General features: G+C 63.3%; 140 protein-coding genes, 1 tRNA gene, 8 pseudogenes and 1 riboswitch (1 of these 150 cut by a window edge). Of the genes and pseudogenes, 82 read left to right on the top strand and 67 right to left on the bottom strand.

Translation table 11 applies throughout. From position 1 onward, the window contains the following. Positions 1-525 carry the 3' end of a TonB-dependent receptor gene (locus XANALMUS060_RS05200; RefSeq protein WP_200894009.1) on the top strand. The gene continues 2,259 nt to the left of window position 1, outside the view, so only the last 525 of its 2,784 coding nucleotides appear in the window; its start codon lies off the left edge, out of view; its stop codon occupies positions 523-525. Positions 526-858: 333 nt separating this feature from the next. Next, positions 859-2,103, top strand: a complete 1,245-nt coding sequence (locus tag XANALMUS060_RS05205; protein ID WP_045737587.1) for a histidine-type phosphatase — start codon at positions 859-861, stop codon at positions 2,101-2,103. A gap of 124 nt (positions 2,104-2,227) precedes the next feature. Here XANALMUS060_RS05205 and metK read toward each other — a convergent pair whose 3' ends face one another. Next, positions 2,228-3,439 (bottom strand): methionine adenosyltransferase, encoded by a 1,212-nt coding sequence (gene metK, locus XANALMUS060_RS05210; RefSeq protein ID WP_045737472.1) that lies wholly within the window; start codon positions 3,437-3,439, stop codon positions 2,228-2,230. Positions 3,440-3,790: 351 nt separating this feature from the next. Between metK and XANALMUS060_RS05215 the strand changes: the two genes are divergently transcribed. Beyond that, entirely contained in the window at positions 3,791-4,594 is an 804-nt protein-coding gene (locus tag XANALMUS060_RS05215) for a UDP-2,3-diacylglucosamine diphosphatase (RefSeq protein WP_045737473.1), read from the top strand. A 110-nt stretch (positions 4,595-4,704) separates the two neighbouring features. Here the strand turns inward: XANALMUS060_RS05215 and dusB are convergent, their stop codons facing one another. The 4 genes from dusB to XANALMUS060_RS05235 form a co-directional block, all read right to left on the bottom strand. Continuing rightward, positions 4,705-5,703, bottom strand: a complete 999-nt coding sequence (gene dusB, locus XANALMUS060_RS05220; protein ID WP_045737474.1) for a tRNA dihydrouridine synthase DusB — start codon at positions 5,701-5,703, stop codon at positions 4,705-4,707. A gap of 86 nt (positions 5,704-5,789) precedes the next feature. Next, positions 5,790-8,153 carry a glycoside hydrolase family 98 domain-containing protein gene (locus XANALMUS060_RS05225; protein ID WP_045737475.1) on the bottom strand — a complete coding sequence of 788 codons (2,364 nt, stop codon included), beginning with the start codon at positions 8,151-8,153 and terminating at the stop codon, positions 5,790-5,792. Between the two features lie 741 nt (positions 8,154-8,894). Beyond that, positions 8,895-9,848 (bottom strand): ribokinase, encoded by a 954-nt coding sequence (locus XANALMUS060_RS05230; protein ID WP_045737476.1) that lies wholly within the window; start codon positions 9,846-9,848, stop codon positions 8,895-8,897. A 64-nt stretch (positions 9,849-9,912) separates the two neighbouring features. Further along, complete coding sequence (locus tag XANALMUS060_RS05235; RefSeq protein ID WP_045737477.1) at positions 9,913-11,211, bottom strand: nucleoside transporter C-terminal domain-containing protein; 1,299 nt, start codon at positions 11,209-11,211, stop codon at positions 9,913-9,915. 193 nt (positions 11,212-11,404) lie between these two features. On the opposite strand from XANALMUS060_RS05235, the gene XANALMUS060_RS05240 reads away from it, so the two are divergent. Further along, a complete protein-coding gene (locus tag XANALMUS060_RS05240) occupies positions 11,405-12,418 on the top strand; it encodes an aldo/keto reductase (protein ID WP_045737478.1) in 1,014 nt (337 codons plus the stop codon). A 176-nt stretch (positions 12,419-12,594) separates the two neighbouring features. Beyond that, the gene (locus XANALMUS060_RS05245; RefSeq protein WP_045728521.1) at positions 12,595-12,795 is read left to right on the top strand and encodes a hemin uptake protein HemP; all 201 of its coding nucleotides are present in this window, start codon (positions 12,595-12,597) and stop codon (positions 12,793-12,795) included. Positions 12,796-12,892: 97 nt separating this feature from the next. On the opposite strand, the gene XANALMUS060_RS05250 is transcribed toward XANALMUS060_RS05245, so the two are convergent. After that, positions 12,893-15,376: an FtsX-like permease family protein gene (locus tag XANALMUS060_RS05250; RefSeq protein WP_045737479.1), complete on the bottom strand. Its 2,484-nt coding sequence runs from the start codon at positions 15,374-15,376 to the stop codon at positions 12,893-12,895. After that, positions 15,373-15,975, bottom strand: coding sequence for an ATP-binding cassette domain-containing protein (locus XANALMUS060_RS05255; RefSeq protein WP_045737588.1), 603 nt, complete (start codon positions 15,973-15,975; stop codon positions 15,373-15,375). The genes XANALMUS060_RS05250 and XANALMUS060_RS05255 overlap by 4 nt, the downstream gene beginning before the upstream one ends. Positions 15,976-16,139: 164 nt before the next feature. Between XANALMUS060_RS05255 and XANALMUS060_RS05260 the strand changes: the two genes are divergently transcribed. From XANALMUS060_RS05260 to XANALMUS060_RS05295, 8 genes are all read left to right on the top strand, one after another. After that, entirely contained in the window at positions 16,140-16,763 is a 624-nt protein-coding gene (locus tag XANALMUS060_RS05260) for an arylesterase (RefSeq protein WP_045737589.1), read from the top strand. A 95-nt stretch (positions 16,764-16,858) separates the two neighbouring features. Next, positions 16,859-17,572 (top strand): response regulator transcription factor, encoded by a 714-nt coding sequence (locus XANALMUS060_RS05265; RefSeq protein WP_012917243.1) that lies wholly within the window; start codon positions 16,859-16,861, stop codon positions 17,570-17,572. A 108-nt stretch (positions 17,573-17,680) separates the two neighbouring features. Next, positions 17,681-18,961, top strand: a complete 1,281-nt coding sequence (locus XANALMUS060_RS05270; protein ID WP_045737480.1) for a HAMP domain-containing sensor histidine kinase — start codon at positions 17,681-17,683, stop codon at positions 18,959-18,961. 230 nt (positions 18,962-19,191) lie between these two features. Next, positions 19,192-19,572: a diacylglycerol kinase gene (locus XANALMUS060_RS05275; RefSeq protein WP_045737481.1), complete on the top strand. Its 381-nt coding sequence runs from the start codon at positions 19,192-19,194 to the stop codon at positions 19,570-19,572. Positions 19,573-19,614: 42 nt separating this feature from the next. Continuing rightward, positions 19,615-20,376, top strand: coding sequence for a TerC family protein (locus XANALMUS060_RS05280; RefSeq protein ID WP_045737482.1), 762 nt, complete (start codon positions 19,615-19,617; stop codon positions 20,374-20,376). Positions 20,377-20,549: 173 nt separating this feature from the next. Further along, on the top strand, positions 20,550-21,428 hold the full coding sequence (gene lgt, locus XANALMUS060_RS05285) for a prolipoprotein diacylglyceryl transferase (protein ID WP_045737483.1): 879 nt from the start codon (positions 20,550-20,552) through the stop codon (positions 21,426-21,428). After that, positions 21,425-22,219, top strand: a complete 795-nt coding sequence (locus XANALMUS060_RS05290) for a thymidylate synthase (RefSeq protein ID WP_045737484.1) — start codon at positions 21,425-21,427, stop codon at positions 22,217-22,219. The genes lgt and XANALMUS060_RS05290 overlap by 4 nt, the downstream gene beginning before the upstream one ends. Before the next feature lie 98 nt (positions 22,220-22,317). Beyond that, a complete protein-coding gene (locus XANALMUS060_RS05295) occupies positions 22,318-22,824 on the top strand; it encodes a dihydrofolate reductase (RefSeq protein ID WP_045737590.1) in 507 nt (168 codons plus the stop codon). A gap of 93 nt (positions 22,825-22,917) precedes the next feature. On the opposite strand, the pseudogene XANALMUS060_RS05300 reads toward XANALMUS060_RS05295, so the two are convergent. The 9 genes and pseudogenes from XANALMUS060_RS05300 to XANALMUS060_RS05340 form a co-directional block, all read right to left on the bottom strand. Continuing rightward, positions 22,918-23,760 (bottom strand): annotated as a pseudogene (locus XANALMUS060_RS05300) (symmetrical bis(5'-nucleosyl)-tetraphosphatase); the annotation flags it as partial. Between the two features lie 10 nt (positions 23,761-23,770). Continuing rightward, on the bottom strand, positions 23,771-24,154 hold the full coding sequence (gene apaG / locus XANALMUS060_RS05305; RefSeq protein WP_045728512.1) for a Co2+/Mg2+ efflux protein ApaG: 384 nt from the start codon (positions 24,152-24,154) through the stop codon (positions 23,771-23,773). A gap of 93 nt (positions 24,155-24,247) precedes the next feature. After that, on the bottom strand, positions 24,248-25,042 hold the full coding sequence (rsmA, locus tag XANALMUS060_RS05310) for a 16S rRNA (adenine(1518)-N(6)/adenine(1519)-N(6))-dimethyltransferase RsmA (protein WP_045737591.1): 795 nt from the start codon (positions 25,040-25,042) through the stop codon (positions 24,248-24,250). Positions 25,043-25,262: 220 nt separating this feature from the next. Further along, entirely contained in the window at positions 25,263-26,237 is a 975-nt protein-coding gene (gene pdxA, locus XANALMUS060_RS05315) for a 4-hydroxythreonine-4-phosphate dehydrogenase PdxA (protein ID WP_045737486.1), read from the bottom strand. Positions 26,238-26,325: 88 nt separating this feature from the next. Then, a pseudogene (locus tag XANALMUS060_RS05320) lies at positions 26,326-27,609 on the bottom strand (peptidylprolyl isomerase); the annotation flags it as partial. After that, entirely contained in the window at positions 27,606-29,951 is a 2,346-nt protein-coding gene (lptD, locus tag XANALMUS060_RS05325) for an LPS-assembly protein LptD (protein ID WP_082064931.1), read from the bottom strand. The gene lptD and the pseudogene XANALMUS060_RS05320, both read right to left, overlap by 4 nt. A 107-nt stretch (positions 29,952-30,058) precedes the next feature. Continuing rightward, positions 30,059-30,964, bottom strand: a complete 906-nt coding sequence (locus XANALMUS060_RS05330) for a histone deacetylase family protein (RefSeq protein WP_045737592.1) — start codon at positions 30,962-30,964, stop codon at positions 30,059-30,061. Positions 30,965-30,989: 25 nt separating this feature from the next. Next, entirely contained in the window at positions 30,990-31,544 is a 555-nt protein-coding gene (locus XANALMUS060_RS05335; protein ID WP_045737489.1) for a cob(I)yrinic acid a,c-diamide adenosyltransferase, read from the bottom strand. Between the two features lie 6 nt (positions 31,545-31,550). Beyond that, positions 31,551-32,135 carry a hypothetical protein gene (locus tag XANALMUS060_RS05340; protein WP_045737490.1) on the bottom strand — a complete coding sequence of 195 codons (585 nt, stop codon included), beginning with the start codon at positions 32,133-32,135 and terminating at the stop codon, positions 31,551-31,553. Between the two features lie 138 nt (positions 32,136-32,273). Here XANALMUS060_RS05340 and ubiH point away from each other — a divergent pair, with 138 nt between their 5' ends. Together ubiH and XANALMUS060_RS05350 are read left to right on the top strand one after the other, a co-directional pair. Further along, entirely contained in the window at positions 32,274-33,488 is a 1,215-nt protein-coding gene (gene ubiH / locus XANALMUS060_RS05345) for a 2-octaprenyl-6-methoxyphenyl hydroxylase (protein WP_045737491.1), read from the top strand. Next, positions 33,485-34,663 (top strand): UbiH/UbiF family hydroxylase, encoded by a 1,179-nt coding sequence (locus tag XANALMUS060_RS05350; protein ID WP_045737593.1) that lies wholly within the window; start codon positions 33,485-33,487, stop codon positions 34,661-34,663. The genes ubiH and XANALMUS060_RS05350 overlap by 4 nt, the downstream gene beginning before the upstream one ends. Before the next feature lie 81 nt (positions 34,664-34,744). Here XANALMUS060_RS05350 and XANALMUS060_RS05355 read toward each other — a convergent pair whose 3' ends face one another. The 3 genes from XANALMUS060_RS05355 to XANALMUS060_RS05365 all read right to left on the bottom strand — a co-directional run bounded on the left by XANALMUS060_RS05355 (position 34,745) and on the right by XANALMUS060_RS05365 (position 36,889). Continuing rightward, positions 34,745-35,092, bottom strand: a complete 348-nt coding sequence (locus tag XANALMUS060_RS05355) for an EF-hand domain-containing protein (RefSeq protein WP_235430371.1) — start codon at positions 35,090-35,092, stop codon at positions 34,745-34,747. Positions 35,093-35,188: 96 nt separating this feature from the next. Continuing rightward, a complete protein-coding gene (locus XANALMUS060_RS05360) occupies positions 35,189-35,911 on the bottom strand; it encodes a hypothetical protein (RefSeq protein WP_045737492.1) in 723 nt (240 codons plus the stop codon). An 81-nt stretch (positions 35,912-35,992) separates the two neighbouring features. Next, positions 35,993-36,889 carry an SMP-30/gluconolactonase/LRE family protein gene (locus XANALMUS060_RS05365; protein WP_045737493.1) on the bottom strand — a complete coding sequence of 299 codons (897 nt, stop codon included), beginning with the start codon at positions 36,887-36,889 and terminating at the stop codon, positions 35,993-35,995. A gap of 124 nt (positions 36,890-37,013) precedes the next feature. Between XANALMUS060_RS05365 and XANALMUS060_RS05370 the strand changes: the two genes are divergently transcribed. Next, the gene (locus XANALMUS060_RS05370) at positions 37,014-38,129 is read left to right on the top strand and encodes a Gfo/Idh/MocA family oxidoreductase (RefSeq protein WP_045737494.1); all 1,116 of its coding nucleotides are present in this window, start codon (positions 37,014-37,016) and stop codon (positions 38,127-38,129) included. 81 nt (positions 38,130-38,210) lie between these two features. Here the strand turns inward: XANALMUS060_RS05370 and rlmM are convergent, their stop codons facing one another. After that, the gene (rlmM, locus tag XANALMUS060_RS05375) at positions 38,211-39,260 is read right to left on the bottom strand and encodes a 23S rRNA (cytidine(2498)-2'-O)-methyltransferase RlmM (protein ID WP_045737495.1); all 1,050 of its coding nucleotides are present in this window, start codon (positions 39,258-39,260) and stop codon (positions 38,211-38,213) included. A gap of 23 nt (positions 39,261-39,283) precedes the next feature. After that, positions 39,284-39,844, bottom strand: coding sequence for a nucleoside deaminase (locus XANALMUS060_RS05380; protein ID WP_045737496.1), 561 nt, complete (start codon positions 39,842-39,844; stop codon positions 39,284-39,286). 273 nt (positions 39,845-40,117) lie between these two features. On the opposite strand from XANALMUS060_RS05380, the gene XANALMUS060_RS05385 reads away from it, so the two are divergent. After that, positions 40,118-42,502, top strand: coding sequence for a DUF3772 domain-containing protein (locus XANALMUS060_RS05385; RefSeq protein ID WP_045737595.1), 2,385 nt, complete (start codon positions 40,118-40,120; stop codon positions 42,500-42,502). A gap of 88 nt (positions 42,503-42,590) precedes the next feature. Here XANALMUS060_RS05385 and XANALMUS060_RS05390 read toward each other — a convergent pair whose 3' ends face one another. After that, the gene (locus XANALMUS060_RS05390; RefSeq protein ID WP_045737497.1) at positions 42,591-44,204 is read right to left on the bottom strand and encodes a GGDEF domain-containing protein; all 1,614 of its coding nucleotides are present in this window, start codon (positions 44,202-44,204) and stop codon (positions 42,591-42,593) included. Between the two features lie 117 nt (positions 44,205-44,321). Next, the gene (locus tag XANALMUS060_RS05395; RefSeq protein ID WP_045737498.1) at positions 44,322-45,248 is read right to left on the bottom strand and encodes a carbohydrate kinase; all 927 of its coding nucleotides are present in this window, start codon (positions 45,246-45,248) and stop codon (positions 44,322-44,324) included. 239 nt (positions 45,249-45,487) lie between these two features. Here XANALMUS060_RS05395 and XANALMUS060_RS05400 point away from each other — a divergent pair, with 239 nt between their 5' ends. The 4 genes from XANALMUS060_RS05400 (at position 45,488) to XANALMUS060_RS05415 (ending at position 49,352) form a co-directional block, all read left to right on the top strand. Further along, positions 45,488-45,817 (top strand): DUF6172 family protein, encoded by a 330-nt coding sequence (locus XANALMUS060_RS05400; protein ID WP_045737596.1) that lies wholly within the window; start codon positions 45,488-45,490, stop codon positions 45,815-45,817. 228 nt (positions 45,818-46,045) lie between these two features. After that, positions 46,046-46,963, top strand: coding sequence for a tryptophan 2,3-dioxygenase family protein (locus XANALMUS060_RS05405; RefSeq protein WP_045737499.1), 918 nt, complete (start codon positions 46,046-46,048; stop codon positions 46,961-46,963). A gap of 267 nt (positions 46,964-47,230) precedes the next feature. Beyond that, a complete protein-coding gene (locus XANALMUS060_RS05410) occupies positions 47,231-48,739 on the top strand; it encodes an oligopeptide:H+ symporter (protein WP_045737500.1) in 1,509 nt (502 codons plus the stop codon). A gap of 16 nt (positions 48,740-48,755) precedes the next feature. Then, positions 48,756-49,352 (top strand): thioredoxin family protein, encoded by a 597-nt coding sequence (locus tag XANALMUS060_RS05415; protein ID WP_045737501.1) that lies wholly within the window; start codon positions 48,756-48,758, stop codon positions 49,350-49,352. 76 nt (positions 49,353-49,428) lie between these two features. On the opposite strand, the gene XANALMUS060_RS05420 is transcribed toward XANALMUS060_RS05415, so the two are convergent. Then, the gene (locus XANALMUS060_RS05420; protein ID WP_045737502.1) at positions 49,429-49,914 is read right to left on the bottom strand and encodes a MarR family transcriptional regulator; all 486 of its coding nucleotides are present in this window, start codon (positions 49,912-49,914) and stop codon (positions 49,429-49,431) included. A gap of 189 nt (positions 49,915-50,103) precedes the next feature. Here XANALMUS060_RS05420 and hppD (XANALMUS060_RS05425) point away from each other — a divergent pair, with 189 nt between their 5' ends. Next, a complete protein-coding gene (gene hppD, locus XANALMUS060_RS05425; protein ID WP_235430373.1) occupies positions 50,104-51,213 on the top strand; it encodes a 4-hydroxyphenylpyruvate dioxygenase in 1,110 nt (369 codons plus the stop codon). 68 nt (positions 51,214-51,281) lie between these two features. Here hppD (XANALMUS060_RS05425) and XANALMUS060_RS05430 read toward each other — a convergent pair whose 3' ends face one another. Continuing rightward, positions 51,282-51,767 carry a MarR family transcriptional regulator gene (locus tag XANALMUS060_RS05430; RefSeq protein ID WP_045737502.1) on the bottom strand — a complete coding sequence of 162 codons (486 nt, stop codon included), beginning with the start codon at positions 51,765-51,767 and terminating at the stop codon, positions 51,282-51,284. A gap of 189 nt (positions 51,768-51,956) precedes the next feature. Here XANALMUS060_RS05430 and hppD (XANALMUS060_RS05435) point away from each other — a divergent pair, with 189 nt between their 5' ends. Together hppD (XANALMUS060_RS05435) and hmgA are read left to right on the top strand one after the other, a co-directional pair. Beyond that, positions 51,957-53,024: a 4-hydroxyphenylpyruvate dioxygenase gene (hppD, locus tag XANALMUS060_RS05435; protein WP_152640401.1), complete on the top strand. Its 1,068-nt coding sequence runs from the start codon at positions 51,957-51,959 to the stop codon at positions 53,022-53,024. A 138-nt stretch (positions 53,025-53,162) separates the two neighbouring features. Next, positions 53,163-54,464: a homogentisate 1,2-dioxygenase gene (gene hmgA / locus XANALMUS060_RS05440; protein ID WP_045737505.1), complete on the top strand. Its 1,302-nt coding sequence runs from the start codon at positions 53,163-53,165 to the stop codon at positions 54,462-54,464. Positions 54,465-54,495: 31 nt separating this feature from the next. Here hmgA and XANALMUS060_RS05445 read toward each other — a convergent pair whose 3' ends face one another. The 4 genes from XANALMUS060_RS05445 to XANALMUS060_RS05460 all read right to left on the bottom strand — a co-directional run bounded on the left by XANALMUS060_RS05445 (position 54,496) and on the right by XANALMUS060_RS05460 (position 63,381). Continuing rightward, the gene (locus XANALMUS060_RS05445; protein WP_045737506.1) at positions 54,496-54,981 is read right to left on the bottom strand and encodes a hypothetical protein; all 486 of its coding nucleotides are present in this window, start codon (positions 54,979-54,981) and stop codon (positions 54,496-54,498) included. 519 nt (positions 54,982-55,500) lie between these two features. Next, positions 55,501-58,623, bottom strand: a complete 3,123-nt coding sequence (locus tag XANALMUS060_RS05450) for an efflux RND transporter permease subunit (protein WP_045737507.1) — start codon at positions 58,621-58,623, stop codon at positions 55,501-55,503. A gap of 31 nt (positions 58,624-58,654) precedes the next feature. Continuing rightward, on the bottom strand, positions 58,655-61,888 hold the full coding sequence (locus XANALMUS060_RS05455; protein WP_045737508.1) for an efflux RND transporter permease subunit: 3,234 nt from the start codon (positions 61,886-61,888) through the stop codon (positions 58,655-58,657). A 254-nt stretch (positions 61,889-62,142) separates the two neighbouring features. Then, positions 62,143-63,381, bottom strand: coding sequence for an efflux RND transporter periplasmic adaptor subunit (locus tag XANALMUS060_RS05460; protein WP_045737509.1), 1,239 nt, complete (start codon positions 63,379-63,381; stop codon positions 62,143-62,145). Positions 63,382-63,804: 423 nt separating this feature from the next. Here XANALMUS060_RS05460 and queF point away from each other — a divergent pair, with 423 nt between their 5' ends. The 6 genes from queF (at position 63,805) to gph (ending at position 70,953) form a co-directional block, all read left to right on the top strand. Further along, positions 63,805-64,623, top strand: coding sequence for an NADPH-dependent 7-cyano-7-deazaguanine reductase QueF (gene queF / locus XANALMUS060_RS05465; RefSeq protein WP_045737510.1), 819 nt, complete (start codon positions 63,805-63,807; stop codon positions 64,621-64,623). A gap of 282 nt (positions 64,624-64,905) precedes the next feature. Next, on the top strand, positions 64,906-65,385 hold the full coding sequence (locus XANALMUS060_RS05470; RefSeq protein WP_045737511.1) for a hypothetical protein: 480 nt from the start codon (positions 64,906-64,908) through the stop codon (positions 65,383-65,385). A 270-nt stretch (positions 65,386-65,655) separates the two neighbouring features. Further along, entirely contained in the window at positions 65,656-66,759 is a 1,104-nt protein-coding gene (locus tag XANALMUS060_RS05475; RefSeq protein ID WP_045737512.1) for a PLP-dependent cysteine synthase family protein, read from the top strand. A 62-nt stretch (positions 66,760-66,821) separates the two neighbouring features. After that, positions 66,822-68,843 (top strand): M3 family metallopeptidase, encoded by a 2,022-nt coding sequence (locus XANALMUS060_RS05480; protein WP_045737513.1) that lies wholly within the window; start codon positions 66,822-66,824, stop codon positions 68,841-68,843. 283 nt (positions 68,844-69,126) lie between these two features. Continuing rightward, entirely contained in the window at positions 69,127-70,188 is a 1,062-nt protein-coding gene (gene dinB / locus XANALMUS060_RS05485) for a DNA polymerase IV (protein WP_045737514.1), read from the top strand. A gap of 111 nt (positions 70,189-70,299) precedes the next feature. Beyond that, the gene (gene gph, locus XANALMUS060_RS05490; protein WP_045737515.1) at positions 70,300-70,953 is read left to right on the top strand and encodes a phosphoglycolate phosphatase; all 654 of its coding nucleotides are present in this window, start codon (positions 70,300-70,302) and stop codon (positions 70,951-70,953) included. Between the two features lie 79 nt (positions 70,954-71,032). Here gph and btuB read toward each other — a convergent pair whose 3' ends face one another. The 3 genes from btuB to XANALMUS060_RS05505 form a co-directional block, all read right to left on the bottom strand. Further along, positions 71,033-72,904, bottom strand: a complete 1,872-nt coding sequence (gene btuB, locus XANALMUS060_RS05495) for a TonB-dependent vitamin B12 receptor (protein ID WP_045737597.1) — start codon at positions 72,902-72,904, stop codon at positions 71,033-71,035. Between the two features lie 112 nt (positions 72,905-73,016). Further along, positions 73,017-73,244, bottom strand: a riboswitch (cobalamin riboswitch). Positions 73,245-73,262: 18 nt separating this feature from the next. After that, positions 73,263-73,652, bottom strand: coding sequence for a TfoX/Sxy family protein (locus XANALMUS060_RS05500; protein ID WP_045737516.1), 390 nt, complete (start codon positions 73,650-73,652; stop codon positions 73,263-73,265). 10 nt (positions 73,653-73,662) lie between these two features. Beyond that, entirely contained in the window at positions 73,663-74,145 is a 483-nt protein-coding gene (locus XANALMUS060_RS05505; RefSeq protein ID WP_045737517.1) for a GAF domain-containing protein, read from the bottom strand. A 122-nt stretch (positions 74,146-74,267) separates the two neighbouring features. On the opposite strand from XANALMUS060_RS05505, the gene bioD reads away from it, so the two are divergent. Then, a complete protein-coding gene (bioD, locus tag XANALMUS060_RS05510) occupies positions 74,268-74,963 on the top strand; it encodes a dethiobiotin synthase (protein ID WP_045737598.1) in 696 nt (231 codons plus the stop codon). A 206-nt stretch (positions 74,964-75,169) separates the two neighbouring features. Here the strand turns inward: bioD and XANALMUS060_RS05515 are convergent, their stop codons facing one another. The 3 genes from XANALMUS060_RS05515 to XANALMUS060_RS05525 form a co-directional block, all read right to left on the bottom strand. After that, entirely contained in the window at positions 75,170-75,547 is a 378-nt protein-coding gene (locus XANALMUS060_RS05515) for a phasin family protein (RefSeq protein WP_045737599.1), read from the bottom strand. Positions 75,548-75,746: 199 nt separating this feature from the next. Then, complete coding sequence (queD, locus tag XANALMUS060_RS05520; RefSeq protein ID WP_045737518.1) at positions 75,747-76,109, bottom strand: 6-carboxytetrahydropterin synthase QueD; 363 nt, start codon at positions 76,107-76,109, stop codon at positions 75,747-75,749. 145 nt (positions 76,110-76,254) lie between these two features. Continuing rightward, positions 76,255-77,625, bottom strand: coding sequence for a DEAD/DEAH box helicase (locus XANALMUS060_RS05525; RefSeq protein ID WP_045737519.1), 1,371 nt, complete (start codon positions 77,623-77,625; stop codon positions 76,255-76,257). A gap of 346 nt (positions 77,626-77,971) precedes the next feature. Between XANALMUS060_RS05525 and XANALMUS060_RS05530 the strand changes: the two genes are divergently transcribed. Both XANALMUS060_RS05530 and maiA read left to right on the top strand, forming a co-directional pair. Then, positions 77,972-78,961 carry a fumarylacetoacetate hydrolase family protein gene (locus XANALMUS060_RS05530; RefSeq protein WP_045737520.1) on the top strand — a complete coding sequence of 330 codons (990 nt, stop codon included), beginning with the start codon at positions 77,972-77,974 and terminating at the stop codon, positions 78,959-78,961. Between the two features lie 90 nt (positions 78,962-79,051). Continuing rightward, the gene (maiA, locus tag XANALMUS060_RS05535) at positions 79,052-79,711 is read left to right on the top strand and encodes a maleylacetoacetate isomerase (RefSeq protein WP_045737521.1); all 660 of its coding nucleotides are present in this window, start codon (positions 79,052-79,054) and stop codon (positions 79,709-79,711) included. 50 nt (positions 79,712-79,761) lie between these two features. On the opposite strand, the gene XANALMUS060_RS05540 is transcribed toward maiA, so the two are convergent. Further along, positions 79,762-80,901 carry a PilT/PilU family type 4a pilus ATPase gene (locus XANALMUS060_RS05540; protein WP_045728476.1) on the bottom strand — a complete coding sequence of 380 codons (1,140 nt, stop codon included), beginning with the start codon at positions 80,899-80,901 and terminating at the stop codon, positions 79,762-79,764. A 148-nt stretch (positions 80,902-81,049) separates the two neighbouring features. On the opposite strand from XANALMUS060_RS05540, the gene XANALMUS060_RS05545 reads away from it, so the two are divergent. From XANALMUS060_RS05545 to XANALMUS060_RS21830, 12 genes and pseudogenes are all read left to right on the top strand, one after another. After that, positions 81,050-81,400, top strand: coding sequence for a DUF4398 domain-containing protein (locus XANALMUS060_RS05545; RefSeq protein WP_045728475.1), 351 nt, complete (start codon positions 81,050-81,052; stop codon positions 81,398-81,400). Beyond that, positions 81,397-82,293 (top strand): OmpA family protein, encoded by an 897-nt coding sequence (locus XANALMUS060_RS05550; protein ID WP_045737522.1) that lies wholly within the window; start codon positions 81,397-81,399, stop codon positions 82,291-82,293. The genes XANALMUS060_RS05545 and XANALMUS060_RS05550 overlap by 4 nt, the downstream gene beginning before the upstream one ends. Positions 82,294-82,613: 320 nt before the next feature. Continuing rightward, complete coding sequence (locus XANALMUS060_RS05555; protein WP_045728473.1) at positions 82,614-82,832, top strand: YdcH family protein; 219 nt, start codon at positions 82,614-82,616, stop codon at positions 82,830-82,832. Positions 82,833-83,011: 179 nt separating this feature from the next. Beyond that, positions 83,012-84,382, top strand: coding sequence for a pyridoxal-phosphate dependent enzyme (locus XANALMUS060_RS05560; protein WP_045728472.1), 1,371 nt, complete (start codon positions 83,012-83,014; stop codon positions 84,380-84,382). 85 nt (positions 84,383-84,467) lie between these two features. Beyond that, the gene (locus tag XANALMUS060_RS05565; protein WP_045737523.1) at positions 84,468-85,652 is read left to right on the top strand and encodes a cystathionine gamma-synthase; all 1,185 of its coding nucleotides are present in this window, start codon (positions 84,468-84,470) and stop codon (positions 85,650-85,652) included. A 25-nt stretch (positions 85,653-85,677) separates the two neighbouring features. Then, the gene (locus tag XANALMUS060_RS05570) at positions 85,678-87,048 is read left to right on the top strand and encodes a glycosyltransferase family 4 protein (RefSeq protein WP_045737524.1); all 1,371 of its coding nucleotides are present in this window, start codon (positions 85,678-85,680) and stop codon (positions 87,046-87,048) included. Positions 87,049-87,056: 8 nt separating this feature from the next. Next, a complete protein-coding gene (locus XANALMUS060_RS05575; protein ID WP_045737525.1) occupies positions 87,057-87,848 on the top strand; it encodes an ABC transporter permease in 792 nt (263 codons plus the stop codon). Next, the gene (locus XANALMUS060_RS05580; RefSeq protein ID WP_045737526.1) at positions 87,845-89,089 is read left to right on the top strand and encodes an ABC transporter ATP-binding protein; all 1,245 of its coding nucleotides are present in this window, start codon (positions 87,845-87,847) and stop codon (positions 89,087-89,089) included. Before XANALMUS060_RS05575 ends, XANALMUS060_RS05580 begins: the two co-directional genes overlap by 4 nt. Then, positions 89,086-90,465: a class I SAM-dependent methyltransferase gene (locus XANALMUS060_RS05585; RefSeq protein ID WP_235430367.1), complete on the top strand. Its 1,380-nt coding sequence runs from the start codon at positions 89,086-89,088 to the stop codon at positions 90,463-90,465. Before XANALMUS060_RS05580 ends, XANALMUS060_RS05585 begins: the two co-directional genes overlap by 4 nt. Further along, complete coding sequence (locus tag XANALMUS060_RS05590; RefSeq protein WP_045737527.1) at positions 90,458-91,378, top strand: GDP-mannose 4,6-dehydratase; 921 nt, start codon at positions 90,458-90,460, stop codon at positions 91,376-91,378. Before XANALMUS060_RS05585 ends, XANALMUS060_RS05590 begins: the two co-directional genes overlap by 8 nt. Then, a complete protein-coding gene (locus XANALMUS060_RS05595) occupies positions 91,375-92,343 on the top strand; it encodes a GDP-mannose 4,6-dehydratase (protein WP_045737528.1) in 969 nt (322 codons plus the stop codon). The genes XANALMUS060_RS05590 and XANALMUS060_RS05595 overlap by 4 nt, the downstream gene beginning before the upstream one ends. A 39-nt stretch (positions 92,344-92,382) precedes the next feature. Beyond that, positions 92,383-96,049, top strand: a pseudogene (locus XANALMUS060_RS21830) (glycosyltransferase). Between the two features lie 534 nt (positions 96,050-96,583). Here XANALMUS060_RS21830 and XANALMUS060_RS05605 read toward each other — a convergent pair. Then, positions 96,584-97,140: pseudogene (locus XANALMUS060_RS05605) on the bottom strand (DDE-type integrase/transposase/recombinase); the annotation flags it as partial. Between XANALMUS060_RS05605 and XANALMUS060_RS05610 the strand changes: the two are divergent. Further along, positions 97,138-97,614 (top strand): annotated as a pseudogene (locus XANALMUS060_RS05610) (ATP-binding protein); the annotation flags it as partial. The pseudogenes XANALMUS060_RS05605 and XANALMUS060_RS05610 sit on opposite strands and share 3 nt — an antisense overlap. 208 nt (positions 97,615-97,822) lie before the next feature. Here XANALMUS060_RS05610 and XANALMUS060_RS05615 read toward each other — a convergent pair. The 7 genes from XANALMUS060_RS05615 to XANALMUS060_RS05645 all read right to left on the bottom strand — a co-directional run bounded on the left by XANALMUS060_RS05615 (position 97,823) and on the right by XANALMUS060_RS05645 (position 105,133). Continuing rightward, positions 97,823-99,850: a hypothetical protein gene (locus tag XANALMUS060_RS05615; protein ID WP_045737530.1), complete on the bottom strand. Its 2,028-nt coding sequence runs from the start codon at positions 99,848-99,850 to the stop codon at positions 97,823-97,825. Continuing rightward, positions 99,847-101,172, bottom strand: coding sequence for an NAD(P)/FAD-dependent oxidoreductase (locus XANALMUS060_RS05620; protein ID WP_045737531.1), 1,326 nt, complete (start codon positions 101,170-101,172; stop codon positions 99,847-99,849). Before XANALMUS060_RS05620 ends, XANALMUS060_RS05615 begins: the two co-directional genes overlap by 4 nt. Continuing rightward, the gene (locus XANALMUS060_RS05625) at positions 101,169-101,591 is read right to left on the bottom strand and encodes a GtrA family protein (RefSeq protein WP_045737532.1); all 423 of its coding nucleotides are present in this window, start codon (positions 101,589-101,591) and stop codon (positions 101,169-101,171) included. The genes XANALMUS060_RS05620 and XANALMUS060_RS05625 overlap by 4 nt, the downstream gene beginning before the upstream one ends. Further along, positions 101,588-102,553, bottom strand: a complete 966-nt coding sequence (locus XANALMUS060_RS05630) for a glycosyltransferase family 2 protein (protein ID WP_045737601.1) — start codon at positions 102,551-102,553, stop codon at positions 101,588-101,590. The genes XANALMUS060_RS05625 and XANALMUS060_RS05630 overlap by 4 nt, the downstream gene beginning before the upstream one ends. After that, a complete protein-coding gene (locus XANALMUS060_RS05635; protein WP_045737533.1) occupies positions 102,543-103,241 on the bottom strand; it encodes a hypothetical protein in 699 nt (232 codons plus the stop codon). Before XANALMUS060_RS05635 ends, XANALMUS060_RS05630 begins: the two co-directional genes overlap by 11 nt. 204 nt (positions 103,242-103,445) lie before the next feature. After that, positions 103,446-104,387 (bottom strand): electron transfer flavoprotein subunit alpha/FixB family protein, encoded by a 942-nt coding sequence (locus tag XANALMUS060_RS05640; RefSeq protein WP_045737534.1) that lies wholly within the window; start codon positions 104,385-104,387, stop codon positions 103,446-103,448. After that, positions 104,387-105,133: an electron transfer flavoprotein subunit beta/FixA family protein gene (locus XANALMUS060_RS05645; RefSeq protein WP_045728457.1), complete on the bottom strand. Its 747-nt coding sequence runs from the start codon at positions 105,131-105,133 to the stop codon at positions 104,387-104,389. The genes XANALMUS060_RS05640 and XANALMUS060_RS05645 overlap by 1 nt, the downstream gene beginning before the upstream one ends. A gap of 228 nt (positions 105,134-105,361) precedes the next feature. Between XANALMUS060_RS05645 and rfbB (XANALMUS060_RS05650) the strand changes: the two genes are divergently transcribed. Together rfbB (XANALMUS060_RS05650) and rfbA (XANALMUS060_RS05655) are read left to right on the top strand one after the other, a co-directional pair. After that, a complete protein-coding gene (gene rfbB, locus XANALMUS060_RS05650) occupies positions 105,362-106,417 on the top strand; it encodes a dTDP-glucose 4,6-dehydratase (protein ID WP_045737535.1) in 1,056 nt (351 codons plus the stop codon). A 61-nt stretch (positions 106,418-106,478) separates the two neighbouring features. After that, positions 106,479-107,366, top strand: a complete 888-nt coding sequence (gene rfbA / locus XANALMUS060_RS05655) for a glucose-1-phosphate thymidylyltransferase RfbA (protein WP_045737536.1) — start codon at positions 106,479-106,481, stop codon at positions 107,364-107,366. Positions 107,367-107,380: 14 nt separating this feature from the next. Here the strand turns inward: rfbA (XANALMUS060_RS05655) and XANALMUS060_RS05660 are convergent. Next, positions 107,381-107,962, bottom strand: a pseudogene (locus XANALMUS060_RS05660) (electron transfer flavoprotein subunit beta/FixA family protein); the annotation flags it as partial. A gap of 228 nt (positions 107,963-108,190) precedes the next feature. Here XANALMUS060_RS05660 and rfbB (XANALMUS060_RS05665) point away from each other — a divergent pair. The 4 genes from rfbB (XANALMUS060_RS05665) (at position 108,191) to rfbD (ending at position 111,664) form a co-directional block, all read left to right on the top strand. Then, entirely contained in the window at positions 108,191-109,246 is a 1,056-nt protein-coding gene (gene rfbB, locus XANALMUS060_RS05665) for a dTDP-glucose 4,6-dehydratase (protein ID WP_045737535.1), read from the top strand. Between the two features lie 61 nt (positions 109,247-109,307). Beyond that, positions 109,308-110,195 carry a glucose-1-phosphate thymidylyltransferase RfbA gene (rfbA, locus tag XANALMUS060_RS05670; protein WP_045737536.1) on the top strand — a complete coding sequence of 296 codons (888 nt, stop codon included), beginning with the start codon at positions 109,308-109,310 and terminating at the stop codon, positions 110,193-110,195. A gap of 6 nt (positions 110,196-110,201) precedes the next feature. Then, positions 110,202-110,753, top strand: a complete 552-nt coding sequence (gene rfbC / locus XANALMUS060_RS05675; protein WP_045737537.1) for a dTDP-4-dehydrorhamnose 3,5-epimerase — start codon at positions 110,202-110,204, stop codon at positions 110,751-110,753. Beyond that, complete coding sequence (rfbD, locus tag XANALMUS060_RS05680) at positions 110,750-111,664, top strand: dTDP-4-dehydrorhamnose reductase (protein WP_045737538.1); 915 nt, start codon at positions 110,750-110,752, stop codon at positions 111,662-111,664. Before rfbC ends, rfbD begins: the two co-directional genes overlap by 4 nt. Positions 111,665-111,739: 75 nt before the next feature. Here the strand turns inward: rfbD and XANALMUS060_RS05685 are convergent, their stop codons facing one another. Beyond that, a complete protein-coding gene (locus tag XANALMUS060_RS05685) occupies positions 111,740-113,143 on the bottom strand; it encodes a mannose-1-phosphate guanylyltransferase/mannose-6-phosphate isomerase (protein ID WP_045737539.1) in 1,404 nt (467 codons plus the stop codon). 55 nt (positions 113,144-113,198) lie between these two features. Beyond that, complete coding sequence (locus XANALMUS060_RS05690; RefSeq protein WP_045737540.1) at positions 113,199-114,545, bottom strand: phosphomannomutase/phosphoglucomutase; 1,347 nt, start codon at positions 114,543-114,545, stop codon at positions 113,199-113,201. A 133-nt stretch (positions 114,546-114,678) separates the two neighbouring features. On the opposite strand from XANALMUS060_RS05690, the gene XANALMUS060_RS05695 reads away from it, so the two are divergent. Beyond that, positions 114,679-115,416, top strand: coding sequence for a CoA transferase subunit A (locus XANALMUS060_RS05695; protein WP_045737541.1), 738 nt, complete (start codon positions 114,679-114,681; stop codon positions 115,414-115,416). 1 nt (position 115,417) lies between these two features. Then, positions 115,418-116,050, top strand: coding sequence for a CoA transferase subunit B (locus tag XANALMUS060_RS05700; RefSeq protein WP_045737542.1), 633 nt, complete (start codon positions 115,418-115,420; stop codon positions 116,048-116,050). Positions 116,051-116,064: 14 nt separating this feature from the next. Here XANALMUS060_RS05700 and XANALMUS060_RS05705 read toward each other — a convergent pair whose 3' ends face one another. Next, entirely contained in the window at positions 116,065-118,137 is a 2,073-nt protein-coding gene (locus tag XANALMUS060_RS05705; protein ID WP_045737543.1) for a glycoside hydrolase family 99-like domain-containing protein, read from the bottom strand. Then, positions 118,134-119,777 (bottom strand): electron transfer flavoprotein-ubiquinone oxidoreductase, encoded by a 1,644-nt coding sequence (locus XANALMUS060_RS05710; RefSeq protein WP_045737544.1) that lies wholly within the window; start codon positions 119,775-119,777, stop codon positions 118,134-118,136. The genes XANALMUS060_RS05705 and XANALMUS060_RS05710 overlap by 4 nt, the downstream gene beginning before the upstream one ends. Before the next feature lie 115 nt (positions 119,778-119,892). Here XANALMUS060_RS05710 and XANALMUS060_RS05715 point away from each other — a divergent pair, with 115 nt between their 5' ends. After that, positions 119,893-120,474 (top strand): alpha-ketoglutarate-dependent dioxygenase AlkB, encoded by a 582-nt coding sequence (locus XANALMUS060_RS05715; RefSeq protein WP_045737545.1) that lies wholly within the window; start codon positions 119,893-119,895, stop codon positions 120,472-120,474. On the opposite strand, the gene XANALMUS060_RS05720 is transcribed toward XANALMUS060_RS05715, so the two are convergent. The 7 genes and pseudogenes from XANALMUS060_RS05720 to XANALMUS060_RS05745 form a co-directional block, all read right to left on the bottom strand. After that, positions 120,461-121,108, bottom strand: coding sequence for an ABC-type transport auxiliary lipoprotein family protein (locus XANALMUS060_RS05720; protein ID WP_045737546.1), 648 nt, complete (start codon positions 121,106-121,108; stop codon positions 120,461-120,463). The genes XANALMUS060_RS05715 and XANALMUS060_RS05720 overlap by 14 nt on opposite strands. Continuing rightward, positions 121,105-122,031, bottom strand: a complete 927-nt coding sequence (locus tag XANALMUS060_RS05725) for an MlaD family protein (protein WP_045737547.1) — start codon at positions 122,029-122,031, stop codon at positions 121,105-121,107. Before XANALMUS060_RS05725 ends, XANALMUS060_RS05720 begins: the two co-directional genes overlap by 4 nt. A gap of 3 nt (positions 122,032-122,034) precedes the next feature. Then, a pseudogene (locus XANALMUS060_RS22990) lies at positions 122,035-122,643 on the bottom strand (ATP-binding cassette domain-containing protein); the annotation flags it as partial. Then, a pseudogene (locus XANALMUS060_RS22995) lies at positions 122,638-123,255 on the bottom strand (MlaD family protein); the annotation flags it as partial. The pseudogenes XANALMUS060_RS22995 and XANALMUS060_RS22990, both read right to left, overlap by 6 nt. A gap of 3 nt (positions 123,256-123,258) precedes the next feature. Continuing rightward, positions 123,259-124,074, bottom strand: coding sequence for an ABC transporter ATP-binding protein (locus XANALMUS060_RS05735; protein WP_045728443.1), 816 nt, complete (start codon positions 124,072-124,074; stop codon positions 123,259-123,261). Between the two features lie 85 nt (positions 124,075-124,159). Continuing rightward, a complete protein-coding gene (locus tag XANALMUS060_RS05740) occupies positions 124,160-125,272 on the bottom strand; it encodes an ABC transporter permease (RefSeq protein ID WP_045728442.1) in 1,113 nt (370 codons plus the stop codon). Between the two features lie 76 nt (positions 125,273-125,348). Further along, positions 125,349-126,461 (bottom strand): ABC transporter permease, encoded by a 1,113-nt coding sequence (locus XANALMUS060_RS05745; RefSeq protein WP_045728442.1) that lies wholly within the window; start codon positions 126,459-126,461, stop codon positions 125,349-125,351. Positions 126,462-126,560: 99 nt separating this feature from the next. Here XANALMUS060_RS05745 and XANALMUS060_RS05750 point away from each other — a divergent pair, with 99 nt between their 5' ends. Then, the gene (locus XANALMUS060_RS05750) at positions 126,561-127,823 is read left to right on the top strand and encodes a threonine/serine exporter family protein (protein WP_045737549.1); all 1,263 of its coding nucleotides are present in this window, start codon (positions 126,561-126,563) and stop codon (positions 127,821-127,823) included. A 197-nt stretch (positions 127,824-128,020) separates the two neighbouring features. Here the strand turns inward: XANALMUS060_RS05750 and XANALMUS060_RS05755 are convergent, their stop codons facing one another. The 3 genes from XANALMUS060_RS05755 to XANALMUS060_RS05765 form a co-directional block, all read right to left on the bottom strand. After that, complete coding sequence (locus XANALMUS060_RS05755; protein ID WP_045737550.1) at positions 128,021-128,485, bottom strand: H-NS histone family protein; 465 nt, start codon at positions 128,483-128,485, stop codon at positions 128,021-128,023. Between the two features lie 295 nt (positions 128,486-128,780). Further along, entirely contained in the window at positions 128,781-130,475 is a 1,695-nt protein-coding gene (locus tag XANALMUS060_RS05760; RefSeq protein WP_045737551.1) for a proline--tRNA ligase, read from the bottom strand. A gap of 99 nt (positions 130,476-130,574) precedes the next feature. Then, on the bottom strand, positions 130,575-130,967 hold the full coding sequence (locus XANALMUS060_RS05765) for a DUF4124 domain-containing protein (RefSeq protein ID WP_045737603.1): 393 nt from the start codon (positions 130,965-130,967) through the stop codon (positions 130,575-130,577). Between the two features lie 79 nt (positions 130,968-131,046). On the opposite strand from XANALMUS060_RS05765, the gene pssA reads away from it, so the two are divergent. The 3 genes from pssA to rimI are packed head-to-tail and all read left to right on the top strand — an operon-like array spanning position 131,047 to position 132,781. Then, a complete protein-coding gene (gene pssA, locus XANALMUS060_RS05770) occupies positions 131,047-131,823 on the top strand; it encodes a CDP-diacylglycerol--serine O-phosphatidyltransferase (protein ID WP_045737552.1) in 777 nt (258 codons plus the stop codon). A gap of 5 nt (positions 131,824-131,828) precedes the next feature. After that, a complete protein-coding gene (locus XANALMUS060_RS05775) occupies positions 131,829-132,296 on the top strand; it encodes an alanine acetyltransferase (RefSeq protein ID WP_200894012.1) in 468 nt (155 codons plus the stop codon). Continuing rightward, on the top strand, positions 132,293-132,781 hold the full coding sequence (rimI, locus tag XANALMUS060_RS05780) for a ribosomal protein S18-alanine N-acetyltransferase (protein ID WP_045728436.1): 489 nt from the start codon (positions 132,293-132,295) through the stop codon (positions 132,779-132,781). The genes XANALMUS060_RS05775 and rimI overlap by 4 nt, the downstream gene beginning before the upstream one ends. Positions 132,782-132,848: 67 nt before the next feature. On the opposite strand, the gene XANALMUS060_RS18325 is transcribed toward rimI, so the two are convergent. The 4 genes from XANALMUS060_RS18325 to XANALMUS060_RS05795 form a co-directional block, all read right to left on the bottom strand. Further along, positions 132,849-133,229, bottom strand: a complete 381-nt coding sequence (locus tag XANALMUS060_RS18325) for a methyltransferase (protein ID WP_235430369.1) — start codon at positions 133,227-133,229, stop codon at positions 132,849-132,851. 17 nt (positions 133,230-133,246) lie between these two features. Continuing rightward, positions 133,247-136,267 (bottom strand): valine--tRNA ligase, encoded by a 3,021-nt coding sequence (locus tag XANALMUS060_RS05785; protein ID WP_045737554.1) that lies wholly within the window; start codon positions 136,265-136,267, stop codon positions 133,247-133,249. Between the two features lie 106 nt (positions 136,268-136,373). After that, positions 136,374-136,799: a DNA polymerase III subunit chi gene (locus tag XANALMUS060_RS05790; RefSeq protein ID WP_045737604.1), complete on the bottom strand. Its 426-nt coding sequence runs from the start codon at positions 136,797-136,799 to the stop codon at positions 136,374-136,376. 151 nt (positions 136,800-136,950) lie between these two features. Further along, a complete protein-coding gene (locus XANALMUS060_RS05795) occupies positions 136,951-138,444 on the bottom strand; it encodes a leucyl aminopeptidase (RefSeq protein WP_045737555.1) in 1,494 nt (497 codons plus the stop codon). A 107-nt stretch (positions 138,445-138,551) separates the two neighbouring features. On the opposite strand from XANALMUS060_RS05795, the gene lptF reads away from it, so the two are divergent. Next, entirely contained in the window at positions 138,552-139,637 is a 1,086-nt protein-coding gene (gene lptF / locus XANALMUS060_RS05800) for an LPS export ABC transporter permease LptF (protein WP_045737556.1), read from the top strand. Beyond that, on the top strand, positions 139,634-140,740 hold the full coding sequence (gene lptG, locus XANALMUS060_RS05805; RefSeq protein WP_045737557.1) for an LPS export ABC transporter permease LptG: 1,107 nt from the start codon (positions 139,634-139,636) through the stop codon (positions 140,738-140,740). Before lptF ends, lptG begins: the two co-directional genes overlap by 4 nt. Positions 140,741-140,841: 101 nt before the next feature. Here the strand turns inward: lptG and XANALMUS060_RS05810 are convergent, their stop codons facing one another. After that, positions 140,842-141,318: an RDD family protein gene (locus tag XANALMUS060_RS05810; RefSeq protein ID WP_045737558.1), complete on the bottom strand. Its 477-nt coding sequence runs from the start codon at positions 141,316-141,318 to the stop codon at positions 140,842-140,844. 213 nt (positions 141,319-141,531) lie between these two features. Between XANALMUS060_RS05810 and xerD the strand changes: the two genes are divergently transcribed. The 19 genes from xerD (at position 141,532) to XANALMUS060_RS05900 (ending at position 168,849) form a co-directional block, all read left to right on the top strand. Continuing rightward, positions 141,532-142,506, top strand: a complete 975-nt coding sequence (gene xerD, locus XANALMUS060_RS05815; RefSeq protein ID WP_045737559.1) for a site-specific tyrosine recombinase XerD — start codon at positions 141,532-141,534, stop codon at positions 142,504-142,506. 103 nt (positions 142,507-142,609) lie between these two features. After that, complete coding sequence (locus tag XANALMUS060_RS05820; RefSeq protein WP_045737560.1) at positions 142,610-143,407, top strand: DsbC family protein; 798 nt, start codon at positions 142,610-142,612, stop codon at positions 143,405-143,407. Between the two features lie 196 nt (positions 143,408-143,603). Then, positions 143,604-147,548 carry a phosphoribosylformylglycinamidine synthase gene (purL, locus tag XANALMUS060_RS05825; protein WP_045737561.1) on the top strand — a complete coding sequence of 1,315 codons (3,945 nt, stop codon included), beginning with the start codon at positions 143,604-143,606 and terminating at the stop codon, positions 147,546-147,548. A gap of 723 nt (positions 147,549-148,271) precedes the next feature. Then, entirely contained in the window at positions 148,272-152,915 is a 4,644-nt protein-coding gene (locus tag XANALMUS060_RS18330) for an ESPR-type extended signal peptide-containing protein (protein WP_082064934.1), read from the top strand. Between the two features lie 159 nt (positions 152,916-153,074). Further along, positions 153,075-155,036 carry a S8 family peptidase gene (locus XANALMUS060_RS05835; protein ID WP_045737606.1) on the top strand — a complete coding sequence of 654 codons (1,962 nt, stop codon included), beginning with the start codon at positions 153,075-153,077 and terminating at the stop codon, positions 155,034-155,036. A 269-nt stretch (positions 155,037-155,305) separates the two neighbouring features. Beyond that, complete coding sequence (gene gspE, locus XANALMUS060_RS05840; RefSeq protein ID WP_045737562.1) at positions 155,306-157,036, top strand: type II secretion system ATPase GspE; 1,731 nt, start codon at positions 155,306-155,308, stop codon at positions 157,034-157,036. A gap of 133 nt (positions 157,037-157,169) precedes the next feature. Continuing rightward, positions 157,170-158,384 (top strand): type II secretion system F family protein, encoded by a 1,215-nt coding sequence (locus XANALMUS060_RS05845; protein ID WP_045737563.1) that lies wholly within the window; start codon positions 157,170-157,172, stop codon positions 158,382-158,384. A 300-nt stretch (positions 158,385-158,684) separates the two neighbouring features. After that, entirely contained in the window at positions 158,685-159,119 is a 435-nt protein-coding gene (gspG, locus tag XANALMUS060_RS05850) for a type II secretion system major pseudopilin GspG (RefSeq protein WP_045728425.1), read from the top strand. A 78-nt stretch (positions 159,120-159,197) separates the two neighbouring features. Next, positions 159,198-159,647 (top strand): GspH/FimT family pseudopilin, encoded by a 450-nt coding sequence (locus XANALMUS060_RS05855; RefSeq protein WP_082064939.1) that lies wholly within the window; start codon positions 159,198-159,200, stop codon positions 159,645-159,647. Then, positions 159,644-160,060, top strand: a complete 417-nt coding sequence (locus XANALMUS060_RS05860; protein WP_045737564.1) for a prepilin-type N-terminal cleavage/methylation domain-containing protein — start codon at positions 159,644-159,646, stop codon at positions 160,058-160,060. Before XANALMUS060_RS05855 ends, XANALMUS060_RS05860 begins: the two co-directional genes overlap by 4 nt. Next, entirely contained in the window at positions 160,060-160,707 is a 648-nt protein-coding gene (locus XANALMUS060_RS05865; protein ID WP_161795379.1) for a type II secretion system protein J, read from the top strand. Before XANALMUS060_RS05860 ends, XANALMUS060_RS05865 begins: the two co-directional genes overlap by 1 nt. Positions 160,708-160,715: 8 nt before the next feature. Then, positions 160,716-161,561 carry a type II secretion system protein GspK gene (locus tag XANALMUS060_RS05870; protein WP_045737608.1) on the top strand — a complete coding sequence of 282 codons (846 nt, stop codon included), beginning with the start codon at positions 160,716-160,718 and terminating at the stop codon, positions 161,559-161,561. Next, positions 161,558-162,685, top strand: a complete 1,128-nt coding sequence (locus XANALMUS060_RS05875) for a PilN domain-containing protein (protein WP_045737566.1) — start codon at positions 161,558-161,560, stop codon at positions 162,683-162,685. Before XANALMUS060_RS05870 ends, XANALMUS060_RS05875 begins: the two co-directional genes overlap by 4 nt. Continuing rightward, positions 162,666-163,463 carry a type II secretion system protein GspM gene (gspM, locus tag XANALMUS060_RS05880; RefSeq protein ID WP_082064940.1) on the top strand — a complete coding sequence of 266 codons (798 nt, stop codon included), beginning with the start codon at positions 162,666-162,668 and terminating at the stop codon, positions 163,461-163,463. The genes XANALMUS060_RS05875 and gspM overlap by 20 nt, the downstream gene beginning before the upstream one ends. Next, positions 163,453-164,199, top strand: coding sequence for a type II secretion system protein XpsN (gene xpsN / locus XANALMUS060_RS05885; protein WP_045737567.1), 747 nt, complete (start codon positions 163,453-163,455; stop codon positions 164,197-164,199). The genes gspM and xpsN overlap by 11 nt, the downstream gene beginning before the upstream one ends. Before the next feature lie 11 nt (positions 164,200-164,210). Beyond that, positions 164,211-166,517, top strand: coding sequence for a type II secretion system secretin GspD (gene gspD, locus XANALMUS060_RS05890; RefSeq protein ID WP_045737568.1), 2,307 nt, complete (start codon positions 164,211-164,213; stop codon positions 166,515-166,517). Between the two features lie 265 nt (positions 166,518-166,782). Then, complete coding sequence (locus tag XANALMUS060_RS19655) at positions 166,783-167,088, top strand: hypothetical protein (RefSeq protein ID WP_152640398.1); 306 nt, start codon at positions 166,783-166,785, stop codon at positions 167,086-167,088. A 77-nt stretch (positions 167,089-167,165) separates the two neighbouring features. Next, entirely contained in the window at positions 167,166-168,002 is an 837-nt protein-coding gene (locus XANALMUS060_RS05895; protein WP_045737569.1) for a glycosyltransferase, read from the top strand. A gap of 1 nt (position 168,003) precedes the next feature. Beyond that, positions 168,004-168,849 carry a glycosyltransferase family 2 protein gene (locus tag XANALMUS060_RS05900; protein ID WP_045737570.1) on the top strand — a complete coding sequence of 282 codons (846 nt, stop codon included), beginning with the start codon at positions 168,004-168,006 and terminating at the stop codon, positions 168,847-168,849. A 222-nt stretch (positions 168,850-169,071) separates the two neighbouring features. Here XANALMUS060_RS05900 and XANALMUS060_RS05905 read toward each other — a convergent pair whose 3' ends face one another. The 3 genes from XANALMUS060_RS05905 to XANALMUS060_RS19660 form a co-directional block, all read right to left on the bottom strand. Beyond that, positions 169,072-170,358: an AGE family epimerase/isomerase gene (locus XANALMUS060_RS05905; protein WP_045737571.1), complete on the bottom strand. Its 1,287-nt coding sequence runs from the start codon at positions 170,356-170,358 to the stop codon at positions 169,072-169,074. 87 nt (positions 170,359-170,445) lie between these two features. Continuing rightward, positions 170,446-171,774 (bottom strand): sugar MFS transporter, encoded by a 1,329-nt coding sequence (locus tag XANALMUS060_RS05910; RefSeq protein ID WP_045737572.1) that lies wholly within the window; start codon positions 171,772-171,774, stop codon positions 170,446-170,448. Next, the gene (locus tag XANALMUS060_RS19660; RefSeq protein ID WP_152640399.1) at positions 171,771-171,956 is read right to left on the bottom strand and encodes a hypothetical protein; all 186 of its coding nucleotides are present in this window, start codon (positions 171,954-171,956) and stop codon (positions 171,771-171,773) included. Before XANALMUS060_RS19660 ends, XANALMUS060_RS05910 begins: the two co-directional genes overlap by 4 nt. A 409-nt stretch (positions 171,957-172,365) precedes the next feature. Between XANALMUS060_RS19660 and XANALMUS060_RS20475 the strand changes: the two genes are divergently transcribed. Then, on the top strand, positions 172,366-172,617 hold the full coding sequence (locus XANALMUS060_RS20475) for a hypothetical protein (protein ID WP_161795378.1): 252 nt from the start codon (positions 172,366-172,368) through the stop codon (positions 172,615-172,617). Positions 172,618-172,721: 104 nt separating this feature from the next. After that, a tRNA-Ile gene (locus tag XANALMUS060_RS05920) sits at positions 172,722-172,797 on the top strand. The last annotated feature ends 621 nt before the right edge of the window (positions 172,798-173,418 follow it).

Raw genomic sequence — 173,418 nt, forward strand, 5'->3', positions numbered from 1 at the left:
GCTGCAGGGGTGCGCTACGTGCGTCCGCAGAACGGTGGCGACGGCAAGGTGCTCGGTGTCGAGGCAGCGGTGCGGCAGACGTTGCAAGGCCTGCCGGCACCGCTGGACGGTTTCGGCATCGGTGCCAACGTCACCCGTCAGACCACCCGCGTCGATCTGGGCATGGACGGCTTCCGCGACGAGCGGATCCAGAACGCGCCGAACCTGATGGCCAACGCCGAACTGTTCTACGAGAAGGGTCCGCTGTCGGTGAACTTGGCGTACCACTACTCCGGCGAGTACGTGTCGGTGTACGACTACTTCAACCGTGGCGCGAGTTGGGACGATCTGTGGGTCAAGCCGATCACCCGCGTCGACCTGCATGTGGGCTACATGGTCAACGAACACCTGCGCGCCGACCTGTCGGTGGCTAACCTGACCAATCGCTTGAGCTACTGGGCGCACGTGGGGCACAACAGCACCGCGATCTCCGACATCGTCGATGCCGGACGCACCACGTTGCTAACTGTGAAGTACACGTTCTGAGCAGGCGGCTCGCGGACGCAGGACAGCATCGCCTCCAGCGCGGCCCAAGGTCGCGCTGGGGAGGGTGGCGTTGCTGCGTCGTGTGACGGCTGATGGTGGCGTGCGTGCCGAGTTCGGTGCGCACGTTCACCGCACCGATGCGGACGTTGCGCTTGGACCGATTGCAACGGCTCGGATCGCATCATCATGATCGACTGCCGCCCACCGCGCAGGTGCGATGGTGGCTGCAGCGATTAGTTCGTTATCGCGGCAGGATCGCGTTGCGACCGGATCACCGCTGGCGGTCGCGTTGGCTTGTCGTGAGCGGCTCTTTTTTTCTTTTTGGAAATGACGATGAACACAAGCATGCGCTGGATGGTGTGGAGCGTCTTGATTGCGGCGGCGTTGGCCGCGCAGGCGCGACCTGCAGCGAAGGTGGCGCCTGCGCCTAAGTTGCAGGTGGAGCAGGTGTGGATGCTGTTTCGCCACGGCGTGCGCGCACCACTGCCGGGCGAGGCGGCCGCCGCCGCGTTGGCGCCGCAGCCATGGCCGGTGTGGACGACACCGCCGAGTCTGCTCAGTGCGCATGGGCGTGCGGCAGTGAAACTCAGCGGCGACTACACCCGGCAATGGTTATTGCGCGATGCTGTCCTGCCCGCACATGGCTGCCCGGCGCAGTCTGCGGTCAGCGTCTACGCCAATACCGATCAACGCACGATTGCCAGCGCGCAGATTCTGGCCGAGGCGTTGGCACCAGGGTGCAAGTTGCAGGTGGGGCACCAAGCCGAGGGTAGTGACGATCCGCTGTTCCGTCCGGTCGAGGCCGGTGCGGTGGACTTCGACGCCGCCGCCGCCGTGGCGTCGATCCAGCGCCAGACCGGTGGTCCGGGTGCGCTGTTGGCACCGTATGCGAAAGAGCTGCAAACCATGCAGCAGATTCTCGGCTGCACGCAGGCGTGCGACTTTGCCCACATGCCGTCGTCGCTGACGCCGGGTCGCAACGGACGCAGCCTTGCCTTGCACGGACCGTTGGACCTGACCTCGGGCACCGCCGAGGTGTTCATCCTGCAATACACCGAGGGCTTGCCGCTGGATCAGGTCGGCTGGGGCCGCGCCACGCTTGAGCGTCTGGGCATGGTGTCGCGGTTGCACGCGTTGTTGTTCGAGATCTATGCGCGTCCGCAGTACATGGCCGCGCGCGCTGGCGCACCCCTGGCGCGCCGCGTACTGGACACGCTGGGTGTGGCTGACGCGCCACGGGTGAGCGTGCTGGTCGCCAGCGATACGCATATCGCCGCGCTCAGCGGCTTGCTCGATCTGCATTTCCATCTGCCCGGCTATGGTCGCGACGATGCGCCGCCAGGCGGAGCCTTGGTGTTGGAGCAACTGCGCGACCTGCGCAGCGGTCAGCATTACGTGCGTGTGCGTTACCAGGCGCAGTCGCTGGACCAACTGCGTGCATTGACTCCGCTGAGCTTGCGCGCACCGCCGTTGTTGCAGACCTTGCAGGTGCCCGGTTGCAGTGATCCCGCGACTGGCCTGTGCCCATTGCCGCAGTTCCAGGCGCTGTTGAAGCAAGCGCTACAGCGCCGCGGTTGAGCCGAGGCGAGCGCAGGCGCCGCCACACGCTTCATCTGTCCGACGCGTTTGGGTTACCGAATGCAGGAAATAAAAAACGGGCCGCATTGCGGCCCGTTCTTCGTGCAGACGTGGAGTCGCCGACTTACTTCAGCTTGGCGTCCGCCCGCAGCGCCTCGGCGCGGTCGGTCTTCTCCCACGAGAACGCCGTGGCATGGTGCTGGGCGCCGGTGCCGTCGGTGTAGCTGAAGGCCTTCGGGGTGCGGCCGAAATGGCCGTAGGAAGCGGTCTGCTGATACATCGGGTGGATCAGGTCGAGCATCTTGATGATGCCGAATGGACGCAGATCGAAGTGCTTGCGGATCAACTTCTCGATCTTGTCGTCGGCGATCTTGCCGGTGCCGAAGGTGGTGACCGAGATCGACGTCGGCTCGGCCACGCCGATGGCGTAGGACACCTGGACTTCGCAGCGGTCGGCCAGGCCAGCGGCCACGACGTTCTTGGCCACGTAGCGCGCGGCATAGGCCGCCGAGCGGTCGACCTTGGACGGATCCTTGCCCGAGAACGCACCGCCGCCGTGGCGCGCCCAGCCGCCGTAGGTGTCGACGATGATCTTGCGTCCGGTCAGGCCGCAGTCGCCCACCGGCCCGCCGATCACGAACTTGCCGGTCGGGTTGATGTGGAACTTGGTGTCCTTGTGCAGCCACTTGGCCGGCAGCACTGGCTTGAGGATTTCCTCGCGCACGGCTTCGATCAGGTGTTTCTGCTTGATCTCCGGATCGTGCTGGGTGGACAGCACCACCGCGTCGATCGCCGCCGCCACGCCGTTTTCATAGCGCAGGGTCACCTGGCTCTTGGCGTCCGGGCGCAGCCACGCCAGCGGCGAATTCTTCTTCTTGCGCACCTTGGCCTGTTGCTCGACCAGACGATGGGAGAGGTGAATGGCGGCCGGCATGAAGCTCTCGGTCTCGCGGGTGGCGTAGCCGAACATCAGGCCCTGGTCGCCGGCGCCTTGTTCTTCCGGCTTCTTGCGATCCACGCCCTGGTTGATGTCCGGTGACTGCTTGCCGATCAGGTTGAGCACGCCGCAGGTCTCGCCGTCGAAGCCGACCTGCGAGCTGTTGTAGCCGATATCCAGGATCACCTTGCGCGTGACCGCTTCCAGATCGATCCAGGCGCTGGTGGTGATCTCGCCGGCGACGATGGCCACGCCGGTCTTGACCAACGTTTCGCAAGCCACGCGCGCGCGCTTGTCCTGGGTCAGGATCGCGTCGAGCACGGCATCGGAGATCTGGTCGGCGATCTTGTCCGGGTGGCCTTCGGAGACCGACTCGGAGGTGAAGAGATAGCTGGACATCGCGGCTATATCCTTGCATTCGGATGAAAAGATGGAGATTCATGATACACCTGCGTGCGCAATCGTGCATTGCGTCGCGCTCGATGTTGTGCGGGGTTAACCGTTCGTGGGGCGCGTGGGGGCGTCATCGTGCCGTAGCCGGATTGCAAGAACGTTGTCGTTGTCGGCGTCCAAGCTATGCGTCAGTCAGCAATGGGGACGTGCTGTGCTCCGATTGGAACGCAGTGTTCAGAAATGCTTCTCCCGTCTTGGCTGCGGCCGGACGCAGCCGCAGAGGCGATTCCAGCGCACATCCGCCGCAAGTGGCGCGCCCTGCCGAGAGCGTCCCCGTGGTGAAGCAGGAGGGGTCGCATGAATGCGATCAGTCGCCTGTCACCACGGCGCGCGGTGTTCGTCTCCGACGTGCATCTCGGCGCGCCGCACTGCCATGCCAGCGAACTTGCCGATTTTCTCGGCGGCCTGCGTTGCAATCAGGTGTATCTGGTTGGCGATATCGTCGATTTTTGGTGGATGGCGCAGCGGCGTGCGGTCTGGGGCGCGGGCCATCAGCGCGTGGTGGATGCGCTGCATGCGCTGGCGCGCAGTGGCACCGAATTGATCTACGTGCCCGGCAATCACGACCGTCCGATCCGTCGCTTCTGCGGTTTGGCGCTGCCGACCATGCAGGTCCGCCGACGTGCGGTGCATGCGACCGCCGACGGACGCAGGCTATTGGTGGTGCATGGCGACGATTACGATGCCATGACCCAGTTCGGTGGTTTGCAGGAAAAGTTCGGCGATTGGCTGTACTACCGCATTCTCACCGGCAACCAATTGACTAACCGCGTGCGCCGTCGCTTCGGCATGCGCTACTGGTCGTTGGCCGATTATCTGAAGCGGCAGAGCAGTGCCGCCGAGCGCTATATCGAGCGCTTTGTCAGCGCGGGCCTGGACGATGCGCGCCGCCGTGGCCTGGATGGGGTGATCTGTGGTCATGTGCATCGCGCCGGTTTGTTCGAGCGCGATGGGCTGGTGTACGCCAACGATGGCGACTGGGTCGAGAGCCTCACCGCGCTCAGCGAAGACCATCAGGGCCGTTTGCAATTGCTCTCGCATACCGGGGAGGTGCTGCAGACCCTGCCGCCGCGCGCGCTGTCGCTATCGCAGGCGGCCTAGCGCGAAGTCGGTTGTCGCTGATGTCGGTTCGCGCTCGCCGTCGTGCTGCCGTGCGCGGTGGGACGCGCACATGCGGTGTTCCCGGCGGGTGTTGTTCAAGCCGCTGTTGTTCAAGCCGCGCTGGATAGCGTTGGCGATATGCCGGCGATTAACGCATCGAAATAATCGGCGGTCAGCGCCAATTGCGCTTGCACGCTTTCTGCACGGTTGACCACGGCGCGGAAGGCGGCGTTCTCCGGCCGGTCCTTGGCGTACCAGCCCAGATGCTTGCGCGCGATGCGCACGCCTTGCGCTTCACCGTAGAACGCGTACAGCGCGTGCAAATGATCGAGCAACGTGTCGCGCACGAATGCCAGCGATGGCGTTGGACGCATTTCGCCATGGGCCAGGTAATGTGCGATCTCGCCGAAGATCCACGGGCGGCCTTGCGCGGCACGGCCGATCATCACCGCATCGGCGCCGGTCGCCGCCAGCACCTGCGCGGCTTTGTGCGGTGAATCGATGTCGCCGTTGGCGATCACCGGAATGCGCAGCATCGCCTTGATCTGCGCGATCGTCGCGTACTCGGCCTGGCCGCTGTAGTGCTGATCGCGGGTACGCCCGTGTACGGCCAGTGCGGCGATGCCGCAGTCTTCGGCAATTCGGGCGATGCTCGGTCCGTTGCGGTGGTCGCTGTCCCAGCCGGTGCGGATCTTCAACGTCACCGGTACGGGCGATGCTTTCACCACCGCGTCGAGAATGCGTGCCACCAGTGCTTCGTCGCGCATCAGCGCCGAGCCGGCCCAGGCGTTGCACACTTTCTTCGCCGGGCAGCCCATGTTGATGTCGATCAGTTGCGCGCCATGGTCGGCGTTGTAGCGCGCCGCGTCCGCCAATTGCTGCGGTTGCGTGCCGGCGATCTGCACGCTGATCGGGTCCGGTTCGTCAGCGTGGTCCATGCGTTGCAGCGATTTGCGGGTCTGCCAGAAACGCGGGTCGGAGAGGGTCATCTCCGACACCGCCAGACCGGCCCCCAGGCGTTTGCACAATAGCCGGAACGGCTTGTCGGTGACTCCGGCCATCGGCGCCAGGATCACCTTGGGGTCGATGGTGTAGGGGCCGATGCGCATGCGCCTAGTGTAGCGGGGCGGCCACGCAGATGCCCTTGTGGCCGCGCCAGCGCTGACTCCCGAGCAGGCTGGCGCGCGGCCTGCCCTTACTGGGAGGAAAGGCGGATGTTGTCCAGGTACAGCGATGCCGGCGCCGCCGCCTTGGCGCGGAACTCGACGCGGTTACTGCCGGCGTTCAATGTCACAGGTTGTTGCAGCGTGGCCCAGTCGCTGGCCGAGGTGGTCTGCGCGAATGCCGGCGTGCCGACGTTGACGCCGTTGATGTACAGGTCCACGGTGCCGATGCTTGCGCCGGCGGTCGAATACCGCGTTTGCAATTGATACGTACCGGCGCTGGGGACGTTGACGTTGGTGCGGATGCTGGCAGCGGGATTACTGCCGAAGTCGACATAGCCCAGCGCCTGGTAGTTGCGTATCGGTCCCGACACCCCGTAGGCGACCAGATTGCGGATGTTGCGGAAATCGAAGTTCTCCGCCTCGTATTGCTGCACGCCGGTGTAGGCGGGCGGCGCATCCGGTGGCTGCAAGGGGGTGATCGCCGGCGCTGTCTGGCCCGCGTTGGCGCTGCCGGTGCATTGCACGGTGATATCCAGGGGGCCGTTGTGTGCCACGTTTAGTGTCAGTCCGTTGGCTGTCGCGGTGCTGGTGACGATGCTGGCCTGGTGATCGCCGCGATCAGCAAAGGTGAAGGTTGGCGTGGTGATGGCGCCTTCGATATCGATCGTGTCCGTTTTCAACGCGCCGTTGGGGGAGTCGAAGTTGGTGAGGTAGATCGACAGCGTCTGCGGGAATTCCTTGATCACGCCGCTGGTATAGGGGCCATAGGTCAGGTTGAGCGTGGCGCAGCTGTTGTATTTCAGTGGGATGGTGCCGCTCGCGCTCTGGTTGGTCTTGAACGGGTTGTAGGTGATCCAGGTGTTGTCTTGCCGCCCGGCGTAGAGGGTGCCGGTGTATTCCTGCGGGAACAGCGTGTTGAGTTCGTTGAGCTTGTCGTTGAGAGTCGGCCACCGTGTTGCGTAGGTGGTTTTGGGGATCTGTACTTTGAACGATTTGGCGGTGTCGTCGGTCAATTGCCAGACAGTGGGAATGGCCGGATAGCGTCCGGTTTTCTTGTACCAACTGTGTTGGTTCAAATAGGTGCCATCGTCATCGAGCAGGTACAGCCCGGTGAACAGCGACTCGGGCGAGGAATACAGGTTCCTGTCGTCGCCGTTGGTGGTGTCGTTGACGATCACGACTTTGGAGCGGTCGATCACTTCCTGACGGCTGAGGATGCGCAGCGTGCCGTCGAGGATCTTGCGATAGATGTCCAGATGGATATTTCGGTAATGCGGATAGAATTCCCAGCGTCGGCTGGTGTAGCCGTCGGCGGTGGTCGCATTCGGCAGGTTATGCACCGCATCCAATCTGATTTGCTCGGGACCATCGAACACGGTCTCGCCGGTGAATGTCAGGTGTTCGATCAGGTGCGGTGAACCGGCCTGCACGGGATAGTTGTCGCTGTCGTCGCCTTTGCTGTCGTACCAGCCGCTGCGATCAGGCCGAATGCCATAATGGCCGGCGAAGCCTGATAGGAACATGCCCAGGCTCACGCTCTCGATATCGTGATAACCGTAATCGGTGGTGAATTTTTCTTCGATGATGAAGTTCTGCGAGTAGTTGCTCAACGCATTGCGCAGGGTCTGGTCGCGCTTGACCATGGCCAGCGGATTGATGTTCGCACCCCAGAATCCACCGGTGAAGCTCACCGCCAGATAGCCGCCGTATTTATTGGTGAGCTTGAGCAGGTTCGCCCAGTGCTCCCAGCGTTGGATGGCCGAGCCGGAACATGGTTGATCGAATCCCCAGAATTGCTCGGCATAGTTGAAGCCGATGAAATTCGGATAATCGCGGAAGAACTCGCCGTAGATGGTGGATTCCAGGTCCGCATCCGCTGGATAGTCGGGGAAATGGCTGAAGCCACCGCTGGATGGCTGGATCATCGCCCACACGCCATTGGCCGCGGCGGTTTTGATCCAGGAACGCGCGGTCTCGATGCCGTTCTCCACCTGTAGCCAGTTGCATTGGTTGCCGGTGGCACCTTTATGGTAGATGGACAGGGAAATCAGCAGCACGGTGTACGGGCGCACATCGGCGGGGATCAGGTCGATGATTTTCTGCGGGTCGGCGGCGTTCCATGTATCGGCATGGATCAGGAACATCGGCTGGCTTGGCGAGAGCGGCCGGCGCAGTGCAGTGCTGTTATTGGTCTGGCTGGTGACCTGGCGCGGCACGGTTGCCGCAGCCGGTGTGCGTGTAGTCGTCGACCACACGGTGGGCGTTGCCGCCGTTGTTTGCTGTGGGGTATCGGCGGTGCTATGTGTGTTTTCATCGCCGCCGCATGCGCTCAACAGCATGCTCAGTAATACGCACGGCAGCGCGCATTTATGCAACTCTCGTGGCATCTTCATCGGTGGTGTCCGTCTGCGGAGAGAAAGGTGGCCTAGCCAATACACCCAAAGCGGTCGCATTCTGTGACGCGACGGGGCATTTGCGCAGCGCGCTAATAGCCTAGCAAGCAAGCGCGGCTGCAACTGGGAACGTTGACACGTTGTACACCTGTGCTTACTCAGATGACCACAAAAAGTGCCGCATGTCGGCTGATCGCAGGATGGTGCTGACGGCGTTGTCGCCTTGCAGTTCGCCAGATGTATGACGAACACATGACGTGCAAGCGTGGCGGTGACTGTTGTCGGGTCATGCGTGGATGTGTCGAGGCAATCGGTCAACGTCCCACGCCTGCCGGAGCCCGCGTTCGATACAGCGGTCTGTCGCATCCCCATTGCGCCGTTACGTGATTTCGCCGCTTCGCGCTATCCACAGCACGCGTTGTATCGCTCCTTCGGGACATGCTTCCGAAAGGCGTTCCATCGGCATTGCTCGTTCAAGCCACTGTCGTGTGTTGCCAACATGGCATTGGCGAGCCGCGCGATTTTGGCAACATCTTCAATGATCGCCATGGCGACAAAACCGACTGATGCTGCGTGGTCGCGCGATTGCGATTTGCGTTCATCGTGGCGCATCCGCGCATGCCGGATGTGTCCAGGCCGATGCGCCATGTCAGGCAAGTCGTGGTGGTCCTGGGTCGGGCGCGGTGTCCAGGCGCTTTCGCAGCTGTCCACTGCTTGGTCGAAGTTGCCGTTTGCGATGGGTCAGCCGAGGTCCGGCGTGATGTGCGGCATGGATGCCGAGGCACCCGCCGCCTCGGTCGAGCGGGCCGCGTAGTGGTTGGCGAAGCGCACATGGGTGGCGAAAGCGACGTGAGGCACCAACGCCAGCGAGGCGGCGAGAGCCCCGTTGAATGCGTCGCCGGCACCGGTGGTATCGACGGTGTGCGCGGCTTCGGCACCGATGCGGTAATAGGCCTGGGTGTCGCCGCGCAGGTGTTCCTCGGGGTGCGAGATGAAGGTGCCGACTGCGCCCAAGGTCACCACCACGGTGCCGTCCGGCAGCAGTTTGCGGCACAGTGCGTGCAAGCTGCCGCCGTCGGTGGCGGCGATGGCGTCGGCGTCCACGCGTTCGCCGACGTGACGCGCAAGCAGGGCGGCGAACTCGGTTTCGTTGGGGGTGAGAACGTCGGCCAGATTGAGCAAGGCGATACTGGTCTGCGCATTTGCGGGTGCGGCGTTGAGCACCGTGGTCAGACCGGCCTCGCGTGCCAGGGCCAGGGTGCCTGCGATGGTTTCGATGGGCGATTCCAGTTGCGCCAGCAGCACGCGCGCCGATCCCAGCAGCGCGCGCTGTGCGTGCACGAATTCCAGTCGCAACGCGGCGTTGGCGCCAGGGCCGACAACGATGGTGTTGTGGCCGTGCCCATCGACGTAGATGCCGCCGGTGCCGGTCGGCTCGCTGCTGACTTCGGCGATCAGGGCGATATCGTCTTGTGCGGCCAGTGCGCGGGCCATCGCACCGCCGGCGTCATCGCCCAGTGCGCAGACAAAACGGGTGTGCGCGCCGGCACGGGCCGCGGCGACTGCCTGATTGAAACCTTTGCCGCCGGGGCCGGTGCTGTAGCGGCCGGTGATGGTCGCGCCTGGCGCCGGCAGGCTGTCGCAGCGCCACACATGGTCAACATTGAATGAACCGACGACGATGACCGAACGCATAGACATGGCTGTTTCTCGATTGGAACTGGAATAAAGAACGGGGTGTGTGGTGCGTGGATCCGGCTCAAGCAAAGTGCGACAGCACGCCGGCGATGGTGGCGGTCATGAAGGTGGCAACCGAGCCGCCGAGTACCGCGCGCAGGCCGAAGCGTGCCAGATCGTGGCGGCGTTCGGGGGCCAGGCCGCCAATGCCACCGATCTGGATCGCAATGGAGCTGAAGTTGGCGAACCCGCACAGCGCGTAGGTCGCGATCAGCCGGCCTTCTTCGCTCAGATGTGTGCCGGGGATTTGGCCTGTCACGATCTTGGACAATTGCGTGTAGGCCACGAATTCGTTGATGACCACCTTCTGCCCGATCAGCGAACCGACCGTGGTCGCATCCGTCCACGGCGTGCCGATCACCCAGGCGATGGGTGCCAGCACGTAGCCGAAGAGGGTCGCCAGGTCGGTGGGGTGGCCGATTGTCCTGGCCAGTCCGGTGATGTCGCCGAACCAGGTCAGCGGCGCATTGACCAGTGCGATCAATGCGATGAAGGCCAGCAGCATCGCACCGATGTTCAGCGCCAAGCGCAAGCCGTCGCCGGCACCGACGGCGGCGGCGTCGATCACGTTGCTGGTGGTTTTCTCCACCTCTATCTTGACCGTGCCGTGGGTCAGCGGTGTCGCCGTTTCCGGGATCAGCACTTTGGCGACGACCAGCGTGGCCGGCGCGGCCATGATGCTCGCCGCCAGCAGGTGCTTGGCGTAGAACGCCTGTTCGAGCGGGTCGCCGCCGCCGAGCATGCCCACGTAGGCGGCCAATACACCACCGGCGATGTGCGCCATGCCGCCGATCATCATCGTCAGCAGTTCCGATTCGGTCATCTTCCCGATGTACGGGCGTACTGTCAGTGGTGCCTCGGTCTGGCCGATGAAGACGCTGGCGCAGACGCTGGTGGTTTCCGCGCCGGACACGCGCATCACTTTGGTGATCGCCCAGGCCATCAGCCTGACCACCGTTTGCATCACGTCGAGGTGGTACAGCACGCCCATCAACGCGGAGAAAAAGATGATGGGCGGCAGCACTTGGAAAGCGAAGATGAAGCCGTAGGTTTTGCTATCCATCAGTGTGCCGAAGATGAAGCTGGAGCCATCGTTGACGAAGCTCAGCACCTTCACGAATCCCCGACCCAACCAGTCGAACACGTCGCGCCCGCCGGGCACCAGCAGCACCAATGCCGCGAAGCCGATCTGCAGGAGCAAGCCGGTCGTCACCAGCTTCCAGTCCACCGCGCGGCGGTTGTTGGAGAATAGCCAGGTGATTGCGATCAGCACCGCCAGTCCGAACAGGCCGAAGCCGATCCTTCCCAAACCTTCGACCATTTGCCTCTCCTGGCCCGCGCAAAGGAGGGAAGCCTAGTGCAGGGTGGCACATGCGGCAAGGCGCGTTGTTTTCCGCGCAGGCTTTTTTGCAACGCACTCCAACTGGCTTCGCACTCACTTCGATGTCGATCGCTCTAGACTGTGCAACCGTCCACCGGCCGTGTAATGGGCCGATATCGTAGGAGGAATTGCCATGCTCTACCGTCGCCTTGGTACCACTGGGTTGCAATTGTCGGCGTTGTCGTTCGGTGCCTGGATCAACTTTGGCGCAGAGGCAGGTCGCGACGAAGCGCGTAATCTGATCGCCGCCGCCTGGGATCACGGGATCAATTTTTTCGATAACGCCGAGATCTACGCGCACGGTCGCGCCGAACAGGTGATGGGCGATGTGATCGCCGACCTACGCCTGCCGCGCGATGGCTACTGTGTGTCCAGCAAGGTCTATTTCGGCGCAGTCGAGGCGCCGCGTCCGACGCAACGCGGCTTGTCGCGCAAGCACATCACCGATGCCTGCCATGCAGCACTTAAGCGTCTGCGGGTGGAGTATCTGGATTTGTACTACTGTCACCGCCCCGATCCGGACACCCCGGTCGAGGAAACCGTACGCGCGATGGACGCGTTGATCCGGCAGGGCAAGATCTTGTATTGGGGCACGTCCGAATGGCCGGCCGAGCGTATTCGCGAAGCGGCGCAGGTGGCGCGTGCGCTCGGCCTGCACGGGCCGTCGATGGAGCAGCCGCAGTACAACCTGTTGCATCGTCAGCGTGTGGAACAGGAATACGCCCCGCTCTATGCAGAGCGTCAGCGTGTGGAACAGGAATACGCCCCGCTCTATGCAGAGCTTGGTTTGGGCACCACGATCTGGTCGCCGTTGGCCTCGGGGTTGCTGACAGGCAAGTACAACGACGGGATCGATCCGGCCTCGCGGTTGGGACAGGAGCGCAACGCCTGGTTACAGGAGGAAGTGATCGGGCCGCCAGCGCAGCGCCGGGTCGCGCGCGCGCGCGCCTTCACCGCGCTGGCCGCGGCCGAGGGCGTGGCCCCGGCGGTGTTGGCGATTGCCTGGTGCTTGCGTCACCCGCAGGTGTCCACGGTGATCCTCGGCGCTAGCCGGGTCGCGCAATTGCTGGAAAATCTCAGCGCGCTGGAGTGGGCCGGACGCGAGGATAAGGCGCTGTGGGACAGGGTCGAAGCTGCCGTGGAGTGAGCATGGGCATGGGGCCGCCTTGCGCCTGTCCACGGGTCAACGGCGGCACCTCGATTTGTCTTGACTTTCAAAGTTAAAGATTCGATCTTGAATTTGAATCATTTTGATGAGAATCATTCTTGATAAATAACTGAGAATCATTATTATTGAGTGCGCCCTGTGGAAGGAGTTCGACCATGACCGCTCAAACCGTTTTGCTACGTCGTCCCGAGATCCTGAGCCTGCCTGAACGTGTGTTGTCGCGCGCGCTGCCGGTCGACGCACCTGTCACGAGTCAGTCGTTGCTCAACGGCCGTCGTGAGGTCTTGATCCAGCATGGTGACCGGCTCTATCGTCTGCGTCATACAAGTAACGACAAACTCATTCTCACCAAGTGATGTCTGTCCGGCTGCGCTACGCGACATCAGTTCCGGCATCGACCTGTTGCAGACCGAACTTGGAATTCAGCACCCACACTATCGGTGCCGGTCGCGTTCACGGCTCGCGCAGTGCCAACGCCGGCGGCGTGCGCAGGATGCGCCGCGTCCCCGACCAGCCGGCCAGTACGCTCAATCCGACGCCGCCAACGCCACCGAGCAATAGCGCTGGCCATGGAGGTGTCAGGGTCAGGTCGAAGGCTTGCTTGGCGACCACCACGCCGATGAGTGCCGCCGCACTGGCCGCGAGCAGCGCGGCGAGCAGGCCGAGTGCTCCGAATTCCACCAGGACCGCGCCACGCAGTTGCCCACGGCGTGCGCCCAGCGTGCGCAATACCGCGCTGTCGTAGCGGCGCTCGCCAGCGGTCGCCTGCAATGCCGCCAGTAGCACCAAGGCACCGGCCACCAGGCTGAAACCCATGACCAGTTGCACCGCCTGCGCCACGCGGTCGATGACCTCCCGCACGCGTTGCAAAATTGCATCGATGTCCAGCAGCGACACGTTCGGATACGTGCGGCTGAGGACGCTCAGTTTAACGGTGGAGGTGTGTGGCAAATGAAACGCGCTGATCAGGTTGTACGGCGCATCCTGCACCGCACCGGCGTTGAGCAGCAGGAAGAAGTTGGCTCGGAACGAATCCCAGTCGGCCTTGCGCACGCTGGTCACGGTGAAGCTACGCTGCTGCTCGCCGAGCAACAGGGTGATGCGATCGCCGAGTCGCAGGTTGTAGCGCCGCGCCCAGGCCTCTTCCACCGATGCCTCGGCCGCCGTGCTGCTCGCGCTCCAGAAACGACCGGACAATAAACGATTGGCGGGTGGAAAGCGGTGCCGCCAGGAGAAGTTGATCGGACGGTCGGCTGCGTCGCCATCGTCGTCTGGTCCTTGCGTGTGACGTTGGGGCGGCCTGCCGTTGATTGCCACCAGTTTGCCGGTGCTCAGTGGCTCGGCCGTCGGATCGGCGACGCCGAGTCCGCGCAAGGTGGCGAGCACCGGGCCGACTTGTCCGGGCTGGATGTTCATCAGGAAATAATTCGGTGTGTCCGCCGGCAAGCGCTCACGCCATTGCACGAGCAGGCCAGGTCCGATCACCGCCAGCAACAGCAAGGCGCACAACGACAACGACAGGCCCACCAATTGCACCACGCTCAGCGCACGGCGCCGGGTCAGCGCCGCCAGACCCAGTTTCCAGGGGCCGCGCAGACGCCACTGCAATCGCCGCAGCAACATCAGCAGCACGCTGCCGATCAAGGCAGCGAACATCGCCAACAGGCTCAGTCCGCCCAGGACCCACGCCGCCAGCACGCCGTCGCCAGTGGCGTAGACCGCCAGCACCACGGTGGCGATCAGCGCGGCGGTATAGACCAGCAGTGAGGTCGGCGGGAGGGCGGCGAAGCTACGGTTGAGCACGCGCATCGGCGGCACGCCGCGTAGGCGCAATAGTGGCGGCAGGCCGAAGCCGAGCAACAACAGCAGGCCGATGCCGGCGCCGCTCAATGCCGGTGCAGCCTGCGGCAGCGGTAGTCGGTCGGGAATCAGGCTGCCCAGTGCGGCGACCAAACCGAATTGTGTCAGCATGCCAAGCGCAATGCCGAGCGCGCAGGCCGGAATCGCCAGCAGCAGCAATTGCAGCGCCAATGCACCGAGGATATCGCGCTGGCGCGCGCCCAGGCAGCGCAGTATCGCCACGCTGTCGATGCGCTGCATGGCGAAACGGTTGGCCGCCAGCGCCGTGGCGACGCCGGCCAGGAGGACTGCCAGCAAGGCTGTCAGCGCGAGGAAGCGTCCGGCACGGTCGAAGGTGCCGCGGATGCCGCGCTGGCTGTCTTCGATCCCGATCAAACGCAATGCCTTGGCACGCGGTGTCAGCCATGCACGCAGGGCGGCGATCTTCTGCGCAGCGCCGATAAACATCAACCGATAAGAAGCGCGGCTGCCGGGGCCGAGCAGGCCGGCGGCGTCGATGTCGGCACGGTTCACCAGCAGTGGTGGCGAGAGTTGCATCAACTCGCCGGAGGTGTCCGGTTCGGCGCGCAGGACCCGGGTGACGCGCACGCTGTCCGCACCCAATTCCAGCGTCTCTCCGAGCCGCAGGCCCAGTGCATCGAGCAGGCGCGGATCGGCATAGGCCTGGCCGCGCGGAGGCGGTCCGGCGGTTTCGCTATCGGCACTGGCGCGATCGCGCGCCACCCGCAGTTCACCGCGTAATGGATAACCGTCGCTCACCGCCTTGATGGTGGCCATCTGGCTGGCGTCGCCATGGAATAGCACGCTCGGGAAGCTGACCACCCGCGTGCTGCGCAGGCCGCGGCGCTGGGCTTCTTGGGCGAAAGCGGCGGGAATCTCCTGGCGTCCGCTGACCCCGAGATCGCCGCCGATCACCTCCGCCGCGCTGGCGGTCAGCGCCAGGGTGACGCGGTCGACCAGCGTGCCGACCGCAGTCATCACCGCCACGCCCAGCACCAGGGCGGCGAACACGGTCAGCAGGTCGCCGGCGAACACTTCGCGGCGCAGGGCGCGTGCGGCATGGCGCAGCAGGTTCATGTGCCGGACGCCGTGTCTGCGCCGCGCAGGCGGCCGCCGTCGAGCCGGTAGCGGTGCGCACAGCGTTGCGCCAGGCGCAGGTCGTGGGTGACTAGCACCAGGGTGGTGTCGCTGCTGGCATTGAGTGCGAACAGCAGGTCGCTGATCTGCTGCCCGGTGGCTTGGTCCAGGCTGCCGGTGGGTTCGTCGGCGAACAAAATCCGTGGCCGTGCCACGAACGCGCGCGCCAGCGCCACACGCTGCTGCTCGCCGCCGGACAACTGCCGTGGATAGTGTTTGGCGCGTGCGCTCAGGCCCACCGCCTCCAGCACCTCGCGGACCCGCGCCGGCTCCTCGCGTCCGGCCAGTTCCAGCGGCAGCGCGACATTTTCCGCCGCCGTCAGCGACGGTAGCAGGTGGAAACTCTGAAACACGAAACCAACCATGCGTGCGCGCAGCGCTGCCCGCGCTTCCTCGTCCAGCGCGTTGAGCGAGTGCCCGGCCAGCAGGATTTCGCCACGGGTCGGCAGGTCCAGGCCGGCGAGCAGGCCGAGCAAGGTTGTCTTGCCGGAGCCGGACGCACCGACGATAGCGACACTGTCGCCTTCACCGATGGTCAATCCGACCTTGTCGAGAATGTGGACCGTCCCCTCCGGTCCGCTGACGGATTTGCCGATATCGCGCACGTCGATGGCGATGCCGGTGCGGGGAGTGCGAGGCTGACTGTCGATGAGGGAATCTCCGGATGATGCGTGGCGATGCGACGAAAAGTAGATTGGCCTGGATGCGTTGCGCCTGGCTATTGCTGGCATGGTGTGTGCTGCTACCCATCGTCGCCTGTGCCAAAGATGCCACGGGGCCGGTGCTGGTGCTCGGCGATAGCCTCAGTGCCGCGCACAATATTCCGGTCGAGTCCGGTTGGGTGGCGCTGCTGGACAAGCGCTTGCACCAGCAACGACGCACACCGCCGGCGGTGGTCAATGCCAGTATCAGTGGTGAGACCTCCGCGGGGGCGTTGACCAGATTGCCGTCCTTGCTGCAGAAGCATAAGCCCTCGGTGGTGGTCATCGAACTCGGTGGCAACGACGCGCTGCGCGGCCTCGCGCCCGCAGAATTACGCGCCAACTTGGAGCAGATGATCGTGTTGAGCCGTCGGGCCGGCGCGAAGGTCTTGTTGTTGGGCATCGATATGCCGCCGAACTATGGACCGGCGTATCGCCAGCGGCTGCGCGCCGTCTACGCCGATCTGGCCGCACAGTACCGTACCGGGCTGTTGCCGTTCCTGCTGGAGGGCGTGGCGCTGCATCCGGCGTTGATGCAGGACGATGGCCTGCACCCCACCGCCGCCGCCCAGTCGAAGCTGCTGGACAATATATGGCCTCAACTCAAGCCATTGATTGAGAAGTAGATTTTTTTAATTCCGAATGAATTGCAACGATCTTCACGCTGTCACTACTCCGCATCGATCATGTTTCACAAAGCTGAAGAATGGGGGATAGGGTCATGCGTCAGAACAAGGAAACATCCGGGCTGGTGCTGGTCGTTGAGGATAACCGCAATATTTCCGAGATGATCGGTGAGTATTTGGAAGGGCGTGGATTCGAAGTGGATTACGCCTGCGATGGGTTGGACGGCTACCGCCTTGCGGCGGAGAACAGCTACGACGTGGTCGTGCTGGATCTGATGCTGCCGCGTCTGGACGGCATCGAGGTCTGCCGCCGTTTGCGCAACGATGCGCGCAAGTCCACCCCGGTGCTGATGCTGACCGCGCGCGATACGCTCGACGATAAGCTGACCGGTCTTGGCTTCGGTGCAGACGATTACCTGACCAAGCCATTCGCCATCCAGGAACTGGAAGCGCGTTTGCGCGCGTTGATTCGTCGCGAGCGTCGTCAGGTTGGTGCGGAAGTGTTGAAAGTGGCCGATCTGGTGCTGGATCCGGTGAGCATGCGCGCCACCCGCGCTGGTAGCGAATTGCAGTTGTCGCCGATCGGCCTGCGCCTGCTGACGATTTTGATGCGCGAATCGCCGCGTGTCGTCACCCGCCAGGAGATCGAGCGCGAGATCTGGGGCAATGGTCTGCCCGATTCGGACACGCTGCGCAGCCATCTGTACAACCTGCGCAAGATCATCGACAAGCCGTTCGACCGTCCGCTGCTGCACACCGTGCAGAGTGCGGGCTACCGCATCGCCGACATCGCCCAGCCGATGAGTTGAGGCTGGTGCCGATCGTGGCGTGCAAGCGCCCCCAGTGAATGGGGACGCTTGCACGAAGGACTCACGATCACTGTTTTTATAATCGCGGCAACGATCATGGACGCTGCAATGCCGCACAATTTGTCGCGTAAATTCCGTTTGCCTCTGATCGCCCGCGTCCTGTTCGTGGGCTGTTTCCTTGTGCTCGCCGGTTATCTGCTGGTGGCGATTGTGCAGCATTCGTTAGTCGGCTCGATCCTGCACGAGGAAGCACGTCACTACTGGCAATTGCGCGCGCAACAGCCGCAACAGCCACCGCCGAACAGCTACAGCCTGCGTGGTTATCTGGTGCCGAGCGGGCAGTCGGATCTTGGTGTGCCGGCCAGCTTGCGTACCTTGGCGCCTGGCATGCACGCCGATCATCTTGGCGGTGAAATTGTGTTGGTCGACCAGACCCCGGCCGGACGCCTGTATCTGGTGTTCATGCCTGCGCAGGTGCAACGGCTCATGTTCTGGTTCGGCGTCGTGCCGGTGGTGTTGATTCTGATCGCGATGTTGCTGGTCGCTTGGTTGACACGGCGTGCTTCCCAGCGTCTGCTGTCGCCGGTGATCTGGCTGGCGCGTCATGTCTCGCATTGGGATCCGCGCTGCCCGGTCGCCGCCGAGTTGGCGCCGGAAAATCTGCCGGCCGAGGTACAGGGCGAGTCGCGGCAATTGGCCCTGGCGCTGCATGCGCTGGCGCAACGTGTCACGGAGCATGTCGTGCGCGAGCACAACTTCACCCGCGATGCGAGCCACGAATTACGCACGCCGCTGACGGTGATCCGCGTCGCCACCGACATCGCGATGACCGATCCCGACCTGCCGCCACGCTTGAACCGCAGCTTGCAACGCATCCAGCGTGCTGGGCGCGACATGGAAGCGGTGATCGATTCATTTTTGATCCTGGCGCGCGAAGCGGATGTCGTGCCGCAGAGCGAGACCTTCGAGGTTGCCGACGTGCTCGAGTACGAGCTGGAGAATGCGCGCGAGTTGCTGGCCGGCAAGCCTGTCGCACTGAGCGTGCGTGTGCTTGCTCCTGTACGCTTGCATGCCCCGCCAAGGGTGTTGCACGTGGTTATGAGCAACCTGTTGCGCAACGCTTGCAGTTATACCGATGCGGGTCGTGTCGAGGTCGAGGTCGCAGTCGACCGGATCAGCATCCGCGATACCGGCATCGGCATGTCCGACGACGCCTTGCAGCGTGCCTTCGAGCCGTTCTTTCGTGCCGAGTCGGATCGCCCACAGGGAACTGGGCTTGGCTTGTCGATTGTGCATCGGTTGTGCAATCGCTTTGGCTGGCGGATCGGGCTGGAAAGTGCCGAGGGCGGTGGCATTACCGCCACGGTGTGTTTCGATCCGGCCAAGTGAGCGCAGCGTCCGACTGCCGCTACGGTTGCAGCGCGGATGGCACGCGATCAACCGTCGCGTATTCGCCAACGCAAGATCGTGCTGCGGTAGGCCTGGGAAATCCACCATCCGCTCGGCGCAGGCACGCGGCTTGTGGCAAAATCCGCGCATACCCGGCTTCGCACTTGCTCATGACCGTTCTTCCTCGGCCTTCGTTGTCGCATCTGTATCGCGCAGGGTTGGGCTGAGCCATGGCCGACCAATTCGGTCACCTGCCGCGTGGACCACGGCGCATGCTGATGGCCGCGCGCTGGTCGTTGCAGGGCTTGCGTGCGGCTTGGCTGCACGAGTCCTCGTTTCGTCTGGAAGTGTGTTTGTGCGTGCTGCTGGTGCCACTGGCGCTGTGGTTGGGGCAGGGGCCGGTGCAGCAGATCTTGATGATCGGCTCGCTGCTGCTGGTGCTGGCGTTGGAGTTGCTCAATTCCGCGATCGAGGCGGTGATCGAGCGCTACGGCCCGGAACATCACGAACTGGCCGGTCGGGCCAAGGACATGGGGTCGGCGGCGGTATTTTTGATGTTGGGCAATGCGTTGCTGTGCTGGGGGTTGATCCTGTTGCCGCGCATGCTGTGACTCTTCTCGGTCTTTTACATCGTCAAAGAAGGATGTGCCCGCATGGCCCTTGAATTCCTCGCCGACCCCAACACCTGGGTGACGCTATTGACGTTGAGCGCGTTGGAAATCGTGCTGGGCATCGACAACCTGGTGTTCATCTCCATTGCGGTGGGCAAGTTGCCGCAGGCGCAGCGTCCTGGCGCGCGCAGGTTCGGCATCGCCTTGGCGTGCCTGACCCGTATCGCGTTGCTGGTGTCGTTGGCGTTCCTGGCGCGGATGCAGGGCGAGTTGTTCAGCGTTGCCGGCATGGGCATTTCGATCCGCGATCTGGTCTTGATCGTTGGTGGCCTGTTCCTGCTGGTGAAAGGAACGATGGAGATCCGCGAGCTGATTGCCGGTGGCGAGGAGGAGGCTGATCCCGGCACCGGCAAGGCTTCGACCGTGTTCTGGATGGTGATCGCGCAGATTGCGGTGATCGACATCGTGTTCTCGCTGGATTCGGTGATTACCGCCGTGGGCATGGCGCAGCACATTCCGGTGATGATCGCTGCGGTGTTGTTGGCGGTAGCGGTGATGCTGCTGGCGGCCAATCCGCTGGGCCGTTTCATCGATGCCAACCCGACGGTGAAGATGCTGGCGTTGGCGTTCATCCTGATGATCGGCGCGGTGCTGATCCTGGACGGCCTGGATGTGCACGTACCCAAGCCCTATATCTACGCAGCGATGGGATTCTCCGTGCTGGTGGAATGGTTGAATCTGCTGATGCGTCGGCGCGCCGCCGCGCACGCGGTGCGGGGCGCCGACAAGCGCCGAGTTGGGTAAACCCCAGCGCATCGCAGTGATGCGAGATGCCTGCGTCGCGGTTGGTGAGGGCTGCGCTGTGGCCTGCCCGTAGATGAAGCGGTCTGTGTCGATGGCAATGGCAATGGCGATGCGGTGTCGGGCGGTGTCGGTGGCAGAATAGGCAATCTTTGCTTGCCGGCTTACCTCTGCGTATGACCTATCTCCATCAAATCGATCCCATCGCCTTCTCGCTCGGCCCGGTGAAGGTGCACTGGTACGGTTTGATGTACCTGGCCGGTTTCGTGTCGGCCTGGTGGCTGGGACGCAGCCGAATCCGGGCCGGGCGGCTGCCGGGCGTGGATGCGGATGGGTTCTCCGACCTGCTGTTCTACGCGATGCTCGGGGTGGTGCTGGGCGGGCGCATCGGCTACATGCTGTTCTACGCGTTGCACGACGTCCTTGCCGATCCGTTGCTGGTGTTCAAGGTATGGGATGGCGGCATGAGCTTCCACGGCGGCCTGATCGGCGTACTGGTGGCTTCGGCGTGGTGGACGCGCAAGGCGCGCCTGCACTTCTTCGACACCATGGATTTCATTGCCCCACTGGTTCCGCTGGGGCTGGGGTTCGGTCGCATCGGTAACTTCGTCGGCGGCGAGTTGTGGGGCAAGTTCACCGACGCGGGTTGGGGGGTGATTTTCCCGCGCGCGCCAGAACTGCAGGATTGGCCGATGGCGCAGATTCAGGCGCAATACGCCACCGGCGCGTTGGATAAGTTCGCGCGGCATCCCTCGCAGCTGTATGAAGCGACGCTGGAAGGTCTGGTGATGTTCGCGGTGTTGTGGGCATTTTCGATGCAGCCACGTGCGCGCTACGCCGTGTCCGGGCTGTTCGCACTTTTATACGGCGTCTTCCGTTTCGCGGTGGAGTTCGTGCGTGTGCCGGATGCGCCGATCGGTTATCTGGCATTTCACTGGCTGACGATGGGGCAGATCTTGAGTACGCCGCTGATTTTGCTGGGTCTGTTCTTGTTGTGGCGCTCGCGTAGCGCACCGGTACTGCAGCCAGTGCCGCCGATGGAGGTTGCCAAATGACCCCGTATCTGGAGTTGTTGCGTCATGTGCTCATGCACGGCGCGGAGAAATCCGACCGCACCGGAACCGGCACGCGCAGCGTGTTCGGTTGGCAGATGCGCTTCGATCTCAATGCGGGCTTTCCCCTGGTCACCACCAAGAAGCTGCATCTGCGTTCGATCGTGCATGAGTTGCTGTGGTTCCTGAAAGGTGAGACCAACATCGCCTACCTCAAGGACAACAAGGTCAGCATCTGGGACGAGTGGGCCGATGCGCAGGGCGAACTCGGCCCGGTGTACGGTAAGCAGTGGCGGCGCTGGGCCAGTGCTGATGGCCGCGAGATCGATCAGATGCAGTGGCTGGTGGAGGAGATCAAGCGCAACCCGGACTCGCGGCGGTTGGTGATCAGTGCCTGGAACGTGGCCGAGCTGCCGCAGATGGCGCTGATGCCGTGTCACAGCCTGTTCCAGTTCTACGTGGTCGACGGCAAACTCAGTTGCCAGCTGTACCAGCGCAGCGGCGATATTTTCCTCGGCGTGCCATTCAACATCGCCAGCTATGCGCTGCTCACGCACATGGTGGCGCAGGCCACCGGTCTGGGCGTGGGCGATTTTGTGCATACCTTGGGCGACGCGCACCTGTATTCCAACCACTTTGCGCAGGCGCGCGAGCAGTTGGCACGCACGCCGCGGCCGTTGCCGACGTTGCGTCTTAATCCGGCAGTCACCGATCTGTTTGCCTTCACTTACGACGACATCGCGATCGAAGGCTACGATCCGCATCCGGCGATCAAAGCGCCGGTGGCGGTATGAGGGGGCGGGACTCGGGACCTGGTGCCCTGGACTCGGCAAAAACACAAGCAACGGTGGCAGCTGGGGAAACGAACGCGCTCCGTGGCGTGGGCGATGGGTTGCGACTGACGCTGATTGCCGCACTGGATCGGGCAAATGCCATCGGTCGCGACAACGACTTGCCATGGCGGCTGCCGGATGATTTGAAACGCTTCAAAGCACTCACTCTGGGCAAGCCGGTGCTGATGGGGCGCAAAACCGCGCAGTCGCTGGGACGCGCGCTGCCGGGGCGATTGAATCTGGTCATGACCCGATCCGGACACGTGCCGTTCGCGGACATGCAAGCGGTGGCGTCGCTGCAGGCGGCGCTCGATACGGTCCGAAATGCCGGTGCCACGGAACTGGCGGTCATCGGTGGTGGCGATATTTTCGCCATGACGCTGCCGCTGGCCGGGCGGCTGTACCTGACCCATGTCGACACGCTGGTCGATGATGCCGATGCACATTTCCCTGTGTTCGATCCGGCGCAGTGGGAGGTGCTGGCACGGCAACCGCATCCGACCGATGCCCGCCACGCCTTGGCGTTCGAGTTCGTGGACTACCAGCGCCGACCGAGCGTGGCGTAGGCGCCTGGATGTGCGAAGCGATCAGTTCTGGCCTGGCGAGGATGCCGTAGGCGCGTTGCGTTTTTGAGGGTTATGCTGCCGTGAGCTGCCGGTGCGTGCTGCCGGTGGCGGTCCTTCGGCTGGGCGCCCCGGCACTTGCACGACCTGCAACTCCTCGCTGTCCAAGCGCAGTGCGGTGAGCTTGCCACCCCAGACCGCACCGGTGTCGATGGCATGCACGCCCTGGGTGATGGTCAGGCCCAGCGTGGACCAGTGGCCGCAGACGATCTTCAGGTCCCGCTCGACCCGTCCCGGCACTTCGAACCAGGGATACAGGCCCTGCGCCTGGGTGCCTGGCGCGCCCTTTTCCTCGATGGCGATGCGACCGCGCGGGGTGCAATAGCGGGCGCGGGTGAATAGGTTGATGATCGCGCGCGAACGGTCGTAGCCAGTCAGTCCTGGCGTCCATGCCGGGCGGTCGCCGTACATGTTGCGCAACAGCCTGCGGTAGCCGTTACCGTGTAGTTGTTGCTCGACCTCGCGTGCGTGTTTTTCGGCCATGGCCGTTGTCCACTTCGGTGCGAGTCCGGCATGGATCATCATCCAGCCTAGTTCACGGTCGGCGTGCAGCAGTTTCTGCATGCGCAGCCAGGTCAGCAGTTCGTCGCGGTCTTCGGCCAGCACGATGCGCTGCAAGTCCGGGTTGACCTTGCGCTGTTCGTCCGCACTGCGTTCGCCGATCGCCAGTAGCGAGAGGTCGTGGTTGCCAAGCACCACCACGCTTTGGTCGCGTAACGAGTGCACCAGGCGCAGCGTCTCCAACGACTGCCCGCCGCGGTTGACCAGGTCGCCGCAGAACCACAGCCGATCCACCGCCGGATCGAAGCGGATTTTTTCCAGCAGCCGCTGGGTGATGTCGTAACACCCCTGCAGGTCGCCGATCGCCCAGACGCTCATGTGGCCGCCATCAGTGCAGGGTCCGTGGCACGGATAGCACGAACGGCGCGATCGCGGCGATGAACTGGGTGCCGTCGTCGGCCTCCATGTCGTAATGCCCGCGCATCATGCCGTGTTCGGTTTCCAGCATGAGTCCGGAGGTGTAACGGAAATCCTCGCCGGGGCGCAGTCGCGGCTGTTCGCCGACGACCCCGTCCCCGTCCACGCGTTCGATCCGGCCATTGCCGTCGGTGATCTCCCAGTGTCGGGCGATCAGACGTGCGGCGACGCGGCCACGGTTGCGGATGCGGATCGTGTAGGCGAACGCATAGCGCCCTTCCTCCGGTGCCGATTGGTCGACGAGGAATCGGGGCAATACTTCGACCTCGATGCGATAGGGGGCGTCATCATTCATGCTCACAGTGTAAGCAAAGCGGACGCCAGAATGGACGACCCGTGCCGAGGAACGTATCGGGGAAGCAGAACGCAGCGCATCGGTGTGGCTGGCTCATGAGGGCGGCAGGTTGGCTAGTCGCACGAAATCGGCGACCGCCAGTTGCTCGGCGCGCGCGTCTGCGCGGACCCCGGCGGCCTCGAACTGCGGGCCATCGCAGACCCCGTTGAGCGCATTGCGCAGGGTCTTGCGGCGTTGCCCGAACGCGGCGCGCACCACGTCGGCGAAGCGGCGCGGATCGGCGATGCCGACCTCCTGGGCAGGTCGCGGGACCAGCCGCACCACTGCTGAATCCACTTTGGGAGGAGGGCGGAACGCACCCGGTGGCACGACGAACAAGGCGGTTACTTCGCAGTAGGCTTGCAGCATCACGCTGAGCCTGCCGTAGACCTTGCTGCCCGGTGCGGCGGCCATCCGGTCGACCACTTCTTTTTGCAGCATGAAGTGCATGTCGGCGATCGCCGCGGCATGGTCCAGGGCATGGAACAGGATCGGCGAGGAGATGTTGTAGGGCAGGTTGCCGACCAGACGGATGCGGCCATCGCCAGCCAGCGCGCCGAAGTCCACCGAGAGCACATCGCGGTGAAGGATGGTGAGTTCGCCGAGGTTGGCTGCGGTGGTGGTCAGTGGCGCGATCAGGTCGCGATCGAACTCGATCACGGTCAGCTGTCCATGCCGGCGCAGCAGCGGGAAGGTGATCGCGCCCTGTCCGGGGCCGATCTCGACCAGTCGGTCGCCTGGTTTGGGATTCACCGCGCGGACGATATTGTCGATGTAGTGGCGGTCGCTGAGGAAGTGTTGGCCGAGCGATTTCTTGGCCGGTGCGCCGAAGCCGGGAGAGGAGGTCATGGCGTGCATTTTATCGGCATGGGATGGGCGATGCGGCGTGCCGGCATCATCCGCATGCGCGTCCTGGGATTTGGGATTGCCTGGCTGAGCATGAGCGGTGTCCTTTGGTGATTCCGCGTTCTGCTGCCTTGCGCGCTGTCAGTTGCGACGCGCGTTGTCGAAGATTTTGCATGGGGGTGGACCACTCGAAGCCGACGTCGCTGCGACAACGCAGGCAAGGTTATCTGTCCTGGCGCGCAGCCAGCTGCGCGCACAAGGCGGCTGCGGCGAACAGACTGGATGGGTCGGCAAGGCCACGGCCAGCCAGTTCCAGCGCGGTGCCGTGGTCGACCGCTACGCGCGGGTAGGGCAGGCCCAAGGTCAGATTCACAGCCTGCTCGAAACCACTGTATTTCAGCACCGGCAGCCCTTGATCGTGGTACATCGCCAGCACGGCGTCGACTTCGGTCAGCTTCTGCGGCAGGAATGCGGTATCGGCGGGCAGCGGGCCGAGCAAGCGCATACCCTCGCCGCGCAGGGCGTCCAGCACCGGCTGCATGACCTCGATCTCCTCGTGTCCCAGATGACCGTCCTCGCCAGCGTGCGGGTTGAGTCCCAGTACGGCGATGGTGGGCATGGCGATGCCGAATGTGCGGCGCAGTGCGGCGTGGGTGATGCGCAGGCTGCGTTCCAAGAGTGCGGGGGTCAGGGCGTCGGCGACTGCGCGCAGCGGTAAATGCGTGGTGGCCAGGGCGACGCGCACGATCTCGTTTGCCAGCATCATCACGACCTCGCAGCCTGCGTGCTGGGCGAGCAGTTCGGTCGTGCCGGTATAGGCGATGCCCCCTGCGTTGATCGCGGCCTTGTGCACCGGGCCGGTGACCATGCCAGCCAGTTCGCCACGCAGGCAGGCGTCGGCGGCCTGGGTCAATGCGCCGATCACCGCAGCGGCATTGGCCGGCTCGGTACGACCGAACCGGTTGGGCGCGGCATTGGGGACGGCGCGCAGACGCAAGTCGCCGGGGGCGATGGCGGCACTGGATTCGGGTAGCAGCCGCAGTGGGAGTGACAGTGCGGCGGCGGCGGCGCGTAGTGTGTCCGGATCGGCGAAAGCCAGCAGTTGGCAGTCGTGGCGCGGCTGTTGTGCCAGCCGCACGCACAGCTCCGGGCCGATCCCGCCCGGCTCGCCTGGGACCAGCGCGAGCGAGGGGCGCATGGGTTCAGTGCTTGGTAGCAGTGGCCGCCGGCGCTGGCGTGGTCTCCGCGGCCGGCGTCGTCGTGTCGGTGTTGCCCAGGCGCAGGTCGACGTAGGCTTCGCCACGCATTTCCTGCAGGAAGCGGTTGTACTCTTCCTCTAGCTTGCGACGACCGATGGTCTCGCGGACCTGGGCGCGCTGCGTGTCACTGGTGACGTCGGTCTGGCGCGCGCCGACGCGTTGCAGGATGTGCCAGCCAGCCTCGGTACGGAACGGCTGGGAAATCTGTCCGTCCTGGAGGCTTTCGACCTGGTGGCCGAAATCCGCGCCGAACGCATCGATCGGGAACCAGCCCAGATCGCCGCCCTGACTACGGGTGTTGGCATCTTCCGAGGCTTCCTTGGCCACTTTCTGGAAATCGGCGCCACCGGCGATGCGCGCACGCAGGGTCTCGATCTTGGCCTTGGCGGCGGCATCGGTCTGGGCGTCGTTGATCCGCGCCAGGATGTGGCGGGCGTGGTACTCGGTGACGGTCTTCTTTTCCGGGTTGGCGGCGGCGTCACGTACTTCGACCAGCTTCAATAACTGAAAGCCGCTGGGGCCGCGCAGCGGGCCAGCGACCTGGCCGGGCTTCATATCGCGGATCAACTGCGCGAATGCGTTCGGGATCTCGTCCAGGCTACGCCAGCCGAGGTCGCCGCCTTCCAGCGCGTTGGGGCTGTCGGAGTAGCGCACGGCGGCGGCATTGAAGTCGATCTCGCCCTTGTCGATCAGGCTCTTGACGCCATCGATCTTGCCCTGCGCGGTCTTGATCTGCTCGGCGGTGGCGCCTTCCGGCAAACCAACCAGGATATGCGCGAGGTGATACTGGGTGCCGATGGTGGCCTGTTGGGTCAGGGCGGCATCCACTTCGCTTTCGCTGACATTGATCCGGCTTTGCGCGAAGCTCTGGCGCAGGCGTTGCACGGTGATTTCGTCGCGCACCGAGTTGCGGAAGTCGTCGTAGGACATGCCGTCTGCGGCGATTTTCTTGCGCAGGCCATCCACGTCGGTATTGTTCTGCTGGGCGATGCTGGCGATGGCGCGGTTCAGTTCGTCGTCGCTGACATGGATGCCGGTGCTGTTGGCGCGGGCCACTTGCAGTTTGACCAGAACCAGACGCTCGAGCACTTGGCGGCGCAGCACGTTATCAGGAGGCAGCTGCGTGTCGCGACCGGCATACTGTGCTTTGACGTTGCGCAAGGCGCGATCCAGCTCGCTCTGCAGCACGACATCCTCGTCGACCACCGCAGCGATGCGGTCCAGCGGTTGGGTTTGTTGTGCGGTGGCCTGGGTGGAGACGCCAGCGATGGCCAGCACGGCGACGAGGAAAGCAGAGAGGGTCTTGGTCATGGAATCTGGTTCGGATCGTAAGCGTCCGGATCGGCCGTGGTATTGCTGGGCGGGACCAAGTACAGGTCGTCGCGGTTGTAGCCGAGGATAGCACGGCGCAGAACGCGGTCCGTGTCCTGCCCCAGCGACGAGAACCCCTTCAGGACGAATTCGATCTGGAACGCGGTGTCCATTGCGCCGGTGCGATTGCGCACATAGCGCCGTGCAAGCGCGCGCACGGCCACGCAGCAACTGTCCCATTGCACGCCGAGGATGCTCTCCAGCGGCTTTTTGTCCATGAACGAATAGTAATGACGGCCGACCAGGCTCCAATTCGAATTGATCGGGTACAGGAACGAGGCATCGGCCTGCTCCAGCAGGTCGCGGCGGTAGCGGTAGGCGACGTTGACGATGCCGTCGCCCGGCAGCAGGTAACGCATGCGGACGCTGGCCAGATCCTTGCGGTGATACTTGGGATCCCACTGATAGGTGCTGCCCAGCGTCCAACGGTCGTTGATCATGTAGTTGGCGTCGGCGACCCAGGCCGACTTGCCCTGCGCGATCGCGGTGTCGCTGTTGGGCAGGCTCACCCGGGAGTCGTCGAAATACAGGATCTGCCCCAGGCTGACCGATAGCTTTTCCTTGCCGTCGTTCTGGCGCAGCAGGCGCGAACTCAATGCCATGGTCAACTGGTTGGCATCGTTCTGGCGGTCGGCGCCGGTGTAGCGCGAGTCGCGGAACAACTGTCCCCAACTGAAGGTGAACTCGCGGGTGTCGAAGATTGGCAGGTCGTTCTGGTCCCGATACGGCGTGTACAGATAAAACAGCCGTGGTTCCAGGGTTTGCAGATAGTTGGTGTTGCCGAATTTGGCATCGCGGTCGAAGTAGACCCCGGCATCGACGCTGGCGATCGGCAGGCTGCGCGAGGGGGTGGTGTCGCCGCCGAGCGTGTTCGCCAGGTCCCTTTCCAATTGGTAGGTGGTATAGCGCCATGCCAGGGTCGGCTTGAGGAACCAGGCGGCACCGGCCAGCGGCATGGAGAGGTAGGGTTTGATATCCAGGCGCTCCCCGCCGGGTCGCTCGCTGATTACCCCGGTGCGCTGGTACAGCGCGTCCTTGGCGTGGACGTCGTCGTGTACGAAGCGCACCGCCTCGCTGTACAGCCCGGCCTCGAAGTAGTCGCCGAGTGGTTTGTTCCAGTTGAAGAACGCGCGCGGCTGGCGGCTATAGGGCAGCGAATCTTCAGTGAGCGTGTAGTCGGCCAGTTGCCAGCGATCGGCCATCAGCCCGGCGGTCCAGGTCTCGCCGGTGCCGTAGACACCGACCGTACTCTGCAGGTTGCTGACGGTGTTGCCGAGCAGGCGGTTGGAGAAGTCTTCGGTATAGCGATCGTCGCTGACCCAGATCAGCGAGGCGCGCACCTGCCATTGCGCGTTGATGTTGTGGTAGCCCAGGTACTGGAAGCGACCACGGTCCTTGTCGCGCAGTTTGTCGTCGGGCAGGTAGCCCGCCAGTGCCTCGCCCTTGCCGCCATCGTAGAGATAACGGAATTCGCTGCCGAGCATCAGGCCGCGTCGGCTCATGAAGCGCGGATACAGCGTGGCGTCGTAGTTCGGTGCCAGATTCAAATAGTAGGGTTGGGTGTAATCGAACCCATTGCGGCCGGTGAAGCCGAACGTCGGAAACAAAAAGCCGCTGCTGCGACTGTCGTCGATCGGGAACTTGAACCAGGGCGAGTACATGATCGGCACGTTGTAGATTTTCAGGACCGCATTGCGCGCGGTGCCGAACCCTTCGTTGCTGTCGACGTCGATCTCCGGTGCGGAGAGTTCCCACACCCGTTGCGAGGGATCGCAGGTGGTGTAGGTGGAGTGGTGCATTTGCCCCAGTGCACCTTGCAGGTCTACCGAGTTGGCGGTGCCGTTGCCGCGGCGGGAGATCAACTGATAGCGGATGTTGGTGATCTTGTGGGTGTTGGTGTCCTGATTGCCTTCGGCGCGGTCGGCGATCAGGCGGATCGACGAATCCTGGTAGCGCACGTGACCCTGCGCGATGTAGTTGCCGGTCTCGGTGTCCATCCGCAGGCTGTCGGTGCCCATGAACTGGTCGCCGCGCTTGAGCGCGACGTTGCCGGTGTAGTTCGGGATGGTCGTGGTGCCCGAGAGTTGGTCGCCCTCGACATCGGTCGGCTGCTGTTCGCGGTTCTCGGCGAGCTTCGGATCCGGCTTGGGGGCGTCGTCGAACTTGGGCAGCACGTCAGGGGTTGGGCACAGCCCCCAGTTCGGCGGCTTTTCGGCCGCCACTGCCGGCAGACAGAGGGCGATACTGAACGGAAGGGGTAGCAGGCGGAGAGCTCGGCGCACGCGCGTCAGGTATCGGGCGAAAACGGTCGCTAGCTTGCCCCATCCTGTGCATGGGGGCAATGAAGACGGCCTGCGGGGCGTGAGGGGTGCATCGGGGCCGTAGGGGTTCAGCGCAATGCGTCGACGTGGGCGATGCTGCATTCGCGCAGCGCTTGCAGGTCGTAGCCGCCTTCCAGTAGCGACACCACGCGGCCCTGTGCATGCCGCTGTGCGAGCGTGCGCAATTGCGTGGTGAGCCAGGCGAAGTCTTCGCTGTCCAGCATCAGGTCGGCGAGCGGGTCGCGCAGATGCGCGTCGAAGCCAGCGGAGATCAGCAGCAGTTGCGGTTTGAAGGCGTCCAGCAGCGGCAGCATCCGGTCGGCCCAGATGTTACGGAAGCCCATGCCGTCGCTACCCGGCGCCAGCAAGGCATTGTGCAGGTTGCCGATGCCGCGCTCGTTGCTCCCACCCGAGTGCGGAAACAGACCGGACTGGTGGGTGCTGAGGTAATGCACGCGAGCGTCGCGCTCGAAGATCGCTTGAGTGCCATTGCCGTGATGCACATCGAAGTCGACGATGGCGATCCGCTCCAGGCCATGGGTGTCGAGGGCGTGGGCAGCGGCGATCGCAACGTTGTTGAACAGGCAAAAGCCCATTGCGGTGGTCGCGGTGGCGTGGTGGCCGGGCGGGCGTACCGCGCAGAAGGCCGTGTCGCTTTCCCCGCGCATGACCGCATCCACCGCCGCAGTTCCGGCCCCGGCGGCGCGTAGCGCGGCGGCGCGCGAGCCAGGCGAGAGCACGGTATCCATGTCGAGCGCGTGCGTGCCGTCGATGTCGGCCAGGATGCGATCGATCAGTGCCTGCTCGTGCACTCGTGCCAGATCACCGAGCTTGGCCAGCGGTGCTTGACGCCATTCCAGTGTGGGGAAAGCCTCGCGCAGGGCGGTGACCACCGTTGCCACGCGCTCTGGCCGTTCCGGATGTTCTGGCCCCGGCATGTGGCCGAGGCAGTCTGGATGTGTGTAGATCAACATGTGCGGGCGCGGTGTGGGGTGCTGCTCAGGCGTGTCGACGGTCGTGGCGCCACAGCACGTCGCCGTGACCATCGGCGCGGGCCAGCACGCGCGCCAACACGAACAGCAGATCCGACAGGCGGTTGAGGTAGCGCACCGCCTCCGGGCGTACCGCGTCCTGCCGCGAGAGCGCGACCGTCTCGCGTTCTGCGCGGCGCACGATGGTCCGGGCCAGGTGACAGCGCGCCGCTGCCTCGCCGCCGCCGGGCAGGATGAAGTCCCGCAAGGCTGGCAGGGTCGCGTTGTAGTGGTCCAGATGCTGTTCCAGCGCGTCGATGTCGGCGTCCTGGATCGCGGCGTGGCCGGGAATGCACAACTCGCCGCCGAGGTCGAACAGTTGGTGCTGGATCGCGGTCAGCAACTGGCGCACATCCTCGGCCAGCGCACAGGCCAGCACCAGGCCGATTGCCGAATTTGCCTCGTCCACGGTGCCGTAGGCGGTGACCCGGGCCGAATCTTTGCCGACCCGGTTGCCGTCGCCCAGTCCGGTGCTGCCGTCGTCGCCGGTTCGGGTATAGATCTTGGTGAGACGGTTGCCCATGTCCGCTCAGTGGCCGGTTGGCTGGTCGCGCTGGCCCAGGCGTGCCAACTGCTCGCGGCCGACCTGGATCGCGGCGGCCAGCGCCACGTACAGGCCTGCGCTACTCAGATAAGGCAACAGCCAGTCGCTGTAGTTCTTCAGCCAGCCAGCCACCGTGGGATTGGCCACGCTGTGGCTGACCCAGTAAAAGCTGCCCTGGGCGATCAGGTGGCACAGGGCCACCGCGGCCAGCAGGCTGCCCGTGGCCAGGCCCAGCGCGCGCCAGTCGGCGCTGCGGTAGCGGTGCGCCAGCCAGGCGCCGCCGATCCACAGCACAAAGTACGCCGGGATCAGACACCAGTACGCTGGCGATACGCAGTAGTGCTGCCAGAAATCCAGGCCCTGGCCGTGGATGACCAGATAGTCGACCAGTACCGCCAGTGCCATCAGCAGCGGGAACGCCCAGCCGGTCCAACTGCGCAGGTAGAAGCCGCCGATGAAGAACACCGCCCAGGACGCATCGGGAATGGCGCCGAAGTGATTGATGCGGGTTGCAGCCAGCAGTGACGCCAGCAAAAGCAGGGCGGGGAGGCGGTGGGGGGAGGACGTCATGGCGAGCGGGCACCGGTGCGCGTTAAGGTTTGGATTCTACTGGAAGCATGGTGCCCGCAAGTGCGCGGGGCCGCTTGCCTGGAAGGCGAGCCAGACCGTGATCGCCGGTGAGTCTGGCGCAGGTCGTATCATGGCCGGATGAGCAAGCGACATGACGTAGTGATCGTGGGCGGCGGCCTGGTCGGTGCCAGTCTGGCTATCGCGCTGGACCGCCTGGGGATGGACGTGGGCTTGGTCGAGGCCGCGCCGCCTGGCGCGTTGCCGCCGGTGTTCGACCAGCGCAATCTCAGCTTTGCCGCAGCCACGGTCAACGCACTGACCGCGCTCGGCGTGATGCAGCGCTTGCGCGCACCGACCGGCCCGATCCGGCGCATTCACATCAGTCGTGCCGGCGATTTTGGTCGGGTTCGGCTGGACGCCGCTGACTATGGGCGCGAGGCATTCGGTCAGGTGGTGGTGGCGCGCGACTTCGGCCAGGCGCTGGAGGCGAGCCTGGCCGCGGCCTCGCATGTGCACCGCTACCGGCCCGCGCGCTGCGTGGCGGTCGAAGACGGGGACACTTCCAATGTGCGGCGGCTGCGCGTCGTTCACGACGGCACCGAGCAGGTGCTGCAGGCGCGCTTGCTGGTCGGCGCCGACGGTAGCGCCAGCGCGGTGCGCGATGCGTTGGGTATCGGCGCGATCGGCCACGATTTTCATCAAACCCTGTTCGTGGCGCGGGTGCGTGGGAGCCGTCAACCCGACGGCACCGCCTACGAGCGCTTCCGCGATGACGGTCCGACCGCGCTGCTGCCACGTGGTGATCGGCATTACGGTGCGATCCACGCGGTCGCCACCGAGGACGCCGACGCAGTGGCGGCGTTGGACGAGGAGGCTTGGCTGCGGCGCTTACAAGACGCGCTGGGTTGGCGGGTGGGCCGCTTGCTCGGCAGTGGCGAGCGCAGTGTGTATCCGATCGTGCAGGTTCTGGCCGATCGCCTCATCGATGCGCGTGCGGTGCTGCTGGGCAATGCCGCGCAGACCCTGCATCCACTGGGTGCGCAGGGTTTCAACCTGGGGCTGCGCGATGCGCTGACCCTGGCCGAACTACTCGAACACGACCGTACCGATCCCGGCGCGCCGACGCTGCTGCAGGAGTACGTGCGGCGCCGCGAGCAGGATCGCCAGCGCACGGTGGCTTTTTCCGGCGGGCTGGCGCGGCTGACGGCCAATCCCGCGTCCGTGCTGCGCCCGTTGCGCAGTCTGGGGCTGCTGGCCGCAGCACGGGCCGCGCCGCTGCAATCGTTGCTGGTCGGCGGGGCGATGGGTTTCCGTGGCGAGGTGCCGCGACTGTGTCGGGAGGCCGCAACATGAGCCGGCGCGGGATGTTGGATACGGTGGTGGTCGGTGGTGGCGTGGTCGGTGCGGCGTGCGCGTTGGCATTGGCTGGCGAGGGCTTGGCGGTGGCGCTGGTCGAGGGGTGCGAACCACCGCGTTGGTCGCCGGCGACGCCGGACTTGCGGGTGTATGCCTTCGCTGCGGATAACGCGGCGCTGTTGCACGGTGCGGGAGTGTGGTCGCAGGTGCTCGCGCGCCGTGCTTGCGCATACCGGCGCATGCGCGTGTGGGATGCAGGTGGCGGCGGTGAGTTGGCGTTCGATGCCGATGCGCTGGGACGCGATCAGTTGGGTTGGATCGTTGAACACGCGCTGTTGGTCGAGCAACTGTGGGCGGCGCTGCCAGCGGCGGGTGTGCAGTTGCACTGCCCGGCACAGGTGGAGGCGTTTGAACCGTCGCACGAGCGCGTCCGTTTGCGCCTGGACGATGGCCGCCGGCTCGATGCGCGTCTGGCAATCGCCGCCGATGGTGCCGAGTCCACCTTGCGTGGTTTGGCCGGATTGGATGCGCCGGCACACGATTATGGTCAGTGCGGCGTGGTAGCTTTCGTACAGACCGAATTGCCGCATCAGGACACGGCTTGGCAGCGTTTTCTGCCGGGTGGGCCGCTGGCATTGTTGCCGTTTGCCGATGGCCGCAGCTCGATTGTGTGGACATTGCCCGAGGCGGAGGCGAGGCGAGTGCTGGCGCTGGATGAGGCGGCCTTCGGCGCGGAACTGACTCAGGCTTTCGGGGCCCGTCTGGGCACGATGCGTGCCGCGTCGCCGCGGGTCGGATTCCCGCTACGTCGACAACTGGTGGAAGCGTATCGGCGCGACGGTCTGTTGGTGCTCGGCGATGCTGCGCACGTGGTGCACCCGCTGGCTGGGCAGGGGGTCAATCTCGGCCTGCGCGATGTCGCCGCACTGGCGGCGCTGGTGCGGCGGGCACAGGCGCGCGGTGTCGATTGGGCTGCGCCGCATCGGTTGGCGCGTTGGGCGCGTGCACGGCGCAGTGACAACACCGTGGCTGCTTATGGTTTCCATACGATCAACCGGGTGTTCTCCAACGATGACCTGCACCTGACCCTGCTGCGTGGGCCGCTGTTGGGGCTGGCCGGTAAATTGCCGCTGTTGATGCATGCATTTTGGAAGCGCGCATCCGGGATATGAGTGTGCGTTGCATTGGCTATGCGTGATGCTTATCGAGTCGACTTGTGGCTGCTGCCGTGAGCGAGGTGCGACGAGGCAGGCTTACCGCCAGCCGGCCAATTGCGTGCGACTGAGGCGTCCGCTATGGGGGGTGTCCAGTGCATCGAATTCGTCGGCCAGCGATGGATTGGCCTGTGCCTCGCTGCGGCTGATGTAGCCGTCGTGATCGCTGTCCAGCGCGTCGAAGTCGATGTGGTAGTTGCCCGCGACGCGCTCGGGTTGGATCGTGCGCACGGTCACCGGCGCTTCGCCGGCAGCGGTGTGCAACTGGACCTGGTGCGTCACCACGCCGTTGCTCAGTGGCTGCGAGCTGACCGTGGCGTGGACATCGCGCAGTGGTTGGGTGGTCACGCTGGAGGTCGCGTTGAGATTTTGTGCGACGCCGGGCATGGCAATCGTTGCGGACAGGCAGGCGATGAGGATGGCGCGAGGGTAGTGCATGGACATGACGGACTCCGGTAAGGCAATCGGTGAGCGGTGATGGTTTCAGAGTGGGATGAACGGGAACGCGAGTTTCAACAGTCCCTTCAATCCGCCTTCTGCAGTGCTGGCGATGGCTTTGACGCCAAGGCTGTTGAGCACTCTGCGTACATCCTGCCAGCGTAGCTTGCTCAGGTCTTGTTTCAACAGCTCGGCGACTTCTTCCGCGGTGGGGGCGAGCTTTTCCAGCGCGCGTGTCACCTTTTCCGGTTCCGGCTGCAGGTAACCCCAGCGTTCGGCAATCTTCAGCAGCGTGTCGAAGCGCACGGCGATCACATCGCGGTTGCGCTCGTATACCGGCATCGCGCCGACGTCGAGGATGGCTTGTTCAAAGCGCTGCTGGTCGTCCGGGTGCTCGATGCGGATCGCCAGAAAGCCATCTTTTTTGCTGCGCTCGCTGACATGTTTTGCCCCGGCGCGCAGGTTGTCCTCGGTCAAGAGTGCGGCCACGATGCGTTGCAGCGCGGCTTCGCCGTCCTCCGGCACCAGTGCGCGCCAGCGCGCGTAGCCATCGCGACGCAGGCCCTTCACTTTGGTTGGTGTCACCCGCAGGCGCAGGGCCACCACCGCGTTGGGATCGCTGCGCGCGATTGCGCCGTCGCGTTCCAGCAAGACGAAAATCAGTAATTCCAGGTCGCGTTTGGTCAGCGACTGGAACCCTTGAAGCAGGGTCAGTCTGAGGAATTCCTCGGCGAAGTCGGCGGGATCGTTCAACGTGAGCGGTTGCATGTGTGCGTTCCTCCAGGCAAGGCGCGCAGGATGCCCTGCGCCGATTGCGTGGATTGAGACGCCGCTGCGATGCGTATCCCATCAGTGCCCGTGTTCGCGTCCTGGATGATCGCTGCGGAATGTCTCAATCGCGCCGCGATCCTGCAGGGTCACATAGACCTCGCGCCCGTCTTTGCCGCCGAAGGCCAGGTTGGTGGGCTTGCGGCCCTTGGTCGCGACTTCGTGCAGGACGCTACCGTCGGGCGCCAGTACCAACACCTTGCCTGCATCGTAGCGGGCGATGTACAGGTTGCCGTCGGCGTCGCAGCGCATGCCGTCCAGGCCGAAATCGACGAAGCTGGTAAACAGCCGCTTGTTGGACAGCGTGCCATCGTCGGCGCGGTCGTAGACCCAGATCCTGCGCTGTATGCTCTCGTTGACGTATAGACGCTTGCCGTCCGGGCTGACCTCGATGCCGTTGGTCGTGCCCATGTCGGTTTCGATCAGATGCGCGCTGTGGTCGCGATCGATGCGCCACAGTTGGCCGACGTTGCGTTTCCAGTCCGGATCGCTGGCGTATAGCGTGCCGTCCGGCGCCATCGCGATATCGTTGGGCTGGAAGGCGCCGGGAAGTGCGGCGTAGACCTCGATCCGTTTGCTGTGCAAGTCGATACGCAGGATGCGATGGTGGCCGTAGTCGGCCACGTACATGCGTCCACGGCGGTCGAAGCGGATGCCGTTGCCGATGCTGCCGTCGGGAAGCTCCACGAACAGTGCCGCGTGCGCATGTCCGGCGGAATCGTGATTGACGCGACCGATACTGCCGTCGTGGCCGAAATTGACCACGTACAACGCACCGTCCGGTCCGCTCGCCGGGCCTTCGATGTTGTGGGTGAAGACGCCATCGCCGATCAGGTCGTGGGTGCTGAGGAGGCTGTCTTGCGCACCTGCGGAGGAGGCCAGTAGCAAGGTGGCGATAGCGAGGAACAGGCGGCGCATGCGCGTCTCCGGGAGGGCAGGAGCGGCAGTGTGCCAGAGCCGTCGCCGAGCCGGTGGTATGCCGCGCACTGTGCGATGTGGTGGATGCGGTTAAGCTGTTGCCACTGTCCGGTTGGAGTTGCGCATGACGCTGTCCTCGCCGAATCGTCGTCTTCTGCTATCGAGCGCGTTGTCCGCGGCCGCTGCGGGAACCTTGGCCGCGCCGCTGTGGGCAAGGGGGCGCGGCAAGCGTCGCAAGCCGTTGGGTGTGGCGCTGGTTGGACTGGGCAGTTACGCCAGCGAGCGCTTGGCGCCGGGCTTGGCATTGACCCGGTATTGCCGACTCGCCGGCATCGTCACCGGTTCGCCGGATAAAATTCCGCACTGGCAGGCCAAGTACCGTATCCCGGATCGCAACGTCTACAGCTACGACGAGTTGGAGCGTATCGCCGATAATCCGGCGATCGACGTGGTCTACGTGGTCACACCGACCTCGCTGCATGCGCCACTGACGCTGCGCGCCGCAGCGGCAGGCAAGCATGTGTGGTGCGAGAAGCCGATGGCGCTGCATGCGGACGAGGCCCAGTCGATGATCGACGCCTGTGCGCGCAACAAGGTGCGGCTGAGTATCGGCTATCGCATGCAGCACGAGCCGAACACACGGCGGATCATCGCCTTCGCCAGTGAACGCCCATTCGGTGCCATGCACAGGGTATACGCCGAAGCCGGCTACGACGGCTACCACGACACCGATCCCGCGCAGCGGCCATGGCGGCTGCGTGCGCAGTTCGGCGGCGGTGCGATGTACGACATGGGCGTGTATCCGCTCAACGCGGCGCGCTACACGGTGGGCGCCGAGCCGCTGGCGGTCAGCGCGATCCGCTCAACGGAACGGCCTGCGTTGTTCGACGAAGTCGAGGAACAGATGCGCTTCACCCTGGAATTTCCGCACGGCGTGGTGGCCGAGTGTGCAACCAGCTTTGGTCGCAACATGAATCGACTGCGTGCCGAATGCGAGCACGGTTGGTATGGATTGGCGCCGTTCCAGGCATACGACGGCATCCATGGCGAGGCGAGCGACGGACGTGTGTTCGATGCGACGGTGCGTCATCAGCAGGCGTTGCAGATGGACGAGGACGCCTTGGCGATCCTCAACGGTGGGCCATTGCGTGCACCGGGCGAAGAAGGCTTGCGCGATATCCGCATCGTCGATGCGACTTACCGTTCGGCGGGCGCTGGTGGGCAGCGCATCGTGTTGTAGCGGGTATGGCGCAGATGTTCGTTGCTGGCGCGTTATGCGCTGTGTTGCCGCCGAACAAACGTTGCAATCGGCAGTGTGCGCTCAGCCCGGTATCGCCAGCACGGTGATCTCTTCGCGGTCGTGATAGAGCTGTTTGGCGCGCACTTGCAGGGGGCGTTCAGCGCGTTCGGCGAATAGATCCAGGCAGAGCTGGGTTTCGTCCCAACGTTTTTTCATCGGCAGCTTGAGGTTGAAGATCGCATGCCGGCACCAGCCCTCGCGGAACCAGGTGGCCATGCGTTCGGCGACGCGCCGTGGTTGTTCGACCATGTCGCAGACCATCCAGTCCAGCGGCTGTGGTGGTTTCCAGTGGAAACCGTCGGCGCGCAGGTGATCGACCAGGCCGCTGTCGAGCACGTGCTGGCGTAGCGGGCCGTTGTCCACGCTGGTCACATGCAGATGTTGGCGGGTCAGCACCCAGGTCCAGCCGCCGGGGGCGGCACCGAGGTCGGCGGCACGCATGCCCGGTCGCAGCAGGGTTTCGCGCTCGTGCGGTGTCATCAGCGCCAGCAGTGCTTCTTCCAGCTTCAGCGCCGAGCGCGAGGGGGCATCGGGCAGCAGTTTCAGCCGTGGAATGCCCAGCGGCCACGGCGCACTGTCGTTGCTATCGGCGATGCCGAGCAGGGCGTGGGTGCCGCTCAGGAAATACACGTGTAGGCGCGGTAGCCGAGGTTGTGGCGTGTCGCTGAGCAGGCCGGCCTTGCGCAGCGCTGGCCGTAACGCGTTGCCGAAGCTGCGCGCCAGGCCCGAGAGTGGCTTGCCGCTGTCCGAGTCCGGGTGTTCGACCCATAGATCGCCAAAACGTGCCTGTCCGGCCAGTGCCAGCACGATGGGGGCGATGCGGTCGTGGGGTGGCAAGTCGCGCAGTTCGGCCAACAGGTGCAATGTCTGCCGCGCGAAAATCAACTCACGCCAGCGCAGCGTGTGCGCTGGCAGTGGGGTATCGCAGATCAGTAGCGCGTAGCTGCTGTTGCGCTCGGTGCGTGCGTAGGCGGCGAGCCCGATGCTGGCGGCGCGCGCGTTGAGTTCTGCGGCCAGTTCGGGTTCGAAGCCGGGCCGGCAATAGCACAGCAGGCCGTTGACAGAGGACATGGGCAAGCCTTGGGTTGGCGAGGTCAATAGCGGGCGCTGTCGAGCTCGCCGTAGCGACGCAGGACCGCGCAGGCGGCATCGCGGTGCAGGCCACGTACCACTTCGATACCGCGGCGTTCCAGTTCGCCGACCCAGTCTGCAGGCAGTGGGCCTTCGTCGAATGTGGTCAGTGCCATGACGTCCTCGGCACTGGCGCCGATCAGTAGGCGGTCGATGCCGGCCCAGATGGTTGCGCCATAGCATTGGCAGCACGGTTGCGAGGATGTCGCCAGGGTGACTGGCGATAGCACGGCGTTCAGACGCGGACTTTGCAGGCGCTGTTGCGCCAGCATGTAGGCCATGTTCTCGGCATGCGCCAGCGACGTGGTTTGCGGCACCACCCGGTTCACCCCGACCGAGACGATCCGGTGATCCGGGCCGAAGACCGCCGCGCCGAACGGACCGCCGCTGCCGGCCTCCAGGTTCAGACGCGACAGTTCCACCGCTAGCGCTACCTTGTCGGTATCGCTGGCATAGACGGCCTGTGGATCGATCGCATCGTGGATCCAGGCGGGCAAGGTGAGGTGGACTTGCGCGTAGAGCATCGGTGGATGGGGCGACTGACTGGGGAGGCGTAGCTTAGACGCAATTTCCAGCTGCAACACCGCCGGTAAGGTGCTGTGACGATCTGACGCGGCCGGCTGGAATCGGCGCGCTGGGCTGAACGCATCGCGGCATCTGCCTTGGATGCGCGGTGGTGCTGGCGTTGCTCCGGTTCAAGCAGGGCGTCGTATAGTGCGCCGCACCCGCGGTGGTCCGCGTTTGTCCATGTTGGTTTCTGCGTGCGAGTGTTGCCCCGTTTCGTGCCCCGGTCTTTGTTGTCTTATGTCGCGTTGGCCGTGTTGCTGTGCGCGGCTCTGGTCGCGTCCGCTCAGCCGCAGGGCGCGGCCATGCCGCAAGATCCGCAGGCCATACTGGACCACGCCGAGCAAGCGTTGAAGGATGCTCGCCGTGCGCAGGCCGATGCCGCCGACCAGGGCGCATGGCAGGAGCTGGTGGTGCAGGTGGGCGACGCCGAGGACGAGGCACGGGGGGTGGTGTCGACCCTGTCGCCGCAGTTGGCGCAGGTGGATGCGCGCCTGCAGCAGCTCGGGCCGGCCGCCCCCGGCGATGGACCCGATATCGCCGCTCAGCGTGATGCCTTCACCCGCCAGCACGGCAGGCTGGATTCGGGAATCAAGCGCGGCAAGTTGCTCGCGATGGAGGCCAGACAGCTAGCCGATGACATCGAGCGCGCGCGCGCCGAGCATTTCAGTCAGGAGCTGTCGTTGCGCTCGCCCTCGCCGCTGTCGCCCGCGCTGTGGCAGCAGATCGCCAGCGATTTTCCTGATGATCGCGACCGTCTGTTAGCGCTGTACGCGCAGGCGGGGCAGGCGTTTGATACGGCGCTTGCCGATCACGGTGCCGGTGCGCTCGGCATCGGTGTCGCGTTGGCGTTGTTCTTGCTGTTTCCATTGCGTTACCTGCTGCGCTGGCTGGGTAAACGCTATGCAATGTCGCGTGCGCCGGGCAGCCGCCTGCGTCGTTCCGGGTTGGCGCTGTGGTTTCTGCTGCTGGGCACGTTGACCCCTGGTCTTGCCGCGCTGGCGCTGGCCGAGACGCTGCGCAGTATCGACGCGATCCCGGCGCGGCTGGAGGCTGTGCTCAGCGGGTTCGTCGTGGTGAGTTTTGCGACGGCATTCATGGGGTCGCTGGGGGCCAGTGTGTTGCTGCCCAAGCAGTCGAGTTGGCGGTTGTTTCCGATCGATGACGCCACCGCGTGGCGTTTGCGCAAATACACCTGGGCGACTGCGGCGCTGTCCTGGATCAGCGGCATGCTGTTGGTGCTGAAGCAGGCTAGTCGTATCGGCGATGCCGCCACGGTCGCGGTCGATGGGGTGGTCACACTGGCCTACGCCGTGCTGATTCTGGCGACGGTCAATAGCCTGTCGCGGTTGCGTCGACGCCAGTACGCCGAGGCTGCGGCGCAGGCACTGGCCCATGCGCAGCCGCCGTCCAGTCGACATCGTGGTGCGTTGGCGTTGATCGGTGTGTTGGTCAAGGTGGTGGTGGCGGCGGCGCTGCTGGCGGCACTGTTGGGCTATCTCTACCTGGGCTTGTTCATCACCCGCCAGCTCATCTGGATCACGATGATCCTCGGCGCAATGCGCCTGACGATGAATTTCGCCGATGATTTCGCGCTATGGCTGTTTGCCAGCGATGGCCACATTGGCCGTATCAGCCGTGTCGCCAATGGCGCTTTCGGCGTGCGTCCCAGCCGCTTGGAGCAGGCCGGCGTATTGACCTCGGCGCTATTGCGGGTGTTGCTGCTGCTGATCGGTGTCGGCGCGTTGTTGATGCCATTCGGCACGAATGTGTCGATCTTCTACGACAGGTTCTCGCTCTTGTTCGATGGCATTCGGGTCAGCGACAAGGTGGTGTTGTATCCAGGCGCGATTGCGCGCGCGGTGCTGGTGCTGCTGTTGGGTTTGGCCACGATGCAGTACCTGCACCGCTGGTTGACGCATACCTATCTGCCCAAGACCGAACTGGACGATGGCGCGCGCAATTCGATCAGCACCATGGCGCGCTATGCCGGCATCCTGCTGGCCACGCTGTGGGCGCTGGCCGCGCTGGGTATTGGCCTGGAGCGGATCGCCTTGGTGCTCAGCGCATTGTCGGTCGGTATCGGCTTCGGTTTGCAGTCGATCACCCAGAATTTCGTCTCCGGCCTGATCCTGCTCGCCGAGCGTCCGGTGAAGATCGGTGACTGGATCAAGATCGGCGACTATGAAGGCGATGTGCGTCGGATCAGCGTGCGCTCCACCGAGATCCAGGTGGGAGACCGCTCCACGCTGATCGTGCCCAACTCCGAATTCATCACCAAGACCTTGCGCAACATGACCCTGGCCGGGCCGTTGGGGCGGGTGCAGATCCAGTTCGCGGTGCCGTTTGGCAGCGATGTGGCAAGGCTGCAGACGTTGTTGCTGGAGTTGTACGCGGCGCATCCAGGCGTGCTGGAGGAGCCGGTGCCGTCGGTGTTCATCGACTCCATTGCCAATGGCAGCATCACGCTCAACAGTTACGCTTATGTGGCCTCGCCACGGTTGGTCTACGCCACCCGCAGCGATCTGTTCTTCGTCTTGCTGCAGCGTCTGGCCGAGGAGGGTATCGCACTGGAATCGCCGCAGCAGATCAAACTGCTACGCGATCCACACGAATAAGCCAGGTTGTACTGTGCGGGTCAGGCGTGTGCGCTGGGGATGGCGGGTTACGCGTGCCGTGTTTCCCGGTGGCGCTGCGTCGCGCATGCTAATCGGCCGAGATTACGCGGTTTTTGCCTGCTTTCTTTGCTTCGTACATCGCGCGGTCGGCGCGCCGCACCAGGGCATCCTGGCTTTCGCCTGCGGCACGCATCGCGACTCCAGCGCTGAAGCTGACAAAGACGCGCTGGTCCTCGTGCGTTACCGCGCGCTGGGACAGGGCGCGCAGCACCCGGTTCACCGCCGCGTTGGCCTCGAAGATCGTGCAGTCCGGCATCAGTAATAAAAATTCCTCGCCGCCGAAGCGCGCGATCGCATCGCTGGCACGCAGCGTGGTGCGCGCCACCTCGACCACATGGCGCAGTGCGGCGTCGCCGCCGGCGTGGCCGTAGGTTGCGTTGAGCGTGCGGAAGTCGTCCATGTCCACCATCGCCACGCACAGCGGCTGCGCGCTGCGTTCGGTGCGCACCAACTCGCGCGCGAACAGTTCTTCCAGGCCGCGACGGTTGAGGCTGCCGGTGAGTTGGTCCACTCCCACCAGGTCGCTGACGTCGCGTAATTCCTGTTCCAGGTGCAGGATGCGTTGCTCGGCCGCTTCCACTTCCTGGCGCGCGGCGATCAGGTGGTCGCGCGCTTGCAGTGCCTGCTGCTGTACATGGCCGGTGTCTTGCAGCACTTCCTGCAGTAGGCGGTTAAGGTCGGCGATGCTGCGTGAGTCGCGGATGGTCTGCGAGTAATCGGCGATACGGTCGTGGAACTCGCCGGTGCTGGTCGCCATGCCGTTCAGTTCCTCGACGAAGGACACCATCATGCCTTTCATCGCATCCTTGGATTCGGCGATGCTCTGCTTGAGCAGGCCCTGTTTGTAGATCACTTCGCGCAGGTTGCCGCGTGCTTCTTCGATCGAGTAACGGTCCAGCGGCCCGACGATCAGATCGCGTACCACCGCGATCTGGCCTTGCAGCCAACTGGTGTCGTCGAGCAGTTCGCCGATGTTTTCCAGCAACAGGTCGAACAGGCTCAGCAGCAGGGTCTGCTGCTCCTGGCTGTCGTTGGCACGCAGCGCGATCTGGTGGCACAGCTCGCGCACGCGCTGCGCGACCGGTTCCAGCGGCTGTCCGGGTTGCCACTGGCGCAGGGCTTCGCCGCTGGCTTCGGCTTCGTTGGCCAGTTCCGGCAGCGTGTGCAGCAGCGAGGCGAGGGCACCGGCCACGGTCTGGCGCAGCAGGTCGCGCAGGCGCTCGCTGTCGCTGGGTCCGGCCAGTGGGTCTTCCACATCGATGGTGCGGATGTATTTGTCGATGAGTTGACGCAGTGCGCGGCCATAGCTGGGCCAGTCGCCGCTGCTGGCCGCCGATTGCAGGCGCCGGCCCATGTCGCCGAGTTCGCCATGCAGCCCGGCCATGCCGTCGGCGAAGGCGCCGAGCAGTTCTGGTGGTTCGTGTGCGTGCTGAAACAGGCGAATCAGTGCTGCGGTGGCAGCAGCCGGGTCGGTTGCGGGGTTTGCCAATGGCACGCCCTCGTGCGCCTGCACCTGCGCCTGCTTGCGCGTGCGCGCAGGCGCTGTGGCGGCGGCAGCGGTCGCTGGTACCGGATCTCGCCGCCGTGGCGACAATAACTTGCGCAATCCGCTCACTGGCGGCTCGTCGCGTTGATCCGGCATGCCAGCTCATCCTCCCCGTGGATGGGCACGCCTTGCCGCATGCGCGACCCCAGGGCGACCCTCAGGTCCTGGATATCGGCGCCGATCGCGCAGGCTTGAGGGGCGCCGGGAGGTGACTCAGAGTGCGCTGCGCACCTGGTCAAGGGATGGCGGGTTGGCCCCGGCACGGGTGCAGTTGATCGCCGCTGCGGCCACGCAAAAGCGCACGAGCTGCTCCAGTGCGGCGGGCGTGCTGCCCAGCGCAGTGAGCGCGGCCAAGTTGGGCAGTTGGTGCAGCAGGGCGGCTTGGAAGCTGTCGCCGGCGCCGACGGTGTCGGCCACCTGTACCACCCGCCCGGCCACGCGCACCTCGCTGTCGCCGCTCCAGGCCACCGCGCCGTCGCCGCCCAGGGTCATCACCACCAGCGATGGCCCGTGTTGTAGCCAACCGCGGGCGATGGCGAACGGATCTTGGTCGGGGTACAGCAGTTCGATGTCTTCCTGGCTGACCTTGACCACATGCGCCAGGGCGATCCACGTCGCCAGCCGCGCACGCCATACCGCCATGTCCGGTTCCACGGTAGGCCGCACGTTTGGATCCAGCGAGATCAGCCGCTGCGCGCGTTCGCGCTCGGCCAGGGCCTGGAAGGTGCTGGCGGTGGTTTCGGCAACCAGAGTGTAGGAGCCGAAATGCAGGCCGCCGACCGCCGGAGCCAAGGTCGGCAGATCGACGCTGGTCAATGCGCGGTCGGCGCAGCCGGTGCCGTAGAACGCGTAGTTGGGGACGCCGCCGGCATCCAGCGCGACCATCACCAGCGTGGTCGCCTCGCGTTTGTCCACGCAGTAGTCCAGCGTCACGCCTTCGCGCTCCAGGGTGGCGCGCAATTGGCGGCCCAGCGGATCGGTGGACAGGCCGGTGAACAGCGCCGAGGCCGAGCCGAGTCTAGCCAGGCCGATTGCCACGTTGAACGGCGAGCCGCCCTGCCGCGCGGTCATGCCGACCGACGTGCCGGCATCGCCGTCGATGAAGATGTCGTACAAGGCTTCTCCACACACTACGAACATCGAACGGCTCCTGGTCGGGGGGGTAGCGGCGCCGGTCGGCGCGCCAGCCGGCTATTGTGGCCTATCCTGCGCCGCCAGCGTCATGGGATCGGTCTCGATGATGGGGCGATCCGCAGCCTGCGGCCGGTTCTGGCACCATGGCGGCCCGCGTCGCCCCTGCGGCGCACGCGCAGTCGCGATGTCGTGGCGTGCGCTGCGCCACCGCAGCCAGCGCCTGTTCCCTTTTCAGGATGTTCGCAGTGAAGAAGACCTACCGGCTCCACATCGAGGGTAAGCACCCCGATCGTCTGCTCGATGCCGCCAAGCACGATATCCGCAAGTACATTCGCCGCGAGCGCCGCAAGACCTTGCCGGCCGGTGCCGACTACTGGGATTTCGACACGTTGTTCGGTGCCGAGCAGGCCAATGCCACGGTGTTGCCGCCGGCGGAGTTGCTGCGCGCGGTGGATGCGCTGGTCGCCGCTGGGGGCACACAGTTCTATGTGGAAATCCGTAGCCGTCCCTGCGTGCGTGCGCCGCGGGCCAAGGGCGCGTCCACCGTTGCCGAGGTTGATCCGTTCGACGACTGAGGGGCCGTTATTGTGCCGCGTGCCGGTCTCTTTATCGGTCCTGCTGACCGGGGCGACAACCACGCAGCGTGTGTGTGGATGCCGCGATGATGAAAGTGGCGGACACGCGTTTGCTCGGCAAACACTGGCGTTTGCTCGGCCGCCGGGACTGTTCGCCTGTGCGCGTGGAACAAGCTGCCACAGCCGTCGCTGCGGTACCCTTGCCGGCCCAGACCGTCCGCCCCGCCCATGCCCGTCGAACATAACCAGCGCCCGCTCGAAACCGGGATCCATACCGATCTGGAAGGCCGTCTGACCTATGGCGGTTACCTGCGCCTGGATCGGCTGCTGTCGGCACAGCAGCCATTGTCGGACCCGCCGCACCACGACGAGATGCTGTTCATCATCCAGCACCAGACCTCCGAGCTGTGGTTGAAGCTGCTGGGGCACGAGTTGCAGGCGGCAATCGCGCATTTGCAGCGCGATGCCGTGTGGCCGTGCCGCAAGGTGTTGGCGCGTAGCAAGCAGGTACTGCGTCAGCTCACCGAGCAATGGTCGGTACTGGAGACGATGACGCCATCGGAGTACATGGGCTTTCGCGATGTGCTGGGGCCATCCTCCGGGTTCCAGTCGCTGCAGTACCGCCTCATCGAATCCATGCTCGGTAACAAGAATATGCAGATGTTGCCGGTGTTCGACCATGATCCCGAGGGCCAGGCCGCGCTGCGTGCGGTGCTGGAAGCGCCCAGCCTGTACGAAGAATTCTTGCGCTATCTGACCCGCTTCGGCCATGCGGTGCCGGCGACCTATCACGCGCGCGATTGGCGTCAGCCGCATGTCAGCGATCCGTTGTTGCGTCCGGTGTTCGAGCGCATCTACGAGTACAACGACCGCTATTGGCGCGAATACGCGCTGTGTGAGGACCTGGTTGACCTGGAGACGCAGTTCCAACTCTGGCGCTTCCGCCACATGCGCACGGTGATGCGGGTGATCGGTTTCAAGCGCGGTACGGGCGGCTCCAGTGGCGTCGGTTTCCTGCAGCAGGCGCTGGAATTGACGTTCTTCCCCGAGTTGTTCGAGGTGCGCACCTCGGTGGGAGTGGACGGCCAGAACCCAGCACGCGTGGACGTTGACCCGGAGGCAATGCCGCGCGGGATGCAGCCTTAGCGCGCGGCGCAGCCTAGGCCCCGTCTTTGCGCCGATGCCTGGTTTTTCGAGGCTGCTGCTGCGCGAAAGCAGCGCTCGGATGGCGTTGCGGCGCGGTAGCGTGTGCGCGCTCCTCTTTACGTCCGCAGTGTCCTGTTTTTCCCGTGTTCAGGATCTGGTGCCCCACGGCCATTTGACGCCGCGCGCCCGCTCGGTAATCCTCGCCCGTCGCCCGGCCTGGCCGGATGCCTCCCCCCAGCCCATACTGAATACGCAAGGGAACACCGAATGAGTGTTGACGTCGTCGCGTCGAACCATCCCGCCTCACCGCAGCCGCCCGAGTTCAAAACCCTGCTGGGCCATCCACGTCCGTTGTGGATGCTGTTCATGACCGAATTCTGGGAGCGCTTCGCGTTCTACGGTATCCGCTGGGCGCTGACCCTGTACATCGTCGCCGAGTTCTTCAAGGGCGCCGGGACGGGCGAGGCACCGGCCAATAAACTCTACGGCGCCTATCTGGCGCTGGTGTACGCCTCGGCGCTGTTCGGCGGTTTCGTCGCTGATCGGCTGATTGGCTATCAGCGCTCGTTGTTGATCGGCGCGGTGGTCATGTCGGTCGGGCTATTCCTGATCGCGGTCCCCAACGAAGAAGTATTCAAGATCGGTCTTGCCACGATCATCGCCGGCAACGGACTGTTCAAGCCGAACGTTTCGACCATGGTCGGCAAGCTGTATCCGCCCAGCGATCCGCGTCGCGATTCGGGGTTCACGATTTTCTACATGGGGATCAACGCGGGCGGATTCTTCGCGCCGATCCTGACGGGCCTGCTGGCCGATAAGCTGTTCGGCACCGAGGCCATGCCGGCCTACAAATATGTGTTCATCGCCTCGGGGATCGGCATGCTGATCAGCCTGGTGTGGTTCTGGATCGGACGGCGCCAGCTCGGCTCGGTTGGCCGGCCGCCTGCCGGCGCCGAAGGCATGGGTCGCACGGTTGCGGTGCTATTGGCGACGCTGTTGTTGATTCCCACGGCCTACGGCTTGCTGCTCATCGATGCCAGCATTCTCGGCTGGATCCTGACCACCTTGTTCGTGGCGTTGTGCGCGATGATCCTGATCGAGGGCATCCGCGAGGGCAAGGTGCCGCGCGATCGTTCGATCGCGATGCTGATCGTGTTCGTGTTCAACGTGATGTTCTTTATGTTCTTCGAGCAGGCGGGTAGCTCGTTCAACTTTCTCGCTCAAAATATTGTCGTGCGCGATCTGGGCGGCTGGATTTTCCCGGTCGGCTGGTTCCAGTCGGTCAATACGCTGGCGATTCTGGTGTTGGGGCCGGTGTTCGTGTTGCTGTGGGTGGCGCTGCGCTCGGCCAACCCGTCGATCCCGCGCAAGTTCGGCTTGGGCCTGATCTTCAACGCTCTGGCTTTCGCGCTGTTGATGTACGCGTTGTCCGCCCTGGTCGATAGCGCCGGCAAGATTCCTTTCTGGACCTTGTTCATGGTCTACGTGATCCAGACCGTTGGCGAGTTGTGCCTGTCGCCGATTGGGTTATCGATGACCACCAAGCTGGCGCCGACCAAGGTCGTGGCGTTCGCCATGGGCGGTTGGTTCCTGTCCACGGCGATTGGTAACAACCTCTCGGGCATCTTCGCTGCGGGCGTCAGCGGCGAAAGTGGAATGACCGTGGCCTCGGCACTGAAAGGCTACACTTTCGGCTTCTGGGCGTTGCTGGGCTCGGGCGTGTTGCTGTTTCTCATCGCACCGCTGATCAATAAGTTGATGCATGGCATCAAATGAATTTGAGGATGTCGCAATGTCGATGAACAAGACGATGTGGACTGCGCTGGCGTTGATCTTGGCGCTTGGCGCTTGCGGAAAGAATACCTCGCCCCCCGACGCGCCGGCCAAGCCGTTGGATACCTCGGTGCAGAAGCCGCCGGTGGCCGATCCGAGCCAGCCGGTGACCTCGGGCAACACGCCGGCGGCGGCCGACGTGGCGGCGGCGGCGGCGTTGAGTGCGCAGTTCGATCCTCACCGCGATCCGGCAGACGACTTGAAGACCGCCATCGTCGAGGCCAAGCGCGGCGGCAAGCGCATCATGCTCGAGGTGGGCGGCGAATCGTGTTCGCGCTGCCATATTCTCGATACGTTCATCCAGGGCGACGCGGAACTGCGCAGTTTTCGCGACGCCAACTACGTGTGGGTCAAGGTCAATTTCAGCGAAGACAACAAGAACGAAGCGTTTCTAGCGCAGTACCCGAAGATCGTGTCCTTCCCGCATCTGTTGGTGCTCGATGCCGACGGTAAGTTGCTGCATTCGCAGTTCACCAGCGAGCTGGAGAAAGGCAACAGCTACGACCGCAAGAAGTTCTTCGCCTTCTTCAAGGAATGGGCGCCGCCCAAGCCGTAGCGGCGTGATCGCGACAGCGCCGTGTTCTCGGCGGCTGTCGCGGTTGCAGGCGCGCCCTGCAACGGGCAGCGTGGCCTCAGCGGCCGGTCATGCTGGCCAAGCCTTCGGTGGCTAGGCGGTCGATCAGTTGGTGCAGGAGATGTTGCTCGTCTTGGTTGAACGGTGCCAGCAGGCGTCGCTCGCATTCCAGCACCATCGGCGCGACCACGTGATAGACCTCCACACCTGCGTGGGTCAGGTGCAGCACCGAGCGGCGGCGGTCATCGCCGTGCGTCTCTCGATGGATGAAGCCGCGCTCGAGTAGGCGCGCCACCGCGCGGCTCACCGCGACCTTGTCCATCGCGGTGCGCTCTGAGACCTCACCGGCCGACAGCCCTGGATACAGCGCCAGCACCGCCATCACCCGCCATTCGGTCACCGCCATGCCGTAGCGCTCGCCATAGACACGGGCGATGTTGCTGCTGATCCGGTTGGACAGCACGCTGATGCGGTAGGGCAGGAACTGTTCGAGATCCAGCGAAGGTTGGTCAGGCGTCGGTGAGACGGGCGTTGCGATCATCATGCTGCATTGCACCTTGATAGTTGTTTCATTTGTAACTATAGTGGAGGAGAGAGATGCTTACCCTCCATTCTCGCGAGTCTTGTGTCCGTCCGCATGTGAAATTTCGGCTGCGGTCGCTGCGACTCGCCTTCCAGGAAGCGCGTCATGCGTACACAGCCGCAACATTCGCCGCAGCCGATCAATCTCGGCATGCAGGTCACCACCTTCGAGAACCCGATGGGTATCGACGGTTTCGAGTTCGTCGAGTTCGCCGCGCCTGCCGGTCAAGGCGAGCGCTTGCATGCTTACTTCCGCCGCATGGGTTTCACTGCGGTGTTGCGTCACCGCCATCGTGCGATCACGGTATACCGGCAGGGTGGGGTCAACTTCCTGGTCAACGAGGCGCCGGATTCGTTCGCTGCCGATTTCGCTGCCGCGCACGGTCCCTGTGCCTGCGGCTTCGCGATTCGCTTCAATCGTTCGGCCGATGCGGTGTTCGCCAAGGTACTGGAGAACGGTGGCGAAGCGGTGGCGAACAAGGCCGATACGCGTGCCGTGCCCGCACCCGTGGTCAAGGGCATTGGCGACTGCATGCTGTACTTGGTCGATCAGTATGGTGATACGGGATCGGTGTATGCCGAGTTCGAGCCGGTGCCCGGTGCCGACCTGCATCCAGTCGGCTTCGGTCTGACCTTCATCGATCACCTGACGCACAATCTGTATTTCGGCAATATGCAGCGTTGGTCGGATTACTACGAGCGGCTATTCAATTTTCGCGAAATCCGCTACTTCGACATCAAAGGTGCCAAGACCGGGTTGGTATCCAAGGCGATGACCGCGCCCGATGGCGTGGTGCGCATCCCGCTCAATGAATCGCCCGACCCGAAGAGTCAGATCAACGAATATCTGGACGCCTACCATGGCGAGGGCATCCAGCACATTGCTTGCTTCACCGACGATATCTACATCACTGTGGAGCGCATGCGTGCGGCCGGAGTGGAGTTCCTGGAGACACCGGAGACCTATTTCGATGTCATCGACCAGCGCATTCCCGATCATGGTGAGGATGTGGCGCGGCTGGCCAGGAACAAGATCCTGATCGATGCCGATCCGGAGACCAAGCAACGTAAGTTGTTGCAGATCTTTACCCAAAACTGCATCGGCCCGATTTTCTTCGAGATCATCCAGCGCAAGGGCAACGAAGGGTTTGGCGAAGGCAATTTAGTTCACCAGCGAGCTGGAGAAAGGCAACAGCTACGACCGCAAGAAGTTCTTCGCCTTCTTCAAGGAATGGGCGCCGCCCAAGCCGTAGCGGCGTGATCGCGACAGCGCCGTGTTCTCGGCGGCTGTCGCGGTTGCAGGCGCGCCCTGCAACGGGCAGCGTGGCCTCAGCGGCCGGTCATGCTGGCCAAGCCTTCGGTGGCTAGGCGGTCGATCAGTTGGTGCAGGAGATGTTGCTCGTCTTGGTTGAACGGTGCCAGCAGGCGTCGCTCGCATTCCAGCACCATCGGCGCGACCACGTGATAGACCTCCACACCTGCGTGGGTCAGGTGCAGCACCGAGCGGCGGCGGTCATCGCCGTGCGTCTCTCGATGGATGAAGCCGCGCTCGAGTAGGCGCGCCACCGCGCGGCTCACCGCGACCTTGTCCATCGCGGTGCGCTCTGAGACCTCACCGGCCGACAGCCCTGGATACAGCGCCAGCACCGCCATCACCCGCCATTCGGTCACCGCCATGCCGTAGCGCTCGCCATAGACACGGGCGATGTTGCTGCTGATCCGGTTGGACAGCACGCTGATGCGGTAGGGCAGGAACTGTTCGAGATCCAGCGAAGGTTGGTCAGGCGTCGGTGAGACGGGCGTTGCGATCATCATGCTGCATTGCACCTTGATAGTTGTTTCATTTGTAACTATAGTGGAGGAGAGAGATGCTTACCCTCCATTCTCGCGAGTCTTGTGTCCGTCCGCATGTGAAATTTCGGCTGCGGTCGCTGCGACTCGCCTTCCAGGAAGCGCGTCATGCGTACACAGCCGCAACATTCGCCGCAGCCGATCAATCTCGGCATGCAGGTCACCACCTTCGAGAACCCGATGGGTATCGACGGTTTCGAGTTCGTCGAGTTCGCCGCGCCTGCCGGTCAAGGCGAGCGCTTGCATGCTTACTTCCGCCGCATGGGTTTCACTGCGGTGTTGCGTCACCGCCATCGTGCGATCACGGTATACCGGCAGGGTGGGGTCAACTTCCTGGTCAACGAGGCGCCGGATTCGTTCGCTGCCGATTTCGCTGCCGCGCACGGTCCCTGTGCCTGCGGCTTCGCGATTCGCTTCAATCGTTCGGCCGATGCGGTGTTCGCCAAGGTACTGGAGAACGGTGGCGAAGCGGTGGCGAACAAGGCCGATACGCGTGCCGTGCCCGCACCCGTGGTCAAGGGCATTGGCGACTGCATGCTGTACTTGGTCGATCAGTATGGTGATACGGGATCGGTGTATGCCGAGTTCGAGCCGGTGCCCGGTGCCGACCTGCATCCAGTCGGCTTCGGTCTGACCTTCATCGATCACCTGACGCACAATCTGTATTTCGGCAATATGCAGCGTTGGTCGGATTACTACGAGCGGCTATTCAATTTTCGCGAAATCCGCTACTTCGACATCAAAGGTGCCAAGACCGGGTTGGTATCCAAGGCGATGACCGCGCCCGATGGCGTGGTGCGCATCCCGCTCAATGAATCGCCCGACCCGAAGAGTCAGATCAACGAATATCTGGACGCCTACCATGGCGAGGGCATCCAGCACATTGCTTGCTTCACCGACGATATCTACATCACTGTGGAGCGCATGCGTGCGGCCGGAGTGGAGTTCCTGGAGACACCGGAGACCTATTTCGATGTCATCGACCAGCGCATTCCCGATCATGGTGAGGATGTGGCGCGGCTGGCCAGGAACAAGATCCTGATCGATGCCGATCCGGAGACCAAGCAACGTAAGTTGTTGCAGATCTTTACCCAAAACTGCATCGGCCCGATTTTCTTCGAGATCATCCAGCGCAAGGGCAACGAAGGGTTTGGCGAAGGCAATTTTCAGGCATTGTTCGAGAGTATCGAGCGCGACCAGATCAAGCGCGGCGTGCTTTGAACGCCGCGCAGGCCAATACGCTCATACGCTTGCCTCGTCCGCCGCGCTTGGCCTGCTAAGGTTGGTCGATGGCCTGCGCGCACGGTGCTGGCGGTAAGCTTTCCACGCGTTACGTCTTCCGTCATTGCGAGCCCGATCATGCACCTGGATTCTCTTCGCTATCAGTCCGGTTTCGGTAACGAATTCGCTACCGAGGCGGTCGCCGGGGCGTTGCCGGTCGGGCAGAACTCGCCGCAGCGCGTGGCCCACGGGCTGTATGCCGAGCAGTTGTCGGGTACCGCGTTCACCGCGCCGCGCGCGGCCAACCGACGTAGCTGGCTGTATCGGATCCGGCCGTCGCTGCTGCATGGTGGCTTCGCCCCCTACACCCAGGCGCACGGGTTCCATAACACGTTCCAGAATGGGCCGGTGCCTCCCGATCAGTTGCGCTGGAGTCCGTTGCCGTTGCCGGAAGCATCGGTGGATTTTGTCGATGGTTTGTACACCATGGCGGGCAACGGCTCGGCCGAAGCGCAGCATGGGGTGGCGGTCCATCTGTACGCGGCCAATGCGTCCATGCAGGGGCGTTTCTTCTACAACGCGGATGCGGAACTGTTGATCGTGCCGCAACTGGGGCGGCTACAGGTGTGCACCGAGCTGGGGACGCTGGAGGTGGCACCGCAGGAAATCGTGGTGATTCCGCGCGGCGTGCGGTTTCGTGTCGGGCTACCCGACGGCCCATCGCGGGGATATGTCTGCGAAAACTTCGGCGCCTTGTTGCGCTTGCCGGAGTTGGGACCCATCGGCGCCAACGGTTTGGCCAACCCACGCGATTTCCTCACCCCGGTGGCGGCCTACGAGGAAGACGAGGGGGACTTCGCATTGATCGCCAAGTTCCAGGGGCATTTGTGGCAGGCACCGATCGGGCACTCGCCGTTGGACGTGGTCGCCTGGCATGGCAACTACGCGCCGTACAAATACGATCTGCGCCGTTTCAATACTATTGGTTCGATCAGTTTCGATCATCCCGATCCGAGCATTTTCACCGTGCTCACCGCGCCCAGCGACACGCCAGGCACCGCCAACCTCGATCTTGCGATCTTTCCGCCACGCTGGTTGGTGGCGCAACATACCTTCCGGCCGCCGTGGTTCCATCGCAATGTCGCCAGCGAGTTCATGGGCCTGGTGCAAGGCGCTTACGACGCCAAGGCCGAGGGCTTCTTGCCTGGTGGGGCGTCGCTGCACAACAGCATGAGCGGGCACGGTCCCGATGCCGCCACGTTCGACAAGGCATCGCAGGCCGAGCTGACGCGCCCTGACGTGATCGTCAATACCATGGCCTTCATGTTCGAGACCCGTGCGGTGTTGCGCCCGACCACGCAGGCGCTGGAAGCCGCGCATCGCCAGCGTGATTACCTGCAGTGTTGGCAGGGATTGCGTCGGCATTTCCGCGCGCCTTGAGCGCGTAGTCCCGCCGCTGCGCCCGATAGGTTCAAGCGGCGGCCAGTGCGCTGTGCAGTGGCGTTGGCAGTATTTCCAGCACCCGTTCGCGAATACGCTGCGCGTAACGCTCGGAGGTCATCTCTGGCATGGCGCGCAGCGCCTGCGCAATCGCGTGCAGGGTTTCGGTCTCCTCGCGCGCTGCGCGCAGTTGCTGTTGCAGTGCCAGCGAGGCCGGATGGCGCTGCAACTGCAGCAGGTCGAGCAGGTACATGCGCGCATTGAGCAGTGCGCGGCGCGGGTCGGGGGACGTGGCGGGCGATGCCGCCGGCGTGGCGGCATGGCGACCGTCGTCAAGATACCCCTGTTGCAGTAGCGCCTGCATGATCGCCGCAGCATTGTGCCCGCCCAGTGCGATCAGCTCCTCGGCGCTGCGCTGGCCGTCGGCCAGGATCAAGACGCGCCGTTGGCGCATGTCCAGCGGGGTGTCGTGGGATTGCAGTGCCGCAAGGGCGAGGGCGGTCTTGCGCGGATGCATGTGCGGGCACATGGACGGGTCCCCAGCGTGTCGATCTCCCGTGAAACGCCGATGACAAAAGGCATTATTTATGTTTAATTTTCGCTAAAAAGCACAAGGTCATGTCATTCGCGCCGAACCTGCTGAGGCGGCGCGTTAGGCTATCTGTCATTCCTGCGAGAGAGAGACTGTCAATGAAGCCGACTCTGCTTGTCACTGCGTTGCTGCTGTTCGGCCTTGCCGCTTGCGACCGGGGGCCGCCGTCGCCGTTGTCACCGCCTCCCGCTCCGCCGCCGGGTCCTGCACCTGTGGCGCCGCCACTTCCCCCTCCACCCGTTGCGGATGGGGATAGGGCGTTGCCGCCACCGGACATGGACCAGCCCGATACCGACGTTCCGCCCGCACAGGCGCCGGTCAAGCGCTAATCGGCTGTCCGCATGACGGAGGCGGTCTAGCCGGCACGAGGCATGCGTTGTGCGTGGCTGGTCGATTGTCGCGTGGCTGCACTGTGTCTGGCCGTGCCGCACACTGCGACGTGTCTCAGGGCTGCGTTGCCATCGGCAATTGCTGGCGCCGTGCGCGGCGCCGTTCGCGTCGCGCCCGCCAGCGCTCGCGCAGGCAGGAGAAAATCACGTAGAGCGCCGGGGTGCTGAGCAGGGTCAAGCTCTGCGAGACCAGCAGACCGCCGATCATCGCGATGCCGAGCGGGCGTCGCAGTTCCGAGCCTTCGCCCAAGCCCACCGCCAGCGGCACCGCCGCCAGGATCGCCACCATGGTGGTCATCATGATCGGACGGAAGCGCACCAGGCAGGCTTCGCGCACGGCTTCCATTGGGGCTTTGCCATGTGTGCGCTCGGCGACCAGGGCAAAGTCGATCATCATGATCGCGTTCTTCTTGACGATGCCGATCAGCAGCACCAACGCGATCATCGAAACCACCGACAGCTCGGTGTCGGTGATCCATAGCGCCAGCAGCGCGCCCATGCCGGCGGCTGGCAACGTGGATAGAATCGTCACTGGGTGCACCAGATTTTCGTACAGCATGCCCAGCACGATGTAGACCACCACGATCGCCGTCAGCACCAGCAGTAGCATCGATTGGGGTTGCATCTTCGCGGTGAAGTCGTCCTTATCCGCAATGCGGATGTCGCCGGGCATGCGCAAGCCGTTGGCGGTCGCCTTGATGATCGCATCGGCTTCGCCGGTACTCACGCCTGGCGCCAGGTTGTAGCTCAGGTCCATGGTCGTGTACTGATCTTGATGGGTGATCTGCGACGGTGCCAGGCCCGGCACCTGGTGCGCCAGTGCCATGAGCGGGACCATCGTACCGTTGCGCGCCCGCAAGTAGATGCGGTTCAGTGCCGCCGGTGTGGCGGTCTGATCGGGCAAGGCATTCACCACCACACTGTACTGGTTGATATTGGAGTAGATCGTGGAGATCTGGCGCTGGCCGAAGGCGCCATACAGCGCGCCGTCAATGGCACCGATCGACACGCCCAGGCGTGCGGCCAGTGCGCGGTCGACGACGATGTTCTGGCGAAATCCGGCGCTATCCACGTCACTGCCGACGTCGCGCAGTTTCGGGTTTTGCCTCAGCGCCGCTTCCAGCTTGGGGAGCCACTGCTGTAACTGTGCGGTGTCGTTACCCTGCAGCGACACGCGGTACTGCGCGCCCTGGTTGGTGCCGCCTCCACCGTCGCTGGGCAAATCCTGGATCGCGTGCAGCCGCAGTTGCAGATCCGGGTAGTGGTTAGCCTTGGTGCTCAGCCGCGTTAGCACCTGCGCGGTGGTATCGGTGCGGCCCTCGTCGTGGTGCTTGAGTTCGATGTTGAAGCTGGCGCTGGAGCCTTGCCGGCTGCTACCCAGGCGCGCACCGACGGTTTTTACCGCCGGGTCGGACATCAACATGTCGGTGATGCGGCGCTGGCGGTTGAGCATGTCGGCAAAGGACACGGTGGAGCTGGACGTTGCGCGGCCCCAGATCAAGCCGGTGTCCTGCTCTGGGAACGCGCCTTTTTTCACTGTCCCGAGCAACAACACCGTGGCGACAATCAGCAACAGCGGGGTCAGTGCCAGCAGCAGCGCGTGGCGCAACGAGAAGTCCAGCAACACGGTATACGCGCGCAGCATGCCGGTGTGCATCCGTTCCAAAAAAGCGCCGATGCGGCCGGGCCGTTCCGGTTCGGCGTGCGCGGACAGGAAGCGGCTGCACAGCATCGGCGTCATGGTCAGCGACACCGCCGCCGAGACGCAGATCGCGGCAACCAGAGTGACGGTGAATTCGCGGAAGAACATGCCCATGATGCCGTTTGCGAACAGCATCGGAATGAACACCGCCACCAGCGAGGCGGTGATCGAGACGATGGTGAAGCCGATTTCGCGCGCACCGATCAGCGCGGCGTCCATGCGCGACATGCCATCGTCGAGATGGCGCATGATGTTCTCGATGACCACGATGGCATCGTCGACGACGAAACCGATCGCGATCACCAGTGCCAGCAGGCTCAGATTGTTGAGCGTGTAGCCCAGGATGTACATCAGCAGCGCGGCGCCGGCCAGCGAGAGCGGCACGGTTGCTGCGGCGATCAGCGTCGGCGCTAGCCGGCGCAGGAACAGTGCCATGGTCATCACCACCATGGCCAGGCTGATCAACAGCGTGGCCTGCACCTCGTTCAACGACGCACGAATGGTTGGAGTGCGGTCGAAATAGGCGGTCATTTCGGTGCCGGGTTGCAGGTAGGTATGCAGCATCGGGATCTGTGCCTTGACCCGATCCACTGTCTCCACGATGTTGGCGCCGGCGCGAGTGAACACGTACATCACCACCGCCCGTTTGCCGTTCAACCAGGCGGCTTGGTAGGCGTCCTGCTGGCCATCGTAGACATTGGCGATGTCACGCAGGCGCACCGTGCGTCCTTGCTGCTGTGCGATCACCAACTGGCCGAAATCGGCAGCCTTGGCCACCGCGTCGTTGGCGACGATGGCGGTGGTGGACACGCCGTCGCTGAGAAAGCCGGTGGGCGAGGTGACGTTGGCCGCGCGCACGGCGTTGCGCAGATCGTCCGGGGTCAGGCCCATCGAGTTGAGCGCGCGCAAGTTCACGTCCACCCGCACCGCCGGGGTCGAGGCACCGCCGATATCGACCGAGGACACGCCGTTGATCTGGCGCAGGCGCTGCGCCAGCAGCGAATCGGCGACGTTGTACAGTTCGTCGGCCGACTGTGTGTCCGAGGTCAGGGCAATGGCGATGACCGGGGCGTCGTTTGGATTGGCCTTCTGGTATAGCGGTGTGGACAGGCCCGATGGCAGATCGGCCTGGGCGGCGTTGATCGCGGTCTGCACATCCTGCGCGGCCGAATCGATATTGCGTGTGCTTTGGAAGATCATGAACACTTGGCTGTTCCCCTCCGAACTGGAGGAACGCATGGTGTCGATCCCGGGCAACTGGCCCAGGTGTCGCTCCAATGGCGCGGTGACCGTTGCGGCCATCGTCGAGGCATCGGCGCCAGCCTGGGTGGCCTGCACGAAAATCACCGGGATCGAGATGTTCGGCAGCGCCGCCACACTCAGTCGCAGGTAGCAGAGCATGCCCATCACGAACAGGCCGATGGCCAGCAGTGCGGTGCCGATGGGGCGACGGATGAAGGGCGCGGAAATGTTCATGCGGCCGAGCTCCTGCCGGTGGCAGCCGAACTCATGCCTGTTCCCCCGCGACCGCGCCAGCCTGCGCTGCGCGCCGTGCGCGATAGGCGCGCAGGCGTTCGGCGGCGCGCTCCATGTACAGGTAAATCACCGGCGTGGTGTAGAGCGTGACCAACTGCGACAGCAGCAGGCCGCCGACGATGGCCAGACCCAATGGCCGGCGCAGTTCCGAGCCGATGCCGTTGCCCAACGCCAGCGGTAGCGCGCCGAGCATCGCCGCGGCGGTGGTCATCATGATCGGGCGGAAGCGCAGCAGACAGGCGCGGCGGATCGCGTCGTGCGCGTTGGCGCCGTCGTGGCGTGCGTCGATCGCGAAGTCGATCATCATGATCGCGTTCTTTTTGACAATGCCGATCAGCAGCACGATGCCGACGATGCCGTCCACCGACAGGCTCAGTCCGCACAGCATCAGTGCCAGCAGTGCGCCCACGCCCGCCGGCGGCAGCGTGGAAATGATTGTCAGCGGATGGATGTAGCTCTCGTAGAGGACACCGAGCACGATGTAGATCAGCACCACCGAGGCCAGCAGCAGCCACACCACATCGGTCTGGCTGCCGGTGAATTCGGCGGCCTTGCCGATGAATTCGGCATGTACTTGCTGCGGCAATTGCAACTGCGCCTGGGTCTGCTCGATCGCCGACACCGCCTGTGACAGCGAGTAGCCTGGTGCCAGATTGAACGATAGCGTCACGGCCGGAAGTTGTTGCTGGTGGCTGACCACCAGCGGCGTGGTCGCCAGCTTGGCGTCGGCCAGCGCCGCCAACGGCACGGTGCCGCCGGCGCCGACGGCGATGCCGATGTTCTGCGCGCCGATGCCGGTGGCGGTGGAAGAGTTGCTCGACGTCGTCTGGCCGAAGCTGGTGGCGTTGCTGGCGGTCAGCGCGCCGCTGCCGTTGCTGGCAACAGCCAATTGGTTCAGGAGCGCGGTGCTGGTGCGGAACTCCGGCGCCACCTCCAGTACCACCCGGTATTGGTTGAGTTGGGTGAAGATGGTGGAGATCTGGCGCTGGCCGAATGCGTCGTAGAGGGTGTCGTCGATGGTCTGCATCGGTACGCCGAGCGTGCTGGCCTTATCGCGGTCCACCGTCAGTTCCAACGCGCGGCCTTGATTGGCCAGGTTGTTGTCCACGTCGGCCAGTTCCGGCCGCTTGCGCAGCGCGGCAGTCAGGCGCGTGGCCTGGGTCGCCAGTTCGGCGCTGTCCACGTCCGACAGCGAGAACTGGTATTCGGTGGCGGCCACGCGGGTGTCCAGGGTCACGTCCTGCACGGGTTTCAAGTACAGCGCGACACCCGGCAGTCCCGCTGCCGCCCGTTGCAGCCGTGGCAGCAGTTCTTCCAGGCTGACGCGCGCGTTGCGCGGCTTCAGCACGATACTGAGTTGGCCTTGATTGAGGGTGGGGTTCATCGAGCCGGCACCGATGAATGCCGCCACGCCGGTCACGGCCGGATCGCGGCGCAGCGCCTCAGCCACGGCCTGGGTGCGTTGTTGCATCTGCGGGAACGCGACGTTTTGGTCGGCCTGCACCACGCCGGTGATCAGCCCGGTATCTTGCTCGGGCAACAGACCTTTGGGGATCGTCACGTACAGCAGCACGGTCAGGACCATGGTCGCCAGCGCCACCAGCAAGGTGAACTTTTGATGGCCAAGGACCCAGTCCAGGCTGCGTTCGTACAGCGCCACGGTTCGCGTCCACAGCGTGGTTTTACCGGCCGCCGCCGCGCGTTCGTGCGCGTCTTCGCCTTCGGGTAAGGCATCGGGTTTGAGCAGGTACGCGCACATCATCGGCGTCAGCGTCAGCGACACCAGCATCGAGATCACCACCGCGATGCTCAGCACCCAGGCGAACTCGTGGAACAGTCGGCCGGTGACACCGGGCATCAGGATCAGCGGCAGGAACACCGCCACCAGCGACACGGTGAGTGACAGCACGGTGAAGCCGATCTGGCGTGCGCCGATTTCCGCCGCCTCGCGCCCGCTCTTGCCCTGTTCGATGTAGCGGACGATGTTTTCGATCATCACGATCGCATCGTCGACCACGAAGCCAGTCGCCACCACCAGCGCCATCAGCGACAGGTTGTCCAACGACATCCCGGCGAAGGCCATCACCGCGAAGGTGCCGGCCAGCGACAGCGGCACCGCCACCGACGGGATGATGGTGGCCCACAGCCGGCGCAGGAACACGAAGATCACCGCCACGACCAGACCGATGGTCAGGATCAGGGTGAACTTGACCTCGTGCACCGAGGCGCGGATGGTTTCGGTGCGGTCGGAGAACACGTCCAGATGCACGCCGCTCGGTAGCACATTGCGCAACTGTGGCAGGATCGCGCGGATCTGCTCCACGGTCTGCACGATATTGGCGCCGGGCTGGCGGCGAATTTCCAGCAGCACGGCCGGCTTGCCGTCGGCCCAGGCGGCAAGCTGGTCGTTTTCCACGCCGTCCACCACCTTGGCCACGTCCGACAAACGTACCGGCGCGCCGTTGCGGTAGCTGATGACGGTGTCGTTGTATTCGGCGGCACTGGACAATTGGTCGTTGGTGCCGATGCTGTAGGACTGGGTCTTGCCGTTCAACGATCCTTTCGGCGCGTTGACGTTGGTCTGGGTCAGTGCGCTGCGCAGCGCTTCCATGGTCAGGCCCATGTTCGACAGTTGCGCTGGGTTGACCTGGATACGCACCGCCGGACGGACATTGCCTGCGATCGACACCAGGCCCACGCCGGGCACCTGCGACAGCCGCTGGGCCAGGATGGAGTCGGCGTAGTTGTTCACATCGCGTAGCGTCAGCGTGTCGGAACTGAGCTTGAGCGTGATGACCGCCGCATCGGCCGGGTTCACCCGGTTGTAGACCGGCTGGTAGGGCAGCGAGGGGGGCAGGATGGACTGGCGAATCGCCGCTTGCACGTCCTGTGCGGCGATGTCGATGTTGCGGTTCATCGAGAACTGCAACACGATCGTGGACAACCCGGCCGACGAGTCGGACGTCATCATCTGCAGACCGGAAATCTGCCCGAGCTGGCGTTCCAGCGGCGTGGTGACCAGTGAGGCCATGGTGCTGGCGTTGGCACCGGGGTACTGCGTGGTCACCACCAAACTGGGTGCGTCGATTTCCGGCAGCGCCGACACCGGCAATTGCCTGTAGCCGAGGATGCCGAGCAGCAGCACCCCTGCCATCAGCAAGGTGGTGGCGATTGGGCGGCGGATGAAGAGCGTCGAAAAGCCCACGGTGTGATCCTTGCTGGTGGAGGTCCGCCGCGGCTGTGCCGGCAGCGGGAAAAACGGTGGCGTCTCGCGTTACCTGGCCCAGCCCGATGTCATGCCCAGGCAGGTGCATGGAGGGCTGGAAGCGGTGGCGATGATGCCGGTGTTCATGCGCACGAGCGCCTGCGCCAGAGGCACGCGGCCAGTCGCATGCCATGGCCCGCGGATGCGCTGCACGGGCGTTGACGGCCGGGGAGGCAGGTGTGGGACGTGCTCACTCAGTGCGGCCCGCCGCGACGTCCGCCACCACCGTTGGCTTCCCTGCGTTTTTGCTTTTCCTCGGCGGCCTTCAGCTCGGCCTCGGTCGGCGCAGGTGGGGCTTCGCCGGGCTTGAGCGCGTTGACCCTGGTGCCCGGCTTGAGCCGGAACTGCCCTTCGGTGACGACGCGCTCACCGGCCTTGAGGCCTTGAGCGAGCTGTACCTGGGTGTCGCCCACTTCCGCGCCTTGCAACACTGTCTGCATCTTGACCGTGTTGTCGCCCTGCACCACGTACACGTAGTCGCCGTTGGGGCCGCGCTGCACCGCCTGCGTCGGCACCACCACGGCGTCAGGCATGGTGCGCAGGGTCAGTCGCACATTGACGAACTGTCCCGGCCACAGTGCCCGGTCGGTATTGGGGAACTGGGCGCGGACCTTGAACGTGCCGGTGTCGGGGCTGATCTGGTTGTCGATGACATCGACATGGCCATCGTCGGCAATGACGTGGGCATCGGTGCGGTCCAGCGCCGCCATTTGCAGTGGACCGGCGGCCTGCGCCTGGCGTAATTCCTGCAACTGCCGTTCGGGCAGGTTGAACGTCACATAGATCGGGTGGACCTGGGTGATGGTGACGATGTTGCTGCTGGTGGTGACGATGTTGCCCACGTCCACACCGCGCAGGCCGGTGAGGCCATCGCTAGGGGCCAGGATGCGGGTGTACTGCAACTGCACCTGCGCCGCGCGCATTTGCGCGTCGTTGGCCGCGACCGCCGCTTCATACTGGGCCACCTGATTGCGTTGCGTATCCAGGTCGGTCTTGGCCACGTACTGGCGGTAGGCGGGCGTGTCGGAGCGCTGGAACGTGGAGCGTGCGGTGGCGAGCAGTGCCTGGTTCTGGCGTTTGCTCGCCGCAGCTTGATCGTAGCTGGCTTGCAGCGAACGCGGATCGATCCGCGCCAGCAGGTCGCCCTTTTTCACTTCCTGGCCCTCGCGGAAATTGATACTCAACAGTTGGCCGCCGACCTGTGGATTCACGGTGACGGTACTCAGTGCGGTGACCGTGCCGGTGGCGGTGGCGTAGATCGGCACCGCCTGATGGGTCGCGGCGACCACCGTCACCGGGACCGGCGCTTTGTCGGTGTCTGCAGCATCCATGTCCGTGCCGCGATGCAAGCCGCCGTGCAGCACACGCGATCCCACCATCACGACAACTACTGCTGTAAGGATCAGCAGCACAATCTTCCAGAAACGCGACATCCGAGGAAACTCCTTTGGGAAAGCAAGGCGGGAGCCGCCTCGGCAGTGGTTGATGAGATAGTCCAAGCATATCGTCGCTGTGTTTCGATTGGACCATGACTTAAGGGATAGATCGCCGATGCCTGTCACGTCGGTCAATGGCTGCGGAAACGCATCTGTACGGCATCGGTTGACACGGATTGGCAAGGGTTTTTCCGTCGCGCCGCCAATCATTGGTCGTTCCGAGCCTGCGGCCAATGCACTACCTTGCCTGAACGCCTTATTCCCTTCGCTCTGTGGATCGCCATCCCGGGCGTCTGCCGGTGCTCGCCCCGTTCTCACTGTGGCTTTTGCGCGCAGTGTATGGCTGTCGCCATGGTGTTTCAGCTAAAACTGGGGGCGTGTACATCCGCAAGCCAGATCGTGCCGATTACACTGCACCATATGAATACCCCCCAGGATTCCAGTCTCGGCCGTGAGGTCGTCTATCCCGCCAAGTACGATCCGGCGCTGTTGTTTCCCATTCCGCGTGCTGCTGCGCGCACTGAGATCGGCATTGATGTCGGGGCCCTGCCGTTTTTCGGTCTGGACCGCTGGCATGTCTACGAACTGAGTTGGTTGGATGCGCGGGGCAAGCCGTGCGTCGCCACCGCGACGCTGCAGGTGCCTTGCACTTCGTCGTCTTTGATCGAATCCAAGTCGCTCAAGCTGTACCTCAATTCGCTCAACGCGGTGCGCTTCAATAGTGCAGAAGCGCTGCGCAGTTGCATCGTCATCGACCTGTCGGCACGCGCCGGCGCCGATGTGATCATGGAATTCGGTCTGCCGCCATTGGAGACGGTCGGCGCAGGCGAGTCGATCGATACCCTGGACATCGCCATCGACAATTACGGCCCGCCGCATCCGGAATTTTTGTCCGCCACTGCGCACGACGTAGTCGAAGAAACCCTTACCAGCGCTCTGCTCAAGTCCAATTGCCCGGTCACCGGCCAACCGGACTGGGCCTCGCTGCACTTGTATTATCGCGGTGGACGCATCGATCGTGCGGGCCTGCTGCGCTACCTCGTCAGCTTTCGCGAGCATGCCGGCTTCCACGAGCAATGCGTCGAGCGCATTTTTCACGACATCATGCGCCGATGCCATCCGCAGTCGTTGCAGGTCGAAGCGCGCTATACCCGGCGTGGCGGTTTGGATATCAATCCCTGGCGGGCCACGCTTGACATCGTCGCGCCATTGACGTTCCTGCGCGATCAGCGTCAATAAGTCCGGGGTGATACGGCGGCCTCGCCATCGTCAGGTACGCATGGCGGGCGCTCGTCATCGGTTGCTTACTTGTAAATGGCGGCGTGGATCGTTTCGAGGCGCTTGCGACTCTAATCTGGTCGCACGGGGGTGGCGTGTTTCATTGGGAAATCGGGTCTAAGCGTTGCTGGCGGTGTTTCGAGCTGCCTGACGTGGTTGGCAGTCAATTGTGTCGGCTGCTAATGCTTTGGCCCAGGTGATGCATAAGCTATCTGCGAGGGTTCCCAGCACGCAGGAGGACGTATGCACGAGTCTTTCAGACAGGGGGCGCCGGCCGCGCTATGGCAGGCGTTGGTACAAGAGGCCGCTCAGCGATTGGGACGGCCTTTGGATGTGTCGCGCGAGCACTATCTGGTGTTCGTGCTGTTGCGCTACCAGCGCGATGCACAGTTACTGGCGCGCACTCAGGCGTTGGCCTGGCTGCATGCGCAGGAGCAGGTCGGTGGTGCCCGTGCCGATGCGTTGCGTGAGGTTGGCGATAGCTGTCTGTTGATCGCCGGGTTATTTCCCGGCCTGGCGGCGCGGCGTCGGGTCAGCGTGGATTACTTCATCGATCTTGGTCGCGGTGCTTACCATGCGGTCGCCGAGACGCGTGCCAGCGATGCGGAACTGTTCGAGCAACTCGCACGCAGCTATCGCGATCTGGTCGTAACGCTGGGTGCCTTGCGCCCGCCGCGCCGGACGCTGGCAGCGACGGAGACGACGTTGCACTTCCAAGGTTGAGGGCGCGCGCGGTGCGATGGCGGCGTCCGCTCGGACCGCGACGAGCGCGGTTGCCCCTGGATCGCAGGGCGGTCATGCACTTGGACGGAGTGGACTCGCTCTCCCGCTGTAGCCAGGCATCACAGGGTTGCCGGATGTGCCGCGTGGCGGCGACTTCGCACCTTGTGAGCGAGGAGGTTCAGTATGCCGAGCGACGCCGCTGGGGGGGAGGCATCCGGACATGCCGACGGGCGTGTATCGTGGGCGCTGTCTTTCCGCTTTTACATTGCCATGACGCAGCGCGCTTGGGTTGCCAATGCCATTCATACGATCGAAGCCGATTTCAATCGTTCGGCCGACACGCATCTGATTCCGCTGGACTTGCCCGGTTTTCCAGGTATCGACTTTTATTTCAAGGACGAATCCAGCCACCCTACCGGCAGCCTCAAGCACCGTCTTGCGCGCTCGTTGTTCCTGTACGCGCTGACGAACGGCTGGTTGCGCGAGGGGCGGCCGGTGATCGAGGCATCCAGTGGTTCCACCGCAGTCTCCGAAGCCTATTTTGCCCGTCTGCTGGGGTTGCCGTTCATTGCGGTGATGCCGGCGGCGACGTCGCCGGAGAAAATTGCCGCGATCGAATTCCAGGGCGGAAGGTGCCACCTGGTCGGGCGCGCTTGCGACCTACACGCCGAATCGGTGCAACTGGCGCGCGAGATAGATGGCCACTTCATGGACCAGTTTCTCTATGCCGAGCGCGCCACCGATTGGCGCGCCAATAACAACATTGCCGAATCGATTTTCCGGCAAATGCAGGAGGAGCCTTACCCGGTGCCGGAATGGATCGTGTGCAGCCCCGGTACCGGCGGTACCGCCGCCACGCTCGGCCGTTACGTGCGCTACCGTCGCCACCCCACGCTTATTCTGTGCGCAGATCCAGAGGTGTCGCTGTTCTTCGATAGTTACTGCGAGGCGTTGGCTGGGCGTGATTATGCTGGCCTGACCAGTAACAACGGCTCGCGCATTGAAGGCATTGGGCGTCCGCGAGGGGAGCCGAGCTTTATCCCCAGTTGCGTCGATGCCATGATCAAAGTGCCCGATGCGCTGAGTCTGGCGGCGATGCGTTATGTCAGTGCGCGTTTGGGGCGGCGCGTGGGCGGTTCCACCGGCACCAATTTCGTCGGTGTGCTGCAGGCGGCCATGCGCATGCGTGCGCAGGGCCGTCGGGGCTCCATCGTCACCATCCTGTGCGATAGCGGCGAGCGTTACGTGCATAGCTATTACCGGCCGGAGTGGTATCTGCAGCAAGGCATCGATGTCGAAGGCGCCGATGCGCAACTGGCCGTTGCCGTGGCGGGCGGGGATCTGCCGTCACTGCCTTGTGCTGCGCTGGAATGACCGCCATCTCCATGGTTACGGCTGGCGTCGCCGGTCCTTCCTCCACTACCGAGAGTTCTGCGATGACCAATCCTCTGCTCGATTTTTCCGGGCTGCCGCGTTTCGATGCAATCCAGCCCGAGCACATCGCCCCGGCGATCGATACGCTGCTGGCGCAAGCCGAAGCGGCGGTCGCCGCGGCCGAGCGGATCGCACCGCTGCGCTGGGATACCTTCGTGACGCCGCTGGACGATGCCACCGAGCGTCTGTCACGGGCCTGGGGTGTAGTGACCCACTTGCAGGCCGTGGTCAACACGCCGTCGTTGCGCGAGGCCTATAACGCCAATCTGCCCAAGGTGACGCGCTTTTCCAGTGCGCTAGGGCAGAACCTGGCGCTGTTCGCGCAGTACCGCGTGCTGGCGGATGCGCCAGCCGCCGAACTGGATCCGGCACAGCGCAAGGTGCTGGACAACGCGTTGCGTGATTTCCGCTTGGGCGGCGCGGAACTGGGCGAGGCCGATAAGCAACGCTTCGCGGCGATCCAGGAGGAATTGTCCGCGCTCTCGGCCACGTTCTCGGAGCATGTGCTCGATGCGACCGATGCCTGGTCGTTACTGATCGAGGATCCGGCACGCCTGGCTGGCTTGCCCGAAGAGCTCGTCATGGCCGCGCGCGCGGCTGCGGCGCAGGACGATGTGTCGGGCTGGAAACTGACCTTGCAGATGCCGTGCTATCTGCCGGTGCAGATGTACGCTGAAGATCGCGCATTGCGCGAGACCTTGTACCGAGCCAATGCGATCCGTGCCTCGGAGTTAGGCGATCCGGCGCTGGATAACAGTGCGGCGATTGCCCGCATCCTGGCCTTGCGCAGTGAACTGGCCGCTCTGCTGGGGTTCGCCAGCTATGCCGAGTACTCGCTGGCGACCAAGATGGCGCGCACGCCGGAGGACGTGCTGGGATTCCTGCACGATCTCGCTGCGCGCGCCAAGCCCTACGCACAGCGCGACCGTGCCGAGCTGGAAGCCTTCGCACGCGAGCACCTGGGGCTGGAGACGCTGGAGGCTTGGGATCTGGCCTATGCCAGTGAGCAGCTCAAGCAGGCGCGCTACAGTTTTTCCGAGCAGGAAGTGAAACGCTATTTCACCGAGCCGAAGGTGTTGGAAGGCTTGTTCGGCGTCATCCATGACCTCTACGGCTTGCGTGTGGAAGCCGACAGCGCGCCGCTGTGGCATTCGGATGTGCGCTTTTTCCGCATCAGCGATGCGCAGGGGCGTTTGGTTGGTCAGTTCTATCTGGACCTGTACGCGCGCGAAGGCAAGCGCGGCGGCGCCTGGATGGACGATGGCCGTAACCGTCGCGATCGCGCCGATGGTGTGCAGACGCCGTTGGTGTATCTGGTATGCAATTTCGGTCGCGGCAGCGACGGTAAGCCGGCGACGTTCACTCACAACGAGGTTGTCACTCTTTTTCATGAGATGGGGCATGGCTTGCACCAGTTGCTGACCCAGGTTGGCGAACTGAGCGTTGCCGGTATCAACGGCGTGGAGTGGGATGCCGTGGAGCTCCCCAGCCAGTTCATGGAGAACTTCTGCTGGGAATGGTCGCGGGTACAGGCGATGAGCGCGCACGTGGATAGCGGCGCAGCGCTGCCGCGTGTGCTGTTCGACAAGATGTTGGCGGCAAAGAATTACCAGAGCGGTATGTTTGCCGTGCGCCAGTTGGAATTTGCGTTGTTCGACATGCAGTTGCACAACAGTGCTCCCGTCGATGCGGCCGGCGTGCTGCAACTGCTCGAGCGCGTGCGCGATGCGGTGGCGGTGAATCGGCCGCCGGCCTGGAATCGTTTCCCGCATCACTTCAGCCATATCTTCGCTGGCGGTTATGCGGCGGGGTATTACAGCTACAAATGGGCCGAAGTACTCAGCGCCGATGCCTATGCCGCGTTCGAGGAGGCGCCGGATCAGTTGGCGGCGATCGGTGCGCGCTTTTTGCGCGAGATTCTGGCGCGTGGCGGCAGTCGCCCGGCGCTGGAGAACTTCACCGCGTTTCGCGGCCGTGCGCCAGAACTGGATGCGCTGCTGCGGCACAACGGGATGGCGGGCTGAGTGCGGCGTTCGCTTCGCAGGCATGTCATCGCCACGCCGACGTGTTGCTGCGGCGTTCGTTCCTGATGCTGGCCATTGCCGCTGGCGGTGTGGGAACGTGGAGGCAGCGGCAGGCGTGGCGAGGTCTGCCGCGAATCGGAAGAAAGACGGCGCAGCTTTCGCATCGTGTCCGCCAGCAGCCTTCGGGTTGGGCTGTGGTGGATCGAGTGATGCAGTCCTCCTCCATGTGCGGTGCTTGCGCGCATCATGCCGCCACCATCCGTAGGGGGAGGGTGTAGGGCCGATGCGCAAGATCATTCACGTGGACATGGATGCGTTCTACGCGTCCGTGGAGCAGCGTGACGATCCCGCATTGCGTGGCAAGCCGGTGGTGGTGGCGTGGCGCGGCATGCGCTCGGTGGTGTGCGCCGCATCCTACGAAGCCCGCGTATTCGGTGTGCGTTCGGCGATGCCGGCGCTGCGTGCAGAACGGTTATGTCCGGATGCGATTTTCGTGCCGCCGGATTTCGCCCGCTACAAGGCGGTGTCGCGCCAGGTGCGGGAGATCTTCCAGCGGCATACCGATCTGATCGAGCCGCTGTCGCTGGACGAGGCATATCTGGACGTGACCACGCCCAAGGGCGGGCCTGCCGCCGCCACCGAGATCGCCCAGACCATCCGCGCACAGATTCGCGAGGAAACCGCATTGACGGCCTCGGCGGGCATTGCGCCGAACAAATTCCTGGCCAAGATCGCCTCTGACTGGCGTAAGCCCGATGGTCAGTTCGTGATTCAACCGCATCGCGTGGAAGCGTTCCTGACCCCGCTGCCGGTGAACAAGGTGCCGGGCGTGGGCAAGGTCATGCAGAGCAAGTTGGCGGTGCTGGGGATCGTCACCGTTGGCGACCTGCGTGGTTGCAGCGAAGCGGAATTGGAAGCGCGTTTCGGCAGTTTCGGCCTGCGCTTGTACCAGCGTGCGCGTGGCATCGACGAGCGTGCTGTGGAATCGGACCAGCCGGTGCAATCGATCTCTTCCGAGGACACCTTCGCCGAAGATCTGCCTCTTGAGGCGCTGGCGCCGGCGATCCGGCGCCTGGCGGAAAAAACCTGGAACGCCACCCGTCGCACCGACCGTGTCGCCCGCACCGTCGTGCTGAAACTCAAGACCGCGCAGTTTCGTATTCTCACCCGCAGTTTTACTCCGGAGCAGCCGCCAGAGTCGTTGCAGTCGCTGATCGATATCGCGCTGGCGCTGCGCGAGCGTGTGGACTTGCCCGCATCCACGCGCTATCGCCTGGTGGGAGTGGGACTATCCGGTTTCCATGAGCGTGAGCCGGGGCAGACGCAGGGGCAGTTGTTTGCCTGATCTGGGCGTGCGGTGCATCGCACGTCACCCGGCTGCCGATGCACAGGTGAGTGTCGGTCGCAACATGGCCACGCCTACAATGCCTGCCTTCCTCGCGAGCACAGCAACGAGATGACGTTTCCTTATGCAGTGGTGGTGTTCGATCTGGACGGCACCTTGGTGGACAGCGGTGCCGACATCGCCGAAGCACTCAATCGCACGCTGAGCGCGTTCGGCCTGACGCGCGTGCCTGAGGCCAGTGTGCTCGGCTGGATCGGCGAAGGTGTGCGCACGTTGGTCGAGCGTGCATGGCGGCACGCGCGCGATGCCACGCCGATCGATGCGGTGATGCCGGTTTTCATGCGTCACTACGCGGACTGTCTGTTGCGCAGTCCGTGTTTGTATCCGGGCGTGGTCGAGGCGCTGGCGCAGTTGCGCGCAGCCGGCATCACGCTAGCGCTGTGCACCAACAAGCCGGTTGCCTTGGTGTCGCCGTTGCTGGGTCATCTCGGCCTGGCCGATACGTTTGCGGCGGTGCTCGGCGGCGATAGCCTGTCCGAGCGCAAGCCCAGCCCGGCACCGTTACTGCACCTGGCGCGACAGTTCGCGCAGCCGCCGTCGCGCTGCCTGATGGTGGGCGATTCCGCCACCGATGTGCAGGCGGCGCATGCCGCCGGCATGCCTGTGGCGTTGGTGCGCTATGGCTATCGGCGCGACTTGGATCTAGCCACGGCCGATGTCGTGCTGTTGATGGACGACGTGCGCGAATTATTGCGCTTGCGCTGAACCGTGAGGTTCGAGCGCATGCCCATCTCGCTCAGTCGCGGCGCGCGCTGCGGCATGCGACGCAGCGCGTGGTGAGCGCTCAGTGTGTCGCTGGCGCGTAGCGCAGGGTCAGGCCGTACTCGCGGCCCAGTTGGTTGTACCAATTCACGGTCTGGTAGCTGCGGTCGAACACGTTGCTGGCCTTGGCCTGCAGTGTCCAGTCCGGCGCGAAGGCGTATTCCACGCGCAGATCGACCGTGCCGTAGCCGCTCAGGCGCACCTGGTTGGCCGCGTCGTCGTAGCGGTGACCGCTGCCGAATGCGGTGATGCCGAATTTGATCGGCCCGACGCCACGATCCACATCCAGTCTGCCGGTATTCTGCGCGCGCCGCGCCAGCCAGTTGTCGCGGTTGTCGCTGTCGCTGCGATTGCGTGGATCGGTATGGCTCAGTTGCGCCGATAGTTCCCAGCCGGCCAGCATCGCATCACCGGTCAGCTCGGCACCGCGGATGCGTGCCTTGTCCACGTTCACCGGCAGGAAGGTGGCGGCGTCGTAGGAAATCAGGTCCTCGACGCGGGTCTCGTAGGCGTTGAAGGTCCAGTTCCAGGTGTCGGCGTACTGCGCCACGCCCAGATTGCCGCTCTTGGACTTCTCCGGTTTCAATGCTGGATTGCCGGCGAAGGGGAAATACAGGTCGTTGAAGGTCGGCGCCTTGAAGCCGGTGCCGATGCTGGCGGTGAGTTTGACCCCGCCGCCCAGGCCCAGGCCCCAGCCGAGGCTGCCGGTGGTGTGTTCGCCAAACTGTTGGTTGTCGTCGCTGCGCACGCTGGCTTGTAGCTGTTGTGCGCCGAAATGGCCCAGGTATTCGGCGAACACGCCGGTGTTGCGGCGGCTGTCGATGTCGAAGGCGGTGGTGCTGGTCACGTGTTCGCGCTGCCAGTCGCTGCCGACGCTGAGCAGGTGGCCTTCGCTCAGGGTGATGTCGCCCTGCGCCGCCGCGGTATCGCGGCGGCTGTCGAAGGTGCTGATGAAATCGCGCGTGCGGCTGCCCGGGGCGCGGTAGTAACTGTGGGCATCGTCGACATTGCGGCCGAGTTGCGTGCTCAGGTGCAGGCGCTCGGATGGCGTCCAGTCCACAGTGCCGCCGAACACCTGCTGGGTGTTGTCGGCCTCGTTGCCGGCGTATACCGGGTCGCCATCGTATTCATTGCGGCTGTCGATGTTCAGCGCCTGACCCGTGACTCGCAGCGTCTCGCTCAGCGCGTAGCCACCGCGTGCGCTCAGCGAGACGTTACGGTAGCCATCGCGGTCGGGCTGGTCGACGAAGCAGCCCGCGAACAGCGTGGCCGAGCCGTTGCAGGCGTTGATGCCGGTGGTCTTTTGGTAGCCGCTTTGTACGGCGAGCCAGCCGCGCGTGCCACGGTTGCTGAAGCCGGCGCTGGCTTCGCGCAGGCCATCGCTGCCGCCGCCCAGGCTCAGGTTCTGCTGGAAGCCCTGGCCGGCGTGGCGAGTGAAAATCTGGATGACGCCACCGATGGCGTCGGAGCCGTACAGGCTCGAACGCGGGCCGCGCACGATCTCGATGCGTTCGATCTGGCTCAGCGGCAAGTCCTGGAATGCGGCCAGGCCGGCGCTCGCCGAGCCGATGCGCACGCCGTCCACCAGCACCAGCACGTGGTCGGATTCGCTGCCGCGCAGGTTCAGGGTGGTCAACTTGCCCAGCCCGCCCTGGTTGGAGATGCCAATGCCGGCACGCCCCTGCAGCAACTGCGCCAGCGAATCGGCCTGGCTGCGTTCGATCTCGGCGCGGTCGATGACCTGTGCCGGCACCACGCTGTCTTCCACTGCGATCTGGGTGCGGGTGGCGGTGACCAGGACCTGATCGAGATCGTTGGCGGCATCGGCCGCAAGCGCCAGCGCAGGTAGGAACAGGGCGGACACGACCGCGACCGAAAGCAAGTGGGACGACATGGGCAGCAACTCCGGCACGCGAGCGCGCGCTGTGACAGCAAGGGAGTCGCGAATGGGAGGGGCAAGCGGACAGCGCCAAACACGGCGCGGCACGCGCGACGCCCCCCGCATCGCAACCAGTGAACTGCAAGGACGGTCTGCGGGCTGGCGATGGCGAACCTCCCGGCTGCGACGCTTGGCCATGCCATGGCACAGCGGTGCGGGTCGTCGTCGGGACGGGTCGTCAGCGCGGATCGCTTACCGTGGCGAGAACAGCGCCGGTGTTGTCGCAAGACGCACCGGCTTCCTGTTTCAACCTGCGGGCCGGAGCCAGCGGGTTACCTTGAAGCGGCCCGATTGTACGCCATTGTGGCGCGGTTCAGTCGATCCCGCTGGTGCCAGCCTGGCATGTGGGGTCCTCGTCGTGCGCCGTGCTGTCGTGGGCATCGTCGTCGTGAGCGAAGCGGGTGGTCGCCACCGGCGCGGCCATTGGGCGGCCGTGGTCGGCCGGCAATGCGCTTGTGGCGGTTTCCAGTTCGCTCAGCAACTGTGTGCGCCGTGCTGCGGGCAGTTCCTGCCAATGGCAGTCGCGCAAGGCGCCTTCCAGCGAGTACAGCAGGTTGAGGGTGGGTTTGAAGCCGGCACGCTTGACCCTGAGGAAGGCGCCAATCGCACCGATCGCCGCCAGATCCTGGAATGTGTGCACGCCCACCTGACGCAGCCAGGCGGTGCTCTTGGGGCCGATGTTGCGCAGCTTGGTCGGACGCATCGCGACGTGCTTATCGCAGGCTGTCGACGAAGACTTGTGCGATGGCTTCCAGGCCGCATTGGTCGTCGGCGTCGAAGCGGGCCAAGTCTGGGCTATCCAGATCGAACACGCCGATCAGAGTGCCATGGCGTAGCAGCGGCACGACCAGTTCCGAGCGCGAGGCCGCATCGCAGGCGATGTGCCCGGGGAACGCTTCCACATCGTCGATGCGCTGAGTTTGCCCGCTGCTGGCGGCAGCCCCGCACACGCCCTTGTGCAATGGAATGCGCACGCACGCCGGCAGGCCCTGGAACGGCCCGACCACCAGCTCCTTGCCATCGTAGAGGTAGAAACCGACCCAGTTCAGTCGTGGCAACGCGTGGTACACCAGCGCTGCCAGATTGGCGGCATTGGCGATGCGATCGGGTTCGCCGGCGACCAGCGCACGCGCCTGAGCGAGTAACTGGGCGTACTGTTCCGGCTTGCTGCCGGTGAGCGAGGAGGACGCGAACATCCGCCGAGTCTAGCAGCGCGACCTGCCTCGGCAAGTCGCCGTCGCAGGGCTGACGCCGGCTGCGTTGCCGGCTATCCTGCGCGCCGCCGCGCGTTTTGCCGGTCAATCCACAGGCTTTCGTCATGCGTTTTCCCGCCTTCTACGTGACCGGCACCGATACGGGCATCGGTAAGACAATCGCCAGCACTGCGCTGCTGCATGCCTTGCGTGCGCGTGGTCAGCGCACGGTCGGCATGAAGCCGGTCGCCAGCGGCTGCGCGCGTCACGCCGACGGTTGGCGCAACGAAGATGCGTTGGCGCTGCAGGCGGCCAGTGTGCCGTGCCCGACGTATCACGACCTCAATCCCTACGCCTTGCCATTGCCGTTGGCGCCGGAACTGGCCGCCGCCGATGCCGGCGTGCAGCTGTCATTGGAGCCGATTACCGCTGCTTTTGCCCGCTTGCGTGCCTTGGCGGACGTGGTGGTGGTGGAAGGCGTCGGTGGCTGGGCGGCGCCGCTATCGGCGACGCTGGATCAGGCCGATCTGGCGCGCGCACTGGGGTTGCCGGTGGTGTTGGTGGTCGGTCTGCGCTTGGGCTGTCTCAATCACGCCCGACTGAGCGCTGCGGCGATTGCCGCCGATGGCCTGCAGTGCATCGGCTGGATCGGCAACGAGATCGACCCGGCGATGGAGCGTATCGACGACAACATGGCGATGCTGCGCGAACGGCTGCCGATGCCGTGCTGGGGGCGTCTGCCGTATCGGCCGCAACCGCAGGCCGAACAACTGACAACGTTCCTACAGCCGTGGTCCGGCGAGCAGACGGTGCCGGGGTGAGGTCGCGTCGTCGCGCAATCGGGTGGTGACGAACACGCTGGACTTGCAGCCGGGTGGTGCCCGTGCCAGAGAGGGGCTGAATCCGGCGCATAAAAAAGCCCGGTGGAGGGAGGGATCCACCGGGCCTGAGGTTGCATGGGGGGAGGGACCCATGCAGACCATCGGGTGCGCCGCGCGGCATGGCCGCAGCGACGTAGAGCGAAAGATTACTTGCCGTTGGTTTTCGGCTTCGGCACGGCGTGTTCGGTGGCCGTTTCGAACTGATGCTTTGCCAACTGGCCGATGGCTTCGGAGGTCTTCAGGCCGAGACCGAACACTTCCTGGTTGGCTGTAGCCAGACGCTCGAAGCTGTCGCGTGCCAACTGCAAGCCCCTCGGCCACAACGCCTGGATGCTGCCAAGATCGCGCGCTTCGGTCAGTTCGCTGAGGAAGCTGGCGGTGGCCGAGACGTTCTTCTCGAAGGTTTTAAGCTGCACGCTGAACACGCCTTCTGCTCCTTCCAGAGCCAGACGATTAGCGCGTGCTGCGGTAGCGGCGAACTGCTGGGTATAGCTGCTGAACTGGTCGTTGAATTGGGCGGACATCATGCAACTCCGTTGGAATGCTGATTGGTTGGTGCAGTGCAAAATACACCGACTCTGCTGCATTGCAACATGATTTTTCTGAAGCCGCTCAGGATTTGTTTAACTCCATTAAATATCAATGAGTTGAATCGGCGTCGATCGCTCTGGATGGCGTTCGGAATGCGGTCACGGGCCAGAGGTATGCGGGGACGCGTTGGACTCAGGCCGTAGGGCCGCGATAGCGGCAGCCGGAGGTACAGGTCTCGTGCACCACCACTTCGCTGAGGATGGGCAGGACGGGCTTGAGCCGCTCCCAGATCCACACGGCCAGACGCTCGCTGGTCGGATTCTCCAGGCCCTCGATGTCGTTGAGGTAGTGGTGGTCGAGTTGCTCGTAGAGCGGCAGGAACGCGGACTTGATGTCGCCGAAATCCATGACCCAGCCCGTCTCGGGATCTGGCTCTCCACTGACGTGCAATTCGACACGGAACGAATGCCCGTGCAGGCGCGCACATTTGTGACCTGCTGGCACGTTGGGCAGGCGGTGCGCCGCTTCTAGGGTGAAAACTTTGAAGATGTCCATCGGCACATTTTACGGGGAGAAAGTGCGATGCCGGTGGCGTGATATGCGGCGACCTGGCTGATGCCATGGAGATGCGAGCCGCATGCCGCCCCGAAGGGCGGCGTTTCTGGTGACGCCTGCGCTGGTTGGCAGGCTGTGCCCTGGCTCAGTGCGGAGCGCTGCTGGGTGGACGGTTGCCGCCATTGCCCTGACGGCGTCCCTGGCCCTGGCGGCGGGCACCGTCGGCGTGGTGGCCGCCGGGCTTCTTGCTGCCCGCGTGCGCGTGCGACGGCGCATCGCCGTGTCCGCGTCGTGCATGGCTGCCGCGGCGCGGTGGACGATTGCCGCCCGGACGCTCGTCCGGCGGGTTGTTGTTGCCCCAACGGATTGGTGTGGCTGGCTCGAAACCCGGCACGTCGCGAATGTCCATGTCGCGCTTGAGCAGGCGTGCAATCGCGCGCAGCAGCTTGGCTTCGTCCTGCGCCACCAGCGAGACTGCCTCGCCTTGGGCGCCGTTGCGGCCGGTACGGCCGATGCGGTGCACGTAGTCCTCGGCGACCATCGGCAGGTCGTAGTTGATGACTTGCGGCAACTGGTCGATGTCGATGCCACGCGCGGCAATGTCGGTTGCCACCAGGACGGTGATCCTGTTGGATTTGAAGTCGCCCAGCGCGCGCAGACGCTGACCCTGGCTCTTGTTGCCGTGGATCGCCGCCGCCTTGATTCCGGACTTGTCCAGGAACGTAGTCAGCTTGTCTGCGCCGTGCTTGGTGCGTGCGAACACCAGCGTCTGCTTGCGCGAGTCGGCCGCCAGTAGGTGCAGTAGCAGTTCGCGCTTGCGCGCGCCATCGACCGGATGCACGCGGTGGGTGATGGTGTCGGCGACGGTGTTGCTTGGAGTGGCCTGGATTTCCTGCGGGTTGTGCATGAACTCGCGGGCCAACTGCTTGATGCCCTCTTCGAAGGTGGCCGAGAACAACAGGGTCTGGCGGTTCTGCTTGGGCAGCTTGGTCAAGATGCGTTTGATCGACGGCAGGAAACCCATGTCGAGCATGCGGTCGGCCTCGTCCAGGACCAGGATCTCGATGCCGGATAGATCCACGCTGCGGCGTTCGAGATGGTCGAGCAGGCGACCCGGGCAGGCGATCAGCAGGTCCACGCCCCGACGCAGCATGTCGAGCTGGTTGCCCATGCCCACGCCGCCGTAGATGGTGGCGCTGGGAATGCGCAGATACTTGCTGTAGCCGCGCAGGCTGTCGTGGACCTGGGTGGCCAGTTCGCGGGTCGGGGTCAGGATCAGTGCGCGCGGCTTGCGTGGGCCAGCGCCCACCGTCTGCGGCGAGGTGCCCAGATGTTGCAGCAGCGGCAGGCCGAACGCGGCGGTTTTGCCGGTGCCGGTCTGCGCGCCGGCCATCAGGTCGTGGCCCTGCAGTGCCACAGGAATCGCCTGCGACTGGATCGGGGTGGGGGTTTCATAGCCCTGCTCGGCCAGCGCACGCAGCAGGAAGGGCGCAAGGCCCAGGGATTCAAACGACATCAGGATGCTCCAGGTCACACGTCGACGCCGGGACCAGCCCGGCGCGCAGACGCAAGTAGGTGAGGCTCGGAGCGTTCCCGTGAACCGCGCTGCGAGATGGTGTGGATCAACCCGGAGCGCAAGGCTCGGGTTTGTCGGCACCACGAAAGGCGTCGGGTGGAGCGGGCGAGCGGATTGGATGATCCTGGCCTCGCCGGCGGTCCTTGAGGGAAACGGACGACCGCATGCAGACTGACGTAGCATACCCTGAATTGGCGTGACGCACAAAATGTGGTTTAAGTTTCCCGTGAAACCAATTGGGCTTCTGGTCGTATACTTTGCTGATTAGCCCCCGCAATGGACGGACATGAAGCTAGGTTCACTAAAGGAAGGCGGTCGTGACGGCACCTTGATCGTCGTATCGCGCGACCTCGCCCGTGCGGTGCGCGCCATCGGCATCTCCCCGACCCTGCAACGTGCGCTGGAGGACTGGAGCACGCTGGCCCCGCGCCTGAACGCGTTGTCCGAATCGCTCAATGCTGGCAGCGCCGATGGGCAGTTCGATCTGGACATGGTGGCGCTGGCCGCGCCGCTGCCCCGCGCCTACGAGTTCCTCGACGGCAGCGCGTATCTGCCGCACGTGGAGCGGGTGCGGCGCGCGCGTGGTGCCGAGGTGCCGGACAGCTTCTACACCGATCCGCTGATGTACCAAGCGGTGAGTGCAGGTTTCTATGGTCCGCGCGATGCGGTCAAGGTCATCAGCGAGGAGCACGGCATCGATCTGGAGGCGGAGATCGTGGTGGTGACCGATGATGTGCCGATGGCGGTGGATGTGGCGCAAGCCGCCACGCACATCCAGTTGATCGGTCTGGTCAACGATATTTCGCTGCGCAATCTGATCCCGCCCGAGTTGGCCAAGGGCTTTGGTTTTGTGCAGTCCAAGCCGCGCTCGGCGCTGTCGCCGGTGTTCGTCACCCCGGATGAACTGGGTGAGGCCTGGCGCGACAGCAAAGTCCACCTGCCGCTGGTGACGCATATCAACGGCGACTGGTTCGGTGCGCCGGAAGCCGGTGAGGACATGCAATTCGACTTCGCTCAACTTCTCGCGCATGCGGCCAGGACCCGGCCGTTGTCGGCTGGCACGGTGATCGGTTCGGGCACCATCGCCAACCACGACACGACGCGCGGCGCGTCCTGTCTGGCCGAGCGGCGCACCGTGGAAACCTTGCGCGATGGCAAGCCAAGCACACCCTATATGTCCTTCGGTGACATTGTGCGGATCGAGATGCTGGATCGTGGCGGCGCCAGCATCTTCGGTGCGATCCAGCAGCGCATCCAGCAGGCCCCGCGGCCCTGAGCCGGCCAGCGGCGCTGTCCGGGCGACCGGTGGCGTCGCGGCGAGCGTGTGCATCGGTATCGTTGTCGCTTGTGCAGATGAAGGGTGGACATGGAAGAGGCATTGCAGCTTTACACCTACTGGCGTTCCAGTGCCGCTTACCGGGTGCGCATCGGGTTGCAACTCAAACGGCTGAGCTACCAGACGCTGCCGGTTCATCTGTTGCGCGATGGCGGCCAGCAGCATTGCCCGGAATATGCGCGGCTTAACCCGCAGGAGCTGGTGCCGACGCTGTGCCACGATGGTCAGCCGATCCGTCAGTCGCTGGCGATCCTGGAATACCTGGATGAACGCTGGCCGGAGCCGCCGCTGTTGCCCGATGCGCCGATCGACCGTGCACGCGTGCGCGGGTTGGCGCAACTAATCGCCTGCGATATCCATCCGCTCAATAACCTGCGCGTGAGCCAGTTCTTCGAGCGCGGGTGGAATGTGCCGCAGCCCGAGCGCGAAGAATGGACACGGCACTGGATCACGTGCGGATTCGATGCGTTGGAACAGTTGCTCGCCGAGTCGACCGACACCGGTACCTTCTGCCACGGCGAGCAACCTGGGCTGGCTGACTGCTGTCTGGTGCCGCAGCTCTACAATGCGCGTCGCTTTGGGGTCGATATGCAGGCTTATCCCACGCTGCAACGGATCGAGCGCGCATGCCTTGCGCTGCCGGCTTTCGACGCCGCCCGGCCGGAGCGCCAGCCGGACGCGCAAGGCTGAGTGCGTCTGGTTGGCGCCGTTGCGTGGCGTCGGCCGGCTATGGCCGAGGTTCAGATGAAGCCGTGTGTGATCTGCGACGAGGCGTCGGTGTCGTTTTCGTAGTCGGCGTAGGGATTGTGCTCGCCGCTGCTTCCCTCGGACAGGCGGAATTTCAGTGCCAGGCCGTCGCGCGAGTCGGCCGCGCGCAGTGCCGCTTCCTGATCGATCTTGTCCTCCTTGACCATCCGGAACAAGCACTGATCGAAGGTCTCCATCCCTTCTTCAAGCGACTCCTCCATCGCCTGCTTGATCTCGTGGACCTGGCCGCGGCGCAGGAGATCGCGAATCATCGGGGTGTTCAGCAGCACTTCCGAGGCGGGGCGACGACGCCCCTCTTTGTCCTTGACCAGCCGTTGCGAGATCACGGCGCGTAGATTCAGCGACAGGTTCATCAGTACGTTCTTATGCGCGCTCTCGGGGAAGAAATTGAGAATGCGTTCGATCGTCTGGTCGGCGTTGTTGGAGTGTAAGGTCGCCAGGCACAGGTGGCCGGTCTCGGCGAAGGCGATGGCCGCCTCCATCGTCTCAGCGTCCAGAATTTCGCCGATCAGGATCACATCCGGCGCTTCGCGCATCGCATTCTTCAACGCGTTCTGGAAGGCATGGGTGTCAAGGCCGACCTCGCGCTGATTGACGATGGACAGTTTGTGTTTGTGCAGGTACTCGATCGGGTCCTCGATGGTGAGGATATGCCCGGTGGTGGTGCTGTTGCGGAAATCGATCATCGATGCCAGCGAGGTGGACTTGCCCGAGCCGGTCGAGCCAACCACCAGGACCAACCCGCGCGGGGTCATGATGACGTCCTTGAGGACCTGCGGCAGGTGCAGCTCCTCGATGCTGGGAATCTTGCTGCGAATGGCCCGGATCACCATGCCGACCTCGCCACGCTGCTTGAACGCGTTGACGCGGAAGCGTCCTGCGTCCTGTACGGCGACGGCCATATTGAGTTCCAGATCGCGTTCGAACTGAGGTACCTGTCCCTCGTCCATCAGCGAGTAGGCGATTTTTTTGACCATGCCCGGTGGCAGGCCAGTGGCGCCCAGCGGATACAATTTGCCTTCGATCTTGATATAGATCGGTGCTCCTGTTGTCAGGAACATGTCCGAGGCGTTCTTTTCGGTCATCAGCTTCAGAAAGTAGCCGATATCCATGCGCAATAATTCCCAAAAAATCCTGTGCCGCCTGTTGCAAGTTGCAAGCGTGTCACAGGCTTCAGACAATAGCCGCGATTGACGTCTCCGTCCACGGCCCCCCTTAATGAAAACTAGCTTCGCACACTTCTCTTGTCAGCAGTATGTAATGGCGGGCGTCCTGGCGCTTTTTGCTGTACCCACTGTCTTCGCTCAAGTCGCCTCGCCCGAATTGATGGCGGCGCAGCAGGCGGTTCAGCGCGCAATCCAGGCCGATGCCGATCAGTACGCCCCGGACCTGATCGCCAGTGCCCGCCAGGGCCTGGAGCAGGCGCAGCGGGCGGTGTCGGACCGCCGTCAGCGCAAGATTGCGCCACAGTTGGCGCTGCGCGTGGCGGCCGATGCCGACCTGGCGCGTGCGCGCAGCGAGGAGGCGGTGGCCAATGCTCAGCTCAAGCAGCGTCAGGCGGAAGTGGCGCAACTGGAACACACGCTCGGTACCGGGGAGGCACATCCATGAGCCGTCGTTTGACAGGGGGATGGTGCTCGGCCGCGCTGGTGCTGCTGCTGACGCCGCTGATTGCCGTGGCTGCCGACGATCCGGAGCTGGCAGTGTTGAATCAGCGTCTGGTGGCGTTGCAGGCCGATCCGCTCACTGCCGGCGTCGCCGCCTATGAACGTTTGCAGGCGCAGCAAGCGCTTGCCGCGTTCGCCAATGCCAAGCGCAACGAGCGCGACGAGGCGCGTTACCTGGCCGAGCGTCGGGTCGAGATCGCCGAGACCATGGCGCGTGCGGAGCTGACGCGGCGTCAGGTCGACCAATTGGAGAAAACCCGCGGCGACCTGTTGATCGAGGCTAGCCGCCGCGAGGCGGCGCGTGCGCGTCAGGAAGCCGAACGCCTGCGGGTGCAGGCGCAGATCCAGGCCGAGGAGACCCAGAGCCTGCGCCAGGCCGCCGAGGCCGAGCAGCAGGCGCGGCAGGATGCGGAGCAGGCGCTGACCAGCGTCGCCGGGCAGCAGACCGCCAAGCTCAGCGCCGTGCAGCAGAAATCGGCCAAGCTGGCCCGCGAGGAGGCTGAACTGGTGGCCGGGGCCAAGCTGCCGGCCTCGCGCTTCGAGGGGCGTGGCGAGGTGTTCACCTTCACCGGGGCCAGCTTTGGCGCTGGTAAGGCGGGGTTGTCGGCCGATGCCGTGAGCCAAGCCAAGGCCCTGGCGCAATATCTGCAGATCGGCGCCAAGGGGCGGGTTCGGATCGAGGCCTACGACGCCGATGCCGGGATGGCGCAGAAGCGCGCCGATGCGCTGCGCGACGCCTTGGTCAAGGGGGGGATTGATGCCGGCCGTTTGCAGGCAGTGGGCAAGAAGGGCCCGGCGACCAAGGTGCGTGCCGCCGAGGTGGTGATTGCACCTTGAGCGGACGTGCCTGTTTAACGTGTTTTTTCTCTGGGCCTGAGTGCTGAACAACGGAATGCAGAATCCTGCATCGGTCGCTCTTGTCGACGGCGGCGGGGAAGCGTAGGGTCGATGTTCCAGGTGGCGCTTCGGCTGCCTGGTTCCAAACGGAGAGCCAAGCCGATGATGCAGTTGCACGCACCGCAGTATGGCGTCGACGGGGCCATGGTCCCGGACGTTGCGGTGGGCCTGCTGTCGGTCTATGCGCTTCCGTTCCCAGGCAACGCACCGTGCCGTCGCGGTCGGGGCGTTCCTGCTTTCAGATGAAGGAGGCAATTCCTATGTTCGAAGGGCAACCGCAGACCGAAATCGACGCGTTGATCAAGTCCGATCCGGAGTTCAAGCAGCTTTACCAGCGCCATAAAACCTTAGACAAGAAGTGTATGGACGCCGAACTCGGCGTGCTGCCGATCGACGATGTCACCTTGGCCCAGATGAAGCGGGAAAAGCTCGCGGCCAAGCAAAAGCTGCTGCGCCTGTACGAGCAGAAGCCGCACTGAGTCCCTGACAGGTTCCATTGTCGCGGGCGGTGGCAGGCCTCCTCGTCGGCCTGCGACCGCCCGCGTCATCTTGATTGAAGCCACGAACACAGTTTTTTGGTCTTTTTTCTGACTTTCGCTGTCCGAACGCGGATAATCAACGATCCAGCCGCCATCGCGGCGCGACGTCCCCGAATTCGATGGCCATTCATTCCTCCGTCCTCGACCTGATTGGCGATACTCCGATCATCAAGGCCAGCAAGCTCGATACCGGTGTATGCGAGCTGTACTTGAAGCTGGAAAGCGCCAATCCCGGCGGTTCGATCAAGGATCGTATCGGCCTTTCCATGATCGAAGCGGCCGAGCGGCGTGGCGATCTGCGTCCTGGCGCGGTACTGGTTGAGGGCACGGCGGGCAATACCGGCATCGGTCTGGCGTTGGTCGCCCAGCAAAAGGGCTACAAGCTGATCCTGGTGGTGCCGGACAAAATGAGCCGGGAAAAGATCTTCAACCTCAAGGCAATGGGCGCCGAGGTCGTGTTGACCCGCTCCGACGTTGCCAAGGGCCACCCCGAGTACTATCAGGATCTGGCCGCGCGTATCGCCGCCGAAACCCCCAATGCCTATTTCATCAATCAGTTCGGCAACCCCGACAACCCGGCCGCGCACGAATTCGGCACTGGCCCGGAGATCCTGCGACAGATGGACGGACGGCTGGACGCGATCGTGTTCGGCTGTGGCAGTTCCGGCACGGTGACCGGGCTTTCCCGCGCCTTCGCCGCCGCCTCGCCGCAGACCGAACTGGTACTGGCCGACCCGGTTGGTTCGATCCTGACCGAGTACATCGAGCATGGCACGCTGAGCGAGAAATCGGCTACTTGGCTGGTGGAGGGGATCGGCGAGGACTTCCTGCCGGAGATTTCCGATTTCAGCCGGGTCAAGCAGGCGTATTCGATCAGTGATGCGGAAAGCTTCCACACCGCGCGCGAACTCCTGGCCAAGGAGGGCATCCTCGGTGGCTCCTCCACGGGGACGTTGCTGGCCGCTGCGTTGAAATATTGCCGCGCGCAAAGCGAACCCAAGCGCGTGCTGGTGTTCGTTTGCGACACCGGCAACAAGTACCTGTCGAAGATGTACAACGACTATTGGATGCTGGATAACGGCTTCCTGGAGCGCCCGCAGTACGGCGATCTGCGCGATTTGATCCTGCGCCCGTACAGCCAGCGCGACACCGTGGTGGTCGCTCCGGGGGATCTGCTGACCACGGCTTACCAGCGCATGAAGTTGTACGATGTGTCGCAGTTGCCGGTGATGGAGGGCAGCCAGTTGGTCGGCATCGTCGACGAGAGCGATGTCCTGCTGCACGTGTACGGTGACGAGGCGCGGTTCCGCGATCCTGTGTCCACGGCGATGGTCAGCAAGCTCGACCGGCTTGACGTCAAATCGCCAATCGAAGCATTGCTGCCCGTGTTTGATCGTGGTCAGGTCGCTATCGTCATGAACGAAGGCGCCTTCCTCGGCCTCATCACCCGTATCGACCTGCTCAACTACCTGCGTCGACGCGTGCAGTGACACGCCCGTCGGTGTGGCTTCTGTGACATGTGAGGCCATTCAGGCCTTCCTGCTACCATCACGCCCTTATTTCTCGGAACCCTGCATGACGGATCATACGTCGAACCCGCATGACACCAGCGCTGTGCTGGCGCTGGCGACACTTGCCATCCATGGCGGTCAGTTTCCGGATCCGTCCACTGGTGCGGTGATGCCACCGATTTACGCCACCTCCACCTATGCCCAGTCCAGCCCTGGTGAACACCAGGGGTTCGAGTATTCGCGTACCCATAACCCGACCCGGTTCGCTTACGAGCGCTGTGTCGCGGCATTGGAGGGCGGTAGCCGTGGCTTCGCCTTCGCTTCCGGGATGGCTGCCACCGCCACGGTGATGGAACTGCTCGATAGCGGCAGCCACGTGGTGGCGATGGACGATTTGTACGGTGGCAGCTATCGCCTGTTCGAGCGCGTGCGCAAGCGCACCGCCGCCCTGGAGTTCAGCTTCGTCGATCTGACCGACCCGGCCGCGTTCGTGGCGGCGATCACCCCGGCCACGAAGATGGTGTGGATCGAGACGCCGACGAATCCGATGTTGAAGATCGTCGATATCGCCGCGATTGCGGCGATCGCGCGCAAGCACGGCCTGTTGGTGGTGGTCGACAACACCTTTGCCTCGCCGATGCTGCAGCGCCCGCTCAGCCTGGGCGCGGACATCGTGGTGCATTCGGCGACCAAATACCTCAACGGCCATTCCGACATGGTGGGTGGCATCGCCGTGGTCGGCGACAACGCCGATCTGGCCGAGCAACTGGCGTTCCTGCAGAACTCGGTGGGCGGCGTGCAGGGGCCGTTCGACAGCTTCCTGGCGCTGCGCGGGCTCAAGACGCTGCCGCTACGCATGCGTGCGCATTGCGACAACGCCCTGGCACTGGCGCACTGGCTGCAAGCGCAGCCTGCGGTGGAACAGGTGATTTACCCGGGCCTGGCGTCGCATCCGCAACACGCCCTGGCGAGCCGGCAGATGGCTGGCTACGGCGGTATCGTCTCGATCGTGCTCAAGGGGGGGGGCGCTGCGGCCAAGCGTTTCTGCGAACGGACGCAGCTGTTTACCCTGGCCGAATCCCTGGGCGGTGTCGAAAGCCTGGTCAACCACCCCGCGGTGATGACCCATGCTTCGGTGCCGGCCCAGCGTCGCCAACAGCTTGGCATCAGCGATGCGCTGGTGCGGTTGAGCGTGGGGGTGGAGGAGGTTGGGGATTTGCAGCAAGACCTGGAGCGGGCTCTGACATGATCGGGCAGCGGCTGGAGTCCTGCTGATGAACGACCTTCGCCGGCGCGGGCCGAAGGGTCTGTTTTTGCTCAATCTGTCTGCTTGGATCAGGCAGCGCAGCGGGATGGGCGTGCTGTATCGGAAGTTGCCTCTTTCCTGGCGCGTGGGCGCCGCTCGGCTGCTGTCAGCGCCCTCTGCCGAAAGTGTGCGCTTTGCGCGGACGCCTGCATGGGATGGTCCGTTGCCCGCGGCTGTCGCTGGCCCAGTTGCGCCGATGCAAGCCACTGTCGGTTCGGGGGTCAATATTCTCGGCTATGTACGCGGACAGTTCGGCCTGGGTGAGAGCTTGCGCATGTACGCACGTGCGCTGATCGAGGCTGCGGTACCCGTGCGATTGTTCGACATCGATCTCGGTCTGCCGCACGGTTGGGACGACCATAGCTTGGAGGCTTGGATTGGCGATGATCTGCCGCATCCAGTCAGCATTATTTTTGTCAATCCCGATTATCTGAAGTCGGCGCTTGAGCTGGTGGGCGTCGAGCGTCTGGCAGGAAAACATTTGATCGCCTGCTGGTTCTGGGAGCTCGAGCGCGTCCCCAGCACATGGCTTCCCGCCATTGCCTTGGTCGACGAAATCATGGTCGCCTCCCGTTTCATTGAAAACGCATTTTCCATGGTCACTGACAAGCCAGTCTTGCGTGTGCCGCAGCCACTTTCGGCCATTGGCGACAGCGGCCTGCAACGCGTGGATTTTGGACTCGAAGAAGATAAGTTTATCTTTCTGATAACCTTCGACTTTAATTCTTGGATCGAGCGCAAGAATCCCTATGCCGCGATTACGGCGTTCAAGCGTGCTTTTCCAGAGGGGCGCGATGATGTGCGGTTGTTGGTGAAATCCAGCAATGGGCATCGATACCAAGATTGGTTTCGTCGCCTGCTCAACGAGGCCGCCACCGACCCACGCATTGTCGTGCGCGACGAGGTGATCGAGCGCGCCCACGTTTATGCCTTGCAACGCTGCTGCGATGCTTATGTTTCGCTGCATCGGGCGGAGGGCTTCGGTTTGGGATTGGCGGAGTGTATGGCGATGGGTAAGCCCGTCATTGCGACGGCCTGGTCGGGAAACCTGGACTTCATGGAGGCCGACAATGCCATGCTGGTGGGATATCGGTTGGTCCCTGTGCGCGAGGGTGAGTATCCACACGAACATGGCGATGTCTGGGCCGAGCCCAACGTGGAAGAGGCCGCCGCGTTCATGCAAATGCTTGCCGATGACCCTGTTCGAGCGCGGAAACTCGGTCAACGGGCGGCGGAATCTGTCGGTGCGCTCCTCTCGCCGCAGCATGCGGCCCGCGCCATCGATGTTCGTTTGCGCCAGCTCAGCGCTAGCCCGGCGCTACACTCTCAACACGATTGAGGAACTTCATGTCACCATTGATTGCGGCCGCATGGCGCTACAGAGGCTTCATCGCTTCGTCGATTGCTAACGATTTCCGCTCCAGGCTTGCGCGTAGCAAACTGGGTACGCTCTGGATCGTTCTGCAGCCATTGGCGCAGGCATTGATTTTTGCGGTCGTGTTGTCGAATGTATTGGCCGCCAAGCTGCCGGGCATCGAAAATCACTTCGCTTTCGCGGTCTATCTGCTTTCCGGTCTGTTGTGCTGGTCCGCGTTCGCGGAGATCGTGCAGCGTTGCCTCACAGTCTTTATCGACAATGGCTCGCTACTGAAGAAGATGCAGTTCCCAAGAATCAGCCTACCTTTAGTCGCGGTAGGTTCGGCAATGGTAACCAATGTTGCCTTGCTCGCGGTCATCATGGTGCTTGTGCCGAGCTTGGGCATCTCGCTGACACCAGCGCTGGTCTGGTTGCCGTTGTTGTTGTCGATTACCGTCGCATTGGCGACTGGGATCGGCTTGCTTCTGGGTACGCTCAATGTGTTCGCACGTGATATCGGACAGATCATGGCGGTGGCGATGCAGTTTTGGTTCTGGATGACACCGATTGCTTATCCCGCACAGGTTGTCCCTGAAAGGTTTCAGGCGATTTTACGACTGAATCCTGTCGCCGCACTGGCGACTGGATATCACGACATCTTTCTTTACGGTCGTGCGCCGCAGAACTCACTGGTCTATCCGGCGGTGTTTGCATTGGTGGCGCTGGTTCTTTCGTTCTTCGTTTTTCGGCGCGCCTCTGCCGAGATGGTTGATGCTCTATGAGTAATTCCGTACTGGTCGTCGATGGTGTGGGCAAGTGCTACCGAAGTTATCGGAGTGAATTGCAACGCTTTGCCAGTTGGTTCGGTGTTCCTGTCAAGCCGCAGTCCGAGCACTGGGTGTTGCGGCATATTTCATTCCGGATAGGACGTGGCGAAGCCGTCGGCCTGGTCGGGCAGAACGGCGCTGGCAAGAGCACGCTGCTCAAGATCATCACTGGCACGGTCCGCCCCAACGAAGGTTCGGTAGCGGCCATCGGCCGCATCTCGGCCCTTCTGGAGCTTGGGCTCGGCTTCAATGCAGAGCTAACCGGTCGCGAGAACGCACGTCATGCTCTCGGCCTGATGGGCGCGGCGAGTCACGAGATCGAACCAATGCTCGAATCGATCGAGGATTTTGCCGAGATTGGCGATTATTTCGACCAGCCGATCCGCGCCTACTCAAGCGGCATGCAAATGCGCGTGGCATTCAGCGTGGCGACTGCGGTGCGGCCGGAAACCCTGATCGTTGACGAAGCGCTATCAGTGGGGGACTCGTACTTCGTACACAAGTGTTTCAAGCGGATACGTGAATTCCGAGAGGCTGGTACGACCCTTCTGATCGTTTCCCATGATGCGGGTGCCATCCAGGCCTTGTGCGATCGTGCGCTGTTGATCGAGGGGGGGCGGCTGATCAGAGACGGCGATCCGCAGGAAGTCATGGATTACTACAACGCTCTGATTGCGGAAAAAGAGAACGCGAGTGTCAGGACTGCAAGTGCCGAGGATGGCCGAATAGCGACCGAGTCCGGTACTGGCGAGGCGGTTTTTGATTCGATTCAACTTCTTGACGAAACCGGCAATCCAGTTGAGTACGTTGGCGTAGGCGATCCGGTAACCCTGCGTTGCAAGATTCGGGTTAACGAGTCGATTGATCGACTCGTGCTCGGCTACATGATCAAAGATAGGCTGGGTCAGCCTGTTTTTGGCACGAATACCCACCACACTGGTCAGATGCGAGAGCACTTGCAGGCAGGTGACCAGTTGATCGCCAATGCCCGTTTCCCGGTGAATCTCGGTCCGGGGACTTATTCCGTGTCGGTGGCCTTGTCCAGTACCGAGACGCATCTGGTCAGAAATTACCAGTGGCGCGACTTGGCCCTGGTTTTCAATGTCGCCAATATCCGTCACGACACTTTCGTTGGTACGGCTTGGATTCCACCAGTCCTGTCGATTGAAGTCCCGCACGGAGGTCGCTTGCCGTGACGAATCAGCCAAAAATCGTCGCCACATCCTCGCCGGTGCTGATGGAAATGAGCGTGGGCGATATCCTGCGTAAGATTCATGCAGCCGTGCTAAAGAGAAAGGCAACGGACGTAACTGGCGTCGATTCCCCGCTCTGGCCGGAAAATTTCGAGATATGGACCGCGGCCGCACCCGCAACGCCGCAACGCGAAGTCTATGACTTGGGTGATCTGCTTTCTCAGGACGATGCCGACTTTGTCAGCAACGCGTATCGTGTGCTGCTGCGTCGTGCACCTGATTCGGTCGGGTTTCTCGAGAATATAGAGGCGCTGCGTCGAGGTGCGCAGACCAAGTTGGAGTTCATCGCTTCAATGCGTTTTTCACCTGAGGGCATGGCTGTCGGCGTACCGGTACGAGGATTGCGCCTGGCGTGGCTACTGCATCGCTGGAAGCGCAAGCGTCTGGTGGGTCCCGTCCTCTCCTGGGCCCATGCGCTGCTCCGCCTCGGGCGTCGCGAAAGCCAAATATATTGGCTGGAGGTTCGTAGCGCACGCGAGGTTCATCGATTGGGGCGGCATGTCAATCAGGTGGTGTTCGAGGCTGGCAGCCGGCTCGAAGCAATCGAGCATCAACTTTCAGGTCTGCAAACGCGTGAAAGACGACTGCTTGAGGAGGAGGCGCGTCGTGCCGCTCTTGCGCCAAAGTTGGACGCGCTGTATTCAGCATTCGAAGATCGCTTCCGTGGACCGGAGTCACTGATCCAGGCGCGCGCACGTCCCTACTTGCAATTCGTTCGCGAGTGCGGCGCGGGAACGTTAGAGGCTCCAGTCGTCGACGTTGGCTGTGGTCGTGGGGAATGGCTTGCGTTGTTACGTGACGAAGGGCTGCATGCGCGCGGGGTCGATCTTAATTCCCGTTTTGTCAGTGATGCGACTTTGCGGGGTATGGAGGTGATCGAGGGGGACGCGATCGAGGTGCTGCGAATGATGCCTGCAGGCAGTGTTGGCGCGATTACCTCGATGCATCTGGTCGAGCACTTGCCGTTCGACCGCGTTGTGGAACTCATTGACGCATGCCATCACGTATTGCGACCCGGCGGCGTATTGATCCTCGAAACTCCGAATCCCGAAAATCTGGATGTGGCGACGATCTATTTCTACATGGATCCTACCCATCGCAATCCGCTGCCGCCGCAGATGCTGCGTTGGGTCGTCCAGGCGCGTGGTTATTCGGATGCAAGGATCGAGCGCCTCACTGAAGAGCGCGATCTGAGTGCCCCAGCCTTGTTGCCTGATGATCTGCCAGGATCATCCTCGATCAATAATCTGCTTGCTCGTACGCACGTCGCTCCCGATTACGCGATCGTTGCCCATCGTGGGGAAGTTCCGCATGAATGATGGACCGAAAAAGCTTCTTGTGACGGGTGCCGGTGGGTTCGTCGGAAAGCATTTGCTGGACGCGGTGGCGCAGGGGCAGTTCGGTCATGTCGAGGCTGTGCCATTGCCAGCCGGTACTGATTTGCGCGATATGGCTGCAATCGAAAGTGCGCTGGGCGATGCGTGTCCTGACGCGGTAGTCCACCTTGCTGCACAGAGTTTCGTACCCCAGTCGTTCGACGACCCTGATGAGACGTTGCAGGTCAACTTGATTGGGACCCTGCATCTGCTTCAGGCGCTTGCGCGGAAAGGTTTCTCCGGGCGCTTCCTGTATGTCAGCTCCGGTGATATTTACGGACGCGTTCCCGAGGGCGATCTCCCTGTCGACGAGACCCTTCTGCCGGAACCTCGCAGCCCATATGCCGTCAGCAAATGGGCGGCTGAGCAGCTCTGCATGCAATGGCATCGAAGCGAGAAGCTCGATGTGGTGATCGCGCGCCCGTTCAATCATGTGGGCGCTGGCCAGGGTAGTCGTTTCGTGCTTTCTTCCCTTGCCCGGCAGGTAGTCGCCATTGCCGAGGGGCGGCAGCCTCCGGTTATCGAGGCGGGAGATATCGATACGACGCGCGATTTCAGTGACGTGCGAGACGTCGTCTCGGCTTATGCGGCTCTGCTAACGCGCGGCAGGTCCGGAGAAACCTATATCGTTGCGTCTGGCGTAGAGCGCCGCGTCCGCGATTTGCTCCTTGAAATGTGCCGTCTCACTGGCGTCGAGGCGGAGGTCCGCCAAGATCCGGCCAAGATGCGTCCTGCCGAGCAGCGGCGCATGGTGGCCAGTCCCGCGAAACTCCAGGGCGATACCGACTGGATGCAGGCTTTCGACATACAATCAACACTTTCCGAAATTCTTGAACATGCAAGGAAAAATCAATGAGTAAGAACGCCCTGATCACTGGCATTACCGGCCAGGATGGCGCCTACCTCTCTCGGCTTTTACTGTCCAAGGGCTACAAGGTGCATGGCATCCTTGCCCGCCGCAGCAGCGACACGCTGTGGCGGCTGCGCGAATTGGACATCGCCGATGACGTCGTCCTGCTTGATGGCGATCTGATGGATCTGTCGTCACTCATCCGCGCCATGCATGTATCCAAGGCGGACGAGGTTTATAACCTTGGCGCTCAGAGTTTTGTCGGTTCGTCTTGGCAACAGCCGATTCTGACGGCTCAAGTCGATGGCGTAGGTGCGCTCAACGTGCTCGAGGCCGTGCGCATCGTCAATGACAAGGCCCACTTCTACCAAGCATCCACCAGTGAGATGTTCGGTTTGATTCAGGCCGAGATGCAGAGTGAGTCGACGCCCTTCTATCCGCGCAGTCCCTACGGTGTGGCGAAGTTGATGGCGCACTGGGCGACGGTGAATTATCGCGAGAGCTTCGGAATGCACGCTTCGAGCGGCATCCTGTTCAATCATGAGTCACCGCTGCGGGGTATCGAGTTCGTGACCCGTAAGGTCACCGACGCTGTGGCCCGTATCAAGCTGGGCAAGCAGCGGGAGCTGCGCCTGGGCAACATCGATTCAAAGCGTGACTGGGGCTTTGCCGGTGACTACGTTGAGGCGATGTGGTTGATGACCCAGCAGGCGGAAGGCGGTGATTATGTGGTTGCCACCGGTCTCACCACGACGGTGCGCGACATGTGCAAGATTGCCTTTGGCCACGTGGGCCTGAATATGGATGATCACTTGGTGATCGACGAGAAATTTTTCCGTCCGGCCGAAGTGGATGTGCTGCTGGGAAACCCCGGCAAAGCGATGGAAAAGCTTGGCTGGAAGCCCAAGACGTCCCTGGAACAGCTAATCACGATGATGGTAGACGCGGATATGCGTCGACATTCGATCTGAATGACGGAGTAGGGGAATACGGTGCGTCTTGCTATCGACATGCAGGCGTGCCTGACCGATTCGCGCGACCGCGGGATCGGCAGGTATGCTGACAACTTGGTTGCCGAGATGATGCGTCAGCGCCAGGACGATGAGATCCTGTTGGCGCTGGATAATGCGGACCCTATGCGCCTGCGCCAGGCGCGGTCGCGTCTGCGCCATCAGTGTGTGCCTACAGCAACGACAGTGATGCACTACCCTGTAAGCGCTTTCGTCGATCATGACGCGCTACGCATGCAAAGTGCTGCGCGCCTGCGTGGTAGATTTTTCGAATCCTTAGGGCTGGATGCATTTCTGCATACGAGTTACTTTGAAACGGGTGGCAGTTATACAACCGAAATCAACTGGGCAGCGGATTCGCGACCGAAGACGGCGGTCATTGCATACGATCTGATACCGCTACTGTATCCGGAGCGCTACCTGGCGCCGCATCCGTTCATGGCTGAGTGGTATCCGCGTAAATGTGAGAGTTTCAGTAAATTCGATTGTTTCCTGGCGATATCCCAAGCGACGCGAGTCGACCTGATCGAGCAACTTGGTATTTCTCCGGAAAAGATTCATGTGATCAATGCGGGACTTGATCCGGATATGTTGGTCATTGCGCAGGCTGACTCGCCTATTGATGAGGGAATCCTTGCGCGGCGCGGCATTGACGAGCCCTTCGTGCTAATGGTTGGCAATGGTGACTGGCGCAAAAATACCCTAGGTGCACTCGAGGCTTTTGCACGACTGCCACGTAGCCTTCAGAAGAAGTATCTGCTTGTGCTCACCCAAGTCGGTACAGATGTCAAAGAGGCACTCGCTGGTTCCTTCTCGCATATCGCTTCGCGGGTGCGCGTGCTTGGCCGTGTCGATGATGTCGAGTTGGCCACGTTGTACCGGGCTTGCCGCGTGTTCTATTTTCCCTCCTTTTATGAGGGTTTTGGTCTTCCTGTGCTTGAGGCAATGGCATTTGGCGCGCCTGTTCCTAAGCGCCAACACTGGCAGTTTGCCTGAAGTCGTGCACGATCCGCGTTGCCTGTTCAACCCGCATGACATTGACGCGGCTGCATCGCTTCTTGAAGCCGCCTTGGAAGATGTAGCCTTTCGTGAGGTATTGGTTTCCGGGGTCAAGGCACATGCTTGGACGTACAATTGGAAGTCATGCGCTGAAAGCGCACTCGCTGCGATGCGAACTCTGGCAGGCGACGCCAAGGCGATGCAGCCCCAGTTTGGCAAAGTCGACAATTTTGATCGTGTGCGGGTGACTCAGGAGGACATCGATGCCTGGTCAGGGCTGTTGATTGATGCCCCCGATGCAGTTGGTCATTTGGAGCAGGGTCTAGCCGCAGCTGCCGCGCGGGGTCGACGCCGTATCCTGGTTGATGTCAGTGAGGTGGTGCGACTGGACGCACGTAGCGGCGTTCAGCGCGTTGTGCGCAATTATTGTGCAGGCCTACACGCACTAGCTGACGAGGTGGGGGTGGAAGTACAGCCCATCTGTTGGACCGAGCACGGCATCTTGTATGCCAGTGATTACGCCGCCAACCACCTCGGTATGTCCATCGAAACCGCCAACGCGGGCGTGCGAGTCACGGTAAAGCCGAATGACCTGCTGCTGATGCTCGACTCATCGTGGTGGAGTCCCGAACGATTTGATGCCCTGCACGCCCAGGTGGCCGCCACAGGCGGCGAGGTGGTCTGGATGGTCTATGATCTTATCCCCTTGCTAGTGCCGCATACCTGCGATCCCGTCATGCCGCCAGTGTTCCGGGGATGGCTTGAGCATGCTGCAGCCACCGCAGATGGGTTTGTCTGTATTTCCGAGGCGACGCAGCAGGATCTTGAGCGTTTCCTGGATGAGCAGCCCGCACATCCGGTGGCAAGGCCCTGGACGCGCGCCATGCACCTGGGGAGCGATCTGGAGTCTGGCCAGATCGCCGGCCAGGCGTCAGACGCGATTGCGTCGCTGCTGGAAGGGCTGGGTGCAAGGCCGCTAGTCTTGGCAATTGGTACAGTCGAGCCACGTAAGGACTACGCGACCATTCTGACAGCCTTCGAAACAATATGGGCACGTGGTGGTGATGTCGCACTGGCCATCGTCGGTAAACATGGATGGAACGTTGAAGAGCTTGTGCAAAAACTCCAGGCACATCCGCAATTGGGCACACGACTTTTAAGCGCCAACACTGGCAGTTTGCCTGAAGTCGTGCACGATCCGCGTTGCCTGTTCAACCCGCATGACATTGACGCGGCTGCATCGCTTCTTGAAGCCGCCTTGGAAGATGTAGCCTTTCGTGAGGTATTGGTTTCCGGGGTCAAGGCACATGCTTGGACGTACAATTGGAAGTCATGCGCTGAAAGCGCACTCGCTGCGATGCGAACTCTGGCAGGCGACGCCAAGGCGATGCAGCCCCAGTTTGGCAAAGTCGACAATTTTGATCGTGTGCGGGTGACTCAGGAGGACATCGATGCCTGGTCAGGGCTGTTGATTGATGCCCCCGATGCAGTTGGTCATTTGGAGCAGGGTCTAGCCGCAGCTGCCGCGCGGGGTCGACGCCGTATCCTGGTTGATGTCAGTGAGGTGGTGCGACTGGACGCACGTAGCGGCGTTCAGCGCGTTGTGCGCAATTATTGTGCAGGCCTACACGCACTAGCTGACGAGGTGGGGGTGGAAGTACAGCCCATCTGTTGGACCGAGCACGGCATCTTGTATGCCAGTGATTACGCCGCCAACCACCTCGGTATGTCCATCGAAACCGCCAACGCGGGCGTGCGAGTCACGGTAAAGCCGAATGACCTGCTGCTGATGCTCGACTCATCGTGGTGGAGTCCCGAACGATTTGATGCCCTGCACGCCCAGGTGGCCGCCACAGGCGGCGAGGTGGTCTGGATGGTCTATGATCTTATCCCCTTGCTAGTGCCGCATACCTGCGATCCCGTCATGCCGCCAGTGTTCCGGGGATGGCTTGAGCATGCTGCAGCCACCGCAGATGGGTTTGTCTGTATTTCCGAGGCGACGCAGCAGGATCTTGAGCGTTTCCTGGATGAGCAGCCCGCACATCCGGTGGCAAGGCCCTGGACGCGCGCCATGCACCTGGGGAGCGATCTGGAGTCTGGCCAGATCGCCGGCCAGGCGTCAGACGCGATTGCGTCGCTGCTGGAAGGGCTGGGTGCAAGGCCGCTAGTCTTGGCAATTGGTACAGTCGAGCCACGTAAGGACTACGCGACCATTCTGACAGCCTTCGAAACAATATGGGCACGTGGTGGTGATGTCGCACTGGCCATCGTCGGTAAACATGGATGGAACGTTGAAGAGCTTGTGCAAAAACTCCAGGCACATCCGCAATTGGGCACACGACTTTTCTGGTTGCAGGGGGTGTCGGATACCGACCTGCATCACCTGATGGACAGGGTGGATGTATTGGTCCAGGCATCGGTTGCGGAAGGATTTGGTTTGCCTGTGGTGGAGGCAGGCAGTCGTGGCAAGCCACTTTTGCTCAGCGATCTTGCTGTTTTCAGGGAGATCGCGGGCGAAGAGGCAAGCTATTTCCCTGTGGGCGATGCAGATGCACTTGCAGCTGAAATCGAACGTGGCGTAGCGCTCGGATGGAAGGTGCCGACCAATATCCGGACTTTGACCTGGCGCGAATCGTCACGCGGATTGATGGAAAAATTGTTGTACTAAAGCGCATCGACGCCTGAGGAGTTGTGTGGCACTTCTGCTCATTTCATATTGATTCTGTGTCGATTTCTGCCGGTGATGATTGCCAAGATGCAAGCCGATGGTTGGCGACGACTGATTCCGTTATTATCTTGAGATCTCTCTCAAGCGCTTCTTCTACTATGGCACTGGGTCTGAGTTCTTAAATGGTGCGGATTGACAATATGATTTGGTTCGGTCTTCGTGGCGAAAATTCCATGCGTCGAATGATTATTTTCTACAATATCAACTTCGAAGCGATGTCATCACGTTGGCGCTGATATGGAATGACCCACTGCACCGAAGTGAAAGTGACACAGATAGGACGCGATGACGGCTTTTTGAAGGCTGCTGATGTTGTGACTGAGAAGCAAGTAGTGGAAATGCGCGTAATGGCCAACATAGGCGAGAGTGTCAGAGCGATTGCGAAGCAGTTGGATTGCTCGCGCAATACTGAATCCCCCCGAGTTCCGTGTAGGCCGGTTGGTCTAAGTCAGGCCGTGAAGACGGCCTGCTTGGCTAGTAGTTTGCCTCAGCCTCGGCAAGCGAGATGCGGCCGATGGACTCAAGCAGTCGGTGGTGGTTGAACCAGTACATCCATTCGAGCGTCGCGAGTTCCAAGGACTCCTTGGTTTTCCAGTGTGCCTGGCGATGGATCAACTCGACTTTCCGTTGATCGTCTCGGCTGGGGCGTTGTCGTAACTTTCACCCTTGCTGCCAAACGACGGCTCGACACCGGCTTCGGCTAACCCCTCGTCATAGCTGATTGAGACGTATTGCGATCCGTGATCCGAGTGAAGCACCAGACGACGATCACGTTCTGGCTTCCATGCGAACATGGCCTGCTCGAGAGCGTTGAGCACGAAGTCTGTCGTCATCGAACTGCTGAAACGCCAACTGATGATGTGCCAGGCATAGACGTCGATGAGCAAGGCCACGTATTGCCAGCCTTGCTAGGTCGAGACACATGTGAAGTCCGAGGCACTTCATCAGCCGTTCGACGGTTCCGCTGCCGCTGTTCCCTCACGAGCTAGCTGTCGCCAGACCTTGTCGTCGCCATACACCTGCATGTTGGCTCCTCCGGCGTCGGCAAAATCCACCTGGCGATCAGCTTGGGCTATTTGGCTACCCAGGCGGGCATGAAAACCCGCTTCGTCAGTGCGGCCGATCTGATGGTGGCCATGATTGCGGCCCAACGCCAGGATCGCTTGGCCGATTTCATCCGCCGCAACGTGATGGGGCCGAGGCTGCTGATCATCGACGAGATCGGTTATCTGCCAATGAACCGCGACCAGGCCAATCTGTTCTTCCAGGTCGTGGCCAAGCGCTACGAGAAAGGGGCCATGGTGCTGACCAGCAATTTGCCGTTCGGACAATGGGATCAAGCCCTCGCCGGCGATACCACCTTCACGGCTGCCTTGCTGGATCGATTGTTGCACCACGCCCACGTCATCCAGATCAAAGGAGAAAGCTTCCGACTCAAAGACAAACGCAAGGCCGGCCTCATTCCATCCCGCCCCGCAGAAACCATCGAGGTGGGTCAACTCTAAAGTTGCTGATCAGCGTTCAAGGTGGGTCAGGTTGAGGTTGTTGTTGACACTGTCGGCTCATTTTCGGGCTCACGCTCCAAGAGGATTCGATACGCCCAGGTGAATGCTTCCGAAAAATTTCACGCCATCAGGGAAAACTCAAACAGGGCCTGCTGTATAAGCAGATGGCGTATGTCTGGCGCAAGTACCAAGAGATCCAAGTAACGCCTCAGGGCGGCAGCGGCTTCAAGCTCAGGGAGACAAGGCCGATGCCGAGTTCGCGGTCGTCGGATGACAATCCAAGGCTCGCTGGTGAAGCCGGCTTGTCGTAATGCAGTTCCACTTTGAGGTTGGTACCTGCGACCAGTGCTGGCAATTGGATGGCTATGGTCGCAGGCTGTGGCTCGGATGCGGTCAGTGTGCGGGTTTGCCAAGGGCCACCATTGACCCGAGCTTTCATCGTCATTGCCTGGCGGCTATCGTGCCAAAGGCCATTGGCTTGCAGCATTAGGTACGATCCTTTCGTGACTGCCTGCTTTACTTTGAGGTGGAGGCTGGAGTGCTCACCGAGCGACCACACGCCCCAGGACTCGTCCACCGACCAGCCCTCGCCTAGGTAGGGGCGCAAATCGTCAGGCCCCACACGCTGGCTTACCGACAACGTGCGCATCAACGCCTCAATATTTTGCATGTCGATTGAAAAGTAAGTCGGCTTCCTCGGCAGTGATGGGAATTGCTCGTTCATGAGCCAACCTACCGCCTTAGCGGTGAGTCCGCAGGCGCTCGATGGATATAGTGCGACGTGGTGTTGCTTACCTGGGATAAACAGCGCCTTGCTGCAGCCTTGGCTTATTACCAGGGCTGGACCCTCGGGGGTAAACTCCCCCAATTGCGCGTTTCGTTCCGAGAACACCTCGGGACTAGGGTTCCAAAGCCACGGGGCATACGTATAAATCAAAGCAGCAGCGCGGCTGGGCGTGGTGTATGACTCAGGCTTGGTTGGTAGATAATCGCTTATGCCAATGGCCGCTGCAGCATAAGCCGCAATCCACGCGCCACGCGCGAGCCAGCGATTCAATCGCCCGCTAGGCAACGGCTCAAGCAGCGCGATAATTGGATAAAACAGGCATAGATACCATAGGCCATAACGCGAAGGTCCTGCGGTGCCACCTGAATTGATATTGATTGTGGCGGCTTGCGCTGCCATTGCAGATAGCAAGAAGACGATGGAGAAGGAGGCCATGCCAGGCCTGGGCAGGGTAAGTCGACGTGTGTACAGCCCATGTGCAGCTACTACGAGTAGCAGTAGGCCCAGGGGCCAGTTCGGGAGCAGTCCGACATCAGGATCGACCAAGTACTGCATGGATGAAAGAACATCCAGGTGGGCTACTTCTGCGCCTTTGTTGATCAACTGCGGAGTTAGTCCGCCATAGCGTGAGAAATAGTAGAACGGATGCAGGAGCGCCAATAGTGCGGCTGTAACAAGTGCCAGGATATCAGCTAGCCTTGGCTTGTCGGCTGCCCTTGGATGATAGGCTGTAAGTGCTAGGATGCAGGCCGCAATGGCGGGAAACACGAAGCTGATGTTCTGGGTGGTCGCCAGTGCCAGCATCAGTCCCGCAAATGCCCAGCGCCGTTCCAGGGCCAAGCTCATTGCCGCAATCGTCAAGACAACGGTGAATAACTCGGTATGGACTTTGTCCACATACCAAAGTGCTGGTGACGTTACGACCAAAGCCAGCGCTGCGACTGTGCCCCTGAAGCCATGCAGGCGAAAGCAAAGTAACAGTATGCCCGCGATTAATAGCGAATGTAAAAGTAGGAAACGGGCATGCGATGCTCGGATCAACCCCAAGTGCGTTGCTGGCGTGCTGACCGCGCTCGCCATGAGAGGATAAAACCAGAAATGGTTGAAGTCGGTTTCACCTCCAAGCGTCAGAGTCACATAAGCGTGCTTTAGTTGATCTGCACTCTGCAGGGAGGCAATGCTTCTCTGTTTCCGCAATTGCTCATACGCTTCCCATGTGGGGGTTGTAACAAACGGTCGATGTGCCTGGCTAATGGCCAGTTCCATCGCGTAATACTCTGCGCCGTCGCCGACTCTTGTCGCCGGGAGGCGTATCAAGGCGGTATAAACGACGCAAGTTAGAATAAGAAACGCGATCAGGTAGGCGAGCGCCACCCGAAATCGGCGTTGTACTCGCGAGAGACGACGCAACAGATCATCCGTGCCCTGTGCGAAGTAGTGCGTATTCACCCAGTTTTCCTCTTTGTCGAAATAATGCTGCGGCCTAGGTCGCGGCCCTCGCGCACGGCGTAGTTGGTGCCGCGGTCCTCCGGGTAAACCTGAGCCATGCTGGTGACGAAGGTGTTGGCCAGCGGTGTCACGCGGCCAGGCACGAACTGCGAGTAGTGCTTCTCGGCGATCGGCTGCGCATAGTCGGCACGCCACACGTGGACGTCCTGGATCCAATTACGGTTGAATTCGGGAAACATCTTCTGCAGGTGAGGCACAGAGAAATCGAGCAATTCCTCATCGCTCATCGTGTACATCACGTGGCTTGGGGGAAGGTACTTTGACAGGTACACGATATGGCGACCACCATACGAACTCGGCGGCTCGAAATTAGTATGTTCGATGACGCCAACGTAGGGGAAGCCAGGGTCGTTAACGTTGAGCCAGTATGTGTCAGATAGGCTGCGGTTCAGGCTTAGCACCATGCAGACGTTGGACAAATAGCGGATACGACGCAGTTGGTCGAGATAATCCTGTGGTGCGCTCCCCTCCAGCAGGTCCGCGGTGATCGGAAATGCTGTGGAAAGCACCACGTTTTCGGCCGTTACAGCGCCGTCGCTGGTTTCCACGCCTGTTGCACGGCCGGCATCGGTCGTCACGCGGAGCGCCCGAGTGGATAGACGAATTTCGCCGCCGAGCTTGATGATTTCCTTGCCAAGGCGATTGGCTAGTTCGGCAAAGCCGCCCCTGTAGTATGCAAGCACCTCATCACCTGAGCTGCTTCGGCTGCCGCCGCGCAGGACCAGCTTCTTCCAGAACCATACTGCAGATACATCATCGGCGACATCGCCGAATTTACCGACCAGGAGCGGGTCCCACACGACGTCATACGCATTTTGCCCGCAAAGGTCGATCAGCCATTCCTTGGCGCTGAGCTTCTCGAGCTGCTTCCAATTCTTCACTGACCGTGCGCGGAGCACCGCAATGCCGAGTCGGATTCGATCGTGGAATGGGAGCGCCTTGAAACGCAATAGGTCCAACGGGGTGCTCAGCCGGAAGAACTGGTCGGCATAGTACATTCCGGTGCGGGTCGGCCTGAGTAAGATATTCTCGCGCTCGCCGAGTTCTTCGATCAGCTTGAAGATTTCCGCGTCATTGTTGAACCAATGGTGATAGAACTTCTCAAGAACTTCATTGCCAACCTTAAAACCGCCGGCCAGACCACCAAGCTCACCATCTCTCTCGATGACCACCACGCGCTTCCCGGCTTTGGCTATCTCGTAAGCCACGGACAGGCCGGCGAAGCCGCCGCCGACGACAGCAGTATGGAATTGGTTGCTCATTTGCTTGATTTGCCCGTTGATGCTTTGAAAGTGATGGCACGATTCAGCGAAAACTGAAGTATCAGAACGATAAACAGCGTCGCGAGTTTAGCTGGTAGTGGTGCCCAGCCCAGTACACCGACCAATATCCACAGTAGAGCGCTGGAGGCTAGATATCCGATCAAGGCTGCAGCGAAAAACAAGCCCAGCCGCTGCAAAGTCTTGTCATATGCCTGGAAGGTAAAGTGTCGGTTCAATGCGAAACTGATTAAGGTGCCGGCGGCATAGCCGATTCCATTGGCTGTCTGGTAATTGACGTGCAGCCAGATGAGCAGGGTGTATAGCGACAGGTCGACCATTACACCGGTGCCGCCACACACGGCATACAGGATGAACTGCCGTAACCGCGGATCGGCGATGGCTGTACGCAGGATATTCATGCCCGGGGCTCGCTGGCTATATCGTCGAGGTTGGCTGTCGTCTCGATCACCGTTTGCGGGGTTGCATTGACATGACGGAGAACGCGCCCAAGGTACTCGCCGATCACGCCAAGTGCGAGCAGTTGCGCGCCACCAATGATCAATGCTGCCACAATCAGTGAAGACCAGCCCACTGGCATCGCATTGATGGTGAAACGCTGTATAACGAAGGCCAGCGCCAGCAGAAATCCGAATGCCGAGAGTGCAATGCCCATAAGGGAAGCTAGGCGCAAGGGCAGTACGGAAAAACTTGTCGCCATTTTGAGCCAAAGCGAGATCGACTTGCGTAGGCTATAGCCTGACTGTCCATCGGCACGGGAATGATGGTCGATGGTAATGCTGGTGATTCGGCTGGTTGTGCCCAAAATCAAACCATCGAGATAAACATTTGGTCCGGTGAACTTGATCAGCTCGTCCCGCACGCCAGACACCATTGCCCTAAAGGGGGACAGGTACAGACCCTTCGGTTTGCCGAGCAGCTGCGTGGCGGCCCAATCGTTGAAGTTGCTGCCCAATTGCTTCCACAGAGCGTGCCGTTTGGAATGGAAGCCCGCATAGCAGACGTCATAGCGGTCGCCCAGGGTGCTCAGCAGCGCGGGGATGTCGGTTGGAGCGTGTTGCAGGTCATCGTCCATGGTGACGATGCGCTTGCCCCTGGCCATGCGTAACCCGCACATGATCGCATTGTGTTGGCCTGCATTTTTGCGCAGGCTGACCACCTTCCACCAGTCGCGCCCGCGAGCTAGTTCGAGCAGTACATCCCGTGACCTGTCTGGGCTGCAATCGTTGACCAGAATCACCTCGAACGCGTCGCCAAACAGGGGGTACAGGGCCTCCTCGAGTTTCTGCGCAAGTGCAGGAAGGATTGATTCGCTGCGGTATACCGGAATGACGACCGACAGCTCGTATATCTCACAACGCATCGGAACGCCCATAGTATTTGCGGAGAAGGCGATCAGTGTAGCCGCTGCTGATATCCAGACCTAAGCCTGGCGAGAGCGATAGCATCAACGAGGGATCTGGATGGCTGCCGCCCTCGCGGTTGATCAGTTGTCGCTTAGTGCCGATTCCCATCGCGGATTCGAGCATGTCTACCAGACGTGGCATCGTCACCACCTCAGGTGGCGCGATATCAGCTAGCAGGCGTATCGGGCGGGGTTGGCTTAGCAGCTCCAGAGTAATTGCCGCCACATGTTCCACGTCCACCAAGCAACGGACCGCCCCGGACCACAGAGGGATCGTTGCACCCTGGGAGATACGACTGGCGAGAAAGTTGGTCAATGTATTCGGATTTCGGGTGTTGCCCACGACTTGCGGCAAGCGCAGGATGAGGTAGTTGTCCTGCTTCGCAACCCTGTCCTCCATTCGCTTCTTGTGCCGCGCGTACATGCCCGAGCCACGATCAGGATCGGCGATGCTGCACGTGCTGAAGTAGACGAACGTGCCATGGGTCGAGTCAAGGTGCTCGCACAGCAGGCGTTCTTCTCGCGCATAGGAGGCAGGGTCGGTCTCGTTGGAATTGGATACACCTGAGGCGAAAATGATCGCATCGAGCATCTCAACCGTCTTCGGGTCAAATGCGGATGCGAGCAGTCCGTTGCCTACGATCATGTGTGCTGCTCCCCCGGCTCTGCTGTTGGCCGCGCGGTCACCTCGATCGCGAGGCCTCAGAGAGTTGTCGGCCTTTCATGAGACAGCAGATTGTAGTGGATTTTTCATGATTTCCCCTGCCTTTGCCGGGGAAATCATCAACTCCTGGATCTTAACTCGCCAGCGCGCCGCCGTGGTGGCCCAATGTGGCAAAAGATCGGCGTGTCAACCAAGCGCCTTTTCCAACTCCGGCAGCACGGTGAACAGATCCCCGACCAAGCCGATATCCGCGATCTCGAAGATCGGCGATTCCGGATCCTTGTTGATCGCCACGATGGTGCCTGCATCCTTGATGCCGGTCAGGTGCTGGATCGCGCCACTGATGCCGATGGCTACGTACAAGTCAGGTGCGATGATCTTGCCGGTTTGCCCAACCTGCAGCTCGTTTGGCACGTAGCCGGCGTCGACCGCCGCGCGCGAGGCGCCGACCGCCGCGCCGAGTGTGTCGGCCAGTTGGTAGACGATCTGGAAGTTTTCCGCCGAGCCGACGCCGCGCCCGCCGGATACCACGCGCTTGGCGCTTTGCAGATCGGGCCGGTCGGAACTACCGGCGGCCAAGTCGATGAAGCGAGTGTGGGTGGGCAGCGCGACGTCCACGCTGATCGCTTCAATTGCCGCATTGCCGCCTTGCGCCGCTTCGGGCCAGGATGCGTTGCGCACGGTGGCGACCACGATCTGATCGGCCGGCGCCTGTACGCTGATGATGGCGTTGCCGGCGTAGATCGGGCGCTTGAACGCGTACTCGCCGTCCACCGCCATCAGGTCGGAGATCTGGTTGACGCCGAGCAGCGCGGCCACCACCGGCATCAGATCCTTGCCGAAGGTGGTGGAGGGGCCGAACACATGGGTGTAGCCGGTCGCCAACGCAGCGATCTGCGGGCCCAGCACCTGCGCAATGGTGTGCGCATTGGCCGGGTTGGCGACCGTGAGTACACGGGTGACGCCGGCGATTTGCGCAGCCTGCGCGGCCACCGGGGTCGGATCGGTGGCGAGCACGACGATGTCGATGGTGGCGGGCGACAGCGCTTGCGCGGCGCTGACGGTTTTGGCGGTGGCGGCGTTGAGCTGCCCGTTGAGGTGTTCGGCGACGATGAGGATCTTGGCCATTACAGCAACCCTTTTTGCTTGAGTGCGGCCACCAGTTCGGCGGCGTCCTTGACCATCACGCCGCGGCTGCGCTTGGCGGGTGGGGCGTAATGGGTGATGGCGAGGCTGTCGTTGGCCTGCACGCCCAGGTCGGCGAAGGCCAGGGTCTGCAGCGGCTTGCTTTTTGCCTTCATGATGTCCGGCAGTTTGATGAAGCGTGGTTCGTTCAGGCGCAGGTCGGTGGTGATCACCGCCGGCAGATCCACTTCCACTGTTTCCAGGCCGGCATCGACCTCGCGGGTCACCGTGGCCTTGCCGTCGGCCACGACCAGCTTGCTGGCGAAGGTGGCCTGTGGTCGGCCCCACAGTGTGGCCAGCATCTGCCCGGTCTGGTTGGCATCGTCGTCGATCGCCTGTTTGCCGAGGATCACCAGATCCGGCTGCTCCTGCTCGACCAGCTTGAGCAAGGTGCGTGCGGCGGTCAGCGGCTGGATCGCGGCGTCGGTCACCACGTGGATGGCGCGGTTGGCACCCATCGCCAGGCCGTTGCGCAGGTGCGCGGCGGCGTCGGCCGGCGCGATGGTGGCGACCACCACCTCGCTGGCGATGCCGGCGTCGCGTAGGCGCAGCGCCTCTTCCAGGGCGATCTCGTCGAATGGATTGGCGGAGAGCTTGACGCCCTCGGTGACCACGCCGGAGCCGTCCGGTTTGACCTGGATGCGGACGTTGTAGTCCACCACGCGCTTGTAGGCGACGAGGATTTTCATCGTGTACGTGATCCTTCAGTAGTGCGGGAAGCCTCGGCCGCAACGGCAGGCGCGGGGCAGTCGGAAGATTCTAACCGGGCGCGGGCTGCCATGCGATGGCGTATGGAGGGCGCAATCAGCGGGCCGCGATCGCCCCGTGCGGCGACCACGACCGGTTCATATAAAGCGTATATTCTGTGGGGTTTGGGCATTGGGTGCCGATGGCGTCCGATCAGGAGAGACACAACAGTGGCGACTTGGCTCGTGACCGGCGGTGCCGGTTTCATCGGCGGCAATTTCGTGCTCGAGGCGGTGGCGCGCGGCGTGCGCGTGATCAACCTGGACGCGTTGACGTATGCAGGCAATCTGCACACCTTGGCTGTGCTGCAGGAGAATCCGGATCATGTCTTCGCGCACGGGGATATCGGTGACCGCGCGCTGGTGACCCGGCTGCTGACCGAGCATCAGCCTGATGCGGTGGTCAACTTCGCTGCCGAAAGCCATGTGGACCGTTCGATCGATGGCCCGGGAGCGTTCATCCAGACCAATGTCGTCGGCACGCTTGGCCTGCTGGAAGCGGTGCGCGATTACTGGAAAGCCTTGCCGGACACACGCCGCGAAGGTTTCCGCTTCCTGCATGTGTCCACCGACGAGGTGTACGGCACGCTCGGTGAGACCGGCAAGTTCACCGAAACCACACCATATGCGCCGAACTCGCCATATTCCGCGTCCAAGGCCGCTTCCGATCACCTGGTGCGTGCGTTCCACCACACCTATGGGTTGCCGGTGCTGACCACCAACTGCTCCAACAATTACGGCCCGTATCACTTCCCGGAGAAACTCATCCCGCTGGTGATCGCCAAGGCGCTGGCCGGCGAACCGCTGCCGGTCTATGGCGATGGCAAGCAGGTGCGCGATTGGTTGTTCGTCGGCGACCACTGCGAAGCGATTCGCACCGTGCTGGCCAAGGGCAAGGTCGGCGAGACCTACAACGTCGGTGGTAACGCCGAGAAGCAGAATATCGAGGTGGTGCAGGCAATCTGCGCACTGCTGGACGCGCGGCGTCCGCGCGAGGACGGCAAACCCCGCGCCAGTCAGATCACCCACGTCGCCGATCGGCCGGGTCACGACCGACGCTACGCGATCGATGCGTCCAAGTTGAAGGACGAACTGGGCTGGGAGCCGACGTACAGCTTCGAGCAAGGCATTGCGATTACCGTGGACTGGTACTTGCACCATCAGGATTGGGTGCAGGGCGTACTCGACGGCAGTTATCGCCTGGAACGGATCGGGACGGCGGCATAACTCGCGTCCCTCGCAACGTGCGTGCCGCTTGGGCGGTGCTGACATTCAAAGGAAAGACCTCATGACGCAACGCAAGGGCATTATTCTCGCAGGCGGCTCCGGTACGCGGCTTTATCCGATCACCAAAGGCGTGAGCAAGCAGCTGCTGCCTGTTTACGACAAACCGATGATCTATTACCCGCTCAGTGTGCTGATGCTGGCTGGGATTCGCGAGGTGCTGATTATCAATACGCCACACGAGCAGGCGCTATTCCACGCGTTGCTCGGCGATGGTGCGCAGTGGGGAATGAACATCGCCTACGCGGTGCAACCGAGTCCGGATGGATTGGCGCAAGCGTATCTGATCGGGCGCGATTTCGTTGCCGGAAAGCCGAGTTGCCTGGTGTTGGGCGACAATATCTTTCATGGTCATGGTCTTACCGAGACCTTGCGTCGCGCCGATGCGCGGCAACGCGGCGCCACCGTCTTCGGCTACTGGGTCAACGATCCCGGGCGCTATGGTGTCGCCGCGTTCGATGCATCCGGCAAGGTTGTCGATCTGGAGGAGAAGCCGCTCAAGCCGCGCTCCAACTATGCCGTGACCGGGCTGTATTTCTACGATGGTCAAGCCAGCGATCATGCGGCGGAACTGAAGCCGTCGCCGCGTGGCGAACTGGAGATCACCGATCTCAATCGCCGTTACCTGGAGGCCGGCGAACTGCATCTGGAAGCATTGGGGCGTGGCTACGCCTGGCTGGATACAGGCACCCATCAGTCGCTGCACGAAGCGTCCAACTTCATCGAGACCATCCAGGCGCGGCAAGGTTTGCAAGTGTGCTGCCCGGAAGAGATCGCGTTCGGGCAGGGCTGGATCGACGCGGCGCAGCTGGAGAAGCTTGCCGCTCCACTGCTGAAAAACAACTACGGCAAATACCTGCATGAACTGGCTGTCAGAGGAATCGTTCCGTGAAAGTGATTGAAACCAGCCTTCATGATGTCCGGCAGTTTGATGAAGCGTGGTTCGTTCAGGCGCAGGTCGGTGGTGATCACCGCCGGCAGATCCACTTCCACTGTTTCCAGGCCGGCATCGACCTCGCGGGTCACCGTGGCCTTGCCGTCGGCCACGACCAGCTTGCTGGCGAAGGTGGCCTGTGGTCGGCCCCACAGTGTGGCCAGCATCTGCCCGGTCTGGTTGGCATCGTCGTCGATCGCCTGTTTGCCGAGGATCACCAGATCCGGCTGCTCCTGCTCGACCAGCTTGAGCAAGGTGCGTGCGGCGGTCAGCGGCTGGATCGCGGCGTCGGTCACCACGTGGATGGCGCGGTTGGCACCCATCGCCAGGCCGTTGCGCAGGTGCGCGGCGGCGTCGGCCGGCGCGATGGTGGCGACCACCACCTCGCTGGCGATGCCGGCGTCGCGTAGGCGCAGCGCCTCTTCCAGGGCGATCTCGTCGAATGGATTGGCGGAGAGCTTGACGCCCTCGGTGACCACGCCGGAGCCGTCCGGTTTGACCTGGATGCGGACGTTGTAGTCCACCACGCGCTTGTAGGCGACGAGGATTTTCATCGTGTACGTGATCCTTCAGTAGTGCGGGAAGCCTCGGCCGCAACGGCAGGCGCGGGGCAGTCGGAAGATTCTAACCGGGCGCGGGCTGCCATGCGATGGCGTATGGAGGGCGCAATCAGCGGGCCGCGATCGCCCCGTGCGGCGACCACGACCGGTTCATATAAAGCGTATATTCTGTGGGGTTTGGGCATTGGGTGCCGATGGCGTCCGATCAGGAGAGACACAACAGTGGCGACTTGGCTCGTGACCGGCGGTGCCGGTTTCATCGGCGGCAATTTCGTGCTCGAGGCGGTGGCGCGCGGCGTGCGCGTGATCAACCTGGACGCGTTGACGTATGCAGGCAATCTGCACACCTTGGCTGTGCTGCAGGAGAATCCGGATCATGTCTTCGCGCACGGGGATATCGGTGACCGCGCGCTGGTGACCCGGCTGCTGACCGAGCATCAGCCTGATGCGGTGGTCAACTTCGCTGCCGAAAGCCATGTGGACCGTTCGATCGATGGCCCGGGAGCGTTCATCCAGACCAATGTCGTCGGCACGCTTGGCCTGCTGGAAGCGGTGCGCGATTACTGGAAAGCCTTGCCGGACACACGCCGCGAAGGTTTCCGCTTCCTGCATGTGTCCACCGACGAGGTGTACGGCACGCTCGGTGAGACCGGCAAGTTCACCGAAACCACACCATATGCGCCGAACTCGCCATATTCCGCGTCCAAGGCCGCTTCCGATCACCTGGTGCGTGCGTTCCACCACACCTATGGGTTGCCGGTGCTGACCACCAACTGCTCCAACAATTACGGCCCGTATCACTTCCCGGAGAAACTCATCCCGCTGGTGATCGCCAAGGCGCTGGCCGGCGAACCGCTGCCGGTCTATGGCGATGGCAAGCAGGTGCGCGATTGGTTGTTCGTCGGCGACCACTGCGAAGCGATTCGCACCGTGCTGGCCAAGGGCAAGGTCGGCGAGACCTACAACGTCGGTGGTAACGCCGAGAAGCAGAATATCGAGGTGGTGCAGGCAATCTGCGCACTGCTGGACGCGCGGCGTCCGCGCGAGGACGGCAAACCCCGCGCCAGTCAGATCACCCACGTCGCCGATCGGCCGGGTCACGACCGACGCTACGCGATCGATGCGTCCAAGTTGAAGGACGAACTGGGCTGGGAGCCGACGTACAGCTTCGAGCAAGGCATTGCGATTACCGTGGACTGGTACTTGCACCATCAGGATTGGGTGCAGGGCGTACTCGACGGCAGTTATCGCCTGGAACGGATCGGGACGGCGGCATAACTCGCGTCCCTCGCAACGTGCGTGCCGCTTGGGCGGTGCTGACATTCAAAGGAAAGACCTCATGACGCAACGCAAGGGCATTATTCTCGCAGGCGGCTCCGGTACGCGGCTTTATCCGATCACCAAAGGCGTGAGCAAGCAGCTGCTGCCTGTTTACGACAAACCGATGATCTATTACCCGCTCAGTGTGCTGATGCTGGCTGGGATTCGCGAGGTGCTGATTATCAATACGCCACACGAGCAGGCGCTATTCCACGCGTTGCTCGGCGATGGTGCGCAGTGGGGAATGAACATCGCCTACGCGGTGCAACCGAGTCCGGATGGATTGGCGCAAGCGTATCTGATCGGGCGCGATTTCGTTGCCGGAAAGCCGAGTTGCCTGGTGTTGGGCGACAATATCTTTCATGGTCATGGTCTTACCGAGACCTTGCGTCGCGCCGATGCGCGGCAACGCGGCGCCACCGTCTTCGGCTACTGGGTCAACGATCCCGGGCGCTATGGTGTCGCCGCGTTCGATGCATCCGGCAAGGTTGTCGATCTGGAGGAGAAGCCGCTCAAGCCGCGCTCCAACTATGCCGTGACCGGGCTGTATTTCTACGATGGTCAAGCCAGCGATCATGCGGCGGAACTGAAGCCGTCGCCGCGTGGCGAACTGGAGATCACCGATCTCAATCGCCGTTACCTGGAGGCCGGCGAACTGCATCTGGAAGCATTGGGGCGTGGCTACGCCTGGCTGGATACAGGCACCCATCAGTCGCTGCACGAAGCGTCCAACTTCATCGAGACCATCCAGGCGCGGCAAGGTTTGCAAGTGTGCTGCCCGGAAGAGATCGCGTTCGGGCAGGGCTGGATCGACGCGGCGCAGCTGGAGAAGCTTGCCGCTCCACTGCTGAAAAACAACTACGGCAAATACCTGCATGAACTGGCTGTCAGAGGAATCGTTCCGTGAAAGTGATTGAAACCAGTCTGTCTGCCCGGTTGCATGGCGATCGAGCCGGCGGTGTTCGGCGACGCGCGTGGCTACTTTTTCGAGACGTGGAATGCCGAACGTTTCGGTCAACATGCACTCCCCACCCACTTCGTACAGAGCAATGTCTCCACTTCCGCCAAGGGGGTGTTGCGCGGTTTGCATTACCAATGGCCGCGGCCACAGGGCAAGCTGGTCAGTGTGCTGGAGGGGGAGGTCTACGATGTCGCCGTGGATATCCGCCATGGTTCGCCGCATTTCGGGCGCTGGGTGGCGGCGGTGCTGAGCGCGGAGAACAAGCGACAGTTCTGGATTCCGGAAGGTTTTGCCCACGGTTTCGCCGTGCTTTCCGAACGCGCGGTGTTCAGCTATCTGTGTACCGACGTGTATGTCAAGGAAGCCGATGCGGGGGTGCGCTGGGACGACCCGGCCATCGCGGTGGACTGGCCGATCAGCGCGCCGGTGTTATCGCAGAAGGATGCCGTTGCGCCGTGTCTGGCCGAAATCCCCGTCGAGCGCCTGCCGGTCTATTGGCCATGACGGCGCTTGTATTCGGCGCCAACGGTCAGGTCGGGCAGGAACTGCTGCGCGTGCTGGCGACGCAGGGGCCCGTGTCGGCGACCACCCGCAGCGGTCGATTGCCCGATGGCCGCGCCTGCGAGCGTGCCGATTTCGATCGACCACACGATCTTGGCGGATTACTGGATCGTCTGCAGCCATCGGTCGTCGTCAACGCGGCGGCCTATACGGCGGTGGATCGCGCCGAGCAGGATACCGACGCGGCACATCGTGCCAATGCCCAATCGCCTGGGATCATCGCGCACTGGTGCGCGGCGCATGGCGTGCCGCTGGTGCATTACTCCACCGATTACGTGTTCGACGGCCAGGGCACGCGGCCCTATCGCGAAGATGCGCCGACCGCGCCGTTGGGCGTGTACGGCGCGACCAAGCTGGCGGGCGAGGAGGCGATCCGCGCCTCTGGCGCGCATCACCTGATTTTCCGCACCGCCTGGGTGTATGCCGCGCATGGACACAACTTCCTGCGCACCATGCTGCGAGTAGGTGTCGAGCGCGATGAATTGCGCGTGGTCGCCGACCAAGTCGGCACGCCGACGCCAGCGGCGTTGATCGCGCAGGTCACCGCGCACGCACTGGCACAGCGTGCGACGCTGCCATCCGGCACTTGGCATCTGACCGCGGCTGGCGAGACCACCTGGTATGGTTTCGCCGAGGCGATCTTTGCCGATGCGGTGGCGGCAGGTTTGCTGCCGCGTGCGCCGCACGTGCTGCCCATCGCCACCACGGAGTACCCGACGCCTGCCAAACGTCCGGCCTATTCGCGTCTTGATGTGTCCAAGCTGCAGTGCGATTTTTCGCTGGAACTGCCGCAGTGGCGCGACGGTCTGCGCCAGGTGATCGGCGAACTCGCAGCACAGGCGTCCGCCGCCTAGCACGCCGCATGCGCGAGTGGAAAAACCAAAGAGCCGGGCGATGCCCGGCTCTTTGCGTTCAAGGGGGCATCCGGCTCAGGTGCGCCCGTAGGTATCCTCGAAACGCACGATGTCGTCTTCGCCCAGATAGCTGCCCGACTGCACTTCGATCAATTCCAGTGGCAACTTGCCCGGATTCTTCAGCCGATGGGTCACGCCCAACGGGATGTAGGTGCTCTGGTTTTCGGTGAGCAACAGCACCTCCTCGCCACGCGTCACCTCGGCCGTGCCGCTGACCACGATCCAATGTTCGGCGCGGTGGTGATGCATCTGCAGGCTCAGCGTCGCACCTGGCTTGACCGTGATGCGCTTGACCTGAAAGCGCTGGCCGTTGTCGATGGAATCGTAGGCGCCCCATGGCCGATAGACCTTGCGGTGCCAGGTCGCTTCGGTGCGCCCACTGGCCTTGATCCTGCCCACGATGTCCTTGACCTCCTGGATGCGTTCGCGATGCCCGACCAGCACCGCGTCGTCGGTCTCCACCACGACCACGTCCTGCAGCCCGACCATGGCGATCAATCGCCTGCCGTAGGCATAGGTGTTGCGGCAGTCGATTTCGATCACGTCGCCGTGGTGTGCGTTGCCGTTGCCGTCGCGCGGCGACACCTCCAGCAACGCGGACCAAGAACCCACGTCGCTCCACTTGGCGTCGAGCGGCACTACGACCGCGTCCGCGGTCTTTTCCATCACCGCGTAGTCGATGGAGTCGGATGGGCTGGCGGTGAACGCATCTTTTTCCAGACGAATGAAGTCGGTGTCGCGCTTGGCTGTTTGCCATGCCTTGTCGCACGCATCGGTGATGGCTGGTTGGAAACGCCGGAGTTCTTCCAGATAACGCGAGGCGCGGAACAGGAACATGCCGCTGTTCCAGTAGTATTGGCCCGAAGCCAGATAACCCTGTGCCGTAGCCAGATCGGGCTTCTCGACGAAACGTTCCACCGCACGGGCGCCATCGCCGGCAGCGGCCTTGATGTAGCCGTAGCCGGTTTCCGGTGCAGTCGGCTGGATTCCGAACGTGACTAACTTGCCGGCTGTCGCTGCGGTGGCAGCGCTTCTTACGGCTGTCTGGAACGCGGCTTCGTCCAGGATCACATGGTCCGACGGCAGTACCAGCAGCAGCGGATCGCTGCCATTACGTATCGCTTCCAGTGCGGCCACCGCAATGGCGGGCGCGGTGTTGCGACCCTTGGGTTCGAGCAGGATCGCTCCCGGCTTGACCCCGAGTTGCTGCAACTGCTCGGCGACGATGAAACGATGTTCTTCGTTGGCGACCACGATGGGCGAGTGATCGGCAATCGGGGCGGCGCGCAGCCAGGTCGATTGCAGCATGCTGCTGTCCCCGACCAAGGGCAGGAACTGCTTGGGATAGGTCTCGCGCGACAGTGGCCACAGGCGGGTGCCGGAACCACCGGACAGGATGATGGGGAGAATATCGCTCATGAACAGAGAAATTCCATGTGGACGTTGAAGGATTTGTGCGAAGAAGAATTCACGATCAGGCGTTCAATAGAGCGGAAATTTCCCGCGTGCGTTGTTCCAGCAGCACTGCATCGCCGCGTGTTTCCACGTTCAGCCGCAGCAGTGGTTCGGTATTGGAGCTGCGCAGGTTGAAACGCCATTGCGCGAATTCGGCGCTGACGCCGTCGGTGTAATCCAGCGCGGGCGACTGCGCCGCGTAGTGCTGCATCACCCGCGCCACGGACGCTTTGGCATCGGCGACTTTGAAGTTGATCTCACCGCTGCACGGGAACTTCTGCATCCGCGCTTCGACCAAGTCGGCCAGTGAACGTCCCGATTGCGACACCAGTTCGGCGATGAGCAGCCATGGGATCATGCCCGAGTCGGCGTAGGCGAACTCGCGGAAATAATGATGCGCACTCATCTCGCCGCCGTACACGGCATTTTCGCTGCGCATCTTCTCTTTGATGAAGGCGTGCCCGCTCTTGCACAGTACCGGGATACCGCCGGCGTTCTCGACCATTTCGATCGTGTTCCAGGTCAGGCGTGGGTCGTGCACGATCTTGCCGCCGGGCTGCTTGGCCAGGATCGCCTGCGCCAGCAGGCCCACCAAATAGTAGCCTTCGATGAAGCGGCCATTTGCGTCGAAGAAGAAACAGCGGTCGAAATCACCATCCCAGGCGATGCCGAAATCCGCACCGTGCTGTTTGACCGCGTTGGCGGTGGCGGCGCGGTTTTCCGACAGCAGCGGGTTGGGAATGCCGTTGGGAAAATTGCCGTCCGGTTCGTGAAACACGCGGACGAATTCGAATGGGAGATGCGGCGCCAGCAGATCGACAATGGCACCGGCGCCGCCGTTGCCGGCGTTGACCACCAGCTTCAAGGGTTTGAGCGAGGTGCGGTCGACGTAGCTGAGCAGGTGCGCGATGTAGGCGGACTTGTCCGGGTTGTGGTGCTCGGCGGCAGTCGGCGTGCCAGCAGGTGCGGTGTCGGCGGCCACGGTATCGCGGATGGCGAACAGACCGGTGTCGGAACTGATCGGACGCGCGTGCTCGCGCACCAGCTTCATGCCGTTGTAGTCCATTGGGTTGTGGCTGGCGGTGACCATCACGCCGCCAGCGGCCTGCAGGTGCTCGGTCTGGAAATAGACTTCCTCGGTGCCGCACAGGCCGATATCGATCACCTCGCGGCCGCTGGCGCGCAGGCCTGCGGACAGTGCCGCCTGCAGCGACGGGCTCGCCAGGCGCACATCGTGCCCTACCACCACCGGCCCGCTCTGCAACTGTCCTGCCAATGCCACGCCGATGCGGCGCGCCAGGTCCTCGTTCAGTTCGTCGGGTACGCGACCACGGATGTCGTAGGCCTTGAATGCGGGAAGCGACATGTGAGGAAGATCCTGAGTAATATTAGAGAGGAGATTGTAACGTTCCGGCGCTTAATCGCTCGTTGCGGCGCTCACTCCAACGTGCAGCACGCGCTTTAAACTACCCACTGACATTCCAATGCGGAGCTGACGAATGGGCGATACCTCTCTGCGGGCGACCGGGCCGCGCGGCAAGCGTTTCCCCGATGCGGCCACGGCGCTGGCCGATGTGGTGGCCGATGGTCAGACCCTGGCGGTCGGCGGCTTCGGTCTGTGCGGTATCCCCGAGGCATTGATTGCCGCATTGCGCGATAGCGGCGTGTGTGGACTCACGGTGATCTCCAATAATGCCGGCGTCGACGGTTTCGGGCTGGGCCAACTGCTGGCGACTCGGCAGATCCGCAAGATGATCTCGTCTTATGTGGGCGAGAACAAGGAATTCGAACGCCAATACCTGGCCGGCGAGTTGGAGTTGGAATTCAATCCCCAAGGAACCCTGGCCGAGCGCCTGCGCGCTGGCGGTGCTGGCATTCCCGCGTTCTTCACCGCCACCGGCTATGGCACCTTGGTTGCCGAAGGCAAGGAGACGCGCGAATTCGATGGCAAGCATTATGTGCTGGAAACCGCGCTGCGCGCCGACGTGGCCCTGGTCAAGGCATGGAAGGCCGATGCTGCCGGCAACCTGGTGTTCCGCAAGACCGCGCGCAACTTCAATCCTGCCTGCGCGATGGCCGGCAAGGTCTGCATCGCCGAGGTCGAGCAGGTGGTGGAGATCGGCAGCATCGATCCCGATCAGGTGCATCTGCCGGGCATCTATGTGGACCGCATCGTGCACAACGGGCATCCGGAAAAACGCATCGAACAGCGCACCCTGCGCCAGAAGGAGGCTTGACATGGCCTGGACCCGCGACGACATGGCGCAGCGCGCCGCCCGCGAACTCACCGACGGTGCCTACGTAAACCTTGGGATCGGTCTGCCGACGCTGGTCGCCAACCACATCCCCGAGGGCATGGAGGTGTGGTTGCAATCGGAGAACGGTCTACTCGGCATCGGCCCGTTCCCGAGCGAGGACGAAGTGGATGCGGACCTGATCAACGCGGGCAAGCAAACCGTCACCGCACGGCCTGGCGCCAGCTATTTCGGCAGCCACGATTCCTTCGCGATGATTCGTGGTGGCCATATCGATCTGGCGATCCTCGGCGCGATGCAGGTCAGCGCACGCGGCGATCTTGCCAACTGGATGGTGCCGGGCAAGATGGTCAAAGGGATGGGCGGGGCGATGGACTTGGTAGCGGGGGTCAAGCGCGTGGTGGTGTTGATGGAACACGTGGCCAAGGATGGCAGCCACAAGATCCTGCCGACTTGCGACCTGCCACTGACTGGCGTCGGCGTGGTCGACCGCATCATCACCGACCTGGCGGTGTTCGATGTGACGATAGACGGATTGGTGCTGGTGGAGATCGCCGAGGGTGTGGACGAGGCGGAGTTGATTGCCAACACCGGGGTGCCGTTCCGGCGAAGTTAGGCGGCACCTTCAGCTCAGTTCCCGCGTTGCGCGTAGGCATAGTGCGTGCGGTGCGGACTCGGCTCGCCGATCAATTCTGCGGCGGTCGCCACGCGATAGCCATAGTGTTGTGCCAGCAGTGCGGTGAGGCGTTCCGTCGCATGCGCCAGGGTGCCGTCGATTTGCCCTTGCTCCAGTTCGAACTCTGATGGGGACAGGTGACTATCCAACAGTGGCCGCAGCGCGTGCAGGCGCACCCAGAACATGCTGCCTGAAATGAAGTGCGCCTCGTCCAGGCACACATCGGTGTTGCCGGTCCGACGTAATAAATAATCTACCGCCATGCGATTGCCGCCCCAGAAGTCGGCAAGCGGCAGTAGGTGGCCTTCGGGAGCGACCAAGCCGAGCATCGGATCCCGCGCGAAGGCTTCAAGGATACGTACAGCGCGGTCTGCGCCTGTCAGGCGCTGTAGCAGTTCGTTGCGCCAGGCATCGCCGTTGTGCAGATGCGTGCTGCGTTTGGTATGGAGTTTCAGCACGACGTCCACACCATCTTGCAACAGCCGTTCGGCCGCGTGCAGGAACGGCAGGATGTCGCGTCCACGGTTCTCTAGCACCATCACTTCGTAGGGGAAGGCGCAATCGCGTAACTGTGCCTGCACGGCACTGGCCTGATCGGGCGAGGTAGTCACCAGCAAGCGCCACGGTAGTGCGCTCGCTGCGAGCGGGTTCAGCAGTTCGGGCAGCACGTCGGGATACCAGGCATGCACGATGGCGTGCGGCTGTGCCGTTGCTTCGCGTACCCGCGCCGGCGACAGTGCGCGGCGGGTGGCATCGAGGTAGGCGTGGCCCAGGCGCGTGTCCGGCTCCAGTACGGCACCTTCGGCCCACTCGTTCCAGGCATTGACGAACACCAGGCGCTGTTCGGCGCGGCGTCCTTGCAGTCGGGTATGGATGGTGGCGCGCAGCCAGTCTTCGTAGCCGCGCGGCGAAGCGTGCAGATACACCCGGCCTTTGCCCGGGCGGCGGGCTTCATTATCCCAACCCGGGTTGACCCCTGGATACATCGGATAGTCGGGCATTGGGCGCGCACTGATCTCTGCGGCCAGTTCGCGCCAATCCAGCACGTTGCCGGCGTAGTCGGGATTGAGCAACTGCTGGGCGGCGGCCAGCGAGCGGGGATTGCTCATATTCGGTGGAAACTCGACTGCGGCGTCGAACCCGATGGTGCGCGGATCTGGCCGTTCGAAGCCTTGTACGTAGGCGAGATGGAGTTCGCCAATGCCGTTCTCGCGGCACCAGTCGCGCCAACGTGTCGTTGTCGCCTTCGGTTCCGGCAGCATGTGCGGGCGGTAGACCAGCAGCATGGGGCGTCCATCCACGCGCAGGCAGCGCGGGTCGCGCAGGTACTCGGCGACATGGGCGATGAAGTTCAGATCGTCTTGTGGGCTGTGTGCTTGCGCCATCAACACGTCTTCGCCGCGACCATCCCAGCGCCGCGACCATTGTTCGTTGGCCCAGCACAGGCAGAACGGCAGATCTAGCGTTGGGTCGCGCAACCAGTGTCGCAGTGGTGTCTCCAGCAGGGTCTTGCCGCCGAACCAGTAGAAATAGAAACAGAACGCGCCGATCCCGTACTGTTTTGCCAGTTGTACCTGTTGCCGCATGCTGTGCGGATTGCGCAGGTCGTAGAAGCCCAGGTCCGCGGGCAGGCGTGGCTGGGCATGCCCTTCGAATTGCGGCAGTGCGCGGGTGACATTACGCCACTCGGTGAAGCCAGCGCCCCACCAGGCGTCGTTCTCCGGAATCGGATGGAATTGCGGCAAGTAGAACGCCACCACGGTGGCTGGTAGCGGCGCGGGCAACGGTGCATCGCGGTGCGGCACATGGCCGATCGCGCGCTCGTCGGCGCGTGCCCGCGGCCTGCGTTCGCTGTGCTCCGACGTCAGCCGGCCGCGTGGCGGTGGTGGCACCATGTCCGCATAGCGGGCCAGGAAGCGCGTGCGTAAATGGTCACGCTGGCCCTGCGTCAGCGGCAAGGCGCGAAAGCCGGCGCGTAGCGAAAAATACAGTGCGCTCTTCAGGCGTACGAGCAAGGTGGCGCTCACAAATTCTGGTAATTCGGGCCGGATCCGCCTTCCGGCGTGACCCAGTCGATGATCGCGTAGGGGTCTTTGATGTCGCAGGTCTTGCAGTGCACGCAGTTGGCGGCATTGATCTGCAAACGCTTGCCGGCTGCGTCGTCGACGATTTCGTATACCGAGGCTGGGCAGAATCGGGTGCAAGGATTGCCATATTCTTCGGTACAACGGGTGACGCAAATCTGCGGGTCACGCACGCGCAGGTGCACGGGCTGGTCCTCCTCGTGCTCGGTGGCGGCGAAGTAAACGCCCTGCAGGCGATCGCGTGGCGCCAGTTCGCGCTGCACGTAATCGCGTTTGGGCTGTGTGTGTTCACCCAACCTGTCCAGAGTTTTCCAGTCGGCAACAACTTTGAGCGTCCATGGCGAGGCGCCCTTGACCAGCGTTTCCCAGGCCGCGTTGAACAAGCCGAACCACAGGCCCTTCTTGAAACCCGGCTTGATGTTGCGCACCTGGCGCAGTTCGGCCATCGCCGCCGAGTTGCGCAACTTGGCGTCGAAGCCGGTGGGATTCAACGCCGCGTCGGTCGCCAGGTGTTCGGCGGCCAGCATGCCGCTGCGGATCGCCTGGTGGGTGCCCTTGATCTTGGGCACGTTGAGGAGCCCGGCGGTGTCGCCGATCAGCAGCGCGCCGGGCATCTCCACCTTCGGCAGTGACTGCCAGCCGCCGCTGGCGATGGCGCGCGCGCCTGCCGACACAATCGTGCCGCCTTCCAGCAATGGCTTCATCATGGGGTGGTTCTTCCACTGTTGGAAGGCCTCCCACGGCTGGTAGTCGGGATCGCGGTAATCCAAGCCGCTGACGTAACCCAGCGCCACCTGGTCGTGTTCCAGGTGATACAGGAAGCTGCCGCCGTAGGTCGTATTGTCGGCCGGCCAGCCCAGCGTGTGCACGATCTTGCCTGGGGTGACGCGGCCTGCCGGTAGTTGCCAAAGTTCCTTGATGCCGATCGAGAACGCTTGTGGGTCGTGACCGGCGTCGAGCGCGAAACGCTGAATCAGGCGCTTGGTCAGATGCCCGCGCACGCCTTCGGCCAGCACCGTGACCTTGGCGCGGATGTCGATGCCGGGGGTATAGCCGGGTTTGTGCGTGCCGTCCCTGGCCACGCCCATGTCGCCGATACGCACGCCGATGACGCTGCCGTCATCGGCGTGCAAGGTATCGGCGGCGGCGAAACCGGGATAAATCTCCACGCCCAGTGCTTCGGCCTGCGGCGCCAGCCAAGCGCATAGCGCGCCGAGGCTGACGATGAAGTTGCCGTGGTTGCGCATGCCCGGCGGCACGATCGGGAACTTGTGCGCGCGGTCTTTGCTCAGGTACCAGAATTCGTCTTCGCCGGCTGGCACGCAGATCGGCGGTGGAGCATTGCGCCAGCCCGGTAACAGCGCGTCCAGCGGCGCCGGTTCGATCACCGCGCCGGACAGGATCTGCGCGCCCACGGTGCTGGCCTTCTCGATCACGCAAACCGAAATCTCGGGATTGAGTTGTTTGAGCCGGATGGCGAATGCCAGCCCGGCCGGGCCCGCGCCGACGGTGACCACGTCGTATTCCATGACGTCGCGTTCCACCGGCTCCGACGCACTGGTGCCGCCCTGCGTTCCCGTCATCGTGTTTTGCTCCCGCTCGCGTGTTCTGGCCGCTGGCATTTTCAGTCTTTGCGCGTGAAGGGGCAAATGGCGAACATCTGCCGATGCCTGGGGCGCGACGTGCTAGCGTGGTGCGATGGAACTGCACTTGCCAGGCGCCGAGATCCGTTGGTTGCCCGATTGGTTGGCCCCCGAGGAAGCCGCGCTGCTATTTGCGCAGTTACTGGGGGAGGTGAGGTGGGAGGTGCATCGCATCCACCTGTTCGGGCGGCTGGTCGATTCGCCTCGGTTGAGTTGCTGGATCGGCGATCCGGAAGCGAGCTACCGCTATTCGGGGACCCGCTTCGCGCCGCATCCATGGCCCGCGGTACTGTTGCCATTACGCGAACGCCTGACGGCTGAAACCGGGGTGGCCTTCAACAGCGTGCTCGCCAACCGCTATCGCAATGGCCGCGACGCGATGGGCTGGCATAGCGACGACGAAAAGGAACTTGGCCCGAATCCGTTGATCGCCTCGTTGAGCCTGGGCGCGTCGCGTCGTTTTGTGTTGCGCCATCGCAGCGAGCCGACGTTACGTCGGGCGCTGGAGTTGAGTTCGGGTGGATTGCTGCTCATGGCTGGGGACACGCAGCGTCTGTACCGGCATGCCTTGCCACGTACCGCCAGGCCGGTCGGCGAGCGGATCAACCTGACGTTCCGTACGATCATCGCCGTGTAGGTGGTGGCACAGCACGCGCTGCATCGGCCCGACCCTGTTGCAGGGTCCAGCCGACCACCGCGCGGCTCAACTGCGACAGCGCCTGACCGAAGGCGTCGACCACCTGTGCCTCGGCGGTGCCGCCAGCGGTTTGCGTCACCAGGAACGTGTGCGACGAGACCACGCGCTGGTCGACGTTGTGCAGCAGTTTGACGTTGAGTTCGATCGTGGCCGCGGGGACAGCGTGTCCGGCGTAATCGGATTCGAAGCGGCGCAGGTCCAGCAACAGTTTGTAGTCGGCGCCGATCCCGCTGCCGAGCCGGGCCACGCCGGGGATGCGACCGGAATCCTCGAACGCACGCAGCAAAGTGTCTTCGAGCATGTCGGTGGCGGGCTGCGCCCAACTCACCCCGCTGTAGACCTGCAATTCGTCGGGCGTGGGGCGCACCGCGATACGCGAGCTGTCGAGCATCCGCGCCGCGCTGGGTTTTGTCAGCGCCAGTTGCCAGGTCACCTGCGGCCATGCCGGATCCGCCGCCACCCGCACATCGGGTGCATAGATCGTGGCCGATTCCTTGTGGCCGCCGGCCAGTGAACAACCGGCGAGCAGCAGGGTCTGAGTGGTGAGCAACAAGACGGTGCGCATCGGCTTCATTTGGGCTTGAACTCCTTGGGGTTGTCGCGACCAAGCAGATAGCGCGCGGGATTTTTCTCCAAACGGTCGCTGACTTGGCGCAGGTCGCGGATCAGGCTGCGCAACTCGGTCAGCGTCGGGCCGAGTTGGCCCAGGCCGTCGTTGGCGAAGCTGTTGATGGCCGAGCGGTTCTCGCCGAGGATGTTGTTGGCATTGCCTGCGGCCGAATCCAGCTTGCTCAGCGTGTCTTCCAGTTTGCGCAGCAGGGGTGGCAATTGCTTGACCAGATTCTGGTCCAGGTGCTGGATGGTGCCGTTGGTGGTCTTGAGTGTTTCATCGAGGTGGCGTGTGGCATCGCGTGCGCTGAGCATCAGCGACTGCACGCCATTGTCGCGGTCGGCCAGTGCGCCACTGATTTTCTCCAGGTTGTGCAGCGTGGCGGTGATGCTGGCCACGTTGCTGTCGCTGAGCACCTGGTCGAGGCGTTCGACGATGTGGTTGGCGGTATCGGTAATGTTCTGCAGCGCCGACGGCGTGGTTTGGATGATCGGCGCATCGTTGTTGTCGATCGCGGTCAGCTTCGGCGCCTCGGGAGTGCCCCCGGAGAGTTGGATGATCGTTGGACCGGTCAGGCTGGTGATGCCCAGTTTGGCGCGGGTGTCGCTCTTGACCGGCGTGGTCGAGTTCACTCGGATGCGTGCCACGACCTGGCGTGGGTCGTTCGGTGCCAGGGTCAATTCGGTGATCGAGCCGACCGCGATGCCGTTGTATTGCACCGGGCTGCCCACCGACAAGCCGGTCACCGCTTCGCGAAACACCACGCGGTATTCCTGCCATGTGCGGTCGGACGAGTATTTGGCGGCCCATAGCCCGAACAGCAGCAGCGCGATTCCCACCACGATGGTGAAGGCGCCGATCAGGACGTAATTGGCTTTGGTTTCCATGACTCAGGTGTTCTCGATCCAGTGGGTTTTGGCATCGCGCGCGGCGCGGGCACGGGGGCCGTGGAAATAGTCCTGTATCCACGGGTGGTCCACCTGCTCGATCTCGGCCAGGGGCGCGTTGGCGATGACCTTGCCATCGGCCAGCACCGCGACGCGGTCGCAGATCGCGTACAAGGTGTCCAGATCGTGGGTGATCAGGAAGACGGTCAGGCCGAGCGCTTCTTGCAAGGTGCGGATCAGGCGGTCGAACGCCGCCGCGCCGATCGGGTCCAGCCCGGCGGTGGGTTCGTCGAGGAATAACAGCGGCGGGTCGAGTGCCAGCGCGCGTGCCAGTCCGGCGCGTTTGCGCATGCCGCCGGACAATTGCGAGGGGAGTTTGTTCAGCGCATCGGCGGGCAGGCCAGCCAATTTCACCTTCAGTAGCGCCAGTTCGTAGTGCCAGCTGTCGGGCAGTTCGGCAAAATGTTCCTTGAGCGGCACTTGTACGTTCTCGCCCACGCTCAGCGAGGAAAACAGGGCGCCATCCTGGAACAGCACGCCGGTGTTGCGCTCCACGTGCAGTCGGTCTTCGCGGCGACCGGAGTCGGTGTCCACGCCCAGGACGCTGAGTGTTTCATCGAGGTGGCGTGTGGCATCGCGTGCGCTGAGCATCAGCGACTGCACGCCATTGTCGCGGTCGGCCAGTGCGCCACTGATTTTCTCCAGGTTGTGCAGCGTGGCGGTGATGCTGGCCACGTTGCTGTCGCTGAGCACCTGGTCGAGGCGTTCGACGATGTGGTTGGCGGTATCGGTAATGTTCTGCAGCGCCGACGGCGTGGTTTGGATGATCGGCGCATCGTTGTTGTCGATCGCGGTCAGCTTCGGCGCCTCGGGAGTGCCCCCGGAGAGTTGGATGATCGTTGGACCGGTCAGGCTGGTGATGCCCAGTTTGGCGCGGGTGTCGCTCTTGACCGGCGTGGTCGAGTTCACTCGGATGCGTGCCACGACCTGGCGTGGGTCGTTCGGTGCCAGGGTCAATTCGGTGATCGAGCCGACCGCGATGCCGTTGTATTGCACCGGGCTGCCCACCGACAAGCCGGTCACCGCTTCGCGAAACACCACGCGGTATTCCTGCCATGTGCGGTCGGACGAGTATTTGGCGGCCCATAGCCCGAACAGCAGCAGCGCGATTCCCACCACGATGGTGAAGGCGCCGATCAGGACGTAATTGGCTTTGGTTTCCATGACTCAGGTGTTCTCGATCCAGTGGGTTTTGGCATCGCGCGCGGCGCGGGCACGGGGGCCGTGGAAATAGTCCTGTATCCACGGGTGGTCCACCTGCTCGATCTCGGCCAGGGGCGCGTTGGCGATGACCTTGCCATCGGCCAGCACCGCGACGCGGTCGCAGATCGCGTACAAGGTGTCCAGATCGTGGGTGATCAGGAAGACGGTCAGGCCGAGCGCTTCTTGCAAGGTGCGGATCAGGCGGTCGAACGCCGCCGCGCCGATCGGGTCCAGCCCGGCGGTGGGTTCGTCGAGGAATAACAGCGGCGGGTCGAGTGCCAGCGCGCGTGCCAGTCCGGCGCGTTTGCGCATGCCGCCGGACAATTGCGAGGGGAGTTTGTTCAGCGCATCGGCGGGCAGGCCAGCCAATTTCACCTTCAGTAGCGCCAGTTCGTAGTGCCAGCTGTCGGGCAGTTCGGCAAAATGTTCCTTGAGCGGCACTTGTACGTTCTCGCCCACGCTCAGCGAGGAAAACAGGGCGCCATCCTGGAACAGCACGCCGGTGTTGCGCTCCACGTGCAGTCGGTCTTCGCGGCGACCGGAGTCGGTGTCCACGCCCAGGACGCGGATCGTGCCGGCGTCGGCTTGGCGCAGACCGAGGATGGTGCGCATCAATACCGATTTGCCGGTGCCCGAACCGCCGACGACGCCGAGGATCTCGCCGCGACGTACGTCCAGATCCAGTGCCTCGTGCACGGTCTGGTTGCCGAACCGGTTGACCAGGCCACGCACCGAGATTGCGAATGTCTCGGCTGCCTCGGGAGAGCGGGAGTTGCTCAAGCTCCGCACTCCTGGCGGTCGGGCGCCGAACCGGACGTGTGCGGCATACGGTTGCGGTTTTCGCTATCCAATGCGGTCTTCATCATTACCATCCCATTTTCATGAACCACAGCGCGGCGAACGCGTCGAGGATGATCACCAGTGAGATGGTCTGTACCACGCTTGAGGTGGTGCGTTCGCCGACCGATTGCGCGGTGCCTTCCACCCGCAGCCCTTCCAGGCAGCCGATCAGGCCGATCACGACCGCGAAGATCGGCGCTTTGGCCAGGCCGACCAGCATGTGCTGCACATGGATGGTGTCGTGCATGCGCGCCAGGTACATCTGCGGCGGAATGCCAAGGTCGAACGCGCCCACGGTGACGCCGCCGGCCAGGCCGGCAATCATCGCCACGAAGGTCAGCAGGGGCAGCATCACGAGCAGTGCCAGCAGCCGTGGAATCACCAGCAGATCCATCGGGTCCAGTCCCAGGGTCTGGATCGCGTCGATCTCCTCGCGCGCTTTCATCGCGCCGATCTGTGCGGTGAACGCGCTGGCGGTGCGTCCGGCCAGCACGATGGCGGTCAGCAGCACCGCGAATTCGCGCAGGAATGCGATGCTGACCAGTTCCACCACGTAGATCTCGGCGCCGAAGTCGCGCAGAACGGTGGAGCCCAGGAACGCAATCACCGCGCCGACCAGATAGGACAACAAGGCCACCAATGGCACCGCGTCCAGGCCGACCTGTTCCATGTGATGGAAGGTGGAGGTGAGCCGGAAACGTCTCGGTGCGTGCATCAGACGCAACAACTTGACCAGGACTTCGCCGAGGAAGCCGACCAGTGCGACGATTTCCTTGCCGTTGCGATGCACGGTATAGCCAAGGCGTTCCAGTGCGGCGACAAAGCCATAATCGCGCTTGCGCTTGGGGCGGTCGTCGGCGACGTCCTCGATGGTCGAAACCAGCGCGCGGTGATCCTGGCGGAAATCCAGCCGCTCTTGGGCGATGCCATTGCGTGTTGCGTAACGGATCAGTTGCAAGACGCCAGCCGAATCCAATTGAGCGATGCCGCTGGCGTCGATGCCGGTCGTCCCCGCTGGCATGCTGCGTAGTACCTCGGAAGCGACCAAAGCGGTGGAAAGAGTCCAACTGCCGGTCAGCCGCACCCGCGAGGGGTCTCGGTCGTCTTGGCGCAATTGTGGCGGTTGCGGTTCGATCATGGGCAGGTCAGTTGCGCGAGCATACCTGTTTCGCCTCTCACGCAATGTGGTTCGCTATCCAATGCGGTCTTCATCATTACCATCCCATTTTCATGAACCACAGCGCGGCGAACGCGTCGAGGATGATCACCAGTGAGATGGTCTGTACCACGCTTGAGGTGGTGCGTTCGCCGACCGATTGCGCGGTGCCTTCCACCCGCAGCCCTTCCAGGCAGCCGATCAGGCCGATCACGACCGCGAAGATCGGCGCTTTGGCCAGGCCGACCAGCATGTGCTGCACATGGATGGTGTCGTGCATGCGCGCCAGGTACATCTGCGGCGGAATGCCAAGGTCGAACGCGCCCACGGTGACGCCGCCGGCCAGGCCGGCAATCATCGCCACGAAGGTCAGCAGGGGCAGCATCACGAGCAGTGCCAGCAGCCGTGGAATCACCAGCAGATCCATCGGGTCCAGTCCCAGGGTCTGGATCGCGTCGATCTCCTCGCGCGCTTTCATCGCGCCGATCTGTGCGGTGAACGCGCTGGCGGTGCGTCCGGCCAGCACGATGGCGGTCAGCAGCACCGCGAATTCGCGCAGGAATGCGATGCTGACCAGTTCCACCACGTAGATCTCGGCGCCGAAGTCGCGCAGAACGGTGGAGCCCAGGAACGCAATCACCGCGCCGACCAGATAGGACAACAAGGCCACCAATGGCACCGCGTCCAGGCCGACCTGTTCCATGTGATGGAAGGTGGAGGTGAGCCGGAAACGTCTCGGTGCGTGCATCAGACGCAACAACTTGACCAGGACTTCGCCGAGGAAGCCGACCAGTGCGACGATTTCCTTGCCGTTGCGATGCACGGTATAGCCAAGGCGTTCCAGTGCGGCGACAAAGCCATAATCGCGCTTGCGCTTGGGGCGGTCGTCGGCGACGTCCTCGATGGTCGAAACCAGCGCGCGGTGATCCTGGCGGAAATCCAGCCGCTCTTGGGCGATGCCATTGCGTGTTGCGTAACGGATCAGTTGCAAGACGCCAGCCGAATCCAATTGAGCGATGCCGCTGGCGTCGATGCCGGTCGTCCCCGCTGGCATGCTGCGTAGTACCTCGGAAGCGACCAAAGCGGTGGAAAGAGTCCAACTGCCGGTCAGCCGCACCCGCGAGGGGTCTCGGTCGTCTTGGCGCAATTGTGGCGGTTGCGGTTCGATCATGGGCAGGTCAGTTGCGCGAGCATACCTGTTTCGCCTCTCACGCAATGTGGTTGTGCGTGACAGGTGGCTGGGAGCGGCGTTCGCGTCATACTAGCCGACATGCCAGCCGCTCCTCCGCTCATCAGCCCTTCCGCCAACGCGACCTACGCGCAGCGCATCGCCTTCGTCTCCGAGATCGCCGGGCGCCTGCACTCTTACGGCACCACGGCGCAGCGGCTGGAGGCGGCGGTGGTGGCGTTGTCGCAGCAACTGGATGTGGACTGCGAACCCTGGTCCAACCCCACCGGTCTGATCCTCAGTTTCAGCGACCCCACCAAGGCGATCGGTTCCAGCGATATCACCCGTGTAGTACGTCTGGCGCCGGGCGACAACGACCTGCATAAGCTGAGCGTTGCCGACCGCATTGCCGATGACGTGGCCTGCGGGCGGATGAGCGTGGCGCAGGGGCACACCGCGCTGCGCCAGTTGGACCAGCCGCCGGGGCGGGGCTGGATGGCGATGCAGGTGCTCGGCTTCGGCCTGGCCGCCGGCAGCGTGGCCGGGTTATGGCGGCTGCCGTGGCTGGATATCGCCACCGCTGCGGTCACTGGGCTGCTGATCGGTCTGCTCAGCCATTTCACGGACAAGCGGGCGGCAACCCGAGAGGCGCACGACGCGCTGGCGGCGCTGCTGGCCGGTTGCGTTGCGACCCTGGTGGCGACCTTTATCGCGCCGCTGAATCTCAATACGGTGATCATCGCCGCGCTGGTGGTGTTGCTGCCCGGGATGGCGCTGACCAACGCCGTCAACGAATTGACCAGTCAGCATTGGGGCTCGGGTACGGCGCGCTTTGCCGGCGCGGTCACGACGGTGGTCAAGTTGGCCGTGGGCGCGGTGAGCGCGGTGACGCTGGCGCAGTTGCTCGGGCTGCATCCGATGGTGCGAGCCTTGCGTCCCCAGTCTGATTGGGTGGAGGGCGCTTCGCTGCTGGTCGCGGCGTATGCGTTCGCGTTGCTGTTCAAGGCCAGTGCGCGCGATTATCCATATGCGATGGCGGCGTCGGTGACCAGTTATGCCATCGCACGCTTTGCTGGGGATGCCTGGGGCAGTCCGGTTGGCATCTTCATGTCGGCGATGCTGCTGACCGCCGCCGGCAATTTGTTTGGGCAGCTATTGCACCGGCCCGGTGCGTTGATCCGATTGCCGGGCATCATCATGCTGGTACCCGGGAGTGCCAGCCTGCGGGGATTGCTCACCCTGGTCCAGCAGCAGGACGTGCTCGGTGGCAGGTCGGCATTGTTGACCGTGACCAATATCGTGATGGCCCTGGTCGGTGGCCTGTTGTTCGGTAATCTGCTCGTGCCGGCGCGCAAGAATCTTTAGCGCGTGTGAGGTACTTGCGCAGTGAATGCGTAGTCGCCTGGGGTCGTCAGACAACGCGCGCAATAGCCCATTCGCATGGTTAAGAGCAACGTCTCCGACGCCGAATTACATCGCGTGATCCAGCCTGCCGTTGCATTGGCGGGGCAATAAAAAAACGCCGGCATATGCCGGCGTTTTCGATTGGTCGGTCTTCCGACTCAAGCTTTCTTAGCGGCTGTCCTGCCTGCTTTCTTGACGATACGCTTGCCCACCTTCTTGGCGCCTTTCTTGGTCGCGGTGGACTTGGCGGTGGCACCGGCGATCAGGAAATCCTCGACCTTTTTCCCTTTGGCTACCAGATCGGCCAGCCAACGCGGCTGCTTACCGCGACCGGTCCAGGTTTCGCTGGTATTGGCCGGGTTGCGATATTTCGGCGGCACCTTGCCCAACTTGCGGCCCGGCTTCGGCCCCGGTTTGCCGACCTTGGGACCGCGCGTCCCGGTCGTGACGGCGCCAGTAAAAATCTCATCGAGGCTGTAACCGTGGCTCTTCGCCAGCCGTGCCAACTGGGCGCGGACCTTGAGGATGGGCGTGCGCTTGGCGACGATGGACTGCTGTTTCTTGGCGGTCTTGATGAGTGCGCCCAACTGCTTGGCCGACAGGCCGCTGAGATCGATGGTCATTTTTTCTCCGGAAATATATGGGATAGCCTATTTGCCATTCCCTGGCTGGGATCGAATCATAATCATGCTTTATGCAATTGACAAATACCCTGGTTATTCGCGTGAGCAGTCATTGCCCGCTGTGGGGGATCTGATCTGCTTATCTTGTGATATCCATCGTACTCAGCGGCCTTATCGGTGAGTCCGGCTTGGCCGTGATACAGCGGTTTGATCGTCGTGATGTGAAGGATGTGGGGAAGGAAAAAAGGCCGGGATATATTCCCGGCCCCTTTGGTTCATCCCTGCAACTTTTGGTTCATCCCCGCAGTTTTGCCAGCAAGGCGGTATGGTTCAGGTTTTCCGGCTCTCCGTCGCTGCGTGCGCGATATTCGAAGGTGCCAGCGGCCAATCCGCGTTCTGAGACCACGACCCGGTGCGGAATCCCGATCAGTTCGATATCAGCGAACATCGTTCCAGCGCGCAGGCCACGGTCGTCCAGTATCGCCTCCAGTCCGGCTTGCTGCAGCTCGGCTAACAGAGCGTTGCCGGCGGCATCGATGGCGGGGTCTTGCTTGGGGTTGATCACGCAGATCGCCACTGCCCACGGCGCCATTGGCTGCGGCCAGCGGATTCCCGCCGCGTCGTGGTTCTGCTCGATTGCTGCGGCGACGATGCGGGAAATGCCGATGCCATAACAGCCCATCGCCATTGCCACGGTTTTGCCGTTCTCGTCCAGCACGGTGGCGTCCAGTGCCTGTGCATACTGCCTGCCGAGCTGGAAGACGTGGCCCACCTCGATGCCGCGTGCCAAGCGGATTTCGCCACCATCCTGGGCGCGTTCGCCTTCCACCACGTTGCGCACGTCGGCGACGGTGTCCGGTTCCGGCAGGTCGCGGCCCCAGTTCACCCCCGTCAGGTGGAAGCCGACGGCGTTGGCGCCGACCACGAAATCGGCCATGGCCGCCACGTCGCGGTCGGCGACCACGCGGATCGGCCGCTGTGGATCCATGGGGCCGAGGAAGCCCGGCTCGCTGCCCAGGTGCGCGCGAATCTCGGCCTCGTTGGCCATGCGATAGCCTGCCAGGCCGGGAACCTTGCCCAGTTTGATCTCGTTGACCGCATGGTCGCCGCGCACCAGCGCCAGCACGAATACATCGCCGGCCATCACCGCCACCGATTTGACCGTGCGCTGCAAGGGAATGCCGAGCAACTGCGCGACCTCTTCGCAGGTTTTTTGCGTGGGCGTGGCGACCTTATGCAGTGTCTCGCTGGCGGCCGCGCGTGGCGGCGGCGTGGCGGCGATGGCGGTCTCCACATTGGCCGCGTAGTCCGAGCCGGTGGAGAACGCCAGCGAATCCTCGCCAGAATCGGCCAGGACGTGGAATTCCTGCGAGGCGTCGCCGCCGATGTCGCCGGAATCGGCCTGCACCGCGCGGAATTGCAAGCCCAGGCGGGTAAAAATGCGGTGGTAGGCCGCTTTCATGTTCTCGTATTCGCGCGCCAGATCTTCCTCGCTCAAGTGGAACGAATAGGCGTCCTTCATCAGGAATTCGCGCGCGCGCATGACTCCGAAGCGTGGCCGGATCTCATCGCGGAATTTGCTCTGGATCTGGTAGAAGTTGACCGGTAGCTGTTTGTAGCTGTTCAGTTCATGACGGGCGAAATCGGCTGCGGCTTCCTCGGCGGTAGGGCTATAGCAATAATCCTGTTCCTTGCGGTCGCGTATCCGCAGCATCAGGTCGCCGAATTTTTTCCAGCGTCCGGTCGCGTCCCACAGCTCGCGTGGCTGGATGGTCGGGAACACCACCTCCAGGGCGCCGGCGCGGTTCATTTCCTCGCGCACCACCGTCTCCACCTTGCGCAACACACGCAGGCCCAGTGGCGACCACGTGTACAGGCCGGAGGCGAGCTTGCGGATCATGCCGGCACGTAGCATCAGCCTGTGGCTGACCAGTTCGGCGTCGGCGGGGGTTTCCTTGGTGGTATGCAGGTGAAACTGGGAAAGGCGCATCGAGGGGGCTTCGCTAGCGGCGGGGGCCCATTTTGCCAGTCATTGCGCGTGCTGCGGGTGGGGCGAGCGGCCCACGCCGCGCTGCCGTGGCGGGCGGTTTTACTTGGCCGCTGGGGTCGGCGTGCAGTAGGCCTTGATCGCAGCCTCGGCCAGAGCCTTCTGCGTGGCCCGCTGGGATTCGTCCAGTACCCCGTCCGGTTTGCCATCGCCCTTGCTATCGGTGGTGATCTTGCCGGGTTTGTTGAGGATGTCCAGGTTCTTGCGCGCGATCAGGCAGTTGGGGTTCTCGGCTGGGCTGGCGGCCTGGGGATCGACCGAGGTATCGCCGTGGGCGTCGATCCGTCGCTCTTGGTACTTGACGCCTGGAGGTGGCGCCTCCGCATAGTGGGTGACGCCTTGCGCGTCCTTCCACTGGTATAACGTGGTGGCGCCGAGCATGCCACTGGCGGCGAACAGGGGCAGGCAGCAAAAAAACCGGGGCAGGGCGCGCATCGTGGTCTCCAGGGCGCGGCGGCGAAGTGCCGATTGCAGCATTCGCCGACTCGCCTGGCAAGTCGATTAAACTGCACGAATGGATCACCCCCGACAGCCTCCTCGTTCGCGCGCCATTTATTTGTTGCCGAACCTGTTCACCACCGCCGGCCTGTTCTCCGGTTTTTACGCCATTATTGCCGCGGCCAATGGCGATTTCGTGCCTGCCAGCGTGGCGGTATTCGTGGCCGCGGTGATGGACGGCCTGGACGGGCGGGTGGCGCGGTTGACCGGCACCAGCAGTGAATTCGGCGTGCAGTACGATTCGTTGGCCGATCTGGTCAGCTTCGGTATGGCCCCGGCGCTGGTGATGTACCACTGGTCGCTGTCGGCGCTGAAGTTCGACGGCGGCATGATGGGGCGACTCGGTTGGTCGGCGGCGTTCTTGTATGCCGCTTGCGCGGCATTGCGACTGGCGCGTTTCAATACCCAGACCGGTACCGTCGATAAGCGCTGGTTCGTGGGCCTGGCCAGTCCGGCGGCGGCGGGGTTGATGATGGCGTTCGTGTGGTCTTTCGCAGACGGTGCGTTGGGCTGGGATGGCGGCCAGCTGCGCTACGTGGCGTTGGGATTGACCGTGATTGGTGCCCTGCTGATGGTCAGCCGCATCCGCTTCTGGAGTTTCAAGGGCGTTGGCGAGAAGGGCCGGCGTACCGATCGGGTGCCGTTTCTGATGCTGGTATTGGCACCGGTACTGATTGCGGTGTTGGTGATCGACTTGGCGCGCGCGTTGCTGGCAATCGCTGTGCTGTATGCGCTGTCTGGGCCTTGTATGTGGTTGTGGCGGCGTTGCCGTAAGGTGCCGGACGCCGTATGAGCGCGCTGTCCGGGCCCGCGCTGTTGTGGTCTGTCGAGCAGGTTGGCTGGCTGCAGGCCTTGGGCCATACGCTGTATGTCGGCGCTGATGCCGCGCCCGTCGCGGAGCTATCGCCGTTGGACGAGCCGCCTGCATCGGCGCTGTCTTCTGCGGCGATGCAAGTGCTTTCGCAGTCTCCAGCAGACTCTCTGGTGCCCGCTGTATCCCAGGAGCGTCGCCGTGCGCCCAGCTCCGATGCACTGTCCGAACCGGCCCGTGTAGTGCCGAGCGCTGGTGTCGCCCGTGTCGGCGGGCGACGCATGCCCGACCGTCTGCAGATCGCACTCTTGCGCGCTTCCGGCCTCAATCCCAACGATTCGGCCACTCAGGCCTTGATGGCGACTTGGCCGCTGGATCAACTGCGTGGCAATCCTGCGGCCAAGCGCGCGCTGTGGCCGCAGTTGCGCGCGCTACGCAAGCGGGCACCGCGATGAGTGCGATGGGTTGGCCGTCGTCGTCTGCGGCCAACCTGCGGACGTTGCGCGAGGCCGATCTGGATGCTGTGATGGAGATCGAGCGTCGAGCTTATCCCTTCCCCTGGACCCGTGGCATCTTCCGCGATTGTTTGCAGGCGGGCTATCCGGGCTGGGTCCTGACAGACCAGGGCGATATCGTCGGCTATGGGGTCATCAGTGTCGCCGCCGCCGAGGCGCACATCCTCAACGTCTGCGTGGCGCCGGAGCGGCAGTCGCGTGGCTATGGCCGCCTGTTGCTACGCGCGTTGATCAAATATGGCGCCGACTTGGGCGCGCGCCGCGTGTTCCTCGAAGTGCGTCCGTCGAACTTGAACGCGATTGCGCTGTACCACAGCGAAGGTTTCAATGAGATCGGTCGACGCCCACGCTACTACCCCGCCGCGCAGGGGCGCGAGGATGCTGTGGTGATGGCGATCGAGTTGTTCTTTGAAGGCATGTCCTAATTAAGGGCGATTAATAGAACGACGGCATCGCCGCCGGATGGATGCGGGCATCGCGTGGAGTTTTTGTTCAACACCTTTGCATGGCGGTTGCTGCGTGTTGCCCGCATGTGCCTGTCGACGTTTTTTCGTTCCCTCTAAGGCAGCACTTTCGAGCCGGCTGTCGCGAGGATTCAAGCAGAATCAGCGCATGGCCGAGGTACATGGGATTGCGCGACCACCGGTGCAGACCTGATTGCACCAGGTGCGTGGCGCGTTGCGGTTGCAGCGGATTGATCGTGGTGCCGGCACGCTGGAACGCGCGCTTTGGAGCGACATTGAAGCTCACCCCCGTCATGACAATCACGATGCCGATAATGCCGGCATCCAAGCGTGATACATGCCCTGCGTCGATCCGAGATAATCCCCAGGCGATGACACCGCATAGCGCCATCACCAGTGGAGGCGGCAACCGGGTCTCCAGCCAGTTCACAGCCGGGCGCGCTGCTCGCGCAGACCCTCGAGCTGCACGCTCCAATCGATCAAGCGTTGACGCTCCTGCTCGATCACCGTGGCGGGCACTTTGTCGGTGAACTTGCCCAGTTTGGCCTCGCTCTTCTCTTTTTCGGCGGCGACCCGGGCGATTTCCTTGTCCAGGCGTAGGCGTTCGGCCTCCAGGTCGACCAAGCCTTCCAGTGGAACCAGGAGTTTCAGTTCGCCGACGATCGCCGCGGCAGAAGCCGGCACTGGTGCGCCATCTTCCAGCCACTGGATCGTGTCGAGTTTGAGCAAAAAGCGCAGTTGCGCGGCGAAACGCTGCACCCGCGCGCGGTCTTGCGGCAGGCCCGCCAGCAGGCGCAGCGGCACTTGCCGCGATGGCGCCACTTGCAGTTCGCTGCGCACCCGGCGCAGCGCCGAGACCATGGCCTGCAGCCATTCGATATCTGCCGCAGCGCCCGCGTAGGCGGACACGTCCATCGTGGCCGCGTCCGGATATGGCTGCAGCGAGATGGTCGCTGCGGTCATGCCCAGGCGTGGCGCCACTTGCAACCAGAGTTCTTCGGTGACGAAGGGGGTCAGCGGATGCAGCAGCCGCAGCAGCGTTTCCAACACATGCAGCAGGGTATGCCGGGTGCTCTCGGCGGCGGATACGTCCTCGCCAGCCAGCGCGGGTTTTGCCAGTTCCAGGAACCAATCGCAGAACGCGTTCCAGGCGAATTCGTACAAGCATTGCGCCAACAGGTCGAAGCGATAGGCGGCGAAATGCGTCTGTGCCTCGGCGGTCACTGCCTGCAAGCGCAGCAGGATCCACTTTTCGGCATCGGTGATGGGGGCGTGCTTGTCCAGGCCCCGATGCAAGGCGGTGTCCGCGGCGTTCGCCATCTCGGCGCGAGGTAATGCGTTTGTCGCTGTCGCTGTCGCGTCCTCGGCACCTTCGGGCTGCGTATTCATCAGCACGAAGCGGCTGGCATTCCACAGTTTGTTGCAGAAGTTTTTGTAGCCCTCGGCGCGGCCCAGGTCGAATTTGATGTCGCGGCCGTGGCTGGCCAGCGCGGCAATGGTGAAGCGCAGCGCATCGGCACCGTGGGCGATGATGCCGGTGGGGAATTCCTTGCGTGTGGCTTTCTCGATTTTCTCGGCCATGCGCGGCTGCATCAGCCCGGTGGTGCGCTTGGCGACCAGCTCGTCGATGTGGATGCCGTCGATAATGTCCAGTGGGTCGAGCACATTGCCCTTGGACTTGGACATTTTCTGTCCATCCTTGTCGCGGATCAGGCCGGTGATGTAAACATCACGGAATGGCACGTGGCCGGTAAAGCTGTCGGTAGCCATGATCATCCGCGCCACCCAGAAGAAAATGATGTCGAAGCCGGTGACCAGCACGCTGGATGGCAGGTAGCGGTCGAAGCCGCGTTCGGCCATCGCCTGCGGATCCGGCCAGCCCATGGTCGCGAATGGCCATAGTTGCGAAGAGAACCAGGTTTCCAGCACGTCGTGATCCTGGCGCAGTGCGGGTGCCTGGCCGCCATGCTTGGCGGCGGCCTGCGCTCGCGCCTCGTCTTCGTTGCGCGCGACGTAGCAGTTGCCGGCATTGTCGAACCAGGCGGGAATGCGGTGGCCCCACCACAGTTGGCGGCTGATGCACCAATCCTGGATGTTCTCCATCCAGTGGCGATAGGTGTTGATCCAGTTCGGCGGTACGAACTGAATCTGCCCGGATTCGACCAATTCCAGGCCGCGCTTGGCCAGTGCGTCCATGCGCACGAACCATTGATCGGTGAGGTAAGGCTCGATCACCTGCCCGGTGCGGTCGCCGCGCGGCACTTGCAGTTTGTGCGGTTTGGTTTCTACCAGGAGCCCCTGCTCTTCCAGATCGGCCAGTACTGCCTTGCGTGCGTCGTAGCGGTCCAGGCCCTGATATTTCTGAGGGATCACCGATGTCGTCGGCTCAGTGGTGAGGGGGCCTTGGTCGGAGACATCCACATGGGCGAAATTCGATGCACGCTTCCCCGTATAGGTAAAGTCATCCAATTCGCTGGATTTGAGCTTCGCATCCTTTGTGAAAAGGTTGATCATCGGCAACCCATGCCGCACGCCAACCTGGTAATCGTTGAAGTCGTGCGCCGGCGTCACCTTGACCACGCCGGTACCGAACGCCCGGTCCACGTAGGCGTCGCCGATCACCGGCACGCGGCGGCCAGTCAGCGGTAGTGTCACCGTCTTGCCGATCAGGTGCGCGTAACGCGCGTCTTCCGGATGCACCATCACGGCGGTGTCGCCGAGCAGGGTTTCCGGGCGGGTGGTGGCCACGACCAAGTAATCGCGGGTTTCACGCAGGATTTCGTTGCCGTCGGCGTCGCGCTCGATGTGTTCGTAGCTGGCGCCGTCCTCCAGTGCGTAGGCGATCGACCATAGAAAGCCCTCTTCCTCGACGCTTTCCACTTCCAGGTCGGAGATCGCGGTCTTCAGCACCGGGTCCCAGTTGACCAGACGTTGGCCGCGGTAGATCAGCCCCTGTTCGTGCCAGCGCACGAATGCCTCGATCACCGCCGCCGAGGGCTGCGGATCCATGGTGAAGGTGCTGCGCGACCAGTCGGCCGAGGTACCCAGGCGGCGCATCTGTCGCTCGATGGTGTCGCCGGAGTGCTGCTTCCACTCCCACACCTTGGCGATGAAACCGTCGCGGCCCAGCGAATCGCGGGTGTCGCCGTTGCCTTCCAACGTGAGATTGCGCGACACCACCATTTCCGTGGCGATGCCGGCGTGGTCGCTGCCCACTTGCCACAGCGTGTCGAAGCCGCGCATGCGGTGGTAGCGCACCAGCGCATCCATCAGCGTTTGCTGGAACGCGTGACCCATGTGCAGCGTGCCGGTCACGTTCGGTGGCGGCAGCAGTACCGTGTACGGCGCGCCGCGCCCGGATGGCGCGAAATAGCCGGCTGCTTCCCACTGGGCGTACAGGCGCGATTCGAAGGACGTGGGGTCGTAGCTGGAGGCGAGGGTGGTCATGGCAAACCGCGGTGGGGTATTCGAAGGGAAGGGGGAGTCGCGCGAAGCTACCGGCACAGGTGGATGGAAACCGTTCCAGCCTTTCCAACCGCCATGCCTGGCGCGGTCACATGTCGTACTTGTTGACTGCGTAACCCTGCGTTTTGTATTGCTTCCAGCGCTCGCGCAGCGGTTCGCGCGCGGATGGGTCGGCCGGCACGACTTCCAGCACGCGCTCGCAGGTGCCCAGATAGGGCGCGTCGCGCAGGTTGATGACCAGTGGTCGCGATGCGGCGTCCACCTCGGGAGGCGCGATCAGTACCTGCGCTTCTTCTTCGTCCGCGTCGGCACCGGCGATCTGGTGCGGGATGTAGGCCTCCTCGTCGAAGGCCCACAGCAGTTCGTCCAGTTCCTCGGCCTGGGCCAGGTCGCGCGCCAGCACCAGCGTCCACAGATTGGCGTCGTTGGCCTTGCGCGCCAGCTCGCACACCAGCCGCAGCGGCGCGTTGAGGAACCGTGGCTTGGCGATCAGGTAGAAGTCGGCGCGCATCAGATGGAGCCGGTGCCCGGGACCCGCAACCCGGGACCCGGCAGGCGGATCCGGGGGCGCCGAGGGTTCTTCCCGCAATCCGGGAGAAATGCGCTGACGACGAGCCTGGGCTGGAAGAACGGCATGACGACGCCTTGCCTTACCGAGTCCGGGGTCACGGATTCCGCGCGCCGGCGCCGCCGGTCCGGTCCAGCAGCCACTGCGTCAACAGCCCGACCGGACGACCGGTGGCCATGCCGCGCTTGCCTTCGTCGCTGGCGACGCCGGCGATGTCCAGATGCGCCCAGCGCTGGCCTTCGGTGAAGCGCGACAGGAAGCAGCCGGCGGTGATCGCGCCGGCCCAGCGGCCCCCGATGTTGTAGACGTCGGCGAAGCTGGAGTCGAGCAGGCTTTGGTATTCGTCCCACAGCGGCAGACGCCAGGCACGGTCGAAGACGTGTTCGCCGGCGGCCAGCAATTCCTCGGCCAGATCGTCGTGCTTGCTCATCAGGCCGGCGGTCTGGTGGCCCAGGGCGGTCATGCAGGCGCCGGTCAGCGTGGCGACGTCGATCAGTGCTTCGGGGTTGAAGCGCTCGGCGTAGGTCAACGCGTCGCACAGGATCAGGCGGCCTTCGGCGTCGGTGTTGCCGACCTCGATGGTTTTGCCGGACATGCTGGTGATCACGTCCGAAGGGCGGTAGGCGTTGCCGTCGATCGCGTTTTCCACCGCCGGCACCACCACCACCAGGTTCAACGGCAGGCGTGCGGTCGCGGTGGCGACGAAGGTGCCGATGACGTTGGCGCCTCCGCACATGTCGTATTTCATTTCCTCGATGCCGCCCTGGGTCTTCAGGTTGACGCCGCCGGTGTCGAAGGTGATGCCCTTGCCGACCAGCACGTAGGGCTTGGCGCTGCCGCCGCCGTTCCACTTGAGCACCAGCAGCCGTGGGCGGTTGGCCGAGCCGCGCGCCACTGCCAGGAGCGATCCCATGCCCAGTTCCTGCATGCGGGTTTCGTCGAGAATCTCGGCCTCGGCACCGTCCACGCCCTTGGCGAACGCGGCGGCGGTCTCGGCCAGGTAGGCCGGGGTGCACAGGTTGGGGGGCAGGTTGCCGAGCTCGCGTGCAAAGCGCACGCCAGCGGCGATGGCCTGGCCCTGGGCCAGGGCGGTGATGTCCTCGCCGAACACGGCGACCCGGGCCAGACCGCCGTCCTCGGGTTTCTTCTTGCCCAGCGTGGCGGTGTAGCGGTAGCAGGCGTGCTCGCTGACGATCACCGCCTGGCGGATGTTCCAGGCGCGGTCGCGGCCTTTGACTTCCAGTTCGGGCAGGGTGAGCAGCGCCGACACCGTGACTCCGCTCTTCAGTGTGCGGGCGGCGTCCGCGATCGCCTTCAGGTATTGCGGTACGCCGAATTTGGCGCAATCCCCCAGGCCCACGGCCAGCACGCGCGGTGCGCTCACGCCCGGCAGGTCGTGCAGCAGGGTGGTGGCGCCGGTCTTGCCGCTGAGGTCGCCGCGCTCGGCCAGGGCGTTCAGGCGTCCGCCGCTGGCCGCATCCAGTGCCTTTGCCGCTGGCGACAGTTGCTTGTCGGCGAATACGCCAACGACGATACAGTCGAACGCCGCCGTGGTCGGAGCGTCGTGGTTCAGGGTGAATTCCAGGGCCATTGATCAGATTCCGTTGGCTAAACCGTACAATCGCGGGCCATTTACCTCCAGCCGGATGGGCTGGAGACGCCGCGAACGAATCTCAGAGTTTAAATCAACCCACTCCCATGCCGAAGCTTGATCGATACTTGCTGCGTGATTTCGTCCAGAGCTTCTCGGCCACCTTGGTCGTGCTGCTTGTGGTCAGCGTCGGGGGCGTGTTGGTGGACGTGCTGGGCAACATCGCCGATGGCCGCATTCCGGCCAAGTTGTTGTTTTCCCAATTGGGCTTGCAGTTCGTGGTGTACCTGCCGCTGATCCTGCCGCTGGCGCTGATGCTCGGGCTGCTGTTGGCGCTGGCGCGGCTGTATCGCGACTCGGAGATGGCGGTGATCACCGCCATGGGCGTCGGTCCGAGGCGGCTGCTGCGGCCGATCCTGATGCTGGTGGTGCCTGTGGTCACGCTGGTAGGGTTGTGCTCGTTATGGCTGGGGCCGTGGGCCGACCGCACCTCCGACCAATTGGTCAACGAGGCCAACCACAGTTTGCTGATGGCCGGATTGGAGGCTGGACGCTTCACCTCGCTGCCCGATGGCAGCATCGTCTATGTCAGTACCCTGTCCGGCGATGGCACTCAACTGAGCAATGTGTTTGTGCAGCGGCAGAAGGATGGCCGCCTGGACGTGGTCACCGCGCAGCGCGGCGCCATGTTTTTCGAGGGCAAAGCCGAGCGCTATCTGCGTCTGCAGGACGGCTATCGGTTCGAAGGGCCGCTGGCTGGCGATGGGCTGGATTACCGGATGATGCGTTTCGCCAACAACGACGTGGCCTTGAGCGAACGTAGCGCCGCACGCAAGGACGATGATCCCGCATTGCTGACCACCGCCGCGCTGATTCGCGACCCGCGTCCGCAGGCCAATGCCCAGTTGCATGCGCGTCTGGCGCCGCCGCTGCTGGCACTGGCCTTCGCCCTGCTGACCTTGCCGCTATCGCGTAGTTCGCCGCGGCAGCAGCGTTATGGCCGGATCATGTTGGCGTTCCTGGTCTATCTGGTCGGCACCAATCTGATGTTCATCGGTACCCAGTGGCTGAGTACCGATAAGCTCCCGCGCGCGCTCGGCCTGTGGTGGCTGACCCTGCCGCTATTGACCCTGGCGGTGTGGATGTACTTGCGCGATGGCCGGCTGTCGCGGCCGCGGAGGCAGGCACCATGAAACTGCGCCCGAACCTGCACGATCTGTATGTCGGCCGCGCCGTACTCGGCACGGTACTGTTGACCTGGGCGGTGCTGCTGGGTCTGGATGTCATCATGGCCCTGTCCAATGAATTCAAGGACATCGGCAAGGGGAGCTACAGCCTCGGTCATGCCGTGGCCTATGTCGCCTATACCGTGCCGCGGCGCGCCTACACCCTGTTCCCGACCGGCGCGGTGATTGGTGTGTTGATGGGCCTGGGTCAACTTGCCGCCACCTCGGAACTGACCGCGCTGCGCGCGTTGGGCCTGTCGCGGCGGCGGCTGAGCCTGGCGGCGGCGACGACCATGGCGGTGCTGATCGTCGCCATGGTGTTCAGTGGCGAAACCCTGGCGCCGTGGGCGCAGAATCAGGCCGACGTGATCAAGGCCAATGCCAAGTTCAATAGCAATATGAGCATGGCCCGGTATTCGGGGCTGTGGGCGCGCGAGGGCGACACCTTTCTCAATGCGCAGACCGGCGAGGAGCATCTGCAGGACGACGGCGGTTCCTGGCTAGAACTGCGCGACGTGCGCCTGTACACGCTTGACCACAATGGCCGTCTGGCTACGCTGACCCATGCGAACAGCGCCGAGCATCATGCCAACGGCTGGACCCTCAAGCAGGGCTATCGCGATACCTTCGCCGAGCGTTCGGTGCAGCGCGAGACGTTCGATAGTCAGCCGTGGCCGTCTCGGCTGGATGCGGCGGCCCTGGCTTCGGGCTTGGCCAAACCACGCAATCTGTCCGCGCACGATCTGCAAGCCAGCATCGAGTACCGCCGTCGCAACGGACTGGACGCGCGCGATTACGAAGACCAGTACTGGAGCCGCTGGTTCTACCCGATCAATGTGCTGGCGCTGTGCTTCGCTGCGATCCCATTCGCGTTCGGTGCGCTGCGTAGTGGTGGCATGGGCAAGCGCTTGTTCCTGGGTATCTTGTTCGCGCTGGTGTTCTGGCTGTTGCAGTTGTTCTTCGGGCGCATGGCCGGCGCGTTGAAGTTCGACTATCGCATCGCCTACGCGCTGCCGCCGCTGGTGATGCTCACGGTTTCCTGGTTGATGTTCCGTAAGCGCAGCAGTTAGCCACGTTAACGGCGATGCTGCGCAACCTGTTTCGCTGGGAGCAGTCGGATGCTCACAAGGATGCCGAGAGTGGTCGCGTTCAAACGCATTTGATGCGTTGTTCAAGGCGTTTTTTTCTGAATCCTTGTCAGTCGGGTACCACTGGCGCGGTCATGCCACGCCAGCCGTTCCCGATCCAGCAGCGCCCACCAGAACCCCAGCCCGCCCAGTAGCAATGACGCGGTGCCGACCAGGTAGCGGCGCCACAGTGCGCCCCAGCGTGGCGTGCTGCCGTCGGTTGTCTGCACGCGCAGCCGCCACGGGCGCATGCCCAGGGTCTGGCCGCCGCGGCGCCAACTCAGCGTCGCGTAGAGTCCGGCCACGATCCAGCAGCACAGCCACAGCAGCCACTGCAGTGGACTGAACGGTGCGATGTTCTCGCGTGGCGCATGGCCGTCGAGGGTGTAGAAGAGGGTGAACAGCGCCGCGACGACGAACCACAGCGCCAGCACTGGCCACACATCGTAGAACAGCGCAAGCAGCCGCCACAGCAGCAGCGCGCGCGCGCGGTGGTTGGACTCGGGAAGCGGGGCGTTCATCGCGACAGCTTAGAGTGTGTCGTGCGCTTTGCGGTGGGTTGCCTTGTGTCGATCTGGTGGCGATCCGGACTTGGATTGCGTCGATGGCACATGCCGTACCCAGGACGTTAGGCTTTTCCGGGCTCCGGGCTCCGGGCTCCGGGCTCCGGGCTCCGGGCTCCGGGCTCCGGGCTCCGGGCTCCGGGTCGGGCGTTTCCCGTATCCTTCCTCGCCATGCCCGTCCTGCATTCTCCTGCCGAACGTCGCCAGCAGGCGCAACGCCTCGCGCCGTTGCGTGATGCCGATGCTGCCGCGATCCAGCAATTCCTGGAGACCGCCTGGGCCGAGCAAGGTCTGGCGCGGCAGAGCCTGGACAGCTATCGGCGCGACCTGGAAGGCTTTGCGCGCTGGCGCGATGGTATTGGGGATGGTCTGGTCGGTGCCGACCGTCAGGCGTTATTCAATTATCTGGCCTGGCGTACCGAACTGGGCTATTCGCAACGCAGCAACGCGCGCTGGCTATCGTCCTTGCGGGCGTTTTTCGCCCTGCGCCTGCGTCGCGGCGAGCGCAGCGATGATCCGACCGCATTGCTGGAACCGCCGCGGCTGCCGCGTTCATTGCCTAAGGCGCTTGCTGAAAGCCAGATCGATGCGTTGCTGGCGGCGCCCGACACAACCACGTCACTGGGGCTACGCGACCGCGCCATGCTGGAGTTGATGTATGCGGCCGGACTGCGCGTCAGCGAACTGGTGCAGTTGCCCGCCAATGCGGTGAATCTGCGTCAAGGCGTGCTACGTGTCACCGGCAAGGGCAGTAAGGAGCGGCTGGTTCCCTTGGGCGAGGAGTCCCAGCATTGGCTGCAGCGCTATCTGGACACGGCACGGTCTGCCCTGGCCGCCGGACAGGCGGTGCCGGCCAGCGACGGCACGGTGCCGTTATTCATCGATGCGGCGCGGCGCCCGGTCAGCCGGCAGCAATTCTGGGTGCTGATCAAACGCTACGCGACGTTGGCCGGGATCGACCCGGTGCGGATCAGTCCGCATGGTCTGCGTCACAGTTTCGCCACCCACCTGCTCAATCGCGGCGCCGATCTGCGTGCGCTGCAGATGCTGCTCGGGCACAGTTCGTTGTCCACCACACAGATTTATACGCTGGTGGCGCGCGAACACCTGCAAGTCCTGCATCGCAAACATCATCCGCGCGGTTGAGTGCTATCCGTCAGGGGGGGCGATCCCGCTTGTGTCTATGCAAAATCGTGCGTGATGGGTGGTGTGCGACAATCGGACCGATCTGCAGCCCTCAGGATAGTTCATGCTCCGTTTTGCCCTCTGTGCGCTGCTCAGCGCCGTGTCCCTTTCCGCCTGCGCCGAGTCCACCACGCCTGCCGATGCGTCGGCCAAGGTCGCCCCTGCCAGTGGCAATGCGGTTGATCAGCGCGTGCGCGCCGCGTTGATGGAACTGGACCCCAGCTTCAAGCCGGACTACATCGGCGCGGCGCCGTTCCCCGGTTTTCGCGAAGTGGTGGTCAGCGGACATTTGCTGTATCTGTCCGACGATGGTCGTTATATGTTTCAGGCGCAGCCCCTGGATATTCAGGAGAAGCAGCTCGCGTCCAGCGAGGGCCTGCTGAATTACCGACGCAAACTGCTGGAATCGGCGCCGCGCGCCGACCGCATCGTGTTTGCTCCGGCCAATCCGAAGTACACGATCAGCGTATTCACCGACATTGAGTGCGGCTATTGCCGCAAGCTGCACAGCGAGATCGGCGAGCTCAACAAGCAGGGGATCGCGGTGGAATACCTGGCCTTCCCGCGCATGGGTCTGGGCAGCCAGGATTACAACGACATGGTGGCGGTGTGGTGCGCGGCGGACAAGAAGAAAGCGCTGACCGAGGCCAAGGCCAACGGCAAGGTGCCGAGCGCCTCCGACAACTGCAAGAACCCGGTGACCATGCAATACAACCTGGGCCAGCGCCTGGGGGTCAACGGCACCCCGGCGATCTTCGCCCCGGATGGTATGCAGGTGGGCGGTTACTTGCCGCCAGCGAAACTGCGCCAGGTACTGGACATGCGCGCGGCGGAAGCGGCCAAGGCCGGCGCACGCCGCTAAAGGCCGCAGGCCCGGAGCGCTGGAGCGCCGCATAGGCCGTGTTGACCGGTGCTGTCAGACCGCGACCTGCTGCGTTTGGATTCCAGATCGACCCCGCCATGGCGGGGTCGATGCGTTTGCAGTGCCGAGTTGAGTCCCGAGTCCCGTCCGTCCCGGCTACAATAGCCAGCCCGTTTCCTCACACGGTTCACCGGACATGATCGTCCTTGAGGGCGCCTCAGCCCTTTCGCCGTTCCGTCGCGCTCGGCTCGAAACCCGTCTGCAATCCATCGTTCCCGGCGTGCGCATCACCGGCGCCTGGCATGTCTATTTTCTCGATTGCGACAGCGACGCTCAGGTCGATCTGAGCGCGGCGTGCCGCATCTTGCAGGCCCAGCAGTCGCCGGTTGCGGCCGAGCCGGGGGCCTGTTCGCGCTATGTGGTCCCGCGCTTGGGAACGCGCTCGCCGTGGTCGAGCAAAGCCACCGAACTGGTGCGCGGTGCCGGCCTGGCGATCCGGCGGGTGGAGCGAGGGACCCGGCTGGACCTGGCGGGTTGGCCTGCGACGCCAACGCAGCAGGCGGCGCTGGCCAAGCTGGTGCACGATCCGATGACCCAATCGTTGCTGGAGGGCGCGGCGCAAGCGCAGGCGTTGTTCCAGGCACCGGCGCGCGGTGAGGTCGAGCGCATCGCGCTGGCACAGTTGGAGGCGGCCAACGTGCGCTTGGGCTTGGCCCTGGCCCAGGACGAGATCGACTACCTGCGTCAGCGCTTCGGCGAACTTGGTCGCGATCCGGCCGATGTGGAATTGATGATGTTCGCGCAGGCCAATTCCGAGCATTGTCGGCACAAGATCTTCAATGCCACCTGGACCATCGACGGCAAGGAGCAGGAGCACTCGCTGTTCCGGATGATCAAGCACACCCACCAACAGACCCGGCAGCATACGCTCAGCGCGTACAGCGATAATGCGGCGGTGGTGGAAGGGCATCCGGCCGCGCGCTATCGCCCGGACCCGACCAGTGGCGAGTACCGCAGCGAAGCAGTGACGCCCTCGGCGTTCTGCATCAAGGTCGAGACCCACAACCATCCGACTGCGATCGCGCCCTTCCCGGGTGCGTCCACTGGCGCCGGTGGCGAGATCCGCGACGAGGGGGCCACCGGTCGTGGCGGTAAACCCAAGGCGGGCCTGACGGGTTTCAGCGTCTCGCATTTGCGTATTCCCACGTTGCCGCAGCCATGGGAACGCGCGCGTCCACTGAACCCGCGCATGGCGCCGGCGTTGGAGATCATGCTGGAAGCCCCTCTGGGCGGCGCGGCGTTCAACAACGAATTCGGTCGGCCCAACCTGCTCGGCTATTTCCGTAGCTTCGAGCTACCCGAGGCGCAGGATCTGACCCGCGCCTACGACAAGCCGATCATGCTGGCCGGCGGCTTGGGCGCGATCGACCGGATCCAGGTGCAGAAGATTGCGCTGCAACCGGGTGATGCGGTGATCGTGCTCGGCGGCCCGGCGATGCTGATCGGTCTGGGCGGTGGCGCGGCCAGTTCGGTGGCCTCCGGCGACAGCGCCGAGGAGCTGGATTTCGCCAGCGTGCAACGCGACAACCCGGAGATGGAGCGGCGTGTGCAGGAGGTGATCGACCGCTGCGTGGCGTTGGCGGCGGACAATCCGATCCGCTGGTTCCACGACGTCGGTGCCGGTGGCTTGTCCAACGCCATTCCCGAATTGCTGCACGACTCGGGCGTGGGCGGCATCATCGATCTGGGTCGTGTGCCTAGCGATGACCCGTCGCTTTCGCCGATGCAGTTGTGGTGCAACGAATCGCAGGAACGCTATGTGCTCGGTGTGCCGCAGGCGCGCCTGGCCGAGTTCGCCGCGATCTGCGAGCGCGAGCGGTGTCCGTTCGCCGCGGTCGGTGTGGCGACGGCGGAGCAGCGACTGGTGGTGGGCTACGGCACGCTCGACCCTGCGGCCGATGCCGCCGGGATGCGCGACTTGCCCATCGATCTGCCCATGGACGTGCTTTTCGGCAAGCCACCGAAGATGCATCGCGCTACCCATCAGCCGCCGCCGCCGTGCTGGCCGTCACTCGATCCCAGTGCCCTGGATCTGCACGAGGCCGGCTTGCGCGTGTTGGCGCATCCGGCGGTGGCGGCGAAGAGCTTTCTGGTCACCATCGGTGACCGCAGTGTCGGTGGTCTCACCGCACGCGAGCAGATGATCGGGCCATGGCAACTGCCGCTGGCCGATTGCGCGATCACCCTGGCCGGCTTCGACACCCATGCCGGCGAAGCGATGGCGATTGGCGAGCGTACTCCGCTGGCGCTGCTCGACGCGGCGGCCGCCGCGCGCATGGCCGTCGGCGAGGCGATGACCAACTTGTGCGCGGCACCGGTACAGGCGTTGGATCAGATCAAACTCTCGGCGAACTGGATGGCGGCGGCCAACCACGATGGCGAGGACGCACGCTTGTACGCCGCAGTCCAAGCGGTGGGGATGGAGCTTTGCCCGCAGTTGGACCTGAGTATCCCGGTGGGCAAGGATTCGCTGTCGATGCAGGCGCAATGGCAGACCGGTGCGCCTCACGGCGCTGATGCGCCCAATGCGGGCGCAACGCATAAAAGCGTCGCGCCCGTCTCGCTGATCGTCTCCGCCTTTGCTCCCGTCGCCGATGCGCGTGCGCAGTTGACGCCGTTGCTGGTGCGCGAGGTCGAGAGCGAGCTGTGGTTGATCGGGTTGGGTGGCGGCAAACAGCGTCTGGGTGGATCGGTTTTGACGCAGGTGTACGCCGAGGGCGAACTGCCTGCGTTTGGTGGGGCGGTCCCCGATCTGGACGATCCGCAGCGCTTACGCGCGTTCTTCCACCTCATTCGCGACGCGCGCGAAGCCGGCATGCTGCTCGCCTATCACGACCGCAGCGACGGCGGCGCGTTCGCTGCCCTGTGCGAAATGGCGTTTGCCTCGCGTCAGGGCCTGGACATCACCCTCGATGCCTGGGGCGAGGATCCGTTCCGCAGCCTGTTCAACGAGGAGCTCGGCGCCGTGGTGCAGGTTGCCGACGAGGACCGTGCCGCGTTCGCCGATCTGGTCGAGCGCCATGCGCTGACCGAATGTGCGCAGCGCATCGCCCGTCCCAGCACCGCCGCCGCCGTGCGCGTGAGTCTGGCCGGCAAGATACTGGTGGAGTGGCGCTGGGAGGCGTTGTTCGATGCCTGGTGGTCTGTCAGCCATGCCATGCAAAAGTTGCGCGACAACCCCGACAGTGCCGATGAGGAACGCGCGCTGGCGCGCGATTTCGCCGCGCCCGGGTTGCAACCGAAATTGACGTTCGACCCGTCCGAGGATGTGGCCGCGTCGTACAGCAAGGGGCACGCGCCGTCGGTCCTCAGTGGCCAGGGGCCGAAGGTGGCGATCCTGCGCGAGCAGGGCGTCAACGGCCAGATCGAAATGGCGCATGCCTTCGAACGTGCGGGTTTCCGTGCGTTCGATGTGCACATGAGCGATCTCATCGCCGGCCGGGTGGACTTGGCCGATTTCGCCGGTCTGGCTGCCTGTGGTGGTTTCAGTTACGGCGACGTCCTCGGCGCGGGGCGTGGTTGGGCCACCTCGATCCTGGAGCGGCCGGTGCTGCGCGATGCGTTCGCCGCGTTTTTCGCGCGCAGCGACAGCTTTGCGCTGGGCGTGTGCAATGGCTGCCAGATGCTCAGTCAACTCAAGGAGATCATCCCCGGCGCAACGCATTGGCCGCGGTTTTTGCGTAACCGTAGCGAGCAGTTCGAAGCGCGCACCAGTTTGCTGGAAGTGGTCGAATCGCCATCGATTTTCCTGCGTGGTATGGCGGGTTCGCGTATTCCGGTGGCGGTGGCGCATGGCGAAGGCCGTGCCGAATTCGCCAGTGTTGTCGATCAGGCGGCCGCGCGCGTGGCACTGCGTTTCGTCGACGGCAATGGTGCGGTTGCTACGCGTTACCCGTTGAATCCGAACGGCTCGCCCGACGGCATCACCGGCCTGACCAGCGACGATGGCCGGGTGACGATCCTGATGCCGCATCCCGAGCGCACGCCGCGCTCGCTCAATCTGAGTTGGCACCCTGCCGATTGGCCGGATGCTTCGCCGTGGCTGCGGATGTTCCGCAACGCGCGGGTGTGGGTGGATTGAGCTGACCCGCCGGACGTGTCCGCTGCCATGCGGATGCGTTCGCCTGCTCCGGAGGCGATTCCGCCTTGCTTGCGTGACCGGGGGAGCGGCATTGCGCGGATACCGTGCTGTTGTCTGTCGTGCGTTGCACGACGGCGCGTGTCCATGCGCTTGCGTGCGGGGTGTCCGCGTGCGCTTGTTCCAGTGCGTGTCGGGGTTGAGACGGCACGGCTGGCGCTGCGCTCTTGCCTGTGTCGGTCAGGGGCTGTGCCGTGGGGGAGATTGCGCAATCGGCGCCGGCAGCGATTGCTGGGGCGCGCCAGCGGATTGCATCGCACACTGATTGTGTTGATGCGTCAAGGCATTGACTTCAAAGCGAAATCGCGTGTGCGTCGGCATCGCGGTCTGCGAAGCTGGCGTCGATAAATTGGCGAAAGTGGCTTGTTTTTATTGAATTTCACCGAGGGATCACGCTCCCTCTCTTCAGATTGTGGTTTATACCACAAAAATTACTTTTGAATGTCGGAAACTTGACTTGCTCCGCGCTCGCGGTTAACACTCCAGTCAGTTCCGCATTCTGCTCCTGTTCAGAATTTCACTCGATGCAGTGATGGGGGCGCGTCTCTCGTGTCCTGCATCCAGGGAGCATGCGGCGCTAAAAACCGACGGGGGGTCGGCCGGTCGGAACGACGGGCGGAGGTGGCTTTTCGAGAAAAAACCAGCCGAATTTAGGAGCAGCCGTCGATGAATCGGATTTACCGTAAGGTCTGGAACAAAGCATTGGGGATGTGGGCCGTGGCGTCGGAACTGGCCAGTGGCCACGCGTGCGCGGCACGTGTCTGCGACGGGCGTGGTGGACGCGTTCAGGGTCTAGCCCTGTCGGCGGCGATCGCCATGGCGTTGGGTGGCGCTGCATCGGTGCTCCCCGTCGCCGGACAGGCGCAGTCGCTGCAAACCGCCGGCGCTGCCAGCGCGCAGGGAAGTGGCAGCGTGGCGCTGAGCGCCGCTGCGCCGATCCAGCGCAAAGAAAGTGTTTCTACCGCCAGCGTCGGCGACCAACGCCAGAGCGCCCACGTTGCCGCAGCGACCGATGCGGTCAAGGATGCGGTCAAGCACGCGAAGATCAAGCGCAAGACGGTGAGGCAGATCGCCGAGACCACCGCCAAGTACTTCCAGTCCAGTGGCAGTGCTGACAGCAATGTCGGTGCCTATGTCGAAGGCGCCAATGCGGTCGCCATCGGCGAAGCCGCCAATGCCATCGGCGACGGCAGCAGTGCGCTGGGGAGTGGTGCCACGACGTTGGGGAATAACGCGACTGCGGTCGGCAGCAATACTAGTGCCATCGGTGTCTCGACCACGGCCATTGGCGGCATTGCCACGGTGTACGAATACGACGATCAAGGCGTCATCATCGGCAGTCATCAGCAAGCCACTGAGGCCATGGGGTTTGCATCCACCGCCGTCGGTAGCGGTGCGCAGGCGCTGGATCCGCTGTCCACTGCGCTCGGCACTGGCACTTCCGCGAGCGGCGTGCAGAGCACGGCATTGGGCTATCACGCGCAAACCTCTCAAGATGGTGCCACGGCGGTCGGTGGCTTGTCCCAGGCAACCGGGTATGTGGGTACGGCAATGGGGTACGCCACACGCGCCGCGGGCGACTATTCCGCCGCGATGGGCTTCGGCGCGCGAGCGACCGCGACCAGTAGCGTGGCGATGGGCATGAATGCCTTGGCCAGTGGCACCGATAGCGTGGCGGTTGGTGGTTTGAGCACCGCGGCGGCCAGTGCCGGCAACAGCGTGTCGATTGCCGCGGCGACCGGCGTCGGTGGAGTGGCGCTGGGCGCGGGCGCGGAGAGTCAGGCCAACTATGCGATTGCAATGGGTTACAACGCCAATGTGTTTTCCAACCTGCCGGGTAACGTGGATTCGATCGCGATCGGCCACAGTGCCGGATCGTTCGCGCCTGGCGCCGTGTCGCTGGGTGCTTACGCGCTTGTCAGTGGAGATGGCGCTATTGCGCTGGGCGATAATGCCACTGCCTGGAACGACAACAGCATCGCGCTCGGCGCGCGCGCGGTGACCTCGATGTACCACGTCAACGGCACTGCGCTTGGTACGGACTCCCAGGCCAATGGCGTCGATTCCACTGCGATCGGCTATGGTGCGCGGGTCAGTACATGGCTCGACGATGCGCGCGATCATGCGCCCAGCAGTGCGGTCGCGCTGGGCGCGTATTCTTACGCCAGCCGCGACAACAGCGTGTCGGTCGGCGATGTCGGTCACGGCCTTACCCGACAGATCACCAGCGTGGCTGCCGGCACCGAGGCGACCGATGCGGTGAACCTGAATCAACTCGACGCGGTCCGGCAAGTCGCCGATGGCACGGCGCGTCTGTTCGCCGGTGATGGCGATGGCACTGCGTTGGCGCAGGGCGTGCAAGCGACCGCCGCCGGCGCCGATGCGTTTGCCGACGGCGACTATGCCACCGCGATGGGGTCCAGCAGCTCCGCCATTGGCATTGGCGCCTCTGCGTTGGGGAGCGGTGCCGTCGCCAATGGTGCCAACGCCAGTGCGGTTGGCACCGACGCCACTGCGGTCGGCACTTCTGCCACGGCGATTGGCAGCAGCGCCACGGTGTACCAATACGACGATCAAGGCATCATCATCGGCAGCCATCAGCAAACCACTCAGGCCATAGGGACCGCATCCACTGCCGTTGGTAGCGGTGCGCAGGCGCTGAATCCACTGTCGACCGCCGTCGGCACCGGTACCTCCGCGAGCGGTCTGCAGAGTACTGCGGTGGGCTATCAAGCGCAGATATCCAAAGACGGCGGCACTGCGATCGGTGGTCGCTCGCAAGTGGCCGGCTATCTGGGGACGGCCATGGGGTACGGCACGCTTGCTGCGGGCGACTACGCCGCTGCGGTGGGCAACGGTGCTCGGGCGACGGCGACCAGCACCGTGGCAATGGGGTTGAATGCGCTGGCCAGTGGTACCGATAGCGTGGCGGTGGGGGGGACGAGTACCGCTGCGGCCAGTGCTGGCAACAGCGTGTCGATTGCCGCCGCGACCGGCGTTGGTGGTGTCGCGCTAGGTGCCGGTGCGGAGAGTCTGGCCAACTACGCGATTGCGCTGGGCTACAACGCCCATGTGTTTGCCAACCTACCTGGCAATATCGACGCGGTGGCGATTGGTCACAGCGCCGCATCGTTCGCGCCTCACAGCGTGGCGCTGGGCGGCTACTCACTTGCCACTGGTAATGGCAGCATGGCGCTGGGCGATAATGCCACTGCCTGGAACGACAACAGCATCGCGCTCGGCGCGCGTGCGGTGACCTCCTCGTTCCTCACCAACGGGACGGCGCTCGGTACGGATGCCGGCGCTTATGGCGTCGATGCCACTGCCATTGGTGACGACGCGCATGTCGGCACGTGGCTCGACGATGCGCGCAATCGCGCGCCTAAAAATGCGGTTGCTCTGGGGGCGCATTCTTATGCCACCCGCGACAACAGCGTGTCGATTGGCGATGTCGGTAAAGGCCTGACGCGGCAGATCACCAGTGTGGCCGCTGGCACCGATGCGAACGATGCCGTGAATGTGGCGCAGTTGAATGTGGTCAAACAAGTCGCTGCCGCGACCGCGCAGCAGTTCAAGAGCAATAGCGGCAGCGATCCGACGACTGCTGTCGGTAGCGTGGTAACGGGCAATAAGGCGATCGCTGCCGGTGAGGCGGCCAATGCGCGTGGCGATGGGGCGTCGGCGTTGGGCAGCGGCGCGCTTGCCAGCGCACGTTACGCAACCGCGTCCGGCTACAACGCCACCGCTGCCGGGGAGTCCAGCACCGCGCTCGGCGGAGCGTTGTACCACACCGATGCGTCCGGTAATCAGGTGCTCGATGGTGTCACCACCGCCAGCGCCGCCGGTGCGACTGCGTTGGGTGCCGCCGCGACCGCCAGTGGCGTGCGCAGTTCGGCCATCGGCGTCGGTAGCCAGGCGACTGGGCTCGGTGCCACCGCATTCGGTGCTGCCAGTTCCGCGACGGGTGCAAGCAGTGCCGCCATCGGTCTGCAAGCCAATGCGATCGGTGAAAACGCTCTGGCGATGGGATACAACAGCGTTGTTCGTAAAAATAGTCGTGATGGTGTGGCGCTCGGCGCAAATACTGCTGTATCGGCAGACAGCGCAGTCGCACTCGGCGCAGGTTCGCGCGTGTACCAGGCCGATACCGTATCGCTGGGCAGTGGCGATGGCCGCGGTGGCCCCGCCACGCGGCGTATCGTCAATTTGACTGCCGGCAATATCGCGCTGGGCAGTACCGAGGCGATTGATGGCAGCCAGATGTACCAGTCGCTGAGCAGCATGGCAGCATTCCTTGGTGGCGGTGCCGGCCTCGGTGCGCAGGGGCTGTTCGTCGCGCCGACCTACGTGATCCAGGGCGCGGTCTACCACAATGTCGGCGATGCGCTGACCGCATTGGACAGCAAGGTCAGCGATCTCGCTGGCGGCAGTACTGGTACTGCCAGTGCCGTGCGCAGTGTCCGGGTGTCTGCTGCGCGCTCGGTCGCTGCGTCGCAGGCGCTCGTGGGGGCTTCGGCCGTCCTGGCGGTTCGGACAGCGGCCCTCGCCGCGACGCCAGTATCCGCTAGCGCGCAGACCGAACAGTTGGGCGAGGCGGTGGCGGTCGATACGACCGGGACGGCCATCGGCGGTAACGCGTATGCGCGCGGCCCCGGCGACACCGCGATTGGCAGTAACGCGACGGTCAATGCGGATGGCAGTACCGCAGTCGGTGCTAACAGTCAGATCGCGGCGGTGGCGACCAATGCGGTGGCAATGGGGGCCGGTGCAAGCGTGACCGCCGCCTCGGGGACTGCGGTGGGTCAGGGTGCCACGGTCAGTGCGCAGGGGGCGGTAGCGCTAGGGCAGGGCTCGATTGCCGACCGCGCGCGGACGGTGTCTGTGGGCAGCGCTGGTAACGAGCGTCAACTCGTCAATGTCGCTGCGGGGACTCAGGCCACCGATGCGGTCAACAAGGCCCAGCTCGATAACGGCATGGCCAGCGCCAAGTCGTATACCGATGCGCGTTTCGGCACGATGGCCGACAGCTTCGACATGTTGCGTGGCGACGTCGATGCGCGTCTGCGCGATCAGGATCGTCGTATCGATCGTCAGGGCGCGATGAGCGCGGCCATGCTCAACATGGCCACCAGTGCAGCGGGTATCCGCACCCAAAACCGTGTCGGCGCTGGTGTGGGTTTCCAGAACGGTCAATCTGCATTGTCGGTGGGATATCAGCGCGCGTTCAGTGATCGCGCCACGATGACCATCGGTGGTGCGTTTAGTCGCAACGACAGTTCTGTCGGAATTGGTGCAGGTTTCGGTTGGTGATTCAACGCGGACGGTGGCGTGGCCGCCGTCCGCGACGCAGTGACTCGAAAGTGCAGACCACGGAACCTTGGCGGGGCCAGCCAAGGAATTCGGAACAACGCAATGTCACGGCCGCAATTGTCGCCTGAGTTACGCAACTTTTTTGAAGGGGATTCCATCGTGATCGACAAGCAATATCTTCGTGTCAATATCATCGCTGCCGCCATGCTGACCATGTCGCTGACGGCTTCGGCTGCGTTCGCGGCGGCGGCCGTATCGCCGTTGCCGGTCAAACAGCCGAGCAGGTCCGCGCCTGCCGATGCGTTGACCTCCAACCGCATTCTGGTGCGCTACAAGGCAGGTACCACCGCAGTCTTCGATCAGTCCGCCAAGCTGTGGGCGGTGCAGGCAGCGGTGACGCGGGCCAGCCTCGGTGGCCACAACGGTATCGCAAGCCTGGCCGCTTCGAGCGTGCGCGCAGAGTATGTACGCACACTGGGCGTCGGCGCCGATCTGATTCGCCTGTCTGGTCAATTGAGCAAGGCCGATGTCGAGAAGGTGGTTGCGGAAATCGCCGCCGACCCATCGGTGCAATACGCCGAAATCGACACCATGTTTCATATCGTGGATCTGCCTCGTGCTCAGACGCAGGCCCAGGAGCAGTTCGTCCCCAACGACCCGTTGTACGCCAAGTATCAGTGGGATCTCAGCGACGCCACAGGCGGCATCAATGCGCCTGCCGCGTGGACGCTGTCCAAGGGCGATGGCGTGGTGGTCGCGGTGCTGGATACCGGCATCCTGCCGAACCACCCGGACGTGGCGGTGAACCTGCTGCCGGGCTACGATTTCATCACCGATGCGGCGGTCTCGCGGCGTCCGACCAGCGAGCGCGTCCCCGGTGCGCTGGACTACGGCGACTGGATCGAAAACGACAGCGAATGCTATCTCGGCTCCTCGGCCGAGCCCAGTTCCTGGCATGGCAGTCACGTCGCCGGCACCATCGCCGAAGCGACCAATAACGGCATCGGCATGGCGGGCATCGCACCGAACGCCACGGTGCTGCCTGTGCGGGTGATGGGCAAGTGCGGTGGTCACCTGTCCGATATCGTCGATGCCATTACCTGGGCCTCGGGTGGCACGGTTGCCGGCGTGCCGGCCAATGCCAATCCAGCCGAAATCATCAATATGAGTTTGGGGGCCGGTACCACTTGCGATCAAGCCACCCAGGACGCGATCAACGGCGCGGTCGCGCGCGGCACCACGGTGGTGGTGGCGGCTGGCAACGATGCGTCGGATGCCAGCAATACCAATCCTGCTAATTGCGCGAATGTGATTGCAGTCGGCGCCACCCGAATCACCGGCGGCATGACCGACTACACCAACTACGGGGTGGTCGTGGATCTGTCCGCTCCGGGCGGCGGTGGTCCCGGAGATGGCAACCCGGGCGGCTACATCTGGCAGAACGGCTATACCGGCAAGACCACGCCTACTTCAGGTGAATACACTTACGCGGGCATGGCGGGGACATCGATGGCGTCGCCGCATGTGGCTGCGGTCGCGGCCTTGGTTCAGAGCGCGGTGATCGCTGCCGGCAGGACACCGTTGAGTCCTGCCGACCTGGAGAAGCTGCTCAAGCAGACTGCACGACCGTTCCCGCAGTCCATTCCTTCCAGTACTCCGATCGGCACCGGAATTGTCGATGCCAAGGCGGCATTGGACAAGGCGTTGCAAAAACCCTGCGATCCAACGACGCAGAAATGCACGCCCACGGCGATTGTGCTGGCCAGGAATGTGCCGCTCACCGGCCTGGCCGGCGCGGGCGGGAGCACGCCCACGGCGATTGTGCTGGCCAGGAATGTGCCGCTCACCGGCCTGGCCGGCGCGGGCGGGAACGAGGCGCTGTACAGCTTCGATGCGCAGGCCGGCTCGGTGCTGAGCTTCATCACCTATGGCGGTAGCGGTAATCTCTCGTTGTACGTGAGCCTCGGCAGGGAGCCGAGTCCCAGCAACGCCGACGCGAAATCGACCCGTCCCGGCAACAACGAGACCGTGCGTTTCACCGCGCCGAAGGCGGGCACCTACTACGTCAAGTTGGTTGGAGAAACCAATTACAACGGGGTCAGCTTGATCGCCCGTCAATAAATCCATCCGCAACACGCGGCGTCGGTGTTCCAGGGAAACCCGGTTTTGGCCGGGTTTCCTGCGTTCACGGCCCATGCCGTGGGGATATGGAGCTTGGTGTGTCTAGGTTCAAGCAATCATGATCTACGCTTGTCGTGTCCAAGAGATGACGTTCGCTGCGCCGATCTAGTCCTTCGCATTTGGCAGTAGACAGAGGCGGTCATTGGTACGTGGTTCGGCGTTGGCTCATGCTGAACTGCTAAAGTGGACTGTCATCTGGGAGAGATTGCGTGAACGCGCTCGTGAAGGACATTGCTGTCGACGGCGATACGCCCGAAGCCCGCATCGTTGCGGCCTTGCTGGCCAAAGGCCGGCTCAAGGAAGGCGACTTGGCACGCGCGCGCCAGTTGCAGCGCGAAGCCGGCGGCGACCTGCTGTCGCTGTTGGCACGTCTGGGCCTGGTGTCCGAGCGCGATCATGCCGAGGTCAGTGCTGAGGTGTTGGGCCTACCGTTGCTCGATGCCAAGCAACTGCCGGTCACCGCGCCGGAGACCCAATCCGAGGCGCAACTGTTGTCGCTGCGCTTCCTCAAACAGTTCCACGTTTGTCCGCTGGGCGAGCGCGATGGTGCGCTGGAGTTGTGGATGGCCGATCCGCACACGGCCTACGCCGCCGACGCGGTGGGCCTGGCCACTGGGATGCGGGTATTGCCACGGGTGGGGCTGCGTTCGGAGATCGACGATCTGATCGAACGCTGGTTCGGTCAGGGCCGCAGCGCCATGGGCGCGATCGTGGAGACCGCCGACGGCGACAGCGTCGTCACCGATGACATCGAGCACTTGCGCGATCTGGCTTCCGAAGCGCCGGTGATCCGGCTGGTGAACCTGGTGATTCAGCGCGCGGTGGAGTTGCGCGCTTCGGACATCCACATCGAGCCGTTCGAGAGCCGGTTGAAGGTGCGTTACCGTGTGGATGGCGTGCTGATCGACGGCGAAAGCCCGCCGGCCAATCTGACTGCGGCGGTGATCAGCCGGGTCAAGATCATGGCCAAGCTCAACATCGCCGAACGCCGTTTGCCGCAGGATGGCCGCATCATGCTGCGCGTGCAGGGCAAGGAGCTTGACCTGCGCGTAAGCACCGTACCGACCGCACACGGCGAAAGCGTGGTGATGCGTCTGCTTGATCGCGAGACGGTGGTGTTCGACTTCCACAGGCTCGGTTTCACCGATGCCTTCCTGCCGCAGTTCCGCAAGGTGTTGGAGCAGCCGCACGGCATCCTGTTGGTTACCGGCCCGACCGGCTCGGGCAAGACCACCACGTTGTACACCGCGTTGAGCCAGCTCAACACCGCCGACGTCAAGATCATCACCGTCGAAGATCCGGTCGAGTACCAGATCGAGGGCATCAACCAGATCCAGGCCAAGCCGCAGATCGGGCTGGATTTTTCGCACGCTCTGCGCAGCATCGTGCGCCAAGATCCGGACATCATCATGATCGGCGAAATGCGCGACCTGGAGACCGCGCGCATCGCCATCCAGTCCGCGCTCACGGGCCATTTGGTGCTGTCCACGCTGCACACCAACAACGCCGCCGGTGGTATCACCCGCTTGCTGGACATGGGGGTGGAGGATTACCTGCTCACTTCCACGATCAATGGCATCCTCGCCCAGCGTCTGGTGCGGCGTCTGGAGCCGACCCATGCCGAACGCTATGCGGCCTCGCAGGAGGAGATCGAGCGATTCGAATTGCGCCGTTTGCAGCCGGAGGGCGAGATCTTCCTGTACCGCCCACGACCCTCGGCGATTGCGCCGACCGGTTACGCCGGGCGGACCACGATCATGGAGTTCCTGGTGATGAACGATCCGCTGCGGCGTGCGGTGATGCGCCACGCCGGCATGGGCGAGATCGAGCAACTGGCGCGCGAGGCCGGTATGCTCACCATGTACGAGGACGGGCTGGCCAAGGCGCTCAGTGGTCAGACCACGATTGAGGAAGTGCTGCGCGTGACGGAGGAATCCTGATGCGCGCGCTGCGTCGCGCGAGTGCGCAAGCGCGTGCGCTCGGCGCGTTCCGGTTCCGGTCGTGCCAGCGTGCGGCGATGGTTCATGGTGGCCTGTCCGCGTCCCCAGCCGCGACGACTGAGTTTGGTTTCTGATGCCTCTGTATCGCTATAAGGCCCTCGACTCCCACGGCGAGATCCTGGAAGGGCAGATGGACGCCGCCAGCGAAGCGGAGGTGGCACTGCGTCTGCAGGAGCAGGGGCATATGCCGATACAGGCCAAGCTTGCCAGCGAAGGCGGCGGCACTTCGCTGCGCGGCCTATTTCGCACCAAGCCGTTCGACGGCGCTGCACTTGTGCAGTTCACCCAGCAATTAGCGACCCTGCTTGGTGCCGGCCAGCCGTTGGACCGCGCATTGTCGATCCTGCTGGAATTGCCCGAGGACGAACGTTCCAGGCGCATCGTCGGCGACATCCGCGACGCCGTGCGTGGCGGCGCGCCGCTGTCCACCGCGCTGGAACGGCAACATGGCCTGTTCTCGCGCCTGTACATCAACATGGTGCGAGCGGGCGAGGCAGGCGGCAGTCTGCACGATACCCTGCAACGTCTGGCCGAATACCTGGAGCGCAGCCGCGAATTGCGCGGTCGGGTGATCAATGCGCTGATCTACCCGGCGATCCTGGTCAGCGTGGTCGGCTGCGCCCTGTTGTTCCTGCTTGGTTATGTGGTGCCGCAGTTCGCGCAGATGTACGAAAGCCTGGACGTGGCCTTGCCATGGTTCACCCAGGCGGTGCTGACGGTGGGCCTGTTCGTGCGCGATTGGTGGATCGTGCTGTTGGTGGTGCCCGCGCTGACCGTGTTGGTCGTTGATCGCAAACGTCGCGATCCGGCGTTCCGTGCCAGCTTCGATGCCTGGTTACTCGGGCAACGTTTCGTCGGTACGCTGATCGCACGCCTGGAAACGGCGCGCCTGACCCGGACCCTGGGGACTTTGCTGCGCAATGGCGTGCCGCTGCTGGCGGCATTGGGCATCTCGCGCAACGTGCTGTCGAACTTGGCCTTGATTGCCGACGTCAGCACCGCGGCCGATGACGTCAAGAACGGGCATGGCTTGTCGGCGTCGTTGTCCAAGGGCAAGCGCTTCCCGCGGCTGGCGCTGCAGATGATTCAGGTCGGTGAGGAGTCCGGTGCCCTCGACATCATGTTGCTGAAGACCGCCGATACCTTCGAGCAGGAGACCGCGCAGGCGATTGATCGCCTGCTCGCGGCCATGGTCCCGGCGATCACCCTGGTGTTGGCCTCGGTGGTCGGTTTGGTGATCATTTCCGTTCTCGTGCCGCTGTACGACCTGACCAATGCAATCGGGTGATGCCTCACCCGATTGCCACGACCGAGATGACACTGTCCGCGCTAGTCAGGTTCGCTGCGGTATCGTGATCGCGGAGTGTGACGCTGGCCTATTTCCTAGGGGAACCTTCGGCAGCCGTCTCTGTCACACTTCACGCGGGAGTTTGTATTCAGATTCCCGCGTTTTGTGCGCAGACGGCCGCAGTGTCGCGCGCTCCCCGCTGGCCGCATCCGTGAAGCGCAATCGCGCGATTCGTGCACGGCCGCTGTCGCTTTCACCGCGTTTGGCTACATAGGTTTTCCACCGCAAGGACCCGAGGCAATGCGAAATCTCCGCTCCATCACCCGTTCCCCCTCCGCCGCGCGACAGTCCGGTATGAGTCTGCTGGAAATCATCATCGTCATTGTGCTGATCGGCGCGGTGCTGACCCTGGTGGGCAGCCGCGTACTGGGGGGCGCTGATCGCGGCAAGGCCAATCTGGCCAAGTCACAGATCCAGACCCTGGCCGGCAAAATCGACAACTACCAGTTGGATACCGGCAAGCTGCCGTCCAAGCTCGACGATCTGGTCACCGCGCCCGGTGGTGTCAATGGCTGGCTTGGTCCGTATGCCAAGCCTGCGGAACTCAACGATCCTTGGGGCCACCCAATCGAATACAAGGTGCCCGGCGACGGTCGTCCGTTCGATCTGATGAGCCTGGGCAAGGATGGTCAACCCGGTGGTAGCAGTTACGACGCAGATATCAAGTACGAGTGATCCGACGCCGTGATTCAGGCCATTGCCGGCGGTCTGCGCTTGGGCGCGCGCGAACGCGTCGCGGTTTCGTGCGCGCGCATGCGCGGCGTGTCGCTGCTGGAGATGCTGCTGGTGATCGGTCTGATTGCGATCACTGCGGTCCTGGCCGCGTCGGTCTTGAGCGGTGGTATCGATGGAATGCGCTTGCGCTCGGCAGCTAAGGAGATTGCTTCACAGCTGCGTTATACGCGTGCGCAGGCCATCGCCACGGGTCAGCCGCAGCGATTTTTGATCGATCCGCAGAGGCATACCTGGCAGGCGCCCAATGGCCGTCACGGCGAGATCCCGCCGTCGCTGACAGTGCGTTTCAGCGGTGCGCGCCAGGTGCAACAGAGCCAGGGTCAAGGTGCCATCGCGTTCTTCGAAGATGGCGCTGCAACGGGCGGGCGTATCGAGTTGCAGGCGCGGCAGTCACTCTGGCGGATCGATGTGACCTGGCTCACCGGCGCGGTCAAGGTGGGGCGGCCGCCGCAGCAGGATCCGTCATGAGACGGCAGCGCGGCTACACCCTGATCGAGGTCATCGTGGCGTTTGCGCTGTTGGCCTTGGCGCTGACCTTGTTGCTGGGATCGCTGTCCGGCGCGGCGCGTCAGGTGCAGCGCGCCGACCAGCTCAGTCGCGCCACGTTGTATGCGCAGTCGCTGTTGGCCGTGCAGGGCGTGGAACAGCCGCTGCAACCCGGTCGCACCCAGGGCGACTTCGAGCAAGGCCGCTTTCACTGGACGATGGATGTCATGCCCTATGTCGATCCGCGGCAGCCGCCGGATGGGGCGGTGGTGTCCGGTGCGCCGACGCTGTTGCAACTCAATCTGCAGGTCCGCTGGGGCGATACGCCAGCGCAGGCACTGCAGTGGCAGACCCTGCGTCTGGTCAATTCGCAGGTCGCCAGGATCCCGCCATGATGTCTGCACCGCGTCGCGTCGCTGCCGCTGGCTTCACCCTGATCGAAGTGCTGCTTGCCACGGTGTTGCTGGTCGGCGGTCTTACCCTTGCGTTCGCCACTCTGCGCTCGGCGACCGTCATTAGCGGCCGTGGCGAGGTGATCGCTGGGCGCAGCGAGCAGATACGTGCGGTGGAAGGCTTCCTGCGTCAGCGCCTCAGCGGCGCCCAGTCGATGGTCATGGATAATGATCCGCAGACGTTGCAGCAGGTGCGGTTCGTCGGTGAGCCACAGCGGATGCAGTTCGTGGCCGATCTGCCGAGTTATCTTGGCCGGGGCGGTCCATATATGCACGACCTGCAGGTGAGCGGCGAGGGTGACCATCGGCAATTGGCCATCGCGCTGGTGCAGGTGCAGGCCGGCAAGCAGTTGCCGGAATCCTCCCCGCGTCCGCCCGAAGCGTTGGCCGATGATTTGCGCGAGGTGCGCTTTCGTTATCGCGGCATTGATCCCGAGCGCGGCACCATCGGATCCTGGCAGGAGCGCTGGACGCCTACCGACACGCTACCGCTGTTGGTTTCGATCGAATTGCGTGGCGGCGACGGCACCGTGTGGCCGCCGTTGGTGGTCGCGCTGCGCCAGACTGGCGGCATGGGGGGGCGCCAATGAAGCCGGTATTGGAGCGGAGCCACGGGGCGGCGCTGGTGCTGGTGCTGTGGTTGATCGCGTTGCTCACTGCGCTGATCGGCGCTTTCGTACTTACCGCGCGCACCGAAGGTCTTGAGGGCAAGGTGCTCGGCGACGGTGCGCAAGCGCAGGAGCGCGCACGCGCCGGGCTGGAGTACGCGCTGACCCGGCTCAACAGCACCGCGACGCAGCCGGGCTGGCGCGTCGATGGGCGCCGTTATCGCTGGCAGTATGCCGACGCCACCGTGGATCTGCGGCTGAGCGACGAGAGCGGCAAGGTCGATCTGAACAAGGCCGACCTGTCGTTGCTCGCCGCATTGATCCGCGCGGTTGGCGAAGACCCGCAACGCGCGCAACGCATCGCTGGCGCGATCGTGGACTGGCGCGATCCGGACAGTCTCAGTCAGCCTGGCGGCGGTGCCGAGGATTCGGACTATGCCGCCGCAGGCCTGCCTTATGGTGCGAAGGATGCGCCGTTCGAGAGTCTGGACGAACTGCAACTGGTGCTGGGCATGGACTCGGCGCTGTACGCCAAGCTCTTGCCCAACGTCACCCTGTATGGCGGAATTCTGCGCCCGGCTCCGGAGTTCGCGCCGGCCCCGGTGCTCACCGCGATGGGCCTGGATGCGCAACAGGTGCTCGCACAGCGCGAGCTTACCGATCAGACACCAGGCGTTGGGATGTCCGGGCGTGGCACCTACAGCATCGAAAGTCGGGCGCGTTTGGGCAACGGGCGTGAGGCGGTCCTGCGCGCAATCGTGCGATTGGGCTCGTCGCCGCTACCTGGCTCCGCCTACACTGTGCTGCGATGGCAAGAAGGATCGACAGTGCGATGAAGGTGTGGCGCGACACGATGGAAAAATTTGGCCTGCGCTTCGCCCCCGGTGCTGGCGGCTTGGTGGCGTGGTGGCAGCGCTCGCTGATGGCGTGGTTGCCGCCGCGCTGGCAACTGCAATTGGGCTGGTCGCAGGCGCGGCTGCTGCTATGGCGCCAGGACGATCAACTGATGCTGGCGCGGCAGGTCGACGCCGAGTTGGGACAGACGCTGGCCCTGCCGTGGCCGTTGCTGCCGGACGAACTGGATGCGGTGCTGGGGCCGCGGTTGGCCGCACTGCCTCGGGTATGGCTGCTGCCGGCGGCGTCGGCGTTGCAACGCCGGCTGCGGCTGCCGGTCGCGGCCGCCCAGCATCTGCACGAGGTGGTCAAGTTCGAGATCGATCGACAGACCCCGTTTCAGCCCGACCAGGTGATCTACGACGTGCGCGCCAGCGGTCGCCGCGACGATGCGCTGCTCGATGCCGAACTGGTCGTGGCTCCACGCTGGGTGTTGGAAGAGCTGCAGGTCGCTGCCGGCGCGTTGCGCCCGACCCTGGCCGGCATCGATGTGGCCGACGCCGTCGGCGTGCCGCTGGGTGTCAATCTGCTGCCGTTGGAACAGCGCTATCGTCGTGGCGATCCGATGCGGCGCTGGAACGCGATTCTGGCTGTCGCCGCGCTGTTGGCGTTGTGTGCGGCGGGCTGGCAACTGCTCGATAATCGCCGCGATGCGCTGCAACAGCTAAGCATGCAGGTGGAGAGCAGCGCGCAGCGCGCCCATGCGGTCGCCGCGCAGCGCCAGCAATTGGTCGATCTGGTCGAAGGCGCTGCGTTTTTCGATCAACTGCGCGCCGAGCGCCCGACGGTGGTGGAAGTCTGGAACGAATTGAGCAAGCGCCTTCCCGAGGGGACGTATCTGGAAAAATTCTCGATCGAGGGCGATCAGTTGCAATTGATTGGTCTCAGCAGCCAAGCGTCCTCGTTGGTTGGTCGGCTGGAAGGCTCGCCGTTGTGGCAAGCGCCCTCCCTGACCGGCGTACTGCAGTCCGATCCGGGCAGCCACCGTGACCGTTTCACGCTCACCGCCACACTGGCCGGGATCAAGCACAAGGAGGCCGCCGATGATGCCGGTGCAGGTCGATAAGCGTGATCGTTGGCTGGCGCTGGGCCTGCTGCTGGCAGTGCTGGCGATCAGTTATCTGGTACTGGTGCATCCGTCGTGGACCGTGCCGATGCATGAGGTCGAGGTGCAGATCCAGGACCTGCGCCAGCGCGAGTTGCGCTTGCGCATGCAACTGCAACAGGCACCGCAAGTGACGCAACGGCTCCATCAGGCAGAGCGCGAACTGGCGACGCGGCCAGGCTTCTTGCACGAGGCCTCGGCCGAATTGGCTTCGGCCGGCCTGGTGCAGCGGCTGGAAAGCGCAGTGGCCACGGCGAGTCCAGGGAACCGTAGCTGCGCGATCAGCAACCGCTCTCCGCTTGCCGCCGACAAGCACCGCGACCGTTTCACCCGCGTCGCGGTGCAGGTGCGGCTGCGCTGCGGCACTCAGGAACTGGCGGCGGTCCTGCACGCATTGGAAAGCGGAACGCCGGCATTGTTTATCGATAATCTCAACGTGATGGCGCAGCGCTACCAACTCTCGCCGACCGAAAGCGGTAACGGCCTGGATGTGGCGTTCGAATTGGCTGGCTACCTGCGGCCGAGCGCCATGTCGGCAGCGACGGATGCCTCGGCGGCGGACGCCACAGTGCGGGCGACCGCTGCGCCGGTGATGGATGCCGGTACCCCGGCAGGCGCCGGACCGAGCGAACCTACGCCGGTGCCAGCACCCGCAATGCCATCACATGGATCACCGGCTGCGGCCCCGACACCAAGCTCGCATTCATCGCACCAGTCGGAGGACCGCCATGCGGGTTGAAGCAATGGGACTGCGCACCGTGTTGCTGGGAACCCTGGTGCTGTGGGGGTTGCTGATCTGGGTATTGGGTCTGGCCGGTCTCGGGGAACGGATCGCGCCGCTCCCCGACGACCCGGCGATGGTCCCGCGCCTGCCCTCCTTGCCCAAGGCGGCGCCGGAACGACTTGAAGATTTATCTCACTACGGCGATATTGCCGCGCGCCCGGTCTTCGCCGAGGACCGCCGACCACATCCCTTCTTCCTCACTGCCGACAACGGTCAGACGGCCGCGTCGACGGTGCGCTTGACCGGGGTGCTGCTCACGGATGACTTCAAAATGGCCACGTTGACCACCGATCATGGCGAATCGCTGCGTTTGCAGGAAGGTCATGATCCAGTACAGGGTTGGCGGCTGTTGTCGCTGGAGCCGCGTCGGGCTGTGGTCAGTGGTGGTGGTGGCACCCAGACCCTGGAGTTGAAGGTGTTCGACGGCAAGGGCGGGCAGCCGCCGACCGTGCTTGGCCAGGCTGCCCGCGCAGCGGGTGCGCAGCCTGGTTCCTCGCCGTCCGGGGGCAATGTGCAGCCCAACAACATCACCGTGCCGCGTCCGCCGTCCCCACCCACCCCCATCCCGGCGCAAGCTGCGTCTTCGGCTCCATCGTCGGAGCAGTTGCAGTCGATCCGTGAACGGATCGAAGCCCGCCGCCGGCAATTGCAACAACAGAGCCAGAATCCCCCCTCCGGCCAGAACCCTTGAAGAGTGATCGCATGACGCCGCGCTTGTTTTCCTTGTTTCTCGCGATCGGCCTGGTGGCCGGCTGCGCAACCACTCCCTCGCCCGACGTCCGCCGTGGCGCCGCGATCAATGCCAATGTCGGTCAGGCTGGCAATACGCAGTCTGCTGCATCGGGGGGCAAGGCCGATCCAGAGGCGCCCTCCGCACGGGCGACGCCGGTGATCCATCACGGAAGCGGCAGCATGATCAACTCTGCGGCTGCCTCCGCGCCAGCGCCTTCGCTGGCCAATGCCAGAAGCGGTAGCGCCACGTTCAACTTCGAGGGCGAATCGGTGCAGGCGGTGGTCAAGGCGATTCTCGGCGACATGCTTGGGCAGAACTATGTGATCGCGCCGGGCGTGCAGGGGACGGTAACCCTGGCGACTCCCAAGCCGGTCTCGCCTGCACAAGCGTTGAATCTGTTGGAGATGGTGCTGGGCTGGAACAACGCGCGCATGGTCTACAACGGCGGTCGCTACAACATCGTTCCCGCCGATCAGGCGTTGTCCGGTACGGTGGCGCCGAGCAGCGCCTCGCCTGCCAGTGCGCGCGGCTTCGAGGTGCGCGTGGTGCCGTTGAAGTTCATCTCTGCCAGTGAGATGAAGAAGGTGTTGGAACCCTATGCGCGTCCGAATGCGATCGTTGGGATCGACAACGCGCGTAACGTCATCACCCTGGGCGGTACCCGCGCCGAGTTGGAAAATTACCTGCGGACGGTGCAGATTTTCGATGTGGACTGGCTGGCGGGGATGTCGGTAGGTGTATTTCCGATCCAGTTCGGTAAAGCCGATAAGGTCGCTGCTGACCTGGAGAAGGTCTTCGGCGAGAACAGCAAGACGCCCAGTGCCGGCATGTTCCGTTTCATGCCGCTGGAGAACGTCAACGCGGTATTGGTGATCACCCCGCAGGCGCGCTATCTGGACCAGATCCAGGAATGGCTGGATCGTATCGACAGCGCTGGCGGCGGTGCACGGCTGTTTTCTTACGAGCTCAAATACATCAAGGCCAGGGATTTGGCCGAACGTCTGTCCGAGGTGTTTGGGGGGGGCGGCAGCAATCGCGGCGATCCCAATGTTTCCTTGATGCCCGGCATGCAGATGTCCCAGTTGAACGAGGGGGGCGGTATGGGGGGGGGCGATCTCAGCATGGGCGGCGCTAACAGCAGCTTCGGCGGTGGGAGTCTGGGTGGCAGCGGGAGCGATATCAATTCCCTGGGCGGTGGCGTCTCCGGCGGTAGTGGCGGCACGCTGGGGAGTGGTGGCCTGCAACTGTCGCCGCGCACCGCCGGCAATGGCAGCGTGACTCTGGAAGTGCAGGGCGACAAGGTCGGCGTCGCGGCGGTGGAGGAAACCAACACCCTGCTGGTGCGCTCCACACCGCAGGCATGGCGTTCCATTCGCGATGTGGTCGAGAAGCTCGACGTCATGCCGATGCAGGTGCACATCGAGGCGCAGGTGGCCGAGGTCAGTTTGACCGGCGATCTACAGTATGGCGTTGATTGGTTCTTCAAAAATTCGGTCAACGCGTCCACCGATGGCAGCGTGGCGAATGGAACGGGGATTGGCCGTGGTGCGGGTCTGCCTAGCGCCGCCGGTCGTAAGATTTGGGGTGACATCGCCGGCAAAATCGGCAGTGACGGCCTTGGCTGGACTTTCCTCGGCACAAATGCCGCAGCCGTGATCACCGCGCTGGACAAAGTTACCAACCTCAAACTGCTGCAGACCCCGTCGGTATTCGTGCGGAACAATGCCGAAGCCTCGCTCAATGTGGGCACGCGCATCCCGATCAACTCCACCTCGATCAATACCGGAATTGGCATCAACTCCAGTTATTCGTCGGTGCAGTACATCGATACGGGTGTGATCCTCAAGGTGCGTCCGCGGGTCACCAAGGACGGCATGGTGTTCCTGGATATCGTGCAGGAGGTTAGTTCTCCAGGCGCTGCTCCTGCTAGTTGTAATTCTAGTGCGACTTCCAGTACTGCTTGTAATGTTCCGATTAATACGAGAAGGGTTAAGACGGAGGCCGCAGTACAGAGTGGTGACACAATTATGCTTGCAGGTCTTATAAGTGACACTAATACTGATCAAAGTCAGGGATTTCCCATGCTCAGTCGCTTGCCTGTGGTAGGTGCTTTGTTTGGCCAGAAGGATAATAAAAAGGATAGGCAGGAGGTTATTGTGCTTTTGACCCCGACAATAGTGCGTAATCCTCAGGAGGCGCGTAATCTGATCGATGAATATGGGCGGAAATTTAATGTCATGAAGCCGTTATATTTGAAGGATAAAGAGAAAAATTAGAGCGGCTAACACGCTACTGCGCAGCCGCGGTGGGCGTGGGCGGTGCTCGGATCCGATGTGCGTTCTGCACTGCGGTTACTGCACTCCTTCCACGCCTACCTGACTACTGTTTGCTACGTTTGTTATCTAATTTAGCATGGTGCATGCAGTCCTTTGCTAGGATTCATGGTTATATGGAAATTTTTTGTGATTGATTGCATGTAATTCCTGATGATTTCTGCTAATGTTCTCGATGCAGGGGGCGCTAATTATTGGGGTTTTAACTATGAAATTCTCCAAGGTTTTTGCTTGTGGAATGTTTCTTTCTGGATCGTTGGGTTTCATGCAAGTTGCTTCTGCAGTAGTGATTCAGAAGTACTATGATGGGGCAACAACTTTTCCTGTTTATCCTTTAGCTACTGCCATTCAACAGGCTGCAACTGACGCGCGGAGAAATGCCGTTTCGGATATTGGTCTTGGTGGTTGGAGTTGCCCAATTAGTAGCTACACTTATTATCAGCCAAACTTTCCATGGGCTGGCTTTGGATACGCTGCTGTAGTAACTGTTGTATGTAATGTTAATGTCAATTGATTTTAATTAAAATCTAATGCGCGCCAGGCGCTATTTCTGGCCTGGCGCTTTGATTAGCAGCTCTGTAATGGTCATTTGTGGTTAATTCGCCCATCGTGTTGTTGCCGGTCGGTGTCGACGATGTCGCCCTGGATGCCTGCCTGGGTGCGCTGGAAGTCAATACGCCAGCGGGTACCCGTGTATGGTTGGCCGACGATGCGCAGGCCGGTCCGCGTGGTGTCCGGGTGATCGAGGCGTGGCTGGCGCGCACGCGCCTGCGGGCCGACTACACCCGGCGTCCGTGCATGCTCGGCGAGGTGGCGCATCTGGACCAGATGTTGCGTGCCTGTGCCGACGCCGACGTGGCGGTGTTGGCGGCCGATGCGCAGCCGCTGCCGGGGTGGCTGCAGCACTTGAGCGCGTGCCTGGCGCGCGATGCTGCCATTGCCAGTGGCACACCGTGGAGCAATGCCGGCGAGGCGTGTGCGTGGCCGCGCCTGGGCGAGATCAATCCGTTGCCCGAGGATCCCGAGCGTCTGGCTCGCGCTTGCGCGGCGCTGCCGCCGCTGCATCCGGAGTTGCCTGCGGCGGTGTGTCATGCGGTCGTATTACGTGGCGCGGCGCGGCAGCGCGTCGGCGGATTGGACGCCAGCAGCTACGGTTCCTGGTATGCGGCGTTGATCGATCTGTCCCTGCGCATGGCTGGGCTCGGCTGGCGCAATGTGCTGTGCGAGACGGCGCACGTCGCGCGTCGTGCCGAAGGGTGCGCCGCCGATGGCGACATGGAGGCATTGGCGGCGCGTTGGCCGGCCTGGCATGCGCGCTTGGCCGGATTTCTGATGCACGATCCGTTGCGCGCCTGTCGCGATGCGCTGCGGCGTGGGTACGACACCCTATCGCCGCTGGATCCGCAAGGGATGCTGTTCGATGTCTAGCATGCGCGAACACCCCATCGCTGTGGTGGTGGTGACTTACGAGAGCGGCAGCACCATCGATGCCTGCTTGCAGCGACTGCGCGCGGCCGCCGAAGTGGGGCAGATCCGTATCGTCGACAATGCTTCGCGCGACGATACCCTGGAGGTGGTACAGCGGCATGCACTGGAGGATCCGCGGGTCCGTTTCATCGCCAATCCGGATAATCCAGGCTTCGCCACGGCATGCAATCAGGGTGCTGAAGCCAGCGATGCGCCGTGGCTGGCGTTCGTCAATCCTGACCTGCTGGTCGAGCCAGAGACGTTAGCGTTGCTGCGCTCGCAGGCGGTCGCGCTCGGCGAGGCCTTACTCGGGGTGGAACAAGTCGACACGCAGGGCAAGGCCGATGCGGCGGTACGCCGTCGCGATCCTGATTTTGCGGCGATGCTGCGGCATCCGTTGTCCGGCGCACGGCTGGCGTTGCAGGCCGATCCGAAGCAGCAGGTGCAGCGCGTGCCGGCGCTGTCAGGCGCGCTGCTGCTGCTGCCGCGCACACTGTTCGTGCGCATCGGCGGATGGGATGCAGGCTATCGCTTGCATGCCGAGGATCTGGATCTATGCCGGCGTGCACGCGAGGCCGGCGCGACGGTGGCGGTGGTCAACACCTTGCGCGTGTTGCATGTGCGTGGTGTTTCCGGTCGCAAGCGCCCCTGGTTCGTCGAATGGCACAAGCATCGCGGCTTGTGGCGCTACTTCCGCAAGTTCGAGGCGCCGAGGCGCGCCTGGCCGGTATGCGTGGCGGTGTGGCTGGCGATCTGGCTGCATGCCTGGGTGACCTTCGCCCGGCTGTGCTGGCGTCGTCGCGGCTGATGCGGCGGGGTTGTTGCAGTAGGCACTGATCGCGGCGCAGGCCGCAACTGCAGATTGGACGCCAGCGTCGGCGAACGGCATTTGCGCAGCGGCGACAGCGCTCGGTGTGTCGATGCAACAGAGCGCCGCCGCGTCATGGCACGACGCTGTGATCACTCTATCCGGACGCCGCCAGCAGATGCTCCGGTATGACCCGGAGCGCTCCTGCGGCGGCGTTGCGACTTACGCGAAGGCGCGGCTGCTGCGCATCACCGCCAGCACATCGTGGCAGGCGCCCATGGTGTGGTAGTCGGTCTTGCCGGCGGGGCTCTTCTCGTCGCTATAACTGCGGTTGTCGCGGCTGAGGATGCGGAACCAGGCACCATAGCGATGGTCGACCAGATGCGTCCAGGAGTACGCCCACAGTTTTTCGTAGGTGGCGCGATAAGTCGTATCGCCGGTGGCGGCCAATAGCCGCGCGGCGGCAGCGATGGCTTCGGCCTGTACCCAGAAATACTTGTCGTCATCGCAGAAGTAGGTCGGGGCCTTCGCTACGTCGGGCACACCGACCACCGGCGCGTCCGCGCTGCCAGAAGCGAAACCGTAGACGATGCCGCCGTGTTGTGCGTCCCAACCGTGCGTCAGCGCGGTATCGAACAGATGCCGTGCGGTCGGCAGCAACCACGCCGGTGCGCTGTTGGACGAGGCTTGCAGGTGGCCGTGCAGCAGCACCAGTAGCTTCGACCACTCCACCTGGTGGCCGGGCTGGAAGCCCCATGGCCGGAACAGGTGCTTGGGATTGTCGCGGTTGTAGTCCCAGTCCACTTGCCAGTTGGCGTCGTAGTGCTCCCACACCAAGCCGCCGGCCAGCGCTGCCTGGCGGCGGGTGATGTGGTCGGCGAGCAGCAGCGCGCGCTGCAGGTAGCGCGTGTCGGCGCTGGCCTCGTAGGCGGCGATCAGTGCCTCGCACAGATGCATGTTGGCGTTCTGGCCGCGATAGCTGGAAAAGACCCATTCCGGCGTGGCTTCGTCGCGATATAGGCCGGCGGCGGCATCCCAGTAGCGCGTTTCCAGCAATTGCCAGGTTTCTTCCATCCATGCGTCGGTGTCCAGGCCGGCCTTTTTCGCGGTGGCGTAGGCCAGCAGCACGAACGCCGCGCCGTAAGCGTGCTGGGTGCGGTCCTCGGCGACGCCGTCGCGCAGGGTCCACACGTAGCCGCCGCTGGAAGCGTCGCGGTGGGTGTCGCGCAGGTAACGCAGGCCATGGCGTGCAGCGTCCAGGTACTCGGCGGCCAGCGGCGAATCGGCGAACTCGTTGGCCGCCATCGCGTAGTTGAAGACGAAGCGGGTGCTGCTGACCAGGTGGCGATGGCCGGCGTCGTACACGCTGCCGTCGTCGCGGAAGTAGTGGAAGAAACCACCGTTCGGATCGATTGCACGCGGGTGGTAGAAAGCCATGGTGTCGGCGATGTGCGCGCGCAGCACAGTGACGTCGGCGAAGTTGGGCACAGGCGTGGAGGGAAGATTCATGGGGTCCGCTGGCAAACAGGGTCGGGGAGGGGAAAGCCACAGGCTGCACGACGGTGGCGGTCGCACCGCCGTCGTGGGTGAGGTGTATTAGTGCATCACGTGGGCCACGGGCGTGGCGCTGGGAGCGGTCGCCGACAAGTCGGCCGATAGCTGCGAGCCGCGCATGCCGTACCAGAGGATGTAGGCGTAGCACAGCAGTGGGATCACGAAGGCATGCTGGATGCCGATTACGTCGGCCAGCGCACCTTGCGCCAGCGGCACAATGGCGCCGCCGACGATGCTCATGATCAGCAGGCTGGAAGCCTTGCTGGTCAACAGCCCCAGGCGTTCGATCGCCACGGTGAAGATGGTCGGGAACATGATCGAGTTGAACAGGCCGATCGCGATCACGCTCCACATCGCCACATGGCCAGTGCTGAGCATGCTGGTGAGCAGCAGCAGCGAGGCGATGCCAGCGAATACCGAGAGCAGCTTACGCGCCGGGATCACTTGCAGCAGTGCCGCGCCAGCAAAACGCCCGACCATCGCTCCGCCCCAGTAGAACGACAGATAGCGGCTGGCGACGGCTTCGGTGAGGCCGCCAGTGGTCGGGCCGGAGATGTAGTTGATCAGAAAGCTGCCGATCGATACTTCCGCACCGACGTACATGAAGATTGCCACTACACCCCAGGTCAAATGCCAGTGCTTGAGCACGTCGACGTATTCGCTCACCGTCTGCGCGACGCTGCGCAGTGTGCCGGTGCTGGTGACATCGCCCTCCTCGCGTAGTGACGGCAGGCGCATCACCAGCACGAACACCGCCAGCAATACCAAGCCACCGGCAAGCATCAGGTAAGGGAACTGCACCGAACTTGCCTGTTCGATGCGGTAGGCCGACAACTGTGCCGGTGTCATCGCTGCGAGCTGATCGGCGCCGAGTACCGTGCCGGCCAGGATCAACGGGCCGATCAACCACGGGAACACGGTAGTGCCCAGCGAGTTCAGCGCTTGCGCGAAGTTCAGCCGGCTCGGCGCTTTTTCCGCTGCGCCAAGCAAACTGATGTATGGATTGGCCGCGACCTGCAACAGGGTGATGCCGCTGGCGAGCACGAACAATGCGGTCAGGAACAGTGGGTACGACGGCAGTCGCGCGGCAGGGAAGAACATCAACGCGCCGATCGCCGACACCATCAGGCCAACGACGATGCTGGCCTTGTAGCCGACCCGCGACACCACCGCACCGGCCGGCAGCGACATCAGAAAATACGCGCCGAAGAAGGTGAACTGGATCAGCATCGACTGCGTGTAGTTCATCTGGAACACGGCTTTCAAATGCGGGATCAATACGTCGTTGAGACTGGTCAGACCGCCCCACGTGAAAAAGATCATGCTGACCACCGCGATCGCGGCGGTGTTGGAAAGCGGGCGAGAATTCATACAGCGACTCCGGGAACAGGCAAGAAGACGGCCCGGCGACGGGCACGCAGATACAGCCGGGCAGGCACGGCTGTCAGTGCAGGTAGGGCCAGCGCGTCCGACGCCAAGCGCGTGGCCTGCAGATCAGGCGCGACGGCGGTGTTGGACTGGGTGGCGTAGTGGTCGGGGGGAGACAGCGCCACGACGGTTGGACTGATTCAAAAGGTCGCACATCCTGCGCTGTCATGACCCGTCGCGCATTTTGCAGTGCAGCAAAATCCCGGCTGCCGCTGATGCGGTCGGCGTTTCGGCGGTGTCGCCTCCCGGCGCGCATGCTCTGGGAGCTGGTGTGGCGTGCCCTTTTGCGCCGCCGAATGCCTTGGCGTAAGTTCGGCGCTAGCCAACGTGTCGCTGTGCCGTGGTGTGCTGAATATCACACTATTTGGGTGGCTTGCGCACGCAATGCCTTACACGGGGGCCGTCCATTTTCTGTGCATGCGCGCCATGATCCGCGCCTGCGTTGCCGATGGGATGGTGGCGGATCATGTGGCCGCGATAAGCGTGTGCGTAGACTTGCTTGAGAGCTTTTCCACGCCCCAGGAGTTGATCGTGATGAGCGATGCTACGCACCTCTGGGGCGAAGTGACGCAACACGCTTTCGTCGCTGCCACTGCCACTGCCACTGCCACTGCCCCGCTCAGCGCCGCGATCCGTTCGTCGTGTTATGCCTGCATTGCCCTCGGCGACGCGCACGTCGCGCATTGCGGCGCCGATGCACGGCTCTCATGTGGACGCACGCATCCGGCGGTGTGCACGGCAACTTTTTTGTTGTTGGCGTTTGAAGCGCGTGCAGACAGCGCCTAGTCGCGGACGTTAAACTCACGCCTGCTTCGGCGCCCTCGTTTGCTTGCATGCCAGAGGCGCCAGGTCGGCGGCCCACGCATCGCCCGCACGTTCCGGACGTTTCCGGGCCTATAGCTCAACGGTTAGAGCAGAGGACTCATAATCCTTTGGTTCCAGGTTCGAATCCTGGTGGGCCCACCATTCATCCAGAACCCAACCGCTCTCGGTTGGGTTTTTTTATGCCTGGAACCCCAATGTTGGCGGGGCTTCCGGCATTGGCCTCTTGAGCATGCGCCTGCCGCAGGTGCCTTTTCCAGCGCTCATCCCCCCGTTTTTCTCTCTCCGTTCTCTACTGACCTCTTGAACATACAAGAGGCAGAGTCGTGTGTTGACGCGGGTTTACGAGCCATCGGTTTGCTTCTTCGCATGCTCTAGCAGAGGCGACCGACCGAGAATGCGATGCGCTGGTACAAAAACCGCCCCTTGTTGAAGGGTGAAAAATCATGAATTTCGCTGCCCTGCGCCAGATCAGATCTGGCATATCGGTGAGCGCTGACCAGTGGGCGTCAAGGCATATGCGCTGAGCGCATCGTGCAGATCAAGGTTCGTTATTGGCGATGAGGTGTCGTCAAATGCTTGAGCTACATGGCTGTGCTATGTCTCTTAGGGGCGACGGGTTGTGAAACCTTGCCGTTGGTCAAGTTTGCCAGCTTCATTTGTCAACAGGTGACTTGTTGCAGCACGTACCTTGGGTGAGCCTGAAATGCAGGCGAAATCTCCCCATTCAGGGGAAAGGAAAACTCATGGAAATCAAGACAAGCA

This window comes from Xanthomonas sp. MUS 060 (assembly GCF_000963215.1).
Lineage (GTDB): Bacteria > Pseudomonadota > Gammaproteobacteria > Xanthomonadales > Xanthomonadaceae > Xanthomonas_A.

Bases quoted from the DNA above. Each gene is read 5' to 3' on its own strand.
- XANALMUS060_RS05205 (WP_045737587.1), top strand. From the start codon at position 859: ATGAACACAAGCATGCGCTGGATGGTGTGGAGCGTCTTGATTGCGGCG.
- metK (WP_045737472.1), bottom strand. From the start codon at position 3,439: ATGTCCAGCTATCTCTTCACCTCCGAGTCGGTCTCCGAAGGCCACCCG.
- XANALMUS060_RS05215 (WP_045737473.1), top strand. From the start codon at position 3,791: ATGAATGCGATCAGTCGCCTGTCACCACGGCGCGCGGTGTTCGTCTCC.
- dusB (WP_045737474.1), bottom strand. From the start codon at position 5,703: ATGCGCATCGGCCCCTACACCATCGACCCCAAGGTGATCCTGGCGCCG.
- XANALMUS060_RS05225 (WP_045737475.1), bottom strand. From the start codon at position 8,153: ATGAAGATGCCACGAGAGTTGCATAAATGCGCGCTGCCGTGCGTATTA.
- XANALMUS060_RS05230 (WP_045737476.1), bottom strand. From the start codon at position 9,848: ATGCGTTCGGTCATCGTCGTCGGTTCATTCAATGTTGACCATGTGTGG.
- XANALMUS060_RS05235 (WP_045737477.1), bottom strand. From the start codon at position 11,211: ATGGTCGAAGGTTTGGGAAGGATCGGCTTCGGCCTGTTCGGACTGGCG.
- XANALMUS060_RS05240 (WP_045737478.1), top strand. From the start codon at position 11,405: ATGCTCTACCGTCGCCTTGGTACCACTGGGTTGCAATTGTCGGCGTTG.
- XANALMUS060_RS05245 (WP_045728521.1), top strand. From the start codon at position 12,595: ATGACCGCTCAAACCGTTTTGCTACGTCGTCCCGAGATCCTGAGCCTG.
- XANALMUS060_RS05250 (WP_045737479.1), bottom strand. From the start codon at position 15,376: ATGAACCTGCTGCGCCATGCCGCACGCGCCCTGCGCCGCGAAGTGTTC.
- XANALMUS060_RS05260 (WP_045737589.1), top strand. From the start codon at position 16,140: ATGCGTTGCGCCTGGCTATTGCTGGCATGGTGTGTGCTGCTACCCATC.
- XANALMUS060_RS05265 (WP_012917243.1), top strand. From the start codon at position 16,859: ATGCGTCAGAACAAGGAAACATCCGGGCTGGTGCTGGTCGTTGAGGAT.
- XANALMUS060_RS05270 (WP_045737480.1), top strand. From the start codon at position 17,681: ATGCCGCACAATTTGTCGCGTAAATTCCGTTTGCCTCTGATCGCCCGC.
- XANALMUS060_RS05275 (WP_045737481.1), top strand. From the start codon at position 19,192: ATGGCCGACCAATTCGGTCACCTGCCGCGTGGACCACGGCGCATGCTG.
- XANALMUS060_RS05280 (WP_045737482.1), top strand. From the start codon at position 19,615: ATGGCCCTTGAATTCCTCGCCGACCCCAACACCTGGGTGACGCTATTG.
- lgt (WP_045737483.1), top strand. From the start codon at position 20,550: ATGACCTATCTCCATCAAATCGATCCCATCGCCTTCTCGCTCGGCCCG.
- XANALMUS060_RS05290 (WP_045737484.1), top strand. From the start codon at position 21,425: ATGACCCCGTATCTGGAGTTGTTGCGTCATGTGCTCATGCACGGCGCG.
- apaG (WP_045728512.1), bottom strand. From the start codon at position 24,154: ATGAATGATGACGCCCCCTATCGCATCGAGGTCGAAGTATTGCCCCGA.
- rsmA (WP_045737591.1), bottom strand. From the start codon at position 25,042: ATGACCTCCTCTCCCGGCTTCGGCGCACCGGCCAAGAAATCGCTCGGC.
- pdxA (WP_045737486.1), bottom strand. From the start codon at position 26,237: ATGCGCCCCTCGCTCGCGCTGGTCCCAGGCGAGCCGGGCGGGATCGGC.
- XANALMUS060_RS05330 (WP_045737592.1), bottom strand. From the start codon at position 30,964: ATGTTGATCTACACACATCCAGACTGCCTCGGCCACATGCCGGGGCCA.
- XANALMUS060_RS05335 (WP_045737489.1), bottom strand. From the start codon at position 31,544: ATGGGCAACCGTCTCACCAAGATCTATACCCGAACCGGCGACGACGGC.
- XANALMUS060_RS05340 (WP_045737490.1), bottom strand. From the start codon at position 32,135: ATGACGTCCTCCCCCCACCGCCTCCCCGCCCTGCTTTTGCTGGCGTCA.
- ubiH (WP_045737491.1), top strand. From the start codon at position 32,274: ATGAGCAAGCGACATGACGTAGTGATCGTGGGCGGCGGCCTGGTCGGT.
- XANALMUS060_RS05350 (WP_045737593.1), top strand. From the start codon at position 33,485: ATGAGCCGGCGCGGGATGTTGGATACGGTGGTGGTCGGTGGTGGCGTG.
- XANALMUS060_RS05355 (WP_235430371.1), bottom strand. From the start codon at position 35,092: ATGCCCGGCGTCGCACAAAATCTCAACGCGACCTCCAGCGTGACCACC.
- XANALMUS060_RS05360 (WP_045737492.1), bottom strand. From the start codon at position 35,911: ATGCAACCGCTCACGTTGAACGATCCCGCCGACTTCGCCGAGGAATTC.
- XANALMUS060_RS05365 (WP_045737493.1), bottom strand. From the start codon at position 36,889: ATGCGCCGCCTGTTCCTCGCTATCGCCACCTTGCTACTGGCCTCCTCC.
- XANALMUS060_RS05370 (WP_045737494.1), top strand. From the start codon at position 37,014: ATGACGCTGTCCTCGCCGAATCGTCGTCTTCTGCTATCGAGCGCGTTG.
- rlmM (WP_045737495.1), bottom strand. From the start codon at position 39,260: ATGTCCTCTGTCAACGGCCTGCTGTGCTATTGCCGGCCCGGCTTCGAA.
- XANALMUS060_RS05380 (WP_045737496.1), bottom strand. From the start codon at position 39,844: ATGCTCTACGCGCAAGTCCACCTCACCTTGCCCGCCTGGATCCACGAT.
- XANALMUS060_RS05390 (WP_045737497.1), bottom strand. From the start codon at position 44,204: ATGCCGGATCAACGCGACGAGCCGCCAGTGAGCGGATTGCGCAAGTTA.
- XANALMUS060_RS05395 (WP_045737498.1), bottom strand. From the start codon at position 45,248: ATGTTCGTAGTGTGTGGAGAAGCCTTGTACGACATCTTCATCGACGGC.
- XANALMUS060_RS05405 (WP_045737499.1), top strand. From the start codon at position 46,046: ATGCCCGTCGAACATAACCAGCGCCCGCTCGAAACCGGGATCCATACC.
- XANALMUS060_RS05410 (WP_045737500.1), top strand. From the start codon at position 47,231: ATGAGTGTTGACGTCGTCGCGTCGAACCATCCCGCCTCACCGCAGCCG.
- XANALMUS060_RS05415 (WP_045737501.1), top strand. From the start codon at position 48,756: ATGTCGATGAACAAGACGATGTGGACTGCGCTGGCGTTGATCTTGGCG.
- XANALMUS060_RS05420 (WP_045737502.1), bottom strand. From the start codon at position 49,914: ATGATGATCGCAACGCCCGTCTCACCGACGCCTGACCAACCTTCGCTG.
- hppD (WP_235430373.1), top strand. From the start codon at position 50,104: ATGCAGGTCACCACCTTCGAGAACCCGATGGGTATCGACGGTTTCGAG.
- XANALMUS060_RS05430 (WP_045737502.1), bottom strand. From the start codon at position 51,767: ATGATGATCGCAACGCCCGTCTCACCGACGCCTGACCAACCTTCGCTG.
- hppD (WP_152640401.1), top strand. From the start codon at position 51,957: ATGCAGGTCACCACCTTCGAGAACCCGATGGGTATCGACGGTTTCGAG.
- hmgA (WP_045737505.1), top strand. From the start codon at position 53,163: ATGCACCTGGATTCTCTTCGCTATCAGTCCGGTTTCGGTAACGAATTC.
- XANALMUS060_RS05445 (WP_045737506.1), bottom strand. From the start codon at position 54,981: ATGCATCCGCGCAAGACCGCCCTCGCCCTTGCGGCACTGCAATCCCAC.
- XANALMUS060_RS05450 (WP_045737507.1), bottom strand. From the start codon at position 58,623: ATGAACATTTCCGCGCCCTTCATCCGTCGCCCCATCGGCACCGCACTG.
- XANALMUS060_RS05460 (WP_045737509.1), bottom strand. From the start codon at position 63,381: ATGTCGCGTTTCTGGAAGATTGTGCTGCTGATCCTTACAGCAGTAGTT.
- queF (WP_045737510.1), top strand. From the start codon at position 63,805: ATGAATACCCCCCAGGATTCCAGTCTCGGCCGTGAGGTCGTCTATCCC.
- XANALMUS060_RS05470 (WP_045737511.1), top strand. From the start codon at position 64,906: ATGCACGAGTCTTTCAGACAGGGGGCGCCGGCCGCGCTATGGCAGGCG.
- XANALMUS060_RS05475 (WP_045737512.1), top strand. From the start codon at position 65,656: ATGACGCAGCGCGCTTGGGTTGCCAATGCCATTCATACGATCGAAGCC.
- XANALMUS060_RS05480 (WP_045737513.1), top strand. From the start codon at position 66,822: ATGACCAATCCTCTGCTCGATTTTTCCGGGCTGCCGCGTTTCGATGCA.
- dinB (WP_045737514.1), top strand. From the start codon at position 69,127: ATGCGCAAGATCATTCACGTGGACATGGATGCGTTCTACGCGTCCGTG.
- gph (WP_045737515.1), top strand. From the start codon at position 70,300: ATGACGTTTCCTTATGCAGTGGTGGTGTTCGATCTGGACGGCACCTTG.
- btuB (WP_045737597.1), bottom strand. From the start codon at position 72,904: ATGTCGTCCCACTTGCTTTCGGTCGCGGTCGTGTCCGCCCTGTTCCTA.
- XANALMUS060_RS05500 (WP_045737516.1), bottom strand. From the start codon at position 73,652: ATGCGTCCGACCAAGCTGCGCAACATCGGCCCCAAGAGCACCGCCTGG.
- XANALMUS060_RS05505 (WP_045737517.1), bottom strand. From the start codon at position 74,145: ATGTTCGCGTCCTCCTCGCTCACCGGCAGCAAGCCGGAACAGTACGCC.
- bioD (WP_045737598.1), top strand. From the start codon at position 74,268: ATGCGTTTTCCCGCCTTCTACGTGACCGGCACCGATACGGGCATCGGT.
- XANALMUS060_RS05515 (WP_045737599.1), bottom strand. From the start codon at position 75,547: ATGTCCGCCCAATTCAACGACCAGTTCAGCAGCTATACCCAGCAGTTC.
- queD (WP_045737518.1), bottom strand. From the start codon at position 76,109: ATGGACATCTTCAAAGTTTTCACCCTAGAAGCGGCGCACCGCCTGCCC.
- XANALMUS060_RS05525 (WP_045737519.1), bottom strand. From the start codon at position 77,625: ATGTCGTTTGAATCCCTGGGCCTTGCGCCCTTCCTGCTGCGTGCGCTG.
- XANALMUS060_RS05530 (WP_045737520.1), top strand. From the start codon at position 77,972: ATGAAGCTAGGTTCACTAAAGGAAGGCGGTCGTGACGGCACCTTGATC.
- maiA (WP_045737521.1), top strand. From the start codon at position 79,052: ATGGAAGAGGCATTGCAGCTTTACACCTACTGGCGTTCCAGTGCCGCT.
- XANALMUS060_RS05540 (WP_045728476.1), bottom strand. From the start codon at position 80,901: ATGGATATCGGCTACTTTCTGAAGCTGATGACCGAAAAGAACGCCTCG.
- XANALMUS060_RS05545 (WP_045728475.1), top strand. From the start codon at position 81,050: ATGGCGGGCGTCCTGGCGCTTTTTGCTGTACCCACTGTCTTCGCTCAA.
- XANALMUS060_RS05550 (WP_045737522.1), top strand. From the start codon at position 81,397: ATGAGCCGTCGTTTGACAGGGGGATGGTGCTCGGCCGCGCTGGTGCTG.
- XANALMUS060_RS05555 (WP_045728473.1), top strand. From the start codon at position 82,614: ATGTTCGAAGGGCAACCGCAGACCGAAATCGACGCGTTGATCAAGTCC.
- XANALMUS060_RS05560 (WP_045728472.1), top strand. From the start codon at position 83,012: ATGGCCATTCATTCCTCCGTCCTCGACCTGATTGGCGATACTCCGATC.
- XANALMUS060_RS05565 (WP_045737523.1), top strand. From the start codon at position 84,468: ATGACGGATCATACGTCGAACCCGCATGACACCAGCGCTGTGCTGGCG.
- XANALMUS060_RS05570 (WP_045737524.1), top strand. From the start codon at position 85,678: ATGAACGACCTTCGCCGGCGCGGGCCGAAGGGTCTGTTTTTGCTCAAT.
- XANALMUS060_RS05575 (WP_045737525.1), top strand. From the start codon at position 87,057: ATGTCACCATTGATTGCGGCCGCATGGCGCTACAGAGGCTTCATCGCT.
- XANALMUS060_RS05580 (WP_045737526.1), top strand. From the start codon at position 87,845: ATGAGTAATTCCGTACTGGTCGTCGATGGTGTGGGCAAGTGCTACCGA.
- XANALMUS060_RS05590 (WP_045737527.1), top strand. From the start codon at position 90,458: ATGAATGATGGACCGAAAAAGCTTCTTGTGACGGGTGCCGGTGGGTTC.
- XANALMUS060_RS05595 (WP_045737528.1), top strand. From the start codon at position 91,375: ATGAGTAAGAACGCCCTGATCACTGGCATTACCGGCCAGGATGGCGCC.
- XANALMUS060_RS05620 (WP_045737531.1), bottom strand. From the start codon at position 101,172: ATGAGCAACCAATTCCATACTGCTGTCGTCGGCGGCGGCTTCGCCGGC.
- XANALMUS060_RS05625 (WP_045737532.1), bottom strand. From the start codon at position 101,591: ATGAATATCCTGCGTACAGCCATCGCCGATCCGCGGTTACGGCAGTTC.
- XANALMUS060_RS05630 (WP_045737601.1), bottom strand. From the start codon at position 102,553: ATGCGTTGTGAGATATACGAGCTGTCGGTCGTCATTCCGGTATACCGC.
- XANALMUS060_RS05635 (WP_045737533.1), bottom strand. From the start codon at position 103,241: ATGATCGTAGGCAACGGACTGCTCGCATCCGCATTTGACCCGAAGACG.
- XANALMUS060_RS05640 (WP_045737534.1), bottom strand. From the start codon at position 104,387: ATGGCCAAGATCCTCATCGTCGCCGAACACCTCAACGGGCAGCTCAAC.
- XANALMUS060_RS05645 (WP_045728457.1), bottom strand. From the start codon at position 105,133: ATGAAAATCCTCGTCGCCTACAAGCGCGTGGTGGACTACAACGTCCGC.
- rfbA (WP_045737536.1), top strand. From the start codon at position 106,479: ATGACGCAACGCAAGGGCATTATTCTCGCAGGCGGCTCCGGTACGCGG.
- rfbA (WP_045737536.1), top strand. From the start codon at position 109,308: ATGACGCAACGCAAGGGCATTATTCTCGCAGGCGGCTCCGGTACGCGG.
- rfbD (WP_045737538.1), top strand. From the start codon at position 110,750: ATGACGGCGCTTGTATTCGGCGCCAACGGTCAGGTCGGGCAGGAACTG.
- XANALMUS060_RS05685 (WP_045737539.1), bottom strand. From the start codon at position 113,143: ATGAGCGATATTCTCCCCATCATCCTGTCCGGTGGTTCCGGCACCCGC.
- XANALMUS060_RS05690 (WP_045737540.1), bottom strand. From the start codon at position 114,545: ATGTCGCTTCCCGCATTCAAGGCCTACGACATCCGTGGTCGCGTACCC.
- XANALMUS060_RS05695 (WP_045737541.1), top strand. From the start codon at position 114,679: ATGGGCGATACCTCTCTGCGGGCGACCGGGCCGCGCGGCAAGCGTTTC.
- XANALMUS060_RS05700 (WP_045737542.1), top strand. From the start codon at position 115,418: ATGGCCTGGACCCGCGACGACATGGCGCAGCGCGCCGCCCGCGAACTC.
- XANALMUS060_RS05710 (WP_045737544.1), bottom strand. From the start codon at position 119,777: ATGACGGGAACGCAGGGCGGCACCAGTGCGTCGGAGCCGGTGGAACGC.
- XANALMUS060_RS05715 (WP_045737545.1), top strand. From the start codon at position 119,893: ATGGAACTGCACTTGCCAGGCGCCGAGATCCGTTGGTTGCCCGATTGG.
- XANALMUS060_RS05720 (WP_045737546.1), bottom strand. From the start codon at position 121,108: ATGAAGCCGATGCGCACCGTCTTGTTGCTCACCACTCAGACCCTGCTG.
- XANALMUS060_RS05725 (WP_045737547.1), bottom strand. From the start codon at position 122,031: ATGGAAACCAAAGCCAATTACGTCCTGATCGGCGCCTTCACCATCGTG.
- XANALMUS060_RS05740 (WP_045728442.1), bottom strand. From the start codon at position 125,272: ATGATCGAACCGCAACCGCCACAATTGCGCCAAGACGACCGAGACCCC.
- XANALMUS060_RS05745 (WP_045728442.1), bottom strand. From the start codon at position 126,461: ATGATCGAACCGCAACCGCCACAATTGCGCCAAGACGACCGAGACCCC.
- XANALMUS060_RS05750 (WP_045737549.1), top strand. From the start codon at position 126,561: ATGCCAGCCGCTCCTCCGCTCATCAGCCCTTCCGCCAACGCGACCTAC.
- XANALMUS060_RS05755 (WP_045737550.1), bottom strand. From the start codon at position 128,485: ATGACCATCGATCTCAGCGGCCTGTCGGCCAAGCAGTTGGGCGCACTC.
- XANALMUS060_RS05760 (WP_045737551.1), bottom strand. From the start codon at position 130,475: ATGCGCCTTTCCCAGTTTCACCTGCATACCACCAAGGAAACCCCCGCC.
- XANALMUS060_RS05765 (WP_045737603.1), bottom strand. From the start codon at position 130,967: ATGCGCGCCCTGCCCCGGTTTTTTTGCTGCCTGCCCCTGTTCGCCGCC.
- pssA (WP_045737552.1), top strand. From the start codon at position 131,047: ATGGATCACCCCCGACAGCCTCCTCGTTCGCGCGCCATTTATTTGTTG.
- rimI (WP_045728436.1), top strand. From the start codon at position 132,293: ATGAGTGCGATGGGTTGGCCGTCGTCGTCTGCGGCCAACCTGCGGACG.
- XANALMUS060_RS05785 (WP_045737554.1), bottom strand. From the start codon at position 136,267: ATGACCACCCTCGCCTCCAGCTACGACCCCACGTCCTTCGAATCGCGC.
- XANALMUS060_RS05795 (WP_045737555.1), bottom strand. From the start codon at position 138,444: ATGGCCCTGGAATTCACCCTGAACCACGACGCTCCGACCACGGCGGCG.
- lptF (WP_045737556.1), top strand. From the start codon at position 138,552: ATGCCGAAGCTTGATCGATACTTGCTGCGTGATTTCGTCCAGAGCTTC.
- lptG (WP_045737557.1), top strand. From the start codon at position 139,634: ATGAAACTGCGCCCGAACCTGCACGATCTGTATGTCGGCCGCGCCGTA.
- XANALMUS060_RS05810 (WP_045737558.1), bottom strand. From the start codon at position 141,318: ATGAACGCCCCGCTTCCCGAGTCCAACCACCGCGCGCGCGCGCTGCTG.
- xerD (WP_045737559.1), top strand. From the start codon at position 141,532: ATGCCCGTCCTGCATTCTCCTGCCGAACGTCGCCAGCAGGCGCAACGC.
- XANALMUS060_RS05820 (WP_045737560.1), top strand. From the start codon at position 142,610: ATGCTCCGTTTTGCCCTCTGTGCGCTGCTCAGCGCCGTGTCCCTTTCC.
- purL (WP_045737561.1), top strand. From the start codon at position 143,604: ATGATCGTCCTTGAGGGCGCCTCAGCCCTTTCGCCGTTCCGTCGCGCT.
- XANALMUS060_RS18330 (WP_082064934.1), top strand. From the start codon at position 148,272: ATGAATCGGATTTACCGTAAGGTCTGGAACAAAGCATTGGGGATGTGG.
- XANALMUS060_RS05845 (WP_045737563.1), top strand. From the start codon at position 157,170: ATGCCTCTGTATCGCTATAAGGCCCTCGACTCCCACGGCGAGATCCTG.
- gspG (WP_045728425.1), top strand. From the start codon at position 158,685: ATGCGAAATCTCCGCTCCATCACCCGTTCCCCCTCCGCCGCGCGACAG.
- XANALMUS060_RS05855 (WP_082064939.1), top strand. From the start codon at position 159,198: ATGCGCGGCGTGTCGCTGCTGGAGATGCTGCTGGTGATCGGTCTGATT.
- XANALMUS060_RS05860 (WP_045737564.1), top strand. From the start codon at position 159,644: ATGAGACGGCAGCGCGGCTACACCCTGATCGAGGTCATCGTGGCGTTT.
- XANALMUS060_RS05865 (WP_161795379.1), top strand. From the start codon at position 160,060: ATGTCTGCACCGCGTCGCGTCGCTGCCGCTGGCTTCACCCTGATCGAA.
- XANALMUS060_RS05875 (WP_045737566.1), top strand. From the start codon at position 161,558: ATGAAGGTGTGGCGCGACACGATGGAAAAATTTGGCCTGCGCTTCGCC.
- gspM (WP_082064940.1), top strand. From the start codon at position 162,666: ATGCCGGTGCAGGTCGATAAGCGTGATCGTTGGCTGGCGCTGGGCCTG.
- xpsN (WP_045737567.1), top strand. From the start codon at position 163,453: ATGCGGGTTGAAGCAATGGGACTGCGCACCGTGTTGCTGGGAACCCTG.
- gspD (WP_045737568.1), top strand. From the start codon at position 164,211: ATGACGCCGCGCTTGTTTTCCTTGTTTCTCGCGATCGGCCTGGTGGCC.
- XANALMUS060_RS19655 (WP_152640398.1), top strand. From the start codon at position 166,783: ATGAAATTCTCCAAGGTTTTTGCTTGTGGAATGTTTCTTTCTGGATCG.
- XANALMUS060_RS05900 (WP_045737570.1), top strand. From the start codon at position 168,004: ATGCGCGAACACCCCATCGCTGTGGTGGTGGTGACTTACGAGAGCGGC.
- XANALMUS060_RS05905 (WP_045737571.1), bottom strand. From the start codon at position 170,358: ATGAATCTTCCCTCCACGCCTGTGCCCAACTTCGCCGACGTCACTGTG.
- XANALMUS060_RS05910 (WP_045737572.1), bottom strand. From the start codon at position 171,774: ATGAATTCTCGCCCGCTTTCCAACACCGCCGCGATCGCGGTGGTCAGC.
- XANALMUS060_RS20475 (WP_161795378.1), top strand. From the start codon at position 172,366: ATGAGCGATGCTACGCACCTCTGGGGCGAAGTGACGCAACACGCTTTC.